Source organism: Actinobacillus pleuropneumoniae, assembly GCF_003290385.1.
GTDB lineage: Bacteria > Pseudomonadota > Gammaproteobacteria > Enterobacterales > Pasteurellaceae > Actinobacillus > Actinobacillus lignieresii.
The window spans coordinates 1,903,153-2,133,838 of sequence record NZ_CP030753.1; the positions used below are offsets into that span (position 1 = coordinate 1,903,153).

At 41.5% G+C, this 230,686-nt stretch carries 225 protein-coding genes, 9 tRNA genes, 6 rRNA genes, 1 other RNA gene and 3 pseudogenes (2 of these 244 running past the window's edge); 143 read left to right on the forward strand and 101 right to left on the reverse strand.

What is annotated here, in order from left to right; all coding sequences use genetic code 11:
• The 9 genes from glmS to DRF63_RS08990 all read right to left on the reverse strand — a co-directional run.
• Window positions 1–338 carry the 5' portion of a glutamine--fructose-6-phosphate transaminase (isomerizing) gene (gene glmS / locus DRF63_RS08950; RefSeq protein WP_005599026.1) on the reverse strand. The gene continues 1,495 nt to the left of window position 1, outside the view, so the window shows 338 of its 1,833 coding nt (coding positions 1–338); it begins with the start codon at window positions 336–338; its stop codon lies beyond the left edge, outside the window.
• A 123-nt stretch (window positions 339–461) separates the two neighbouring features.
• Window positions 462–1,220, reverse strand: coding sequence for a DeoR/GlpR family DNA-binding transcription regulator (locus DRF63_RS08955; RefSeq protein ID WP_005619607.1), 759 nt, complete (start codon window positions 1,218–1,220; stop codon window positions 462–464).
• Window positions 1,221–1,357: 137 nt separating this feature from the next.
• Entirely contained in the window at window positions 1,358–1,558 is a 201-nt protein-coding gene (locus tag DRF63_RS08960; RefSeq protein ID WP_005599028.1) for a glycine zipper 2TM domain-containing protein, read from the reverse strand.
• Window positions 1,559–1,656: 98 nt separating this feature from the next.
• Window positions 1,657–2,649, reverse strand: coding sequence for an alpha-1,6-glucosyltransferase (locus DRF63_RS08965; protein ID WP_005599030.1), 993 nt, complete (start codon window positions 2,647–2,649; stop codon window positions 1,657–1,659).
• Window positions 2,650–2,697: 48 nt separating this feature from the next.
• Window positions 2,698–4,560, reverse strand: a complete 1,863-nt coding sequence (locus tag DRF63_RS08970; protein WP_005599032.1) for a UDP-glucose:protein N-beta-glucosyltransferase — start codon at window positions 4,558–4,560, stop codon at window positions 2,698–2,700.
• A 15-nt stretch (window positions 4,561–4,575) separates the two neighbouring features.
• Window positions 4,576–5,907: a 30S ribosomal protein S12 methylthiotransferase RimO gene (gene rimO, locus DRF63_RS08975; RefSeq protein ID WP_005599034.1), complete on the reverse strand. Its 1,332-nt coding sequence runs from the start codon at window positions 5,905–5,907 to the stop codon at window positions 4,576–4,578.
• 173 nt (window positions 5,908–6,080) lie between these two features.
• Entirely contained in the window at window positions 6,081–6,779 is a 699-nt protein-coding gene (gene mtnN, locus DRF63_RS08980) for a 5'-methylthioadenosine/S-adenosylhomocysteine nucleosidase (protein WP_005599035.1), read from the reverse strand.
• A complete protein-coding gene (locus tag DRF63_RS08985) occupies window positions 6,779–7,486 on the reverse strand; it encodes a thiol:disulfide interchange protein DsbA/DsbL (protein ID WP_005599037.1) in 708 nt (235 codons plus the stop codon). Before DRF63_RS08985 ends, mtnN begins: the two co-directional genes overlap by 1 nt.
• Window positions 7,487–7,552: 66 nt before the next feature.
• The gene (locus DRF63_RS08990; RefSeq protein WP_005599039.1) at window positions 7,553–7,774 is read right to left on the reverse strand and encodes a SlyX family protein; all 222 of its coding nucleotides are present in this window, start codon (window positions 7,772–7,774) and stop codon (window positions 7,553–7,555) included.
• Window positions 7,775–7,864: 90 nt separating this feature from the next.
• Here DRF63_RS08990 and fkpA point away from each other — a divergent pair, with 90 nt between their 5' ends.
• The 5 genes from fkpA (at window position 7,865) to tusB (ending at window position 10,388) form a co-directional block, all read left to right on the forward strand.
• The gene (fkpA, locus tag DRF63_RS08995; RefSeq protein ID WP_005599041.1) at window positions 7,865–8,584 is read left to right on the forward strand and encodes an FKBP-type peptidyl-prolyl cis-trans isomerase; all 720 of its coding nucleotides are present in this window, start codon (window positions 7,865–7,867) and stop codon (window positions 8,582–8,584) included.
• Between the two features lie 111 nt (window positions 8,585–8,695).
• Entirely contained in the window at window positions 8,696–9,355 is a 660-nt protein-coding gene (locus DRF63_RS09000) for a helix-turn-helix transcriptional regulator (RefSeq protein ID WP_005599043.1), read from the forward strand.
• Window positions 9,355–9,732, forward strand: a complete 378-nt coding sequence (tusD, locus tag DRF63_RS09005; RefSeq protein ID WP_005599045.1) for a sulfurtransferase complex subunit TusD — start codon at window positions 9,355–9,357, stop codon at window positions 9,730–9,732. Before DRF63_RS09000 ends, tusD begins: the two co-directional genes overlap by 1 nt.
• Complete coding sequence (gene tusC, locus DRF63_RS09010; protein WP_005599047.1) at window positions 9,732–10,106, forward strand: sulfurtransferase complex subunit TusC; 375 nt, start codon at window positions 9,732–9,734, stop codon at window positions 10,104–10,106. Before tusD ends, tusC begins: the two co-directional genes overlap by 1 nt.
• Window positions 10,107–10,118: 12 nt before the next feature.
• On the forward strand, window positions 10,119–10,388 hold the full coding sequence (gene tusB, locus DRF63_RS09015) for a sulfurtransferase complex subunit TusB (protein ID WP_005599048.1): 270 nt from the start codon (window positions 10,119–10,121) through the stop codon (window positions 10,386–10,388).
• 243 nt (window positions 10,389–10,631) lie between these two features.
• Here the strand turns inward: tusB and rrf (DRF63_RS09020) are convergent.
• The 15 genes from rrf (DRF63_RS09020) to mnmG all read right to left on the reverse strand — a co-directional run bounded on the left by rrf (DRF63_RS09020) (window position 10,632) and on the right by mnmG (window position 26,174).
• Window positions 10,632–10,747: ribosomal RNA gene (rrf, locus tag DRF63_RS09020) — 5S ribosomal RNA — on the reverse strand.
• Between the two features lie 159 nt (window positions 10,748–10,906).
• Window positions 10,907–13,808 (reverse strand): 23S ribosomal RNA (locus DRF63_RS09025).
• Between the two features lie 218 nt (window positions 13,809–14,026).
• A tRNA-Glu gene (locus DRF63_RS09030) sits at window positions 14,027–14,102 on the reverse strand.
• Window positions 14,103–14,254: 152 nt separating this feature from the next.
• Window positions 14,255–15,796: ribosomal RNA gene (locus tag DRF63_RS09035) — 16S ribosomal RNA — on the reverse strand.
• A gap of 475 nt (window positions 15,797–16,271) precedes the next feature.
• Window positions 16,272–16,691: a F0F1 ATP synthase subunit epsilon gene (locus DRF63_RS09040; RefSeq protein WP_005599058.1), complete on the reverse strand. Its 420-nt coding sequence runs from the start codon at window positions 16,689–16,691 to the stop codon at window positions 16,272–16,274.
• Window positions 16,692–16,730: 39 nt separating this feature from the next.
• Complete coding sequence (gene atpD / locus DRF63_RS09045) at window positions 16,731–18,104, reverse strand: F0F1 ATP synthase subunit beta (RefSeq protein ID WP_005599061.1); 1,374 nt, start codon at window positions 18,102–18,104, stop codon at window positions 16,731–16,733.
• 13 nt (window positions 18,105–18,117) lie between these two features.
• A complete protein-coding gene (atpG, locus tag DRF63_RS09050) occupies window positions 18,118–18,984 on the reverse strand; it encodes a F0F1 ATP synthase subunit gamma (protein WP_005599063.1) in 867 nt (288 codons plus the stop codon).
• A 22-nt stretch (window positions 18,985–19,006) separates the two neighbouring features.
• Complete coding sequence (atpA, locus tag DRF63_RS09055; RefSeq protein WP_005599065.1) at window positions 19,007–20,548, reverse strand: F0F1 ATP synthase subunit alpha; 1,542 nt, start codon at window positions 20,546–20,548, stop codon at window positions 19,007–19,009.
• Window positions 20,549–20,560: 12 nt separating this feature from the next.
• A complete protein-coding gene (gene atpH, locus DRF63_RS09060; protein WP_005599067.1) occupies window positions 20,561–21,094 on the reverse strand; it encodes a F0F1 ATP synthase subunit delta in 534 nt (177 codons plus the stop codon).
• Window positions 21,095–21,107: 13 nt separating this feature from the next.
• Window positions 21,108–21,578 carry a F0F1 ATP synthase subunit B gene (gene atpF / locus DRF63_RS09065; RefSeq protein WP_005599069.1) on the reverse strand — a complete coding sequence of 157 codons (471 nt, stop codon included), beginning with the start codon at window positions 21,576–21,578 and terminating at the stop codon, window positions 21,108–21,110.
• A 59-nt stretch (window positions 21,579–21,637) separates the two neighbouring features.
• A complete protein-coding gene (gene atpE / locus DRF63_RS09070; RefSeq protein ID WP_005599073.1) occupies window positions 21,638–21,892 on the reverse strand; it encodes a F0F1 ATP synthase subunit C in 255 nt (84 codons plus the stop codon).
• A 118-nt stretch (window positions 21,893–22,010) separates the two neighbouring features.
• Window positions 22,011–22,799, reverse strand: a complete 789-nt coding sequence (gene atpB, locus DRF63_RS09075; protein WP_005599075.1) for a F0F1 ATP synthase subunit A — start codon at window positions 22,797–22,799, stop codon at window positions 22,011–22,013.
• Window positions 22,800–22,823: 24 nt separating this feature from the next.
• Complete coding sequence (locus DRF63_RS09080; RefSeq protein ID WP_005602406.1) at window positions 22,824–23,207, reverse strand: ATP synthase subunit I; 384 nt, start codon at window positions 23,205–23,207, stop codon at window positions 22,824–22,826.
• A gap of 357 nt (window positions 23,208–23,564) precedes the next feature.
• On the reverse strand, window positions 23,565–24,182 hold the full coding sequence (gene rsmG, locus DRF63_RS09085; protein WP_005599078.1) for a 16S rRNA (guanine(527)-N(7))-methyltransferase RsmG: 618 nt from the start codon (window positions 24,180–24,182) through the stop codon (window positions 23,565–23,567).
• A 99-nt stretch (window positions 24,183–24,281) separates the two neighbouring features.
• A complete protein-coding gene (gene mnmG / locus DRF63_RS09090) occupies window positions 24,282–26,174 on the reverse strand; it encodes a tRNA uridine-5-carboxymethylaminomethyl(34) synthesis enzyme MnmG (protein ID WP_005599080.1) in 1,893 nt (630 codons plus the stop codon).
• 449 nt (window positions 26,175–26,623) lie between these two features.
• Between mnmG and DRF63_RS09095 the strand changes: the two genes are divergently transcribed.
• Window positions 26,624–27,436, forward strand: a complete 813-nt coding sequence (locus DRF63_RS09095) for a Cof-type HAD-IIB family hydrolase (protein WP_005599082.1) — start codon at window positions 26,624–26,626, stop codon at window positions 27,434–27,436.
• Window positions 27,437–27,485: 49 nt separating this feature from the next.
• On the opposite strand, the gene DRF63_RS09100 is transcribed toward DRF63_RS09095, so the two are convergent.
• The 7 genes from DRF63_RS09100 to DRF63_RS09130 form a co-directional block, all read right to left on the reverse strand.
• A complete protein-coding gene (locus tag DRF63_RS09100) occupies window positions 27,486–28,268 on the reverse strand; it encodes an amino acid ABC transporter substrate-binding protein (RefSeq protein ID WP_005599084.1) in 783 nt (260 codons plus the stop codon).
• Between the two features lie 211 nt (window positions 28,269–28,479).
• Window positions 28,480–28,956, reverse strand: a complete 477-nt coding sequence (locus DRF63_RS09105; protein ID WP_005599087.1) for a YchJ family protein — start codon at window positions 28,954–28,956, stop codon at window positions 28,480–28,482.
• Window positions 28,957–28,958: 2 nt separating this feature from the next.
• Window positions 28,959–29,336, reverse strand: a complete 378-nt coding sequence (locus DRF63_RS09110) for a hypothetical protein (protein WP_005599089.1) — start codon at window positions 29,334–29,336, stop codon at window positions 28,959–28,961.
• 87 nt (window positions 29,337–29,423) lie between these two features.
• Window positions 29,424–30,251, reverse strand: a complete 828-nt coding sequence (manZ, locus tag DRF63_RS09115; protein ID WP_005599091.1) for a PTS mannose transporter subunit IID — start codon at window positions 30,249–30,251, stop codon at window positions 29,424–29,426.
• A 10-nt stretch (window positions 30,252–30,261) separates the two neighbouring features.
• Window positions 30,262–31,056, reverse strand: a complete 795-nt coding sequence (locus DRF63_RS09120; protein ID WP_005599094.1) for a PTS mannose/fructose/sorbose transporter subunit IIC — start codon at window positions 31,054–31,056, stop codon at window positions 30,262–30,264.
• A 14-nt stretch (window positions 31,057–31,070) separates the two neighbouring features.
• Window positions 31,071–32,039: a mannose/fructose/sorbose PTS transporter subunit IIA gene (locus tag DRF63_RS09125; RefSeq protein ID WP_005599096.1), complete on the reverse strand. Its 969-nt coding sequence runs from the start codon at window positions 32,037–32,039 to the stop codon at window positions 31,071–31,073.
• Between the two features lie 190 nt (window positions 32,040–32,229).
• Complete coding sequence (locus DRF63_RS09130; RefSeq protein WP_005599098.1) at window positions 32,230–33,579, reverse strand: GntP family permease; 1,350 nt, start codon at window positions 33,577–33,579, stop codon at window positions 32,230–32,232.
• Between the two features lie 177 nt (window positions 33,580–33,756).
• Between DRF63_RS09130 and DRF63_RS09135 the strand changes: the two genes are divergently transcribed.
• The gene (locus DRF63_RS09135) at window positions 33,757–34,272 is read left to right on the forward strand and encodes a gluconokinase (RefSeq protein WP_005599100.1); all 516 of its coding nucleotides are present in this window, start codon (window positions 33,757–33,759) and stop codon (window positions 34,270–34,272) included.
• 71 nt (window positions 34,273–34,343) lie between these two features.
• Here the strand turns inward: DRF63_RS09135 and gntR are convergent, their stop codons facing one another.
• A complete protein-coding gene (gene gntR / locus DRF63_RS09140; protein ID WP_043991911.1) occupies window positions 34,344–35,342 on the reverse strand; it encodes a gluconate operon transcriptional repressor GntR in 999 nt (332 codons plus the stop codon).
• A 137-nt stretch (window positions 35,343–35,479) separates the two neighbouring features.
• On the opposite strand from gntR, the gene DRF63_RS09145 reads away from it, so the two are divergent.
• The 13 genes and pseudogenes from DRF63_RS09145 to DRF63_RS11380 form a co-directional block, all read left to right on the forward strand.
• Window positions 35,480–36,469 (forward strand): substrate-binding domain-containing protein, encoded by a 990-nt coding sequence (locus DRF63_RS09145; RefSeq protein WP_005599104.1) that lies wholly within the window; start codon window positions 35,480–35,482, stop codon window positions 36,467–36,469.
• A 120-nt stretch (window positions 36,470–36,589) separates the two neighbouring features.
• Window positions 36,590–37,009, forward strand: a complete 420-nt coding sequence (gene rbsD / locus DRF63_RS09150; protein ID WP_005599106.1) for a D-ribose pyranase — start codon at window positions 36,590–36,592, stop codon at window positions 37,007–37,009.
• Between the two features lie 12 nt (window positions 37,010–37,021).
• Window positions 37,022–38,503, forward strand: a complete 1,482-nt coding sequence (gene rbsA / locus DRF63_RS09155; RefSeq protein WP_005599108.1) for a ribose ABC transporter ATP-binding protein RbsA — start codon at window positions 37,022–37,024, stop codon at window positions 38,501–38,503.
• Between the two features lie 52 nt (window positions 38,504–38,555).
• Window positions 38,556–39,515, forward strand: coding sequence for a ribose ABC transporter permease (rbsC, locus tag DRF63_RS09160; protein ID WP_005599110.1), 960 nt, complete (start codon window positions 38,556–38,558; stop codon window positions 39,513–39,515).
• A gap of 23 nt (window positions 39,516–39,538) precedes the next feature.
• The gene (gene rbsB / locus DRF63_RS09165) at window positions 39,539–40,411 is read left to right on the forward strand and encodes a ribose ABC transporter substrate-binding protein RbsB (protein ID WP_005599112.1); all 873 of its coding nucleotides are present in this window, start codon (window positions 39,539–39,541) and stop codon (window positions 40,409–40,411) included.
• A 72-nt stretch (window positions 40,412–40,483) separates the two neighbouring features.
• Window positions 40,484–41,395 carry a ribokinase gene (rbsK, locus tag DRF63_RS09170; protein ID WP_005599115.1) on the forward strand — a complete coding sequence of 304 codons (912 nt, stop codon included), beginning with the start codon at window positions 40,484–40,486 and terminating at the stop codon, window positions 41,393–41,395.
• 234 nt (window positions 41,396–41,629) lie between these two features.
• Entirely contained in the window at window positions 41,630–44,047 is a 2,418-nt protein-coding gene (locus DRF63_RS09175; protein ID WP_012263339.1) for a DMSO/selenate family reductase complex A subunit, read from the forward strand.
• A 9-nt stretch (window positions 44,048–44,056) separates the two neighbouring features.
• Window positions 44,057–44,674: a DMSO/selenate family reductase complex B subunit gene (locus DRF63_RS09180; protein ID WP_005599119.1), complete on the forward strand. Its 618-nt coding sequence runs from the start codon at window positions 44,057–44,059 to the stop codon at window positions 44,672–44,674.
• Window position 44,675: 1 nt separating this feature from the next.
• Window positions 44,676–45,509 carry a DmsC/YnfH family molybdoenzyme membrane anchor subunit gene (locus DRF63_RS09185; protein ID WP_005599121.1) on the forward strand — a complete coding sequence of 278 codons (834 nt, stop codon included), beginning with the start codon at window positions 44,676–44,678 and terminating at the stop codon, window positions 45,507–45,509.
• 55 nt (window positions 45,510–45,564) lie between these two features.
• Window positions 45,565–46,170, forward strand: coding sequence for a Tat proofreading chaperone DmsD (gene dmsD / locus DRF63_RS09190; RefSeq protein WP_005599123.1), 606 nt, complete (start codon window positions 45,565–45,567; stop codon window positions 46,168–46,170).
• Window positions 46,171–46,173: 3 nt separating this feature from the next.
• Complete coding sequence (gene napF / locus DRF63_RS09195) at window positions 46,174–46,683, forward strand: ferredoxin-type protein NapF (protein ID WP_005599125.1); 510 nt, start codon at window positions 46,174–46,176, stop codon at window positions 46,681–46,683.
• 278 nt (window positions 46,684–46,961) lie between these two features.
• The gene (locus tag DRF63_RS11375; protein ID WP_005599128.1) at window positions 46,962–47,351 is read left to right on the forward strand and encodes an Abi family protein; all 390 of its coding nucleotides are present in this window, start codon (window positions 46,962–46,964) and stop codon (window positions 47,349–47,351) included.
• Between the two features lie 68 nt (window positions 47,352–47,419).
• A pseudogene (locus tag DRF63_RS11380) lies at window positions 47,420–47,878 on the forward strand (Abi family protein); the annotation flags it as partial.
• 155 nt (window positions 47,879–48,033) lie between these two features.
• On the opposite strand, the gene DRF63_RS09210 reads toward DRF63_RS11380, so the two are convergent.
• Window positions 48,034–48,675, reverse strand: a complete 642-nt coding sequence (locus DRF63_RS09210) for a DUF6037 family protein (RefSeq protein WP_005599134.1) — start codon at window positions 48,673–48,675, stop codon at window positions 48,034–48,036.
• 56 nt (window positions 48,676–48,731) lie between these two features.
• Window positions 48,732–52,628, reverse strand: a complete 3,897-nt coding sequence (gene purL / locus DRF63_RS09215; protein ID WP_005599136.1) for a phosphoribosylformylglycinamidine synthase — start codon at window positions 52,626–52,628, stop codon at window positions 48,732–48,734.
• Between the two features lie 226 nt (window positions 52,629–52,854).
• Here purL and DRF63_RS09220 point away from each other — a divergent pair, with 226 nt between their 5' ends.
• The 14 genes from DRF63_RS09220 (at window position 52,855) to DRF63_RS09285 (ending at window position 68,109) form a co-directional block, all read left to right on the forward strand.
• On the forward strand, window positions 52,855–53,490 hold the full coding sequence (locus tag DRF63_RS09220) for a DeoR/GlpR family DNA-binding transcription regulator (protein WP_005599139.1): 636 nt from the start codon (window positions 52,855–52,857) through the stop codon (window positions 53,488–53,490).
• 221 nt (window positions 53,491–53,711) lie between these two features.
• Window positions 53,712–55,478, forward strand: coding sequence for an L-fucose isomerase (gene fucI, locus DRF63_RS09225; protein WP_005599141.1), 1,767 nt, complete (start codon window positions 53,712–53,714; stop codon window positions 55,476–55,478).
• Between the two features lie 76 nt (window positions 55,479–55,554).
• Window positions 55,555–56,988 (forward strand): L-fuculokinase, encoded by a 1,434-nt coding sequence (gene fucK / locus DRF63_RS09230; RefSeq protein ID WP_005599144.1) that lies wholly within the window; start codon window positions 55,555–55,557, stop codon window positions 56,986–56,988.
• Between the two features lie 134 nt (window positions 56,989–57,122).
• The gene (fucU, locus tag DRF63_RS09235) at window positions 57,123–57,557 is read left to right on the forward strand and encodes an L-fucose mutarotase (protein WP_005599146.1); all 435 of its coding nucleotides are present in this window, start codon (window positions 57,123–57,125) and stop codon (window positions 57,555–57,557) included.
• 51 nt (window positions 57,558–57,608) lie between these two features.
• Window positions 57,609–58,259: an L-fuculose-phosphate aldolase gene (locus DRF63_RS09240; RefSeq protein WP_043991912.1), complete on the forward strand. Its 651-nt coding sequence runs from the start codon at window positions 57,609–57,611 to the stop codon at window positions 58,257–58,259.
• A 54-nt stretch (window positions 58,260–58,313) separates the two neighbouring features.
• Window positions 58,314–59,603 (forward strand): L-fucose:H+ symporter permease, encoded by a 1,290-nt coding sequence (gene fucP / locus DRF63_RS09245; RefSeq protein WP_005599150.1) that lies wholly within the window; start codon window positions 58,314–58,316, stop codon window positions 59,601–59,603.
• A gap of 119 nt (window positions 59,604–59,722) precedes the next feature.
• Entirely contained in the window at window positions 59,723–60,874 is a 1,152-nt protein-coding gene (gene fucO / locus DRF63_RS09250) for a lactaldehyde reductase (RefSeq protein ID WP_005599152.1), read from the forward strand.
• A gap of 196 nt (window positions 60,875–61,070) precedes the next feature.
• Window positions 61,071–61,712 carry a YagU family protein gene (locus DRF63_RS09255; RefSeq protein WP_005599154.1) on the forward strand — a complete coding sequence of 214 codons (642 nt, stop codon included), beginning with the start codon at window positions 61,071–61,073 and terminating at the stop codon, window positions 61,710–61,712.
• Between the two features lie 209 nt (window positions 61,713–61,921).
• Window positions 61,922–62,581 (forward strand): amino acid ABC transporter permease, encoded by a 660-nt coding sequence (locus DRF63_RS09260; protein WP_005599156.1) that lies wholly within the window; start codon window positions 61,922–61,924, stop codon window positions 62,579–62,581.
• A complete protein-coding gene (locus DRF63_RS09265; protein ID WP_005599158.1) occupies window positions 62,571–63,035 on the forward strand; it encodes an ABC transporter permease subunit in 465 nt (154 codons plus the stop codon). The genes DRF63_RS09260 and DRF63_RS09265 overlap by 11 nt, the downstream gene beginning before the upstream one ends.
• A complete protein-coding gene (locus DRF63_RS09270; protein ID WP_005599160.1) occupies window positions 63,036–63,767 on the forward strand; it encodes an amino acid ABC transporter ATP-binding protein in 732 nt (243 codons plus the stop codon).
• A gap of 60 nt (window positions 63,768–63,827) precedes the next feature.
• Window positions 63,828–64,664, forward strand: coding sequence for a cysteine ABC transporter substrate-binding protein (locus DRF63_RS09275; RefSeq protein WP_043991916.1), 837 nt, complete (start codon window positions 63,828–63,830; stop codon window positions 64,662–64,664).
• Between the two features lie 132 nt (window positions 64,665–64,796).
• The gene (locus DRF63_RS09280; protein ID WP_005599164.1) at window positions 64,797–66,866 is read left to right on the forward strand and encodes a capsular polysaccharide biosynthesis protein; all 2,070 of its coding nucleotides are present in this window, start codon (window positions 64,797–64,799) and stop codon (window positions 66,864–66,866) included.
• 22 nt (window positions 66,867–66,888) lie between these two features.
• On the forward strand, window positions 66,889–68,109 hold the full coding sequence (locus tag DRF63_RS09285) for a capsule biosynthesis protein (RefSeq protein ID WP_005599166.1): 1,221 nt from the start codon (window positions 66,889–66,891) through the stop codon (window positions 68,107–68,109).
• 68 nt (window positions 68,110–68,177) lie between these two features.
• Here DRF63_RS09285 and DRF63_RS09290 read toward each other — a convergent pair whose 3' ends face one another.
• The 4 genes from DRF63_RS09290 to DRF63_RS09305 form a co-directional block, all read right to left on the reverse strand.
• A complete protein-coding gene (locus DRF63_RS09290; protein WP_005599168.1) occupies window positions 68,178–69,140 on the reverse strand; it encodes a hypothetical protein in 963 nt (320 codons plus the stop codon).
• 160 nt (window positions 69,141–69,300) lie between these two features.
• Window positions 69,301–69,981: a 3-keto-L-gulonate-6-phosphate decarboxylase UlaD gene (locus DRF63_RS09295; protein ID WP_005599170.1), complete on the reverse strand. Its 681-nt coding sequence runs from the start codon at window positions 69,979–69,981 to the stop codon at window positions 69,301–69,303.
• Between the two features lie 70 nt (window positions 69,982–70,051).
• The gene (locus DRF63_RS09300; protein WP_005599172.1) at window positions 70,052–70,519 is read right to left on the reverse strand and encodes a PTS sugar transporter subunit IIA; all 468 of its coding nucleotides are present in this window, start codon (window positions 70,517–70,519) and stop codon (window positions 70,052–70,054) included.
• Between the two features lie 77 nt (window positions 70,520–70,596).
• Entirely contained in the window at window positions 70,597–72,402 is a 1,806-nt protein-coding gene (locus DRF63_RS09305) for a PTS ascorbate-specific subunit IIBC (RefSeq protein WP_005599174.1), read from the reverse strand.
• Between the two features lie 473 nt (window positions 72,403–72,875).
• Here DRF63_RS09305 and ulaG point away from each other — a divergent pair, with 473 nt between their 5' ends.
• The 4 genes from ulaG (at window position 72,876) to araD (ending at window position 76,468) form a co-directional block, all read left to right on the forward strand.
• Complete coding sequence (gene ulaG, locus DRF63_RS09310; protein WP_005599176.1) at window positions 72,876–73,967, forward strand: L-ascorbate 6-phosphate lactonase; 1,092 nt, start codon at window positions 72,876–72,878, stop codon at window positions 73,965–73,967.
• Window positions 73,968–74,068: 101 nt separating this feature from the next.
• Window positions 74,069–74,815, forward strand: a complete 747-nt coding sequence (gene ulaR / locus DRF63_RS09315) for an HTH-type transcriptional regulator UlaR (protein WP_005619347.1) — start codon at window positions 74,069–74,071, stop codon at window positions 74,813–74,815.
• Window positions 74,816–74,900: 85 nt separating this feature from the next.
• Window positions 74,901–75,761, forward strand: coding sequence for an L-ribulose-5-phosphate 3-epimerase (locus DRF63_RS09320; protein WP_043991913.1), 861 nt, complete (start codon window positions 74,901–74,903; stop codon window positions 75,759–75,761).
• Window positions 75,755–76,468: an L-ribulose-5-phosphate 4-epimerase gene (araD, locus tag DRF63_RS09325; RefSeq protein ID WP_005599183.1), complete on the forward strand. Its 714-nt coding sequence runs from the start codon at window positions 75,755–75,757 to the stop codon at window positions 76,466–76,468. The genes DRF63_RS09320 and araD overlap by 7 nt, the downstream gene beginning before the upstream one ends.
• A 151-nt stretch (window positions 76,469–76,619) precedes the next feature.
• On the opposite strand, the gene DRF63_RS09330 is transcribed toward araD, so the two are convergent.
• The gene (locus DRF63_RS09330; RefSeq protein ID WP_005599185.1) at window positions 76,620–77,249 is read right to left on the reverse strand and encodes a BamJ family beta-barrel-assembly machinery protein; all 630 of its coding nucleotides are present in this window, start codon (window positions 77,247–77,249) and stop codon (window positions 76,620–76,622) included.
• Window positions 77,250–77,576: 327 nt separating this feature from the next.
• On the opposite strand from DRF63_RS09330, the pseudogene DRF63_RS09335 reads away from it, so the two are divergent.
• Window positions 77,577–78,316, forward strand: a pseudogene (locus DRF63_RS09335) (hypothetical protein).
• Window positions 78,317–78,439: 123 nt separating this feature from the next.
• Here DRF63_RS09335 and DRF63_RS09340 read toward each other — a convergent pair.
• Window positions 78,440–78,628, reverse strand: a complete 189-nt coding sequence (locus tag DRF63_RS09340; RefSeq protein ID WP_005599189.1) for a hypothetical protein — start codon at window positions 78,626–78,628, stop codon at window positions 78,440–78,442.
• Window positions 78,629–78,661: 33 nt separating this feature from the next.
• Here DRF63_RS09340 and DRF63_RS09345 point away from each other — a divergent pair, with 33 nt between their 5' ends.
• Both DRF63_RS09345 and DRF63_RS09350 read left to right on the forward strand, forming a co-directional pair.
• Entirely contained in the window at window positions 78,662–79,096 is a 435-nt protein-coding gene (locus tag DRF63_RS09345) for a factor H binding protein domain-containing protein (protein WP_005599190.1), read from the forward strand.
• 329 nt (window positions 79,097–79,425) lie between these two features.
• Window positions 79,426–80,646, forward strand: a complete 1,221-nt coding sequence (locus DRF63_RS09350) for a surface lipoprotein assembly modifier (RefSeq protein WP_430795176.1) — start codon at window positions 79,426–79,428, stop codon at window positions 80,644–80,646.
• 63 nt (window positions 80,647–80,709) lie between these two features.
• Here the strand turns inward: DRF63_RS09350 and rfaD are convergent, their stop codons facing one another.
• Complete coding sequence (rfaD, locus tag DRF63_RS09355; protein ID WP_005599195.1) at window positions 80,710–81,636, reverse strand: ADP-glyceromanno-heptose 6-epimerase; 927 nt, start codon at window positions 81,634–81,636, stop codon at window positions 80,710–80,712.
• A gap of 139 nt (window positions 81,637–81,775) precedes the next feature.
• Window positions 81,776–82,288 carry a peptide deformylase gene (gene def, locus DRF63_RS09360; protein WP_005599196.1) on the reverse strand — a complete coding sequence of 171 codons (513 nt, stop codon included), beginning with the start codon at window positions 82,286–82,288 and terminating at the stop codon, window positions 81,776–81,778.
• Window positions 82,289–82,473: 185 nt separating this feature from the next.
• Between def and dprA the strand changes: the two genes are divergently transcribed.
• Window positions 82,474–83,628, forward strand: coding sequence for a DNA-processing protein DprA (dprA, locus tag DRF63_RS09365; protein WP_005599199.1), 1,155 nt, complete (start codon window positions 82,474–82,476; stop codon window positions 83,626–83,628).
• Window positions 83,629–83,671: 43 nt separating this feature from the next.
• On the opposite strand, the gene DRF63_RS09370 is transcribed toward dprA, so the two are convergent.
• The 3 genes from DRF63_RS09370 to DRF63_RS09380 all read right to left on the reverse strand — a co-directional run bounded on the left by DRF63_RS09370 (window position 83,672) and on the right by DRF63_RS09380 (window position 87,536).
• Window positions 83,672–85,678 carry an OPT family oligopeptide transporter gene (locus DRF63_RS09370; RefSeq protein WP_043991915.1) on the reverse strand — a complete coding sequence of 669 codons (2,007 nt, stop codon included), beginning with the start codon at window positions 85,676–85,678 and terminating at the stop codon, window positions 83,672–83,674.
• Between the two features lie 221 nt (window positions 85,679–85,899).
• Entirely contained in the window at window positions 85,900–87,255 is a 1,356-nt protein-coding gene (locus tag DRF63_RS09375) for a PTS ascorbate transporter subunit IIC (protein ID WP_005599204.1), read from the reverse strand.
• An 8-nt stretch (window positions 87,256–87,263) separates the two neighbouring features.
• On the reverse strand, window positions 87,264–87,536 hold the full coding sequence (locus tag DRF63_RS09380) for a PTS sugar transporter subunit IIB (protein WP_005599206.1): 273 nt from the start codon (window positions 87,534–87,536) through the stop codon (window positions 87,264–87,266).
• A gap of 302 nt (window positions 87,537–87,838) precedes the next feature.
• On the opposite strand from DRF63_RS09380, the gene secE reads away from it, so the two are divergent.
• From secE to vapC, 19 genes are all read left to right on the forward strand, one after another.
• Window positions 87,839–88,252, forward strand: coding sequence for a preprotein translocase subunit SecE (gene secE / locus DRF63_RS09385; protein ID WP_005599209.1), 414 nt, complete (start codon window positions 87,839–87,841; stop codon window positions 88,250–88,252).
• 1 nt (window position 88,253) lies between these two features.
• Window positions 88,254–88,817 (forward strand): transcription termination/antitermination protein NusG, encoded by a 564-nt coding sequence (gene nusG / locus DRF63_RS09390; RefSeq protein WP_005599210.1) that lies wholly within the window; start codon window positions 88,254–88,256, stop codon window positions 88,815–88,817.
• A gap of 287 nt (window positions 88,818–89,104) precedes the next feature.
• Window positions 89,105–89,533, forward strand: coding sequence for a 50S ribosomal protein L11 (gene rplK, locus DRF63_RS09395; RefSeq protein ID WP_005599211.1), 429 nt, complete (start codon window positions 89,105–89,107; stop codon window positions 89,531–89,533).
• Window positions 89,534–89,537: 4 nt separating this feature from the next.
• Window positions 89,538–90,227, forward strand: coding sequence for a 50S ribosomal protein L1 (rplA, locus tag DRF63_RS09400; RefSeq protein WP_005599212.1), 690 nt, complete (start codon window positions 89,538–89,540; stop codon window positions 90,225–90,227).
• A 288-nt stretch (window positions 90,228–90,515) separates the two neighbouring features.
• Window positions 90,516–91,007, forward strand: coding sequence for a 50S ribosomal protein L10 (rplJ, locus tag DRF63_RS09405; RefSeq protein ID WP_005619364.1), 492 nt, complete (start codon window positions 90,516–90,518; stop codon window positions 91,005–91,007).
• A 60-nt stretch (window positions 91,008–91,067) separates the two neighbouring features.
• Window positions 91,068–91,436 (forward strand): 50S ribosomal protein L7/L12, encoded by a 369-nt coding sequence (gene rplL / locus DRF63_RS09410; RefSeq protein ID WP_005599214.1) that lies wholly within the window; start codon window positions 91,068–91,070, stop codon window positions 91,434–91,436.
• 163 nt (window positions 91,437–91,599) lie between these two features.
• Window positions 91,600–91,872, forward strand: a complete 273-nt coding sequence (locus DRF63_RS09415; protein ID WP_005599215.1) for a helix-turn-helix domain-containing protein — start codon at window positions 91,600–91,602, stop codon at window positions 91,870–91,872.
• A 4-nt stretch (window positions 91,873–91,876) separates the two neighbouring features.
• On the forward strand, window positions 91,877–93,133 hold the full coding sequence (locus tag DRF63_RS09420; protein ID WP_043991917.1) for a type II toxin-antitoxin system HipA family toxin: 1,257 nt from the start codon (window positions 91,877–91,879) through the stop codon (window positions 93,131–93,133).
• A gap of 158 nt (window positions 93,134–93,291) precedes the next feature.
• Entirely contained in the window at window positions 93,292–93,510 is a 219-nt protein-coding gene (locus tag DRF63_RS09425) for a hypothetical protein (RefSeq protein WP_005599219.1), read from the forward strand.
• Window positions 93,511–93,568: 58 nt separating this feature from the next.
• Entirely contained in the window at window positions 93,569–94,060 is a 492-nt protein-coding gene (locus DRF63_RS09430) for a hypothetical protein (protein ID WP_005599221.1), read from the forward strand.
• 74 nt (window positions 94,061–94,134) lie between these two features.
• Window positions 94,135–94,449 (forward strand): hypothetical protein, encoded by a 315-nt coding sequence (locus DRF63_RS09435; protein WP_005599223.1) that lies wholly within the window; start codon window positions 94,135–94,137, stop codon window positions 94,447–94,449.
• A 15-nt stretch (window positions 94,450–94,464) separates the two neighbouring features.
• Window positions 94,465–94,698, forward strand: a complete 234-nt coding sequence (locus tag DRF63_RS09440) for a hypothetical protein (RefSeq protein ID WP_009875187.1) — start codon at window positions 94,465–94,467, stop codon at window positions 94,696–94,698.
• A gap of 33 nt (window positions 94,699–94,731) precedes the next feature.
• Window positions 94,732–95,352, forward strand: coding sequence for an IS256 family transposase, variant Zn-binding type (locus DRF63_RS11465; protein WP_418910106.1), 621 nt, complete (start codon window positions 94,732–94,734; stop codon window positions 95,350–95,352).
• A gap of 407 nt (window positions 95,353–95,759) precedes the next feature.
• Window positions 95,760–96,428, forward strand: coding sequence for a hypothetical protein (locus DRF63_RS09450; RefSeq protein WP_233432373.1), 669 nt, complete (start codon window positions 95,760–95,762; stop codon window positions 96,426–96,428).
• A 300-nt stretch (window positions 96,429–96,728) separates the two neighbouring features.
• Window positions 96,729–100,757 carry a DNA-directed RNA polymerase subunit beta gene (gene rpoB, locus DRF63_RS09455; protein WP_005619371.1) on the forward strand — a complete coding sequence of 1,343 codons (4,029 nt, stop codon included), beginning with the start codon at window positions 96,729–96,731 and terminating at the stop codon, window positions 100,755–100,757.
• 125 nt (window positions 100,758–100,882) lie between these two features.
• The gene (rpoC, locus tag DRF63_RS09460; protein WP_005599239.1) at window positions 100,883–105,154 is read left to right on the forward strand and encodes a DNA-directed RNA polymerase subunit beta'; all 4,272 of its coding nucleotides are present in this window, start codon (window positions 100,883–100,885) and stop codon (window positions 105,152–105,154) included.
• 62 nt (window positions 105,155–105,216) lie between these two features.
• Entirely contained in the window at window positions 105,217–106,803 is a 1,587-nt protein-coding gene (locus DRF63_RS09465; RefSeq protein ID WP_005599240.1) for a DUF262 domain-containing protein, read from the forward strand.
• 440 nt (window positions 106,804–107,243) lie between these two features.
• A complete protein-coding gene (gene vapB / locus DRF63_RS09470) occupies window positions 107,244–107,474 on the forward strand; it encodes a type II toxin-antitoxin system VapB family antitoxin (protein WP_005599241.1) in 231 nt (76 codons plus the stop codon).
• Window positions 107,474–107,872 (forward strand): type II toxin-antitoxin system tRNA(fMet)-specific endonuclease VapC, encoded by a 399-nt coding sequence (vapC, locus tag DRF63_RS09475; RefSeq protein ID WP_005599242.1) that lies wholly within the window; start codon window positions 107,474–107,476, stop codon window positions 107,870–107,872. Before vapB ends, vapC begins: the two co-directional genes overlap by 1 nt.
• A 134-nt stretch (window positions 107,873–108,006) precedes the next feature.
• Here vapC and DRF63_RS09480 read toward each other — a convergent pair whose 3' ends face one another.
• From DRF63_RS09480 to gloA2, 6 genes and pseudogenes are all read right to left on the reverse strand, one after another.
• Window positions 108,007–108,423 carry a DUF417 family protein gene (locus DRF63_RS09480; RefSeq protein ID WP_005599244.1) on the reverse strand — a complete coding sequence of 139 codons (417 nt, stop codon included), beginning with the start codon at window positions 108,421–108,423 and terminating at the stop codon, window positions 108,007–108,009.
• Window positions 108,424–108,659: 236 nt separating this feature from the next.
• Entirely contained in the window at window positions 108,660–109,850 is a 1,191-nt protein-coding gene (locus DRF63_RS09485; protein ID WP_005599245.1) for a pentapeptide repeat-containing protein, read from the reverse strand.
• Window positions 109,851–109,902: 52 nt separating this feature from the next.
• Window positions 109,903–111,225 carry an HslU--HslV peptidase ATPase subunit gene (gene hslU, locus DRF63_RS09490; RefSeq protein ID WP_005620148.1) on the reverse strand — a complete coding sequence of 441 codons (1,323 nt, stop codon included), beginning with the start codon at window positions 111,223–111,225 and terminating at the stop codon, window positions 109,903–109,905.
• A 145-nt stretch (window positions 111,226–111,370) separates the two neighbouring features.
• Entirely contained in the window at window positions 111,371–111,892 is a 522-nt protein-coding gene (gene hslV / locus DRF63_RS09495; protein ID WP_005599247.1) for an ATP-dependent protease subunit HslV, read from the reverse strand.
• 77 nt (window positions 111,893–111,969) lie between these two features.
• Window positions 111,970–112,681: pseudogene (gene sfsA / locus DRF63_RS09500) on the reverse strand (DNA/RNA nuclease SfsA).
• A 305-nt stretch (window positions 112,682–112,986) separates the two neighbouring features.
• Complete coding sequence (gene gloA2 / locus DRF63_RS09505) at window positions 112,987–113,379, reverse strand: SMU1112c/YaeR family gloxylase I-like metalloprotein (protein ID WP_005599250.1); 393 nt, start codon at window positions 113,377–113,379, stop codon at window positions 112,987–112,989.
• 97 nt (window positions 113,380–113,476) lie between these two features.
• Between gloA2 and mutY the strand changes: the two genes are divergently transcribed.
• The 8 genes from mutY to ffh all read left to right on the forward strand — a co-directional run bounded on the left by mutY (window position 113,477) and on the right by ffh (window position 118,400).
• A complete protein-coding gene (mutY, locus tag DRF63_RS09510) occupies window positions 113,477–114,622 on the forward strand; it encodes an A/G-specific adenine glycosylase (RefSeq protein ID WP_005599251.1) in 1,146 nt (381 codons plus the stop codon).
• A gap of 3 nt (window positions 114,623–114,625) precedes the next feature.
• Complete coding sequence (locus DRF63_RS09515; RefSeq protein ID WP_005599252.1) at window positions 114,626–114,901, forward strand: oxidative damage protection protein; 276 nt, start codon at window positions 114,626–114,628, stop codon at window positions 114,899–114,901.
• 17 nt (window positions 114,902–114,918) lie between these two features.
• Window positions 114,919–116,016, forward strand: a complete 1,098-nt coding sequence (gene mltC / locus DRF63_RS09520) for a membrane-bound lytic murein transglycosylase MltC (RefSeq protein ID WP_005599253.1) — start codon at window positions 114,919–114,921, stop codon at window positions 116,014–116,016.
• Window positions 116,017–116,140: 124 nt separating this feature from the next.
• Window positions 116,141–116,216 (forward strand) — tRNA-Phe (locus DRF63_RS09525).
• 5 nt (window positions 116,217–116,221) lie between these two features.
• Window positions 116,222–116,297: transfer RNA gene (locus tag DRF63_RS09530), tRNA-Asn, on the forward strand.
• A 132-nt stretch (window positions 116,298–116,429) separates the two neighbouring features.
• Window positions 116,430–116,505: transfer RNA gene (locus DRF63_RS09535), tRNA-Phe, on the forward strand.
• Window positions 116,506–116,510: 5 nt separating this feature from the next.
• Window positions 116,511–116,586: transfer RNA gene (locus tag DRF63_RS09540), tRNA-Asn, on the forward strand.
• Window positions 116,587–117,008: 422 nt separating this feature from the next.
• Entirely contained in the window at window positions 117,009–118,400 is a 1,392-nt protein-coding gene (gene ffh / locus DRF63_RS09545) for a signal recognition particle protein (protein WP_005599254.1), read from the forward strand.
• Between the two features lie 153 nt (window positions 118,401–118,553).
• Here the strand turns inward: ffh and DRF63_RS09550 are convergent, their stop codons facing one another.
• Window positions 118,554–120,218: a bifunctional metallophosphatase/5'-nucleotidase gene (locus DRF63_RS09550; protein WP_005599255.1), complete on the reverse strand. Its 1,665-nt coding sequence runs from the start codon at window positions 120,216–120,218 to the stop codon at window positions 118,554–118,556.
• 191 nt (window positions 120,219–120,409) lie between these two features.
• Window positions 120,410–121,576 carry an FAD-dependent oxidoreductase gene (locus DRF63_RS09555; protein ID WP_005599256.1) on the reverse strand — a complete coding sequence of 389 codons (1,167 nt, stop codon included), beginning with the start codon at window positions 121,574–121,576 and terminating at the stop codon, window positions 120,410–120,412.
• Window positions 121,577–121,781: 205 nt separating this feature from the next.
• Here DRF63_RS09555 and DRF63_RS09560 point away from each other — a divergent pair, with 205 nt between their 5' ends.
• Both DRF63_RS09560 and DRF63_RS09565 read left to right on the forward strand, forming a co-directional pair.
• Window positions 121,782–123,308: a YifB family Mg chelatase-like AAA ATPase gene (locus DRF63_RS09560; RefSeq protein WP_005599257.1), complete on the forward strand. Its 1,527-nt coding sequence runs from the start codon at window positions 121,782–121,784 to the stop codon at window positions 123,306–123,308.
• 124 nt (window positions 123,309–123,432) lie between these two features.
• Window positions 123,433–124,530, forward strand: a complete 1,098-nt coding sequence (locus DRF63_RS09565) for a HupA family protein (protein ID WP_005599258.1) — start codon at window positions 123,433–123,435, stop codon at window positions 124,528–124,530.
• Between the two features lie 45 nt (window positions 124,531–124,575).
• On the opposite strand, the gene menH is transcribed toward DRF63_RS09565, so the two are convergent.
• Both menH and menD read right to left on the reverse strand, forming a co-directional pair.
• Window positions 124,576–125,340 (reverse strand): 2-succinyl-6-hydroxy-2,4-cyclohexadiene-1-carboxylate synthase, encoded by a 765-nt coding sequence (menH, locus tag DRF63_RS09570; protein WP_005599260.1) that lies wholly within the window; start codon window positions 125,338–125,340, stop codon window positions 124,576–124,578.
• Entirely contained in the window at window positions 125,340–127,046 is a 1,707-nt protein-coding gene (gene menD, locus DRF63_RS09575; RefSeq protein ID WP_005599261.1) for a 2-succinyl-5-enolpyruvyl-6-hydroxy-3-cyclohexene-1-carboxylic-acid synthase, read from the reverse strand. The genes menH and menD overlap by 1 nt, the downstream gene beginning before the upstream one ends.
• 252 nt (window positions 127,047–127,298) lie before the next feature.
• Here menD and DRF63_RS09580 point away from each other — a divergent pair, with 252 nt between their 5' ends.
• From DRF63_RS09580 to nagA, 6 genes are read left to right on the forward strand one after another with little or no spacing between them, the layout of a single operon-like run.
• Window positions 127,299–127,892, forward strand: a complete 594-nt coding sequence (locus tag DRF63_RS09580) for an SGNH/GDSL hydrolase family protein (RefSeq protein ID WP_005599262.1) — start codon at window positions 127,299–127,301, stop codon at window positions 127,890–127,892.
• Between the two features lie 37 nt (window positions 127,893–127,929).
• Window positions 127,930–128,619 carry an N-acetylmannosamine-6-phosphate 2-epimerase gene (locus DRF63_RS09585; RefSeq protein WP_005599263.1) on the forward strand — a complete coding sequence of 230 codons (690 nt, stop codon included), beginning with the start codon at window positions 127,930–127,932 and terminating at the stop codon, window positions 128,617–128,619.
• Between the two features lie 9 nt (window positions 128,620–128,628).
• Window positions 128,629–129,501, forward strand: a complete 873-nt coding sequence (locus DRF63_RS09590) for an N-acetylmannosamine kinase (protein WP_005599264.1) — start codon at window positions 128,629–128,631, stop codon at window positions 129,499–129,501.
• 20 nt (window positions 129,502–129,521) lie between these two features.
• Window positions 129,522–130,400, forward strand: coding sequence for an N-acetylneuraminate lyase (gene nanA / locus DRF63_RS09595; protein WP_005599265.1), 879 nt, complete (start codon window positions 129,522–129,524; stop codon window positions 130,398–130,400).
• Between the two features lie 49 nt (window positions 130,401–130,449).
• Window positions 130,450–131,253, forward strand: a complete 804-nt coding sequence (gene nagB / locus DRF63_RS09600) for a glucosamine-6-phosphate deaminase (protein ID WP_005599267.1) — start codon at window positions 130,450–130,452, stop codon at window positions 131,251–131,253.
• Between the two features lie 51 nt (window positions 131,254–131,304).
• Window positions 131,305–132,450 carry an N-acetylglucosamine-6-phosphate deacetylase gene (gene nagA / locus DRF63_RS09605; protein ID WP_005599269.1) on the forward strand — a complete coding sequence of 382 codons (1,146 nt, stop codon included), beginning with the start codon at window positions 131,305–131,307 and terminating at the stop codon, window positions 132,448–132,450.
• 148 nt (window positions 132,451–132,598) lie between these two features.
• Here the strand turns inward: nagA and fumC are convergent, their stop codons facing one another.
• Together fumC and DRF63_RS09615 are read right to left on the reverse strand one after the other, a co-directional pair.
• A complete protein-coding gene (gene fumC, locus DRF63_RS09610) occupies window positions 132,599–133,993 on the reverse strand; it encodes a class II fumarate hydratase (protein WP_005599273.1) in 1,395 nt (464 codons plus the stop codon).
• A gap of 154 nt (window positions 133,994–134,147) precedes the next feature.
• On the reverse strand, window positions 134,148–134,804 hold the full coding sequence (locus DRF63_RS09615; protein ID WP_005609196.1) for a TfoX/Sxy family DNA transformation protein: 657 nt from the start codon (window positions 134,802–134,804) through the stop codon (window positions 134,148–134,150).
• A 407-nt stretch (window positions 134,805–135,211) separates the two neighbouring features.
• Between DRF63_RS09615 and rpsJ the strand changes: the two genes are divergently transcribed.
• The 32 genes from rpsJ to rplS all read left to right on the forward strand — a co-directional run bounded on the left by rpsJ (window position 135,212) and on the right by rplS (window position 151,201).
• A complete protein-coding gene (rpsJ, locus tag DRF63_RS09620) occupies window positions 135,212–135,523 on the forward strand; it encodes a 30S ribosomal protein S10 (protein WP_001181005.1) in 312 nt (103 codons plus the stop codon).
• A gap of 25 nt (window positions 135,524–135,548) precedes the next feature.
• Window positions 135,549–136,175 (forward strand): 50S ribosomal protein L3, encoded by a 627-nt coding sequence (rplC, locus tag DRF63_RS09625; RefSeq protein WP_005599280.1) that lies wholly within the window; start codon window positions 135,549–135,551, stop codon window positions 136,173–136,175.
• Between the two features lie 15 nt (window positions 136,176–136,190).
• On the forward strand, window positions 136,191–136,793 hold the full coding sequence (rplD, locus tag DRF63_RS09630; RefSeq protein WP_005599282.1) for a 50S ribosomal protein L4: 603 nt from the start codon (window positions 136,191–136,193) through the stop codon (window positions 136,791–136,793).
• A complete protein-coding gene (rplW, locus tag DRF63_RS09635) occupies window positions 136,790–137,095 on the forward strand; it encodes a 50S ribosomal protein L23 (RefSeq protein ID WP_005599290.1) in 306 nt (101 codons plus the stop codon). Before rplD ends, rplW begins: the two co-directional genes overlap by 4 nt.
• Before the next feature lie 20 nt (window positions 137,096–137,115).
• Window positions 137,116–137,937: a 50S ribosomal protein L2 gene (gene rplB, locus DRF63_RS09640; RefSeq protein ID WP_005599291.1), complete on the forward strand. Its 822-nt coding sequence runs from the start codon at window positions 137,116–137,118 to the stop codon at window positions 137,935–137,937.
• Between the two features lie 27 nt (window positions 137,938–137,964).
• On the forward strand, window positions 137,965–138,240 hold the full coding sequence (rpsS, locus tag DRF63_RS09645; protein WP_005539416.1) for a 30S ribosomal protein S19: 276 nt from the start codon (window positions 137,965–137,967) through the stop codon (window positions 138,238–138,240).
• A 10-nt stretch (window positions 138,241–138,250) separates the two neighbouring features.
• Window positions 138,251–138,583, forward strand: a complete 333-nt coding sequence (rplV, locus tag DRF63_RS09650; RefSeq protein ID WP_005599292.1) for a 50S ribosomal protein L22 — start codon at window positions 138,251–138,253, stop codon at window positions 138,581–138,583.
• Window positions 138,584–138,601: 18 nt separating this feature from the next.
• Window positions 138,602–139,309, forward strand: a complete 708-nt coding sequence (gene rpsC / locus DRF63_RS09655; RefSeq protein ID WP_005599293.1) for a 30S ribosomal protein S3 — start codon at window positions 138,602–138,604, stop codon at window positions 139,307–139,309.
• 13 nt (window positions 139,310–139,322) lie between these two features.
• Window positions 139,323–139,733 carry a 50S ribosomal protein L16 gene (gene rplP / locus DRF63_RS09660; protein ID WP_005599294.1) on the forward strand — a complete coding sequence of 137 codons (411 nt, stop codon included), beginning with the start codon at window positions 139,323–139,325 and terminating at the stop codon, window positions 139,731–139,733.
• Entirely contained in the window at window positions 139,733–139,924 is a 192-nt protein-coding gene (rpmC, locus tag DRF63_RS09665; protein ID WP_005599295.1) for a 50S ribosomal protein L29, read from the forward strand. Before rplP ends, rpmC begins: the two co-directional genes overlap by 1 nt.
• Window positions 139,924–140,178: a 30S ribosomal protein S17 gene (gene rpsQ / locus DRF63_RS09670; RefSeq protein WP_005599296.1), complete on the forward strand. Its 255-nt coding sequence runs from the start codon at window positions 139,924–139,926 to the stop codon at window positions 140,176–140,178. Before rpmC ends, rpsQ begins: the two co-directional genes overlap by 1 nt.
• A 239-nt stretch (window positions 140,179–140,417) precedes the next feature.
• Window positions 140,418–140,789, forward strand: coding sequence for a 50S ribosomal protein L14 (rplN, locus tag DRF63_RS09675; protein WP_005619403.1), 372 nt, complete (start codon window positions 140,418–140,420; stop codon window positions 140,787–140,789).
• A gap of 10 nt (window positions 140,790–140,799) precedes the next feature.
• The gene (gene rplX / locus DRF63_RS09680; RefSeq protein WP_005599300.1) at window positions 140,800–141,111 is read left to right on the forward strand and encodes a 50S ribosomal protein L24; all 312 of its coding nucleotides are present in this window, start codon (window positions 140,800–140,802) and stop codon (window positions 141,109–141,111) included.
• A 17-nt stretch (window positions 141,112–141,128) separates the two neighbouring features.
• Window positions 141,129–141,668, forward strand: a complete 540-nt coding sequence (gene rplE, locus DRF63_RS09685; RefSeq protein WP_005619405.1) for a 50S ribosomal protein L5 — start codon at window positions 141,129–141,131, stop codon at window positions 141,666–141,668.
• A gap of 11 nt (window positions 141,669–141,679) precedes the next feature.
• Window positions 141,680–141,985, forward strand: a complete 306-nt coding sequence (rpsN, locus tag DRF63_RS09690) for a 30S ribosomal protein S14 (RefSeq protein WP_005599304.1) — start codon at window positions 141,680–141,682, stop codon at window positions 141,983–141,985.
• Between the two features lie 36 nt (window positions 141,986–142,021).
• The gene (gene rpsH, locus DRF63_RS09695; protein ID WP_005619408.1) at window positions 142,022–142,414 is read left to right on the forward strand and encodes a 30S ribosomal protein S8; all 393 of its coding nucleotides are present in this window, start codon (window positions 142,022–142,024) and stop codon (window positions 142,412–142,414) included.
• A 16-nt stretch (window positions 142,415–142,430) separates the two neighbouring features.
• Complete coding sequence (gene rplF / locus DRF63_RS09700; RefSeq protein WP_005599308.1) at window positions 142,431–142,964, forward strand: 50S ribosomal protein L6; 534 nt, start codon at window positions 142,431–142,433, stop codon at window positions 142,962–142,964.
• A 14-nt stretch (window positions 142,965–142,978) separates the two neighbouring features.
• The gene (gene rplR / locus DRF63_RS09705) at window positions 142,979–143,332 is read left to right on the forward strand and encodes a 50S ribosomal protein L18 (RefSeq protein ID WP_005599310.1); all 354 of its coding nucleotides are present in this window, start codon (window positions 142,979–142,981) and stop codon (window positions 143,330–143,332) included.
• Window positions 143,333–143,346: 14 nt separating this feature from the next.
• Window positions 143,347–143,847 (forward strand): 30S ribosomal protein S5, encoded by a 501-nt coding sequence (gene rpsE, locus DRF63_RS09710; protein WP_005599314.1) that lies wholly within the window; start codon window positions 143,347–143,349, stop codon window positions 143,845–143,847.
• A gap of 6 nt (window positions 143,848–143,853) precedes the next feature.
• Window positions 143,854–144,033 carry a 50S ribosomal protein L30 gene (gene rpmD / locus DRF63_RS09715; RefSeq protein ID WP_005599315.1) on the forward strand — a complete coding sequence of 60 codons (180 nt, stop codon included), beginning with the start codon at window positions 143,854–143,856 and terminating at the stop codon, window positions 144,031–144,033.
• Window positions 144,034–144,037: 4 nt separating this feature from the next.
• Window positions 144,038–144,472: a 50S ribosomal protein L15 gene (rplO, locus tag DRF63_RS09720; RefSeq protein WP_005599316.1), complete on the forward strand. Its 435-nt coding sequence runs from the start codon at window positions 144,038–144,040 to the stop codon at window positions 144,470–144,472.
• 3 nt (window positions 144,473–144,475) lie between these two features.
• The gene (secY, locus tag DRF63_RS09725; RefSeq protein WP_043991919.1) at window positions 144,476–145,798 is read left to right on the forward strand and encodes a preprotein translocase subunit SecY; all 1,323 of its coding nucleotides are present in this window, start codon (window positions 144,476–144,478) and stop codon (window positions 145,796–145,798) included.
• A gap of 25 nt (window positions 145,799–145,823) precedes the next feature.
• The gene (gene rpmJ / locus DRF63_RS09730; protein WP_005599318.1) at window positions 145,824–145,937 is read left to right on the forward strand and encodes a 50S ribosomal protein L36; all 114 of its coding nucleotides are present in this window, start codon (window positions 145,824–145,826) and stop codon (window positions 145,935–145,937) included.
• 136 nt (window positions 145,938–146,073) lie between these two features.
• A complete protein-coding gene (gene rpsM, locus DRF63_RS09735) occupies window positions 146,074–146,430 on the forward strand; it encodes a 30S ribosomal protein S13 (RefSeq protein WP_005599322.1) in 357 nt (118 codons plus the stop codon).
• A 16-nt stretch (window positions 146,431–146,446) separates the two neighbouring features.
• Window positions 146,447–146,836, forward strand: coding sequence for a 30S ribosomal protein S11 (rpsK, locus tag DRF63_RS09740; protein ID WP_005599323.1), 390 nt, complete (start codon window positions 146,447–146,449; stop codon window positions 146,834–146,836).
• Between the two features lie 28 nt (window positions 146,837–146,864).
• Window positions 146,865–147,491 carry a 30S ribosomal protein S4 gene (rpsD, locus tag DRF63_RS09745; RefSeq protein ID WP_005599325.1) on the forward strand — a complete coding sequence of 209 codons (627 nt, stop codon included), beginning with the start codon at window positions 146,865–146,867 and terminating at the stop codon, window positions 147,489–147,491.
• Window positions 147,492–147,556: 65 nt separating this feature from the next.
• Entirely contained in the window at window positions 147,557–148,546 is a 990-nt protein-coding gene (locus tag DRF63_RS09750) for a DNA-directed RNA polymerase subunit alpha (RefSeq protein WP_005619415.1), read from the forward strand.
• Between the two features lie 35 nt (window positions 148,547–148,581).
• Window positions 148,582–148,965 carry a 50S ribosomal protein L17 gene (gene rplQ / locus DRF63_RS09755; RefSeq protein WP_005599330.1) on the forward strand — a complete coding sequence of 128 codons (384 nt, stop codon included), beginning with the start codon at window positions 148,582–148,584 and terminating at the stop codon, window positions 148,963–148,965.
• A 236-nt stretch (window positions 148,966–149,201) separates the two neighbouring features.
• Window positions 149,202–149,450, forward strand: coding sequence for a 30S ribosomal protein S16 (rpsP, locus tag DRF63_RS09760; protein WP_005599334.1), 249 nt, complete (start codon window positions 149,202–149,204; stop codon window positions 149,448–149,450).
• 34 nt (window positions 149,451–149,484) lie between these two features.
• On the forward strand, window positions 149,485–150,012 hold the full coding sequence (rimM, locus tag DRF63_RS09765) for a ribosome maturation factor RimM (RefSeq protein ID WP_005599336.1): 528 nt from the start codon (window positions 149,485–149,487) through the stop codon (window positions 150,010–150,012).
• 57 nt (window positions 150,013–150,069) lie between these two features.
• Window positions 150,070–150,825 carry a tRNA (guanosine(37)-N1)-methyltransferase TrmD gene (gene trmD / locus DRF63_RS09770; protein WP_005599344.1) on the forward strand — a complete coding sequence of 252 codons (756 nt, stop codon included), beginning with the start codon at window positions 150,070–150,072 and terminating at the stop codon, window positions 150,823–150,825.
• Between the two features lie 25 nt (window positions 150,826–150,850).
• Window positions 150,851–151,201, forward strand: a complete 351-nt coding sequence (gene rplS, locus DRF63_RS09775) for a 50S ribosomal protein L19 (protein ID WP_005599346.1) — start codon at window positions 150,851–150,853, stop codon at window positions 151,199–151,201.
• A 169-nt stretch (window positions 151,202–151,370) separates the two neighbouring features.
• On the opposite strand, the gene DRF63_RS09780 is transcribed toward rplS, so the two are convergent.
• Complete coding sequence (locus tag DRF63_RS09780; protein WP_005599348.1) at window positions 151,371–152,564, reverse strand: ribosomal protein uL16 3-hydroxylase; 1,194 nt, start codon at window positions 152,562–152,564, stop codon at window positions 151,371–151,373.
• A gap of 215 nt (window positions 152,565–152,779) precedes the next feature.
• Between DRF63_RS09780 and DRF63_RS09785 the strand changes: the two genes are divergently transcribed.
• Genes DRF63_RS09785 through DRF63_RS09810 form a run of 6 tightly spaced genes read left to right on the forward strand, consistent with a single transcriptional unit; the run spans window position 152,780 to window position 158,181 of the window.
• On the forward strand, window positions 152,780–153,895 hold the full coding sequence (locus tag DRF63_RS09785; RefSeq protein WP_005599350.1) for an ABC transporter substrate-binding protein: 1,116 nt from the start codon (window positions 152,780–152,782) through the stop codon (window positions 153,893–153,895).
• A 2-nt stretch (window positions 153,896–153,897) separates the two neighbouring features.
• On the forward strand, window positions 153,898–154,935 hold the full coding sequence (locus DRF63_RS09790; protein ID WP_005599352.1) for a FecCD family ABC transporter permease: 1,038 nt from the start codon (window positions 153,898–153,900) through the stop codon (window positions 154,933–154,935).
• A 15-nt stretch (window positions 154,936–154,950) separates the two neighbouring features.
• The gene (locus DRF63_RS09795) at window positions 154,951–155,718 is read left to right on the forward strand and encodes an ABC transporter ATP-binding protein (RefSeq protein ID WP_005599353.1); all 768 of its coding nucleotides are present in this window, start codon (window positions 154,951–154,953) and stop codon (window positions 155,716–155,718) included.
• A gap of 9 nt (window positions 155,719–155,727) precedes the next feature.
• The gene (locus tag DRF63_RS09800; RefSeq protein WP_005599355.1) at window positions 155,728–156,159 is read left to right on the forward strand and encodes a pseudoazurin; all 432 of its coding nucleotides are present in this window, start codon (window positions 155,728–155,730) and stop codon (window positions 156,157–156,159) included.
• Between the two features lie 8 nt (window positions 156,160–156,167).
• A complete protein-coding gene (locus DRF63_RS09805; RefSeq protein ID WP_005599357.1) occupies window positions 156,168–157,274 on the forward strand; it encodes an ABC transporter substrate-binding protein in 1,107 nt (368 codons plus the stop codon).
• A gap of 55 nt (window positions 157,275–157,329) precedes the next feature.
• On the forward strand, window positions 157,330–158,181 hold the full coding sequence (locus tag DRF63_RS09810) for an ATP-grasp domain-containing protein (RefSeq protein WP_005619422.1): 852 nt from the start codon (window positions 157,330–157,332) through the stop codon (window positions 158,179–158,181).
• Between the two features lie 42 nt (window positions 158,182–158,223).
• On the opposite strand, the gene torD is transcribed toward DRF63_RS09810, so the two are convergent.
• The 3 genes from torD to DRF63_RS09825 are packed head-to-tail and all read right to left on the reverse strand — an operon-like array spanning window position 158,224 to window position 161,945.
• The gene (torD, locus tag DRF63_RS09815) at window positions 158,224–158,823 is read right to left on the reverse strand and encodes a molecular chaperone TorD (protein WP_005599362.1); all 600 of its coding nucleotides are present in this window, start codon (window positions 158,821–158,823) and stop codon (window positions 158,224–158,226) included.
• Complete coding sequence (gene torA / locus DRF63_RS09820) at window positions 158,823–161,315, reverse strand: trimethylamine-N-oxide reductase TorA (protein ID WP_005599364.1); 2,493 nt, start codon at window positions 161,313–161,315, stop codon at window positions 158,823–158,825. The genes torD and torA overlap by 1 nt, the downstream gene beginning before the upstream one ends.
• A 9-nt stretch (window positions 161,316–161,324) precedes the next feature.
• A complete protein-coding gene (locus tag DRF63_RS09825; protein WP_005599365.1) occupies window positions 161,325–161,945 on the reverse strand; it encodes a hypothetical protein in 621 nt (206 codons plus the stop codon).
• Between the two features lie 193 nt (window positions 161,946–162,138).
• Between DRF63_RS09825 and glyQ the strand changes: the two genes are divergently transcribed.
• The 6 genes from glyQ (at window position 162,139) to xerC (ending at window position 167,879) form a co-directional block, all read left to right on the forward strand.
• Window positions 162,139–163,053: a glycine--tRNA ligase subunit alpha gene (gene glyQ / locus DRF63_RS09830; RefSeq protein ID WP_005602638.1), complete on the forward strand. Its 915-nt coding sequence runs from the start codon at window positions 162,139–162,141 to the stop codon at window positions 163,051–163,053.
• A 53-nt stretch (window positions 163,054–163,106) separates the two neighbouring features.
• Window positions 163,107–163,478 (forward strand): endonuclease domain-containing protein, encoded by a 372-nt coding sequence (locus tag DRF63_RS09835; protein WP_005599367.1) that lies wholly within the window; start codon window positions 163,107–163,109, stop codon window positions 163,476–163,478.
• A gap of 472 nt (window positions 163,479–163,950) precedes the next feature.
• Window positions 163,951–164,355 (forward strand): hypothetical protein, encoded by a 405-nt coding sequence (locus DRF63_RS09840; RefSeq protein ID WP_005599368.1) that lies wholly within the window; start codon window positions 163,951–163,953, stop codon window positions 164,353–164,355.
• 37 nt (window positions 164,356–164,392) lie between these two features.
• A complete protein-coding gene (gene glyS / locus DRF63_RS09845; RefSeq protein WP_005599369.1) occupies window positions 164,393–166,462 on the forward strand; it encodes a glycine--tRNA ligase subunit beta in 2,070 nt (689 codons plus the stop codon).
• Between the two features lie 115 nt (window positions 166,463–166,577).
• On the forward strand, window positions 166,578–166,868 hold the full coding sequence (locus DRF63_RS09850; RefSeq protein WP_005599371.1) for a DUF5377 family protein: 291 nt from the start codon (window positions 166,578–166,580) through the stop codon (window positions 166,866–166,868).
• 90 nt (window positions 166,869–166,958) lie between these two features.
• A complete protein-coding gene (xerC, locus tag DRF63_RS09855) occupies window positions 166,959–167,879 on the forward strand; it encodes a tyrosine recombinase XerC (RefSeq protein ID WP_192876859.1) in 921 nt (306 codons plus the stop codon).
• A 3-nt stretch (window positions 167,880–167,882) separates the two neighbouring features.
• Here xerC and DRF63_RS09860 read toward each other — a convergent pair whose 3' ends face one another.
• From DRF63_RS09860 to DRF63_RS09880, 5 genes are all read right to left on the reverse strand, one after another.
• Complete coding sequence (locus DRF63_RS09860; protein WP_005599373.1) at window positions 167,883–168,272, reverse strand: YbaN family protein; 390 nt, start codon at window positions 168,270–168,272, stop codon at window positions 167,883–167,885.
• A gap of 63 nt (window positions 168,273–168,335) precedes the next feature.
• Window positions 168,336–169,124 carry a glycosyltransferase family 2 protein gene (locus DRF63_RS09865; RefSeq protein ID WP_005599374.1) on the reverse strand — a complete coding sequence of 263 codons (789 nt, stop codon included), beginning with the start codon at window positions 169,122–169,124 and terminating at the stop codon, window positions 168,336–168,338.
• Window positions 169,121–169,819, reverse strand: coding sequence for a UDP-2,3-diacylglucosamine diphosphatase (gene lpxH, locus DRF63_RS09870; RefSeq protein WP_012478591.1), 699 nt, complete (start codon window positions 169,817–169,819; stop codon window positions 169,121–169,123). Before lpxH ends, DRF63_RS09865 begins: the two co-directional genes overlap by 4 nt.
• Window positions 169,820–169,895: 76 nt before the next feature.
• A complete protein-coding gene (locus DRF63_RS09875) occupies window positions 169,896–170,420 on the reverse strand; it encodes a DUF1523 family protein (RefSeq protein WP_005599386.1) in 525 nt (174 codons plus the stop codon).
• Between the two features lie 34 nt (window positions 170,421–170,454).
• Complete coding sequence (locus DRF63_RS09880; RefSeq protein ID WP_005599387.1) at window positions 170,455–171,243, reverse strand: TatD family hydrolase; 789 nt, start codon at window positions 171,241–171,243, stop codon at window positions 170,455–170,457.
• Between the two features lie 747 nt (window positions 171,244–171,990).
• On the opposite strand from DRF63_RS09880, the gene DRF63_RS11470 reads away from it, so the two are divergent.
• On the forward strand, window positions 171,991–172,683 hold the full coding sequence (locus DRF63_RS11470) for an IS256 family transposase, variant Zn-binding type (RefSeq protein ID WP_418910107.1): 693 nt from the start codon (window positions 171,991–171,993) through the stop codon (window positions 172,681–172,683).
• 305 nt (window positions 172,684–172,988) lie between these two features.
• Here the strand turns inward: DRF63_RS11470 and DRF63_RS09895 are convergent, their stop codons facing one another.
• The 11 genes from DRF63_RS09895 to rpe all read right to left on the reverse strand — a co-directional run bounded on the left by DRF63_RS09895 (window position 172,989) and on the right by rpe (window position 181,752).
• Entirely contained in the window at window positions 172,989–174,929 is a 1,941-nt protein-coding gene (locus DRF63_RS09895; protein WP_005599391.1) for a MacB family efflux pump subunit, read from the reverse strand.
• A complete protein-coding gene (locus tag DRF63_RS09900) occupies window positions 174,929–176,092 on the reverse strand; it encodes an efflux RND transporter periplasmic adaptor subunit (RefSeq protein WP_005599392.1) in 1,164 nt (387 codons plus the stop codon). Before DRF63_RS09900 ends, DRF63_RS09895 begins: the two co-directional genes overlap by 1 nt.
• A gap of 132 nt (window positions 176,093–176,224) precedes the next feature.
• Window positions 176,225–177,001, reverse strand: a complete 777-nt coding sequence (locus DRF63_RS09905; RefSeq protein ID WP_005599394.1) for a MipA/OmpV family protein — start codon at window positions 176,999–177,001, stop codon at window positions 176,225–176,227.
• A 330-nt stretch (window positions 177,002–177,331) separates the two neighbouring features.
• A complete protein-coding gene (locus DRF63_RS09910) occupies window positions 177,332–178,315 on the reverse strand; it encodes a DNA polymerase III subunit delta' (RefSeq protein ID WP_043991924.1) in 984 nt (327 codons plus the stop codon).
• A 2-nt stretch (window positions 178,316–178,317) separates the two neighbouring features.
• Window positions 178,318–178,944: a dTMP kinase gene (gene tmk, locus DRF63_RS09915; RefSeq protein ID WP_005599398.1), complete on the reverse strand. Its 627-nt coding sequence runs from the start codon at window positions 178,942–178,944 to the stop codon at window positions 178,318–178,320.
• 3 nt (window positions 178,945–178,947) lie between these two features.
• Window positions 178,948–179,982 (reverse strand): endolytic transglycosylase MltG, encoded by a 1,035-nt coding sequence (gene mltG / locus DRF63_RS09920; RefSeq protein ID WP_005599400.1) that lies wholly within the window; start codon window positions 179,980–179,982, stop codon window positions 178,948–178,950.
• 119 nt (window positions 179,983–180,101) lie between these two features.
• A tRNA-Lys gene (locus DRF63_RS09925) sits at window positions 180,102–180,177 on the reverse strand.
• Between the two features lie 34 nt (window positions 180,178–180,211).
• Window positions 180,212–180,287: transfer RNA gene (locus DRF63_RS09930), tRNA-Lys, on the reverse strand.
• A 23-nt stretch (window positions 180,288–180,310) separates the two neighbouring features.
• Window positions 180,311–180,386 (reverse strand) — tRNA-Lys (locus DRF63_RS09935).
• Window positions 180,387–180,580: 194 nt separating this feature from the next.
• Window positions 180,581–180,814 carry an acyl carrier protein gene (gene acpP, locus DRF63_RS09940; protein ID WP_005599419.1) on the reverse strand — a complete coding sequence of 78 codons (234 nt, stop codon included), beginning with the start codon at window positions 180,812–180,814 and terminating at the stop codon, window positions 180,581–180,583.
• 263 nt (window positions 180,815–181,077) lie between these two features.
• Window positions 181,078–181,752, reverse strand: a complete 675-nt coding sequence (gene rpe / locus DRF63_RS09945; protein ID WP_005599420.1) for a ribulose-phosphate 3-epimerase — start codon at window positions 181,750–181,752, stop codon at window positions 181,078–181,080.
• A gap of 221 nt (window positions 181,753–181,973) precedes the next feature.
• Between rpe and DRF63_RS09950 the strand changes: the two genes are divergently transcribed.
• Window positions 181,974–182,243 (forward strand): type B 50S ribosomal protein L31, encoded by a 270-nt coding sequence (locus tag DRF63_RS09950; protein WP_005599422.1) that lies wholly within the window; start codon window positions 181,974–181,976, stop codon window positions 182,241–182,243.
• Between the two features lie 13 nt (window positions 182,244–182,256).
• The gene (gene ykgO, locus DRF63_RS09955) at window positions 182,257–182,382 is read left to right on the forward strand and encodes a type B 50S ribosomal protein L36 (protein WP_005599425.1); all 126 of its coding nucleotides are present in this window, start codon (window positions 182,257–182,259) and stop codon (window positions 182,380–182,382) included.
• Window positions 182,383–182,486: 104 nt separating this feature from the next.
• Here the strand turns inward: ykgO and mrcB are convergent, their stop codons facing one another.
• The 7 genes from mrcB to DRF63_RS09990 all read right to left on the reverse strand — a co-directional run bounded on the left by mrcB (window position 182,487) and on the right by DRF63_RS09990 (window position 191,090).
• A complete protein-coding gene (mrcB, locus tag DRF63_RS09960) occupies window positions 182,487–184,889 on the reverse strand; it encodes a penicillin-binding protein 1B (protein WP_005599431.1) in 2,403 nt (800 codons plus the stop codon).
• A gap of 78 nt (window positions 184,890–184,967) precedes the next feature.
• A complete protein-coding gene (gene menB, locus DRF63_RS09965) occupies window positions 184,968–185,825 on the reverse strand; it encodes a 1,4-dihydroxy-2-naphthoyl-CoA synthase (protein WP_005599432.1) in 858 nt (285 codons plus the stop codon).
• Between the two features lie 134 nt (window positions 185,826–185,959).
• The gene (locus tag DRF63_RS09970) at window positions 185,960–187,666 is read right to left on the reverse strand and encodes a RelA/SpoT family protein (protein WP_005599433.1); all 1,707 of its coding nucleotides are present in this window, start codon (window positions 187,664–187,666) and stop codon (window positions 185,960–185,962) included.
• Between the two features lie 95 nt (window positions 187,667–187,761).
• Window positions 187,762–188,043: a DNA-directed RNA polymerase subunit omega gene (gene rpoZ / locus DRF63_RS09975; protein WP_005599441.1), complete on the reverse strand. Its 282-nt coding sequence runs from the start codon at window positions 188,041–188,043 to the stop codon at window positions 187,762–187,764.
• A gap of 126 nt (window positions 188,044–188,169) precedes the next feature.
• Window positions 188,170–190,251: an ATP-dependent DNA helicase RecG gene (recG, locus tag DRF63_RS09980; protein WP_005599444.1), complete on the reverse strand. Its 2,082-nt coding sequence runs from the start codon at window positions 190,249–190,251 to the stop codon at window positions 188,170–188,172.
• 123 nt (window positions 190,252–190,374) lie between these two features.
• Window positions 190,375–190,803 carry a type II toxin-antitoxin system VapC family toxin gene (locus tag DRF63_RS09985; protein WP_005619039.1) on the reverse strand — a complete coding sequence of 143 codons (429 nt, stop codon included), beginning with the start codon at window positions 190,801–190,803 and terminating at the stop codon, window positions 190,375–190,377.
• Window positions 190,803–191,090: a type II toxin-antitoxin system Phd/YefM family antitoxin gene (locus DRF63_RS09990; RefSeq protein WP_005599447.1), complete on the reverse strand. Its 288-nt coding sequence runs from the start codon at window positions 191,088–191,090 to the stop codon at window positions 190,803–190,805. The genes DRF63_RS09985 and DRF63_RS09990 overlap by 1 nt, the downstream gene beginning before the upstream one ends.
• Before the next feature lie 205 nt (window positions 191,091–191,295).
• Here DRF63_RS09990 and proS point away from each other — a divergent pair, with 205 nt between their 5' ends.
• Window positions 191,296–193,011, forward strand: coding sequence for a proline--tRNA ligase (gene proS / locus DRF63_RS09995; protein ID WP_005599448.1), 1,716 nt, complete (start codon window positions 191,296–191,298; stop codon window positions 193,009–193,011).
• 65 nt (window positions 193,012–193,076) lie between these two features.
• Here the strand turns inward: proS and DRF63_RS10000 are convergent, their stop codons facing one another.
• Window positions 193,077–193,265 (reverse strand): anti-sigma factor family protein, encoded by a 189-nt coding sequence (locus tag DRF63_RS10000; RefSeq protein WP_005602684.1) that lies wholly within the window; start codon window positions 193,263–193,265, stop codon window positions 193,077–193,079.
• A 2-nt stretch (window positions 193,266–193,267) separates the two neighbouring features.
• Window positions 193,268–193,849 carry a sigma-70 family RNA polymerase sigma factor gene (locus DRF63_RS10005; protein ID WP_005599450.1) on the reverse strand — a complete coding sequence of 194 codons (582 nt, stop codon included), beginning with the start codon at window positions 193,847–193,849 and terminating at the stop codon, window positions 193,268–193,270.
• 88 nt (window positions 193,850–193,937) lie between these two features.
• On the opposite strand from DRF63_RS10005, the gene msrP reads away from it, so the two are divergent.
• The gene (msrP, locus tag DRF63_RS10010; RefSeq protein WP_005619040.1) at window positions 193,938–194,894 is read left to right on the forward strand and encodes a protein-methionine-sulfoxide reductase catalytic subunit MsrP; all 957 of its coding nucleotides are present in this window, start codon (window positions 193,938–193,940) and stop codon (window positions 194,892–194,894) included.
• Window positions 194,894–195,487, forward strand: a complete 594-nt coding sequence (locus DRF63_RS10015) for a protein-methionine-sulfoxide reductase heme-binding subunit MsrQ (protein WP_005599453.1) — start codon at window positions 194,894–194,896, stop codon at window positions 195,485–195,487. Before msrP ends, DRF63_RS10015 begins: the two co-directional genes overlap by 1 nt.
• Window positions 195,488–195,597: 110 nt before the next feature.
• Here DRF63_RS10015 and rpoH read toward each other — a convergent pair whose 3' ends face one another.
• Window positions 195,598–196,548: an RNA polymerase sigma factor RpoH gene (rpoH, locus tag DRF63_RS10020; RefSeq protein ID WP_005599455.1), complete on the reverse strand. Its 951-nt coding sequence runs from the start codon at window positions 196,546–196,548 to the stop codon at window positions 195,598–195,600.
• A 148-nt stretch (window positions 196,549–196,696) separates the two neighbouring features.
• Window positions 196,697–198,034, reverse strand: coding sequence for an MFS transporter (locus DRF63_RS10025; RefSeq protein ID WP_005599457.1), 1,338 nt, complete (start codon window positions 198,032–198,034; stop codon window positions 196,697–196,699).
• A 178-nt stretch (window positions 198,035–198,212) separates the two neighbouring features.
• Between DRF63_RS10025 and ssrA the strand changes: the two genes are divergently transcribed.
• The 3 genes from ssrA (at window position 198,213) to DRF63_RS10040 (ending at window position 199,591) form a co-directional block, all read left to right on the forward strand.
• Window positions 198,213–198,578: a transfer-messenger RNA gene (gene ssrA / locus DRF63_RS10030) on the forward strand.
• Between the two features lie 30 nt (window positions 198,579–198,608).
• Entirely contained in the window at window positions 198,609–199,121 is a 513-nt protein-coding gene (locus DRF63_RS10035; RefSeq protein ID WP_005599459.1) for a hypothetical protein, read from the forward strand.
• A 2-nt stretch (window positions 199,122–199,123) separates the two neighbouring features.
• The gene (locus DRF63_RS10040) at window positions 199,124–199,591 is read left to right on the forward strand and encodes a type II toxin-antitoxin system YafO family toxin (protein ID WP_043991925.1); all 468 of its coding nucleotides are present in this window, start codon (window positions 199,124–199,126) and stop codon (window positions 199,589–199,591) included.
• 42 nt (window positions 199,592–199,633) lie between these two features.
• On the opposite strand, the gene asnA is transcribed toward DRF63_RS10040, so the two are convergent.
• On the reverse strand, window positions 199,634–200,626 hold the full coding sequence (asnA, locus tag DRF63_RS10045; RefSeq protein WP_005599461.1) for an aspartate--ammonia ligase: 993 nt from the start codon (window positions 200,624–200,626) through the stop codon (window positions 199,634–199,636).
• Window positions 200,627–200,807: 181 nt separating this feature from the next.
• Here asnA and asnC point away from each other — a divergent pair, with 181 nt between their 5' ends.
• The 8 genes from asnC to rrf (DRF63_RS10085) all read left to right on the forward strand — a co-directional run bounded on the left by asnC (window position 200,808) and on the right by rrf (DRF63_RS10085) (window position 209,187).
• The gene (asnC, locus tag DRF63_RS10050; protein WP_005599463.1) at window positions 200,808–201,269 is read left to right on the forward strand and encodes a transcriptional regulator AsnC; all 462 of its coding nucleotides are present in this window, start codon (window positions 200,808–200,810) and stop codon (window positions 201,267–201,269) included.
• Window positions 201,270–201,457: 188 nt separating this feature from the next.
• Window positions 201,458–202,222: a uridine phosphorylase gene (udp, locus tag DRF63_RS10055; protein ID WP_005599465.1), complete on the forward strand. Its 765-nt coding sequence runs from the start codon at window positions 201,458–201,460 to the stop codon at window positions 202,220–202,222.
• A 63-nt stretch (window positions 202,223–202,285) separates the two neighbouring features.
• On the forward strand, window positions 202,286–202,780 hold the full coding sequence (locus DRF63_RS10060; protein WP_005599467.1) for a chorismate--pyruvate lyase family protein: 495 nt from the start codon (window positions 202,286–202,288) through the stop codon (window positions 202,778–202,780).
• 71 nt (window positions 202,781–202,851) lie between these two features.
• The gene (murI, locus tag DRF63_RS10065) at window positions 202,852–203,655 is read left to right on the forward strand and encodes a glutamate racemase (protein ID WP_005599468.1); all 804 of its coding nucleotides are present in this window, start codon (window positions 202,852–202,854) and stop codon (window positions 203,653–203,655) included.
• Between the two features lie 367 nt (window positions 203,656–204,022).
• Window positions 204,023–205,564 (forward strand): 16S ribosomal RNA (locus DRF63_RS10070).
• 152 nt (window positions 205,565–205,716) lie between these two features.
• Window positions 205,717–205,792, forward strand: a tRNA-Glu gene (locus DRF63_RS10075).
• 218 nt (window positions 205,793–206,010) lie between these two features.
• A 23S ribosomal RNA gene (locus DRF63_RS10080) occupies window positions 206,011–208,912 on the forward strand.
• A 159-nt stretch (window positions 208,913–209,071) separates the two neighbouring features.
• Window positions 209,072–209,187: ribosomal RNA gene (gene rrf, locus DRF63_RS10085) — 5S ribosomal RNA — on the forward strand.
• 551 nt (window positions 209,188–209,738) lie between these two features.
• Here rrf (DRF63_RS10085) and cysI read toward each other — a convergent pair.
• From cysI to cysG, 6 genes are all read right to left on the reverse strand, one after another.
• Entirely contained in the window at window positions 209,739–211,505 is a 1,767-nt protein-coding gene (gene cysI, locus DRF63_RS10090; protein ID WP_005599474.1) for an assimilatory sulfite reductase (NADPH) hemoprotein subunit, read from the reverse strand.
• 27 nt (window positions 211,506–211,532) lie between these two features.
• Window positions 211,533–213,344, reverse strand: coding sequence for an assimilatory sulfite reductase (NADPH) flavoprotein subunit (locus DRF63_RS10095; protein WP_005599476.1), 1,812 nt, complete (start codon window positions 213,342–213,344; stop codon window positions 211,533–211,535).
• Window positions 213,345–213,644: 300 nt separating this feature from the next.
• The gene (locus DRF63_RS10100; protein WP_005599477.1) at window positions 213,645–214,937 is read right to left on the reverse strand and encodes a sulfate adenylyltransferase subunit 1; all 1,293 of its coding nucleotides are present in this window, start codon (window positions 214,935–214,937) and stop codon (window positions 213,645–213,647) included.
• Window positions 214,938–215,017: 80 nt separating this feature from the next.
• Window positions 215,018–215,944 carry a sulfate adenylyltransferase subunit CysD gene (gene cysD, locus DRF63_RS10105; RefSeq protein ID WP_005599479.1) on the reverse strand — a complete coding sequence of 309 codons (927 nt, stop codon included), beginning with the start codon at window positions 215,942–215,944 and terminating at the stop codon, window positions 215,018–215,020.
• Window positions 215,945–215,958: 14 nt separating this feature from the next.
• Window positions 215,959–216,693: a phosphoadenylyl-sulfate reductase gene (locus DRF63_RS10110; RefSeq protein WP_005599481.1), complete on the reverse strand. Its 735-nt coding sequence runs from the start codon at window positions 216,691–216,693 to the stop codon at window positions 215,959–215,961.
• Window positions 216,694–216,706: 13 nt separating this feature from the next.
• On the reverse strand, window positions 216,707–218,167 hold the full coding sequence (cysG, locus tag DRF63_RS10115) for a siroheme synthase CysG (protein ID WP_005599483.1): 1,461 nt from the start codon (window positions 218,165–218,167) through the stop codon (window positions 216,707–216,709).
• A 274-nt stretch (window positions 218,168–218,441) separates the two neighbouring features.
• Here cysG and DRF63_RS10120 point away from each other — a divergent pair, with 274 nt between their 5' ends.
• Genes DRF63_RS10120 through DRF63_RS10135 form a run of 4 tightly spaced genes read left to right on the forward strand, consistent with a single transcriptional unit; the run spans window position 218,442 to window position 222,186 of the window.
• Complete coding sequence (locus DRF63_RS10120; protein WP_005599485.1) at window positions 218,442–219,446, forward strand: sulfate ABC transporter substrate-binding protein; 1,005 nt, start codon at window positions 218,442–218,444, stop codon at window positions 219,444–219,446.
• An 18-nt stretch (window positions 219,447–219,464) separates the two neighbouring features.
• Window positions 219,465–220,277, forward strand: coding sequence for a sulfate ABC transporter permease subunit CysT (gene cysT, locus DRF63_RS10125; protein WP_005599487.1), 813 nt, complete (start codon window positions 219,465–219,467; stop codon window positions 220,275–220,277).
• Between the two features lie 12 nt (window positions 220,278–220,289).
• Window positions 220,290–221,105 (forward strand): sulfate ABC transporter permease subunit CysW, encoded by an 816-nt coding sequence (gene cysW, locus DRF63_RS10130; protein WP_005599488.1) that lies wholly within the window; start codon window positions 220,290–220,292, stop codon window positions 221,103–221,105.
• A 10-nt stretch (window positions 221,106–221,115) separates the two neighbouring features.
• Entirely contained in the window at window positions 221,116–222,186 is a 1,071-nt protein-coding gene (locus DRF63_RS10135) for a sulfate/molybdate ABC transporter ATP-binding protein (RefSeq protein WP_005599489.1), read from the forward strand.
• A 99-nt stretch (window positions 222,187–222,285) separates the two neighbouring features.
• Here DRF63_RS10135 and DRF63_RS10140 read toward each other — a convergent pair whose 3' ends face one another.
• The 6 genes from DRF63_RS10140 to ilvC form a co-directional block, all read right to left on the reverse strand.
• Window positions 222,286–223,209: an IS256 family transposase, variant Zn-binding type gene (locus DRF63_RS10140; RefSeq protein WP_420000839.1), complete on the reverse strand. Its 924-nt coding sequence runs from the start codon at window positions 223,207–223,209 to the stop codon at window positions 222,286–222,288.
• 163 nt (window positions 223,210–223,372) lie between these two features.
• Window positions 223,373–224,518 carry an FMN-dependent L-lactate dehydrogenase LldD gene (gene lldD, locus DRF63_RS10145; protein ID WP_005599497.1) on the reverse strand — a complete coding sequence of 382 codons (1,146 nt, stop codon included), beginning with the start codon at window positions 224,516–224,518 and terminating at the stop codon, window positions 223,373–223,375.
• 183 nt (window positions 224,519–224,701) lie between these two features.
• On the reverse strand, window positions 224,702–225,466 hold the full coding sequence (locus DRF63_RS10150) for a biotin--[acetyl-CoA-carboxylase] ligase (protein WP_005599499.1): 765 nt from the start codon (window positions 225,464–225,466) through the stop codon (window positions 224,702–224,704).
• Window positions 225,467–225,474: 8 nt separating this feature from the next.
• Complete coding sequence (gene murB, locus DRF63_RS10155; RefSeq protein ID WP_005599502.1) at window positions 225,475–226,509, reverse strand: UDP-N-acetylmuramate dehydrogenase; 1,035 nt, start codon at window positions 226,507–226,509, stop codon at window positions 225,475–225,477.
• Between the two features lie 149 nt (window positions 226,510–226,658).
• Window positions 226,659–227,753 (reverse strand): porin OmpA, encoded by a 1,095-nt coding sequence (ompA, locus tag DRF63_RS10160; RefSeq protein ID WP_005599504.1) that lies wholly within the window; start codon window positions 227,751–227,753, stop codon window positions 226,659–226,661.
• Window positions 227,754–228,141: 388 nt separating this feature from the next.
• Window positions 228,142–229,623 (reverse strand): ketol-acid reductoisomerase, encoded by a 1,482-nt coding sequence (gene ilvC, locus DRF63_RS10165; protein ID WP_005599506.1) that lies wholly within the window; start codon window positions 229,621–229,623, stop codon window positions 228,142–228,144.
• Window positions 229,624–229,859: 236 nt separating this feature from the next.
• Here ilvC and DRF63_RS10170 point away from each other — a divergent pair, with 236 nt between their 5' ends.
• Window positions 229,860–230,686, forward strand: the 5' portion of a protein-coding gene (locus DRF63_RS10170; RefSeq protein WP_043991927.1) for a paraquat-inducible protein A. 415 nt of this gene lie beyond the right edge of the window; the window shows 827 of its 1,242 coding nt (coding positions 1–827); it begins with the start codon at window positions 229,860–229,862; the stop codon falls past the right edge of the window.

Below are 230,686 nucleotides of genomic sequence, written 5' to 3' on the forward strand. Positions count from 1 at the left end.
TGTAAAACCACTTTTAATTCTTCGTAGTTCTCAATGATACCGTTATGTACCACGGCGATTTTACCGCTGCGATGCGGGTGAGCATTAGTCTCGGAAGGCTCGCCGTGAGTCGCCCAACGCGTATGCGCAATACCTGTGCCGCCTAAAAGCGGTTTTACCGCTAAAGCGTCGTCAAGTTCTTTTACTTTACCGACACGACGTACGATTTGCATATTGTGTTCGTTATTTAACACCGCAACACCGGCAGAGTCATAACCACGATATTCCAAACGATGTAAACCGTCCACTAAGATTTTTGCTACATCACGTTGCGCTACTGCACCTACAATTCCGCACATATTTTTTGTTCCTATATTAAGATTAAATTAAAAACCGTTATAACTGATTGAGTATAAGAATGCGTGACAAGCGGTTATTTTTTCAGAAAAATTTACCCTGTTTTGCATACTCATTATGTTTTACTATTGGGCAATAATGACTTGAACGCCATGCTTTTCAATCGCCGCTTTTACTTCTTCGGTAATTTCCGAGTCTGTAATTAATTTATGGATTGCAGCCCATTCCAACTCTAAATTCGGCATTTTTCTTCCGAATTTTTGTGATTCGATCAATACAATCACTTCACGAGAAACTTTCGCCATCACTTGGCTTAAGCCGACCAACTCATTAAAAGTCGTCGTTCCCCGTTCTAAATCCAAACTATCCGCCCCGATAAACAATTGGTCAAAATCGTACGAGCATAACACTTGCTCGGCGACTTTTCCTTGAAACGAATCGGAACGGCTATCCCAAGTACCGCCGGTCATCAATACGGTAGGTTCATTGTCTAATAAAGTCAGCTCGGTCGCTAAAGACAGAGAATTGGTCATCACCACTAAACCGGTTTGGTAGAGCATTTTGACCATTGCACCCGTCGTACTGCCGCTATCGATAATAATTCGATTATGATCACGAATTTGTTTTACCGCCTCATTAGCAATCGCTAACTTTTGTTTCGAAAGTTTCTCGTTCGAATCATCTATCATTTCCAACGGAATTTTTACCGCTCCGCCATAACGACGCAATAAGAAACCGCTTTCTTCTAAAGCGGTTAAATCCTTACGAATCGTGACTTCCGAGGTTTCAAAAAAATGAGCTAACGTATCTACGCTAACTTCACCTTCCTCTTGAACCATCTTTACGATTAAATGGCGGCGTTGTTGTGTGTTTCTCTTTGACATTCTATTTCCACAAAAAGTTTCGAACCAAACTCAAAAAATTTCGCTTCAAAACTTTTTTATTATATTTAGTCTAATTTATTTATGCAATAAATTTAATAAAAAGAAAAGCCACTTAACTAAGTGGCTTCGTATCAAAATTATTTAACTTGGCTACCGATTAAGCCGCCAAGCGCCGCTCCGCCAAGCGTTGCGCCGGTAGATTTGCCAATCATATGCCCCGCAACACCGCCTACCGCTGCACCGATAGCCGTATTTCGTTGGGTTTTGTTTAATGAATGACAAGCACTTAGAGATAAAGCAAGAGATAAAATAGCGGTTAATTTGAATACTAGTTTCATTGAGAAATCCTCATAAATTAATTTTCCTAAACGATAAATTACACAAGGTAATTCATGTGCACTCAGACGTTATAAGACGATAAAAGTTCATTAATTATTTAACTCCGACTATTCTCAAGATCATAATCGAATATATTGCCATATACCCGTTTCACCCCTTGCTCAAAATGACGGATACGAAAACGTTGCTCGATTAAACGTAAACCGTTTTCAATTTTTGGATTCATTTTTTCATTTACGAAATCGTCGATCGCTTGGCAAACTTTTTGAGCAAACAATGTATATTCGCCTTCACCTATCCAATCGCCTACCGAATCATCAATAACTTCATTGTTATATATATCGGTATATCCGGAAAATCCGATTACATGACATCCCGAAGCCATTGCCTCCAATGTCATTAACCCTAAAGATTCTCGTTCCGCAAACGAGATAAAAATAGCGGCTTCAGACATCACTTTAGCCACTTCTTCTCGAATTAAGCCTTGAATATTAACAAAATTTACACTGTGTTTATGGGAATAAAGCGATAAGAAATAAAACTTGAAAATATCAAATTCCGCCGAACGTTTACGCCTCGAAAATGCAATTTGAATGACTTCTCGTTGCTTTTTCGCAGGTTTAAAATAATCGGGGATATAAGGATGAATAATATCGATTGGTTTTGTTACGCCGATTTCTTGTAACTTATACTTCGTATAGCTACTAGGTACAATAATCCGTTCCAAACGATGCTCATTAATATGTTGAGCGGAAAGAAAACCATATCCGGTATAAAACGGATTTTGATTATGCATAATCATTCTTGGAAACACAGTCATTTTACTCGCCAGATCGTAAAGGACTTGCATTACTTCCGGCACAATGAAAATATCTTGCGAAGAAAATTCAATTTCCTCATTAAGAATTACGACCGGAAGAAAACCGAAGCTATTTACAATTTCCTCGGATTGGTTTCCCGCCAATAAAATACTGGCGTTAATGCCTAACTTTCTTAATGTTCTAACATGATCCAGATTGACAAAATCGCCGCCGGTGCAAGGTCTATTAACAAAACAGAAGTAAACGTTTAAATCTATATTATTTTCCATAACATAACCTTAAGAGCCTCTAAAATATAAAAAATTTATTATTATGAGTTAATTTTCTTTTAGGAACGCATTTAATTTTTCTAAAAATACTTGTCCCATCGGTCTAGGATCCCCGGTAAACAATGTGTTCAATCCGTTATTTTCAATAATATATCGACGTAACTCTAAACGCTCCTGATGATTTTCCGCTAAGCGAACCGCCCGTTCAACATATTCATCTACCGTATTTGCTATCAGCCACTCGGGTAAGCCTAAACGTTTAAACAGCCCTTCATCAATATGCTCATGAACTTCGGCTCCTGTCTTACACACACCAACTAAGCCTAAAGTGACCATATCGATAATTCCGTTCGTATTCCCGAATGGGAACGGGTTTACCATCATATCGCAATTATGCAAAATACGGAGATATTGATGATAAGGAGAATGAGGGTGCGCAGTGGCCGAATCACCTAAATAAGATTTAATAAAGCGTTCTACATACGGGTGAGTAATACCGTTTGATTGCCCCAATGCAAAATGGAAATGCACTTTCACTTTGGCACGATCACGAATCGCTTTTAACGCTTCTAAGAAATACGGATTTAGCTTCATCGTGGTTGAAGCTATACCGATATTTACCACTTCCGAATTTTCACGTAATAAATAGTCCACTTTTTCAGGCGCTAATGCTGACGGGACGTAAGGCAGCGCATCTTTTGGTAAACGTAATAACGTTTCGCTAAAGCACTCTTCCGAGCCGACATAATCGTCTTCCACAATCACATATTCAATGAAGTCCGAATGTGTTGTTGCCGGATGCCCCAATGCTATCGCTTGTATCGGAGCAAGGCGCGTATTACTTGCGAAAATCGTCGTCATATCCATACCGATACTCGGCATATAAAATATTGCGGCACCGTTGCTCTCACAAACTGAGCGGATAAATTCTAACTTCTGCTTCATATTATCGCCGGCAACCAAGTGAAACTCATCAAAAACCTCTTGACCCGCTTGATCAACCGACGGACTACCTAAACCGATTAAATAGAAATGTTCACGCGCCGCAATCATAGATGTGGAATGCGTACGGTAAATAGAATGGGCCGAATGGAAATGTTCCAGTAATACGACCATAACCGGTTTATTATTACGATAACCGATATGAGCGACATCACGATCTTTCCAACCGTATTCACTTTCGATATGGCGACGAATAACATGATTTAACGCCCTTTTCACATCATGTTTATTTACTGACGTATCATAACTACAATGCATATATACGTCATGCGAAATGGCACTAGGAATATTATTCAGGTTTTTAAGTTGATCCAAATGTCGTGGAAACCATTGCAAAATGGTCGCTCGTTTATTAAACGCAGTTGATGTACCGATAAAACGAGGCGATTGCAAAGCAAAACATAAAGAAGCGCATAATTCAGGTGAAATATTCCACATTACATCCAGATTCAAATTTACGTTAGATTCCGGTAAATACAGGATACAGAATTTAATTAATGACGATTTTGAAGAATCTAAATGAATCTCTAAACTATTCTTACGATTCGGCTCTCTGTTATATGTTTGTAATATATGATCCGCATTCACAAACGGTGAACTGGCAAAGATTAACGCTAACCAACGTTGATAAACCAGAAATCTCTGAACGCCTAAATCGGAGATTTCTAAGACAGGATCGGAAAACAACGTAGTAATCGCCGTTGCCATACGCGTACAAAAATAAACGATTTTTTCTTGCTCTAAATCCTGAAGCTGCGCCGGATATTCAAACTCAATCTCCTGAATACCACCAAAGTTACTATCTAACTGACTCAAAATTAAAAGTAATTCGGAGCAAGCTTTTTCATAATCTTTAGCCGCAACCGCCGCTTCAAAATTAGCTACATTCGGTTTATTTTCGTTTTCCATACATTATCCTTACAATTAACAAGTTCCCCAAAGGTCATATTCGTCTGCGTTGGTAATGCTTACCGAAATCACTTGACCGACTTTCACTTCTTGCTCGGAAAGGTTATCGACATAGACTACGCCGTCAATTTCCGGGGCATCCGCCATTGAACGACCGATAATACCTTCTTCGTCAATTTCATCAATAATGACTGCAAGCGTTTTACCCACTTTTTGTTGTAAACGGGCAGCGGAAATACGTTGTTGAACTTGCATAAAGCGATGGAAGCGTTCTCCTTTCACGTCTTCCGGCACTTGATCCGCCATTTCGGTTGCAACCGCCCCTTCTACTGGGCTAAATTTGAAGCAGCCGACGCGATCTAACTGGGCTTCTTCCAAGAAATCCAATAACATTTGGAAATCTTCTTCCGTTTCTCCCGGGAAGCCGACAATAAAGGTTGAACGTAAGGTTAATTCCGGACAAATCTCACGCCATTTTTTTATACGTTCCAAGGTACGATCTATAGCGCCGGGGCGTTTCATCGCTTTCAGCACTTTCGGGCTGGCGTGCTGTAACGGAATATCCAAATACGGCAGAATTTTACCTTGCGCCATAAGCGGAATTAAGTCGTCCACGTGCGGATACGGATAGACATAATGTAGGCGAACCCAAATACCTAGCGTGCCTAACTGCTCACATAAAGTGATAAGATTATTTTTAATCGGCACACCGTTCCAGAAAACCGTTTTATTTTGATTTTCTTTTGACTGATCCAGCGCATAAGCGGAAGTATCTTGAGAAACGATGAGTAACTCTTTTACGCCCGAATCGGCAAGGCGTTTTGCTTCATCTAACACTTGCACAATCGGACGGCTATCTAAATCGCCGCGCATTGACGGAATAATACAGAAGGTACAACGATGGTCGCAACCTTCCGAAATTTTTAAATAGGCATAATGCTTAGGCGTAAGTTTTACCCCTTGTGCCGGTACAAGGCTGGTATAAATGTTACGCTCCGGACGAGGTACGTATTTATGCACGTGCTTCATTACCGCTTCATAACTGTGAGGGCCGGTAATCTCCAAAACTTTCGGATGTACTTCACGAATTTGGTTTTCTTTCGCCCCTAAACAGCCGGTTACAATCACTTTACCGTTTTCTTCCAATGCTTCGCCGATCGCTTCTAACGACTCCTGCACCGCACTATCAATAAAGCCGCAGGTATTTACAATGACTAAATCCGCATTTTCATAACTTGGAATGATGTTATAACCGTCTGTACGTAATTCAGTCAGAATACGTTCCGAATCGACTAAATTCTTCGGACAGCCAAGACTAATAAAACCAATATTAGGTGTAGTACTCATAAATTTCTCAAAAATATCATTAGGTAATCAAATAAAAAAAAGACCTACTGAGAATCAGTAGGCAAAGTGTGAATATTGTACAGAACTTGCTGTAAAATAGCGATAACAAGCGGTTATATTTTAGCGATTCTTTGCAAATTTTTAGCTAAATCGAACCGCTTGCTCCGTAAGAATTAAGCGAAGTTATTTAACATTGCGACCACGATCTCCGAAGAGTTCTTTGCCGCTAACGGTAAAAATTCATCAAAAGAAAGATGTGATTCTTTATCCGCTACATCCGAGATGGCTCTGACCACCACAAAAGGTACGTTAAACGCATGACAAACCTGTGCAATGGCTGCCGCTTCCATTTCTACTGCGGCGACATTAGGAAAATCTTGACGAATTTGAGCGATTTTTTCCGCCCCGTTCACAAAAACGTCTCCGCTACAAATTAAACCGGAAACCGCATTAAAACCCGCCGTTTGCGTTTCTTTTAATGCAACGGAAACTAACTGTTCGTTCGGCAGAAAGGCGGCGGGATTAGCCGGTAATTGCCCTTTCTCATAACCGAACGCCGTTACATCCGCATCGTGGTGGCGTACTTCCGTAGAAATCACTATATCGCCGACATTTAAATTCGCATCCAAGCCTCCGGCCGAACCGGTATTAATAATCATATCCGGTTTGGTTAATTCCAATAACAATGCGGTACCCACCGCCGCCGCAACTTTGCCGATACCTGATTGTAATAACGCTACTTGCGTATTATTAATTTTACCGTCATAAATTTTACAACCCGCAATTTCTATTACTTTAGCTTCAACCATTAAATTACGCAGAATTTCCACTTCTTGTGCCATTGCGCCGATAATACCAATTTTTAATCTCATTATTTTGTTTCCTCTTTTTGTTCTTGTTGTAGTTTATTGACTAAAAAATCTAATACGCCGTAAGTATAGTCGTCATTGTATAAAGTATTTTGTAATAGAATATACTTTCCGTTCAATACGGCAATCGGTACGTACGGCGGTTTATATTTGTTAAATAACGTTTGCGCTTGTTTCATCCGATTTTTTACCTCATCCGAATGAAATAAACGATTAAACGCTTGCGCATCAATGCCTTTTGAAGTTAGCCACTGTACAATGGCATCATTGCTTTTAACCAAACTCATTGACTCTTTACGACCGGCACTGTCAAATAAGAACAGATCGCTTAAATCCTCCCGACCAAACTGCATAAACGTCGCGTGCATTTGTCCGGTAAAAATGTCATTTCCGTCATACACCGGCGAACGTTGCAATATTACTTGATCCGAGTGCAAACGCGCATACTGCTTTAAATAATCGTCCGCATTCAAACAAATATTGCAATCATATTTAAAAAAGTATTGGATCAGTACGCGCCCGTCCTTAGGAAGTTCAATATCTATCGGTTTTTTATACGAATAATAGCCTTTACCATCCTTAAACAGCGGTTCGTTTTTTACATTTTTTGGTATTTTTTCGACCGCTTGCGGTAAAGTCGCGGCAGCATTACACGTTATGACCAATGCAAATATGAATGTCACCCATTTTATCAATTTCTCACATAACATCTTGTCGATCACCTTAAACAAAAACTATGAGTGATTAGAATACGAACTAAACTATAAGTTCATAGCCTAATAATGCGGTGGCGGTGTTTCTTCCGCTTGCGAAGCAATATTACTGACTTGTGCGCCTTTTAGTTTTTCTGCAAAATGACGCATTTGAGTTTGTAACTTATCTAGTGCAAGCTGATGATGAATTAACGCTTGGTTTAATTCTTCGAGCGTAATTTCTTGAAAAGCGACTTTGGTTTCCAATTCCGCAATGCGATTTAATAGGTCATTCTCTGTAGTCATTTGAAATAAAAAGGTTGTATAAAATAGAAATACACTTTACCCTATCCACCATTCTTTTAACAAATTATTTTATTTATATAAGGAAAATCTATGTTAAAAAATAAACTTTCTGTTCTTGCAATCGTAGCCGGTACGTTCGTTTCAGCTCAAACTGCATTTGCAGCGGATCAAAAATTCATTGACGATTCATCATATGCAGTCGGCGTATTGATGGGTAAAAATATCGAAGGCGTCGTTGAATCACAAAAAGAAATTTTTTCTTATAACCAAGATAAAATCTTGGCGGGTGTCCAAGATACCATCAAAAAAACCGGTAAATTAACCGATGAAGATCTACAAAAACAATTAAAATCGCTTGATACTTATCTTGCAAGTCAAGAAAGCAAAATTGCGGCGGAGAAAAGCAAAGCAACCGTAGAAGCCGGTAATAAATTTCGTACCGACTACGAAAAACAAAGCGGCGTGAAAAAAACCGCTTCCGGTTTACTTTATAAAATTGAAAAAGCCGGCACGGGCGAATCGCCTAAAGCGGAAGATACCGTTAAAGTTCACTATAAAGGGACATTAACCGATGGTACGGTATTCGATAGCTCATACGATCGCGGTGAGCCGATTGAATTCCAATTAAACCAATTAATTCCGGGTTGGATTGAAGCGATTCCAATGTTGAAAAAAGGCGGAAAAATGGAAATCGTCGTTCCGCCTGAACTTGGTTACGGCGAACGCCAAGCAGGTAAGATTCCGGCAAGTTCAACCTTAAAATTCGAGATTGAATTGTTAGATTTCAAAGCGGCCGAAGCGAAAAAATAACCCTTGAATCCAAGCGGTCTAATTTGTAAAATTTTTTGCAAATTAGACCACTTTCTTTTTTGAAGGCTTATTAAGCTATAACTAGAATTAACGGCGTAAGCCCTAAATAATATGAAAAAATTTCAAACTTTTAGCGAAGAAGATCATGCTATTCTCGCTTCCTACTTTCCGATTGTGGACGGAATTGCCGCTCTTATCGGTGATCACTGCGAAATCGTTTTGCACTCTTTAGAGTTTCTTGAAAACTCGGCTATTTATATCGCAAACGGTCATAATACCGACCGAAAGATCGGGTCGCCTCTGACCGATAAAGCGTTAAAATCGTTGCATCAAATGAAAACCGATAGCGTGTCAAAGCCCTATTTCACTCGTTCAAAAGGCGGTGTTTTAATGAAATCCGTGACGATTGCCATTCGAAACAGCAAGCAGCACGTTATCGGGTTTATCTGCATCAATATCAATTTGGATGTACCGGTATCGCAATTTCTCAGTACTTTTATTGCGCCGTTACAAGAAGATGAAGATACTTCGGTAAACTTTGCCAGTTCCGTTGAAGAATTGGTTATCCAAACGATTGAAAATACGATTGAAGAAACCATGGCGGATCGTAACGTCGCAAATAACAATAAAAATCGCCATATTGTCGTATCGTTATATGAGAAAGGCATTTTTGATATTAAAGATGCGATCAACCAAGTGGCGGATCGTCTTAATATTTCTCGTCACACCGTTTATCTTTATATCCGACAGATTAAACAGGATAACGAATAATGGATTATGTGCTTGCCGTCAAATCTCCCGTTTACGGGGATCAAGGGGCGTATTTAGCCTATCAGGTTGCAGAATCCTTACTCGCATCCGAACATAATATTAAACAGGTATTTTTCTTTCAGGACGGAGTGGGCAATGCAAATGCGTTGGTAAACCCCGCAAGTGATGAAATAAATTTAGTTGAAAAATGGCAAGAACTTGCAAAATTACATGATTTACCTTTGCATCTCTGCATTTCCGCCGCACAAAGACGGGGCGTGGTAGATAATCAAACAAGCAAAATTCAACAAAGTAACCTTGCTGACGGTTTTATCTTAACAGGGCTTGGCGAATTTAGCCAAGCGGTATTAAAAGCAGACAGACTCTTAACTTTTTAATGATGAAAAAATATAAACTTGCCTTTGTCTTTACACAACCGCCTTTCGGAACGGCAACCGGCCGAGAAGGCTTAGATGCATTACTTGCAGCCAGTGCGTTTTGTGCGGAAGACGAAATTGCGATTTGTTTTTTAAATGACGGCGTATTTAATCTATTGGCTCAACAACAACCGAATAACATTTTACAGAAAGATCATATTTCGACTTTTAAATTAATTGAGCTGTATGATTTAACCGAATGTTTTATTTGCGAAGAGTCAATCAACCAAAGAAAATTAAACAATACCGAATGGATTTTACCTAACGCCAATATCATTCCTCAAACCGAATTGTTCGCAATTCTTGCACAATCTGAAAAGATACTGACTTTCTAACAAGGAATCCCCATGCTTTATACTTTATCTAAAGCGCAATATGACTTAAATGAATTACAGCCAATATTAGCGCAAATTACCGAAAATGATGCGCTTGTATTATGGCAAGACGGCGTCTTACTCGCGGTTAAATATCCGCAACTTTTTACACCTATCAGCCATATATTTGTGCTAGCTAATGATCTGGAAGCAAGAGGATTAACTTTAGCAAATTATCAACTGCTTTCTTTCCCCGATTTTATACAAGTAACCGAAAAATTTTATCCTCATATTGCATTCTAAATATCATCAACGAAATATTCCCGAATAAACAAAAAGAAACGGCTAGAATTTTACTTCTAGCCGTTTTTTCCATTTTAATCAAATGTACTTTATGTTTGTTAAATGATTCTTCAGATTATTCAAAACTAAAACAAACCAGAAGAAATATTTTTCTTTAAAAGCTAAAAAGCCAAAAGCAAAAACCCCGTAGTTATCGCTAACCACAGGGTTTCTTGCTTCGTTTTCGCTTTCGCGCTAAATTCAATCTGGCGATGCCCTACTCTCACATGGGGAAACCCCACACTACCATCGGCGTTACTGCGTTTTACTTCTGAGTTCGGAATGGAGTCAGGTAGAGCCACAGCACTCTGGTCGCCAGAATATTCTGTTGATGTCTTTCGTCTTCTTTATCTGTCTTTCCCTTTGTTCTTTTCTTCTTAAATTCGAAACAAGCCGTCACTGATTTTTTCGTTTTTTGTCTTCTTTAGTTCTTGTTAGCATTTAACTTCGCTTCACGCCCAAAAACACTTGAGCGTTGTATAGTTAAGCCTCTCGGGCAATTAGTATGTGTTAGCTCAACGTATCACTACGCTTACACACCACACCTATCTACGTCGTAGTCTCCAACAACCCTTACAGTCTTATAGACTGGGAGAACTCATCTTAAGGCAAGTTTCGTGCTTAGATGCTTTCAGCACTTATCTCTTCCGCATGTAGCTACCCAGCAGTGCCTCTGGCGAGACAACTGGTACACCAGTGATGCGTCCACTCCGGTCCTCTCGTACTAGGAGCAGCCCCTCTCAATTCTCCAACGCCCACGGCAGATAGGGACCGAACTGTCTCACGACGTTCTAAACCCAGCTCGCGTACCACTTTAAATGGCGAACAGCCATACCCTTGGGACCTACTTCAGCCCCAGGATGTGATGAGCCGACATCGAGGTGCCAAACACCGCCGTCGATATGAACTCTTGGGCGGTATCAGCCTGTTATCCCCGGAGTACCTTTTATCCGTTGAGCGATGGCCCTTCCATTCAGAACCACCGGATCACTATGACCTGCTTTCGCACCTGCTCGACTTGTCCGTCTCGCAGTTAAGCTTGCTTATACCATTGCACTAACCTCACGATGTCCGACCGTGATTAGCAAACCTTCGTGCTCCTCCGTTACGCTTTGGGAGGAGACCGCCCCAGTCAAACTACCCACCAGACACTGTCCGAGACCGCGTTCCGCAATCTTCGTTAGAACATCAAACGTTAAAGGGTGGTATTTCAAGGACGCCTCCAACAACACTGGCGTGTCATCTTCAAAGGCTCCCACCTATCCTACACATCAAAATTCAATGTTCAGTGTCAAGCTATAGTAAAGGTTCACGGGGTCTTTCCGTCTAGCCGCGGGTACACCGCATCTTCACGGCGATTTCAATTTCACTGAGTCTCGGGTGGAGACAGCCTGGCCATCATTATGCCATTCGTGCAGGTCGGAACTTACCCGACAAGGAATTTCGCTACCTTAGGACCGTTATAGTTACGGCCGCCGTTTACTGGGGCTTCGATCAGGAGCTTCTCTTTCGATAACACCATCAATTAACCTTCCAGCACCGGGCAGGCATCACACCCTATACGTCCACTTTCGTGTTTGCAGAGTGCTGTGTTTTTAATAAACAGTTGCAGCCAGCTGGTATCTTCGACCGGTTCAACCTTCGTGAGTAAATCACTACAATCTACGCCGGCGCACCTTCTCCCGAAGTTACGGTGCTATTTTGCCTAGTTCCTTCACCCGAGTTCTCTCAAGCGCCTGAGTATTCTCTACCTGACCACCTGTGTCGGTTTATAGTACGGTTTAGTATAACCTGAAGCTTAGTGGCTTTTCCTGGAAGCGTGGTATCGGTTACTTCAGTTCCGTAGAACCTCGTCATCACTTCTCGGTGTTGAATGGTGTTCCGGATTTGCCTAAAACACCCACCTACCGGCTTAAACGCACATCCAACAGTGCGATAACCTAACCTTCTCCGTCCCCACATCGCAGTTATACCAAGTACGGGAATATTAACCCGTTTCCCATCGACTACGCTTTTCAGCCTCGCCTTAGGGGCCGACTCACCCTGCCCCGATTAACGTTGGACAGGAACCCTTGGTCTTCCGGCGAACGAGTTTTTCACTCGTTTTATCGTTACTTATGTCAGCATTCGCACTTCTGATACGTCCAGCAAACCTCTCGATTCACCTTCGTCCGCTTACAGAACGCTCCCCTACCCAACAATGTTTCCATTGATGCCGCAGCTTCGGTGACTAGTTTTAGCCCCGTTACATCTTCCGCGCAGGCCGACTCGACTAGTGAGCTATTACGCTTTCTTTAAATGATGGCTGCTTCTAAGCCAACATCCTAGCTGTCTAAGCCTTCCCACTTCGTTTCCCACTTAACTAGTACTTTGGGACCTTAGCTGGCGGTCTGGGTTGTTTCCCTCTCCACGACGGACGTTAGCACCCGCCGTGTGTCTCCTGAGTATCACTCTTCGGTATTCGCAGTTTGCATCGGGTTGGTAATCCGGGATGGACCCCTAGCCGAAACAGTGCTCTACCCCCGAAGGTGTCCGCTCAAGGCTCTACCTAAATAGATTTCGGGGAGAACCAGCTATCTCCCGGTTTGATTGGCCTTTCACCCCCAGCCACAAGTCATCCGCTAATTTTTCAACATTAGTCGGTTCGGTCCTCCAATTAGTGTTACCCAATCTTCAACCTGCCCATGGCTAGATCACCGGGTTTCGGGTCTATACCTTGCAACTCAATCGCCCAGTTAAGACTCGGTTTCCCTTCGGCTCCCTTATTCAGTTAACCTCGCTACAAAATATAAGTCGCTGACCCATTATACAAAAGGTACGCAGTCACAAGATTTCTCTTGCTCCCACTGCTTGTACGTACACGGTTTCAGGTTCTATTTCACTCCCCTCACTGGGGTTCTTTTCGCCTTTCCTTCACAGTACTGGTTCACTATCGGTCAATCAGGAGTATTTAGCCTTGGAGGATGGTCCCCCCATCTTCAAACAGGATTTCTCGTGTCCCGCCCTACTTGTCGTTAGCTTAGTACCATAATAATGTTTTCGGATACGGGATTATCACCCTCTACGATTGAGCTTCCCAGCTCATTCTCCTAACAAAACCATTATCACTAACAGGCTCTTCCGCTTTCGCTCGCCGCTACTTACAGAATCTCGGTTGATTTCTTTTCCTCGGGGTACTTAGATGTTTCAGTTCTCCCGGTTTGCCTTATTAAGCTATGTATTCACTTAATAATAGTAGATTCTTCATCTACTGGGTTTCCCCATTCGGATATCTTGGATTAAACGCTTCTTATCAACTCATCCAAGCTTTTCGCAGATTAGCACGTCCTTCTTCGCCTCTGATTGCCAAGGCATCCACCGTGTACGCTTAGTCACTTAACTATACAACCTCAAATGTTTTCAAATATTTTCAAATTTTATTTGAACGCATTCAACGCGATACTTTATTCAACTAAACACTTAGCTGCTTTTGTTCAGCTAAGATTTTCAAGATAATTACTTATCTTTTACTACTCAGACTTTCTTTCGAAAATCTCTCAGTTTTCAGCTTGTTTCCAATTTTTTAAAGAACAATTCAGACAACAAAAGTCATCTTTAAATGGCGTCCCCACGGGGATTCGAACCCCGGTTACCGCCGTGAAAGGGCGATGTCCTAGGCCTCTAGACGATGGGGACAACATTTAAAGATGCTCTCCGCTTTGCCATTTGAGCGCAATATTTTACGTTAAATCGTGCCGTTTTTCAATCGCTTTCCGACTCGTTTAACCTAAACGCTCATTCATTCATCAAACAATCTGTGTGAACACTTGCAGTCGCTCAATTTCTGGTAAGGAGGTGATCCAACCGCAGGTTCCCCTACGGTTACCTTGTTACGACTTCACCCCAGTCATGAATCATACCGTGGTAAACGCCCCCCTTTCGGTTAAGCTATCTACTTCTGGTACAACCCACTCCCATGGTGTGACGGGCGGTGTGTACAAGGCCCGGGAACGTATTCACCGCAACATTCTGATTTGCGATTACTAGCGATTCCGACTTCATGGAGTCGAGTTGCAGACTCCAATCCGGACTTAGACGTACTTTGTGAGATTTGCTCCATGTCGCCATCTTGCTTCCCTCTGTATACGCCATTGTAGCACGTGTGTAGCCCTACTCGTAAGGGCCATGATGACTTGACGTCATCCCCACCTTCCTCCGGTTTATCACCGGCAGTCTCCTTTGAGTTCCCGACCTAATCGCTGGCAACAAAGGATAAGGGTTGCGCTCGTTGCGGGACTTAACCCAACATTTCACAACACGAGCTGACGACAGCCATGCAGCACCTGTCTCATGGTTCCCGAAGGCACTCTCGTATCTCTATAAGATTCCATGGATGTCAAGAGTAGGTAAGGTTCTTCGCGTTGCATCGAATTAAACCACATGCTCCACCGCTTGTGCGGGCCCCCGTCAATTCATTTGAGTTTTAACCTTGCGGCCGTACTCCCCAGGCGGTCGATTTATCACGTTAGCTTCGGGCACCAGACTTAAAGCCCAATCCCCAAATCGACAGCGTTTACAGCGTGGACTACCAGGGTATCTAATCCTGTTTGCTCCCCACGCTTTCGCACATGAGCGTCAGTACATTCCCAAGGGGCTGCCTTCGCCTTCGGTATTCCTCCACATCTCTACGCATTTCACCGCTACACGTGGAATTCTACCCCTCCCTAAAGTACTCTAGTTGACCAGTATGAAATGCAATTCCCAGGTTAAGCCCGGGGCTTTCACATCTCACTTAATCAACCGCCTGCGTGCCCTTTACGCCCAGTTATTCCGATTAACGCTCGCACCCTCCGTATTACCGCGGCTGCTGGCACGGAGTTAGCCGGTGCTTCTTCTGTAGTTAACGTCAATTACCAAATCTATTAAATTTGATACCTTCCTCGCTACCGAAAGAACTTTACAACCCGAAGGCCTTCTTCATTCACGCGGCATGGCTGCATCAGGGTTCCCCCCATTGTGCAATATTCCCCACTGCTGCCTCCCGTAGGAGTCTGGACCGTGTCTCAGTTCCAGTGTGGCTGGTCATCCTCTCAGACCAGCTAGAGATCGTCGGCTTGGTCAGCCTTTACCTAACCAACTACCTAATCCCACTTGGGCTCATCTTATGGCAGGTGGCCCGAAAGTCCCACCCTTTAATCCATAGATATTACGCGGTATTAGCTACAGTTTCCCGTAGTTATCCCCCTCCATAAGCCAGATTCCCAAGCATTACTCACCCGTCCGCCACTCGTCGGCAAAGAAAGCAAGCTCCCTTCCCGTTACCGTTCGACTTGCATGTGTTAAGCCTGCCGCCAGCGTTCAATCTGAGCCATGATCAAACTCTTCAATTCAAAAAGTTTAATCGCTCAATATTCTGCTTAGCTAAGTTCACTTCGCTTTCCTAACTCAACGTTAAGAAAACTGAAAAATATGAATTTCTAGTTTAAGCACCTATTAAGACTTCAAGTTTTAAATAATATTTTTAAAATCAAGTCAATCAACAAGTGCCCACACAGATTGTCTGATATATTGTTAAAGAGCAAAAAAGAACGACGCACCGCATTTACTTCTCATTCACAACAGTGCGTCGTTGTGTGGGGTGCATTATAGAGAAATCTGAATTCCTTGCAAGTACTTTTTTGCAAAAATTTTAGAAAAATCTACCGCCTGCTACTTTTTAAAACAAAACGAACAATTTTTTAACAAAAATAGGATAAAGTTTAACAAAGTCATTCTCCGTTAGTTTCTTTACACCTGAATTTTGAAGATAAACACAAAAAATAAAAAAAGAAAAACCTCAGTGAAATTCACTGAGGTTTTTTTAGATTAACGTCTATTTGCTAATTTTGAATTTACAATTTCATAAACACGTAATTTAGCAATTTCACGAGATAGTTTTGCAGAAAGCTCCGCATTATTTGATTTGCTTAACGTATCTTCCGCTTTACGTTTTGCAGCAAGAATGCGTTGTTGATCTAACTCTTCGCCTCGAATTGCTACATCGGCAAGAACAGTTACAATAGTAGGCTGGACTTCTAAGAAGCCGCCGGATACATAGATAAACTCTTCTTTACCGTCTTCAAGCGTGTACTTCACCATACCCGGTTTAATAGAAGTTAATAAAGGCGTATGACCTGCATACACACCTAATTCCCCGTCAATACCTGAGACGCGAACACTTACTACATTACCGTTGAAGATTTCTTTTTCAGCACTTACTACGCTAAGCTCAAATTGAGATGCCATATTGTTCTCCTTTAGTTCCTAATTGAGGTCAGGGAACAATTACATCTTGCTCGCTCTTTCCACTACTTCGTCAATTGAACCCGCCATATAGAACGCTTGTTCTGGAATATGGTCGAATTCGCCTTCTAAGATACCTTTGAAGCCACGGATTGTATCTTTTAACGATACATATTTACCCGGAGAACCGGTAAATACTTCCGCAACGAAGAATGGTTGTGATAAGAAACGTTCGATCTTACGCGCACGAGCAACCACTAATTTATCGTCTTCAGATAACTCATCCATACCTAAAATAGCGATGATGTCTTTTAACTCTTTATAGCGTTGTAATGTGCCTTGTACACCACGAGCTACATTATAGTGTTCTTCACCAACGACTAATGGATCTAATTGACGAGAAGTTGAATCTAGTGGATCAACCGCAGGGTAAATACCAAGAGATGCGATATTACGACTTAATACAACCGTTGAGTCTAAGTGTGCGAAAGTTGTTGCCGGAGAAGGGTCCGTTAAGTCATCCGCTGGAACGTAAACCGCTTGAACAGAAGTAATCGAACCTGTTTTGGTTGATGTAATACGTTCTTGTAATACACCCATTTCTTCCGCAAGTGTAGGTTGGTAACCTACCGCTGACGGCATACGACCTAATAATGCCGATACTTCCGTACCTGCAAGTGTATAACGATAGATGTTATCTACGAAGAATAACACGTCACGACCTTCATCACGGAATTTTTCCGCCATTGTTAAACCGGTTAATGCAACACGCAGACGGTTACCTGGCGGCTCGTTCATCTGACCGTAAACAAGTGATACTTTATCTAATACGTTAGAATCCGTCATTTCGTGATAGAAGTCATTACCTTCACGCGTACGCTCACCAACACCGGCGAATACCGAGTAACCGGAGTGTTCGATCGCGATATTACGGATTAACTCCATCATATTAACAGTTTTACCTACACCCGCACCACCGAATAAACCGACTTTACCACCTTTTGCGAATGGACAAATTAAGTCGATAACTTTGATACCGGTTTCAAGTAATTCCGTACTGTTTGATTGTTCTTCGTAGCTTGGTGCCGCACGGTGAATATCCCAACGAGCTTCTTCGCCGATAGGGCCTTTTTCATCGATTGGCTCACCTAATACGTTCATAATACGACCCAGAGTCTTTGTACCGACCGGTACTTGAATCGGGTTACCCGTATTTTCAACTTTTAAGCCGCGTTTTAAACCGTCTGATGTACCTAATGCGATACAACGCACAAGTCCACCACCTAATTGTTGTTGAACCTCAAGGGTTAAACCCGATTCAACTTTTAAGGCATCATATACTTTTGGTACTGCATCTTGCGGGAATTCAACGTCGATTACCGCACCGATAATCTGTACAATTTTTCCTGTTGCCATTACCTGTTCTCCATTAAATTGCTGCGGCACCCGCAACAATTTCGTTTAATTCATTTGTAATGCTTGCTTGGCGAGCTTTGTTATACACTAATTGTAATTCATCGATTAATGTACCCGCATTATCTGTTGCGGCTTTCATCGCTACCATTCGAGCGGCTTGTTCAGAAGCTAGGTTATCTACAACTGCTTGGTATACCTGAGTTTCTAAATAACGAACAAGTAAACTATCCAATAAAACTTGTGGATTCGGTTCATAAATATAATCCCATGAACCTTTCGTATCTAATTCATCGTCATCTAGTTTAGGTAACGGAAGTAACTGTGCGATAACAGGTTTTTGTGACATCGTATTTTCAAAACGGTTGTAAGCGACGTAAACCGCATCCACTTCTCCGTTTCGGAACGCATTAATCATTTCATTAACTGCGCCCACGATACGTTCCATTTCCGGATTATCGCCTAATCCCGTTACTTGAGATCTCACGTTTAAGCCTAGATTTTGGTAAAAGCTTACGCCTTTCGACCCTACTAAACCAAGCTCAACACTAACGTCTTTATCTTTCCACGTTTTAAATTCATTCAAAGTCGCTTTGAATAAATTGATATTAAGGCCACCGCATAAACCGCGATCGGTCGAAACGACAAGATAGCCTACTTTTTTAATATCACGTTCAGTTAAAAACGGGTGCTTATAACCAATGCTTCCTTTCGCAATATGGCTAATCACCTTACGGATTGTTTCCGAATAAGGACGACTGGCAGCCATACGCTCTTGCGTTTTACGCATTTTAGAGGTAGCAACCATTTCCATTGCTTTGGTGATTTTTTGAGTATTTTTCACACTTGCAATTTTGGTTCTTATCTCTTTCGCACCTGCCATAATTTTTCTCCGCTAGTCGTGATTACCACGCACCGTTCTTTTTGAAATCTTCTACGATAGCTTTTAATTGATCCTTGATTGAATCGTTATAATCGCCAGATTTTGCCAAATTTTTCATAAAGTCGGTGTGATTACTATTTGCGTAAGCCAATAAAGCAGATTCGAATGAACCGATACGTTCAAGCTCTACATCATCTAAATAACCGAATTCAGCAGCAAAAAGAACTAATGCTTGTTCGCTTACCAGCATTGGAGCAAATTGTTTTTGTTTAAGTAATTCCGTCACTTTTTGACCGTGAGAAAGCTGTTTACGAGTCGCATCATCTAAATCGGAAGCAAATTGAGCAAACGCCGCTAATTCACGATACTGAGCTAATGCGGTACGGATACCGCCAGATAATTTCTTGATAGCTTTAGTTTGCGCCGCAGAACCTACACGAGATACGGAAATACCCGGGTTTACCGCAGGACGAATACCTGAGTTAAATAAACTTGACTCTAAGAAAATCTGACCGTCAGTAATAGAAATTACGTTTGTCGGAACGAAAGCCGATACGTCACCCGCTTGTGTCTCGATAATCGGTAATGCAGTTAATGAACCTGTTTGACCTTTTACCGCACCGTTAGTGAAACGCTCTACATAATCCGCACTTACACGTGCCGCACGCTCTAGTAAACGAGAGTGTAGGTAGAATACGTCACCCGGGAATGCTTCACGACCCGGCGGACGGCGTAATAATAATGAAATTTGACGATAAGCAACCGCTTGTTTAGATAAATCATCATAAACGATTAAAGCGTCTTCACCACGATCACGGAAATATTCGCCCATTGCACAACCAGAATACGGAGCAAGGTATTGTAATGCCGCGGATTCGGAAGCCGAAGCAACCACAACGATTGTATTTGCTAATGCGCCGTGTTCTTCTAATTTACGTACTACGTTCGCAATCGTAGATGCTTTTTGACCGATTGCTACATAGATACATTTAATACCCGAATCTTTCTGTGCAATAATTGCATCGATTGCTAATGCCGTTTTACCGGTTTGACGGTCACCGATGATTAACTCACGCTGACCACGACCGATTGGCACCATAGAGTCAACAGCTTTATAACCGGTTTGAACCGGTTGATCTACCGATTGACGGTCGATAACACCCGGCGCAATAACTTCTACCGGAGAGAAACCGTCGTTATCTATTTCACCTTTACCGTCAATAGGCTGACCTAACGTATTTACAACACGGCCTAATAAACCGCGACCTACCGGAACTTCTAAGATACGACCGGTACATTTAACCGACATACCTTCCGCTAAATCCGCATAAGGCCCCATTACTACCGCACCGACAGAATCACGTTCTAAGTTAAGTGCAATCGCATAACGATTTCCCGGCAATTCGATCATCTCGCCTTGCATTACATCGGCAAGACCGTGGATACGAATGATACCGTCGCTTACCGAAACGATTGTCCCTGTGCTTTGAGCCTCGCTCACCACATCAAACTGGGCAATACGTTTTTTTATCAATTCACTAATTTCAGTTGAATTTAGTTGCATTTTTTATTCCTCTTACAAGCTCAACGCTGACGCTAAGCGATTTAACTGACCGCGGCTACTACCATCAATAACAACATCATCGTATTTAATAATTACGCCTGCAATCAGGCTGTTATCGATTTGGTTGGTTAAACGAACTTTTTGACCTAAGCGTTTTTCCATCGCTTTTGCGATTTTATCTTCTTGTGCTTGACTTAATTCGTTTGCCGAAACAATTGTTACATCTTTTACCGCTTCATGTTCCGCTCGTAATGATACGAAAGTATCAAAAACCATAGGCAACACAGCCAGACGTTTATTTTCAGCCATTACACGAATAAAATTTTGCCCATATTGATCAAGTTGGTCGCCGCAGATTTTGATAAAAGTTTCAGAAATCTGACCGCTTGCAAGGGAAGAATTAATATATTCCGCCACTTGTTCGTTTTCAGCAACGAATGCCGAAAACTGTAACATTTCTTGCCATTTGTCCAACTGACCTTGTTCTAAAGCAAAATCAAAAGCTGCTTTAGCGTAGGGGCGAGCTACTGTACTTAATTCTGACATCTGCCCCACCTTGTTATAGTTCTGCAACTAGCTTATCAATAATGTCATTGTTCGCTGCTTGATCAACAGAACGACCAACAATTTTCTCCGCACCCGCAACTGCCAATGCAGCCACTTTCTGACGAAGTTCTTCTTGAACACGTTTACGCTCGCTTTCCACTTCCGCATGACCTTGTTCAATAATTCGTTGGCGTTCAATTTCAGCTTCCGCTTGAACAGACTCTAAAATTTCATTACGACGTTTCGTTGCTAAATCAATAATTTTTTGTGCTTCTTCTTTCGCTTTAAGGATTTCTTGATCCGCAGCAGCTTTAGAATCCGCTTGTTCTTGTTTCGCTTTTTCAGCCGATGCCAAAGCGTTAGCAATATTTGCTTGACGCTCCTCGATCGCTTTAATAAGCGGCGGCCATACAAATTTCATACAAAACGCAACGAAAAGTGCGAATGCAATAAGCTGACCGATTAGTGTTGCATTTAAATTCACAACGCCCTCCTAAAAGTCGGTTAAGTTATTCAATGAATAACGGAAAAGAGAGACCCGACTTATTTCAATAAATCAATGAACGGGTTCGCGAAGATGAAAAGTAAAGAAATACCTACAGCAATCATTGCGATAGCATCTAAAAGACCTGCAACGATAAACATTTTTGTTTGTAAGCTGCTTGCTAATTCAGGCTGACGAGCAGACGACTCTAAGAATTTACCACCTAAGATAGCAAAGCCGATAGCCGTACCAAGTGCAGCGAAAGCTAATAAAATTGACGCACCAATAATTGTTGCTGTGATTACTGATTCCATAATGTTCTCCATTAAGATTGAGGAATTCGCCAAAAGGCAGGGTTGTTGTTAATAAAATAATTCAAGCAATCAAATTTTTGCAAAATATTGCGCAAATTCGACCGCTCTTTAGGTTCGTTTAATGATCCGCTTTATTATAAGCGATACTCAAATAAACAATCGTTAGCATCATAAAGATAAAGGCTTGAAGCGTAATAACTAAAATATGGAAAATAGCCCAAACCAAGTGTAATGGGATACCTAACGCTTGTAACGCGAAGTTATCGGCCATATACATTACTGCAATAAGGATGAAGATTAGCTCGCCTGCATACATATTACCGAATAAACGGAATGCTAAAGAAATCGGTTTTGCAAGTAGCGTAACGGTTTCGAGAATAAAGTTTACCGGAATAAACGCCCAATGGTTAAACGGATGTAAAGTATATTCTTTGACTAAACCACCGAAACCTTTTGATTTTACGGTATAGAATAAAATTAAGAAGAATACGCAGATAGACATACCTAAGGTTGCACTAATATCCGCAGTCGGAACGGCACGAAGGTAATGGATACCAAACATATTTGCCAATTGAGGTAAGAAATCCACCGGAACTAAGTCAATAGCATTCATAATGAATACCCAGCAGAAAATAGTAAGTGCAAGCGGAGCAATGACATTACGCGGTCCGTGGAAGTTATCTTTAACTAAACCGTCCACCCAACCAATGACAATTTCCACGAAGCATTGCAATTTTCCCGGTACTCCCGACGTTGCATTTTTCGCAACTCGAGAAAATACGAAAAGGAAAATAACACCAGCAAGCAGAGAGAAAAAGAGCGTATCTAAATGAACAGCCCAAAAACCGTCACCTGAAGCTAAAAAACTCAAGTGATGGCTAATATATTCTGCGGTAGTTCCAGCCATAATGAATCCTTTTAGAATAAGAAATTAATGAGTTCGTTTACTTAAAATAAACGGAATGACATTATTTAAAAATAATGCCATTAAATATCCCACAAAAAACAGTACAAGATGAAGATAAGGCAATAACTTAAAACACATAACCACTAATAAAATAGTGATTATCCATTTTAAGCCTTCGCCTCGATAAAAATCGCCCATTTTTGACTGGTTTTTGGTCGTTTTTTTAAAAAAAATCCAATAAACAAAAATACAATGCGGAAGAAAACCGGATAAAAAGCCCCCTAAGAAGGAAACGCTTTCCACTCCTTTCCAAATCATTAATACACCGAACAGACTTACAAGAAGAAAAAATTCGATTTTTAACGCACTGAGATAGTGTAATTTCGCTTTATTTATTACAGCAGACATATAACTTCCCATCCGACAGGCAAATGCCCTCTGTAAAAAATGAAATATTTCTTTGGATTATACGATACAAAACAACAGATTAAAACCTGAAAAAGCCATAAAAAAGCGATTTATGCAAAATTTGTTATAAAAAGGTTAATTTTAAACTTTTGTATCGTAAAACATAAGGATACATCAGTTATCACAATGTGATCTTATTCACATTTTTCTCACAATTAATGCCGAAGAATATAGATATTTATCTAATACTAAATCCGAAATTAAATATTTTTCATAGATTAACAACTCGAAAAATAAGTGGAAAGTGATACTTTTTACTTACTCTTTATCTCAAAGAGATCATCTCAGTAAATCAGCTTAATTAGGTTTATTTAATAATACTAAATGACGCTCACCAACTAATTCCGGTACGGAAAGAGGAATGACTTTTTCCAGCCGAATCGGATTTTTAATCTCTTGCACTTCACTTTCCGCATAAATGCCTTTAAGCGCATAAAATTTACCTTGCGGATTCGGTAAATGGTAACACCAATCCACCATATCGTTTAAGCTGGCAAAAGCTCGGCTTAATACCCCGTCAAAGGTTTGTTCCTTATACTCTTCCACACGAGACAGTACCGGAGTTACATTAGTAATACCTAACTCACGTAATGCGTTCTTGATAAAGGTAATACGCTTACCAAGACTATCCAGCAATACAAATTGTTTATCCGGATTTGCAATCGCAAGCGGTATGCCAGGTAATCCCGGCCCGGTGCCGACATCAATAAAATTATTTCCCTGTAAATGCTCGCTTACCACTAAACTATCTAAGATATGCTTAACCAGCATTTCGTCAGGATTACGCACCGAAGTCAGGTTATAAGCTTTATTCCATTTATCTAATAAACGCACGAAACCTACCAACTGCTCTTTCTGCTGATCGGTCAAATTAATTTGCGCCTGTTCCAACAAGCGGTCTAATTTCTGTCTCATTTTGTAAAATCCTTATGGTTTACACAATAAAACACGGAATAAACCGAAAGTAATCATTGTTTTAATTTCCGTATATTCCGTGTTTCCTAATCAGCTAAATTATAATTCGCCTCGTTTCAGCATGCCTTGCTTTTTCAAATTTACGAGAAGAATTGAAATCGCGGCCGGTGTAATACCTGAAATACGACTTGCTTGGCCAATCGAAACCGGGCGATGTTGCATCAGTTTCGCTCGTACTTCGTTTGAAAGGCTCTCAACCTTGTCATAATCAAATTCAGCCGGAATTAAAGTATTTTCGTGACGTTTATGACGTTCAATCTCATTCTGCTGATGTTCGATATAACCCTGATATTTAATCGATATTTCAACTTGTTCAGCCGCTTGTTTATCGTCTAAAGCCGGAGCAAACGCAGCGACTTGGGTTAATTTGTCATAAGTCACTTCTGGACGGCGTAATAAATCCTCGCCGCTTGCTTCACGGGTAAGCGGACTATTAACCAATTCATTGACTACCGCCAAATGTTCCGATTGCGGGTGAATCCAAATTTGTTTTAGACGTTCACGCTCACGTTCGATATTTTCCATTTTCTGATTGAATCTCGCCCAACGCGCATCATCAATCAAACCTAACTCATGTGCAATCGGGGTCAAACGGATATCTGCATTATCTTCACGCAGCAATAAACGATATTCCGCACGCGAGGTAAAGACACGGTACGGCTCTTTAGTGCCGAGCGTGCAAAGATCATCAACCAATACGCCTGTATAAGCAAGATCACGAGTTGGGAACCAAGCCTCTTTGCCTTGAACCTGTAATGCCGCATTAATACCGGCTAACAAACCTTGTGCAGCAGCTTCTTCATAACCGGTCGTACCGTTAATCTGACCTGCAAAGAATAAACCTTCAATCGCCTTAGTTTCTAACGTCGGTTTTAGATCACGAGGGTCGAAATAATCATATTCAATTGCATAGCCCGGTTTGATAATACGAGTTTTTTCCAAACCCTTCATCGAATTTACGATACCCATTTGTACGTCAAACGGCAAACTGGTTGAAATCCCGTTCGGGTAAACTTCAATGGTACTTAAACCTTCAGGCTCAAGATAAATTTGGTGACTGTTACGATCGCTGAAACGCATTACTTTATCTTCGATCGACGGACAGTAACGAGGTCCGATCCCTTCGATGACACCGGTGTACATCGGACTACGATCTAAACTATTTCGGATCAAATCGTGTGTTTGTTCATTAGTATGCGTGATATAGCAAGGGATTTGGCGCGGATGAAGATCTACCGACCCCATAAACGACATTACCGGTAATTCCGCATCACCATGTTGTTTAGCCAAAACGTCAAAATTGATCGTACGAGCATCCAAACGCGGCGGTGTACCGGTTTTAAGACGATCAACACGTAAATTCAGATCACGTAAGCGATCCGCTAACATTGTCGCAGCAGGATCTCCCGCACGCCCTCCGGCATAGTTATCTAAACCGATATGAATTTTACCGGCAAGGAAAGTACCGGCGGTTAATACTACGGAACGTGCTTTAAAGGTGAGTCCCATTTTAGTTACTGCCCCAACCGCACGGTTATTTTCGACTAAAATATCCACCACTTCTTGTTGGAAAGTATCTAAATTCGGTTGATTTTCTAGTGCGGTACGCACCGCTTGGCGGTAAAGTACTCGGTCTGCTTGCGCACGAGTCGCACGTACGGCAGGCCCTTTCGAACTGTTTAAGGTACGGAATTGGATCCCCGCTTGGTCAATCGCAATGGCCATTAAACCGCCCATAGCATCGATCTCTTTTACTAAATGACCTTTACCGATACCGCCTATAGCCGGATTACAAGACATTTGCCCTAAAGTATCTATATTATGTGTTAGAAGTAGCGTTTTTAACCCCATACGGGCAGGAGCCAGTGCCGCTTCCGTCCCTGCATGACCGCCGCCAACAACGATCACATCATAAATTTCATGGTAAATCATATATCTGCCTTTATAATTTTTATATTCTGAGTAACTGAAACAAAAGAGTGCTATTCTACCTCAAAATTACAGGATCGTGAAAACGCAATTTTAAGATCGTTTATTCGATCCGAAAGAAGATCCGATGATCGCTAATTATCATATAGATCTATATATAGAGATCTTTATTATTGTTATTATTAGAGAGATCCTTTTATGAGGATAACTCTATATTTTTAAATAAAATCAAAAAGTTAGCGTAACTTAAAATCGATAAAGATCTTGTATTTTCAACAGATCTAATTTGTGGATAAATCTAATAGTTATCCACAGGTGAAGCATTTTATCAAGTTATTAATGAATAGATCTCAAGTTGTCAGGCGATAATCTACTGAATTATCCACAGATAAAATAATTAATTTTATGCTGATTTAATAAACAAAACGGCGTAATATAAAGCGTATTTAAGAATGAATAATTCGGAGATGATTATGAAAAAACCACTCTATTTGGCTGTTTTTAGTGATATTGACGGAACGTTGCTTAATACGGCACATCAAATTACGCCCTTGACGCGGCAAGCAATTCAATCCGTTATGCAAAAGGGTATTCCTTTTATACCCGTTTCCGCTCGCCCTCCTTTAGCTATCACGCCTTATACTCAACAATTGCAAAGTTACTATCCGATCATCTGTTATAGCGGTGCATTAATATTAGATCAGGATCTAAGTCAGTTATATAGTGTAGTGATAGAACAAGCGGATCTTAATCGGTTGGATCTACTGCTTGAAAAATATCAACACCTTTCTATTAACCATTATGCGGGTATTGATTGGCTTACTAATGATTTGGAAAACGAGTGGACTGTTCAAGAAAGTGAAATTACCGGTTTACAAGCGGTCGAAAAAACGAAAAATTTAACAGATGTACATAAAATTCTGGTCATGGGGGAAGCGGAGCAAATTCAATCTTTAGAAAAGTTATTGAAACAGCAGTTACCGCATCTTGCCATTCATCGTTCTAAAAATGAATATTTGGAGATAATGAATAAGCAAGCGACCAAATCGAATGCCATTCGTTTTATGGAAACAATCTTGAATGTGAATCAAGATCAGGTCATTGCTTTCGGCGATAATTTTAACGATTTGGATATGTTGCAATATGCGGGGCTTAGCGTGGCAATGGGCAATGCGCCGGAAGAGATTAAAGCGGCGGCAAAACGGGTTACCTTATCCAATAACGATGACGGGATTGCAGTCGTATTAAATGAAATATTTAACTAAATGATAAAAAATAATGCCTCGCTGATAACGAGGCATTTTATTTATTTCATTATTTCACGCTAATATCACGACCGAAGAATTGTTCGCCTAATTTTTTTAGAGTGCCGTCTTTATGTAATTCGCCAATTGCCGCACTAATTTTGTTTAATGCTTCTTGGTTGCCTTTATTGGCAATAAAACCGGCATCCGCTTTTTCAGGGGATTCCCAAACAATTTTAAGACCTGATTTCGGATTTTTCTTGAGGTAATCCAATAATGCTAGATTATCGTTGAAAGTAGCATCCGCACGTTTTTGTTGAATTAATAATAAACCTTGCGCCATACCGTCAATCGGCACAATATCCGCACCGTTTGCACGCACTAATTCACCGTAGTTTGAGCTTAAGGTTTGCGCCGTTTTTACGTCTTTAACATCCGATGCCTGTTTAATTTTTTCTTCATCGTTGCGAACTACTAATGCCGCGCCCGACCAGCTATAAGCCGCCGATTTATCAAAAGTCGCTTGGCGTTCCGGAGTGGTTAACCCCACTTGATTTGCCACTAAATCGAAACGATCCGCTTTTAAACCGGCTAACATCGCATCCCATTGCGTTTCTTTAAAATCCACTTTAACGCCGAGTTTTTCCGCCACAGCACGCGTAACTTCCACATCGTAACCGGTTAATTTACCGCTCGCATCATGGTAAGTAAAAGGTGCATAAGTCCCCTCTGTTCCAACGGTAATAGTACCTTTCGCATTGATTCTTTCGAGTAACGTTTCTTTTGCTAATGAAGCTGCTGAAGTCGCTAATGCAATCGCTGAAACCGCAATTACAGATAATTTTTTTAACATAGTAGGAATCCTCTTAATTGGAGAAAATTAATAGATAAAATATATGAAGTTGTGTCTTTGCGCATTATTAGAGAAATTCAGAACCGCTTCAAATAACTAAATAGAATAATATTTAGCGAAATATTGTAAGAAATGGGAGTTTTTTATGGGAATGGAATAAGCGGTTATTTTTTCAAAATTCTTTGCAAAATTAACCGCTTGTATTTGAGGATTAGGCTAAATAGGCGCCACAGCAATGTTTGAATTTTTTACCGGAACCGCATACGCAATTTTGTTTTTGCGAAGGGAGTGGTACGATCGGATCAACGAAATACCAACGGTTATCTATCTGTACGAACAACGATAATTCGTGATGCGCTTCGATGCCGTTTTCCGTGTTAAATAGGGCTTTAAATTCAACTAAACTGTGAATCTTAGTGATATACGGCTGATGAGCGATGACTTCTAACCCCGCCCACTTGGTAGTTTCGCCCCATGTTTTCATTGCCGCCTGATCTAAAAATTTCTGCTGGCTAGGGACAGTTGTCTCCACAATATAATCGATATTAACCAAAGTATAAGCCGCATAGCGAGAACGCATTAATTGTTCGGCGGTTTCCGGGAATGCTGTTTTTAAATGAAACGGCTGACAGCATTCCGTATAAGGCTTACCGGATTGGCACGGGCAAGCGGTTAAATTGTCTGACATTGTTACGACTCTGACTTGGTTGAATCACTCACAAATTTGAGTAAGGCGTTAATTTCATTTTTTGCCTGCTCGGAAAGCACCTTGTTATCATTTAACATTTGTGTGCCGCGCAGGCGGATAAATTCTAAATAATCTTTATTTTGTGTTTGTTCGTATTGCTGTTTCGCCGCATACATTTCGGCAAAATATTTGCGCGTTTGGCTAATTAACATCTTTTGTCCGAACATCACAATAATTGCCAATGCAAGCGCAATTACCGAACCGTAGCCGTCAGTCGGGTAATATAAAACGCCGGCAATAATAAATAAGGCGGTAACCAGTATCGAACTGTTTTTTATGTACTGCTGTTCGGGTACTTTAAGGGCTTTTTTTAAATCCATTGCAAAATTTCCTGTAAATTTGACCGCTTGTATTATAAAAAATACCCCCTCTTGGATAAAGAGGGGGCAAACGAGTTAAAGAGGGAATTAAGCTAAAATGCCTAACCAATAACCTAAAATACCGACGCCGAATAGCGCGAAGATAATGTACATCGCATTTACTTTCTTACGTAATAACCACATACATAAGAAGGTCAGTAATAATGCCGCTAAACCCGGTAATAAGTCATTAAGAACGCTTTGCACGGTGGTAACCACTTCTTCACCCATTGCATTTTTATAGCGAGAAAGCTCAAACGGTATGTTGATACTGGTCCACTTCGATACCAACGAACCCATTACAAATAAGCCGAGAATCGAAGCGCCTTGCGTGACTTTTTGCAGGCGACCGCCACCCATATCCGAAACGATTTCCGTTCCTTTTTGGTAGCCGTATTTGAAGCCGTACCAACGGGTAAGCGCACGGCAAAGGTTAATACCGATAAAGAATAATAGTGGACCTAAAATGCTACCGCTAATCGCTAAACCTGCACCTAGTGCGGCTAATACAGGACGTAATGTTCCCCAGAAAATCGGGTCGCCGACACCGGCAAGCGGTCCCATTAAGCCGACTTTCACCCCGCTAATTGCCGCATCGTCAATGTCTGCACCGTTAGCACGTTCTTGTTCCATCGCAGCGGTTACGCCCATAATCGCCGAACCGACCCACGGCTGGGTATTGAAGAACTCTAAGTGGCGTTTTAATGCCGCCGCTTGATCTTCTTTACGGCTGTAAAGACGTTTAATCGTTGGAATCATTGATACACAGAAGCCCATTGATTGCATACGTTCAAAGTTAAATGATCCTAAGAGGAAAGTTGAACGCCAATAAGTCGCACGAATATCCGCACTGGTAAGTTGTTTTTTCTCTGACATAATTTGCTCCTTATAGACCTTCTAACTCGTTATCCGCTAATTTTTTAGTGGTGCGAGGCGCTGCTACCGATTGGTTGAATTGTGGATTTAATTGGATGTAAAGCATCGCTAAACACGCACCTAAGAAACCAAGTCCCACTAAGTTGTAGTTTGAGAATGATGCAATCACAAAGCCCATAAAGAAGAACGGCATTAACGCACCGGCACGCATCATATTGATGACCATCGCATAACCTACCACCACGATAAAACCACCGGCGACTTGTAAGCCGCGAGTAATCACTTCCGGAATTGCATTTAACGCTTCGGTTACCGCATCGGTACCTGCAACAAGTGCAACGAAGAAAGTTGGAATCGCAACGCGTAACGCTTGTAAAGAAAGACCGGCAAAGTGACAGAACTCAATGCCTCGGAAGTTAGCTTGTTCGGCAAATTTATCCGCTTTATGTTGTAAGAAGATGGTTAGTGTACGCACAAAAATGGTTAATACCTGACCTGCCGCAGCCACCGGAATAGCGATAGCGATTGCCGTACCTTTATCTTGTCCGCCTTTAATTACTAAGATTGCCGCAATCACTGACGCTAATGCCGCATCCGGTGCCATTGCCGCACCGACGTTCATCCAGCCTAACGCCAACATTTCAAGCGTACCGCCAACAATAATACCGGTTTGTAAGTCGCCTAACACCCAGCCGATTAAGGTACAAGCCACAAGCGGGCGGTGAGTTTGGCGTTCATCAAGTACGGAACCCATACCGCAAATTGCGGCAACTAAGGTTACTAAAATAATTTCAATACTAGTCATAAGAAAATCCTTAATTAGAATTTGATTGCATCAAGACGTGCTTTATCAAGCGGTTCTTTTTTGTTTGCCGCCACTTGTTGTAACGACATATCTACGCCTAACTCGAGGAGTTTGTAGAATGCGGCGAGATCGGTTTGGTTAATCGCCACCGCTTGAGAAATCAGTTTATCGCCCTCACGGAAAGTCATACCGCCGACATTTACATTTTTAATGTTCACGCCGCCTTCGATTAAGCGAACGATATCGGACGGATTAGTCACCAACCAAATGATGTTTTTGCCGGCATATTTCGAGTTGTGCCATACTTTGATCGCTTTATCGACCGTAATCACATAGCCTTTTAAATGTTCAGGTACGATTTGGAGCAATAATTCTCGGCGAATATCGTCATTTGCCACTTCATCGCTGATTGCGAAAATCGCTTCGCATTTCACCGTTTTCGCCCAAGATGTCATCACTTGACCGTGAATTAAACGGCTGTCGATACGCATCAATGAAATATTCATACGCCCGTTCGGATCAATGTTGGTCAGTAGAGGAGCCGCTTCTTCAGCTTCTGCTTTAGGTTGCGGAGCTGAAACGCTAGGTTCGGGATTGTGGTAAGTTCTTACGCTTAAATTACCGACTTCTTTAGCGGTTGCCGCAAGTTCAGATGCGGTTTTGGCATCCGCCGAAGCATCCATCACTTCAAGTAACATCGGTAGGTTGGTTCCCGTCACAATATCGTCCTGAGGACGTTTTGCGACAATTCTGGCTGCCGCATTGTACGGGCTACCACCAAATAAATCGACCAAGAACAACACGCTGTCGTCCGGTTGAAGCGTTGCGATAATCGCTTCATATTTTTCGACGAGCGTATCTTGACCTTCCCCCGGCACAAAGATAACCGGATGCACACTATCCGTTTCTCCATATACCATTTGTGCGGAATTAACCAACTCAAGCGCTAATTTGCCGTGAGCGGCGATGATCAAATGCACCATTTTTCACCTCTGTGGTTTCTATATCCATAGTTTTTTGCTAAAACGCTTTAGCACTCATTATGAGAATATGCAAACGATTGCCTGTTTGCAAATGTTTTATAAATTAATGTCATGATTAATAGATCTAGATCATAAAAAAAGCCTTTAGTAAATTTTACTAAAGGCTTTATCTGCAAAATTGAATAATTATTTACAATAAAATACTACCGATTAAGGCAATGATAAATCCGACCACACCGATTGAGGTTTCTAATGCCGTCCACGTTTTTAAAGTGGTTTTAGTATCCATTTCTAAGAAACGGCTCATTAACCAGAAACCGGAATCATTCACGTGAGAAAGTACGGTCGCACCGGAAGCAATTGCGATCACGATAAAGCATAGGTCAAACTGGCTTAAATCGGTTGAAGCCGCCACACTCGGTGCAATTAATGCTGCAGCAGTAGTTAATGCAACGGTTGCCGAACCTTGTGCGACACGCATCGCCACCGCAATAATAAATGCCGCCACGATAATCGGCATACCGGTATCCGAAAGCATAGAAGATAACACATCGCCGATACCGCTGGCACGTAATACGCCGCCGAACATACCACCCGCACCGGTTACCAAAATAATCGAGCAAATCGGGCCTAACGCATTGTTACATAAACTTTCGATTTGTTCGTAACTACGCTCACCGCGTAATAACATAATCGCCAGTAATAACGTGATTAATAACGCCACCGGTGTTTTGCCGATTAAACGTAGGCTTTGCACCCAAAGTTCGGAGCCGTCAATCACTTTCGCCACACTTAACGTATTTAAACCGGTATCAAATAAAATTAAGAAGATCGGTAATACTAAAATAAATAATACTCGACCGAATGACGGAGGTGCTTGTACCGAAGTTTCGCTGATTGCCGCCGCATTTAAAAACGCTTTTGGTAACTCTACGTGAACCCGCTTACTGATAAACATACTAAAGAGGTAAGTACCGATATACCAAGTCGGAATCGCACAGATTAAACCGACAATCACCATTAACCCCATATTCACACCCAGTAAATCACCGGAAGCGACCGGCCCCGGATGCGGCGGTAAAAAGGCGTGCATTACCGCAAACGCACCGGCGACCGGAAATGCATAACGTAATACCGAACCGCCGAATTGTTTTGCTACGCTAAAGACAATCGGTAACATCACTACTAAACCGGCATCGAAGAAAATCGGGAAGCCGAAGAGTAATGCCGCCACACCTAAGGCAAACGGAGCTTTTTGTTCGCCGAATTTATTTATCAGCGTATCGGCTAACACTTTTGCCCCGCCGGTAATTTCCAATAAGCGCCCAATCATTGCACCTAAACCGACCAATAAAGCGACCGATGCAAGCGTATTACCGAAGCCGGTAAGTAAGGTCGGCAGAATTTTATCGACCGGAATACCTGCCGCCAATGCGGTTAATAAACTGACGATCAGTAATGCGACAAACGCATGTACTTTGAATTTTATAATCAACACTAATAGTGCGATGATCGCCACTACCATAATGAAAATTAACATAGAAACCTCGATAAGAAGTATAAATTGTTACTGGTAACATAAAATTAAACGTTTGCGATGTAAATAGATTGTTAGAATTAATTTTAAAAATGAGATCTATATCACAAATTTTAATGTTACCTGTAACATTAAGCGGAAAAATCTGCTATGTTGATTGATAAATAGGAGGAAGCTCAAATGAAATCTGGTCAAAGTTTTATTTTAATGGGTGTATCAAGCACCGGTAAAACCACAATAGGCAGTGAAGTGGCTCGTCGTTTAGGCATTAAATTGATCGACGGCGATGATCTGCATCCGAGAGCTAATATCCTCAAAATGAGTCAAGGACAACCGCTAAATGATCAAGACCGTTTTCCGTGGTTGGAACGAATTAATGATGCTGCTTTTAGCTTAGAGCAAAAAAATGAAGTGGGGATTATTGTTTGTTCGGCGTTGAAAAAGAAATATCGTGACCAAATTCGTCAAGGTAATAGGAATGTGAAGTTTATTCATTTACACGGTTCATTTGAGCTGATTTTAGAACGCATGAAAAAGCGTAAAGGCCATTTTATGAAAACAGAAATGTTGAAAAGCCAGTTTGATACGTTAGAAATTCCGCAAGCGGACGAACCGGATGTCATTTCGATTGATATTAGCGGCAGTTTTGAAGACGTGGTGCAATTATGCGTACAGGCGATTAAAGCCTATCTATAAAAAGAATGTTGAGTAGAACAAGCGGTTATTTTCTGCAAATTTTTTGCAAAATTTAACTGCTTTTTTTATGTTTAAATAGTTTCGCCGATATGAATTTTATAACCGAGATTAATGACTTCATCTTGAATATCATCACCATTTAGACGGCTTAATAATTGTTGAGCGGCCACTTTGCCGATTTCAAATCTAGGAGTAATCACACTCGCTAATTGAGGTGTTACGGATTGACCGACATCGTGCCCGTGAAAGCCGGCAATCGCAATTTGTTGCGGCACTTTAATACCTAACCGTTGGCATTCGAACAATGCGCCGATTGCCAAATCGTCATTGGTACAGAAAATGCCGTCGATATTCGGATATTTTTCCAGTGAAATATGCAGTTGTCTAGCTCCCAAGGTAAAAGAAGAGGATTCCTCCGTGGCAATAGTGTAAGGCGTTAGTTTATGCTTTTGCATAGCAAGTTCGTAGCCTTGCATCTTTAAACGGGTTCGTTTATCCATTCTTGCCGAAAAATAAACCACCTGGCGGCAACCACGTTTGATCATGGTTTCAACCATCGCTTGAGCAGCAAAAATATTGTCAAAACCAACTGCTTGTTGCAGTCCTTGTTCACTGGTATCCATAATTTCAATTACCGGAATTTTCGCAACACTTAGCATTTTGAGCGTGCGCTCACTGTGGTGATTTTCCGATAAAATCAATCCGTCCACATGGTAAGAAAGGAGTGATTCAATGCGTTGTTCTTCTTTTTGTTCGCTATAACCGGAGTGGGCGAGCATGGTTTGATAACCTGCAGCATCTGTTACACTTTCAATCCCTTTTAACACATCGGCAAATACCTGATTGGTTAAAGACGGCAGCAACACGCCAATCGCTTTACTTTTTGCATTGGACAGAATATCCGGCGCACGATTCGGAATATAACCGAATTGTCCAATCGCAACGGCGATTCGTTTACCGGTCTCTTCGGCAACCGAGGAGGGATTACGTAAATAGCGACTGATCGTCATTTTGGTAATGCCTAAATGTTCGGCAATATCTTGTAAAGTCGGGCGTTTATGTTTGCTCATAGGATTAAATTTTGTGAAGTATGTCGCTATTTTAACGGAAAGTATGATTTTATGTTTTATTTGCAAAATAACAAGCGGTAAGATTTTAGCAAAATTTTGCAAAACCCTATTTTGTAAACCCCTATGAAGGCAATTTTATGGCAACAATGAAAGATATAGCTCGGATTGCGGGCGTTTCAACTTCCACCGTTTCCCATGTGATCAATAACTCACGTTTTGTGAGTGACGAAATTCGTCAGCGGATTGAAAAAGTGGTGGCGGAACTCAATTACACGCCTTCGTTAGTCGCTCGCAGTCTGAAAGTGAAAGAAACCAATACAATCGGTATGTTGGTAACCACCAGTAGTAACCCGTTTTTTGCGGAAGTAGTACGTCACGTCGAACGTTATTGTGAACGCCATAACTATCATTTAATTTTGGTTAATACCGACGGAAACAGCGACAATTTAGCACAACATTTAGACCGCTTGTTGCGTAAACAAGTGGACGGTTTATTATTGATGTGTTCCGAGCCGCAAGATTTGGACGAAAGCATGATGACGAATATTCAATTACCGATGGTGGTGATTGACTGGTGGCAACAGGCGCTGAAAGCGGATAACGTGCATGAAAATTCGGAATTAGGCGGTTATCTTGCGACAAAAGCGTTAATTGATGCCGGCTATAGCGAGATTGCGGTGATTACCGGTGAACAATCAAAATCACATACCCTCAATCGCTTGCATGGCTACAAGCGGGCGATTTTAGAGGCAAATTTGCAAATTCGTCCCGAATGGATAGTTGAAGGTCATTTTGATTATCAAGCCGGTCTAGAGTGTGCAAGTAGGCTACTTACGGCGAATTCCCGTCCTCAAGCAATCTTTGCGATGAGCGACAGTATCGCTATCGGTGTATATCAAGCCGCTTGGCAAGCCGGTTTGCGTATTCCGCAAGATATTGCGGTGATCGGTTACGATAATATCGAATTATCGCAATATCTCGCCCCACCACTTTCCACCATTCATCAACCGAAAGCCCGTTTGGCAAAAAATGCGGTGGAACAGTTGATCGCCCGTATTCATCAGCCGGATAAAGCCTATCAAGAAATTGAGCTCACTCCCGAACTTATCGTTCGTCGCTCTTTTTAAAAAATTTGTGATAGACCTCTCAAATCCGACAAGAAGCGTTTGCTTTTTCTTGTAAATTTTTCTATTTTTTATTCATCGAAACGTTTCGATAAGGAATGAAATCACCTAAATGGAGGAAATATGAAAAAAACAGCGGTATTAAATGCACAACTTTCCGGTGTGATTGCCAGCCTTGGACATACGGACGGCTTAACCATTTGTGATGCCGGTTTGCCGATTCCTTCAGAACAGCAATGTGTTGATTTAGCCCTTACCAAAGGTATTCCAAGTTTTTTATCAACCTTAGAAGTGGTGCTAACCGAACTTTTTGTCGAACGTATTTTATTGGCGGAAGAAATTAAACAAGCTAATCCGACTATCGAACAACAGTTACTTGAAATGATCAATAAACTTGCTCAAACGCAAGGTCGTCAAATTGAAATCGAATATGTTGTACACAGTGAATTTAAGCAACGCAGTAATCAAGCGAAAGCGGTAGTGCGTACCGGCGAATGTTCGCCATATGCGAATGTTATTCTTTACTCAGGCGTACCGTTCTAGAGCGAGGAAAATATGAAAACCTTGTTGAAAATCAATGGGATTGATAAAGCCTTTCCGGGCGTACAAGCGTTAAAAAATGCTTGCCTGAATGTGTATGCCGGTAGAGCAATGGCGTTAATGGGCGAGAACGGTGCGGGCAAATCGACACTGATGAAAATTCTGACCGGTATTTATCAGCGTGATGCCGGCACGATTGAATACCTTGGTAAAGCGGTTAGTTTTGCCAATCCGAAAGCCTCGCAAGAAGCCGGTTTAAGTATTATTCATCAAGAACTAAATATTTTAGGTAATTTATCGATTGCGGAAAATATTTTCCTCGGACGTGAATTTACTAATGCTTGGGGCGGTATTGATTGGCGTAAGATGTATGAAGAATCCGACCGCTTGTTGGCGCGTCTCGGGGTAAAACATTCCAGTCGCCAAGCGGCAAACGAATTATCGATCGGCGAATTACAAATGGTGGAAATCGCTAAAGCTTTGAGTTTTGAATCACAAGTGATTGTAATGGACGAACCGACCGATGCGCTGACCGATACCGAAACCGAAGCGTTATTCAGCGTGATTCGAGAACTCAAAGCAGAAGGACGAGGCATTGTTTATATTTCTCACCGTTTAAAAGAGATCTTCCAAATTTGTGATGATGTGACCGTATTGCGTGACGGTCAATTTATCGGTGAAAGTACGGTGGCGGACTTAACCGAAGATCGTTTAATTGAGATGATGGTTGGGCGCAAGTTAGAAGATCAATATCCGCACATTGATAACCCGATTGGTGAAGTGTGTTTATCGGTTAAAAACTTATCGGGTAGCGGTGTGAATAACGTTTCGTTTGAATTGCATAAAGGCGAAATTTTGGGTGTGTCCGGTTTGATGGGCGCAGGGCGTACCGAGCTGATGAAGGTACTGTACGGCGCATTACCGAAAACTGCCGGCGAAGTGCGATTAGACGGCAAAACGATTGATAACCGCTCCAGCCAAGACGGCTTAAATAACGGCATTGTCTATATTTCGGAAGACCGTAAAGGTGACGGCTTAATTTTAGGTATGTCGGTCAAAGAAAATATGTCGTTGACCGCTTTGGAATATCTATCGAATTGGGGACGCATCAACCACGAAAAAGAGAATATGACCGTGGTGGATTTTATTGATCTGTTTAATATCAAAACCCCAAGCCCGGATAAGATTATCGGCGAATTATCCGGCGGTAATCAGCAAAAAGTGGCGATTGCCAAAGGCTTAATGACCCGCCCGAACGTGTTGATCTTAGATGAGCCGACTCGAGGTGTGGACGTTGGGGCGAAAAAAGAAATCTATCAACTGATTAATAAATTCAAAGCCGAAGGTTTGAGCATTATTTTAGTCTCAAGTGATATGCCGGAAGTATTAGGGATGTCCGATCGCATAATTGTGATGAGAGAAGGTACTATTCGTGGCGAGTTTTCTCGCACGGAAGCCACCCAAGAAAAATTACTAGCGGCAGCAATCGGCAAATAGTTGAGATTTTCAAGCGGTCAAATTTAGCAAGAATTTTGCAAAAGGAATCAATATGAACAAAGCATTTAATCTAAAAAAATTCCTGATAGAACAACGTTCTATTATTGCATTACTCGCATTAATTGCAGTGGTGTCATTTTTAAATCCGAATTTTTTTAGTGTCGATAACTTACTGAATATCCTACGCCAAACGTCAGTGAATGCGATTATTGCGATCGGTATGACGTTTGTGATTTTAATTGCCGGGATTGACCTTTCGGTCGGTTCGGTCTTAGCACTAACCGGAGCGGTAGCGGCAACTTTAATCGGTTTAGATCTCTCGATTTATTTAGTGGTGCCGGCGGTATTGTTATTCGGTGCGGCAATCGGCTTGTTAAACGGTGCATTAGTCGCCTTCGGTAAAGTACAGGCATTTATGGCAACGTTAATCACGATGTTGTTATTGCGTGGCGTGACGATGATTTATATGGAAGGTCGCCCGATTTCTACCGGTTTTTCCGACAATGCCGATTACTTTGCCGAGATTGGTACCGGCGAATTATTCGGTGTGCCGGTGCCGGTTTGGTTAATGTTTATCTTATTTGCTATCGGTTGGTTTATTCTGACTCAAACTCGTATCGGTCGTTATATTTATGCGCTTGGCGGTAACGAATCGGCAACCGCACTTTCTGGTATCAACGTGAATAAAATTAAACTGTTTGTGTTTGCGGTCAGTGGTGTGTTAGCGGCACTTGCAGGTTTAATTGTCACCTCTCGTTTAGGTTCGGCACAACCGACCGCCGGTAGCGGTTATGAACTCGATGCGATTGCTGCGGTTGTGGTCGGTGGAACCAGTTTAATGGGCGGTAAAGGTCGTATTATCGGCACACTAATTGGTGCGTTAATTATCGGCTTCCTCAGCAATGCGTTGAATTTATTAGATATTGACTCTTACTATCAGCTTGTCGCAAAAGCGTTAGTAATTTTAGCAGCGGTTATTTTGGATAACTTCCTTGGCCGTAAAAAAGCGTAACCTACTCTCAAAAGGAGATTTCTATGAAAAAATTAACTTCTTTAGCCCTTGCTCTAGGTTTGGTATTCGGTACAAAAGCAATGGCGCAAGACACATTGGCGTTAGCGGTTTCTACACTGGATAACCCGTTCTTCGTTACCTTAAAAGAAGGTGCGGAGAAAAAAGCCAAAGACCTCGGTTACAAATTAGTGGTGTTAGATTCCCAAAATGACCCGGCAAAAGAATTAGCGAACGTGGAAGATCTCACGGTGCGTGGTGCGAAGGTATTACTCATCAACCCGACAGATTCGGAAGCGGTTGGTAATGCGGTGGCGATTGCGAATAAGAAAAATATTCCGGTGATCACCTTAGACCGTGGTGCGAATAAAGGCGAAGTGGTGAGCCACATCGCTTCGGATAATGTTGCCGGCGGTAAAATGGCGGGCGATTTTATCGCAGAGAAAGTCGGTAAAAATGCCAAAGTTATCCAATTAGAAGGCATTGCCGGCACATCAGCTGCACGTGAACGCGGCGAAGGCTTTAAACAAGCGGTAGCGGCAAACCAATTTGAAGTATTGGCCAGCCAACCGGCGGATTTTGACCGTACTAAAGGCTTAAACGTAACTGAAAACTTACTGGCAAGCCACGGTGCGGCAAAAGCGGTATTTGCACAAAATGATGAAATGGCATTAGGCGCATTACGTGCGATTAAAGCGGCAGGTAAAGATATTATCGTAGTCGGCTTTGACGGTACGGACGATGCGGTAAAAGCGGTAAAAGGCGGAAAACTGGCGGCGACTATCGCACAACAACCGGATAAAATCGGTGAGCTAGGCGTAGAAACAGCGGATAAATTGCTTAAAGGCGAAAAAGTCGAAGCGAAAATCCCAGTGCCGTTAAAAGTGATTAGTCAGTAATTTTGGCTCCGGAACCGTTATTTTGACGGTTCCGGCATCGCTAGATTTGTTTAAGGTCGGTTTGAGGTAGTTATGAAAAAACTTTGTGTGTTGGGCAGCGTAAATGCGGATCACGTTATTCGAGTGCCTTATTTCCCGAAAGCGGGCGAAACGCTGAAAGGCGGTCATTATCACATTGCGTATGGCGGCAAAGGGGCTAATCAGGCAGTAGCGGCGGCTCGTGTGCGAAATACATCGTTAGTTGAGGTGGATTTTATCGCTTGTATCGGCGCTGATGATATTGGACGAGCGATGAAACAAGCCTTTGTGCAAGACGGAATTAATCCCGAACACATTGTTGAAGTAGCTGACCAAATGACCGGCATTGCGATGATTCAAGTGGCGGATTCAGGCGAGAATAGCATTGTAATTTCCGCCGGTGCAAATGCAAACTTAGATGAAAGCGTGGTGGCACAACATCAAGCTACGATTGAAAGAGCGGATTGCTTACTGGTTCAGCTGGAAACGCCGTTACAAGCGGTCGAAAAAGCGTTAAAAATTGCTAAGGCAAATCATACTCAAGTCATTTTAAATCCGGCACCGGCACAACCGCTCTCGGATGAAATTTTGGCGAATATCGATATGATTACCCCAAACGAAACGGAAACTGCCTTACTGACAGGCATTCAAGTGGTCGATGAACAAACCGCTCAACAAGCAGCGAATGTGTTCCATCAAAAAGGGATTCAAACCGTGTTAATTACTTTGGGGGCGAAAGGGGCGTTTTTAAGTGAAAACGGTAACGGTGAAATCATTGCCGGCTTTAAAGTCACACCGGTGGACACCACCGCCGCCGGCGATACCTTTAACGGCGCATTGGCGATTGCTTTATTAGAAGGCAAATCAATGCGAGATGCGGTCATGTTTGCCCACAAAGCCTCTTCGATTTCAGTCACTCGTATGGGTGCACAAAGTTCGATTCCAACTCGAGCGGAATTAGTTTAACTATTTTATTGAATCAATAAGCGGTTGGGTTTTTGCAGAAATTTGCAATAATTCGACCGCTTGTTTTTTTTATTATTTCACCTTGTTATAAAAATCATTATCATTAACATAAGTTATTGATCCTTATCAGCTTTTCCCCAATTTCCGTACAAATTTTCTTATCATCTTTACAGAGTAACTATAGAATCAAATTATACCCTTATTTAGTTATGTTTAATTTTGTTTGGAGTGAATATGTCAATTACAAGACGTGGATTCCTAAAAGGAACATCAGCAAGTATGACCGCATTAGCGGCATCCGGCGGTATCGCTCTCCCTTTTGTTGCTAAAGCTGAAACAAAAGATAATGTTGCCGGACAAGCACAAGATGAAAAAGTAGTTTGGAGTGCCTGTACAGTAAACTGTGGTAGCCGTTGTCCATTGAGAATGCATGTAAAAGATAATCAAATTTTATATGTGGAAACGGATAATACCGGTACGGAAACCTATAATCTTGATCATCAAGTTCGTGCTTGTTTACGTGGGCGTTCAATGCGCCGTCGTGTTTATAATCCTGATCGTTTGAAATATCCGATGAAACGTGTAGGTAAGCGTGGCGAGGGTAAATTTAAACGTATTTCTTGGGATGAAGCATTAACGGAAATTGCACAATCATTACGTAAAAATATTGAGAAATACGGTAATGAAAGTATTTATCTCAACTATGGTACGGGAACATTAGGTGGAACCGTAACAAAATCTTGGCCGCCGGGTTCAACTTTAGTTGCACGTTTGATGAATTGTATCGGTGGTTATTTAAATCATTATGGCGATTATAGTACCGCTCAAATTGCAGTAGGTTTAGATTACACCTATGGTGGTGGCTGGGCATTAGGCAATGGCTTAGCTGATATTGAAAACACAAAACTTATCGTACTATTCGGTAATAATCCAGCGGAAACTCGCATGAGTGGCGGTGGTTTAACCTATTGTTTTGAGCAGGCTAAAGAAAAATCAAATGCCAAAGTTATCATCATTGATCCACGTTATACGGATACAGGAGTGGGTAAAGAGGATGAATGGATTCCTATTCGCCCTGGTACTGATGCAGCGTTAGTATCTGCACTTGCTTATGTATTAATCACCGAAAATATGGTCGATCAGGCGTTTTTAGATAAATATTGTGTTGGCTATGATGAAAAAACATTACCTGCTGATGCACCTAAAAATGGTCATTATAAAGCCTATATTTTAGGTCAAGGCGATGATGGCATTGCTAAAACACCTGAATGGGCTTCTAAAATTACCGGTATTCCTGTTGAGCGTATTATCAAATTAGCCCGTGAAATTGGTCAAACAAAACCTGCTTATATTTCACAAGGCTGGGGACCACAACGCCGTAGTAATGGCGAGTTAATTTCTCGTGCGATTGCGATGTTACCGATTTTAACCGGCAATGTAGGGATTAGTGGCGGTAATACTGGTGCAAGAGAAAGTGCTTATGGAATACCGTTTGTAAGAATGCCAACTTTAACCAACCCGGTGCAAGCAAGTATCCCAATGTTCTTATGGACGGATGCGATTCTTCGTGGCACAGAAATGACAGCGACAACAGACGGTATTCGAGGCGTAGATAAACTTTCTGCACCGATTAAAGTTATTTGGAACTATGCAAGTAACTGCTTGATTAACCAACATGCAGAAATCAACCGCACCCATGAAATTTTACAAGATGAGTCAAAATGTGAGTTGATCATTACGATTGATAACCATATGACTTCAACTGCGAAATATAGTGATATTTTGTTACCGGATTGTATGACTTCAGAACAGATGGATTTCTGTTTAGATGCTTATGTCGCCAATATGAACTATGTTATTTTTGCTGATCAAGTGGTTAAACCTTCATTTGAGTGTCGTAATATCTACGATATGTTAAGTGATTTGGCTGAAAAATTAGGTGTAAAAGAACAATTTACGGAAGGCAGAACCCAAGAACAATGGTTACGCCATATTTATGAGCAATCTCGCCAAAAATTACCTGAGCTTCCAACGTTTGAAGAATTTAGACAACAAGGTATTTTCAAAAAAGTCGATCCAAAAGGTTTCTTTATAGCTTATAAAGATTTCAGAGAAAACCCTGAAGCGAATCCATTAAAAACACCGTCAGGTAAAATTGAAATCTATTCATCTCGTTTAGCGGAAATTGCACGTACTTGGAAATTGGAAAAAGATGAAGTGATTCATCCGTTACCAATTCATACCGATAGCTTTGAGCATTACGGTGACCCATTAATGCAAAAATATCCGTTACAACTTTCCGGTTTCCATTATAAAGCGCGTACTCACTCAACTTACGGTAATGTTGATGTGATTAAAGAAGCGAATCCACAAGAGATTTGGATTAATCCGATTGATGCACAAACGAGAGGAATTCAAAACGGGGAATTGGTTCGTATCTTTAATGATCGTGGGGAAGTGCGTATTAATGCTAAGGTTACACCTCGTATTATTCCGGGTGTTGTAGCATTGAGTGAAGGGGCTTGGTATGCACCGGATAAAAATGGTGTGGATTATTCAGGTTGTATTAATGTGCTTACTACCCAACGCCCATCTCCACTAGCGAAAGGCAATCCGCAACATTCTAACTTAGTGCAAATTGAGAAATTATAGAGGTGAGCTATGGAACAATATGGTTTTTATTTCGATTCTGAACGTTGCACAGGTTGTAAAACTTGCGAATTAGCGTGCAAGGATTATAAAGATTTAGGTACTGATGTGAATTTTCGCCGTATTTATGAATATGCCGGTGGGAATTGGGTACAAGATAATAATGGTTGTTGGAATCAAGATGTCTTTGCTTACTATATGTCGATTTCGTGTAACCATTGTGATGATCCTGCGTGTGTAAAAGTGTGTCCGACCGGTGCGATGCACAAAAATGCGGACGGTTTTGTGATTGTGAATGAAGAAACTTGTATCGGCTGTCGTTATTGTAGTATGGCGTGTCCTTATGACGCACCGCAATACAGTGCGAGCAAAGGGCATATGACCAAATGTGACGGTTGTTATTCTCGAGTGAAAGACGGGCAAAAACCGATTTGTGTCGAATCTTGCCCATTACGTGCATTAGATTTTGCACCGATAAAAGAGCTACGAGCGAAATACGGTGAACAGGCATCGATTGCACCGTTACCGTCAGCGGATTTAACTAAACCGAATTTAGTCGTTAAAGCCAATAAACACGCACGTCCAAGCGGCGATACAACGGGTTTCTTAGCTAACCCAAGAGAGGTGTAACATGAATGCAGGATTACATGAATTACCGTTGGTTTTCTTTACGGTGTTAGCCCAAACAGCGGTCGGATTTTGGCTGATTTTTACCTTTGTAATGTGCAAAGGCACTAGCCAAAAAAGCCAAAACTATTTGCATAAAGGACTGTTTGTTGCATTGCTATTGTTAGCATGTGGTTTTATTGCGTCCGTAATGCACTTAGGTTCGCCGCTCAGAGCGTTTAATTCATTAAATCGCGTCGGCAGTTCTATGATGAGTAATGAAATTGCCAGCGGCGTATTATTCTTCGCCTTAGCTGGGATTTATTGGTTATTAGCCGTATTAGGCAAAATGCCGCAAGGGTTAAGCAAAGTGTGGTTAGTAGTGACAGCATTAGTAGGCGTTGTGTTTATGTATATGATGAATAACCTTTATCATTTACCGACAGTACCGACTTGGAATAACGCAATAACCTCTTGGCAATTCTATTTAACTGTTGTCTTGGGTGGCTGTGCATTAGCGATGGCAGTATTAAGCACAAATCCGCATCAGGATTATCAAGTGAAATGTAGCCCTTGGTTATATGTGCTAGCGGTATTCTGTGTAGCGGTGGTCGTTATTTACCAAGCGTTTGGATTAGCACATATCTATAGCTCGGTACAACAAGCGGTCAATTTAGTGCCGGATTTTGCCATTATGCAAGTGTTACGCCTCTGTTTATTAGCGGTGGCAGCGGCATTGATTGTAAAAGGTAGAACATTGCCGTTACTTTCACTCGCCGTACTTATCACGTTAGCGGCTGAAATGGTTGGTCGAGTATTATTCTACGGCTTACACATGACCTCAGGAATGGCGGTATAAACTAAAATATAATGGTGGGGAAACCCACCGTTATGAGATAAATAAGGAAAATAAAATGCAAAACGAATTACAACAATGGATTTCTATCAGCGGAAGATTATTAGGTTCGTTATTCTATTACGAACCTAATGATGAAAATGTACAGTCGGCTTTGCATTTTTTCCAACAAGAAAATTGGGAAAACGAATGGGGGGAGCTAACTAATGAAGCTCAAATTAAGCATTTAATTACCCAAGGTTTTATTCAAGATTTATCCGAACAATATCAACGTCTTTTTATCGGTCCGGAGCAACTTGTCGCACCGCCGTGGAGTTCGGTTTATCTTGACCCGGAATCAGTTATTTTCGGTAATTCGTTATTGGATTTACGCGCTTTTTTACGTAAACATCAAATTGCATTAACACAGAATGAAACCGAGCCGGAAGATCACATCGGATTAATGTTATTACTTACCGCTTATCTTGCGGAAAGTAAACCTGAATTACTACCAGAATATTTGAGTAAACATCTGCTTATTTGGGCGGAACATTATTTCGATTTAGTCGCTCAACAAACGGATTTTCCGTTCTATAAAGGTTTAGCGTTACTGGCTCAACAAACCTTAAAAGATTGGCAACAACAGTTGGCAATTATTGTCCCCCAAGTTTCTTTTTATCGTTAAGCTATGTTAGGTAGAAATAAATTAACGCTACTGGAATTAACACCGAGAGTTTTTTCTCGTCGAGAGTTATTTACCGGTTTTTTTCATCATGCTCAGACTCACCAGTTCCAACGACGAACTGAAAACCGACCGCCTTTTGCCGCACCGGAACATTTATTTCAAGCGGCTTGTGACGGCTGCGGTAAATGTGTCACGGCTTGCCCAATGGGGGTTATTGATATTCGCCGACAACAAGCGGTATTAGATTTAACTTTTTCCGCTTGTACACTTTGTGGTAAATGTGCCGAAAGCTGCCCGACTCAAGCCCTACATCTTTCTTTTAAAAAAGATACAGAACTCCGTCCCCAATTCTCATCCGCTTGTTTACAAACAAAAGGACAACCTTGTGATAGTTGTATCCAAAGCTGCCCTCAACAAGCGATTTCATCTCAACTCACCATTAATAACGAACTTTGTAACGGTTGCGGCGAATGTAAACAAGCCTGTTTTATGGCGGCTGTGAGTTTGAAGTAGTTAGAGGCTTGATAGTTAAATTTCCCTTGATATTTTGTAAATAAGCAGTTTAAAACCAAAGTTGTAAAACTCTAATTTTAGGCTATAATGTGCCATAACATACCTGCTATGCTTATGACTGAGTTTTCTTAGTTACGCACAAATTTGCAGGTTTTTTTTTACACGGAAGATAGAAAAAGGGGCAATTTAATAAACCTGCAAAATCCAATCAAGAGCTTGTACAACAATGGAAAGCAAGGGGCTTAGTTATATCCGATGAGGCTCGCGCGGAACGTTATTTGGAACATATTAGCTATTATCGTTTTTCCGCTTATACCATTCCTTTTCAAAAACTTAACAATCCGAATCATCACTTCAAACCCAATACAACATTTGACGATATTCTTAATTTATACATCTTTGATCGTGAATTACGTTTGCTTGTATTGGATGCAATTGAACGTATTGAAGTCTCTGTTCGTACACAAATCAGCAATGTAATGGGAACACAAGCTCAAAATCCTTTTTGGTATATGCAAGAAAGCTATTTCAAAAAGGATTTCAATATTTATCGTTTACTCGCTCAGATTGAAAAACAACTGGCTGAAGAACAGCAACGCTTAGAACGTGATGAAAAACATATTCAGAAACGCTACAAAAATAATAATATCGATGAACAAGAAAGTTAAATAATGTTCGTAAAGAAAATTTCTTACGCCACTATCTCACTCAGTACAATACACCGAAATTATTACCCTCGTGGATGATGATTGAAATGCTAACTTGGGGTGAACTTAGCCATTTATATGCGGGGCTATCAGAAAAACATCAAAAACCGATTGCTAAAAATTTAGGCGTACAAGCGCCTATTTTAGAATCTTGGTTAAAAGTTTTAAATGATGTTCGCAATATCTGTGCTCATCACAGCCGATTATGGAATAGAGAATTTGGGCGAGTAATTAAAACCCCGATCAGCCAAAACAGACTATGGCTTTCATCGGAAATCAAATTGAATAACCAACATATCAACGCAGAAAAACGCCTTTATCCGATTTTAGTCGCAATTCAAGTGCTACTTTATACCATCAGCCCAAATTCAACATGGACAAAACGCTTGAAGGCATTGTTAGATAGTTATCCTGACATTCAGAAAGAATATATGGGTATTCCACAAAATTGGGAATTAGATAGCTTTTGGGACAAGGCGTTGAGATAAAAAATGAGCCACAGCGTGGCTCAACAGGCTCGAAGAGCCTCCTAACCACGTACGGCTCGTACGTGGTTATATGCTCAGTTTGGGCTGGAGTAAAAACAACAAGCGGTTGAGTTTGCAAGATTTTTTGCAGTTCCAACCGCTTGTTGTTTATAAAACTATCTATTTCGATTTGCAAAACGCTCTATAATTTCCATATCATTCATTTCATCATTCGGATCTTCACTAAAGAAAAAACTTAGATTAGTATCCGCTCTAAAATGAGCATATAAAATAGGACGTAATAATTCCGCCTTATTGCTATTCTCAAGACTTCTAACATTAAGTAAACCATTTTCCCTATGCCCATTTCGTCGTACATCATAACAATAAATAGCATTAGGATTATTTGGCTCAAGTCTACGAACCATTAATTGGTTTTCTAACACATTATTTCTTTGTATTATTTTTTCTTGCGGAATAACATCTGAAAATAGCTCTGCAAACTGAACAAATATATCTCTCCAATGACCTCCATTTTCTGGTTGTATATTGAAAAAGTGACAGAATTGATGCGTATTATGAAAGTGTACTTCATAAAAATCACAATATGCTTCAATACTATGATTCACATCATTCACATCAATAAACTCTAATTTAGCTTGAGCATATATATTAGGTTTATGTTCATTATCAGCATATAACCGCAGAATTACGATAGTCTGTACATTATTATATCCAAATCTAAAGGCATCAATAACCCAGCCTAACTGATTCATGCTATTTAATAACAATGGTAAATTTTGGAATCTAATTGGCATATAAAACTCCTATAAAAAAGGATAATAGTAGAAACTATTACCCTTCTAAATAATTATTACTTCAACGCAACCCTCGCATTTCTAAACAATCTCATCCACGCACCGTCTTCGCTCCAATCTTCTGGGTGCCATGAGTTGCTGACTGCGCGGTAAACACGTTCTGGGTGTGGCATCATAATGGCGACACGTCCGTCTGAGTTTGAGATTGCGGTAATGCCGTTTACCGAGCCGTTCGGGTTAGCCGGGTAAACTTCGGTCGGTTGTAAGTTGTTATCGATATATTGTGCGATGACAAGGTTCTGTTCGGTTAAGCCGGCAAGTTGTTGTGCCGATTTGAATTCCACTTGACCTTCACCGTGTGAAACGGCAATCGGCATGTGTGAACCCGCCATACCTTGGAACCAGAGGCTGTTGGTTTCGTTGATTTTCACTAAACCAACACGTGCTTCGAAGCGTTCCGATTTGTTACGTACAAAACGTGGCCAGTTTTCTGTACCCGGGATAATTTCCGCAAGGTTCGAAACCATCTGGCAACCGTTACATACACCTAATGCAAGCGTATTCGGATTCGCAAAGAATTGGCTGAACTGTTCACGCAACATTGGGTTGAATAAAATCGATTTCGCCCAACCGCCGCCGGCACCGAGTACGTCACCGTAAGAGAAGCCGCCACACGCAACTAACGCATTGAAATCTTTAAGATTTCTTCTACCCGCCATTAAGTCTGACATATGAACGTCAATCGCATTAAAGCCGGCACGGTCGAATGCTGCCGCCATTTCGTAGTGGCTATTTACGCCTTGTTCACGCAAGATAGCGATAGTCGGTTTTACACCTTTATTGATAAACGGTGCGGTAATATCTTCATTTACATCATAGGTTAAGAAGGTTGATAAACCTTTGTTGTTCGGGTCTTTTTTGGTTTCAAACTCTTGATCCGCACATTCCGGATTATCACGTAAACGTTGCATTTGGTGGGTTAATTCTGCCCAAATTCCACGTAATTCCGAACGTTTTTCGTTAAGAAGTTTGAGGCTGCCACGGCTAATCACAAAGCGATCGTCTTCGTGTACCGTACCTAAATCTTTGGTTAAGCCCAGTAAATTATGTGCATTTAATACTTCACGCACACGGGCTAAATCCGCATCTTTTACTTGAATAACCGCACCAAGTTCTTCATTGAACAATACCGCTAAATCGTCATCGCCTAACGCTGAAATATCAATTTCTACGCCGCAGTTGCCGGCAAATGCCATTTCCGCAAGCGTGGTAATTAAACCACCGTCCGAACGGTCGTGGTAAGCAAGTAATTTGTCTTCCGCCACTAAAGTCTGCATTGCATTAAAGAAGTTTTTGAGGCTTTCTACATTCACAACGTCCGCCGGTTTGTCACCGAGTTGTTTGTAAACTTGCGCTAATGCGGTTGCGCCTAAACGGTTTTTGCCTTCACCTAAGTCAATTAATAATAGGCTTGATAGGCCTTTATCGGTACGTAGCTGTGGTGTAACGGTTTTACGTACGTCTTCCACACGAGCGAATGCCGAAATCACTAATGAAAGCGGTGCAGTTACCGATTTTTGCTCACCATTTTCTTCCCATGTAGTGCGCATTGACATTGAGTCTTTCCCCACCGGAATCGTAATGCCTAACGCCGGGCAAAGTTCTTCACCGACTGCTTTTACCGCTTCATAAAGACCGGCATCTTCACCTTCGTGGCCAGCCGCAGACATCCAGTTTGCTGAAAGTTTGATGCGTTTTAATTCACCGATATTAGTTGCAGCAATATTGGTGATCGATTCTGCCACCGCAAGGCGTGCAGACGCACCGAAATCTAATAAGGCAACCGGCGCACGTTCGCCCATCGACATTGCTTCACCGTGGTAGCTGTCTAAACTTGCCGTGGTTACCGCGCAGTCCGCTACCGGAATTTGCCACGGGCCGACCATCTGATCACGTGCCACCATACCGGTTACCGTACGGTCACCAATGGTGATTAAGAAGGTTTTTTCTGCGACAACCGGTAAACGTAACACACGATGTAGCGCTTCTTTTAATTGGATGTGTTGGCTATCAAGCGGTTGATTTTCAACAGTTTTTGACGAAGCCTCACGGTGCATTTTCGGGGTTTTACCGAGTAACACGTTCATCGGTAAATCAATCGGGTTATTGCCGAAATGATCGTCTTTAAGGGTTAAATGTTTCTCTTCAGTCGCTTCACCGATCACCGCAAATGGAGCACGTTCACGCTCACATAATTCGGTAAATAACGCTAATTTTTCCGGCGCAACCGCTAATACATAACGTTCTTGCGATTCGTTACACCAAATCTCAAGCGGTGACATACCTTTTTCGTCACATAAAATTTTACGTAAATCGAATTTGCCACCACGATCACCGTCGTGAACTAATTCCGGCATTGCGTTAGATAAACCGCCCGCACCTACGTCGTGGATAAATAAAATCGGGTTATCTTCGCCTAACTGCCAGCAACGGTCGATCACTTCTTGGCAACGGCGTTCCATTTCCGGGTTTTCACGTTGTACCGAAGCAAAGTCCAAATCTTCTTTTGATTTACCGGAAGCCATAGACGAAGCCGCACCACCACCTAAGCCGATGTTCATTGCCGGACCACCAAGCACGATTAATTTCGCACCGACCGGAATTTCGCCTTTTTGCACGTGTTCGGCACGGATATTACCGATACCGCCTGCGAGCATAATCGGTTTGTGGTAACCACGTACTTCTTCACCGGCAAAGCTGTTTACTTTTTCTTCATAGGTACGGAAATAACCTAATAACGCCGGACGACCGAATTCATTGTTAAATGCCGCGCCGCCTAATGGGCCTTCAATCATAATATCGAGTGCTGAAGCGATACGATTCGGTTTTGAAAGTGGGTTTTCCCACGGCTGTTCAAAGTTTGGAATCACAAGGTTAGACACCGAGAAACCGGTTAAACCTGCTTTTGGTTTTGCACCGCGACCGGTTGCACCTTCGTCACGAATTTCACCGCCTGAACCGGTTGCTGCGCCCGGGAACGGCGAAATAGCTGTCGGGTGGTTATGGGTTTCCACTTTCATTAAGATATGTGCATCTTCTTGATGCGCACGGTATTGACCGTCTTGATCCGGGAACCAACGACCGACTTTCGAACCTTCCATTACCGCTGCATTATCTTTATAAGCTGAAAGCACGTAATCAGGCGTTTTCTCGAAGGTGTTTTTAATCATTTTGAATAATGATTTTTCTTGTTTTTGACCGTCAATCGTCCAATCCGCATTAAAGATTTTGTGGCGGCAGTGTTCCGAGTTCGCTTGTGCAAACATATAAAGTTCGATGTCGTTCGGGTTACGATTTAAAGCGGTGAAATTTTCAACTAAATAATCAATTTCATCATCCGCTAACGCTAAACCTAAGTTCACGTTGGCTTCTTCTAACGCTTTACGACCGCCGTTTAAAATATCTACGGTGGTAAACGGCTTCGGCTCCTGTTGAGCAAATAAATTTGCCGCTTGCGCTTCGTTATCTAACACCGTTTCTAACATACGGTCGTGTAATAAACCTTTTAAGGTTTCAATTTGTGCCGCCGTCGGCTCCGCGCTGAATTCAAAATAGTAAGCTAAACCACGTTCGATACGATTTACCGCTTGTAAACCGCAGTTGTGCGCAATATCAGTCGCTTTTGAAGACCATGAAGAGATGGTACCGATACGAGGGGTCACAATTAAACAAAAGCCGGTCGGTTCGTGTTCGGCAAGTGTCGGACCATAATGTAAAAGCTCTTTAATTTCAGCGGTTTGCGCTTCGCTAAGCGGTGCGTTTAAATCGACAAAATGCACATATTCCGCATAGACCGATTTTACCGGCAACGCATTTTGTTGGAATTTGGTTTGGAATTGGTTAAGACGAAATTCAGAGAGGGCAGGAGAGCCACGAAAGGTTTGTACAGTCATTGTTGATTCCGTATTTGAGAAATAAAAAAATTCTCTACCATTATAGCGGATAACGCAAACGTTTGCATTGCAAAATTTTAGGGAAATTCGACCGCTTGTTCCGACTTTTTCTCAGAGATTTAAAAATAATGTGATCGGACTCTAATATTTGGATTTCGTCGCTCGACAGTCAGTCGGCAAGCGGTTAGATTTAGCCGCATTTTTGTAAGCGGTTAGTTAAAATATTATGGAAAGTCGTCATTCGTTAATTATTAGGTATTTGGAAGAATTTCACCAAGCAAGTGTATTAGAGCTTGCAGAGCAGTTTAATGTTTCGGTTGAAACGGTGCGTCGCGATTTAAATAAGTTGTCGGCGGAAGGACTGTTACATCGTACGCACGGCGGGGCGGTAAGCAATAAACAACGGGATGTCGGTCGCTCGTTTCATGTTCGCCAGCGTATTCCGAATATTCCGTGTAAAGTGGTCAGTAGCTCGATGCGGATTATTTACAGCCTATCGCATAAACCGCATATCGAAACGATTGCGACCGGCGGCGTTTATGTTGAAAAATATAATGCGTTTTACGGTCCGCTTTCCGAGCAATTGTTATCTCGCTTGAAAATTGATATTGCGATTATTTCCTGTACCGGTGTTGCGGACGGGGCGATTTGGGAATCCAATGAGGTGAATATCGCCTTTAAGCGAAAATTATTAGCGAATAGCAAACAAGTCTTTTTATTAGTCGATCATAGTAAACTTGAACGTAAAGATCGGTTTAAAATGGCGGACTTATCCGAAGTGGATAAGTTATTTGTCAATCAACTTCCCTCTCAAACACTCCAAAATTATTGCGCTCAGAATAGTATAGAAATTGTTCTCTAATTGGTCTTTTTGCGAATAAATGCCCGATTTTTTGCCTGTTTTTGCAAAATCGGGCATTTGTTTTTTGGCTTTTTTTAGAAAAAACGGCTTTTTTCTGTGATCGTACTCACAAAACTTTAACGAGTTTGGAGTTTTCCTTCGTTAAAAAGTTTGCGTGTGCATAATAGCCCTTGTCGAAACACTCATTTCTCTTTTCTTTTAACCAATCAGGAGATTTTATTATGACAACTCTCAAATCAACTCCAGTAAAAATTGGTATCCGCCCTACAATTGACGGTCGCCGTATGGGGGTTCGTGAGTCTTTAGAAGAACAAACAATGAATATGGCAAAAGCTGTTGCCGAATTATTGCAATCGGAAATTCGCCATCCGAACGGTGATTTTGTCGAATGCGTGATTGCCGACACCACTATCGGTGGCGTAGCGGAAGCAGCGGCTTGTGCCGAAAAATTTAAACTTGAAAATGTCGGTGCAGTGATTACCGTTACTCCTTGCTGGTGTTACGGTTCTGAAACCATCGATATGGATCCGCATATGCCGAAAGCGATTTGGGGCTTTAACGGTACCGAACGCCCGGGAGCGGTGTATTTAGCGGCTGCATTAGCAGGACACAGCCAATTAGGTTTACCGGCTTTCTCAATCTACGGTACGGAAGTTCAAGAAGCGAATGATCAATCTATTCCTGCCGACGTACGTGAAAAATTATTACGTTTCGCACGTGCCGGTTTAGCGGTTGCGAATATCCGCGGTAAATCTTATTTATCTATCGGTTCCGTTTCAATGGGGATTGCCGGTTCTATCGTAAATCAACCGTTCTTCCAAGAATACCTCGGTATGCGTAACGAATACGTTGATATGACCGAAATTAAACGCCGTTTAGATCGCAAAATTTACGATGAAGAAGAATTTAAACTTGCGATGAGCTGGGTAGAACAATATTGCAAAGACGGTATTGATGTAAATGCTCCGCAAAACCAACGTAGTCCGGAAGAACGAGCTAAACTTTGGGAAGATGTGGTGAAAATGACCATTATCGGACGTGACTTAATGGTGGGCAATCCACGTTTAGCCGAACTCGGTTATGTAGAAGAATCAATGGGTCATAACGCGGTGGCAGCAGGTTTCCAAGGACAACGTCAATGGACCGACCATTTACCGAACGGCGACTTTATGGAAGCGATTCTAAATTCAACCTATGACTGGAACGGTGTACGTGCGCCGCACATTTTAGCTACTGAAAACGACTCGTTAAACGGTGTCGGTATGTTGCTGGCAAATCAATTAACCGGTCAAGCGCAAATTTTCGCAGACGTTCGTACTTATTGGAGTGAAGATTCGGTTGAACGTGTAACAGGTTGGCGTCCGGAAAGCGGTTTCTTACACCTATTAAATTCCGGTTCGGCTGCATTAGACGGTACCGGTCAGCATACGGATAAAGACGGCAATCCGGTCATTAAACCGGCTTGGGAAGTGACCGAAGAAGACGGTAAACGTTGCTTAGAAAATACCCGTTGGTGTCCGGCTGTACACGAATACTTCCGTGGCGGCGGTTTATCTTCTCAATTCTTAACCAAAGGCGGTATGCCGTTCACTATGCACCGTATCAATATTATTAAAGGCCTTGGTCCGGTACTACAAATCGCAGAAGGTTGGTCGGTTGAATTACCTCAACACGTACATGAAACCTTAAGCAAACGTACCGACCAAACATGGCCTTGTACTTGGTTCGTTCCTCGTTTAACCGGTAAAGGTGCGTTTACCGATGTATATAGCGTGATGGCGAACTGGGGGGCAAACCACTGTGTAGCGACTTACGGTCACGTTGGTGCGGACTTAATTACGTTAGCTTCAATGTTACGTATTCCGGTATGTATGCATAACGTCGAAGATAAAGATGTATTCCGTCCAAGTGCATGGAACGGTTTCGGTCAAGATAAAGAAGGCCAAGATTACCGTGCATGTGCAAACTTTGGTCCGTTATATAAATAAAACATATCCTCCCTCTCCCTCTACGGGAGAGGGGTGTTACCCACTTTAGAATGGAAGTAAAGGGAGAATAATATTTATGTCTATTGCCCTTATTTTTGACTGCGGTGCAACTAATTTGCGTACGATCGCCATTGATCAACACGGCAAAATTCTTGCCATGCACCATCTTGCCAATAATACCCAAGCCGGGGAGGAAAACCCTGATTATCATATTTGGGATATTGAAGAAATTTGGCAAAAATTGATGACTTGTGCAAAAAGCACCCTTTCACAACTTTCAGCGCAACAACGCCAATCTATCGTAGGGATTTCCGTGACGATCTTTGGCGTGGACGGCACGATTTTTGATAAAGCCGGCAACCAGCTTTATCCGATTATTTCTTGGAAATGCCCGCGTACGTTACCGATTATGGCGGAACTTGCCGATAAAATTGATGTAGAAGCACTTTATCAACGTAACGGGGTAGGGCATTACAGTTTTAACACTTTATTCAAATTATTATGGTTGAAACAACATAAACCTGAACTTTATGCGCAGGCGGACAGTTTCTTATTTATCTCTTCTATTTTGACCTATCGCCTAACCGGAGTGCAAAGTACCGACCGCACTATGGCGGGAACTTCCATGATGACCAATATTGAAAACGATGATTGGGATAAAGAGGTTCTCTCATTATTGGGCTTAACCGAAGCGCATTTCCCACCAATGAAAAGTGCCGGCGAAGTTATCGGTACTTTAAAAACAACATTAGCCGATGAGTTAGGTTTAAGCGATCAAATTCCGGTAATTTCTTGCGGTCATGATACGCAATTCGCCATTTTCGGCTCCGGTGCAGGTTATAACCAACCGGTATTAAGTTCGGGAACTTGGGAAATTTTAATGTCGCGTTGCCAACAAGCTAAACCTGAATGGAAATTTGTTGAGCAAGGTTTGACGATTGAATTTGACAGTCAATCCGGTGGTTTCAACCCCGGCGTGCAATGGGTTGCATCCGGTGTGATGGAATGGTTGGGCAAACGTTTCTTTGCCGATGTAGCCGGTCAAGATAATTATTACGGCACGATGATCTCCGAAGCTCAATCGGTACCGGCTGGTGCAAACGGTGTGAAATTAGTTGGTAATTTTGACGGTACGACGACGGAAAGCGGATCGATTACCGGTTTGTCCATGCATACAAGCCGCGGCGAAATTTACCGTGCCGGATTGGAATATATGGCGTATCGCTTGAAAGCAGGCTTAGCCGTTCTAGAACAGGTCGGTCAATTTAATGCGGAAAGTTTAATTTGTGTCGGCGGCGGCTCGAAAAACGCCCTTTGGAATCAAATACGTGCCGATGTATTAAATCGACCGCTTGATGTGGTGGATTTCCCTGAAAGTACCGTGTTGGGTGCGGCAATGTTTACTTTTGCCGGTGCGGGGGTCTTCTCCTCGCCGGAACAAGCGCAACAGGCAATGAAACCGAATGTACAACGAGTAGAACCATCAACTAACAGTCAGTTTTATCAATAATCATTAAGTTACGAATCCCTATCTATATTAGCTGCAAGCGATCGAATTTCTTGCCGGCTTTGTGAAGTGCTGCCCAAAAACGACCGCTTGGTGAAAATTTAGGCATTCGTTCTAGGAAAAAACAGGAGTTCAAGATGTTAAAAGGTATTCATCCGGCAATTTCTCCGGAATTACTCAAAGCGTTAGCGGAAATGGGGCACGGTGACGAATTAGTCCTTTCCGATGCGCACTTTCCGGCGCATTCGATTCATTCCAAAGTGATTCGTGCGGACGGTATCGGTGTTGCCACTTTATTAGAAGGAATTTCGGCGTTGTTTGAATTCGACCAGTATGTCGAAGCCCCGTTAGCAATGATGCAAGCCGTACCGGGCGACACGTTGGATCCGAGTGTCGAAGAACGTTATTTAGCCGCAATTAAAAAAGTAAACGGCAGCACCCCGAAAATCGAGCGAGTAGAACGCTTTGCTTTTTACGATCGTGCGAAAACCGCTTATGCGGTGGTGATTACCGGCGAATTGGCGAAATACGGCAACATCATCATCAAAAAAGGGGTTACGCCCGTTAAATAAAGATTTTAAACAATCAATAGAATACATCATAAAAAATTAAAGGAGTTCACTATGAATCGCAGAGAACTAGCTCGACAAATCATCGATACTTGTCTTGAAATGACACGTCTCGGTTTAAACCAAGGGACGGCAGGCAATGTCAGCGTACGCTACCAAGACGGTATGCTAATTACCCCGACCGGTACGCCGTACGAACAAATGACGGAAGACAGCATTGTTTATGTAGATAAAGACGGTAAACATGAAGAAGGAAAGCTCCCGTCAAGCGAATGGCAATTCCATTTAGCGGTATATGAAGCGCGTCCCGAATTAAATGCGGTGGTGCATAACCATGCGTTAAATTGTGCCGCCGCTTCTATCCTCGGCGAAGATATTCCGGCTATCCACTATATGATTGCCTGTACCGGTACCGATCATATTCCTTGCGTGCCTTATGCCACTTTCGGCACACACAAATTAGCGGATTATGTGCGTGAAGGGATTAAGCAAAGTAAAGCGATTTTACTCGCGCATCACGGCTTAATTACCGCAGATAAAACCTTGGATAAAGCGTTAGGTATCGCTCACGAAGTTGAAGTAATTGCAGAGTGGTATTTAAAACTACTTGCAACAGGCAGACCGCTTCCAACTTTATCCAAACAAGAAATGCAAACCGTATTGGAGAAATTCAAATCTTACGGTTCTTGGGTCGAAGAAAAATAAATGTAATCGAGAAATGTAATGACATCTTCATAAACAACTAAAAAGGAACGTCCTATGACAGCTAAAGTTCTTGAGAAAAAATTTGTGGTGCCATTTATCCTGATCACCACCTTATTCGCCCTTTGGGGGTTTGCAAATGATATTACCAACCCGATGGTGGCGGTGTTCCAAACCGTAATGGAAATTCCGGCTTCCGAGGCCGCTCTGGTGCAGTTCGCTTTCTACGGCGGTTACGGTACGATGGCGATTCCCGCCGCATTGTTTGCCAGCCGCTACAGCTATAAAGCGGGTGTATTATTAGGTTTAGCATTATATGCCATTGGTGCGTTCCTGTTTATCCCAGCGGCAAAATATGAACAGTTCTCGTTCTTCCTCTGGTCGCTTTATATTCTTACTTTCGGTTTAGCTTTCTTGGAAACTACGGCGAACCCGTTCATTCTTTCTATGGGTGATCCGGCAACCGCAACCCGTCGTTTAAATTTAGCGCAATCTTTTAACCCGCTCGGTTCGATTACCGGTATGTTTGTCGCTTCACAAATCGTTTTAACCAACCTTGAATCGGAAAAACGCGATGCGGCGGGTAACTTACTGTTCAATAGCTTATCGGCAGCGGAAAAAGCGGTAGTAAGAACTAACGACTTAGCAATGATTCGTAACCCGTATGTGGCGATTGGTATTGTGGTATTGGTGGTGTTTATCATTATTGCGCTTTACAAAATGCCGGCGACTAAAATGGATGAACACGGCAAAATTTCTGTTAAAGAATCATTCGGCCGTTTAATTAAAAATGCACGTTACCGTGAAGGTGTGATTGCACAAGTATTCTATGTCGGTGTGCAAATTATGTGCTGGACATTCATTATCCAATATGCGGAACGCCTCGGTTTAACTAAAGCGGAAGCGCAAAACTGGAATATCGTGGCAATGGCTCTCTTTATCAGTAGCCGCTTTATCAGTACCGCAATGATGAAATATCTTAAAGCGGAATTAATGTTATTCCTCTTCGCAGTCGGCGGTTTCTTCAGTATCTTAGGAGTAATGTTTATTGACGGTATGGGCGGCTTATATTGCCTAGTATTAACTTCCGGTTTTATGTCACTAATGTTCCCGACCATTTACGGTATTGCACTTGACGGACAACGTGAAGAATCGGCACTCGGTGCGGCAGGTTTAGTTATGGCTATCGTAGGTGGTGCGTTAATGCCGCCGCTTCAAGGTGCGATTATCGATATGGGTACGGTTGCAGGTATGCCGGCGGTAAACTTCTCCTTTATCTTACCGTTAATTTGCTTCGTTGCTATCGCTATCTACGGTTTCCGTTGCTGGAAAGTGTTAGTCAAATAATTATAAAAGGAGCTATCAAGCGGTCGAGTTTTCCATAAAATTTGCAAAAAAATCAGAAAATAAGACCGCTTACCTTCCTTATCGGAAAATGAATTTTTAACTTTAAGAAGGAATATTGTATGTCAAATCGTTTGATTTTGAATGAAACCAGTTACCACGGTAAAGGTGCGATTCAACACATTGTGTATGAAGTCAAAAGTCGCAGTTTTAAAAAGGCGTTAGTCGTTACCGATAAAGATTTAATTAAATATAACGTCGCTTCGAAAGTCACCGATTTATTAGATGCGGCGGGATTACCTTATGAAATCTTTGACGAAGTAAAAGCCAATCCGTCGGTCGATGTGATTAAAGCGGGTGTGGAAAAATTTAAAGCATCCAGTGCGGATTATCTAATTGCCATCGGTGGCGGTTCTCCGATTGATAGTGCAAAAGCAATCGGTATTATCATCAATAACCCTGAATTTAGCGATGTATTATCGTTAGAGGGTGTGGCACCGACACATCAAAAATGTATTCCGATTATTGCCGTGCCGACCACGGCAGGTACGGCGGCAGAGGTTACGATTAATTACGTAATTACCGATGAAGAGAAAAAACGTAAGTTTGTTTGTGTGGACGTACATGATGTACCTGCGGTGGCGGTGGTTGATCCGGATATGATGTCCTCTATGCCGAAAGGTTTAACCGCAGCAACCGGTATGGATGCTTTAACCCATGCGATTGAAGGTTATATTACTAAAGCGGCGTGGGAACTAACCGATGCGTTACATTTAAAAGCGATTGAAATTATTTCCCGTAGCTTACGTGGTGCAGTAGAAAATGATCCGCAAGGGCGTGAGGGAATGGCTCTTGGTCAATATGTTGCCGGTATGGGTTTCTCAAATGTCGGTTTGGGTGTAGTACACGGAATGGCACATCCTCTTTCTGCTTATTACGATACGCCACACGGTATCGCCAACGCGGTGTTATTACCTTATGTGATGGAATTTAATAAAAATTACACGGGTGAGAAATATCGTGAAATCGCACGCGCGATGGGCGTGAAAGGCGTGGATGAAATGACTCAAGCGGAATACCGGGATGCAGCAGTAGCAGCAGTAAAACAGCTTGCGATAGATGTCGGTATTCCGGAAAAACTTTCGCAAATCGGAGTAAAAGAAGAAGATTTGGTTGCGCTTTCTATTGATGCGTTTAACGACGTATGTACCCCGGGTAACCCGAGAGATTGTACGGCGGAAGAAATTCTGGAAGTATATAAATTAGCTTACTAATACTCTCTAAAAAGTCAGCCGGTCAGGTTAATTACTTGACCGGTTTTTTTATTTATTAAATAAAAAAATTGTCCTGTTTAAAATTAATAGATTGAAACTTATGTTAATTGAGTAGAGAATAACCGTGTGTTTTTGGAATGTTATTTCAAAAAACCATAAATTTTTTATTTTCTTTTTTTATTTATAGGAACTTATTATGGGTCTCTTCGAACAAACAAATCCTAGTCGCCGTCGTTACGGTTTAGCGGTATTCGTCGGTATCATTGCAGGGATTATTTCAGCCTTCGTAAAATGGGGTGCGGAACATCCGTTCCCACCGCGTAGTCCGGTTGATTTATTTACCGCAGCATGTCCGCAACCAGTCTTAGATGCGGTAAATTCCGGTTCATTAGCGATGGCTGGTGCGTTAGAACAATGTTCTCGTGCGGTATTAAACCCTCCGGCGGTTTTCTTACGTGATTACATCGGTATCGACCCTTATAACACTGTAGCATTCACTTTTGCGGATCATACGTTTAACTCAATCGGTGTAACACATATGATTTTCTCATTAGTGTTCGCTATCGGTTACTGCTTAGTTGCGGAAGTTTTCCCGAAAATCAAATTCTGGCAAGGTATTGGTGCAGGTATCATCGCAAATATCTGTGTACACTACATCACATTCCCTGCATTAGGTTTAACTCCACCGGTTGCGGAATGGCCTTTATACGAACACATTTCCGAATTAGTCGGTCATATCTTCTGGTTCTGGACGATTGAGGTAATCCGTCGTGATTTACGTAACCGTATTACCCAAGAACCTGATGCGGAAGTACCGTTAAATCAACCGCATCGTTAATCTAGATAAATTAACTTTAAAAGAGCCGCCTTATTAGGCGGCTTTTTTGATCGTAACAAGCGGTCGAATTTTTCGTATTTTTTACCTTTGGTTATTCATAACTAAAAATTATAAAAAATAGCTTCTTATACTTTCCTTTTCCGATTAATTAGATCAACAATCCTTCCTAGTTTTTAAGCGTTTTGTCTTAACTTCACCTACTACTTACTATGAATTGGTCTTATGTTATTAATGCGATCCCACGCTTTATTGATGCGGCAATCATTACCCTCCAGCTTTCGTTTTGGGGGATTTTACTGTCGTTGATCTTCGGCTTATTGATCGCGATTGTTACCGCTTATCAAGTTAAACCGTTTTACGGATTAGCACGTGGGTATATTGAGTTATCCCGTAATACTCCTCTGCTCATTCAACTCTTCTTTCTTTATTACGGCTTGCCGAAAATCGGCATTAAATGGGACGGTTTTACCTGCGGGATTATTGCTTTAGTTTTTCTTGGTGCAAGCTATATGGCGGAAGCGTTACGTGCCGGCTTGCTTGCCGTGCCGAAAGGGCAAACCGAAGCGGCAAAAGCGATTGGGTTAAACCGTTTTCAAGTATTTCGCTATGTCATTTTTCCGCAAGCGTGGGCGGTATCCATTCCGGCTATCGGTGCAAACGTTTTGTTTTTAATTAAAGAAACATCGGTCATCAGTGCGGTTGCCGTGGCGGAATTAATGTTTGTCACCAAAGATATTATCGGCATGGACTACAAAACCAATGAAGCCTTATTCTTATTATTTGCCAGCTATTTAGTAATTTTATTGCCGATTTCATTGTTGGCCCGCCACTTTGAAAATAAGGCTCGGAGTGCAAAATATGGGGGTTGATTGGTTATTCGAAGGGCAAAATACCGCTAGACTCGCACAAGGCTTATGGCTAACCGCCCGGATTTCATTTATTTCGGTCGGTTTATCCTTGATATTCGGCACACTATTCGGCTTACTGATGCGAGCGAATAATGTTTTTGTACGTGCCGTTTGTCGCTTTTATTTAGAAACTATTCGGATCGTGCCGATTTTGGTTTGGCTATTTGCGATCTACTTCGGACTATCTACTTGGTTTAATCTGCATATCAGCGGTTTTTGGGTATGTATTTGGGTATTTACCTTATGGGGTATTGCCGAAATGGTTAAAGTCGGACAGCAAATTATTGAGAACGCTTTATTGACGAATCCAAGTGCCTCCTTTTTTGTCTATGGCTTAATTTTTATTCTGTATTTTCTGATTTGCTATCCGTTATCTTTATTCGCAACACGCTTAGAACACAAATGGGAGAGCTAAATGGCGTTACTTTCTATCCGTAATTTACATAAAAAATATGGCGAAACGGTTGCCATTCCTAATTTGGATTTGGACTTAGCTAAAGGCGAAGTAGTAGTGATTTTAGGCCCTTCCGGCTGTGGCAAAAGCACGTTATTACGTTGTGTAAACGGCTTAGAAGAAAAACAAGGCGGCAGCATTGTGATGCAAGATGTCGGCGAATTCGGTAAAGATTTAAGCTGGGAAGCCTCTCGTCAAAAAGTCGGTATGGTGTTCCAAAGTTACGAATTATTCGCCCATTTAAATGTGATCGAGAATATTTTATTAGGGCCGCTTAAAGCACAAAAACGCTCACGCCAAGAAGTGGAGGCGCAAGCGGATAAATTACTCGCTCGTGTCGGTTTGTTAGATCGCAAAAACGCTTTTCCTCGAGAATTATCCGGCGGACAAAAGCAACGCATTGCGATTGTACGTGCCTTGTGTATGAATCCGGAAGTGATTTTACTCGATGAAATTACCGCCGCACTCGACCCGGAAATGGTGAGAGAAGTGTTGGATGTGGTACTCGAATTAGCGGAAGAAGGGATGTCGATGCTAATCGTTACCCACGAAATGAGCTTTGCCGAAAAAGTGGCGGATCGGATTGTCTTTATGGATAAGGGCGTGATTATCGAACAAGCACCGCCGCATCAGTTTTTCAAACAACCGCAAACCGATCGGGCTAAACAGTTCTTAAACGGTATGGATTATTGATTGATACAAGCGGTCAAAATGCGTGAATTTTTTACAAAATATATTTATGAGGGGATCTTTATGAAACTAAGCACAACATTAAAAACATTACTGGCAACCGCAATTACCGCTTTTGCCTTAACCGCATGCGATAATGCTAACAATGCTCAATCTTCAACGGCAAAAGACAGCGTGGCGCAAATTAAAGAAAAAGGAGTGATTCGTATCGGTGTATTCGGCGATAAACCACCGTTCGGTTATGTCGATGCTAACGGCAAAAACCAAGGTTTTGATGTGGAAATTGCCAAAGAAATTGCTAACGATTTACTCGGTAGTCCGGATAAAGTGGAGTTTGTTTTAACCGAAGCGGCAAACCGTGTCGAATATTTGAAATCGAATAAAGTTGATTTGATTTTGGCTAACTTTACCAAAACGCCGGAACGTGCGGAAGTGGTAGATTTTGCCGCACCTTATATGAACGTAGCATTAGGTGTTGTTTCGCCGAAAGGTGCATTAATTACCGACCTCAAACAGTTGGAGGGTAAAACCTTATTAGTTAATAAAGGCACAACTGCCGATGCCTATTTCACTAAAAATCACCCGGAAATTAATCTGTTGAAGTTTGATCAAAACACCGAAACCTTTGACGCATTGAAAGACGGACGCGGTGTAGCGTTAGCCCACGATAACGCGTTAGTTTGGGCGTGGGCAAAAGAAAACCCGACCTTTGACGTGGCAATCGGTAGCGTAGGACCTGCGGAACAAATCGCTCCGGCGGTACAAAAAGGTAATCAAGCTCTGTTGGATGTGATCAATAAAGAAATTGCCGAATTTAAAACCAACGGCAAATTAAAAGCGGCTTATGAGAAAACGTTAGTGCCGGTTTACGGCGATAAACCGGAGTTACTTGCGCAATAAGCATTTGAGTTATATCTAAAAAGCGCAAAGAAATCATGGTTTCTTTGCGCTTTTCTTTGGCTCTAAATTTACTTTGCGTTCACTAAAAGGTAAACTGGAATTTATATATAGAAATCAATAAGGTGATTTTGAGTGGCGCAATGTTCTATCACTAAATCGTTAATTTTCTCACGCGGAATTTTAAAGATCCCTCATTTAAATGCTTTCTTACATGATAGTGAGTTAATCTCTTATTCTCGTTTGACCAAAACGATTCGAGCGGATAATGTCATCGGTTGGGGATTACGCCCTTCTGCGGACAAAGCTCGTGCTTATGCCGAACAACATTATCTTCCTTATATTGCATTAGAAGACGGTTTTTTACGTTCGCTCGGGCTGGGTGTTATGGGCTATCCGCCTTTCTCCGTTGTGTATGATGATGTCGGTATTTATTACGACACGACACGTTCATCCCGCTTAGAGCAGCTGATTCTCAGTTCGCATTTTAGCGCAACCGATCTTCAACAGGCGGAGCAAGCCGTGCGGCTAATTGTTCGTCATCAGTTATCAAAATATAACCATAATCTTGATTATGTTTCCAATGAACCGAAAACAAGTGAAATCGTATTAGTCATAGATCAAACCTTTGGTGATATGGCGGTAAAATACGGTCGGGCGAATGAATCCGATTTCCAACAAATGCTGGATGCGGCGATTGGTGAAAATCCCGATGCTCAAATTTGGGTAAAAACGCATCCGGATGTAATTAGCGGAAAGAAAAAAGGTTATTTAACCGATTTACATCGTTACGGTAACCGAATTCGTTTATTCGCGGAAGACGTTAATCCGATCTCTCTGTTGAATCGGATTGATAAGGTCTATTGCGTTACTTCACAGATGGGATTTGAGGCGCTACTGTTAGGTAAACCGGTGATTACGTTTGGTATTCCTTGGTTTGCCGGCTGGGGAGTAACGGAAGACAGACATCCGGATATTGATGTGTTAAAGCGTTCGCAACGTCGTGAGAATCGTTCTTTTCTGCAATTGTTTGCCGCAGCTTACCTACAATATAGCCGTTATATTAATCCGTATTCGGGAAAAGTCGGTACGATTTTTGATGTTATCGATTATCTGAGCAAAGCGAAAATATTGAATCAACGTTTAGGTGGGCATCTCTATTGTATTGGAATGTCATTATGGAAACGAGCTGTGATTAAGCCGTTTTTCAATTTGCCTTTATGCCAGTTACATTTTGTCGGCTCATTAAAAACGTTGGAAAAAAGAACGCTTGAAAAAGATGCTAAATTATTAATTTGGAGCCAAGGAAAACCGGAAGTGTTAGCTTATTCTGAAAAGCATCATATTCCGCTTTTACGTATGGAAGACGGGTTTATTCGCTCCGTAGGACTCGGTTCTAATTTAGTTGCGCCGCTCTCATTAGTTATCGATGATCTAGGTATTTATTTTAATGCTCAAACGCCTTCGCGATTAGAACAAATTTTGTTAGGTCAGGAATTTAATGAGCAAGATTTGGTATTAGCTAAAAAATTACGGAATCGCTTAATTGAAGCGAATATCGGTAAATATAACGTAGGGAACAGCGGTTTCCGATTGAACGTAACGGATAAGACCGCCATTTTAGTTCCCGGACAAGTGGAAGATGACGCTTCTATTCGTTTCGGTTCTCCGGAAATTAAGAAAAATTTGGATTTATTGCGTAAGGTTAGAGAATTAAATCCTAATGCTTACATTATTTATAAACCGCATCCGGATGTGGTTAGCGGTAATCGACAAGGGCATATACCGACCGAACAAGCGGTCGAATTTGCCGATGAAATTGTCGAAAACGCCAATATCTTAGACTGCATCAACCAAGTTGATGAAGTACATACGATGACCTCATTAGCCGGTTTCGAAGCTCTATTACGTGGGAAAATCGTGCATTGTTACGGACTGCCTTTTTATTCAAATTGGGGATTAACCGAAGATTATCTTTCGCTTGAACGTCGTCACAGAAAGTTATGTTTGGAAGAACTTATTTCGGCGGTACTGGTATATTATCCTCAATATGTCGATCCGGAAAATGCGACAATGATTAATGCGGAACAAGCGATTGAAATTCTGCAACAACAAAAACAACAGCTATCACATAGCGGTATTAAACGTCCGTGGATCGCCAAACAGTTTGGTAAATTGAAACAGCTTTATCGCACATTGCAATAAGAATTTTTAAAGAGTATTACCTATGATTAGTCATTATTTGGATGATTTGATTGAAAATGCGGATCGAATCCTGTTATTACAAGGTCCGATAGGCTCTTTTTTTACCGATCTGTCGGAATGGTTACGTACTCAAAATAAAACGGTATTTAAAATCAATTTAAATGCCGGTGATGAATATTTTTACCCGAATAGCGTTTTAAATACGTTTGCTTATCGCGATAGCCTAGAAAACTTTCATCATTATCTAGTGAGTTTTTGTCAAACTCATCATATTGATCAGGTGATTTGTTTCGGCGATAACCGTAAGTACCATAAAATTGCAAAAAAAGTATGTCAATCTTTATCCGTTGGTTTCTGGGCGTTTGAAGAGGGATATTTCCGTCCTAATTACGTTACTTTTGAAAAAAGCGGGGTAAACGCCTATTCGTCGATTCCATGTGATGCAACGTATTTCTCTCAATTTGAGAACTTACCCGAGCCGGCAAAACCGCAGCATGTCGCAAAAGGCTTTTGTCCGATGGCGAAATTGGCGATTCAATATTACGTTTCCGCTTATTATCGTCGTCACCATTATCCTAAATATCGCCATCATCGTTTATTAAATGTCTTATATTATGTGAAATTATGGTCGATATCCGGAGTGAAACGTTTACACTATTATCTATATGATTGGAATTTTGCAAAACGAGTAGAAAAAGGGGAATTCGGCGATTTCTTTATTTTGCCTTTACAGGTTTATGACGATAGCCAAATTCTGGTTCACAGCGATTATTCGAGCGTAGAGGAGATTTTACGCGAAGTGTTATTATCTTTTGCGACGAAAGCACCTAAGCACCTACGTTTGATCGTAAAACATCACCCGATGGACCGCGGCTTTATTGATTACGGTAAAGTGATTGACGAATATCTGGAGCAATATCCCGATCTGAAAAAACGAATTTACTATATTCACGATGTACCGATGCCGGTTTTCTTACGTCACGGTAAAGGAATGGTCACGCTAAACAGTACCAGCGGTATTTCGGCGTTATTACACAATATGCCGGTGAAAACCTTAGGTCGTGCCAATTATGATTTTGCCGGATTAACCTATCAAGGTAGCTTAGACGACTTTTGGAGCAATTCGGAAAAACCGGATGACGGATTATTTAATGCCTACCGAAAATTCCATCTGCATAAAACGCATATTAACGGTAGCTTCTATAACAAAGTGATTTTGCGTTATCCGTATAATCAAAGCTAACCTTAAACAACAAGCGGTTATTTTTTGTAAAATCTTCACAAAAAATAACCGCTTTTCTAATCTATTCTCTAAAAGATCACTTCTAAACGCATAAAGGTATTGATGAAATGATTACGGTCTTTGTCTTTATCGTTATAGAAACTGATTTCCGGTTGAATAAACACCCAATTACGGAAAATCGGTTGGCGATAGCTGATAAATGGTCCGTAAGTGTTAAATTTTGAGTAACCTTTATCAAAACGTCCGCCCATAAATATACCGTAGCTTAAACGTTTAAGCGGGGTAAAGTTATGCTGACGATAAAAACTGTTTCCCCAGCCGGTTTCTTCATCTACATCATGTGTATATTGTAGGAATGTGTGGTTCATAATGAAGGTGTTTTCGCTATCAATATAACGATTTTCTAAATTAGTACGCAGGTAATGTTTACTGTTGGTGCCGTAACGATAAATTTGTTCTAAGCGCGTACCGAAATTATCGGTAATATCCCATGTTTTACTTAAGCGTAAACGTCCGAAAATATCGCCGCCGGAACGAATCCCGCCGTCCAAATCGCTTTCGATGCCTAAACGTTTAATTTCGTTTGACCAACGTAAACCGATAGAGGCATTATCGTTCCGTGCCTGACGGCTGTCGTAATTACGATCACGAGGCAGATTACGGTAATTTTGCCCTACATGGTTTTTATCGCGCGCTTGGTTTTCCAAATCTTCATCACCGAATACCACACTCACGTGTTTTTTCAGTACCGGTAATCTGATTTTACCTCGCACACGCGGTTTATAGGAAAAACGGTCGTGTTTATTCCATTGATTGTCTAACATTACTCGCAAACTTGCCGATGCCGGTTTGTTCGGATCGGTTTCGCCCAGCCAATCGTTAATACCGTTTGACCAGTCGTGTAATTTGGAACGGATCGAACTGCGTTGTTGATCCGCCCAAGTGTTTTCGGTTTCGGTTGTTTCATTTGCGAAAGCAGGAGCGGAAAGTACGGTGGATAATACGATGCAGGTAAGTTTGAGCTGTTTCATAGGCGTGATCTTCATTAAGAAATTTGAAGCTATCATAATCCAAATTAGCCTGTGATTCAAAAGCAATGCGTGATATTTCGGCGGTAATCATAAGAAAGCGGTCGATTTGCAAGAATTTTTTACAAATCGACCGCTTGTTATTTTTCAAAAGAGAAAGAAATTAAGCCCAGTATTTATCCACTTCGGCACGAATCGCTTCGGCGGTTTGTTTACCTTTTTCGCCGACTAAAGCACGACCTGCGATAAAGGCTTTGGCATTTTTGATTTCTTTAAATAAATGAATATCTTCCGGTACGATGCCGCCGGTGATAGAGAGTTCTAAGCCGAGTGCGGAAAGTTGTTTCATTAATTCGATATCTTCCGACGTCCAACCTTTACCTGCCAATTCCGCATCGCGAGAACGGTGATAAATCGCTTGTTTTACGCCTAATTCAACCCATTCTTTCGCATCTTTTTCTACCGTCCAGTTACCGTAGATTTCGATTTGGATTTCTTTCTTCACTTTTAGTTCCGGATGCGCCGCATTGAAATCGTCCGCGACTTTCTTACACGCCGCTTTGGTCGCCGGATGCGCCGCCGCCGAAACGGTCAACCAATCCGCTCCCGCTTCAAATGCCATTTTGGCTAAAATCGCACCGCCGTCGGTGGTTTTTAAGTCGCATACGATAATATGATTCGGATGTAACGCACGTAAGGTGGAAACCGCTTTCATTCCTTCCGCACAAGCAAGGATCGTACCGCACTCAATAATTTCTACTACACTTTCCGCTTGTTTCGCATCCGCAACCGCTTTTTCTAAACTTAATGAATCTAATGCAATTTGAAGTAATGGTTTTGACATATTTTGTTCCTTTTACGAATTGTTAAATCGTTCTTTATTCCTCTCTCGCAAGCAGAGATAGGGAGAATTTCTAACCGGCTAATGCTTGATCGATGACCGCATAAACGTCTTCTTTAGTTTGGCAACGTAAGATTTTGGCTAAATCTACGCCGGTATCACTGTCCGGATCGTCCAATACCTGAGTAATTTCCATTAAACCTTCCATATGCTTATCCGAATCGCTGCCCGCAAGGGTAACCAGTACCGAAACCGGTTCGTCTTCGCCGTCGAAGGTAATCGGTTCCGCTAAAGTAACTAAAGCGAACGATGTTTTAATTACCCCTTCTTCCGGACGAGAGTGAGGCATCGCCAAACCCGGTGCAAGAATGATATAAGGTCCCATTTTTTCGATATTTTCAATAATACTGGTGTAATAACGAGGTTCAATCGCACCTGATTTTTCTAATAAATCCGTACCTAGTTTGATCGCCTCTTTCCAGTCCGCCGCACGTTGATTTAAAAGGATTGAATTATTTTCGATAAGCGATTCTTTTAACATAGCTTTGCTTCCTTTAAGTTGGATAAGTTTAATTTAATCGGAAATAAACCCGCCTCCGTTAAGAGGCGGATGTCAGATTATTGATATTTTTTGATCAGAGCCAATAACTCTTCACCGAAGGTATTCGGATTTAACATATTTTGTACGCCTAAGACCGAGATATGTTCATTTGCCACAATCTCATTTTGTAAGTGTTTAGAACATACAATAATATCCACCGAACCGACTTTACCTTTATGATCGGTTACTGCGCAAGAGTCCATAATATTCGGTACGCCGCGTTTATCAAGATATTGTTTAATTTTCATTTTCATCATCATGGATGAACCCTGACCGGAACCGCATACCGCTAAAATACGTACCGCTTTGGTTTCGCTTTGCGTATTGTCTGTTTCCGCTTGTGCCGGAACTTCTTCTTCAATCGGTTCGCCGAAGCCGTATAATTGGTCTACGGTTTTACCTTCCGCTTTCGCTCTCGCTTCATCGGCACGTAATTGTTTACCGGCAAACGCCATATAGACAAGGGCTAAAGCGATACACACGAAGGTTGCACCGGCAGGGCTAAAGAACATACCTTGGATAATCGGTGGGAATAATAACGCCCAGTCCGCCATACCCATCCAGCCGTTAAAGCCTGCGCCGCCTTCAGTGCCGGTAATTAAGCTTACCACCCAGGCTGAACCGAGCACCTCGATGATACCCATCACGAAACAGATTTTCATCACCGCTTTCCAGCCGCCGAAGTGGTTTGCGAATACGCCGATTGTCGCGTTAGAGAAGAACATCGGGATAAAGCCCGGGATAATTAACACCGCAGCCGAAGCGTCGCCGCCGAATTGTTGATAAGCGATTAATAATCCGACCGCAACGAATTGACCGATTGCACCCCACATAAAACCGAATACCACTGCATTTGGCGAGAATGCATAAGTTGCCGCACAGTCAATCGCTAATACCGCATTCGGAATTAAACGTTCGGAAATCCCTTTGAACGACTCGGATAATTCCGCCACGAACATACGTACGCCTAATACGATAACTTGGATAGCCACCGCAAATTTTAAGCCGGTTTCAAAGATGTAAATCGTCCAGTGGGTTTTACCCGCCATTTGTTGCAAGTTATCCAAACCGAATGACATTAAGATGATACCGAAGAACACGGTCATCACGATAGCGGTTGCAGAGATACTGTCGTGGAAAATGTGTAACCATTTCGGTAAGTCGAGTTTGTCCACGCTCTCTTCTTTTTTACCTAATTTCGGTGCGACTTTTGCCGCTAACCAAGAAGCGAATTGTTGTTGGTGACCGATAGAGAAACCTGCGCCGCCGGTAATTTGTTGGGTGGCTTGGTACATCATATTAGAGAAGATGCCCCAATATAACGCCATGATAATAGCGGTATAAACGACCACTTCCCAAGGTTTTGAACCGAGTAACCAGAATACCACCGCAATTAAGCCCGCTTGTTGGAACATTATATGACCGGTAAGCATAATGGTACGAATACCGGTAAAGTGTCTGAACAGCACTAATAAGATGTTAAGGAATAACGCCAAAATTACTGCATATCCGACATACGCATAAGCGTCGCCCATAGTACTGATGGTCGCTTGCCAGCTTGTGTAAGGGTCAATCACCGCACCTTTAAGATTATGGTATTTGGATAAACCTTCGATAACCGGTTTAAAGTTTTGTACAAGCGTACCCGAACCGACTTGTACTAACATAAAGCCAACAATCGTTTTAATCGTACCTTTTAAAATGGTGGTTGAATCTTTTTTGAGGAATATATAACCGATACAAGCGACAAGACCGAGCAATAGCGGTGCTTTCGATAGTATTTGGTCATTAATTGCCATAAAGATACTCATTAATGTATCCATAGTGAGCCTCTCTGTTCTATGTTGAGTAAGAATGATGAGATTTGGAAGATCTCAGTGTTTTTAGATTGGTTAAGTTAAATACAAAATGGCATAAACATCTGTGCCTACCGTGTAAATGATAAACAGTTACAATAGAACTAAAAAGATTATTCTTGATTATTTGTGAGCAAGATCACATTTTATTTTTCATTTATATGATTTTTATGTTCATATGTTAATAAAATGTATCGTCTTTCTTTGTAACTGAGGAAATTATGCTTATATTTCATATAGATATGATTATCTGTTTGTTTTATAAAGAAAATATTTTCTTAATGGAAAAGACTAATTACCTAAAACGGAAGACTCCATTAGAAAAAATTAGAAGTAGATCACATTTTTCACAAAAATCATTTTACCAACGTTGAATGATTACTTATGATTACTCTTGATTAAAATATTCATCTCTTCCTTCCAAAAATTAGGAGTTTACTATGGCTAAAGTTAATGAAATCACACGTGAAAGTTGGATTCTTTCTACCTTCCCTGAATGGGGCACTTGGCTAAACGAAGAAATTGAGCAAGAAGTTGTGCCTGAGGGTAACTTTGCAATGTGGTGGCTGGGTTGTGTCGGTGTGTGGATTAAAACGCCTGCCGGTGCAAATATTTGTATGGATTTATGGTGTAGCCGTGGTAAATCCACTAAAAAAGTAAAAGATATGGTACGCGGTCACCAAATGGCGAATATGGCGGGCGTACGCAAATTACAACCGAACTTACGTGCCCAACCGATGGTATTGGATCCGTTTGCGATTAACGAAGTCGATTTTATTCTCGCTTCCCATTATCATAGCGACCATATTGATGTGAATGTGGCGGCGGCGATTGTAAACAACCCTAATTTAAATCATGTGAAATTCGTCGGTCCGTGGCACTGCGGCGAATTATGGAAAAAATGGGGCGTGCCGGAAGATCGTATCATCGTAGTAAAACCAGGAGACGTAGTAAAAATTAAAGACGTAGAAATTCATGCGTTAGATTCGTTTGACCGTACTTGTTTAGTAACTCTACCGGTTGAAGGGGCAGAAGAACAAGGCGGAGAATTAAAAGGTTTATGCCCGTCTGACGAAGAAATGGGACGTAAAGCGGTAAATTACGTATTTAAAACACCGGGCGGTAATATTTACCACGGTGCAGACTCTCACTACTCAATCCAATTTGCGAAACACGGTAAAGAATTCGATATTGACGTGGCATTAAATAACTACGGTGAAAACCCGGTCGGTATCGCAGATAAAATGACCTCTATCGACTTACTACGTATGGCGGAATGTTTACGTACCAACGTGATTATTCCGGTACACCATGATATTTGGACGAACTTTATGGCAAGTACGCAAGAAATTATTGATCTATGGCGTATGCGTAAAGATCGCTTACAATATAAATTCCATCCGTTTATTTGGGAAGTCGGTGGCAAATACGTTTATCCGCGCGATAAAGACTTAATTGAATATCACCACCCGCGCGGCTTTGACGATTGCTTCGAGCAAGAGCCGAATATTCAATTTAAATCAATGCTTTAATTGAAGGCGAGCCACTCTTAACGGAATTTTAAGAGTGGCTTATTTTTCAGTTCATTGTTCATGGTTTAAAATGGATGACTTATATAAGCAAGGACATGGTAATGAACGAAATTTTTAGACATAAAAAGCTATTAGCTGCGTTGGAAGCAAAGCAAATGCTCTCAACGCTAGAGATTATGCATTTACTTAACGTGTCGCCGGCGACTGCGAGACGCGATATTAATAAATTAAGCGAACAGAAAAAATTGCGCAAAGTACGTAACGGTGCGGAAGCGATCAACGTACAAAAATCTATTGAGCAAGATAAACCGATTAATAATTTCGATGAAAAACGTCGTATCGCCGAGGCGGCGAGCAGACTTTGTCGAGAAGGGGACAGCGTTATCTTGACCTGCGGTTCGACCATGCAATTATTAGGGCAGGCATTATGCGGTCAAAAATTGCAAATTATTACCAATTTCCTACCGCTTGCCAATTACCTGATTGAGCAACAACATGATGACGTTGTGATTATGGGCGGGCAGTATAATAAAAATAAAAAAGTTACGCTTTCGCTCAACCAACAGAATGAATTTATGTATGCCGCGAATATTATGTTTACTAGCGGTAAAGGATTTACGCCGGAAGGTTTATTTAAAACCGATATGATCATTGCCAATTCCGAAGCGCAAATGTCATCAAAAGCAAGTAAATATGTCGTTTTGCTGGATAGTACCAAACTCGGTAAAGAAATCGGTATGTTATTTAGAGATATAAATAATGTCGATTTGTTAATTACCGGTAAAGAAGCCGATCCTAACATTGTTCAATCGATTAGAGATAAAGGTGTAGAAATCATTCTTGCCTAGCTTAACGATATGTCGGAATATATAAACAAGCGGTTAAAAAGTTTTGTTTTTTTACTAAAAATATTACTCAAACCGGGGGATGAATATGAGAAAACATAAGTTGGGAATTTACGAAAAAGCATTACCTAAAAATATTTCTTGGCAAGACAGACTTTCGATTGCTAAAGCGTGCGGTTTTGATTTTGTAGAAATGTCCGTAGATGAAACGGATGAACGTTTAGCTCGCTTAGATTGGACTAAAGAACAACGAATCGAATTAGTCAAAGCGATCATCAATACCGGCGTGACTATTCCGTCAATGTGTTTATCCGGTCATCGCCGCTTCCCGTTCGGATCTCGTGATGAAGCCACTCGTCAAAAAGCCTATGAAATCATGGAAAAGGCAATCCAACTTGCGGTGGATTTAGGCCTTCGTACCATTCAATTAGCCGGTTATGACGTGTATTACGAAGAACAAGACGAAGGCACGATTGAACGTTTCCAACAAGGCTTAGAATGGGCGACGGAACTGGCGGCAAGTAATCAAGTGACCCTTGCGGTAGAGATTATGGATACCAAGTTTATGAGTTCGATTAAACGTTGGAAAAAATGGGACGAAATTATCAAGTCGCCATGGTTTACCGTTTATCCGGATATCGGCAACGTTTCGGCTTGGAATGATGATATTGAAGCGGAATTTGCCTTAGGTATTGATAAAATCTCAGCAATTCATTTAAAAGATACCTATAAAGTTACCGAAACTTGCAAAGGACAATTCCGTGACGTACCGTTCGGTGACGGTTGTGTGGACTTCAAAGGTTTCTTCGAGATCTTGGCAAAATTAAATTATCGCGGTGCATTCTTAATTGAAATGTGGACGGAAAAAGCGGAAGAACCGATTGCGGAAATTATTAATGCCCGCCGTTGGATTGAACAAAAAATGAAAGAGGGTGGTTTCCAATGCTAACAGAATTATCTCCAAAATTACTTGCGATGCGTGATCGCGTATTTAAAGCGAATCTTGAATTACCAAAATATAAATTAGTCACCTTTACTTGGGGTAACGTGAGTGAAATCGACCGTGAAACCGGTTATGTAGCGATCAAACCTTCCGGTGTGGAATATGCAACGATGAAGCCGGAAGACATTGTCTTTGTCGATTTACAAGGTAATCGCATATTCGGCGATAAAAAACCGTCTTCCGATACTCCGACCCACTTAGAATTTTACCGCCAATTCCCGAATATCGGCGGTGTGGTGCATACTCACTCACGTCACGCGACCGCATGGGCGCAAGCCGGTGAAGATATTCTTGCTTTAGGCACAACACAAGGCGACTACTTCTACGGTTCGGTACCTTGTACACGCCGAATGACACCGGAAGAAATCGCCGGCGAATACGAATTGGAAACCGGTAAAGTAGTGGTGGAAACCTTCCGTAAACGCGGTATTGATCCGGATATGGTGCCGGGTGTATTAGTTCACTCGCACGGGCCGTTCACTTGGGGTAAAGATGCGCATGATGCGGTACATAATTCCGTAGTGCTGGAAGAAGTAGCGTATATGAACTTCGTTAGCCACCAAATTAGTCCTAATATCGGCTCAATGCAACAAGAATTACTTGATAAACATTACCTACGCAAACACGGTGCAAACGCCTATTACGGACAATAAATCTTTTTAATGTTGTGTGTGCAAGCGGTCAAAATTGCAGAATTTTTTGCAAATTCGACCGCTTTTTTATCGAACTTATTAAGCGGCATATTGTTTCCGGCGATAAAAAAGCCTCCGAATACGGAGGCTAGATAGATGGTTTGAATCAGAATTAAAGAATATCTAATAATTCCACTTCAAAAATTAAGGTGGCAAATGGAGGAATTGATGCACCTGCGCCACGCTCGCCGTAAGCTAACTCTTGCGGAATGGTTAAACGCCATTTTGAACCGACCGTCATCAATTGTAACGCTTCCGTCCAGCCTTTGATCACGCCGCCGACCGGGAATTCCGCCGGAGTACCGCGTTTTACCGAGCTGTCGAATACCGTACCGTCAATTAAAGAACCGGTATAGTGTACACGAACGGAACTTGCCGCCGTCGGTTTTGCACCCGTACCTTCGGTTAATACTTCATATTGCAAACCGGATTCTGTCACCACAACGCCTTTTGCTTTCTTGTTTTCTTCTAAGAACGCTTTGTTATCCGCTTCAATCGCTTTAAACGCTTCCGCCTGCGCTGCTTCCGCGCGTGCGCCTAACTCTTGTAACGCTTTGGTCACATCGTTAAGATCAATCGCCGGCGGGTTTTGATTTAATACGTCGTTAATACCGCGAGCAACCGCTTCGGCATCCACTTCCATACCGCTACTTAATAATTGCTGACCGATTTGTAAACCGATTCCGTAACCGCCTTTTGCTTCCGTTGTTTCTAAAGCGACCGCATTGAAATCTAATGCCATGTTTTGTTTCCTTTTATGATAGTGTAAAGACGTTTCCATTTATGGGGATGAATTTTAAGAATACAACCCTAAACGGCTCAGAAAATAGCGTTAAGATAGAAAACGTGAATGTCTCGTCTTTTGTGTATAAAAAATAATCAAACGGAAGAGTGAGTGAGCTTATGCTACTTACCTTAATTGACTAAGTTTTTACATTAAAACAATAAGATAGCGGTATTTGAGTGGATTGTAAGTATAATTAAGTGATTGATTAACAATTGAGCTGTTTGAAAAGTTAAAATATAATCCGCAATCTCTTTTTTTGATAGATTTGAGGTTCTGAATTAGATGCTTGGGGTTATCAATAAAATTGTATCTTCTTCCCTTTCTATGGCTTTTTTAGGTGTACTTAGTTGGTCTGCCGCCTATTCTTACGGCTGGGGACAGGCTTGCTTCTACGGGTTTCCTTTATGGTATGTAGATGTCGGAGCCGGAAATGTCGCACGTAGCCTCGGTTACGTGTTTTACGTCACAGCCGTACTTTGTACCACTTACTTAATCGCGGCTTATTGTTATTAACCAAAGCCAAACCATTTCTAAGCGAGTCCTGTATCAAACTTGTTCGCGCCACCATCTTATGTGCGCTTGCCACTTTACCTATTTTGATTATCAGTACGTTACTTAACGGTAAAATTTATCAACAAGCGGTAATTTCTTATTTCTGTGCGGTACTCTTATTTATTATCGCATTACGTAACGTGATTAATCGCCATATCAGCAATATCAATATTTATTCGGCAATTCAATTTTTCCAAAGTCATAAAAGTAACGTACTGATCTTTACTTATGTGTATTTCGTGATCTTTGCCTTTATGGTCGGTTATTTACGTCCGCATTTCAAAACACGCTTCGATATGATCGAAATTAATGCCCAAATGTATTATGTGCTCGCCAAATACAACAAAACCTTTATCTTGTCGAAAGAACTAAAAATAGATAATGATGAATTTTATCTGTATGAACTAAATCCGAATCAGCTTGGTCATATCCAAATCGTCGATGCGCATCATCCGTTTGGGTTACAGTAATCTTGCGCTACGGATATAATCTGACCGGCAAATAAGCTGAAAGAGAAGAAGAAAACAATACTTATATCATTATAGAAAAGCCCTTACTTATAAAACTAAGTAGGGGCTTTATATGAGAATTCGCTAATTTTGACCGCTTGTCAGCTTTCTTAATAGTGCCAGTTCACGCTCAAGGCTTTCGATTAGCTTATCTTTTTGCGCCATTAATTCTTCTTTGTGAACTAATAGCTGTTGTAAACGTTCAATTTCTTGGCTACTCTTATTATTACCTACCGTTAAAAAGTTATTGGATTGGCAACAAAAGAATTTCAATTTCCAACTGAAGGAAAAGCGACATATACAGGTGTGGCATTTGATTCTCACAGCCAAGGAACACTTACTTATAATGTAGATTTTGCTAAGAAAACAGGACAAGGAAGTATTGAAGGGTTAGAGCATATAGGTCGTTTAACACTTGATCAAGGTGAAATTTATAAATCGGCTTCCTCTGGCGGTATGCGAGCAAGAGGCAGAATTAGTGCGGATGAATGGAAAAATGTAAGAGATACTAGTGGAGATTACCAATTAGGATTCTATGGTAAAAACGCAGAAGAAATTGCGGGGCGAGCAACATTAAGCCAATCTCCTTATGGTGCTTGGGATAGCGAAAAGAGCACTTATTTGGCACCAGTTAAATCTATTAGTGATAAAGTGCTTTCTCCAGATAGACACGATATGAATTCAGGTAAAGATTCATTTGATGTCGGCTTTGGCGGTACACGTGGTGAAATCAAAAAATAGTTTTTAACTATTTCATATAATGGTAGGGACACACGGCGTGTGTCCGTATTTGACGGTTGAATTTGCAAAATTTTTTACAAATTAGACCGCTTGCGGACGTACAAGGTGCGTCCCTACGCTAATAAAAACCTTTCCGATAAAACCTAATGAAATCAATACCTTTTATTCTTTTTGCACTACCCTCAACCCTGTTAGCAGAAACCCTTTCCACGCCTAAACCACTTTTTTTTGAGGATAAGACTGATCATCTAAAGCCGGTAGAATTTGTAAAAAATTCACCAAATTTAACCGCTAATACCTCAATGTTTACCCCAATCAAGCAAGTAAATTTGGATCAAACCATTACCACCTTGTTAGTCACTAAACAGTGGCAAGCCTTAAAAATCGCATTAGACAGTTATGTAAAACAGACGAATTTTGATCCGATTTTATATCGTTATGCGAAAGGGGCGATGTTACGAGCAGAGCAAGATTATGACGGAGCGATCGAGCTTTACCAACAAATTTTACAGACCCAACCGCAGTTAGCTTATCCACGTTTTGATTTGGGTGTGATGTTGTTTGAAAATAAGCAATATCGTGAGGCAGAACAACAATTAAACCAAGCAAAAAATGCTCTTGAACCACAATTACAACCGTTAGTTGAACGTTATTTGCAAGCAATGGCAGAGCGTCAAAATTGGCAACCGGATGCAGAATTGCAATATACACAAACCGATAATGTGAATAATGCTTCCAGCAAACGAGAAGTTGAAATCGGTGGTTTACGATTCTTAAAAAATGAAGATTCTTTACCGCAAAAAGCCCACGGTTTTCGTTACGGTTTGGGAGCAAGTAGAGAAATAAATCTAAGCGGCAATCATTTTGTAGCATTTGAAGGACGATTTAGTGGTGTACATTATTGGGATAATCAAGATTACAGCGAAAAATCGTTATACGGTTCTTTTGGTTATCGTAAACATTCTGCATTACAATCTTGGGGCATTTTGCCGTTCTTTGAACAAAACTGGCTTGCTTCTCCACGTTATAGCAAAAATTTCGGGGCAAATGCTGAGTTCCGCCGTCAGCTTAATCGCCAATGGACGTTTTCCACCAATTTCAACCACACACAAAAACGTTATGCCGATGAAAATATTGCACAGCGTTATAACGGTTATATCAATGGGGTATCCGCTTCATTAAGCTATACTGCCAATCCGAATTGGGTGATGTTTGGTGGTGTAGAACTTAGCAAAGATCGCACTAAAGATAAGGCAGAAACCTCAACTCGTAAGGGAATTAATATCGGTACGCTAGTGCGTTATGGCGATGTTGTGAGCCGAGTCAGTTTGCGTTATGTAAAGCGTCATTTCTTGGCGGATAACTTTTATTTCCCGAAAAAACGCATTGATGACGAATACAGCGTAAATGCCAGCCTGTGGCATAACCAAATTCAATGGCAAGGTTTTGTGCCAAAATTAAATTATCGTTATCGTAAAATTGACAGCAATATTGCCGCTTTTTATAGCCGTTCGAGCAGTGAATGGTTTATGACGGTAGAAAAGAATTAGTAGTTTACAAGCGGTTGTTTTTGGTAAGAAAACCGCAAAAAACAACCGCTTGTTAGGAATGAATTAACGATTTAACCACGCCATATATTCTTTCGTACCTTCGGCTACGGTTTTAAATGTACCTGTATAGCCTGCCGCACGGAGTTTGGTTAAATCCGCTTGGGTGAAGGTTTGGTAGCGAGATTTTAAATGATCTGGGAATGGGATTTTTTCGATTTCGCCTTTGCCGTGGAAGTCGATCACCGCTTGTGCCACCGCTTGGAATGATTCCGCTTTGCCGGTACCGAGGTTATAAATGCCGGAAATACCGTTTTGCCACGCCCAAATATTCACTTTCGCTACGTCTTCCACATACACGAAATCACGTAAGAAGGTTTCTGATCCCTCGAATAATTTCGGGTTTTCACCTTTTAACATTTGATTGTTTAAGTGGAACGCTACGCTTGCCATTGAGCCTTTGTGTTGTTCACGCGGGCCGTACACGTTGAAATATTTAAAACCGCATACCGGCGAATCCGCTTCCGGTAAAACTTGACGTACATATTCGTCAAATAGGAATTTTGAATAGCCGTAAGCATTGAGTGGCTGTTCGAATTTACGCTCTTCAATAAAGTTATCCGAACGACCGCCGTAAGTTGCCGCACTTGATGCGTAGAAGAACGGAATTTGGTGATCTAAACAGAAATGTAATAACTCTTTTGAATATTCGTAGTTATTGTGCATTAAGTATTTACCGTCCCATTCGGTAGTTGCTGAGCAAGCACCTTCGTGGAATACCGCATCAATCTCGCCGAAATCATCGCCGGCAATGATCGAAGCGATAAAATCTTCTTTATCACAATAATCCGCAATATCTAAATCTACTAAATTTACGAATTTTTCGCCGTTTTTTAAGTTATCTACAACAAGAATATCTTTTCTGCCGATTTCATTTAATGCTTTGACGATATTACTACCGATCATACCAAAGCCGCCTGTTACGATAATCATAGCTTTTTCCTTTTTGAAATTAAAAACGGGGATATTATCGGCGGATTGAGGCGGATTTGCAAATTTTGCAGCAAATTAGACCGCTTGCTAGTAAACAAAGAAAAAGCGAGACAATGCTCGCTTTTCTTAATGGGTAGGATTATTTCGCACGCTCAATTTGTTTTTTGAGTTTTTGCATTTTTTCTTTAATGCGTTGGCGTTTAAGTGCAGAGATGTGATCCACGAACAGCACACCGTTGAGGTGGTCGATTTCGTGTTGGATACAGATGGCGAATAAACCGTCCGCTTCGTAAATCACTTCTTCGCCTTTGCGATTTAACGCTTTGACTTTCACTTTTTCTTTACGCGGCACTAACGCACGATGACCGGGGATCGATAAACAACCTTCTTCGATACCGGTTTCGCCGCATGATTCTAAAATCTCAGGGTTAATCAGTACCACTTGATTAGTTTTATCGCCTTCAATATCAATGGTAATAACACGTTTTAATACGCCCACTTGCGGTGCGGCAAGGCCGATACCTTCGTGTTCGTACATAGTGTCAAACATATCATCGATGAACTGATTTAATTCATCGTCCACCTGTGCGACAGGCTCACACACTTTTGCTAACCCTTCATCCGGGTAAAGTACAACTTCTAAAACTGACATTTTTTTGTGATCTCAATCGAAAAATAAAAAATTATAAATTGGTTAATTAACTCGTTTTCTTATGATTAGCTATTTTGTGAAAGAGCATAGCCAAATAAGACGAACGTTTAAATAAATTACCTTTTTAATCGCAGTTTGTCTATGTTTCCTTTCAATAATCCATAATTAATTTGGGGAACTTATTAATGTCTCAGGCTGATTTACTGAAATTATTGCAGATTCCGCAACTGGGGGCGCAGCGCATTGCTCGTCTGTTATCCGAAGTGGATTTTGCCCAATTTTGCCAATATGACAAACGCCAATTACAACAAATTGGTTGGAACGAGAAACAGATTCAACGCTGGTTCAATCCGGAAATGCGTTGGATTGATAATGCTCTCACGTGGGCGGAGCGGCCGAATCAACACTTATTGAGCTTATTTGATGAGGAATATCCGTTTTTATTGCGGCAAATCAGCATCGCACCGCCGGTGTTATTTGTGCGAGGTTCGCTAAGTAGTTTGAGCTTACCGCAAATTGCGATTGTCGGTAGTCGAGACTTTTCCGCCTACGGAGAATACTGGGCGGGCTATTTTAGCGAGCAATTGGTTAAACATCATTTGGCGGTTACTAGCGGACTTGCAATCGGCATAGACGGTTTTTGCCATCAGCGAGCGGTAGCGGAACAGGGTATTACGATTGCTGTGTTGGGCAGCGGTTTAGATCAAGTCTATCCGGCAAGGCACAAAAAATTGGCGGAGCAAATTGTCGAAAGCGGCGGGGCGTTAGTGTCGGAATTTTTTCCGAATCAACCGCCGCTTGCCGAAAATTTCCCTCGTCGTAATCGCATTATCAGCGGTTTGTCACTCGGTACGTTAGTAGTGGAAGCCACATTAAATAGCGGTTCGCTGATTACCGCCCGTTATGCGTTGGAACAAGGGCGAGAAGTGTTTGCATTACCGAATTCGGTACAAAATCCGTATGCACAAGGCTGTCATAAACTGATCAAAGAAGGGGCGGTTTTAACCGAAACGATAGAGGATATTTTACAGGCAATTCAATATCAACTGCCGGATCAGCCTTGGCAACAGGCTCTGTTTGAACCGCCACAAGCGGTTGAAAACGCACAATTTTTTACAAAAGCAGATGTGCCGAATAAGGTCAATCATCTTGCAAAAAAATTGCCGGAATTAACCGCTTGTCAGCAACAAATTGTGGCGCATATTAGTCTTGAACCGATTTCGATTGACGATTTGGCTAAGGCGACTTCATTGGAGGTGGAAACACTGTTAGTCGAGTTACTGGGTTTGGAATTATTAAGTGTGATTAAGCAGGTAAGCGGCGGTTATGTCAGACAATAAAAAACGGCATCCGAAAATGCCGTTTGATTCACAATAGGGGAATTTATTTTTTCGCTTGCAGTACGCGACGTGCGAAAATAATACAGCCGATTGCAAACAGTGTTAAGCCGAGTAATTCCGCCATACCGCCCCAGTTCTCGAGATTTAGCGCTAGCGGCGCGTCAGAACCGCCCGAAGTAACGGAACCTGCAATCACAAAGGCTAACAGTACGCCGACTAAGCTTTCTCCAACGATTAAACCGGCGGCGAAAAGTGTGCCGTAGCGTTCCGCTTTTTTGCTTGTCGCTTCGACATCTTTACCGCTACGTTTAGCATAGCGTTTGATATGACGATTGACTAACCAAGACAACGTTGCACCGATAATTAACGGTACGTTTACCACCGGCGGTAAGTAAATACCGATACCGACCGCTAAAGTCGGTAAACCTAAGCGACCTGCGCTGGCTTTTTTCAATAATGTATCCACGATAATTAAGCAAATACCGAAAGCAACACCGACTAAAATATAAGTCCATTCAAGGCTATTTGAGAAAATACCGTTCGAAATAGTCATCATAATGGTAGCTTGCGGTGCCGAAAGTGCTTGTGCCGCATCCATTCCCTCACGTGGCATTGCACCGGCAAAACCGTATGCGTGGTACAGAATTTCTAATACCGGTGTGATAACTAACGCACCGACGATACAGCCGATAATTAACGCAAATTGCTGACGCCATGGTGTTGCTTTCACTAGATAACCGGTTTTTAAATCTTGTAGGTTATCGTTTGAAATCGTGGAAACACAGAATACGATTGATGCGGTGAAAATGGTTAATGCCGTAAGGAAACGTTGTCCGTCCGCTGTTTCCATTAAGCCGGCGGCGTTACCGACCATCATCAGAATCACCGAAATAATCACTATGGAGATAATACCGATACCTGAAATCGGGCTTGATGACGAACCAACTAAACCTGCCATATAACCGGATGCCGCAGCAACCAAGAAACCGACGACAACGGCAAGAATGGTACATACTACAACCAATAAGAAAGCTAATTCCATAGATAAACCGACCGGTTGTAAGAAGCTGACTAACGCCACGATAATCAATGCGATACTCGCTAACACCGTATAAATCATCGTTTTCGGCGAAAGGTCTTGTGCGGTACGCTCAAGACTTTGCATGGACGGATCTTTTAACGCACGGAACGCTTGCGACATACCTTGCACCATCGGTTTAAATAACACTAATAGCGTCCAAATCGCCGCAATCGCAATCGTCCCTACCCCGATAAAGCGAACGTTGCTTTTCCATAGACCGGTAGCGAAACTTACCATATCCGCATCGGCAGGCATCGGCGTGGTCGCGGTGAAATAAGGTACGGCGACACCCCAAGTGAAGAGAGTACCGACTAACATCGCGATACCGCCCATCATGCCGACTAAATAGCCGGCGCCGAGTAATGCGAAAGAGAAGCCCATCGGTACTTGGAAGATCGCATTGCCGCCTTTAAACCAGTAACTTGCGCCGTCCGCAACCACGCGTAACCCGTTGGTCAAGAAGCTGACCGATGCGGCTAACAGACCGCCGGAAACGATTTCTTTAATACCGCTGTCTTTGTTATCGCTTTCATCGCCGGCTTTTAAAATTTCTGCCGCCGCAACGCCTTCCGGATAAGGTAAGTCGCTTTTTACCACCATTACGTTTCGTAACGGCACGGTAAAGATAACCCCTAAAATCCCGCCGGAAATACAGATAAGTAAGGTTTGCCAGAAAGGAAATGATTGCCAGTAGCCCATCATTAATAATGCTGGAATCACAAAAATAACCGAAGAAAGCGTCCCTGCCGATGAGGCTTGGGTCTGTACCATATTGTTTTCAAGAATGTTTGAGCCTTGAAACATTTTTAATACCGCCATGGAAATAACGGCTGCCGGAATGGATGAAGCAAAGGTCATCCCGACTTTTAGACCTAAATAAACATTTGAGGCGGTAAATACCACTGTGATCAATGCCCCTAGAATCATTCCCCTTAGGGTAAGCTCCCGTAGAGCGGTAGGATTATTCATCGTTCCTCCAAAAAATAAAATAAAGCAACATCTTATAAGAAATCGGCGGGTTTACATAATTATTCGGCTTGTTTTGTGTGTATTTAATCGAATCTTTACATAAAAAGATGATATGGAACAAAAAATAAAGCCGATTTTATTCAAATCGGCTTTAAGTGAGAGTATGTCTAGTTGCATTAAAATGCAGGTTTTGCAAATTTTTATGAAAATTTAACCGCTTGTTATTCGGTTTCTACCGCCGGTTTTTTCGCTAAATAGTTGTAAGCGACTAACAGCGCAAATAATCCGACGATAATCGCAGTAATCACGTCTTTATTGAACACTTGAGCCATATAACCCAAGACGATACCTACGCCACCGAAGTCAGCATCAGAGAAAGTGGTGTTGGCAAAGCCTAACGAACCGAGAACAGGCAATAAGAATACCGGTAGGAAGGTGATTAATACGCCGTGCGCAAATGCACCGATAATCGCACCGCGACGACCGCCGGTGGCATTACCGAATACGCCTGCGGTTGCACCGCAGAAGAAGTGCGGCACCACGCCCGGTAAAATCAATACCCAATTTAATTGACCTAATACGGCTAAACTGATGACTCCGCCGGCAAAGCTGGCTAAGAAACCGATTAATACCGCATTCGGTGCATAAGGGAAAACAATCGGGCAGTCCAACGCCGGTTTTGCATCCGGTACCAGTTTTTCAGAGAAGCCGGTAAACGCCGGTACGATTTCCGCTAAAATTAAACGCACCCCTTGTAGAATGACATACACGCCGGCAGCGAAGGTAATCGCTTGAATCGTCGCGTAAACCAAATAGTGTTGTCCGCCACTGAGGGTTGAAACGTATTCGCTACCGGAGGCAATCGCTAATACGTAGTAGATCACCATCATCGTGAGCGAGATTGAAATCGAACTGTCACGCAAGAAACTGAGGTTTTTCGGTAAATCCATTTCTTCGGTAGATTTTGAGCCTTTTCCGACCGCTTGTCCGATTGCGCCGGATAATACGTAACCTAATGTACCGAAGTGACCGAAGCCGACATCATTGCTATCGGTGATTTTACGCATATAACGATGCGCAATTGCCGGGAAGAACGCCATGATTAAACCTAAAGTTAATGAACCGACAAATACCAATTGCACCCCTTCAAAACCGGCTACGGTAAGAATTACGCCGATCATACACGCCATATAAAAGGTATGGTGACCGGTTAAAAAGATGAATTTTAAACGGGTAAAGCGTGCAACGATAATATTGGCAACCATACCGAACGCCATAATCAGTGCGGTAGCGGTACCGTATTTCTCAATCGCCATTGATACGATCGCTTCGTTATTCGGAATAATACCTTGTACGTTAAACGCATGTTCGAACATACCGCCCAACGGGGTTAAAGAACTGAGCAACACGGTTGCGCCGCCGCTGAGTACCAAGAAGCCGAGAATGGTTTTAATCGTACCCTTGATAATATCGGGGAATGCTTTTTTCTGGGCGACCAATCCGGCGAATGCAATTAAACCGACTAAAACAGACGGTACTTTGAGAATATCCAGAATAAAAAAGAGAATTGAATCCATAACCCACCTCACGCACGATTAAAATAAGCGGTCAATTTTTCTTCAAATTCGCCCACGCTGATAATATTTTTCACGACAATAATTTTGTCCGGATCGATGGTGCAGCTGCCGGCGATATCTTTCGCCATGACAAACACATCCGCGTCGGTAGGCGTAACGGAGGCTAAATCGGTATGACCGACTTCCGCATCAACCCCTATTTTGGCTAATGCCTTTTTGATATTCATTTCCATCATAAAGCTACTACCGATACCGTGACCACAAACCGCCATAATTTTCATATACGCCTCCGTTTAAGCAAAATAGATAATGACTTCGGAGAATTTCGAAGTTGGATTGACTATAAAATAGAACGATTATCGACCGCAATGAGCAAAAACGAAAAATGTGAACTGGCTAACATTTCTTATGTAAAGGGGATTTTATCGGCGATGGTTCGGCTTTTATTTTTGAGGATAAATGTCACTTTTAAAGAAAAAACGGATAATTTTTCATAAAAGATCGTGGCAAGTGAAATGAAAAATGTTAGAATCCAACGCTTTTAGAAATAATTGTTCTTTTTTTACAAAATTTTAGGTTTTATATGGCTACTGAGATTAAAAAGAAAACCCCCGAACAAGTCGAAGAAAAGGGCGTGAAAAGTAAGGGCGTAAACAGCGTATTATGGTGTTTGGCTATCTTATTACTTGCTGTGGCGGCGATTGGTAATGCATATTTCGCCTCGAGTTTTTCGCTCGTGGTACGCGTATTATTGCTTGTCGTGTTAGTGGTTGGTGCGGTAGTGCTTGCGACAATGACTAACCAGGGTCAAACAGCGATTGGCTTTATTAAAGAATCTCGCACGGAGCTTAGAAAAATTATTTGGCCGACTCGCCCTGAAGCGACTCAAACAACATTAATCGTGCTCGCAATGTGTGTGGTTGTGTCATTAGTCTTATGGGGTATCGACTCTATTATCGTTACATTGGTTACGTTTTTAACAAATTTAAGGTTCTAAAATGAGCGAAGTAGAAAATACAGAAGCAACAAAAATGCGTTGGTATGTATTACAAGCGTTTTCAGGTTTTGAAAACCGTGTTGCGGTAACATTGCGTGAATATATCAAATTACACCAAATGGAAGATCAATTTGGTGAAGTATTAGTACCGACCGAAGAAGTTGTTGAAAGCGTCGGCGGTCGCCGTCGTCGTACCGAGCGTAAATTCTTCCCTGGTTACGTATTGGTACAAATGGAAATGAATGACGATACTTGGCATTTAGTGAAAAGCGTGCCTCGTGTAATGGGCTTTATCGGCGGCACAGCGGATAAACCGGCACCGATTTCTAAACGTGAAGCGGATCGTATTTTAAACCGCGTTCAAGAAACGGCGGAAAAACCGCGTCACAGAAAAGAATTCCAGCCGGGCGAAAACGTACGTGTTACCGAAGGTCCGTTCGCAGACTTTACCGGTACGGTGGAAGAAGTGGATTACGAAAAAGGTCGCTTAAAAGTATCCGTATCTATTTTCGGACGTGCGACACCGGTTGAACTGGAATTCGGTCAAGTAGAAAAACAATCGTAATGGCTTTGTGATTTTATAAAATAAGATTGAAATTAAGCGGTTTATTTTCAAAGAATATTTGCAAAAATAAGTTTAAAAATAACCGCTTTTCTTATTCCACAAAGTGTTTTTTATCGGCGATTTAATATTCGGGCACTTAAATTTCATTATTCAAATAGTTTTGCTTGAAAAATGATCGCAAGTTGTTTAGAATAACCGCCCTATACGAGTTGGCTTGCTAACTCGTTTTTTTGTGTAACAGGGGAGCCGATTTTCGGCGTTATTACCCACTTAGAGGAAACTTAAAAATGGCAAAAAAAGTCCAAGCATACGTTAAGTTGCAAGTTGCAGCTGGTATGGCTAACCCTTCACCACCGGTTGGTCCTGCATTAGGTCAGCAAGGTGTTAATATCATGGAATTCTGTAAAGCATTCAACGCTCGTACCGAGAGCTTAGAAAAAGGTTTACCGATTCCTGTTGTTATCACAGTTTACGCAGACCGTTCATTCACTTTCGTAACTAAAACTCCGCCGGCAGCAGTATTACTTAAAAAAGCTGTAGGTATCAAATCTGGTTCAGGTAAACCGAACAAAGATAAAGTGGGTACGGTAACTCAAGAGCAATTACGTCAAATCGCTGAAACTAAAGCGGCAGATATGACTGGTGCTACTATCGAAACTAAAATGAAATCAATCGCTGGTACAGCTCGCTCAATGGGCTTAATCGTAGAGGAATAATACAATGGCTAAATTGACTAAAAAAATGAAAGCAATTAAAGCTGGCGTAGATTCTACTAAAGCTTACGAAATCAACGAAGCGATCGCAGTTTTAAAACAATTCGCAACAGCTAAATTCGTTGAAAGCGTAGACGTAGCGGTGAACTTAGGTATCGACCCTCGTAAATCAGACCAAAACGTACGTGGTGCAACAGTATTACCACACGGTACAGGTCGTACGGCTCGCGTAGCAGTATTCACACAAGGCGCGAACGCAGAAGCAGCTAAAGCAGCAGGCGCTGATTTAGTAGGTATGGAAGATTTAGCAGAGCAAATCAAGAAAGGCGAAATGAACTTTGACGTTGTTATCGCTTCTCCGGATGCAATGCGTGTTGTAGGTCAATTAGGTCAAGTATTAGGTCCACGCGGCTTAATGCCAAACCCAAAAGTTGGTACTGTAACACCAAACGTTGCTGAAGCAGTTAAAAATGCTAAATCAGGTCAGATCCGTTACCGTAACGACAAAAATGGTATTATCCATACAACGATCGGTAAAGCAGACTTCGCACCTGAACAATTAAAAGATAACTTAGTTGCGTTATTAGCGGCGTTAAACAAAGCTAAACCAACAACAGCTAAAGGTATCTTCATCAAGAAAGTGAGCATCTCTACAACGATGGGTGCTGGTGTTGCTGTTGATCAAGCATCACTTTAATTTCTAATCGAAGTTAAAACTTTACAAGGTCGTGGATTATTGTATAATTTGCGACCTTAACTTGCGAGAGCAAGCTGATGGTGCTTAGCCTATCTAAGCCCCGTCCAAGACCGTAGGTGAATAAGTTTTCTTATTCTTAATAAAAACCTACGTAGATGGTGAACAGACAGAATTTTCTGCTTCTGGACACCTTAGGCTCAGAAGATTGCTACTTGCGATGCAAGCGGTGAGTTTTTTGAGGTTTTTTGTAAATTCCACTTCGGTGGAGTGTATCAGGAGCTAAAACCAATGGCATTAAATCTTCAAGACAAACAAGCGATTGTTGCTGAAGTAAACGAAGCTGCCAAAGGTGCCCTTTCAGCTGTTGTTGCGGATTCTCGCGGCGTAACAGTTGAGAAAATGACTGAGTTACGTAAATCTGCTCGTGAAGCTGGTGTAACAATGCGCGTCGTACGTAATACTTTATTACGTCGTGCGGTTGAAGGCACAGAGTTCGAGTGCTTAACAGATACGTTTACCGGTCCGACTCTTATCGCATTCTCTCACGAACACCCGGGCGCAGCAGCGCGTTTGTTCACTGAATTTGCGAAAGCGAACAAAGAGTTTGAACTTAAAGGTGCAGCCTTTGAAGGTAAAGTACAAGATGTAGAATTCTTAGCTACATTACCAACTTACGAAGAAGCAATTGCACGTTTAATGGGCACAATGAAAGAAGCTGCGGCAGGCAAACTTGTTCGCACTCTTGCGGCATTACGCGACAAATTACAAGAAGCTGCATAATTTTTAGCAGAAAACTTCTTAACTCGTTTAACAACTTATTTACTTTAGGAATTGATTGTCATGTCATTAACTAACGAACAATTAATCGAAGCGATCGCTTCAAAATCAGTATCAGAAATCGTTGAATTAATCGCAGCGATGGAAGAAAAATTCGGTGTTTCAGCAGCGGCAGCAGTAGCGGCAGCTCCAGCAGCAGGCGCAGCGGCAGCAGAAGAGAAAACTGAATTCGACGTAATTCTTGCTGAAGCAGGTGCAAACAAAGTTGCTGTAATCAAAGCAGTACGTGGTGCAACAGGTTTAGGTTTAAAAGAAGCTAAAGACTTAGTTGAATCTGCACCTGCAGCATTAAAAGAAGGCATCTCTAAACCAGAAGCTGAAGCACTTAAAAAAGAATTAGAAGAAGCTGGCGCGAAAGTAGAAATCAAATAATTTTTGATTTAACTTTTCCGGAACTTCAAGTTCAACAAAACCCCGATGGAAACATCGGGGTTTTTGCATTTTAGAGATATGTTTAAGTACTTAAATTGATAAGTAAGTAATAATTTGATATTATTTTATCAATTTTTAATTTAAAAGGTTTGTTTTTGATAAAATGTTATCACTTTATGATGATGTAGATACGCAAAAGTTACTTGCGGAACATCTTAAAAAGAAACGTAAGCAAGCAAAATTATCTCGTAAAAAACTCGCAGAGAGATCAGCAGTACCAGAAGCAACTATTCGCCATTTTGAAACAACTTACCAAATCTCGTTACGCCAATTTTTAGCATTATGGTTAGTATTAGATAAAATGGATCGGTTGGTCGAATTAACTAAAGAGTATCCTCAGTTACCCAGAACAATAGCGGAGGTATTACGTGGTTAAAATTATGCCAACGAAACAACTTACCGTTTATCGAACATTAATGGATGGTAGGAAAATCCGAGTAGGAGAACTCGCGGAAAATAAACAAGGTATATTTTTTGCTTACGATGAGAATTATTTATCCAACTATCCAAATCTTTCTCCTTTTAAATTAGAAAAAACTACAGCGTTGCAACTTGCCCCCGTTTCACCTCACGATGGTTTGCACGGTGTATTTGCAGATAGTTTACCTGACGGTTGGGGATTACTATTACAAGATCGTTTTTTCGAAGCAAATCAGTTAAATTTGTATCGAATATCACCGCTTGATCGCCTTGCTTTCGTTGGTGATACAGGTATTGGTGCTTTATCCTTTGAGCCGGTCAATCATCAATCTCAATACGAAGAAGAAACAAATTTGTTTGAACTAGGCAGAAACGCACAGCAAATTTTTGAAGGACAAACAGATGAGGTATTACAAACACTTTTACAAGCAGGAAGTTCTGGAGGAGCAAGACCAAAGGCACAGATTTTTATATCAGAGGCTAACCCTCAAATTTGTAGAACTCAATCCTTGCCCGAAGATGATGCTTGGATTGTGAAATTTACAACGAAATCTTTACCTCTCAAACATGAAGAAGGATTGCTGGAGGCTGTATACCTTTCAATGGCACAAAAGGCTGGGTTAAAACCGGTTAAATGGCAATTATTGGAACAAGGACAATTTTATTGGATTGCGGTAAAACGTTTTGATTATGTTTCCGGATCTTTGGGGAGAGTACATACGCATACATTATGCGGTTTACTTGATGCGAGTTATCGAATGCCCTCGATTGATTATTTCGGACTGATCAAAGCAACGAAAGTATTATGTCAATCTCGAGTTGCAAGCCAATTACAATTTTGTCGCGCAATGTTTAATTTGTTTAGTTTGAACCAAGATGATCACTCTAAAAACTGGTCATTCGTACAAGATGAACAAGGAGAGTGGCAACCGTCTTTAGCCTATGATATTACCTATAGTCCACTTAGGCACGGTCAGCATTCAACGGGATTTAGGCAATATGGTAAAGCTCCGCCACTAAATATTATTCAAGAGCTAGCAGAAGTGGCAGGCTTTAATCATTGGAATGAGGCGAAAATAGCTATTCAAGAAGTCGTGGAGAGTATCGCTGATTTTTCAGAAATCGCTAAAACATTTCCGATCACTCAGCAGACGGTAACAAAAATTCAACGACATTTAGATTTAGCTTGGCAAGAAAATAAGCTGCTTTGTAGTTAGGTAAACCCCGATGGAAACATTGGGGTTTTTGCATTTTTAGAAGTTAAAAAGCTATAAATGTTTGCGCATTAATTAATCAATTTTTCTAGGAGTATACTCCTAGGTGCTTTAGCTTTACAGCTAAAGCAATCCCCTTTGCCAAACTAAAATTCTTTTGTATGGAGGAAAATGAGACTTTTTATATTACGTTTGATGAGCGTTTACTAGACTATTTGAAAAATAGCGATGCTCAAACACATTTTGTCAGTTTTGTAGAAGTAGAGAATGAAGTTGATATTCCTACGGCATTGTCCATGAAAATTAAGAAATCTGATCGCCATCAAATTTCTTCAAAGCCATTTAAAATTAAATCTTATTCTGAAGAAGTAAATACATAGGAAAACAACCATGAAATTTAGAAATGTATTAATTGTTATATTATCAGCAATTGTCACTATGGGGAGTACAGAAGCTAAGAAATTATCGGAAGCGTATATTAAAGAGATGTCTAAGCAATTAACAGATGCTAGTGAACGGGGGGACTATAATCAATTTATTAAAATTGCGGAAGATGTAATTGAAGATACTGATGGAGAAATTCAAGAAATTTTACTTAAAGGCACTTTGTATAATTTATATCAAGGTAAGTGTGGTGAGAATGTGCTTAGTAATGGCTTCCCTTATTTTTACAAACCTAGTGATGAGAATAGAGCTAAATGTTTAGCTGTATTAAATAAAGAGAAAACGATTAATACATTAGAAGAGTTAGTAGAAGATTTAGAAGAATTTATAGCGGCTAATAAAGGTTCTCAGGAACAAATAGTTTGGGCATATACTCAGCTTGTATATTCTGCAGAAACGTTAGAACGAATATATTCTGGTGAAGATTCTTCTCGATCGGAACGATATAGAAAAATTAAAGAAGAATATGAAGATTTAAGAAAGTAAATTCTAGGTCTTTCAGATTTCTAGCTAAAACATCCCCTTTGTCAAAAATAAAATTCTTTTATATGGAGTAAAAAATGAATGAACTAGAAAAACTCAAATTTGATGCTCAAGAGAAGTTGCAACAAATTGAAGCATTTAAGTTTGAATTATTAGGTTTTCTAAATGATTGGGAAGCAAAAATCCGACTTTATTTGACTAAAAATCCCATAGAGCGTACAGAACAAGATTTTTGTTCTTTAATAGAGGCGATTGAAAACCGAGATGGTTTTCTTTCAATTTATCTTAATATTCTGGAGAAAAGTTTTGCTACTACTCCAGCTCCTACAAGTTATGAGGAATATCTCAAAATGGCTTTGGAGGATTATAATTTTGACTGGCGTATGAGATAGTGATGAGGTAGAAGGATGAAATTAAAATCTCACTTATGTTTTATTGCATTATTAGGAGTAAGTATTTCTCAACTTTGGGCTGCGCCAACTCAAGAGATGTTAGATAAGGCAGAGAATGAGAATGATCCCAGCTCAATGATGTTTGTTGCAATAGAATATTGTAAAGATGGCAATATTGAAAAGGCATTCTATTGGAAAGAAGGCATAGTAGACAAAAAGGTTGGTAAAAAGTGGGTTAAAGCCTTATAGTACAAGGCTTTAACCTACCTTTTTGAAATATGAATAAAAACTTGCCCTTTTTGTCAATCTTCCAAAACACAAAAGTATGGCTTTAAAAATAAGCTTCAACGTTATAAATGTTCAGCTTGCAATAAAATATTTACCTTAACATCTAAATTAAATTCGACCCAAATTTGGTTGGATTATTCTGTTGGAAAACAAACATATCAACAACTCGCTAATAAATATCAGTGTTCAGTAAGAACGATTCAACGATATTTAGAAAAGGCTCCTAAAGCCTTCTTAAAAGCCCCTCAAAATAAATATTTAAACTTAATTATTGATACTACTTTCTTTCATCGTGATTTTGGCGTGATGGTTTTTATTGATAGCCTTTCAACCAAAGTGGTTTATCACCAAATTGTGAAAACGGAAAAAGATATTTATTACAAGAAAGCCACCAATCATTTAAGAGAAAAAGGCTATATCATTCAATCAATTACCTGTGATGGCAGGCGTGGCTTATTGAAAGATTTAATGAATACGCGCACGCAAATGTGCCAATTTCATTTAGTAGCAATCGTGATGAGAGCATTAAGAAAAAAGCATCAATCGCACGCAGGAAGAGAATTAAAAACGATAATAAAGACGTTAAAAGTCAGTTCAAAAATGAATTTTATTTAAAAATACATCACTGGAAAATAAAACATAAAGCCTTTTTAGAGGAACGGTCAGATAAACCGAATGAAAAAGGAAAATATCCTTATAAACATCGTAATGTGAGAAGTGCTTATACAAGTATAAAACGTTATATGGATTATATTTTTACGTATGAAAAGTATCCTGAGTTAAATATTGAAAAGACGACAAATCGAATAGAAGGATTATTTAAAGAATTAAAAGACAAATTACGCCCACATAGCGGATTAACGAGAAAGCATAAGATATTGTTTATACAGGACTTTTTAAATAAAAAGAGTCGGTAAAAATTTCTAAACATAATCATTACCAACCCTTTTGTCCAATAGAGGCATAGTTCGACAAAATACCAACCTTTTTGTCTACTATGCCGGAAAGAACGTGAAGCTAGCATGGGAGCAGCTAGAGGTCACGTAGTTAATTTCTTAGATGTAGAAAATGGGTTTAGATATGGACTTTGTGAAAAATTTTCTAGATTTAATCCCAATTATGATAAAGCTTTGGAATTCTATTTAAAAGCCTATAATTATTGGAATAGTTCTAAAGAATGGCTAGATGATCCTTCTAGTTATATTATTCGAAATCTGGCAAAACTAGCAATTACAGATATGTACTATTTCTATAGTGAAAGTCTGTCTAGAGTGAGGCCTAGAGAATTGAATATCTTATGGAATTATGAGGATATAGCAAATCTTCCTGATGATCAGATATGGACGGAGAAAAGAGGCGTGGCGCGTGCACGTTTAGCACAAATTTATTATTTTAAGCATACTCTACAGACTGATGAATTGGCTTATAAATGGGCATTAAAAGCACTTAAAGATCGGGCTAAGGTTGACGCACAAGAAATAAAATCAGCATTAGAATATATTTCATCTCTAGGATTTGTTAAATATGAGGGGGTTCCATCAAATAATAAAGAGGAGGCAATTAGCCAAATGAAAGAATTATGCGGTCTTTTTAAAGCCCCAAATAGGTATTGTGATTCTCATCAGAAAATGGTCGAAGGAACATTCAGCACACTTCCTCAGCCGGTTGATTGGCATCCTTATAGAGATTAGTACTTACTTTACATTTTCGCTAAAAATTTATATAATCCTTTCCCTTAAACTATGCAAATTGGCTAGATGATTTTCTTCTAGCCTTTTGTGCTTGGAAGCATTAGCCTATTTTGTCATTTTAATAAGCTAAATTTGTAAAAATCCCACCCAATTTGACCGCTTGCAGTAGTGATTTTTGACTCAAGAAAGGCAGTTGGAAAATGACACCTCGTACAAATTTAATGCCACTTCCAGCCCGTTCAAATGACGGTCGGATTGTGTAACCTCAACCAAATAAGAAAATCAGAAGGCTATCTAGCAATGGCATATTCATATTCCGAGAAAAAGCGTATTCGTAAGAGCTTTGGTAAACGTCCACAAGTTCTTAACGTACCTTATCTATTAACAATTCAGCTTGATTCTTACGAGAAATTTATTCAAAGAGATTCAGATGGACAACAAGGTTTAGAAGCGGCATTCCGTTCTGTGTTCCCGATTGTAAGCAATAACGGAAGCACTGAATTACAATACGTTTCTTACGAATTAGGTGAGCCGGTATTTGACGTTCGTGAATGTCAAATTCGCGGTACAACCTATGCAGCACCATTACGCGTTAAACTTCGTTTAGTGACTTTCGACCGTGAAGCGGCGGCAGGCACTGTAAAAGATATTAAAGAACAAAACGTGTATATGGGCGAAATCCCATTAATGACCGACAACGGTACTTTCGTTATCAACGGTACTGAGCGTGTAATCGTATCTCAGTTACACCGTAGTCCGGGCGTATTCTTCGATTCTGACAAAGGTAAAACCCACTCATCAGGTAAAGTGCTTTATAACGCACGTATTATTCCTTACCGTGGTTCTTGGTTAGACTTCGAGTTTGACCCGAAAGATAATCTTTACGCACGTATCGACCGCCGCCGTAAATTACCGGCGACCATTATTTTACGTGCTTTAGGTTACACGACCGAAGAAATCTTATCGATGTTCTTCGATAAAGTGAACTTTGAAATCCAAGATAATAAATTATTAATGACATTGGTGCCGGAACGCTTACGTGGTGAAACCGCTGCGTTTGATATTGAAGCGAACGGTAAAGTGTATGTTGAACGTGGTCGTCGTATTACCGCACGTCATATTCGCACATTAGAAAAAGACGAAATCAAACAAATCGAAGTACCGGTAGAGTACATCGTCGGTAAAGTTGCAGCGAAAGATTATGTTGATCTTTCAACCGGAGAATTAGTTTGTCCGGCGAATATGGAAATCTCAATGGAGATGTTAGCGAAATTGTCGCAAGCAGGTTACAAAGAGATCGAAGTACTATTTACTAACGACTTAGATCACGGTCCGTATATTTCTGAAACCTTACGTGTTGATCCAACTTATGACCGCTTAAGTGCATTAGTAGAAATCTACCGTATGATGCGTCCGGGCGAGCCACCGACAAAAGAAGCGGCGGAAGCGTTATTCGACAATATGTTCTTCTCAGCAGACCGTTATGATTTATCAGCGGTTGGTCGTATGAAGTTCAATCGTTCGTTAAATCTTGAAGAAGGCGTAGGTTCAGGCATTTTAAGTAATGACGACATTACCGGCGTGATGAAGAAATTAATCGAAATCCGTAACGGTCGTGGCGAAGTGGACGATATTGACCACTTAGGTAACCGTCGTATTCGTTCAGTAGGCGAAATGGCTGAAAACCAATTCCGTATCGGTTTAGTGCGTGTAGAGCGTGCTGTGCGTGAGCGTTTATCATTAGGCGATTTAGACGGCATTACTCCGCAAGATTTAATCAATGCGAAACCAATTTCTGCGGCAGTGAAAGAGTTCTTCGGTTCTTCACAACTTTCGCAATTTATGGACCAAAATAACCCGCTTTCAGAGGTTACACATAAACGTCGTATTTCGGCATTAGGTCCGGGCGGTTTAACCCGTGAACGTGCAGGCTTTGAGGTTCGAGACGTACATACTACCCACTATGGTCGTTTATGTCCGATCGAAACCCCTGAAGGTCCGAACATCGGTTTGATCAACTCACTTTCGGTATATGCACGTACTAATAATTACGGTTTCTTAGAAACGCCATTCCGTAAAGTGGTAAACGGTCAAGTAACCGAAGATATCGAGTATTTATCGGCAATCGAAGAAGGTAACTACGTTATCGCTCAGGCGAACTCAAACTTAGATGAGAATTTCCGTTTTACCGATACTTACGTAACTTGTCGTGGCGAACACGGTGAGTCAGGTTTATATAAACCAGAAGATATTCACTATATGGATATCTCTACACAACAAGTAGTTTCTGTTGCGGCGGCGTTAATTCCGTTCCTTGAGCATGACGATGCGAACCGTGCGTTAATGGGTGCGAACATGCAACGTCAGGCTGTTCCGACATTACGTGCGGATAAACCGTTAGTCGGTACCGGTATGGAAAAACCAATCGCACTTGACTCAGGTGTAGCGATTGTGGCGAAACGTGGTGGTATTGTTCAACGTGTTGATGCCTCTCGTATCGTAGTGAAAGTAAACGAAGATGAAACGATTCCGGGTGAAGCGGGTATCGACATCTATAACTTAATTAAATATACCCGTTCAAATCAAAATACCTGTATCAACCAAATTCCTTGTGTGAATTTAGGCGAGCCGGTAGCACGTGGCGAGATCTTAGCGGACGGTCCTTCAACAGATTTAGGTGAATTAGCATTAGGTCAAAATATTCGTGTGGCATTCATGCCATGGAACGGTTATAACTTCGAAGACTCAATGTTAGTTTCTGAGCGTGTAGTACAAGAAGATCGTTTCACGACAATCCACATCCAAGAGCTATCTTGTGTGGCACGTGACACCAAACTTGGTGCGGAAGAAATTACAGCGGATATCCCGAACGTAGGCGAATCGGCATTAAGCAAACTTGATGAATCAGGTATCGTTTACGTGGGTGCGGAAGTTAAAGGCGGCGACATCTTAGTTGGTAAAGTAACGCCTAAAGGCGAAACCCAATTAACGCCGGAAGAAAAACTTTTACGTGCGATCTTCGGTGAGAAAGCATCTGATGTTAAAGATTCTTCATTACGTGTACCAAATGGTACTTCAGGTACGGTTATTGACGTTCAAGTATTTACTCGTGACGGCGTTGAAAAAGATAAACGTGCGTTAGAAATCGAGGAAATGCAGCTTAAAGAAGCGAAGAAAGATTTAACTGAAGAGTTAGAAATTTTAGAAGCTGGTTTATTTACTCGTGTTCGCAATTTATTAATCGAAGGCGGCGTATCTGAAGCTGAATTAGATAAAGTTGCTCGTGAGAAATGGTTAGAACAAACCTTAGATGACGAAGCGAAACAAAATCAATTAGAACAGCTTGCGGAACAGCACGAAGAGTTACGTAAAGAGTTTGAACGTAAACTTGAAATTAAACGCAACAAGATCATCCAAGGTGACGATTTAGCACCGGGTGTGTTAAAAGTGGTTAAAGTTTACTTAGCGGTTCGTCGCCAAATCCAACCGGGTGATAAAATGGCGGGTCGTCACGGTAACAAAGGTGTTATCTCGAAAATCAACCCGGTTGAAGATATGCCGTACGATGAAAACGGCCAACCGGTTGAGATCGTATTGAACCCGCTGGGCGTACCTTCACGTATGAACATCGGTCAGATCTTAGAAACGCACTTAGGTTTAGCGGCGAAAGGTATCGGCGACCAAATTAACGCAATGATCAAACAACAACAATCTGTTGCGAAATTGCGTGAATATATCCAAAAAGCATACGATTTAGGTCACGGCTCACAATCTGTGGATTTAAGCACCTTTACCGATGAAGAAGTAATGCGTTTAGCAGAAAACTTACGTAAAGGTTTACCGCTTGCAACACCGGTATTCGACGGTGCACACGAAAGCGAAATCAAAGGCTTATTAGAATTAGGCGGCTTACCGACTTCAGGCCAAATTACCTTATTTGACGGTCGTACCGGTGAGAAATTCGAGCGTCCTGTAACCGTAGGTTATATGTATATGCTCAAATTGAACCACTTAGTTGACGACAAAATGCACGCGCGTTCAACCGGTTCTTATAGTCTTGTTACTCAACAACCGCTTGGTGGTAAAGCACAATTCGGTGGTCAGCGTTTCGGTGAGATGGAGGTTTGGGCATTAGAAGCATACGGTGCCGCTTATACCTTACAAGAAATGCTAACGGTTAAATCGGATGACGTGAACGGTCGTACGAAGATGTATAAAAACATCGTGGACGGCACACATCAAATGGAACCGGGTATGCCGGAATCATTCAACGTATTGTTGAAAGAGATTCGTGCCTTAGGTATTGATATGGAGCTTGACGAAGAATAATCGTCAGCCGTAAAGCGGTCGAATTTGGTAAAAATTTTGCAAAATTTGACCGCTTGTAAAATAGATTTCCTCGTTTAGAGCCTTGTGTTCTAAGCAAAACTTTAATTCCTCACTAGGGGCAAAAAGTGAAAGACTTAGTAAAGTTTTTAAAAGCACAATCAAAATCGAATGATGATTTTGATGTAATTAAAATTGGTTTAGCATCACCGGATAAAATCCGTTCTTGGTCTTTCGGTGAAGTAAAAAAACCGGAAACAATTAACTATCGTACCTTTAAACCTGAGCGTGACGGTCTTTTCTGTGCACGTATCTTCGGACCGGTAAAAGATTACGAATGTTTATGCGGTAAATATAAACGTTTAAAACACCGCGGCGTAATCTGCGAAAAATGTGGTGTTGAAGTTACTCAAACTAAAGTACGTCGTGACCGTATGGGTCATATCGAACTTGCTTGTCCGGTGGCACACATTTGGTTCTTAAAATCACTTCCGTCCCGTATCGGTTTAATCTTAGATATGCCGTTACGCGATATTGAACGTGTACTTTACTTCGAATCTTATGTGGTTACCGAACCGGGAATGACCGATTTAGAAAAAAATCAGTTATTAACCGAAGAACAGTTCTTAGACGCAGAAGAGCGTTGGGGCGATGAGTTTGAAGCGAAAATGGGTGCGGAAGGTATTCAAGCACTTTTACGCGATATGGACTTAGAGCACCAATGTGAAATGATGCGTGAAGAGTTACAAGAAACGAACTCTGAAACAAAACGTAAGAAAATCACAAAACGCTTAAAATTATTAGAAGCATTCCAACAATCCGGTAACAAACCGGAGTGGATGGTAATGACCGTATTACCGGTACTTCCGCCGGATCTTCGTCCGTTAGTACCACTTGACGGCGGTCGTTTTGCGACTTCGGATCTGAACGATTTATATCGTCGTGTGATCAACCGTAACAACCGTTTAAAACGCTTATTAGATTTAGTAGCGCCGGATATCATTGTACGTAATGAAAAACGTATGTTACAAGAGTCTGTTGATGCATTATTAGATAACGGTCGTCGTGGTCGTGCGATTACAGGTTCTAACAAACGTCCGTTAAAATCTCTTGCAGATATGATCAAGGGTAAACAAGGTCGTTTCCGTCAGAACTTATTAGGTAAACGTGTGGACTATTCAGGTCGTTCGGTAATCACCGTAGGTCCTTACTTACACCTACACCAATGTGGTTTACCGAAAAAAATGGCATTGGAATTATTCCGTCCGTTTATTTATTCTAAATTAGAATCTCGTGGCATTGCTTCAACAATCAAAGCTGCGAAGAAAATGGTTGAACGTGAAGAACCGATCGTATGGGATATCCTTGCGGAAGTTATTCGTGAACACCCGATTTTATTAAACCGTGCGCCGACACTTCACCGTTTGGGTATCCAAGCGTTTGAACCGTTATTAATCGAAGGTAAAGCAATCCAGTTACACCCGCTTGTTTGTGCGGCGTTCAACGCGGACTTCGATGGTGACCAAATGGCGGTACACGTACCATTAACACTTGAAGCGCAATTAGAAGCTCGTGCGTTAATGATGTCTACCAATAACGTACTTTCACCGGCAAGTGGTGACCCGATTATCGTTCCTTCTCAGGACGTTGTATTAGGTCTTTACTATATGACTCGTGAGAAAGTAAATGCGAAAGGTGAAGGAATGTATTTCCTTGACCCGCGTGAAGCGGAAAAAGCATACCGTACCGGTCAAGCCGAATTACACGCTCGCGTAAAAGTTCGTATTACCGAACACGTGAAAAACGAAGCGGGTGAATTAGTTGCGGAAACTAAATTATTAGATACTACAATCGGTCGTGCCATCTTATGGATGATCGCACCGAAAGGTATGCCGTTTAAAGTATTCAACCAAACGTTAGGTAAAAAAGCGATTTCAAAATTAATCAATGAAAGCTACCGTCGTTTAGGTTTAAAAGAATCTGTAATTCTTGCCGACCAAATTATGTATACCGGTTTCGCATACGCTGCGCGTTCAGGTGCGTCGGTTGGTATCGATGATATGGTTATTCCGGCGCAAAAACACGAAATTATTCGTGCGGCGGAAGCGGAAGTGGCAGAGATCCAAGAACAGTTTAACTCAGGTCTTGTAACTGCAGGTGAACGTTATAACAAAGTAATCGATATTTGGGCGGCGGCAAACGAACGTGTTGCAAAAGCCATGATGGAAAACCTTTCAACGGAAGAAGTTATCAACCGTGAAGGTAACCCGGAAAAACAAGCATCATTCAACAGTATCTTTATGATGGCTGACTCGGGTGCGCGTGGTTCTGCAGCTCAGATTCGTCAGTTAGCCGGTATGCGTGGTCTTATGGCTCGTCCGGACGGCTCAATCATCGAAACACCGATTACCGCGAACTTCCGTGAAGGTCTGAACGTTCTTCAGTACTTTATTTCAACCCACGGTGCGCGTAAAGGTCTTGCGGATACCGCATTAAAAACAGCGAACTCAGGTTACTTAACACGTCGTTTAGTAGATGTGGCACAAGACTTAGTAATCACTGAAGATGACTGTGGTACACACGAAGGTATCGTGATGACTCCGTTAATCGAAGGTGGTGACGTTAAAGAAGCATTACGTGATCGTGTATTAGGTCGTGTGGTGGCAGAAGACGTATTAAAACCGGGTACGGAAGAAGTATTAATTCCACGTAACACCTTAATCGATGAGAAATGGTGTGATGTGATTGATGCGGAATCTGTGGACGTAATCAAAGTACGTTCAGTGGTAACTTGTAACACAGACTTCGGTGTGTGTGCGAAGTGTTACGGTCGTGACCTTGCTCGCGGTCACCTTATCAATCAAGGTGAAGCAGTGGGTGTTATCGCGGCGCAATCAATCGGTGAACCGGGTACACAGCTAACCATGCGTACGTTCCACATCGGTGGTGCGGCTTCTGCGGCAGCAAAAGAATCTAGCATCCAAGTGAAAAACGCAGGTACGATTAAATTAACTAACGCCAAATTTGTAACTAACAAAGAAGGCAAAATCGTATTAACTTCACGTAACACAGAATTAACTGTTATCGACACATTCGGTCGTACCAAAGAAAACTATAAAGTACCTTACGGTGCAGTGCTTTCTAAAAACGACGGTGCAGAAGTTGCAGTAGGTGAAGTGGTTGCTAACTGGGATCCGCATACAATGCCGGTCATCTCAGAGGTAAGCGGTCGTATCCAATTCAGCGACATCGTAGATGGCTTAACCGTTACTCGTCAAACTGACGAATTAACCGGTTTATCCTCTATCGTGGTGCAAGATGTGGGTGAACGTGCAACAGCAGGTAAAGATTTACGTCCGGCATTACGTTTAGTTGATGCACAAGGTAACGATATCTTAATTCCAAGCACAGACGTTGCAGCACAATACTTCTTACCGGGTAAAGCAATCGTAACTTTAGACGACGGTGCGGAAATCGAAGTCGGTGAAGCATTAGCACGTATTCCGCAAGAATCTGTGGGTACGAAAGATATTACCGGTGGTCTTCCACGCGTAGCAGACTTATTCGAAGCACGTAAACCGAAAGAGCCGGCAATCCTTGCTGAAATTTCAGGTATCGTGTCATTCGGTAAAGAGACTAAAGGTAAACGTCGTTTAGTGATCACACCGGCAGAAGGCGAAGCATTCGAAGAAATGATTCCGAAATGGCGTCAGCTCAACGTATTTGAAGGCGAGATGGTACAACGTGGTGATGTAATCTCTGATGGTGCGGAAACTCCACACGACATCTTACGTTTACGTGGCGTTCACGCTGTAACAGATTACATCGTAAACGAAGTACAAGAAGTTTACCGCTTACAAGGGGTAAAAATTAACGATAAGCACATCGAAGTTATCGTTCGCCAAATGTTACGTAAAGCGGTTATCACTAACGCATACGACAGCGAATTCCTCGAAGGGGAACAAGTTGAAGTTTCACGTGTGAAAATTGCTAACCGTAAACGTGCAGAAGAAGGCAAACCACTTGTTGAGTTCGAACGTGAATTACTTGGTATTACCAAAGCGTCGCTTGCAACCGAGTCATTTATCTCAGCAGCGTCGTTCCAAGAAACCACACGTGTTCTTACTGAAGCGGCGGTTGCAGGTAAACGTGACGAATTACGCGGCTTGAAAGAGAACGTAATCGTAGGTCGTTTAATCCCGGCGGGTACTGGTTTCGCATATCACCAAAACCGTGCGAAAAAACGTAACCAGCCAGAACAAGCGATCGCTTTTGAAGCTCCGGTTGCAAAAGCTAACGGATTCGCAACCGATGCTGATATCGAAGCGGAATTCGAATTCGTTTCAGACGATGCAACTCAAAGCCTAGCAGCATTATTAAACGCAGGTGATGAAGAATAGTATGTGAGAGAAGCTCTGAGTATTTTAATGCTCAGAGCTTATTTTTTATATAAGGGACATCAATGAGTGATTTTTCTATAAGAGATATTCTTAATAATATTAATAGTGGTAATTTACGAATCCCTATTTTTCAAAGAGGGTTTGTATGGGATAGTGATTCAATAGCATTTCTTATGGATAGCATTTATAAAGGATATCCATTTGGAACTATTCAATTATGGAGGACTAGAGAGGCTTTAAAAACAGAACGTAGCTTTGGTCCGTTTGAATTATTTGAAAGAGATGAAGAATATCCAGTAGATTATATATTAGATGGGCAACAAAGAATTACATCTATTTTTGGTACATTCCAATCAGAGATAGAAGCGAAAGATAATAATAATCCGTTTAAAATATATTTTAATTTATCTGCTCAGGAGAATGCACAAGATTCTCAGTTCATTTACCTTGATGATGATTCTGTTGACTCAAATATTCATTTTCCATTGAATTGTTTATTCGATTCTAAGAAATATAGAAAAGCTACTGAAAATTTTGATGAGAAAACAATAGAAAAGCTAGATAAATTACAAGAAATTTTTAAAGAGGTGAAAATTCCATATCAAACATTAAGTACAGATGATAAGTCGAAAGTAGCTATTGTATTCGAAAGAATAAATAGGAAGGGGATTCCATTAGATACTTTTCAATTATTAAGTGCTTGGACTTGGAATGAAGAGTTTAACTTACAAAACAAGTTTAAGGATCTTATTGATGAATTATCAGAACATGGTTTTGATAATGATTTAGGACATGATATGTTGTTGCGTATAGTTGCAGCAATATTAACAGAAAAACACGCTGTAGTGGAGGAATTAATAGAGTTAGATCCTAAAGAAATTGAAGACAAGTTTCAATATGTAATAAACGGTGTTAAGGGAGCTATTGATTTTTTAAAAAGAGAATTTCATATAATTAAATTAGACAATTTGCCTTATGTCCATATGATAATTCCTTTATCTGTATTCTTTGCTAATAAAGGAAATGAACATTTTAATTATAGTGATAACCAAAGGAAAAGAATATTATCTTGGTTTTGGAAAACTGCATTTTCTAGAAGATATAGTTCTTCTACAAATAAGAATTTAGGAATTGATATACAAGAAATAGTTAAGTTAAAGAATAATAAGTCTTCTGAATTAGATAAGTTATCAGTTAGTAATGTTAGTAAAGATATATTTATTGAAACTGATTTTAATATGGGTACTGTTTATACGAAGTCTTTTATACTCTTATTGGCTCAGAATGAACCTAAGAGTTTTATTTCAGGAGGGAATATTAGCCTAGCTAATGTTCTTAAAGAGTACAATAAACATGAGTTTCATCATATTTATCCTAAATCTTATTTGGATAAAATAGTAGGAAGTTATAATAGTTCTCCTAAATGTCTTGCGAATTTCTGTATTATATCTAGAGCAGATAATAAAAAAATCAGTAATGAACCTCCTAAATGTTATATAGGAAATAAAATGGGAGATGATGTAGAGAATATTCTCAGTGCTACATTTACAAATAGTAAGGATCTGAAAGATGATAATTATGATCAATTTGTAAATAATAGAGCAGAAAGGCTTTATTGTTATTTGAAAGAATTATTTGGAGAAATATAGGATAAAATAGTAGTTAAATATTATTGTTTATTTTATTTAGTTACTCTTTTTATTTAAGAAATATCTTATTCAGATAATGTTTGTCTCTTGACGAGTGATTTTTATATCTCTACAAATACTTCTAGGTAAAACCAAGCGGTTAAATTCCCCTATAATTTTGCAAAAAATTCGGGAAATTTAACCGCTTATGTTTTATAAACTTACAGATACTTGCTGAATAAATGGCATGGGTTTTTGTTGGGCTTGCCATAAATCGTAATTGGCTTGTTGATGGAACCAGCTTTCCGGGCTTGGGCTGTTTTCACCTAACTAAGCGTACAAACTGATTGGCATTTCTTTGCTGATTTCTGACTTTTCATTAAGTAAACAACACTTCTTTTGCTTTTATTTATGGTATATACTTTTAGTATATACCAATATCGGTTTTAAAGGAGATCAAAATGGAAGCATCGGTATTTATGACAAACCGTAGTCAAGCGGTACGATTGCCGGCAGAAGTACGCTTTGCAAGTGATGTAAAAAAACTTTCTGTAAGAGTAGTCGGTAATGAGCGTATTTTGGCTCCGATTAACCAAAGTTGGGATAGCTTCTTTCTGGGGTCGGCAACGGTAAGCGATGATTTCATGACAGAGCGTGAAATCAGCATTCAGCCCGAACGTGAGGGACTGTAATGCTGACTTATATGCTTGATACTAACATTGCGATTTATGTCATTAAACGCAGACCACTTGAAGTGCTGGATAAGTTTAATTTAAATTCCACCCGTCTTTGTGTAAGTAGTATCACTGCAGCGGAGCTGTATTATGGGGCAGAGAAAAGCCAGTTTCCGGAACAGAATATGGCAGTAATTGAGGATTTTCTTTCTCGTTTAACGATTCTTGATTATACGCATAAGGCGGCTACTCACTTTGGCAATATCAAAGCACATTTATCTAAGCACGGTAAGATTATCGGGGAGAACGATATTCACATTGCCGCACATGCAAGAAGTGAAGGACTCGTATTAGTAACCAATAACTTGCGTGAATTTGAACGTGTGGAAGGATTACGATTAGCTAATTGGGTATAGTTTTGTGACTTTGATAATACTTGCCCTCTAATGAGGGCTTTTAAATATTTCCAGATAACAAACAAGCGGTTAAATTCCCTTATAATTTTGCAAAAAATGCGAGGAATTTAACCGCTGATTGCTTTATGGATATGTTATGGAAACGCTCTATTTAAATCATGTTTTAACAGTACAATCGCCCCTCCGATAAGTAAGAAATCCTTAAAGATAAAGCTGTTAAATCCGATTTGCGGCAGTAGGCTAAGGGTCACTAAAGCGGTACCGATTAATCCTAATGCGCCGATAATCCCTGCTTTCGGATAAAAAATGCCGGCAAATAAACCGATATAAGTGATACCTTCAATCACGCCCAGTAAGTAACTTGTGCCGTGAAATCCAAACCAATCATAAAGAAAGCTAAGCCAAGTAGTAGAAATTAAGGGCTTCAGTGCTTCCACCTCGAAATCAAACCATTTAAAAATCCCGAATGTGGCAAAGACGATAAAAATTGATAAACGCAGGATCAGAATATCTACTTCCGATGTTTTAAATTTAGTTAGCAAGTTTTGCATAATGTCTCCTTATAAATAATTATGATACTTATAAGGGACGCAAGAATAGCTAGGCTCTTACACGGAAATTTGCAAGTGCCATTATAGAGAAATTTGGAGCCACAGCGTGGCTCACTCAGCCGTAGGCTGATCGTAACCACGTACAGCTTGCCGTGCGTGGACAACAAGCGGTCGAATTCTCGAAAGATTTTGTAAAAGCTATTGCGCTAATCATCCTGATAAGTGTCATTGAAGTATTATTTAGATAACTTATTTAGTAAGTCAGCAACTTTATTTAATAAGTCAATAGTTCTATTGCTATCAATTTCATCATTATCAGTATTTTGGATAATCTGTTTTTCAACTTTTAACAATTTATTCCGAATTAATGTAAATGTATCTTCTACATATTTAGCTGCTTTTTCAGGATCTCCAAAGCTGTTTGCAGCATGCTGAGAGGCTTCAAGTAGCCCACTGAATAATTCAATTTCATGTTTCATAGCAGAAAAATGCCGTATCTCATTTATTAATTTTTGATCATGACGAAGTAATGTTGTTGCCATAATTAAGATAACTAAGATAGGTAAGGTATAAAATAGAATTGCCCAATGCCCTAAGTAAGCACTTAATATAATAAATTTATATTGTACTGTACTTAATAAGCTCCAGTTAGCAGGATTCCAAATTAACAATGGAATAAGAATTAAAAGAATAATGTCTAAATAAAATAATCTTTTTACGGTTTCCCGTAGTAATTTTGACTCATTAGTATTTTCTGTAATCTGTGTATCTGTATTTTTTAAAGCTGTTTCCAACGAGTCTTTTGCATCTATAATTCTTTCAGATAGTGAGGTTTTTAGATTATCTATTTCTATCTGTTTGCTATTTAGTTGTTCCTCTTTTTCTTGAATAGATATCTTAAGGTTTTGGACCTCTTTTTCTAACTTGAATTTTTCTTGTGATTGACTATCTAATTTTGCTAGTTCTACATTTTTCTGTGATACTTCTTTTTTTAGTTTAGAAATATCTTCTTTTAAATGATTTTGTGAGTAATTAGTTTTAATAATATTTTTAATATTAGCTGATTCAAATTTTGCATTATCAAAGTTAGCATCAGATAAATTTATCCTATGAAAGGAAGTTTTAGTAAGATTCGCATTTGTGAAATTTGTATTTAGTATATTTATTTCTTCAAAGTTGGTATTTGTAAGGTTTGCATTTGTGAAGTTAGCATTAGTTAGATCGGAATTTTTAAAGGTACATCCAATCAAAATACTATTAATAAATTGAGCATCCCTAAGATTACGTTTTTCAATAGTCATTCCAGATAAATTTCTACCAGAAAAATTAGCTTGTTTACCCTTTTGTTTATTACTAAGAATCCATAATTCATGTTCTGCTAATTCAATATCTATATTAGAGTTACTATAAGCCCTGATTGTACTCATATGATAAAATGCCTTATTTTATAAAGGCACAAAATTTGTGCCTTTATGTAAACTAAAGAATAAAACGACTTAAATCTTCATTCTCTACTACGTCATTTAACGCAGCTTGTACGTATTTCTCATCGATTACGATTTTCTCGCCTGAGCGTTCGCTTGCGTCGAATGAAATTCCGTCCATTAGGCGTTCTAATACGGTGTGTAAGCGACGAGCACCGATGTTTTCGGTTTTTTCGTTTACACGGAATGCCGATTCGGCGATTTTGCTGATACCGTCTTTAGTGAATTCAATTTCCACACCTTCGGTTTTCATTAACTCACGATATTGTAGCGTTAATGAAGCGTTCGGTTCGGTAAGGATACGTTCGAAATCTTCTTTGGTCAGTGATTTTAATTCGACGCGAATCGGTAAACGACCTTGTAATTCCGGTAATAAATCTGACGGGCGAGCCACTTGGAATGCACCTGAACAGATAAATAAAATATGGTCGGTTTTGACCATACCGTGTTTGGTGTTTACGGTAGAACCTTCGATAATCGGCAGTAAATCACGTTGTACACCTTCACGAGAAACATCGCCGCCCGAGTGTTCGCCTTTTTTACAGATTTTGTCGATCTCATCAATAAATACGATACCGTGTTGCTCAACCGCTTCAATCGCTTGTTGTTTCAACTCTTCCGGATTCACCAGTTTTGCTGCTTCCTCGTCCACCATCACTTTTAACGCATCTTTGATTTTCATTTTGCGTTTTTTGGTTTTGTTCGGCGACATACCTTCAAATAACGATTGAAGTTGCGAAGTCATTTCTTCCATACCCGGCGGCGTCATAATTTCTACGCTCACTTGTGCCGCTACATCGATTTCGATTTCTTTGTCATCAAGCTGACCTTCGCGCAATTTTTTGCGGAACACTTGGCGGGTTGAGCTGTTATCGCTTTCTTGTACGTTACCCCATTGATCTTTTGCCGGCGGCAATAACACATCTAAAATACGATCTTCCGCCGCATCTTGCGCACGCATACGGTTTTTTTCGACCGCTTGTGATTTGACTAATTTCACAGCCACATCGGTCAGATCTTTGATAATCGAATCGACTTCTTTACCCACGTAGCCCACTTCAGTGAATTTAGTCGCTTCCACTTTGATAAAAGGTGCGTTGGCTAATTTTGCCAAGCGGCGTGCAATTTCGGTTTTACCTACACCGGTAGGGCCGATCATCAGAATGTTTTTCGGAGTAACTTCTTGGCGGAGATCTTCCGGTAATTGCATTCTTCTCCAACGGTTGCGTAGCGCAATTGCCACCGCACGTTTTGCTTCGTTCTGTCCGATAATGTGTGCATCTAATTCCGACACAATTTCACGAGGGGTCATTGACATATTTTTTGTTCCTTCTAAATAACTCCCCTCCTTAGCAAGAAGGGGCAGGGGGAGATTTGGCAGAATAGCATTACGCTCATACGAAAATTTGACCTTGTCATCAAATCTCCCCTAACCCCTCTTTTCTAAAGAGGGGGACATTTTTTTAAACTTCTTCGATTACGTGATTATGGTTGCTGTAAATATCAATATCACCGGCGATTTTTAATGCTTCCGCCACGATTTCTTTTGCAGATAAATTATTTTGCGTGCGAAGTAGTGCAAGTGCCGCTGCTTTGGCATAGTTACCGCCAGAGCCGATTGCAAGTACATCTTGTTCCGGTTCAATCACATCTCCTGATCCTGAAACCAGTAAAAATTCACTTTCGTTTGCCACAATCATCATCGCTTCTAATTTGCGTAGTGAACGTTCGGTACGCCATTCTTTTGCCAGTTCCACCGCAGATTTGATTAAGTGACCTTGGTGCAGTTCCAATTTTTTCTCGAATAAATCACGTAAGATAAACGCATCGGCAGTCGAGCCTGCAAAACCGGTTACGACTTTATCTTTATACATACGGCGCACTTTGCGTACCGTGCCTTTTTCTACACAATTACCTAGCGTTGCTTGTCCGTCACCACCGATAGCGACTTTGCTATCTTTACGAACACATACGATTGTTGTCATATTAAATCCTTGCCTTTATTTTAGGGAAAACTGCGGTGTTAAATGGGGGGAAATTTGTCTTTTTCAAGGACAAGCGGTCAGATTTCACAAGAAAATTGCAAATTCATCGCCACCGGCTTACCTTGTGCTAATTCGATTTGAGCCTTATAGGCTAATACTTTTACTCCGGTGTTTTTCGCTTGTTCAAATAATGCGGCATATTGCGGATCAATCTGTTTTGCCACGGCAAAACGTTGGATGCCGGTGTGCAAAATGGCGAAAAATGACCGCTTGTTGCCCGGATTCGGCAATCGCAGCCAGTTCTCGCAAGTGTTTTTGCCCGCGTTCCGTTTTGGCATCGGGGAACATCCCCAAACCGTTTTCAGTAAGTAAGGTAGTGGATTTCACTTCTACAAAACAGTCGGGCTGATTGTCTGCTTTGAGCAGAAAATCAATGCGGCTGTTTTCCGAGCCGTATTTTTGTTCGGGCAAGACGGTTTGGTACTCGGCGAGTTCGGCAATCCAGCGCTTTTCTAATGCTTCTTGCACCAGCTGGTTGGCTCGTTGGGTATTCACACAAATAAAATCACCCGCTTGAGTTTGAGTCAGTTCCCAAGTGTGAGCATATTTGCGTTTAGGATTATCTGATGTGGAAAACCAAACGGTATCGCCGGCAGTAGCACAGCCGGTCATTGCACCGGTGTTCGGACAATGTAGGGTAATTTGCTCGCCGTTGGGTAGCAGAATATCGGCTAAAAAACGTTTATAACGTTTGATTAATATGCCGCAAGAAAGAGAAGGAAATTGCATAATAGTATTTGATTTATAAAGAAAAAAACCGCTTTTTGCAAAGCGGTTTTTGTGTCAAACTGATTAACGGTTGGTCAGGTTGTTATTACCTGACTGGTCCTCAGGTAATAACTTAATCTCGATCAGCTTTGTTTAACAATCTGATAAAGGAGAATGAGATATGAACATCCGTTGGATATTAATTATCTGCTTAGTGTTATTACTTGTTAGCCCACCAGCTTTATAATAACTTAAGCACCAACTACACGGCAGGTATTCGCTCGCCGTGTTCTTACTATAAGTCGAGTTGCTTAAATTTTCAACCCTTAAATTTCATAAAACTCTAGCGGCAAACCGTCCGGATCTTTAAAGAAAGTGAAGTGTTTACCGGTCAAGTCATCAATTCGAATCGGTTCACATTCCACCGCATTTTTTGCTAAAAATTTGACCGCTTGTTGCACATCTTTCACACGAAATGCTAAATGGCGCAGACCGCAGGCTTCCGGACTATTTGGGCGTTGTGGCGGATTCGGAAAACTAAATAATTCAATTTGCGAACCGTCGGCAAAACGAAGATCGAGCTTATAGCTTTCACGTGCCGCACGGTAAGTTTCTTCAATAATTTCCGCACCGAGAATTTGCGTATAAAAATGTTTGGATTTGGCATAATCACCGGCAATAATCGCCACATGATGAAAGCCGAGAATGGGTGTTAGCATAAATTTCCTTGTAAAAGTTTTGCAAAAAAACTGTTAAATATGACCGCTTAGGTTATGATGCACGGCTTGATATTATTTTGATATTAAAAGGCTTCGAGTGAAAACAAAATTACAGTTTCCTTTAGCACAATCTGATCCGGCTCAGCCGTTTGCCAAAGCAGTATTAGCTTGGTTCGCACAGTATGGGCGGAAACATTTACCTTGGCAACAAAATAAAACTTTATATGGGGTTTGGTTGTCGGAAGTGATGTTACAACAAACGCAAGTCGCAACCGTTATTCCGTATTTTGAACGGTTTATCGAACGTTTTCCGACGGTAACGGATTTAGCCGATGCGCACATTGATGAAGTGTTGCATTTGTGGACGGGCTTAGGTTATTACGCACGAGCCAGAAATTTGCATAAGGCGGCACAGCAAATTCGTGATCAATTTAATGGTGAGTTCCCAACCGATTTTGATGATGTTTTGGCACTTTCCGGCGTAGGGCGCAGTACGGCAGGGGCGATTTTATCGTCCGTGTTAAATGCACCGCATCCGATTTTAGACGGCAATGTAAAACGGGTGCTTTCCCGTGCGTTTGCGGTGGAAGGCTGGAGCGGTGAAAAGAGTGTAGAAAATAAATTGTGGCAATTAACCGCAAGCGTTACGCCGAATAGCCAAGTTGCCGATTTTAATCAGGCGATGATGGATCTCGGTGCAATGGTCTGTACCCGCAGCAAACCGAAATGCTCGTTATGTCCGTTAGCGAATTTATGCGAAGCGAATCGGCTTGAAGCATGGGATAAATTTCCGGTAAAAAAACCGAAGAAAATTTTGCCCGAACGTCAGGCGTATTTTTTGATTATCAAAGCGGGTAACAAGATTTTATTGGAACAGCGTGAAGCCAAAGGGCTTTGGGGCGGGCTATACGTATTTCCGCAGTTTGAAGATTTGGATACGCTTAAGCGGTCGCTTGCTGAACAGAATTTGCAAATATCTCAGCAATTAATCGCATTTCGCCACACATTCAGCCACTTTCATTTGGATATTACCCCGATTTTGGTAGAACTGGATTTGCAAAAAAATGCACAAAATCAACCGCTTGTCGTACAAGAAAATTGCGGAAATTATCGCCTTTCGGTATCTTCAACCGCTAATTATTGGTATGATTTACAATTACCGAGCGAAATAGGTTTGGCAACGCCCGTAAAACGTATTTTGGACGAACTCAGTTTAACGCTAACTAGCACTAATAAGGAATAAAAAATGGCTCGTACTGTATTTTGTGAATATTTAAAGCAAGAAGCCGAAGGCTTAGATTTTCAATTATATCCCGGCGAATTGGGTAAGCGTATTTTTGATTCTATTAGTAAACAAGCGTGGTCGGAATGGATCAAAAAACAAACGATGCTCGTGAACGAGAAAAAATTAAGTATGATGAATGCTGAACACCGTAAATTGCTTGAAACGGAAATGGTGAATTTTTTGTTTGAAGGTAAAGAGGTTCAGATTGAAGGTTATGTTCCTGTCGAACAGAAGTAACAAGGTATTAATTTCTAATGAAAAAATATACTAAATATTTACCGCTACTGTTGATTATTCCGTTTTTAGCCGCTTGCGGCAGTAGTTCTCCTAAAAAGAGTAAAAGAACCAAAACTCGTGTGGACTACAACACTAAAGATACTAACGGTTTAGATATTTTAACGGGGCAGTTTTCGCATAATATTGACGATATTTGGGGAAGCAACGAGCTTTTAGTCGCAAGTAAAAAAGATTACGTAAAATATACGGATAAGTTTTATACACGTAGCCATATTTCTTTTGAAGACGGTCAAATCACGATTGAAACTTTAGGTGACCAAAATCATCTACGTAACAGTATTATTCACACCTTATTGATGGGATCGGACCCGAAAGGGATCGACTTATTCGCTTCCGGTGATGCGCCGATTAGCAGTAATCCGTTCCTTGCCGGTCAGGTGAACGATCAATTCGGGCGCGATATCAATAATATTGCGATCGCCAACGATTTTGCGACCTATTTAATCCAAAATAAATTGCAAACTCGTCGCTTGCAAAACGGCAGAACGGTAACTTATGTAGCGATTAAAATGGTGGCGGGGCATATCGAAGTGCGCGCGCGCCAATATCTGCCGCTGGTACGTAAAATGGCGAAACGTTACGGCATTGAGCCTAGTTTAATTTTGGGTATTATGGAAGTCGAATCGGCATTCAACCCGTATGCGGTCAGTTATGCGAACGCTATCGGCTTAATGCAGGTTGTACCGCGTACCGCCGGACGCGATATTTTTGCCCGTAAAGGTTTTGACGGACAGCCGGATCGCGCTTATTTATATAACCCGTCGCAAAATATCGATTCGGGTACGTTATATTTAGCGATTTTACGTGATGAATATTTGGAAGGAATCACTAATCCGACCGCAAAACGTTATGCGATGATTTCCGCTTATAACAGTGGCGCCGGTGCGGTGCTTAAAGTCTTCGATTACGATAAGTATGATGCGATCGATCGTATTAACGAACTTTCGCCGGATGCGGTTTATCGCATTTTAACGACCGCACATCCGTCAAGCCAAGCTCGAAATTATTTGAAGAAAGTATCAAAAGCGCGCGAGAAATATTTACATATTCGATAATTTGTTGTTTTTTAAAGCAAAAAGTACAAAAAAAGCACGTTTGGACAGGCTTTTTTAAATTTTTTAAAAAAATGTTTGACGAAGTGGGGCTAAATCAGCATAATGCACCCCGCAACAAGACGTTGCCTCGATAGCTCAGTCGGTAGAGCAGGGGATTGAAAATCCCCGTGTCGGTGGTTCGATTCCGCCTCGAGGCACCATCTATTCCTCCTTAGTTCAGTCGGTAGAACGGTGGACTGTTAATCCATATGTCGCAGGTTCGAGTCCCGCAGGAGGAGCCATATTCAGAAGCCCTGATGTTTTTCATCAGGGTTTTACTTTATCAGTAGATTGGATATTTCCGGATAAAATTATCTTGGACACTTGACGGCAAATCAAAATAATTGCATAATATCCACTCTTAACGATAAGTTGCCTCGATAGCTCAGTCGGTAGAGCAGGGGATTGAAAATCCCCGTGTCGGTGGTTCGATTCCGCCTCGAGGCACCATCTATTCCTCCTTAGTTCAGTCGGTAGAACGGTGGACTGTTAATCCATATGTCGCAGGTTCGAGTCCCGCAGGAGGAGCCATATTCGGAAGCCCTGATGAGAAATCATCGGGGTTTTGTTTTTTTTATTTTCCGAAAAACAAATTGTATATTAAATAATAAAGCCTATCGAAATTTTGTGATCTCTCTCCAATTTTTAGAAAAAATCTGAAATTTTCCTTCGCAAATTCTTACCAGTCAGAGTATCATTATAGAAAATAATAAATAAAATGATTCCTCGAATATCGTCTGTTTTGCGGCATTACTTCTTAAAAGTAGTGCCGCATTTTTTATATGCTTACCCGATTCTTTCCGTCTTAACATCCTGACATTTTAGAAAAGCAAAGCGAATCAACGTTTTTAACGGATTCTTTCCTACAAGAAATGCAAATTTTTTGTATAATAAAGCCATTTTTCCGCATATAAGCGGTCGAATTTCATAAAAATTTTGCAAAAGAGAACACTATGTTTGAAAACTTATCCGACAGACTGTCGAAAACTCTACGTAATATCACGGGAAAAGGACGTTTAACCGAAGATAATATTAAAGATACGTTACGTGAAGTACGTATGGCGTTACTTGAAGCCGACGTAGCATTACCCGTAGTACGTGAATTTATTAATAAAGTAAAAGAACGCGCATTAGGTACGGAAGTCAATAAAAGCCTAACGCCCGGTCAAGAATTTCTCAAAATCGTACAAAGCGAACTTGAAATCGCAATGGGCGAAGCGAATGAGGAATTAAATTTAGCGACCCAACCGCCGGCGGTCATTTTGATGGCGGGTTTACAAGGTGCGGGTAAAACCACCTCGGTCGGTAAATTAGCAAAATTCCTTAAAGAGCGTCACAAGAAGAAAGTATTAGTGGTTTCTGCTGACGTTTATCGTCCGGCGGCGATTAAACAGCTTCAAACCTTAGCGGAAGCGTTAAAAGTCGATTTCTTCCCGACGGAAACCACGCAAAAGCCGGTTGAAATTGCCGAGCTTGCCTTAAAATACGCAAAACTCAATTTCTTTGATGTTTTAATTGTGGATACCGCAGGTCGTTTACACGTGGACGGCGAGATGATGGAGGAAATCCAGCAAATCCATCGTGTATTAAATCCGATTGAAACGCTCTTTACCGTGGATGCGATGACCGGTCAAGATGCGGCGAATACGGCAAAAGCCTTTAACGAAGCCTTACCGCTTACCGGTGTGATCTTAACCAAAGTGGACGGCGATGCGCGCGGCGGTGCGGCATTATCTATTCGTCAAATTACCGGTAAACCGATTAAATTCCTCGGTGTGGGCGAGAAAACCGATGCGTTAGAACCGTTCCATCCGGATCGTGTCGCTTCTCGTATCCTCGGTATGGGCGACGTATTATCGTTAATCGAAGATTTACAACGCTCGGTCGATCAAGAAAAAGCCGAGAAAATGGCACAGAAATTCAAGAAAGGTGATGATTTCACCCTTGAAGATTTCCGTGAACAGCTGATCGAGATGAAGAAAATGGGCGGTATGATGTCGATGTTGGATAAACTGCCGGGCGCGAAGAATTTACCTGATCACGTAAAAAATCAGGTGGATGATAAAATGTTCGTGAAAATGGAAGCGATCATCAACTCAATGACGCTGAAAGAGCGTGCGAATCCGGATATTATTAAAGGTTCTCGCCGTCGTCGTATTGCGTTAGGTTCCGGCACACAAGTACAAGACGTAAACAAATTGCTCAAGCAATTCGATGAAATGCAACGTATGATGAAAAAAATGCGTAAAGGCGGTATGGCGAAAATGATGCGTGGTATGAAAGGTATGATGGGCGGCGGCATGGGCGCACTCGGCGGCTTAGGCAATATGTTCGGTAAACGCTAGGTCATCATTTATTTCTATCAAATCCCCGTTTAGTTAAACGGGGATTTTTTTATATCCCTTTGTTTTTAGATAAGTGGATTCTTATTGTAAGCGGTCATATTTCCTGATGATTTTTGTAAAAGTTGGAGAATTTAACCGCTTGTTTTGTATTAATTACTCTAAACCGACAATTTTCCAGCGGTTGTGAGACACGCCTTCCACTTTGCCTTTTTTCACGTTAGAGATGTAATCGATCATCATATTTTGAATGGTGCCGGCTTCGCTGCCCATTGCGACTTTAGATTCCCATAATACCGGGATTTGTTGTCCTTCCCATACACCACCTTTTTTGATGAGCTGTTCATAGCGATATGAATTCATACCGAGTTTGATTTTGCTGTCATCAGTGATTGCGGTACCGTTGGCAAGGCTAAGATCAACAATTTTCTCGCCGCTTGGTTTGCGTAAATCAATGTTGAATTTTACGCCGCCGAAAATATCAAAGGTGATATATTTCGATTTGCCGCGTTTTTCATTGATACGGTAGTCTTTATCTTGCGGCTGAATCGTATCGAAGTAATCTGCCGACCAATTCATATAGGCTTTAAGCTGTTTGCCGGTCACTTCGTACACGCTCACATCACCGCCTGCATAGCGATAGTTATAGATAATATCTTTTTTCTTAATATCGCCTTTGTCTAAACGTACGGTTTGGTGGTCGAAAGCAAAAGAGACCACATCCGCTTTGCTGTAATGTTGTTGCACGTCATTAATCAATGAAGATAAGCCGGTATCTTGCGTAAAGGCAATCGCTACACCATGATTTTTACCCTGCGGAATCATGGTTTGTGCGGTTTCGCCGATTTTCACATTATTTAAACGGCGTAATTCGTCATGATATGGTTGGTAAATTTTTTCGATTGCCGGATCTGAAGCCAATTTCTTAACCGGTACGGTTTTGGCGGTTTTTGACAATAATTTTACTTTGCCGTTATCCGCCACATCAAAGGCTAAATCCACTTCCGAAACCACGGTACCGTAGCGGTGCGGTTCGGTAATCAGGGTATTTTTAATCGTTTCCGCCGGAATGTTTTTGTGCATATGGCCGGCGATAATCACATCAATGCCTTCTACATTATTGATTACATCCGCCACACCGGTATCAGGGATATTATTTTCGTTTTCAATCCCCATATGTGCTAACACGATAATCGCATCAACCCCTTTTGCTTTTAACTTGGCAATTTGTGCTTTCGCTTCTTCGCTTGGTGAACTGAATTTCATCTCATCAAGATTGTGCGTATCTTTTTCAAAGGTTGCCGCCATTGGGGTCGTTAAGCCGATTACACCGAGTTTTACGCCGTCTTTTTCAATAATATCGGTTGCGGTAACGTAACGTTTACCGTCTTTTTTGTAGTAGAAGTTAGCGGTTAATACTTTGGCATTAATGTCTTTAATGATTTCATCTAAAGCGGTCATACCGAAGTTAAATTCGTGGTTACCTAAAACGAAATAGTCGTATTTCATTTCGTTTAATACTTTAGGCACCGGATTGTCTTTGTAGTATTTTTCTGTTTTCGCAAATACTTCCACTTGGTTGTCTTGAATCGCATCACCGATATCGACTAACACTACATTTTTATTATTTTGGCGTACCTCTTTTACATAAGTGGCGATTTGTGCGTAAGAACCGGATTTGTCCTCAATATCCGCACCGTAGTTCCAAGGTACGATACGACCGTGAACATCCGACGTACCTAAAAATTTAATATTCACTTCTTTAGCGACTGCAATGCTTGCTGCCGAAAGAACAAATAAAGTACCGAGTACTTTTTTCATAATGATCTCCTTATGAGATAAATAGGGATAGATTGCAAACTATTTTAACTTAGGTTGGTTATATATTGCACTTAATTGAAAGCGTTTTTTCGGAAAGAATGATTTGATGAATATGAATTGAGTATTTACGAAAAAACAAGCGGTCGAATTTCACAAAGAATTTGCAAAACTTGACCGCTTGTAATGAAAAACTATAAACCTATCGCATAGCGCAACGCTTTTTTCTTGAGCGGGGTAATTTTTTCCGCCAGCACTAAGCCTAAATTTCGGGCGATTTTTGCCGGCAATAGTTCAGTTTTGAATGCCTTATAAAAAACATCCATACCGGTTTGCATCAATAAATTATCGGGTTTACGTTTATGTTCATAACGTTTAAGCACCACTTCATTGGCAAAGTTTTCGCCTTTTTTAACCGCTTGTTCAATTACTTCCAATAATACTTGCACGTCTTTAAAACCGAGATTAACCCCTTGTCCGGCAAGCGGATTAATAGTGTGCGCCGCATCACCCATCAACACCACGCCGTTTTTTACATAATGTTGAGCGTGTTGGCGAGTCAGTGGAAAACCGGCGGCATTGACTACTCCCACTTTGCCTAAACGGGCAGGGAAATGTTGTTGAATTTCGGCGGTGAGTTTTTCTGAAGGCAGTTGTTTTAGCTGAGCAATGCGTTGCGGTGCGTCATACCACACGACACAACCGTTGTGATCTGATAGAGGTAAAAATGCACGAGGGCCGCTCGGGAAGAATTGTTGCCAGGTGACAGATTGTTGCGGTAATTCGGTTTTCACCGTGGCAAGCAAGCAATGTTGGCGATATTGCCAACCGGTTAGCCCGATACCCGCCCAGTTACGCACTTGTGAGTTTGCGCCGTCCGCAGCGATCAGTAGTGGGGCGGTAAATGTTTGATCATCAACGGTGACCGTCCATAATTGTTCGCGATAATTGGCAGAAATTTGCGAAAATCCGACCGCTTGTCGGCAATTCGGATACTGGTTTAAGGCTTGCCATAAACCAAGCTGAATCGCGTTATTTTCCACCATAAAACCGAGTTTATCCAAGCCAATTTCCGTTGCATAAAAGGCGGTATTAAACCCTTCGATTTCCCAAGTTTCCAAACCGTCATACGGGCAAACTCGCATTTGGCTGATCGCCTGCCAAGCACCCAGTTCTTCCAGCAGTTTGACCGAGGTAATACTGATAGCGGAAATGCGTAAATCATAAGCAGCATTCGCATCAAATGAGGGAAGCGGATTTTTTTCGATTAATGCAATATTTAACCCTTGTTTCGCCAAGCCGAGTGCTACCGCAGCTCCGACCATACCGCCACCGATAATGATAATATCCTGTGTTTTCATTTTGCCCCTCATTTGCTGAATATTGATGCCCTATTATAACGTTTTAATCACCGGAACTAACTCTATATTTAGTGCTTTCAGGATTTTTAGCTTGGATTTAATAGAGAGGGAACCTATTTTTGCGATCCTGATCGAGAAAAGTGATTTTGTTGCTGTGACATAGAACATTTATCTTTTACCCTCCTAACAATTTTTAGGAGGAAAGATGTCTTTAGCCATTGTTTATAGCCGTGCATCGATCGGTGTAGAAGCGCCGTTGGTAACGATTGAAGTGCATTTAAGTAACGGAAAACCGGGGCTAACGATTGTTGGCTTACCGGAAACCACGGTAAAAGAGGCGGGCGATCGGGTGCGTAGTGCATTGATGAATGCGAATTTTATGTATCCTCCGCAACGGATCACGATTAACCTCGCACCGGCGGATCTACCTAAAGAGGGCGGGCGTTTTGATCTGCCGATTGCGATCGGGATCTTAGCTGCCTCAGGGCAGATGGATTCGGATCGCTTAAAACAGTTTGAGTTTTTGGGGGAACTGGCTTTAACGGGATCGTTACGAGGCGTTCACGGCGTGATTCCGGCGGTAATTTCCGCCGAAAAAGCCAAGCGACAGATGATTATTGCCCGCCCGAATGTGAATGAAGCGTCGTTAGTGTCGAATGCCGAAACCTATTTTGCCGGTTCCTTATTGCAAGTGGTCAATTTTATGAACAAGCGGGACAGGCTGCCGATTGCTCAGCAGATTCCGCAAAAAACACAAGAAATTCAACCGCTTGTAAAACGTGATTTAACCGATATTATTAGGCAACAACACGCTAAACGAGCACTAATGATTGCGGCTGCTGGACAACATAATTTACTTTTCCTTGGCCCTCCCGGTACCGGTAAAACAATGCTCGCCAGCCGTTTAGCGGATCTGTTGCCGGCAATGAGTGATGATGAAGCGATTGAAACCGCTTCGGTCACCAGTTTGGTACAAAACGAATTGAATTTTCACAACTGGAAAGAGCGCCCGTTTCGAGCACCGCATCACAGTGCATCTATGGTGGCGTTGGTGGGTGGCGGCTCTATTCCTAAACCGGGCGAAATCAGTTTGGCGCACAATGGTGTGCTTTTTTTAGACGAATTGCCTGAGTTTGAACGCAAAGTGCTGGACGCATTACGTCAGCCGTTGGAAGCCGGAGAGATTATTATTTCTAGAGCGAATGCTAAGGTGCAGTTCCCCGCCAGTTTTCAATTAATTGCGGCAATGAACCCTAGCCCGACAGGGCATTATCAAGGCACGCACAATCGTACTTCTCCGCAACAAGTGATGCGTTATTTAAATCGTTTATCCGGCCCGTTTTTAGACCGTTTTGACTTATCAATTGAAGTCCCTTTATTACCGAAAGGCGCATTACAAAGTAGCGATAACCGAGGTGAAACCACCGAGCAAGTACGCAAGCGGGTACTTTCGGCAAGAGAATTACAAATGGCGAGAGCCGGTAAAATTAATGCTAAATTAACCACCAAAGAAATCGAACGTGATTGTCGCCTTGCAGAAAAAGACGCGCTATTTCTAGAAAATGCACTGACAAAATTAGGACTTTCAGTGCGTGCCTATCATCGGATTTTAAAAGTTTCCCGCACAATTGCCGATTTGGCTAACGAACCGCATATTCAACAAATCCATCTTGCCGAAGCACTAGGCTATCGGGCGATGGATCGGCTTTTACAGCGATTGCAGAATGATTGAATTGTAAACTTTAGAGCTTTATATTTTGTTTAATGGTATTATATTTACTTATATTTATGATTCTTAGTTTTTATTGTAAATTAAAGTGTTTATTTATTGTATTTTAAGTATAAGGAATTTTTTAATGAATATTGCAACAAAATTAATGGCTAGCTTAGTCGCTAGTGTAGTGCTTACCGCATGTAGTGGCGGCGGCTCATCGGGTTCATCGTCTAAACCAAATTCGGAACTTACACCTAAGGTTGATATGTCCGCACCAAAAGCGGAGCAGCCAAAAAAAGAGGAAGTTCCACAAGCGGATAATTCGAAAGCGGAAGAACCAAAAGAGATGGCTCCGCAAGTAGATAGCCCGAAAGCGGAAGAACCAAAAAATATGGCTCCACAAATGGGTAATCCAAAACTAAATGACCCACAAGTAATGGCTCCGAAAATGGATAATCCGCAAAAAGATGCCCCAAAAGGAGAAGAACTAAGTAAGGATAAAAGTAATGCGGAAATTCTTAAGGAATTAGGGGTTAAGGATATTAATTCAGGTATCATTAATAATGCTGATGTAGTTCTGAATTTAAAAATAGATGAAAAAGATCACATTACAGTCGTATTAGATAAGGATAAGATTAATCGTAATCATCTAAAAGTAACTAATACAATTTCTGCTCAAGACATTAAAACCTTAAAAGATTCTTCAGGCAAATTGTTGGGTTACTATGGATATATGCAGTTAAATCAAGTTCGACAAGATGAAAATTATAGCGATGAAAAAGTTAGTTTGAATGAATATTATTTATTATCAATGAACGATGCCGATAAAATACGTCCGACTAAATCTATATCATATAAGGGAGACATGTTTTATAGTTACAAAGATGTAGGAAATCAGAAATTAAAGGCTTCTGTAGAAGCTTCTTATGATGATGTAACAAAAAAAGTATCAATGAAAGTATTTGGTGAGAATAATGATTACTGGAAATTAGGTGAGTTTGGTAGAACTAATTTATTAGAAAATCAAGTGACTGGAGCAAAAGTTGGCGAAGATGGTACCATTATAAATGGAACTTTATATTCTAAAATAGATAATTTTCCTTTAAAACTAACTCCTGACGCAAACTTCTCTGGGGGTATTTTCGGTAAAAATGGCGAAGTATTAGCCGGAAGTGCTATTAGTGAAAAATGGCAAGGCGTAATCGGTGCTACGGCAACCACAAAAGAAGATAAAAAATAAACGCTTTGCTAACTAAACCAAAAGTTATCCTTCGGGATAGCTTTTTTACTTTTTAATCAGACCTAATAGTGCATCGGTAAAAGATATCGGATTTTCATAATGCGCATTATGTCCCGCATCAGGGATAAGTTGATGATTAAGTTTATTATCGGAGACGATTTTTCTAAATTTCCGATCATATTCGCCGATCAAAAAAGTGATAGTCTGCCGAGCTTCGGAGAGCTGCGGTAAAAAATAAGGTTGCTTTGCAAGACTAGTCGCTTCAAGCATAGCCGCAACGGCTGATCCGTTATTGTTTTGGCGTTTTTCGATTAAATTTGACCGCTTGTGTTGGTCTAAATTGGCAAAAACGGCTTGTTGATACCAATCATTTAATACTTTCACTATCGGTTCGTTACGGAAACGTTTCGCCCATTGATGGTCGTTTTGCCAACGTGCTTGGCGTTCCGTATCCGTCGTTAAGCCGATATTCGCCCCTTCAAGAATCGTATGTTTTAGCTGAGGATTATTGGCATTGAGCGCATAGTCCAACGCTAAACGCCCGCCTAACGAATAGCCGACCAAATAAAAAGGCTGATTGCCGATATAATGCAGAACGGTTTGATGAATCAATTCTCTCGTGTGGGAAAAGCCGTAGCAGGGGATATGTTCGCTTGCGCCATGCAGAGGAAGGTCAATGGTAAGCGGTCGAATTTGCGGAAAATTTTGCAAGCGGTCTAGCACCGCTTGCCAATCTTGTTGCGAACCGAGTAAACCGTGCAGAAACACCACCGGCGTACCCGTTTCACTATGCCATGTTGCGTGGAGCATTAGGCGATTTCCGCTTGCGAGATTTGTTTGATTAACGATTTGTAAAGATTGCTACCGTCTTGATCATTTACTTTGATTTCAACGATGGTCACCCCTTTACGTCCGTAAGCGAGTTTAAGTTTGGCTTTAAGATCGGCCCAAGTAAACGGACGGATATATTCGATGCCGAACATGGTCGCAATCGGAGCAAATTCGTAGTTGTGTGATAAACGGTAGAATTGTTCTTTCGCTTGCGCTTCCACCGGTAACATATCGAAAATCGCTCCGCCGCTATTGTTGATCACAAATAAAATGTACGGATGGCTGATTTTGTTAAGTAGCGACACCGAATTCAGATCATGTAATGCGGAAATGTCGCCGATAACGCCGACAGTCGGCTGACCGCTGCCTTTTGCCACCCCCGCCATGGTTGCGATTAAACCGTCAATGCCGCTTGCACCGCGGTTGGTATAAACCGGATAACCTTCCGGTAATTTACATAGGGCATCAACTAAACGTACGAATAAGCTGTTACCGATAAATAAATTACCGCTGGTTGCCAACACTTCTTCAATATGATGGGCTAATGAAGCCTCATTCAGGCTACCGCCGACTTGTTGTTCGATAAAACCGGCGCAGAATTGTGAAAGTGCGAGCGGTTCCAATAACCACGGTTTTTGGCGAAGCGGCGGATGTACGCGTAAGAAATGATGCGCTTTTGCCACAAAACGGGTTTGGTGATGTGCAAACGGGTTAAGATAGTCGCTGTATTCGTCCACTTGCCAAAATTCGCCTTTAAACGCTTCAAGGAATTTATTTACCCTTTTACTCACGATTTGACCGCCGAATTGAATCACGATATCCGCTTGTAACAGGCGTTGGTGAACCGTGTTGTTGGAAAGCCAAATATCCGCATACGGCAGATTGGCATCTACACAAGATTGTACGTCGGTAATCAAACACCAACCGAGCGTTTCCGCCCAAGCTTTAATACCGATACCTTGTTCGACCGGCAATTTACCGACCACAATCACACCGCGTTTGGTACGCCAATAATCCCAATTCTCGTGCATTGACACTTCGCTTTGAATCGTTTGACTGTTAATCCATTTGGTTTGCGGATTGATTAACCAGCTTTGAATCGGCTTTAACCACGGATGTGTGTTGATTGCGTTTTCATCCGCTTCATAAAGCGGCTCGGCAAACGGCGCATTGATATGTACCACACCGCCTTGTTGGCTTTGTGTAACGCAAGCCTGTTCAATCGTTGCAACTAACCAGCCGGCGTTATAGTGCTCCGCAGGTTTCGGCAAATTAACGCCAGCTATCGGATAATCGGCGAAAATACCTTGCTGCGGAATCGCTTGATTTGCTCCGCAACCGATTAATTCCGGCGGACGATCGGCGGAAAGTACGATCAATTTATGATGAGTCAAGCTCGCTTCGATAACCGCCGGATAAAGATTAGCGACCGCCGTTCCGGAAGTCACAATAATTGCGACCGGATCATTGGTCACTTTAGCGATACCCAAAGCAAAAAAGCCCAATCCGCGTTCATCAAAATGACTGTGGCATTGTGCTTGTTGATTTTGTTGTAATTGTAGGGCTTCGAGAGTTAAAGGTGTTGAACGTGAACCCGGCGCAATACAGAAATGTTTTACGCCGTAACGTAATAAGGCGTTCACTATCACTTTTGCCCACGTACGGTTAAAGGTGCTGACTGTCATATCTCTTCCCTGTTTCTCTATAACTGGTTTAATTTTCACTAAATGGCAAGATTGTAGCAAAATCTGGCAAAAATGGGTGGAAATTTACCGCTTGTTATTCATTTTATTTCGCTTTTTATCAAATCGTTTTTAGCAGATTTACAAAATTAATGAGAAGTACTTCACAGATTTTGAACTTTATGAATGAAAATTACTTCGTTAAAGCTATAATAAATGGTGTATTTATTCATAAGTTTTGCGGAGTTTGGAGAAATGTTATCAGATGCGGATATTTTCCAACGTTATCAAACCAAGCGTATTGAGTTTGAACGGGATACTGAAATTAGTTTAATCGGACATTCTCTGTTTGATATGTGGAGTGATTGGCAAACGAATCTCGAGTTTAAAGGACAAACGGTTGCTAATTTAGCTATTTCCGGTGTGAGTAGCCGCCAATATTTAGATGTTATAGCGAAACCGCAACATATTAAAAAGTTGGGACAATCCGTTTTCTTTTTCCTCGGCGTGAACGATATTGTTAAAGAAGCCGATTATTCTCCGGCGCAAGTGATGGAATGGTTATTGCAAATTATCGAGCAAATTAGACCGCTTGCTACGCCGCATACCCGTTATTTTTTACTTGAAGCCACGCCTGTTTGTCGTATTAATACGGTAACGAATGCTCAAATTCAGCAACTTAATACTTATTTAGCCGAACATTGTCCGCCCCATATTACATTTATTAAGACGTTTGATGCGTTTGCTGATCATAAAGGCGATTTGAATGCCGATTTAACCACGGACGGGTTACATTTTAATTTACAAGGTTATGCAGTTTTGCGTCAGTTATTAGAAAGCTATGTATAAGCTTTATTTGAAAGCATAACGAACTCAAGGAGTTTATATGTCAAAGTTATCTCATTCGGAAGTATTGAATACGATTCGAAACGGTTTAATCGCTTCGTGTCAGCCAGTTGATGACGGCCCGATGGACAAACCGGAGATCGTGGCGGCGATGGCGCAAGCCTCGCTTATCGGCGGTGCGGCAGGATTACGCATTGAAGGGGTCGATAATTTAAAAGCGACTCGTCCGACGGTGAAAGCGCCGATTATTGCGATTGTAAAACGTGATTTACCGGATAGTCCGGTACGTATTACGCCGTTTTTACAAGATATTGATGATCTGGCTGCAGCCGGTGCCGATATTATTGCGGTGGACGGTACGGATCGTGTTCGACCGGTCACGATTGAAGCGGCGTTGAAACGTATTCATGAGCTAGGTTGTTTGGCAATGGCGGACTGTTCGACTTTGGCAGAGGGTTTATATTGCCAGCAACTCGGTTTTGATATTGTCGGTAGCACAATGTCGGGTTATACCGGTGGGGAAGTACCGAATGAACCGGATTATCAGTTAGTTAAAGACTTAAAAGCGGCGGGCTGTTTTGTGATGGCGGAAGGGCGTTATAACTCACCGCAACTGGCAAAAACCGCGATTGAAATCGGTGCGGATTGTGTCACGGTCGGTTCGGCACTCACTCGCTTGGAGCATATTGTCGGCTGGTTTGCTGATGAGATAAAAACTGCGAAAGTTTAAGGGGAATGTATGCGTTGTTTAGCATTAGATATCGGCGGTACTAAGATTGCCTCGGCATTAGTCGAAAACGGAGTGATTTCCCAACGCCGACAAATCGGCACACCGCAACAAGATGCGGCGGAAGCAATGCATCAAACGTTGGCGGACATTTTGCAACAGTACCAAGGGCAGTTTGATGCGGTATCGGTAGCTTCGACCGGTATTATCAATAACGGCGTTTTAACCGCATTAAACCCGAAGAATTTAGGCGGGTTGGCTTTTTTCCCGTTGCAAGAAAGTATTGCACGTCATACCGATAAACCGATTTTCTTACTCAATGACGTACAAGCGGCGGCTTGTGCCGAATATCAACATCAAGATAAACAAGCGGTCGAAAATTTCGTCTTTATTACTGTTTCAACCGGGGTTGGCGGCGGCATTATCCAAAATGGCAAATTGCTAACCCAACCGAATGGCGTAGCAGGACATATTGGGCATACTTTAGCGGATCCGAACGGGCCAATTTGTGGCTGTGGTCGCCGAGGTTGTGTGGAAGCGATTGCTTCCGGGCGAGCTATCGAAGCGGTTTCAAGCCGATGGACGGAACCTTGTACACCGAAACAAGTGTTTGAGCAATTCCGAGCGGGCAAAGTGCAAGCGGTCGAATTAGTCGAAAAATCTGCAAAAGCCATTGCCAATTTAGTGGCGGATTTAACCATTGGTTTAGATACGCAAAAAGTGGTGATCGGCGGCAGTGTCGGCTTGGCGGAAGGTTATTTACCGCTCGTGCAAAAATATTTAGCCGAAATGCCGCATTTCTACCGTTGTGAATTGGAAGCGGCAAAATATGGCGGCAATGCCGGTTTAATCGGCGCGGCTGCATGGGCGGAACAACATTTTTAATTAAATTTAAGGAACATAATATGAAAAACTTAACCGGTATTTTTAGTGCGTTACTCGTAGCATTTAACGAAGACGGTTCGATTAATGAGCAAGGCTTACGCCAAATCATTCGTCATAATATCGACAAAATGAAAGTGGACGGTTTATATGTCGGCGGTTCGACCGGCGAAAACTTTATGCTTTCTACCGCAGAGAAAAAAGAAATTTTCCGTATTGCAAAAGACGAAGCGAAAGATCAAATTGCCCTGATCGCGCAAGTAGGTAGTGTGAATTTACAAGAAGCGGTCGAATTAGGGAAATACGCAACCGAATTAGGTTATGACTGTTTATCGGCGGTGACACCGTTCTATTACAAATTCAGCTTTGCCGAAATCAAACATTATTACGACACTATTATTGCGGAAACCGGCAACAATATGATCGTCTATTCGATTCCGTTCTTAACCGGTGTGAATATCGGTGTCGAGCAGTTCGGCGAATTGTATAAAAACCCGAAAATTTTAGGCGTGAAATTTACCGCAGGCGATTTCTATTTATTGGAACGTTTGAAAAAAGCCTATCCGAACCATTTAATTTGGGCGGGTTTTGATGAAATGATGTTACCGGCAGTGGCACTAGGTGTGGACGGTGCAATCGGTTCGACCTTCAACGTAAACGCACCGCGCGCACGTCAAATTTTTGAATTGACCAAACAAGGTAAATTGGCGGAAGCGTTAGCGGTACAACACGTGACCAATGATTTGATTGAAGGCATTTTAGCGAACGGTTTATATCTCACCATTAAAGAGTTACTTAAATTACAAGGTGTGGAAGCCGGTTATTGCCGTGAGCCGATGACAGCTAAAGCAACCGACAAACAACTTGAAGTGGCAAAAGCGCTTTATGCAAAATTTTTATAAAATTTGACCGCTTGTGATATAGCTATAACAACAATAATTAGGAAATCTTATGCGTCTTATCCCGTTACAAACCAGTGAGCAAGTAAGCCGTTGGGCAGCTCGCCATATTGTTGAACGAATCAATCGATTTCAGCCGACCGCTGATCGTCCTTTTGTGTTAGGTTTGCCGACCGGCGGTACGCCGTTACAAACCTATAAAGAATTGATTCGCTTATATCAAGCCGGCGAAGTGAGCTTTCAGCACGTGGTGACCTTTAATATGGACGAATATGTCGGCTTACCTAAGGAACATCCGCAGAGTTACCATACCTTTATGTACCGTAACTTCTTTGATCATATCGATATCCAACCGCAAAATATCAATATTTTGAACGGCAATACCGAGGATCACGATGCGGAATGTCGCCGTTATGAAGAGAAAATCAAGTCATACGGCAAAATTCACTTATTTATGGGCGGCGTCGGTGTGGACGGTCATATTGCGTTTAACGAACCGGCTTCATCTTTGGGTTCTCGTACTCGTATTAAAACCTTGACCGAAGATACCTTAATCGCCAATTCGCGCTTTTTTGATAATGATATTACTAAAGTGCCGAAATACGCTTTAACCGTCGGTGTGGCGACATTACTCGATGCGGAAGAAGTGATGTTGCTGATTACCGGCTATAATAAAGCGTTGGCGTTACAGGCTTGTGTCGAAGGCTCGGTAAACCATATGTGGACGGTTAGTGCCTTACAACTGCACAAACGAGGCATCGTAGTGTGTGACGAACCGGCAACGCAAGAACTCAAAGTCAAAACCGTGAAATATTTCACCCAATTGGAAACGCAAGCGATTCAAAGCGTGTTGTAAGTTTTAAGGTCTGTTACACTATAAATAGACCTTTTCATTTGGAGAACAAGAATGAAATATGCTTTTACTAATAGCGTGATTTATACCGCCAAAGAGGTGCTTTACGGACACGCTGTGGTTATTGAAAATGACAGAATTCAAGCGATTGTTCGTGAAGAACAATTAGCGGACGATATCCAACGTATCGATTTACAAGGGCATAATCTTACCGCCGGTTTTATTGATTTACAGCTAAACGGCTGTGGCGGCGTAATGGTAAATAGTGAACCGACCGTCCGCACTTTTGAGATTATGCAGCAAACCAATTTACGTTCCGGTACGACAAGTTATTTACCGACCTTTATTACTGCACCTGATGAGGGAATGAAACAAGTAGTCGCAGCGATGCGTGATTATTTGCAGAAATATCAAAACCAAGCGCTCGGTTTACACTTAGAAGGCCCTTATCTTAGCCTTGAGAAAAAAGGTGTACACCGTGCCGAATATGTGCGTGAAATCAGCCCTGAAATGCAGCGGTTTTTATGTAATAACGCCGATGTGATTACCAAAATTACCTTAGCGGCGGAAAATCCGACCGCAAAAGCGATTCCCGAGTTTGTGAAAAGCGGCATTATTTTATCGGTCGGACATTCGAACGCCACTTATGAAGTGGCAAAACAGGCGTTTGCCAACGGTGCAACCTTTGCCACTCATTTACACAATGCGATGTCGCCGATTAGTTCCGGACGTGCAATGGGCGTTGTCGGTGCGGTGTTAGACAGCGATGAGGTTTATACCGGTATTATTGTGGACGGTTTACACGTCGAATTCGGTAATGTCAAAATCGCCAAACGAGCTAAAGGTGACAAACTTTGTATCGTCACCGATGCCACCGCAGCGGCAGGTTCGGATATCGAACAATTTGATTTTGTCGGTACTACGGTATATGTGCGTGACGGTAAATGCTATGACGCTAACGGCACTTTAGGCGGTGCATCCATTACGATGATTGAATCGGTTAAAAATGCGGTGCAAGAAGTCGGTATTCCGTTAGATGAAACGCTAAGAATGTGTAACTACTATCCGGCGAAAGCGATTGGTGTTGATGATCGTTTGGGTTCGATTGAAGCGGGTAAAATTGCGAACCTGACCGTCTTTACCAACCGTTTTGAAGTTATCGGTTGTGCGGTAAACGGCGAATGGAACGCTTTTAGCTAAGATTCAATAAGTATTGAATGAAACAAGCGGTTAAATTTTGAGAAAGTTTTGCAAAAAAACACTGAAATTTAACCGCTTGTTCTACAACTTTGACATAGTAAAAAAGGCTATCGTTTGATAGCCTTTTCATATAAGAATAAGTGTTAGCTTATTTTAAGCTACCCACCATATCTTCCGGACGAACCCACTCGTCGAATTGTTCTGCGGTCACTAAGCCTAAGTTAATCGCTTCTTCTTTTAAAGTTGTACCGTTTTTATGTGCGGTTTTAGCAATTTTCGCCGCATTTTCATAGCCGATATGCGTATTTAATGCGGTTACCAACATTAATGATTGGTCAAGCTGCTGCTTAATGCGTTGGTAATTCGGTTCGATACCTGTCGCACAATGTTCGTCAAACGAAATACAAACATCCGCTAAAAGTTGCGCGGATTGTAAGAAGTTTGCCGCCATTACCGGTTTAAATACGTTTAATTGGAAGTGACCTTGGCTACCGGCAAATGAAATGGTGGTATCGTTACCTAATACTTGCGCCGCAACCATCGTCATCGCTTCGCATTGAGTCGGATTTACTTTACCCGGCATAATTGATGAACCCGGTTCGTTTTCAGGAATTAAAATTTCGCCGATACCGGAACGAGGACCGGACGCTAGTAAACGAATGTCATTCGCAATTTTGAATAAAGACATCGCAATTTGTTTTAACGCACCGTGTGTTTCAACGATTGCATCGTGGGTTGCTAGTGCTTCGAATTTATTTTCCGCCGTGATAAACGGTAAACCGGTAAATTTTGCAATATATTCGGCAACTTTTACATCATAACCTTTCGGTGTATTTAAGCCGGTACCTACCGCCGTACCGCCCAATGCCATTTGGCGTAAATGCGGTAAGGTGTTTTTCAGTGCGATTAAACCGAAATGTAATTGTGCCGCATAAGCGGAAAATTCTTGACCTAATGTTAATGGCGTCGCATCCATTAAGTGCGTGCGACCGATTTTTACTACGTCTTTAAACGCTTCCGATTTTGCCGCAAAGGTTTTTTGTAAACGTTCTACCGCAGGGATAGTTTGTTCAACCACTTTTTTGTAAGCGGCGATGTGCATTGCTGTCGGATAAGTGTCGTTTGACGATTGTGATTTGTTTACGTCATCATTCGGGTGAATTACCGATTTTTCACCTAATTTACCGCCGTGAATAACATGCGCACGGTTTGCAATAACTTCGTTTAAGTTCATATTGGATTGCGTACCGGAACCGGTTTGCCAGATTACAAGCGGGAATTCTTCGTTTAATTTACCGGCAAGGATTTCATCACAGGCTTGAGCGATTAAATCACGTTTTTCCGCAGGTAATACGCCTAAATCTGTGTTGGCAAATGCCGCTGCTTTTTTCAAGTAACCGAACGCTTCAATAATTTCTTTAGGCATTGACGCTTCGGGACCGATTTTAAAATTATTGCGTGAACGCTCTGTTTGTGCCGCCCAATAACGATTGGCAGGTACTTGAACTTCGCCCATGGTATCTTTTTCAATACGAAATTCCATTGTGTTCTCCTATGGATAAAAGTAGATTTCACTTAAATAAACTAACAAGTTATAGGTAGGATGGTAGCATTGAGATAATCAGAAAGGAACCGGCTTACAGTATTCCCTCCCGGTTTTTTATTGATTTTGTGACATGGATCATAAATAAAGTAAATTAGTTAGCCTGTGAGATAGCGAAGCGTTTACGTAGGCCTGCGTTATAGAGAGATAAATCGGCTTCAATTAATAGGGATTGTTTTTCTTGCTTGGATAACATATAGATATATTTATGTTCGAGCGCAGCGTAGAGTTTGAAGAGGAGTAATTCGGTTACTTCCAAGCCTAGCATTATCAGTTTTACAAACGCATTAATCACGCCTACGTTTTTTAAATCATCTACGGTATAAATCTCAATACGTGCCAATAATCTTTCTATATTGATATTCAAATTGGGAAGCAGACGAATTTTATTTTTATTTTGAGAAATCAATTTGGCCTTTGCAGTTTGATATTCTTCGATAGCAGAGAGAATCCAATGAGTATATAAATGAAGATTGTGAATAATAGAAGAAGGTATAAGATAAAAAATATGAGATTGTTGCTTACCGATACGACGATCAATTAAAAAATGTATCGGTATTGTTCTTATAATATCCGGATAAAATTGAGCGGATTTTCTTAAGTATAATCGATCGTTTTTATGATCATAGAGGGCGAACATAGTATCGTCTTTAAATATTCCTAAGTAAGAAAAATAGCTTTTGAAGTTAATTTCTCCAAGAGGACTAAAAATCTCCTTAAGATATTGGAACTTTTTTGGGGATATTGCCATTATGTTTCTCCTTTTTTATATATGATTATTTTTTAATGAGCGAAATTTATGTATATTTTGCAAAATAAATTATTTAATGTCAATAATGTAAATATAATAAAGGGTAAAAATATGTCCGATTCGTTTGAAACTATATTTTTTAGAAAAATAAAATTAAATCTTGCTTTTAAGTGTTTTTTACACTAGAATACCGCCACTTTAACGCTCATCGTATTTATGATATAGATACGAAGATTTTTAGAGTCGCTTGGTGTAATCATTTATCAAGCGGTACTACAGATATTGTAGTACATACAATGTTTCCGATTTGGAAACTATATAGGTATAACTGCGCTCCCTTATGCTATATGGCTTAAGTGGTAGTTCGGTTTTTTTATTAGCTAAATTTTAATTGGAGCCCTGGTCTAATGCAGAACCAAAGAATCCGTATCCGCTTAAAAGCATTTGATCATCGTTTAATTGATCAATCTACTGCGGAGATCGTAGAAACAGCTAAACGTACTGGTGCACAAGTTCGTGGTCCAATTCCTTTACCAACTCGTAAAGAACGTTTTACTGTATTGATTTCTCCACACGTGAACAAAGATGCACGTGACCAATATGAAATCCGTACTCACAAACGTTTAGTTGATATTGTTGAGCCAACAGAAAAAACTGTTGATGCATTAATGCGTTTAGATCTAGCTGCTGGCGTTGATGTTCAGATTAGTCTAGGTTAATTGGGAATTTTAAGAGGTTATTACAATGATTGGTTTAGTCGGTCGTAAAGTTGGTATGACCCGCGTTTTCACTGAAGACGGCGTGTCAATTCCAGTTACCGTTATCGAAATCGAAGCCAACCGTGTTACTCAAGTTAAAACCCTTGAAAACGATGGCTATTCTGCAATTCAAGTTACTACCGGTTCGAAAAAAGCGAATCGCGTAACTAAGCCGGAAGCAGGCCATTTCGTGAAAGCAGGTGTTGAAGCTGGTCGCGGTTTATGGGAATTTCGTACTGAAGGTGAAGAATTCACTTTAGGTCAAGAAATCAATGTTGACATCTTCACAGATGTTAAAAAAGTAGATGTTACCGGTACTTCTAAAGGTAAAGGTTTCCAAGGTGGTGTTAAACGTTGGAACTTCCGTACCCAAGATGCTACCCACGGTAACTCTTTATCACATCGTGTACTTGGTTCTATTGGTCAAAACCAAACTCCGGGTCGTGTGTTTAAAGGTAAAAAAATGGCAGGACACTTAGGTGCTGAGCGTGTAACCGTTCAATCACTTGAAGTTGTTCGTGTAGATGCTGAGCGTAAATTATTATTAGTTAAAGGTGCTGTTCCGGGCGCAACTAATAGTGATGTTATCGTAAAACCGGCAGTTAAAGCATAAGTCTAGGAGATAGAGATGGAATTACAAGTTGTAGGTGCAAACGCACTAACTGTTTCTGAAACTACCTTCGGACGTGAGTTTAACGAAGCGTTAATCCACCAAGTAGTTGTTGCATATGCAGCAGGTGCTCGTCAAGGTTCACGCGCTCAAAAAACTCGTGCTGAAGTGTCTGGTTCAGGTAAAAAACCTTGGCGTCAAAAAGGTACAGGTCGCGCACGTTCAGGTGATATCAAATCACCAATCTGGCGTTCAGGTGGTATCACATTCGCTGCGAAACCACAAGATCACAGTCAAAAAGTGAACAAAAAAATGTACCGTGGTGCAATCAAAAGCATCCTTTCTGAATTAGTTCGTCAAGAACGTTTAGTGGTTGTTGAGAAATTCGAAATCGAAGCGCCAAAAACTAAAGTATTAGTACAAAAATTAAAAGATTTAGCGTTAAATGACGCTTTAATCATTACTGCAAACTTAGATGAGAATCTATTCTTAGCAGCACGTAACTTATACAAAGTAGACGTTCGTGATGTTCAAGGTATCGATCCGGTAAGTTTAATCGCTTTCGATAAAGTGGTTATCACTGCTGATGCGGTAAAACAAATTGAGGAGATGTTAGCATGATTCAACAAGAACGTTTGCTAAAAGTGCTTAAAGCACCACATATCTCTGAAAAAGCGACGAATAATGCTGAAAAAGGCAACACTATCGTTTTCAAAGTAGCATTAGATGCTAACAAAGTTGAAATTGCTAACGCAGTTGAACAATTATTTGAAGTGAAAGTGGATTCTGTACGTACTGTTGTTGTTAAAGGTAAAACTAAACGTCACGGTGCTAAATCAGGTCGTCGTAGTGACTGGAAAAAAGCTTATGTTACTCTTCAAGAAGGTCAATCACTTGACTTCGTTGAAGGTGCGGCAGAGTAATTACGGAGGAGAATTTATAAATGGCTATCGTTAAATGTAAGCCGACCTCCGCTGGTCGTCGTCACGTAGTTAAAGTTGTTAACGCAGAATTACATAAGGGTAAACCTTATGCACCTTTATTAGATAGCAAATCTAAAACCGGTGGTCGTAACAATTTAGGTCGTATCACAACTCGTCACATCGGTGGCGGTCACAAACAACACTACCGTTTAGTGGATTTCAAACGTAACAAGTTAGATATCCCAGCAGTAGTTGAGCGTTTAGAATACGATCCGAACCGTTCTGCGAACATTGCATTAGTGCTTTATAAAGATGGTGAACGTCGCTACATCTTAGCACCAAAAGGTTTATCTGTTGGTGATACGATTCAAGCAGGCGTTTCAGCTCCGATTAAAGCGGGTAATGCGTTACCAATGCGTAATATCCCAGTAGGTACTACAGTTCATAACGTGGAATTAAAACCTGGTAAAGGTGGTCAAATCGCACGTTCTGCAGGTGCTTACGTACAAATTATCGCTCGTGAAGGTAACTATGTAACTTTACGTCTTCGTTCAGGCGAAATGCGTAAAGTATTAGCTGAGTGTACTGCAACCATCGGTGAAGTAGGTAACTCAGAGCATATGCTTCGCGTTCTTGGTAAAGCAGGTGCTAACCGCTGGAGAGGCGTTCGCCCGACAGTTCGTGGTACTGCGATGAACCCGGTAGACCACCCGCACGGTGGTGGTGAAGGTCGTAACTTCGGTAAACACCCTGTTACACCTTGGGGCGTTCAAACCAAAGGTAAGAAAACTCGTCACAACAAACGTACCGATAAATACATCGTACGTCGTCGTGGCAAATAATTTTATTCATTAATATAGGATAGTCCAATGCCACGTTCCCTCAAGAAAGGTCCTTTCCTTGACCTACACTTGTTGAAGAAGGTAGAGAAGGCGGTGGAAAGCGGGGATAAAAAACCAATTAAAACTTGGTCCCGTCGTTCAATGATCATTCCATCAATGATTGGTTTGACCATCGCAGTCCATAATGGTCGTCAGCACGTTCCAGTTTATGTATCGGACGAAATGATCGGTCATAAATTAGGTGAATTTGCACCGACTCGTACATACCGCGGTCATGCCGCAGATAAGAAAGCTAAAAAATAAGAGGTAAAAGATGGAAACTATTGCTAAACATCGTTACGCTCGTACCTCTGCACAAAAAGCTCGCTTAGTTGCTGACCTAATTCGCGGTAAAAAAGTTGCGCAAGCATTAGAAATTTTAACTTTCACTAACAAAAAAGCAGCCGCTTTAGTTAAGAAAGTATTAGAGTCAGCTATTGCAAACGCAGAGCACAATGATGGTGCAGATGTAGACGATCTTAAAGTTGCTAAAATCTTCGTAGATGAAGGTCCAAGCATGAAACGTGTTATGCCACGTGCGAAAGGTCGTGCAGATCGTATCTTAAAACGTACAAGCCACATTACTGTGGTTGTGTCAGATCGTTAATCGGTAGGAGAATAACAAATGGGTCAGAAAGTACATCCTAATGGTATTCGCCTTGGTATTGTTAAACCATGGAACTCTACTTGGTTCGCGAATACACAAGATTTCGCTGATAATTTAGACGGCGATTTCAAAGTACGTAAATTCTTAAATAAAGAGTTAGCGAACGCTTCAGTATCACGTATCACTATTGAACGTCCTGCAAAAAGCATTCGTGTAACTATTCACACAGCGCGTCCTGGTATCGTTATCGGTAAAAAAGGCGAAGATGTTGAAAAATTACGTAACGCAGTATCTCAAATTGCTGGCGTTCCTGCTCAAATCAATATCGCTGAAGTGAAAAAACCTGAGCTAGATGCGAAATTAGTCGCAGATAGCATCGCTTCTCAACTTGAACGTCGCGTAATGTTCCGTCGTGCAATGAAACGTGCGGTACAAAACGCAATGCGTTTAGGTGCTAAAGGTATCAAAGTTGAAGTTAGCGGTCGTTTAGGTGGTGCAGAAATCGCTCGCTCAGAGTGGTATCGTGAAGGCCGTGTGCCATTACATACACTTCGTGCAGACATCGACTATAACACTGCGGAAGCTCACACAACTTACGGTGTAATCGGCGTGAAAGTGTGGATCTTCAAAGGTGAAATCCTCGGTGGTATGGCTGCAGTGATTGAATCTGAAAAAGAACCAGCGGCACAGCCTAAAAAGGCGCCACGTGGCAAAGGTCGTAAATAAGGAGAATCACTGAATGTTACAACCAAAACGCACAAAATTCCGTAAAGTACACAAAGGCCGTAACCGTGGTATCGCGGGCGGTACAGAAGTGAGCTTCGGTACATTCGGTTTAAAAGCAGTTGGTCGCTGCCGTTTAACAGCTCGTCAAATCGAAGCGGCACGTCGTGCAATGACACGTGCGGTTAAACGTCAAGGTAAAATCTGGATCCGTGTGTTCCCAGACAAACCAATTACTGAAAAACCATTAGAAGTCCGTATGGGTAAAGGTAAAGGTAACGTTGAGTACTGGGTAGCTTTAATCCAACCGGGTAAAGTTTTATATGAAATGGATGGTGTTTCTGAAGAAATCGCACGTCACGCGTTTGCGTTAGCGGCAGCGAAATTACCAGTTAAAACCACATTTGTAACTAAGACGGTGATGTAATGAAAGCTCAAGAACTACGTAACAAAAATGTTGAAGAGCTGAATGCTGAATTAATCAACCTTTTAGGTGAACAATTCAAATTGCGTATGCAAGCAGCCACCGGTCAGCTTCAACAAACCCATCAGTTAAAACAAGTGCGTCGCAGTATTGCACAAGTGAAAACTGTATTAACCGAAAAGGCGGGTGAGTAATGACTGATAAAATTCGTACAGTACAAGGTAAAGTAGTTAGCGACAAAATGGACAAATCATTTGTAGTTGCTATCGAACGTACAGTGAAACACCCTTTATACGGTAAATTCATTCGTCGTACTACTAAATTACACGTACACGATGAAAACAACGAAGCTAAATTAGGTGATGTAGTAGAAATTAAGGAATGTCGTCCTGTTTCAAAAACTAAATCGCACACTTTAGTTCGTGTTGTAGAAAAAGCAGTAGCTTAATCTACAAATTTATTGATAAACAAGCGGTGTAATACCGCTTGTTTTTTACAAATTTTAAGCCCTAAAGCTAAACTGTTAGGGCTTTTTTATTTGTAATTTTTAAGCGAAATATAACCGCTTACTTGTAAAATTTTATTTGATTTATAATAGGTTATTGAGGTATAATTCGCCACCTGCTTACATAGGGTAAGTGGGTTTTCGTCCCGAAAGGGTGTTTTTTAATTTAACGGAGCACTAATATGATCCAAGAACAGACTATGCTGGATGTTGCTGATAACTCAGGGGCTCGTAGCGTAATGTGTATCAAGGTTCTAGGTGGATCGCACCGTCGTTACGCTGCTATTGGCGACATTATCAAAGTTACTGTGAAAGAAGCAATTCCACGCGGTAAAGTTAAAAAAGGTGATGTGTTAAAAGCAGTTGTTGTGCGCACCAAGAAGGGTGTTCGTCGCCCAGATGGCTCAGTTATTCGTTTCGATGGTAATGCTTGTGTAATTTTAAACAATAACACTGAGCAACCAATCGGTACTCGTATTTTTGGACCTGTGACTCGTGAACTTCGTTCTGAGAAGTTTATGAAGATCATTTCATTAGCTCCAGAAGTACTGTAAGGGGAATGTAATGGCTGCTAAAATCCGTCAAAATGATGAAGTAATTGTTCTTACCGGTAAAGATAAGGGCAAACGTGGTAAGGTAACTCAAGTGTTACCAAACGGTAAAGTGATTGTTGAAGGCGTTAAAATCATCACTAAACATGAAAAACCGGTTCCTGCTTTAGGTAAAGCTGGTGGCTTAGTGAAGAAAGAAGCTGCAATTGATGCGTCAAATATTGCAATTTTCAACCCGAAAACAAATAAAGCTGACCGTGTAGGTTTTAGATTCGAAGACGGTAAAAAAGTCCGTTTCTTCAAATCTAATAATGAAATTATTTAATTAACTGGAGTAATGCGATGGCGAAACTGCATGATTACTACAGAGATCAAGTAGTTAATGAATTAAAAGCTAAATTCAACTACTCATCTGTCATGCAAGTCCCACGAATCGAAAAGATTACCCTGAATATGGGTGTGGGTGAAGCATTGACCGATAAAAAACTTTTAGATAACGCAGTAGCGGATCTAACAGCAATTAGCGGTCAGAAACCTTTAATTACTAAAGCGCGCAAATCTGTTGCAGGCTTTAAAATCCGTCAGGGATATCCAATCGGATGCAAAGTAACCCTACGTGGCGAACGTATGTGGGAATTCTTTGAAAGATTGATTACTATCGCTGTTCCACGTATCCGTGACTTCCGCGGTTTAAATGCGAAGTCATTCGACGGTCGTGGTAATTACAGTATGGGTGTTCGTGAACAAATCATTTTCCCAGAAATCGACTATGATAAAGTAGATCGTGTACGTGGTTTAGATATTACTATCACCACAACTGCGAAAAGCGATGAAGAAGGCCAAGCTTTATTAGCTGCTTTCAATTTCCCATTCCGTAAATAAGGTAGGTTATCGTGGCAAAACAATCAATGATTGTACGTGATGTTAAACGTGCTAAATTAGCTGATAAATTCTACGCTAAACGTGAAGAATTAAAGAAAATCATCTCTGATGCAAATTCTTCAGACGAAGATCGTTGGGCGGCAGTGTTAAAACTACAAACACTTCCGCGCGATTCAAGTCCTAGCCGTCAGCGTAACCGTTGCCGCCAAACTGGTCGTCCACACGGTGTACTTCGTAAGTTTGGTTTAAGCCGTATTAAGGTACGTGAAGCTGCAATGCGCGGTGAAATTCCAGGCCTTAAGAAAGCAAGCTGGTAATAACCTCTTTTAATTTGGAATCATGGGAGTAAATACATGAGCATGCAAGATCCAATCGCAGATATGCTGACCCGTATTCGTAACGGTCAAGCTGCGAATAAAGTTGCAATCAGTATGCCTTCATCTAAGTTAAAAGTTGCTATTGCAAGCGTTTTAGCTGAAGAAGGTTATGTTGAGAGCTTCAAAATTGTTGAAGGTTCTAAACCTGAATTGGAAATCACTTTAAAATATTTCCAAAACAAACCGGTTGTAGAAAGTATCCAACGCGTAAGCCGTCCTGGTCTTCGTATTTACAAACGTAAAGACGAATTACCAAAAGTTATGGGTGGTTTAGGTATCGCAGTTGTTTCTACATCTAAAGGTGTAATGACCGACCGTGCAGCGCGTCAAGCGGGTCTCGGCGGTGAAATTATCTGTTACGTAGCATAATAGAGAGGTAGGAAGAATGTCTCGTGTTGCAAAAGCACCTGTTAATATTCCTGCCGGTGTTGAAGTAAAACTCAACGGTCAGCTATTAACAGTTAAAGGTAAAAACGGCGAGTTATCTCGTGAAATTCATAATGCAGTTGAAGTAAATCAAGATGCTAACGCATTAACTTTCGTACCACGTACTGGTGTTGCAAATGCAGATGCTCAAGCAGGTACTGCTCGTGCACTTGTTAATGCTATGGTTATCGGTGTTACTGAAGGCTTTACTAAGAAATTGCAATTAGTCGGTGTTGGTTATAGAGCACAAATGAAAGGCAACGTAGTTGCTTTAAGTTTAGGCTATTCACACCCAATTGAACATACGTTGCCAGCTGGCGTAACTGGTGAATGTCCGTCTCAAACAGAAATTGTTCTTAAGAGTGCAGACAAACAGTTAATCGGCCAAGTAGCAGCTGATATTCGTGCATATCGCCGTCCAGAGCCTTATAAAGGCAAAGGTGTACGTTACTCAGATGAAGTAGTTCGTACAAAAGAAGCGAAGAAAAAGTAAAGTAAGGTAACACTATGGATAAGAAAGTAGCTCGTATCCGTCGTGCAACCCGTGCACGTCATTTAATGAGAGAGCAAGGTGCAACCCGTCTGGTTGTGCATCGCACGCCTCGCCATATTTATGCGCAGGTTATTGCACCTAATGGCTCAGAAGTACTAGCAGCAGCTTCAACTGTTGAGAAAGTAATTAAAGAGCAAGTTAAATATACTGGTAATAAAGACGCAGCTGCAGTAGTTGGTAAATTAGTTGCAGAACGTGCTTTAGCTAAAGGTATTCAAGCAGTTGCATTTGATCGTTCAGGTTTCAAATACCACGGTCGTGTGCAAGTATTAGCAGACGCTGCTCGTGAAGCTGGTCTACAGTTCTAATAGAGGAATTTGAGATGTCAAACATCGAAAAACAAGCTGGTGAACTGCAGGAAAAGCTAATCGCGGTTAACCGTGTATCAAAAACCGTAAAAGGTGGTCGTATCATGAGCTTCACTGCTTTGACAGTAGTAGGCGATGGTAACGGTCGTGTTGGTTTTGGTTACGGTAAAGCACGTGAAGTTCCAGCAGCGATCCAAAAAGCGATGGAAAAAGCTCGTCGCAATATGATTAACGTAGCTTTAAACGAAGGTACATTACAACATCCTGTTAAAGGTTCACACACTGGTTCACGCGTATTCATGCAACCGGCTAGCGAAGGTACTGGTATCATCGCCGGTGGTGCGATGCGTGCTGTGTTAGAAGTGGCGGGTGTTCGTAACGTTCTTTCTAAAGCATACGGTTCAACCAACCCAATTAACGTTGTTCGCGCAACAATCGATGCGCTTGCAAATATGAAATCACCTGAAATGGTTGCTGCTAAACGTGGTAAAACCGTTGAAGAAATTTTGGGGTAATTGAATATGGCAAAAACAATTAAAGTAACTCAAACTCGTAGCTCTATTGCTCGTTTACCGAAACATAAAGCAACGTTAAAAGGTTTAGGTCTTCGTCATATTCGTCATACAGTTGAATTAATCGATACTCCGGCAGTTCGCGGTATGATTAATCAAGTGTCATATATGGTTAAAGTGGAGGAATAATAGAGTGCGTTTAAATTCTCTTTCTCCAGCTGAAGGTGCTAAGCACAGTGCTAAACGTTTAGGTCGTGGTATCGGTTCTGGTTTAGGTAAAACCGGTGGTCGCGGTCATAAAGGTCAAAAATCTCGTACAGGCGGCGGTGTTCGTCGTGGTTTCGAGGGTGGTCAAATGCCTTTATACCGTCGTTTACCAAAATTTGGTTTTACTTCATTAAAATCATTCCATGTTGCTGAAATTCGTTTAAACGACTTAGCTAAAGTAGATGGTAACGAAGTAACTTTAGAATCACTTAAAGCTGCAAACGTAATCACTAAAGATATTTTATCTGTAAAAGTAATTTTAGCGGGTAAAATTGAAAAAGCGGTTGTAGTTAAAGGTTTAGGTGTGACTAAAGGCGCTAAAGTTGCTATCGAAGCTGCTGGCGGTTCTATCGAGGAATAATAGATGGCAAAGCAACCAGGGTACCAAGGTAGTACACAAAAAGGGACTGGCGAGCTTAAATCAAGATTATTATTTGTTTTAGGTGCGTTAATCGTTTTCCGTATCGGCTCTTTTATACCTGTTCCTGGCATTGATGCTTCTGTATTATCCGAATTAGTTCGACAACAGCAAGGCACCATCATTGACATGTTCAATATGTTCTCTGGTGGTGCTTTAAGCCGAGCGTCTATATTTGCATTAGGTATTATGCCTTATATTTCGGCGTCAATTATTGTTCAATTATTAACAGCGATTCATCCTCCTTTAGCAGAGCTGAAGAAAGAAGGTGAGGCAGGACGTCGTAAGATTAGTAAATATACTCGTTATGGTACATTGTTATTAGCATTTATTCAGTCTATTGGTATTTCAATTGCCCTACCGAATATGTTACAAGGATTAGTTCCTAATCCAAGTATCTTATTCTATGTAACTTCTGTAATCAGCCTAGTTACGGGAACAATGTTCCTTATGTGGTTAGGTGAGCAAATCACTGAGCGCGGTATCGGTAACGGTATCTCTTTGATTATCTTTGCAGGTATTGTTGCAGATTTACCAGCAACGATTGGGCAGACAATTGAGCAAGCTCGTCAAGGCGAAATTTCTCCACTTGTTCTTTTATTAGTAGCTATAATTGCATTTGCAGTAACATATTTTGTTGTCTTTGTTGAACGCGGACAAAGAAGAATTGTGGTAAATTATGCAAGTCGCCAGCAAGGCAGAATGATGGCACCGGCTAGATCATCTCATTTACCATTAAAAGTTAATATGGCAGGTGTAATTCCTGCGATTTTCGCTTCAAGTATCATTTTATTCCCTGCGAGTATTACGCAGTGGTTTGGTCAAAGCGAAGGACTTGAGTGGTTATTTGACTTATCACAATTATTACAGCCAGGACAACCGTTATATCTTGTGTTATTCACAATGGCAGTAATCTTCTTTGCATTCTTCTATACGGGAATGCAATATAATCCTCGTGATACGGCGGATAATTTGAAGAAATCAGGTGCGTTTGTACCAGGTTATCGACCAGGCGAACAAACATCACGTTATATTGATAAAGTAATGACGCGTTTAACCTTAATCGGTGCGTTATATATTACTTTTGTTTGTTTGGTTCCTTATATCATTACATCTCTATGGAAAGTACCATTCCAATTAGGCGGTACTTCACTATTAATCGTAGTGGTAGTTATTATGGATTTCATCGCACAGGTTCAAAGTCATTTAATGTCATTACAATATGACTCTGTGTTGAAGAAAGCCAATTTGAAAGGCTTAGGGCAATAGTCCCTTAGATCAAAAAGGATAAGCAATGAAAGTTCGTGCTTCAGTTAAGAAATTATGCCGTAACTGTAAAGTTGTTAAACGTGAAGGTGTTGTTCGCGTAATTTGTAGCGATCCTAAACACAAACAACGTCAAGGTTAATTAGTATTCTTTCTTGCAAAGAACCCGCTGAGCAGGTATACTGCTCAGCTCATTCGTCCTGATATGCTGTTTGAGTATCCTGAAACGGGCTTTTCAAGATCAGCATATCAATAAACTTAAATAATAGGAGTGCATAGTGGCCCGTATTGCAGGCATTAACATTCCTGATCAAAAACACACTGTAATCGCATTAACTGCAATTTACGGTATCGGTAAAACTCGTGCTAAAGCTATCTGTGCAGCGACGGGTATTGCTGAAGATGTAAAGATCAGAGAATTGTCTGAAGAGCAGATTGAAAAACTGCGTGAAGAAGTTGGTAAATTTACTGTCGAAGGTGATTTACGTCGTGAAGTAACATTAAGCATCAAACGTCTTTTAGACTTAGGTTGCTATCGTGGTTTACGTCATCGTCGTAGTTTACCGGTACGTGGTCAACGTACTAAGACTAATGCGCGTACTCGTAAGGGTCCACGCAAACCGATCAAAAAATAATCGGAGTAGATAAATAATGGCTAAAACACCAGTTCGCGCACGTAAGCGCGTTAAAAAACAGATTGCAGATGGCGTAGCTCATATCCACGCATCTTTCAATAACACAATCGTGACTATTACTGACCGTCAAGGTAACGCTCTTGCATGGGCAACCGCAGGTGGTTCAGGTTTCCGTGGTTCTCGTAAATCAACTCCGTTCGCTGCGCAAGTGGCTGCTGAACGTTGTGCTGAAGCTGTTAAAGAATTCGGCTTAAAGAACTTGGAAGTTATGGTTAAAGGTCCGGGGCCAGGTCGTGAATCAACAATCCGTGCATTAAATGCAGCAGGTTTCCGTATCACGAATATTACTGATGTGACTCCGATTCCTCATAACGGTTGTCGTCCACCGAAAAAACGTCGCGTTTAATTGACGTTAGAATAATTGGAGAAAGAAAATGGCAAGATATTTGGGTCCTAAGCTCAAGCTAAGCCGTCGTGAAGGTACTGATTTATTCCTTAAATCAGGCGTTCGTGCGATTGAATCAAAATGTAGAAATCGTCTTGATGTAGCACCAGGTCAACACGGTGCACGCAAGCCACGTTTATCTGACTACGGTAGTCAGTTACGTGAAAAACAAAAAGTTCGCCGTATCTATGGTATCTTAGAACGTCAATTCCGTAATTACTATACAGAAGCAAACCGCTTAAAAGGTAATACCGGTGAGAACTTATTAGTATTATTAGAAGGTCGTTTAGACAACGTAGTTTACCGTATGGGTTTTGCTGCAACTCGTGCTGAAGCGCGTCAGCTTGTAAGCCACAAATCTATCGTAGTAAACGGTCGTGTAGTGAATATTCCTTCTTATCAAGTTTCTGTTGATGATGTGGTTGCTGTTCGTGAGAAATCTAAAAAACAAGCACGTATCAAAGCATCATTAGAATTAGCAACTCAACGTGAAAAACCGACTTGGTTAGAAGTTGATGCAACTAAGATGGAAGGTGTATTTAAACGTACTCCTGAACGCTCTGACTTATCAGCAGATATTAACGAACATCTGATCGTTGAGCTTTACTCTAAATAATAGTTAATTTTTAAAATTACATTATTAGATTAGTAAATAAAGCTTAAAAACAAAGAGAGGATAAAATGCAGGGTTCTGTGACAGAATTTTTAAAGCCGCACTTAGTGAATATCGAACAAGTTAGTTCTACTCACGCAAAAGTGACCTTAGAACCGTTAGAACGTGGTTTTGGCCATACATTAGGTAACGCACTTCGTCGCATTTTACTTTCGTCTATGCCGGGTTGTGCCGTTACAGAAGTTGAAATTGATGGTGTATTGCATGAATACAGCAGCAAAGAAGGCGTACAAGAAGATATTCTTGAAGTATTGTTAAACCTTAAAGGTCTAGCGGTAAAAGTGTCGGGTAAAGATGATATTATTTTGACACTAAATAAGTCTGGAATTGGCCCTGTAACTGCAGCCGACATTACGCATGATGGTGACGTAGAAATTGTAAATCCACACCATGTTATCTGCCATTTAACAGATAAAGACGCATCAATTAGTATGCGTATTCGTGTTCAGCGTGGTCGTGGTTATGTACCGGCATCTGCTCGCGTACATTCTCAAGATGAAGATCGTCCAATCGGTCGTTTATTAGTTGATGCTCGTTTCAGCCCGGTAGATCGCATTGCTTATAATGTGGAAGCTGCGCGTGTTGAACAGCGTACTGACTTAGATAAACTCATCATTGAGATGGAAACAAATGGCACAATCGATCCAGAAGAAGCCATTCGTCGCGCTGCTACAATTTTAGCAGAACAGTTAGATGCATTCGTTGATTTACGTGATGTTCGTCAGCCTGAAGTGAAAGAAGAAAAACCGGAGTTCGATCCGATTTTACTTCGTCCGGTAGATGATTTAGAGCTGACAGTTCGTTCTGCTAACTGTTTGAAAGCAGAGACAATTCACTATATCGGTGATTTAGTACAACGTACAGAAGTCGAGTTATTGAAAACGCCTAATCTTGGTAAGAAATCACTTACTGAGATTAAGGATGTGCTTGCTTCTCGCGGCTTATCACTGGGTATGCGCCTTGAGAATTGGCCTCCGGCAAGTATTGCCGAAGACTAATTTTAGGTATTAGATTTTCTAAGAAGGAATAGGTTATGCGCCATCGTAAGAGTGGACGTCAATTAAACCGTAACAGCAGCCATCGCCAAGCGATGTTCCGTAATATGGCAAGTGCTTTAATCGGTCATGAGATCATTAAAACAACTTTACCTAAAGCTAAAGAGTTACGTCGTGTAGTTGAACCATTAATTACTTTAGCAAAAGAAGACAGCGTTGCAAATCGCCGCTTAGCTTTTGCTCGTACTCGCAACGTAGAAACAGTTGCTAAATTATTCAATGAATTAGGTCCACGTTTTGCACAACGTGCGGGTGGTTATACTCGTATCTTAAAATGTGGTTTCCGTGCAGGCGATAACGCTCCAATGGCTTACATTGAGTTAGTTGATCGTCCGGAAGTTGCTGAAGCAGCTACGGAATAATAGCTTAAACAGCTTATCTGAAAGCCCGAGTTATCTCGGGCTTTATTTTTTTCCGATATTCTTGAGTTTTTCTTAGTGTCCGCTTTGCAATTGCAAAGATCTGTTCTTGTAATTTCGTAGAAAATCAGTATAATTTATCCGCTTTTTCTATCTTAAATTTAGATACTAAAGCAATTTTAGTACCCTCACCTCGAACGAGGGTTTTATTTTTACTATCAACATTTTAGAGGAAGGTTATGGTAACCATTCGTTTAACTCGTGGCGGAGCTAAAAAACGCCCATTTTATCAAATCGTGGTAGCAGACAGCCGTTCACCACGTGACGGTCGTTTCATCGAGCGTATCGGTTTCTTCAATCCATTAGCTGCAGGCCAAGCTGAACGTTTACGTTTAGACGTGGCTAAAGTTGATGCTTGGGTTGCTAAAGGTGCTGATCTTTCAGACCGTGTTGCATCTTTAGTAAAAGAAGCTCGTAAAGCGGCTTAATTTTTTAAAAATTTTGCAAAAGTAGGTGGGTAGTATGAGCGAACAAAAAATTGAAGTTGTCGGAAAACTAGGATCAACCTATGGGATTCGTGGCTGGTTACGCCTCTATTCATCAACTGAAGAAACCGAAAGCATTTTCGATTATCAGCCTTGGTTCTTAAAAATTAAGGGACAATGGCAACCAATCGAATTAGAAAGTTGGCGTTACCATAACAACGATTTGATTGTGAAATTAAAAGGTAGCGATGACCGTGAGAGCGCACAGTTGCTGACTAATGCCGAAATCGGTGTAGATCTATCTGTGTTTCCTGAATTGGAAGAAGGAGATTATTACTGGCACGATTTAATCGGCTGCCAAGTGATAAACCTTGAAGACTATAGCATGGGCGTTGTAACCGAATTAATGGAAACAGGTTCGAACGATGTTTTGGTTGTACGCGCTAACAGTAAGGATGCTTTTGGCAAGCAAGAACGATTAATTCCGTTCTTATATGAACAAGTAGTTAAAAGAGTAGATCTCGCCACCAAGACAATTACGGTGGATTGGGACGCTGGTTTCTAACCTCAGGTATGCGGTGCAGCTTTAACTTTAAGTAGTAAGAACATTTGAGGATAAATTATGTGGATTGGTATCATTTCACTGTTCCCCGAAATGTTTAAAGCAATTACCGATTTTGGGGTGACAGGACGTGCGGTAAAACAAGATCTTCTGCAAATTCAATGCTGGAATCCTCGCGATTTCACGTTTGATAAACATAAAACGGTTGATGATCGCCCTTACGGCGGCGGACCGGGAATGTTAATGATGGTGCAGCCTTTGCGTGATGCGATTCATGCAGCAAAGCAGGCGGCAAAAGCGGAAGACGGTGTAGAGGCAAAAGTTATTTATCTCTCACCGCAAGGGCGTAAGCTGGATCAACAAGGTGTGAAAACACTGGCTTCAAATCAGAAACTGATTTTAATTTGTGGACGATACGAAGGGGTTGATGAACGATTGATTCAAACGGAAGTTGATGAAGAATGGTCGATCGGTGATTATGTGCTTACAGGGGGCGAATTGCCTGCAATGACGTTGATTGACGCCGTTGCGAGATTTGTGCCCGGAGTGTTAGGTAAACAGGCCTCTGCAGATGAAGATTCATTTGCGACAGGTTTATTGGATTGTCCGCATTACACTCGCCCGGAAATGTTAGACGGTATTCCTGTTCCCGAAGTGCTGATGTCGGGTCATCACGAAAATATTCGTAAATGGCGATTAGAACAATCGCTTGAACGTACGTGGTTAAGACGCCCTGAGCTATTGGATAGCCTAGCTCTGACTGACGAACAACGCGTGTTGTTGGCTAAAATTAAGAAACAACACAAAATCAGTTAATTCTAGGATTTAGAAGGTTTTTAAAATGAGTAACATCATCAAACAAATCGAACAAGAACAGTTAAAACAAAACGTACCTAGCTTCCGTCCGGGTGACACATTAGAAGTTAAGGTATGGGTAGTAGAAGGTAGTAAAAGACGTTTGCAAGCGTTCGAAGGCGTGGTTATTGCAATTCGTAACCGTGGCTTGCATTCTGCATTCACTCTACGTAAAGTATCAAACGGCGTAGGCGTTGAACGTGTATTCCAAACTCACTCACCGGTAGTTGACAGCATTTCTGTTAAACGTAAAGGTGCAGTACGTAAAGCTAAACTTTACTACTTACGTGAGCGTTCAGGTAAATCTGCACGTATCAAAGAGCGTCTTGGCGAATAATTCGCACGTGCTTAATGCGAAAGATAAAAGGCTTGGGGAAACCCAAGCCTTTTCTTTTATATGGTAAGCGGTTGTTTTCGGTTAATTTTTTGCAAACTTTGCGCTAAATCAGACCGCTTGTAAAAAATAAAAGGCAGGAATATCCCCGCCTTTATGGTGAAATAACGAATTATTCCGCTTCTTCTAAAATAACCCAACCGTTGTCCAGCCAATCGCATAGCGTATCGAGTAATAATTCCAGCTCTTCTTGATCTTTGGCTTTAGACGCCAGTTTATTCCAAGAAACCGCATCACCGTTAGCGATACGAATTAATAGGTTTTGTTCCGCTTCATTTAGCTCGTCAATCCATTCACCGTTTACATAAATACGTTGAGGATTTTCGGTATAAAGCATTTTGATATTGGCATCTTGTTGGATCCAACCGCCTTCTTCTAAAATACCTTGTACTTCATCCGGGTAGTATTCATTATCCGTTTGCAATAATTCATAGCGACGAGAACTTACCGCAGTAGCAACGCTGTGAGTAAAGATTTCATCAAATTGATCAGAGTTTTGTAATAAGTCGATTAATTGATGTTTCAGCACTTTCACCATTTTTGGATCAAGTAACGCATTTGGCTGTTCATGCGGCGCAAGGCGGAATGGGATATTGAATTCCGAACCTGCAATCACTTCCGAATGATGTTCTAAGGTTTTGCAGAAATTTTCGAGTAGATCCGCCGCATTCGGGTAACGTAAACCGAAAGAGAAGGTTAAACCGTCCGTTTCCGATACGCCATAGTGCGCCATACGAGAAGGCACGTAAAGCACGTCACCCGGATTCATCACTTCGTCTAACACCAATTCGCCCATATCGTCAAAAATACGAATCGGCTGATTCGGTTTAAATTCGGTGGAAGGATCACACCACTTACCTAGCTGCCAACGGCGTTGGCCGTAACCTTGTACGAGAAAAACATCGTATTCATCATAATGTTTACCAACCGTACCGCCTTTAGGCGAACAAGAAACCATAATGTCGTCACGTTGCCATTGAGGTAAGAAGCTAAACGCTTGCCACAATGCACCGAGTTCCGGCGACCATTGTTCCAAATTTTGTACCATAACAGAGAATTGGGCCGGCAGATCTTGTAAATCGCTTTCCGCAAACGGACTGGTTTTAACCGACCATTGCTCATTTTCACATTTGATTAAGCGAGCAGTGATTTCCTCTTCCAGCGCTAACTCCATAATATCTTCCGGCTCGAATAATCCGACAATTTGCGGCAAGCCGTTACGGATTAACAGCGGTCGTTTTTGCCAATAATCACGTAAGAAAGTTTCCGAGCTAATATTTTCAGGTAAGCAGAATGGAATGTTCATAGATGCTCCTTATGTTTTTCTCTTTGATTAAAACTATTCTACCTGATAAACGCTTGAATATCTTGTGTTATATCAGCTTATTTAGCCATTAAATATTTAACTTTTGTGATAAAGCTCACAAAATTTGATAAAAAACAACTAATAATGATTTTCATTTGATTAAAATAGACTAGAATGAATACTATGATATTTAGGATGACTTTTAAGGTGGGTTTATGTTCCAAAGAATCAAATTAACAGCGGTTGCATTTGCAACGTTATTTGCATTATCCGGTTTCGCTAATGCCAAGCCGACTGAAATTACCGATGTCCTTGAACGCAAAGTAACGGTTGAATTGCCGGCTAAACGAGTGGTATTGGCTTTTAATTATCAAGATTATATGGCAGTCGGTGGCGAAAAAGCATTAGACAATGTAGTGGGCTTTTCTAAAGCGGTTTGGTCCGATTGGGCGCCTGCAAGCTGGGCGGAATTCAGCAAAGCGGTACCGAAATTAAATCAGTTGGAAGATATTGGTGAAGTGGAGGTCGGAACGTTCTCAATCGAGAAAATTTTAGCGCTGAAACCGGACTTCGTGTTAATGGCGGATTGGCAATTTAAAGCGTTAGATTCGGATTTAGAACCGCTAGAAACAGCAGGCATTCCGGTTGTCGTAGTGGATTATTTAGCGCAAACGGTTGATAAACACGTGAAATCTACCGAGATTATCGGTCAATTAACCGGACAAGAAGCCAAAGCAAAACAGTTAAACGAAGAATACAAGGCAATTGTGAAAGAGATTCAAGATCGTGTTGCAAAGGCTAACTTACCGAAACCGAAAGTGTATGTTGAATTTGGAAATAAAGGGCCGGCAGAGCATAGTTTTACCTTCGGTAAAAGTATGTGGGGCGCAATGATTGATTTAGTCGGTGCGGAAAATATTGCCAAAAATGCGGTGGAATTTTACAGCCCGATTAATCCGGAATTGGTGGTAGCGGCTAAACCGGATGTGGTGATTATTTCCGGGCGCGAAACGGAATTAAAGAAAAATCCGGAAGCAATGGTAGCAGGCTTTAATATTGATAAACAAGAAGCGCAAAAACGCTTAGCCGGTTTTGCTAAACGTCCTGGTTGGTCTGAATTACCGGCGATTAAAAATCAACGTTTATACGGCGTGTATCATGCCAATTCGCGTACGCTTTCCGACAGTGCTTCAATTCAATTTGTGGCAAAAGCGATTTATCCGGAGTTATTCAAAGATTTAGATCCGACCAAAACTTATCAGGAGTTTTATCGTAAAAACTTGCCTCTCGTGCCGCAAGGGACTTTCTACCTCTATCCAGAGAGTAAATAGTCATGAGTCATTTAACGATTGAAAAGATCGTTCAAAACCAACGCAAGCTGGAACGCAAGCGTTGGTTTATCGTTCTTACTTTCCTTGCGATTAGTTTAATCGGTTTGGTATTTGATATTGTCACCGGCCCTTCTATGTTGCCATTGGATGAAGTGGTAAAAGCGTTATTACGTTTTGAAGATGTGGAAACCACCACGAATGTCATCGTTTATGACTTACGTTTACCTATGGCATTAATGGCGTTGGTAGTTGGGGCGGCATTAGGCGTTGGCGGTGCGGAGATTCAAACCTTGTTGAATAACCCGATGGCAAGCCCTTATACCTTAGGTTTAGCCGCAGCGGCCGGTTTAGGCGCTTCAACGGTCATTGCATTTGGCGGTTTCGGTTTACCTTCTGCGTTTGCCGTGCCGTTAGGTGCTTTTGTGATGACCATGTTGGCATCCGGTATTTTGTTTATATTTGCCTCAATGCGCCGTTTTAGTTCGGCGATGTTAGTGTTAGTCGGTATTGCGTTATTGTTTTTATTTCAATCATTGTTATCGCTAATCCAATTTATTGCCGCACCGGAAATTTCGCAACAAATTCTGTTTTGGTTATTCGGCAGTTTAACTAAAGCGACTTGGGAAAACCTCTCAATTGCGACGGTAGTAACGATTGTATGCGTTAGCTTACTTGCAAAAGATTTATGGAAATTGACCGCTTTGCGTTTAGGTGAGGCACGTGCGCTTAGTCTAGGGATCAACCTGCAACGCTTGCGTTTAAAAACGCTCGTCTTCGTCGCAATTATGACCGCAACTGCAATTAGCTTTGTCGGTATTATCGGCTTTATCGGTTTGGTCGCACCGCACGTGGCGCGGATGTTATTGGGCGAAGATCAACGGTTTTTTCTGCCGGGCGCAATGTTAATCGGTGCGGCATTTTTATCGGTTGCTTCGGTATTATCAAAAGTGATTGTTCCCGGTGCATTGTTCCCAGTGGGTATCATTACTTCATTTGTCGGCGTGCCTTTCTTCTTTTGGATTGTGCTTACTAAGAGATAACAAGCGGTAGAATTTATGTTAAAACTTGCAAATGTTCATATTAAACGAGGTTCGCTTGTGATTGCCGACCAGTTGGATTTGTCTTTAGAGAAAGGGAAAGTCTATACGGTATTAGGCCCGAACGGAGCCGGTAAATCCTCACTATTAAAAACGATTTTTGGAGAAATCGGCTGTAAAGGGCATATTCATTATGCGGATCAGACACTAAATAAACATGCGATTTCGGCATGGCGTAAACGTATCGGTTATATGCCGCAAGATACGCAAGTCGATGCGTCGCTGACCGCTTTAGAAGTGATTTTGCTTGGCAGAACGGAAGCGTTAAATATGCATATCAGTGATGAATTATTAACTGAAGTCGCCACCATTATGCAGAAACTCGGCATTGCGCATCTTGCTCACCAAGATGTGATGCAATTAAGCGGTGGGCAACGACAAATGGTGATGTTTGCCCAAGTATTATTGCGCCAGCCGGAAATCTTATTGTTGGATGAACCGGTCAGTGCGTTGGATATGCACCATCAAATCAATTTATTGGAACACGTTTGCCAATATACGCAACAAAATAATCTGATTACGATCATGGTATTGCACGACTTGAGCCTTGCCGCCCAATTTTCCGATCACGTGATTTTATTGGGAGACGGTAAGTTACAAGGTTTCGGCGAGGCGAAACAAGTGCTACAAGCGGATCTTATTCGCCGGTTATATAACGTTGAAATTGAAATTTTATATGACAGTACCGGACAACCGGTAATTCGTCCGTTACGTCAATTACATTAGGAGCAGAATATGAAAAAAGTATTATTAGCGACCTTACTCGCTTTTTCAGGTAGCGCATTTGCCGCAGATCACGAAGTGAAAATGTTAGATCACGGTAAAGACGGCGGTATGGTGTTTGAACCGGGCTTTGTGAAAGCGGAGATCGGTGATACGGTGACTTTCGTGCCGACTCATAAAGGTCACTGGGTACAAAGTCGAGCGATACCGGAAGGAGCGGAAAAATTCCTTTCAAAAGAGAATGACAAATTTACTCTGACCTTAACGCATGAAGGGGTTTATGTGTATGTTTGTCCTCCGCATCGTACGATGAATATGAGCGGTATTATTCAGGTAGGTAAACCGACTAATTTAGAAAATGCGACCAAAGAAATAGAGAAAATCGAAAAGCGTACCACAGAGAATAAAGGACGCTTGTTTGAATATCTCGATCAAGTGAAATAAGGATTACGATGAAAAAGCAGTATTTTAAACGGCTTATTGCCAGTACGTTATTGTTTGCCGGCATCTCAGCGCAAGCGGAAGTAAAAGTGTTACAAGACGTATTGGATCGTCAAGTGAAAGTTGATGTACCGGCGAAACGTGTGGTACTGGGCTTCTATTATCCGGACTATATTGCCGCAACCGGTTCGGAGAATTTTAAAAATGTCGTCGGCATTTCACGTGAGTTTTGGGAAAAATTTAACCCCGGTAGCTGGGCTTTATTTAGTAAAGTGTTACCGAATTTAGCGGAAATGGCAGATATCGGTAACATCAATACCGGAACGTTCTCATTGGAAAAAACTTTAGCGTTAAAACCGGATGTATTAGTGTTAGCCGATTGGCAATATCAAACGATCGCCGCCGATATTCCTCGTATCGAACAAGCCGGTATTCCGATTGTCGTGGTGGATTTTAATGCACAAACCGTAGCGAAACATACGAAAAGTATCCAACTTTTCGGGCAACTAGCCGGTACGGAAACACGTGCAAATCAGATCGCCAGCGAATATGAACAAGGTATCAAAGAGATTCAAAAACGTGTAACGGCAAGCGGTCAAAAACCACCGAAAATTTACGTGGAATTCGGTAACAAAGGTCCGACGGAATATAGCTTCACTTTCGGTAAAAATATGTGGGGAGCGATTGCGAATACGGTTGGTGGCGACAATATTGCTGCGCCGTTTATTGAAAACTGGGGGCCGATTAATCCGGAGCAATTCTTAGCGTCTAATCCGGAGGTGGTGATTATTTCCGGTACGGAAATGGGCACCGATAAAAATGCCGAAATTATGGCGATGGGGATTAATATCAGCGAAGCGGATGCACAAAAACGCCTTGCCGGTTTTACTCAGCGTGCCGGTTGGTCGAACGTACCGGCGGTGAAAAAAGGCAATGTGTACGGCATTTATCACACCGCATCTCGTTCGATTACCGACTTAGCCAGCGCACAATTTATGGCGAAAACGCTTTATCCTGAACAGTTTAAAGATATTGATCCAGAGAAAACCTATTTGGATTTCCACCGCCAATATTTGCCGGTTGTACCGCAAGGCACATTTTTTATTAAGTTAAAATAACTATTCAATTTAATGGCAAGTGGGCTTTGGCTCACTTGCCTTTTTTGAGCCGATTATGTCACATTCGATAGCCATTACTACCTGCCAAACTTACCCCAATCTTCCTGATAATTTACAACCGCTGGTTCGCTTATTACAGGCTAACGGACTGCAAGTCAAAGTGGATTGCTGGCAAAATCAGCCGCAAGCTGATGTTATTTTACCGCTTTGTGCGTGGGACTATGCCCAACAGCCGGAACGCTTCCGCCAATGGCTGCAACAAGCGGTCGAATTCGGGCAAAAATTTGCAACCCCCGTTCGGTTAATGGATTGGAATATGCACAAAAGCTATTTACTGGATTTACAGCAAATGGGTGTAGATGTGATTCCAAGCCAACTATTATTGGCGGATCTCGCCCAAATTCAGACCGCTTGTCAGCCGTACCACCAAAACGGACACGCTGTGGTGATCAAACCGGCGATCGGACAGAGTGGTAATGCGGTCATCAAATGGCAAGCGAATCAAGCGATACCGGATTTTAGCCCCTATTTAGGACAACAAATCGTGTTACAACCCTATATTGCGGAGGTGGCGGAGAATGGCGAAACCAGTTTGATTTTCTTTGCCGGTGAATTTAGCCATGCGGTAAGACGTCAGCCCCCCAAAGGCGAATGGCGGGCAAATTCAGCCTATGGCGTAGCAATCTTACCGGTAGTTCCTCCACAAAATATTATTCGGCAAGCACGAGATGTTTTGATGAGATTGCCTGAAATACCAAGCTATGCACGGGTGGACGGCACCATTATTAGTGATCGATTTTTGCTGAATGAATTGGAATTGATCGAACCGGCATTGTATCTAAATACGGATCCGCAAGCGGCGGCACGATTTGCACAAGTACTTATGCAAAAAATAACAGAAATGTGACCGCTTAACGGACGCCAAATCAGCGCCCGTTAAGCTTTGTAGTTAAGCAATATCTTGTTGTAGAAAACCAAGCAACAAATCACTAATGATTTGATAAAACGCGGTACTACTGTGAATTTGGGCGGTTTTCTCCGCCCATTGCGGTAGCCAGCCGAGTAATTGCTGTCGGATAAATTGTTGCTGAATCTGAACCGACTGTTCCGTTTCAATCAGTTTGATCAACACTTCTAAATAAATACAGAGATGATCGCTCGGTTCATTATGTAACCGATTGATTTTAAGCTGAAATTTTGTTAGCCATTGATCAATTACCGCAAGATTTTTGCTGAGATCCCGTTCATCCAAATAGTAAGATGCGTAAGGCAGCGCACTTAATTTGCCCTCCAATAAAAAGCATTGTGCAAAATCTGCCGCCAGTTCTAAGCGAGGTGAATCGTAAGCGGTCAATTTTGCCAATTCATTTTGCAAGTCGGTAACTTGTGGCTGAAAGCCAAGCTCGGCAAGAAATGCAAAAAATGAGGCAAATTGACCCGCTTGTAATGCCTGTAGCTGCGGTTCCGATAGCTCTTTGGCGAGTAACGAATGGAACCAGCGGTAACAGAATAGTCGTTCTTCCGAACTGAGTAATTGCGAGTGTGCCATTAACGAGCTACCTCTGTCGGGCCGCTGAAAACATTCGCTGCCGGTGCATCGCCTTGCCATTTTTCCACATTCACTAAACAGGTACTGACGCAAGTCGCTTGCGATAAGCTTGAAGCGCCGATATCGAGTGTTAGCGTATTCGGGCAGCCGTAAGTATCAATCGCTCCCACGCTTTCATCAAGCGGTGAGAACCACGCTCCTTCTTGTAAACGTACGACACCGCTTGGGAAGTTATCGGATAACACCGCACCCACTAACACTTGCCCACGTTCGTTATAGACACGTACTAAATCGCCGTCTTTAATGCCTAATTTTGCTGCATCTTGCGGATTCATATAAAACGGTTCTCGTCCTTGCACGCTGTAGGTTTCACGTAACGATTTGGCTTCACACAGTTGTGAATGTAAGCGTTTATCCGGATGCACGGATTGTAGCCAGAACGGGTATTTATCCGATTTCGGCCCACCGTGCGAACGTTCCGCTTTTTCAAACCACATCGGGTGGCCTTTACAGTCGGCATAACCGAAACTCGCTATTTTACGGCTAAAGATTTCGATAAAGCCGGAAGGTGTGCCGAGTGCGTGTAATTCCGGATCTTCACGGAAATCAGCATGGCGAACCCAAGGTTTGCCTTCTGGGAATAGCACATAGCCTTTTTGCCAAAATTCAGCGAAAGGTGGCATCTCAAACTTACCACGGTTTTCATTGCGACAGTCTTTGTATAAACGTTCTAACCACGCCATTTCGTCCATACCACGGCAATATTCTTTTTCTTTACCGAATCGGCGACATAAGTCTTTGAAAATTTCAAAATCAGGGCGGGATTCATATAACGACTCAACCAATTTTTGCATCGCCAAAACGCCTCGATTGCTATAAGAACCGTAGGCATCAATATCGTTACGTTCAAACGGCGTACAAGCCGGTAAAACAATATCGGAGAAACGACAAGTTGCGGTCCAGCTATAGTTAATCGATACCACGGTTTCCAATTTTTGGAAGGCGCGTTTCATCTTATTCAAATCGGACTGGCGGCTCCATTGGTTACAACCGGAGAAAATCGCCATTTTATACGGTGCATAGGTAATTTTTCTGCCGTTATAATCAATGGTTTCGCCGGAGTGAAGTAAAGAATCGGTAGTACGGGCAACCGGAATCACCTCACTATAGCCTTGGTAATCTTTATTGGTATATTTAGCGACTTGATCCTTATCCAGAGTAGATGGGAATGCCCCCGGCATTGCCGCACCGGAACTGGATACGCCGATAGAACTGTAATGGTGTGCGTAACTGATACCGCCGCCGGCAAGCCCGATTTGTCCGAGCATAGCGGCTAAAACCGCGCCCATCCAGTAAGGCTGTTCACCGTGTTGTTGGCGTTGAATTGCCCAACCGAAAATCAATTGGGTACGTTTGCCGGCTAACATACGGGCAAATTTACGGATTTCTTCCGCTTCAATACCGCAAATCGGTGCCGCCCATTCGGCAGTTTTCTCAATTTTGTCTTCGGTTTCGCCGAGTAAGTAAGGCACAAATTGCTCAAAACCGAGCGTGTACATATCAATAAACGCTTTATCGTATAAATTTTCACGATACAAGGTGTGAGCAATCGCCAACATAAACGGCACGTCCGCTTGCGGATTGATATAAAGCTGTTTACAACCAAGGAAGTTTTGCGTTTTGCTTTTCACCGGATCAATGCTAATGACATTGATTTTTTGTTCCGCCACTTTCTGTTTAAGCTGTGCTAAATAGCCGTAAGATTCGTGCGTTTCGCAGTTCCAGCCGACTTGTAAGTTTTTGACCGGATCGCTTGCCCAGAAAATTAAATTCTCGGTTTCTTTAAGAATGACTTCCCACGATGTACCTTGTGAATACACTTCGGTTGAACCTAACACATAAGGCAAAATGGTTTGCCCCGCACCGGTGGAGTAATCGCCGACCGTGCCAACGCTCGAGCCGTGCATCGCAATCGCACGGATCATATGGTTACCGCAGCTATGGAATTGACCGGAAGAACGCCAGCCGACATTGGCGGTATGTAATGCCCAAGGGCCGTAATTTTGCTGAATACGCTCAAGTTCTTCATAGAAAAGGTCAAGTGCTTCGTCCCAACTGACACGCACAAAACGGTTATCGCCACGTTGTGTTCTATTACTGTTGTTACTGTTGTGACGGTTTTTGAGCCAATCCAAGCGTACCATCGGATAACGAATACGTGCTTCGCCGTACACCAAGTCTTTGATACCGTTAATCATTTCGGTCGGGTGCTTATCCAGTTCGAACGGCTTGATTTCGGCAATTCGACCGTTTTCAATTTTAGCTCGCACCGCTCCCCATTGTGCACCGGTAATTTTCCAACCGTTTTCGACCGCTTGTGAAGCCTCAGCATTTGCTCTTGGCACAAGGAAATTCGGCATTGCCATAGAAGCCGCCATCAGCGACATATTTTTTAAGAATTGACGGCGTGAAGTTGAAAGTGATGATGACATACAAACTCCTTATTTAGCGGCTTTCGGTTGGCTGTCTGAGGCGTGCATTTGCAAATAACGTAGCACTTGTTTACGGGTCGGATCGTCCATATCGGTAAAGCCGACCATACCGTTAAATACGGCAACCCATTCATTCGCATCGTGCATTTTGGTATCACGTTGTTTGTGGCAAACGCTACATTCGGTCTTAAAAGTTTGTTCCGCATTCGCCCAAAAATCGGTCAGACTATCAGTGAATTTAGAATTTTTTACCCACGCTTGTAATTTGACTTTCTGCCACACTAAACCGGTAAGCGGATCTTCTTTCTTCTCAAGCACTTCAAACGTAGGGTTATTTTGCATAAAGTTTTTATCCATTACCGCATCGGTAATATGTTTGGAAAATTGGTTATACCAAATACGCCCCAAACCTTTATCTTTACGCCACATTTCCAATTCGATTTGTGAAGCGTCTTGTTTGGATTGCAGCAGTTTAATCGGCACACCGGCTTCAAGTTGCCCGATAGATTGCTTGAGTGATTCGTCAGCGAAAAGAGCTAGTTCGGAGGGAGTGTAAGCGGTGGAATTTTGGGCGAAACTTGCAGAACAGAATGTCAGCAAACTTACGCCAAGCAGCCAAACAGATTTCATAGAAAACCTCGAAGGATAATGTTTAATTATTCGGCTAGTTTAGCAAATATAGGTTTAAAACTATATTGATATAAGTCATAAAATAATAACTATTCTTATTTGGCAAAGAAAATTTGCAAAAAATTTCCAAAATTCGACCGCTTACAGGCTATAATAACCAGTATTTTTGAACGAATTTTTTAGGAATCGCAAAATGACAACAAAATTTAACGTAAAAACATTCCAAGGTATGATTTTAGCCCTACAAGATTACTGGGCAAACGTAGGTTGCACTATCGTTCAACCGTTTGATATGGAAGTGGGTGCAGGGACTTCTCACCCGATGACCGCACTTCGTGCATTAGGTCCTGAGCCAATGGCATTTGCTTATGTTCAACCTTCACGCCGCCCGACTGACGGTCGTTACGGCGAAAACCCAAACCGTTTACAACACTACTATCAATTCCAAGTGGTAATCAAACCGTCTCCGGATAACATTCAAGAACTCTATTTAGGCTCACTTAAAATGTTAGGCTTCGACCCGACTCAACACGATATTCGTTTTGTGGAAGACAACTGGGAAAACCCGACTTTAGGTGCGTGGGGCTTAGGCTGGGAAGTGTGGCTAAACGGTATGGAAGTGACCCAATTCACTTACTTCCAACAAGTGGGCGGTTTGGAGTGTAAACCGGTAACAGGTGAAGTAACCTACGGTTTAGAGCGTTTAGCAATGTATATTCAAGGCGTGGACAGCGTGTACGACCTCGTATGGTCAGACGGTCCGCTCGGTAAAACCACTTACGGCGATGTGTTCCACCAAAACGAAGTAGAGCAATCAACCTACAACTTTGAATACGCAGACGTAGATTTCCTCTTCAAAGCGTTCGAGCAATATGAAAAAGAAGCAACCGAATTATTAGCATTAGAAAAACCACTACCGTTGCCAGCTTACGAACGCATTTTAAAAGCGGCACACAGCTTCAATATGCTAGACGCCCGTAAAGCGATTTCTGTAACCGAACGCCAACGCTACATCTTACGCATTCGCACCTTAACCAAAGGCGTGGCAGAAGCGTATTATGCAAGCCGTGAGGCATTGGGTTTTCCGGGTTGTAATAAGCAGGTTTAAATCTCCCCCTGCCCCCTCTTTACAAAAGAGGGGGAATAAATGTGGAGGAAATAGTGCAACCCTACTCAAAATCGCTAAAACCACTTTCACAAAAATTGCGTTCCGATCAAACTGACGCAGAGCGGAAATTGTGGCAACGGATAAACCGAGATCAGCTCTTGAGTTTTCGTTTTTATCGCCAAAAGCCGTTGCTAAATTACATTGTGGATTTTTACTGCCCGAAAGCGAAGTTGATTATTGAGCTGGACGGCAGTCAGCATTATGAGCCTGATTATCAGGAAAAAGACTGCTTGCGTGATGCAGAGTTAAATTCACTCGGTTTTACCGTAATGCGGTTTAGTAATGACGAAGTATATTTTGAAATTGAATCGGTGGTGGAGCAGATTTATTTGTTTTTGGAGAATGTTAGGGCAAATCTCCCTTAACCCCTCTTTACTAAAGAGGGGGATCAGATCTCCAAGAATTTAGAGACTTGTGTTCTTAATCGATGATTGGAAATTTGAAATATAAGCGGTGGGGATTTGTAGATTTTTTGCAAATTTGAGGTAGTACAAATCTCCCCTAGCCCCTCTTTACTAAAGAGGGGGATTGGATCTCCAAGAATGTTAAGGTTTGTGTTCTTAATCGATGATTGAAAATTTGAAATATAAGCGGTGGGGATTTGCAGATTTTTTGCAAATTTGAGATCGTACAAATCTCCCCTAGCCCCTCTTTACTAAAGAGGGGGATCGGATCTCCAAAAATTTTGAGATTTATGTTCTTCATCAACAATAGAAATTTTAAAATGCGGATTAGTCCACAAAACTTAATTTCTGCACAAACCCAGTCCCCCTCTTTAGCAAAGAGGGGTTAGGGGAGATTTGGCAGAAGTGAAAGCGAAGAGGGGCATAAAGGAAAATGCAAATTTCTAAAAATGAAATTAAAGCGACAGGTTTGATTTTAGTGGTTAAAATTAAAAATGCGTTAGCATTATCAAAAAATGATAGTCGCCATTTTAATTTTAATAATATAGATGATAGTAACCTAAAATCTAGAACTCTAGGAAATTGGGTTTTAGCTAAAGAAAAAGCAGATAGAATTAAATATATTATTGGCGTGAATACTGGTGGTGAAAACTTAGTTGTATCGGCTTATGAAGTAACGCAATATGAGCGTAAGAAAACTGAAAATGGTCGTTATCGATATCGTTTTCAATCTTCTTCTAATAGCGAAATTTTATTAAAAGAATTAGGTATTTATCAGAAGAAAATAAGTGATTTAAATTTTGGACACGGTGCAGAAAAAACATATTTTGAAATTTAATGGTGCAATAAATTGCACTCTAGCAGAGAGAAATACAATGACAACACAAAACTTCCTCGCCGAGATCGGCACTGAAGAGTTGCCACCGAAGGCACTCAAAAAATTAGCGACCGCATTTGCGGAGAATGTAGAAAACGAGTTAAACCAAGCAGGTTTATCATTCGAGAAAGTGGAATGGTTTGCAGCACCACGTCGTTTGGCTGTGAAAGCGTTAGGTTTAGCGACGGCTCAACCAAGCAAAAAGATTGAAAAACGTGGTCCTGCGGTATCGGCAGCGTTTGATGCAGATGGCAAGCCAACCAAAGCAGCGGAAGGCTGGGCGAGAGGCTGTGGCATTTCTGTGGAACAGGCGGAACGTTTGGCGACCGACAAAGGCGAATGGTTAGTTCACCGTGCGGTGATTGAAGGTCAGCCGACTAAAAATTTATTGGTGGATATTATCTCTCGTTCTTTAGCGAATTTACCGATTCCCAAAATGATGCGTTGGGGCGATAAAACCGAGCAATTCGTGCGTCCTGTGCATACGGTAACGTTATTCTTTGGTGGTGAGCTAATCGAAGGCGAAATTTTAGGTGTGAAAATCGCTAACGTGGTACGTGGACACCGCTTCTTAGGCGAGCGTGAATTTACCATTTCGCACGCAGATGAATACCTTACGGCATTACGTGAAAAAGGTTCGGTTATTGCAGACTTTAACGAGCGTAAGGCGTTGATTCTTGCAAAATCGCAAGAAAAAGCGACCGCTTTAGGTGGCGTGGCAGACATCGAAGAAGACTTATTAGATGAAGTGACTTCATTGGTTGAGTTCCCGAACGTATTAACCGCAAAATTTGAAGAGCGTTTCCTTGCTGTGCCTGCGGAAGCATTGGTTTACACAATGAAAGGCGACCAAAAATACTTCCCGATTTATGACAAAGATGGCAAATTATTACCGCACTTTATCTTTGTGTCTAACATTAATCCGGAAGATCCGACAGCGATTATCGAAGGTAATGAAAAAGTGGTTCGTCCACGTTTAACCGATGCAGAATTCTTCTTCAAAACCGACTTAAAACAGCGTTTAGAAGACCGTTTACCACGCCTTGAAACCGTGTTGTTCCACCAACAGTTAGGTACGTTACGTGATAAAACCGCTCGTATTGAAGCATTAGCGGGCGAAATCGCTGCGCAAATCGGTGCGGACAAAGCGAAAGCGGAACGTGCGGGCTTACTTTCTAAATGCGACTTGATGACCAATATGGTGTTTGAGTTTACTGACACACAAGGTGTGATGGGTATGCACTATGCTCGTCATGACGGTGAAGATGAAGAAGTGGCGGTAGCGTTAAACGAGCAATATATGCCACGTTTTGCAGGCGATGAATTACCGAAATCGTTGGTGGCTTGCTCGGTAGCGTTGGCGGATAAATTCGACACGCTTACGGGGATTTTCGGTATCGGTCAAGCACCGAAAGGCAGTGCCGACCCATTCGCATTACGTCGTGCGGCATTAGGTTCACTCCGTATTATCGTGGAGAAAAATTTATCGCTTGATCTTGAAGATCTTGTTCGTAAATCAGCGGTATTATTTGGCGATAAATTAACAAATGCAAATGTGGTTGAAGACGTGGTGGACTTTATGCTCGGTCGTTTCCGTGCGTGGTATCAAGACGAAGGTATTGCGGTGGACGTTATCCAAGCGGTATTGGCTCGCCGTCCAACTAAGCCGGCTGACTTTGACGCTCGTGTGCGTGCAGTGTCACATTTCCGCACTTTAGATTCAGCGGAAGCGTTAGCGGCAGCGAATAAACGTGTAAGCAATATTTTAGCGAAAGTGGAAGGCGAAATTTCAACCGAAATCGACCGTTCACTATTAGTTGAGGCGGAAGAAAAAGCGCTTGCAGAACAAGTAATTAGCTTACAAACGGAATTAGCTCCGACATTTGCAAACGGCGAATATCAAACCGCACTTGATCGCTTAGCGAGTTTACGTGAAACGGTGGATAACTTCTTTGAAAAAGTGATGGTAAACGCAGAAGATGCAAATCTTCGCCGTAACCGTCAGGCAATTCTAAATAATTTACGTAACTTGTTCTTACAAGTAGCGGATATTTCCGTTTTACAATAATTTGTTGAAATTAGACCGCTTTTTTAGGCGGTCTATTTTTAAGCGAAATAAGTTAGATTAATCACTAAGTCATTGATTAAATTTATAGCAAACACAACAATCATAAGGAAGCAATATGTCAGTAAAAACCGAAGTTTTATTTAGTAATCATTGGAATGTCCGTGTTAGTGATCCGGGTGAAGAGGGTAATGTAAACCATTTCTTTGAAACGGTATTTATTACTTTAGAAGCGAAAATTGGCGGTTCACAAGTGCAATACGAATTCACTCGTAAAGTGGAAGATGATATCAAAATTCAGCGTAGCTTCACCGATGTAAACGAACTTTTTGAATTTTTAGGCGATTATCTAAGTCCGGTGGCATTAGGTAATGTCGGCGTACGTATCGGTCAGCTTAATTTGGCGTAATTGAATCAAGCGGTTGTTTTTGCAAAAAATTTTGCAAATTTGACCGCTTGTTTTCCTTTCTCGTTTACTTCCTTTCAACGTGTCATCGTTATGATTAATTCACAAAATACGCTCTATCTGCAAACTAAGCCCTATTGGGATTACTTACGTATCGAAAAACAAGCCAGCCAACATACATTGAGTAATTATCAGCGTCAGCTTTTAGCGGTGAGCGATATGCTTAGTCAAGCCGGTATTAGCACATGGCAAGAGGTGAATAGTGCGACGGTGCGTTGGATTATCGCGCAAAGTAATAAGCAGGGCTTAGGGGCAAAGAGTATCGCTTTACGTTTGGTTGCGTTACGTCAATGGTTTAGTTATTTGATTCGACAAGAAAAGATGTCGGTTAATCCGGCGGTTGGCATTAAAGCACCGAAAGCAAGCAAGCGTTTACCGAAGAATATTGATGCGGAACAAGCCGAGCAACTATTAACCAGTGATAGCCATGAGCCGAGCGACTTGCGTGATCTGGCGATGATGGAATTGATGTACAGCTCCGGCTTGCGTCTATCCGAGTTGCAAGGGCTTGATTTGGGCGATATGGATTTAGCTGGACGAGAAGTGCGTTTATTGGGTAAAGGGAATAAAGAACGTATCGTGCCGATTGGTTCGAAAGCCCTTGAAGCGTTAAATCGTTGGTTGGCGGTAAGAAATCAATTTAAACCGCAGGACAATGCGGTATTTTTGAATAAGCGCGGCGGTAGATTGTCACACCGTTCAATTCAACTTGTCATGCAAAAATGGGGCGAGAAACAGGGCTTGGAAAGCCATTTGCATCCGCATAAATTGCGCCATTCGTTTGCCACTCATATGTTGGAAGCCAGCGGCGATTTACGTGCGGTACAAGAATTACTCGGACATAGCAATCTTGCCACTACCCAAATTTATACACATTTGGATTTCCAACATCTTGCCAAAATTTATGATGCGGCTCACCCGAGAGCTAAACGTAAAAAGCAAGACGACGATTAAAGGCTAAGCATTTGAACGGCTATCGCTTGTTTCCGGCGGAATAGTAGTGATTTTGCAGAAAAAGTACCAATATTGGCAAATAATCACGGCAATTAAAGTTAATTTGCCCCAAATATTCGGTAATGCAAAGAACGAAACGATACAGAACGGTGCGGAAATCAGTAAGATGGTTACTTTCTGTTTCATCGTCATCGCACGTTTCTCATCATATTCTTTTAAATATTTTTGATAAATTTTAGTGCGCATAAACCATTGCTGTAAGCGAGGCGAACTTTTACCGAAGCAAAACAACGCAAGCAATAAAAAAGGCGTGGTCGGTAGGCCCGGTAGAATAGCGCCTAAAATACCAAGCCCGATACATAAGAATCCTGTGATAATGTAGAAAAGTTTCATGCTAATTACAGTTGATAATTAATCTCAATTAGGGATATTAGACGGATTCCGCCTATTTTTCAACTAATTCCATTGAATATTCAGCGGTTTTATCCCGATTTTTTTAGTCGTGAGGCATTCTTGTAACTGTTGCACTTGTTGGCAGATCTTTTCGGTCACGGCTTCGGCTTGCAGCATTTTTTCTTGAGTAACCTCCGCCGGATGTTGATTAAATAAAATCGCATCCAGTAAACGTTCCGCATACATCCCTTCGTGGTAGTAATGTAAAACACCGGCATCGTTAAATGCGGTTGCGACCATACTGATTTTAGTCGTGGCAATGCCCAAAGCTCCGTCTTCACCACCTAATTCTCGAAACAGCTGATGTTGCGGAAAGCCGCCGCAAGCCAGAAAGAATGCACGGCGAAACACGGTATTTCCGCCGCATGTCATTCGCATATGTTGCCAAGCGTATTCAAAGTTAGCGTGAGCGGTATAACGTTCGGGGAATTCTATCGGTTTAAGTGCCAATCGGACGACGGCGGCTTCCGGTCGAAAAGTAAAAATCCCTTCGGCAATTTGTAACGCATGATCTTCGTAGGCATCATCCGCATCTAAAAAAGCGATAAAGTCGGCTTCGCTTTGTAATGCTCCCCAATTGCGTGCTTTCGCCACACCGCTGTTTTCCGGCATTCGCTCGACACGAATTTTATGTGGTACTTGTGCTTGTAGATGTTGAGCCAGTGCTAGCGTATTATCGGTTGAAGCATCGTCAATTAGCCATAACGTACCTAACGGTTGGTTTAACGCACTTTGTACCGCACGCATTAACGTCTGTTCGGCGTTATAGCAAGGAATAATCACATCTATCATATAAACTCAAATCCCTGTTCATCAAATTTTAAAACGGAAGCGTAATCCGCTTTCCAGTCACCGAGGACGATGCGGGTAAATTCCACCTCAGAATGCACCGCTTGGCGGTGGGTATGGCCATGAATCAGATAAGTTGCGCCAAAGCGTTTTACCGTTTCGGCGGTAAATGCCGGATTCACATCCATAATATCGGCCGATTTAGCTTGTTTATCTTGTTTGCTTTTGGTTCGAATTTTTTGCGCGATACGAATTCGCAGAGAGAGCGGTAAGCGTAAAAAGAGCCACTGCAGCCATTTCTGATGTACTTTACGGCGGAATTGTTGGTATTTTACATCATCAATGCAAAGCGTATCGCCATGGCAAATCAGCGTCTTATTGCCGTATAAATCGAGCAGGTAATAATCGGGCAGAATTTCAATACCGGTTTCTTGTGCGAAGCGTTTGCCTAATAAGAAGTCGCGGTTTCCGCAAATAAAATAGCATTTTACACCGCTTGTGGTGAGGGTTTTTAGGGCGTTTTTCACTTGGTCGATAAGGGCGGATTGTTCGTCGTCGCCAATCCAGAAATCAAAGAAATCACCTAGGATATACACGCTTTCCGCAAGCGGTGCCTTTTGTCGCATAAATTGCAAAAAGTGTTCGGTGATCTGAGGCTGTGCCTCGTTGAGGTGTAGGTCTGCAATAAAATAAATCATTTCGCTCGCAATAAAAAACGGTTCAATTTGCAAAATTCTAGCAAAATTCTAGCAAAATTGAACCGCTTGGAATAGCTTATTCGCTACGGAAGATGCCACGAATAAATTGAATAGACAGGAAGAAGAGCAGTGCTAATACGCCGTAGAGAATATAACTGAAAATCGGCATTGAGCTACTTTCGCCTTCCGATAACGGCTTAATCGAAACGATATTTCTAAACTCATTTAAGAAGTTGATTCGCCAGCCGTAATATTTAATTTGCACCAGTTGTTTTTCATTCGCATACGCTTGTGCTTTGGCTTGAATATCGGCAGAACCGAATTTGAAATAAGGCGGTAAGCCCCAGCCGGTATCTTCGTTACGATATACCATCACTTTTTTCGTTTCCGGATGTTCGGTAAACAAGAAATATACGTCACGCACTTCACCGTCTGCCGGATTAGCTTTACTGATGATACCGTCTTTATCCATACGGCGAACTTCCATACCGGTCACCGTTGTGGTTTCATAGCTTGGCATCGCATAATTGACCGCACCGCCCAACACAATAAAAAATGAGAGTGATACGAGAATGAGAAAATATTTTAAAATCGCTTTCATTCGAGTTCCTTTATTTAACCTTTAACTTGATAGATTAGAGTTTAATCTTGAATAAGTTTTGCACATTTTCAGTGGTAATGCGAGCTAATTCTTCTGTTGAAACGCCTTTTAGTGCGGCAAGATATTCACAAGTTTCACGCACATAGGCCGGCTGATTCGGTTTACCACGATACGGAATCGGCGCAAGATAAGGCGAATCGGTCTCAACCAATAAACTATCGAGCGGCACTTTACGTACCACATCACGCAATTCTTCCGCATTGCGGAATGTGATAATCCCCGAAATCGAGATATAGAAACCGATATCCAACGCACGTTTTGCCATATTCCAATCTTCGGTAAAGCAGTGTAATACGCCGCCGCATTTTTCAGCATTGCCGGCAATCAGCATATCCATCGTATCTTGACGAGCCGAACGGGTATGGATAATTAACGGTTTATTTACTTTATTGGCAATGTCAATTTGTTGTGAAAACAGCGATTGTTGTAATGCTTTGGTTTCCGGCGTGTAGTGATAATCTAATCCTGTTTCGCCAATCGCAACCACTTTTTCATCTTGTGCGAAGGTAAGTAATTTATCGTAATCAAATGGCTCTTCTTCTATATTCAGCGGATGAACGCCACAAGAAAGCGAGACATCATTACGATGCGCAGTTAAGGCTTTCATCGCCTCAAAACGCCCAAGCGTGGTACAAATCGAAATAAAGTGGTGTACACCACGCGCTTTAGCATTTTCGATTACCTGGTCCACGTTTTTATGGCGAGTTTCGTAATCTAAGGCATCTAAATGACAATGTGAGTCGATAATAAATAAGTCTTTCAATGTTTTTCCTACATATAATATTTGCGAGCTATTATGTAATGATTTGAATATTCAGAGATATATAGAAAAGAGATTTATCTCTAAAAGGCAAATGTAGCATAGTAGACATAAAAGTTAGCTTTATTTTTGTTAAACTACTATGTTGCTATAATTCATCTTGTGGTTCTTTTTTTAATTTACCCTCCTATCTTATTTGTTGTCTTTTCAATATTTAATTCGGGGTATTTCTCCATACATAAAAACATAACTCATATAACGTTTTATACCTGTATAGGTACTTCTAACATTATGATGTTTATAAGGAAAATAACTGCTCTCATTCGGTTTCTCTGAACGCTCATTTAAAAATACTTGATCTAATAACGAATACGAATTGGCTTTAATTTCCTTCCTATATGAGATTGACATTTTTTTCTTGATCTCATAATGCTTGCGATTAAATGAGATTGACTCATTTACGTGGGGTATTCATTAAATCTTTCAGCAAATCATGCCGGCTAGGTAATTGATTGAATAATATGACTTTTTTCCCTTAAGCAATTTATCATTTTTTGTAATAAATGATCCTTTCGGCTTTTACTATTTAATGATAAGTAGAGGCTGTCAATCAATACTATGATACTAAAATCCTGGTGAAAAAAGGAGGTGTTGATAATTAAGTTTAAATATTTATATTCAACACATAATATTAAAGGCGTTGACTATAAGGTTTTAACCCACTTTTTATAAAAATGACTAAAAAATTGTATTTTCTGCTCATCTTTTAACCTCAAAAAATATGGCAAAATTAATGGTGTTCAACGCTATAAATGTCTTGATTGCCATCGTAATTTTGTTGCATCCAAGCGACTTAATTCACAAGAAATCTGGTTTAAGTATACCTCGCTAAAACAAACCATTCGGCAGCTTACTATTGAATATCAATGTTCTGAAAGAACCATCAGAAGACATCTTCAAAAATCCATCAAAGCTGAGCAAAAACCTTTACCCGAAACCATTAACATCGTGATGGATACCACACATTTTAAACAGCGTTTTGCCGTATTGGTTTTAGTGGATTCACTCTCTTCCAAACCGGTCTACTTTCGTTTTATTCCCGCTGAGAAAAATCAGTATTATTTCGAAGCTATATCAGAATTAATGGAAAAAGGCATTAAGATTCAATCGATTACCTGCGATGGTAGGAGAGGATTACTCAATGCATATCCTGATATTCCAACTCAGATGTGTCATTTTCATCAAGTTGGGAGAGGGATATTTTATTTAACGAAATCCCCCAAATTTCCGGCTGGGAAAGCGTTATTGGAGTATACTATTCACTTAAATCTTATACAAAAAAGACGCTTAATCAAGCATTACTGCAATGGCGGAATGAGTATAAAACTTACTTTAACGAACGCTCGGAGCATAATGCAAAACGGTTTAAACACAAACGATTAAGAAGTGCCTATTGGAGTCTAAAACGTAGCATAAATTATTTATTTACCTATCAAGATTATCCTGAACTGCATATTGCACATACGACGAATTTAGTCGAGTCATTTTTTAAGCTGATGAAAGCAAAATTAGCTCCTCACCAAGGATTGACTGATGAACATAAGATGGTGTTTATAAAGGATTTTATTTGCCAGCGAAGTTAAAAATAAAGCCATAACAGGCTCAAAAATGTCCATTATGGCTATATCATAGGGAAATTAGACTCAATTTTGTCCACTATCCCCAATCTTTTGGTTTATTATGCCTTTTTATTCTCTTGATAATGCTTCTATTGGTTTTAAACGAGCTGCATTTCGGGCAGGAAAATAGCCAAAGATAATGCCGATTAAGGATGAACATAAAAATGCAATAAAGAAAGAGGAAAAGGTGAATTGCATTTTGATACTATCTGTTAATAAAGAAAAAACTAAGCCAAACAACAATGATAACAATATACCAATAATGCCGCCGATCAGACTAACTGTCGCCGATTCAATTAGAAACTGATGTAGTATATCTTTTTCTTTGGCGCCTACTGCGATGCGGATACCGATTTCTTTGGTTCGTTCAATCACTGAAACTAACATAATATTCATAACTCCTATACCTCCAACTACCAGCGAAATAAAAGCGATAGATGAAATCATTAAAGTTAGGGCTTGTGTAGTGCGATTTAAGGATTGCAAGAACTTGCTACTACTGAAAGTAAAAAAATCCTTTCTGCCATGCTTTGCTGCCAATAAATCCACAATAGCCTTATCGGCTGCTGCTGGTACAAAATTTTCTCGTAACTGCACTGTAATTTGTTGAAAATAGGGTTGGTTACGTAAACGAGCAGCCATAGTGTTGTACGGTAACCAAATAGTGGTTCGCTGCCCTTCAGTTGTTTGGGAGGCGGACTCAACAACACCGATAATCGAAATAGGTACATCACCGATAAAAACTATATTGCTTTCTGCAATTTTTGTGCCGAAGATTACATCTCGTGATTTTTTATCAATTATGCCAACAGCTTGATAAGTATCTACATCTTGTTGGTTAAAAAATCTGCCACTTAGTAATTTGTAGTTTTTTAACATAAAGAAATCTTGGCTAACACCATTTATCGTTGCATTGGCAGTTTTATTTAAGAAACGGATTGGCAATTCTAACGATAAGTTCGGAGTCGCACCTTTCACATAGGGTTGTTGGCGTAATAAATTTACGTCATTGCTATTTAACGTTTGAATTTTATATGCTTCGGTATCTCCCCAATTTTTACCAGGAAAAATATCTATTGTGTTGCTACCTAAAGAGCTAAATTCATTCAAGACTTTATGTTTGGTTCCTTCTCCTAATGCTACTACACATACGACAGCAGCAATGCCAATAATTATACCTAACATAGTCAAAAACGTCCTAATTTTATGAGCACGCATCATACTGAATGCCATCACAAAAGATTCTTTATAGCCTCGTAGCGACATCAAGCAGTTTAGACTTTGCCTTTCCTGCTTTGTTGAGGGGGAGAGGCTATTCTTGCAGTATGAACTATTATCTGCAATAATTTCGCCATCTTTGATTTTGATAATTCTGTTAGCATTTTGCGCAATATTCATATCATGAGTAATTAGGATAATTGTGTGTCCTTGCGCATTTAATTCTTTCAACACATTCAATACTTCTTGGCTGCTTTGGCTATCTAATGCTCCCGTAGGTTCATCAGCTAAGATTATCTCTCCTCCATTCATCAATGCTCGAGCAATACTAACTCGTTGCTGCTGCCCGCCAGAAAGTTGAGAAGGTTTATTTTCCAGTTGTTTTTCCAACCCTAATCGACATAGCAGCTCCTTCGCTCGTTCAGTTCTTCTATATTTATCTGTTGCCGAATAAATAGCAGGAACTTCTACATTTCCGATTGCGCTTAGATGTGGCAACAAATGATAACGCTGAAAAACAAAACCGAAATGACTACAACGTAACTCTGCTAACTCATCATTGCTCAAAGAGGCGATATTTCGCCCTCGAAACCAATATTCACCACAATCTGCTATATCCAATGCACCTAAGATATTCATTAAAGTGGATTTGCCAGAGCCAGAAGCTCCGACAATAGCAATCATTTCGCCCGCATATACTTTTAAATTAACTGATTTCAATACTGTTGTTTCGGTATTGCCATTGCGATAACGACGCTCAATATTTTTTAATTCAATTAATGGTTGTTTCATTATAATCCTATGCTATAAATTTCGGCATCGTTAGATGCAGGAGTTGTACTAACGGGAAGTAGGACTTTATCGCCTTCTACTAACCCTTCGATAATTTCTACTTTCGCTCCGTCTTTCAGTCCTGTTCTCACTACAACTTGCTCTTTTTGGCCATGTTTACGCAAGACCGTGACATAATATTGCTCCGGCACAATCATTTCCCCTAGGGCTGATAAAGGAATATTCAACACATTTTCACGTTTATCTAACATAATCGTTACAGCGGCAGTCATAGAAATACGCAGTCTATGATCAGGATTAGGCACTTTGAAAGTAGCATAATAATAAATTGCATTGTTTGTATTTTCTGTAGTGTCTGTAATATGAACGGGAGCCAGTTTTACCATATCAAGTTGCCCGTGAAATTGGGAATCACTCTCTCCCAATAGCGTAAAGGAAGTTGGAGCACCAGCTTGTATATGAATTACATCTGCTTCCGAAATTTTGGTGTTGACTTTCATAGTATCAATATTAGCTAATTTCATCAGCACTGGTACTTGTTGGGTGGTGACTAAAGTTTGACCATTTTGCGCAAATACTGAAATTACTGTTGCATCAAGTGGAGAACGAATTTCTGTATATCCTAGTTCGGTTTCAGCTTTTTCCACTCTGATTTTAGCGATATCTAGATTATTTTGCGCAATTTGAAGTTCTGCTTTGGCCGTATTTAATCTACTTTTTGCTTCTTCTGTTTCCTTTTGGCTTGTCGCATTGGTTCGTATCAAACGTTGATGACGTTCCCAATCTGATTGCAGTTGCTTAAGATTAATTTTTTTTGTATCCAAATTAGCAGAAGCATTTGCTAGCTCAGCTTTTGCTAGTTTTAATTCCGTTTCAGCCAGACGTGGATCAATTACAGCTAATAGCTCACCTTTTTTAACCTTCTGTCCTTCTTGTACTAAAATATGCTTAATCTGCCCAGATACTTGTGCACCAATATCTACTTGTTCAGTCGCTTGCAATGTGCCGCTAGCAATAACTGTTTTTTGAATATTTCCTCGTTCGACGTGAAAAATAATCTCTTGATAATTTTCGTTTTCGCCCCCAAAATATAAATATGATATGCCTAAAAGGAAAGTAAATAGGGTATATTTAATATATTTCTTAATTTTCAAAATAACCACCTTATTATCTTTTATAAAATGACAAAATAACCAATGTAGCTTTTGAACAAGTAACTAAATAATATAGAAACAGGGAGAAACAATTAACTTTATAAAGATAAAGAATGAGTATTCTCCCTAGAATATTCTATTTTAGAACTTATAATAAAGGCTAAGAGATGAAGTAAATTGAGAGTCTCGTTTTATGATAGGAGATTGCTTAATTTCTTTAGAATATTTATTCCAACCGACAGATAAACCCATGCCAAGATTGTTCGTGAAAGCATAATCAGTATTAATACCTATGTGTGTTGCATAAGCTGCTTTAGGTTTATATACGGATGTAATTTTATTACCTAATTCGGATTGTTTAATACCAAAGTAATAATCTGTATATTTAGATGAATAATAACTTGAGCCAATATATGGTGAAACTTTCCAATTTTTCGTCATATTAAACGATTTAAGTAAGCTGACATTACTACTCGCACCACGTTTTCCGCTTTTTCCTTCCAAGGATATAAAAGTATCATTTAAGCCGAATAAACCTCCCAAATTATAATTTAATCCCCAACCAAAGGCAAATTGAGTTTTGCGAGTTTGAATACTTTGATATCCAGGTAACAAGTCTTTTCCTTTAATTGAAAAACCATCAAATGGGTTAACAAACAGTGATACGCTGAAATTGTCAGTGAAAGATTGTTCATATCCTATTTCGCTAATTCCTGCAGTCCCTCTCATATAAAAATTACCTAAAGAAAGATCAAGTGCTAAAAAGGGATTTGTTGCTACTTTATGTTTAGAATAGTAAATACTACTCTCACGGGCTCCTCCCAATCCAATTTCGGCTCCATTAACATTACTTGCAAAAGTAATAAAAGGAAAGCTAATTAAATAATATTTAAATAATTTGAATTTGCTATGTTTCATAGTTGTCTCCTTTTAGTGAGGTTAAAAAGTAAAACCAATTCTTGCTTGCCAGTTTGTGGCTTTATCCTCTATTAATACAATACTAAATTATATTTAATGTACTTTCTATATTTCCTGGCTTAGGATTCGAGCTTTATTAAAGCCTAAGCTCATATAATAATTCTTCATGTGGCTGATATGCAATATTAAAATGCTCTCTTTGTTATCTGACAGGTATTCTGCTTATTATCTGACAGTTAAATGATGTTTATTGGAGAGTGAAGTTTCGTGTATTCTCTACAGTATGGCTACGTAAAAATTACAAGGTTGTGGGTAGACATGCTATTTTATTTATTCAAACGTCTCTAGCGCTAGCTTTGTCAGGTAGTTAAGTAACATCAATTCCAAATTCATCGCATTTACTTGCTGTAAGTCTTGGCGGGTTTGTTGCAGAATTTGGTGACCTTTTAGCAGCGCTTGGGCGGAGAGTTGTTGGCTAAACGGCAGAATACCGGCTTGTAAGTCCGGATTTGTCCAACCGATTGCAATATCCATTTTGGCTTTTAACGCATCGGCAAAAAAGCTATCCAACCATTCTAATTGCTGCAATACCAGTTCCTTTTCTTTATCAAATGCGGTGAAGAGGAGCAATACATCTCGGCTTTTAAAGAAACGCCAAAAAGTTTGTAAAAAGGTTTTGCGGGCTTGCAAGCGGTCGTTTTCTAAAAAAGTTTTGCAAATCAGCGGGCGTTGATGACATAAACGCATCGCAATTTCACAAGAGGAAAAATCAACACCGCTACAGTTTGCTTGCAACCAATCTAACGCAATATCCGTTTCCGGCGGATGAATTAACCACGTTTGGCAGCGACTTTGAATGGTCGGGAGCATTGCACCTTGTAGTGGTGCTTCAAGCAGAAAATAAACGCTGTTATGTGGTTCTTCAAGCGTTTTTAAGAGTGCATTGCTGCTTGCTTCGGTTAAACGTTCCGCACCACGAATATATACCACCGCATTGCCACCTTGTTGCGAGAAGTTTTGCAATTTGGCATTGGCTTCACGCACTTGATCAATACCGATATCTTTACCGTCAATCGGCTCTAAAATATGGAAATCAGGGTGGTTTCCGGCAGCAGTCAATAAACAACTTTTACACTGTTGGCAAGCTTGTTCCCTGTGCGGATTTTGGCAAAGTAGCCAATGCGCAAAATGACGAATAAGCGTTTCCGTCCCTAAACCCGAATCGGTTTTAAATAACAGGGCGTGATGACCACGCCCATGCAAAAAGGATTCTGTAAGTTGTTGATAAGTGTGTTGAAGCCAAGGATATAGCATATTTATTTTGCAATTTTTAAGAAGTTTTCGACCGCTTGTTGAATGTCAGCGGCAACTTGTTCGATAGATTGTTCCGCATTAATAATTACCGCTTTCTCGTTATTTTGTGTCAGTTCCAAATAACGTTGGCGTGTGCGATAAAAGAAATCGAGGCTTTGCTGTTCGATACGATCCAGTTCACCGCGACCACGTGCGCGAGCTAAGCCGACCGCAGGATCGATATCAAGATAAATGGTCAAATCCGGTTCAAAGTTACCTAGCACGGTTTCTTTTAAAGTTTCGAGTAAGTGGCGATCAATTTGACGTCCACCGCCTTGATAAGCCTGCGAAGACATATCGTGACGATCGCCCAGCACCCATTTGCCTTCTGCCAATGCCGGTTTAATCACGTTTTCGACTAATTGAATACGTGCCGCATATAACATCAGTAATTCGGCTTTGTCACTAACCGCTTCTTCGGTTTCGTGTTTGATTAAATGGCGTAACTTTTCCGCTAACGGTGTACCGCCGGGTTCACGGGTTTGTACCACGTTTTTGCCCGCTTTTTCCAACTGAGCTAAAATCACTTGGTGTGCAGTGGTTTTGCCTGCACCTTCTAAACCTTCAAGAACAATAAATTTTCCACGCATTTCTTATTTCTTCTCAAGTTTTTTGTTTCGTTCGATTTTGATCCAGTCACGAACCGCTTGGTTGTGTTGGTCTAGATTTTTACTAAATTTGTGTCCGCCGCTGCCGTCTGCCACAAAATAGAGATATGGCGTATTATCCGGTTGTGAAACCGCTTTTAATGCCGCTTCGCTCGGCATTGCAATCGGTGTCGGCGGTAAGCCGCCAATCACATAAGTATTATAAGGTGTGGCTTCTTCCAAATCTTTTTTACGAATATTGCCGTTGTAACGATCGCCCATACCGTAAATCACGGTCGGGTCGGTTTGTAATTTCATTTTTAATCTGAGGCGATTAATAAACACGGAGGCGACTTGCGGGCGTTCGCTCGCAACAGCGGTTTCTTTCTCGACGATGGATGCTAAAATCAACATTTCATACGGATTGGCAAGCGGTAGATTTTCCGCCCGATTTTGCCAAGCGTTATCCAATGCTTTTTGTTGCTTTTGATAAGCGCGTTTCAGTAATTCCAAATCGCTTGAGTTCGGAACATAATTATAGGTATCCGGCGCAATCCAGCCTTCAAGCTTCTCATGATTAATACCAAGCAATTGAGCGATTTCCGCTTCGGATTTTCCGGTTAGCGTGTGTTGCATATAACTTGCTTTCGCCAGTTGTTCGCGCCAAACCTTAAAGGTTTTACCCTCGATAAATTGTACGTTAAGTTGGATTTCTTTGCCGGAACTTAAATGTTTCAGTAAGTCTTCAACCGTATTCAGTCCGTTAAGTGAGTAAGTCCCCGCTTTAAATTTACTCAGTTCCGGTTTAAAACGAATAAGATAGGGGAGTAGGCTAACATCATCATGATTAACAATACCTTGTTCTTCCAATAATTGTGCCAGCTTTTGGCTTGATGTGCCTTTCTCTAAGATAAAGAATTGATCTGCTTTTGCGGTAAGCGGATGCTCGGCAAGACCGGAGAGTTTTTGATAACCGTAAATTGCACCGCCGGCAGCAATTAGACCGCATAAGCCTAAAGCAATAAGAAGTTTTTTAATCATTAAATAAAATTCGCTGTAAATAATCTGTTGAATAATTGCTATAAAAACGTGATGAATTTTACACTATAAACAGAGAACAAGCGGTGCTTTTTTCAAGAAAATTTGTAAGGGAATATAAATGGTGGGTCGTGAAGGATTCGAACCTTCGACCAACGGATTAAAAGTCCGCTGCTCTACCGACTGAGCTAACGACCCATTTCAGATTTGACTGATTTGGAAAGTTCTAAAGTGGTGGGTCGTGAAGGATTCGAACCTTCGACCAACGGATTAAAAGTCCGCTGCTCTACCGACTGAGCTAACGACCCTTTAGAAGGCGTTGCAAGTTAAATGGTGGGTCGTGAAGGATTCGAACCTTCGACCAACGGATTAAAAGTCCGCTGCTCTACCGACTGAGCTAACGACCCTTAACGTTGCGTAACAGGCGCATATAATACGGATTTAAACAAAATGGTCAAGTGCTTTTTGGCAAATTTATCTTGTTTGAATGGTTTGTAAACGATTTTGCGTATTTTTGAACAGTGCGCTTTATACTACAGAAGAAAGTATGGCGATTCGGGATAAAAAATAAGGCGGTTAATAAACCGCCTCATCTTTGAAATTATGCGTTAGCTTTTGTCACGTAGTCAATCGCTGATTGAACTGTTGTGATTTTTTCAGCTTCTTCATCCGGGATTTCGATATCGAATTCTTCTTCTAAAGCCATCACTAATTCAACTGTGTCTAAAGAGTCCGCACCTAAATCTTCAATGAATGAAGCTTCCGGTTTAACGTCTTCAGCTTTAACACCTAATTGATCAACGATAATTTTTTTTACGCGTTCTTCAATGCTCATTTTGTTTTTCCTATGTGAAATTCGCCTAAATGCGAGAGTTAAATAGTGTAGAGAAAAAAATACTAAATTCAACGCTTTTTAAGAAAGGTCAAACCAGCCGTTTTCCCACACAAGTATAAATAGTTCGCTTGTGCAAGCGAAAAGCGATGGATATTCTAACATTATGTATAGGGTTTATCCATAGCTGATTGTTATTCGCTCGGGAATTTATCGGCTAAAAGCGGTTAATTTTCACTAATTTTTTGCGAAAATAACCGATTTTATTATACCTGCGCTAATTCCCGACGCATTTGATCAATCACCGCTTTATAGTTCGGTTGATCGAAAATTGCAGAGCCGGCGACAAAGGTATCCGCACCTGCGGCGGCAATCTCGGCAATGTTGTCGATTTTTACGCCGCCGTCGATTTCTAGACGAATCGGATAACCGCTTTTATCAATACGACGACGTGCTTCTTGCAGTTTTTCTAAAGTCGCCGGAATAAATTTTTGCCCGCCGAAGCCGGGATTTACCCCCATCAGCAAAATCATATCCACTTTATCCATGACGTAATCCAGATAACTGAGCGGTGTTGCCGGGTTGAAAACCAAACCGGATTTACAGCCGTGATCGCGGATCATTTGCAAAGTACGATCAATATGATCGGTCGCTTCCGGATGGAAGGTAATATAGTTTGCGCCGGCTTTGGCAAAATCCGGAATTAAACGTTCGACCGGTTTTACCATTAAATGTACGTCGATTTCCGCAGTAATACCGTAATCACGCAGTGCTTTGCAGATAGCGGGTCCAAAAGTCAGATTCGGCACGAAATGATTATCCATCACATCAAAATGAATAATATCGCCGCCTGCTTTTAATACTTCTGCAACGTCTTCTCCCAAGCGAGCCAAGTCCGCAGACAGAATGGACGGGGCGATTAGAAACGGTTGTCGAGCCATAATGCTTCCTCATAAATAGAACTGGAATTTTATTGATATAGACTACCATAAAATAAGAGAAGAAAAGGCGATCCAGATCGCAAAATTTCATTTTGAAATGTACAAAAAATCATCAACGACATAAAAACCATAAAAAAATTATAGAAATAAAAAAGATTATCGGGTAGGATATAACCACTTTTTATTTATGGAAATAAATGAAACCTCTGGAGGATTTTAAAATGAAAAAAGGGATTCACCCTGAAAATTATCGTGAAGTATTATTTTATGACGGTTCGGTACAAATGGGCTGGATTATTCGTTCTTGTGCGGCGACGACAAAAACGATGGTGTGGGAAGACGGTAAAGAATATCCGTTTTACCCGTTAGATACATCGTCAGCGTCACACCCGGTTTATACGGGTAAACGTCGTGAAGTGAATACGGAAGGTCGCGCAAGTAAATTTAACGAACGCTTTAAAGGTATGGCAGGTTTAGCCGCTAAGAAATAAGGATAGATAATCGATGAAAATTTTAAACTCATTAAAAACGGCGAAAACACGCCATCCGGATTGCCAAATCGTACGTCGTAAAGGCAAACTTTATGTGATTTGTAAAAGCAATCCTCGCTTTAAAGCACGCCAACGTTAATTTGATTTGAGATTCACTTAAATAAAAACGCATATTCAACCATCATTGAATATGCGTTTTTTGATCCGCGTTTCGTAAAAATTTCACGTTTTTCGACCGCTTGCTTATTCGGTCGGTGCGACTTCTTCCGCCGGTAAGGCTTGTTGATCCGCAGCCACATCGGCTTTGGTATTTTCCGTTTTGGTTTTATCTAATGAAATCGCTTCCAATACGGTCGGTTTGGCGGCTTCGACCACATTACCGGCATTAGTACAGTAGTGCTGTCCCCGATCTCGCCACATTGGAATTTGACGGTTCGGATCGCAATTAATCGTACCGTAGCCATTGATGCCCACCCATTGCATACTTTTCGCTTTTGGCAATTTAAACGCGGTCGGTAAAGCACGTTCCAAATATTGTTTATACACGAACAATGCACCGCTGGAACCGGTTAAATTGGTATCGGTATTATTATCTTTCCCTAACCATACGGTGGTGACGTTTTCACCGTCCACTCCGACGAACCAAGTATCGCGCGCATTATTGGTCGTCCCAGTTTTTCCGGCTAAACGTAAATGAGCGAATTCGTTTTGTAAGCTGCGAGCCGTACCTCGTTCCACCACTTGTTGCATCGCATATAGCGTTTGAATCGTTGCCTCTTGCGGTAATACTTGGCGACTGGCTTCTTCGATATTGCGCTGGTAAAGCGGGCTACCGTCATGCGACATAATGGCTTCAATCGTCGTAAGCGGTGTTTTTAAACCGTTATTTGCCAATACTTGATAAGACTTGGTCACATCATACGGCGAAATAGAGTACGAACCGAGCAACATCGAAGGGTAAGCCGGAATATCCGCTTTGTCCCAACCCATTTCTTTTTGCTTCGCAATCACTTTCTTTAAGCCGACTTTCATACCGATATTCACGGTCGGAATATTTAACGAGCGCACTAACGCATCCATTAACATGACCGAACCGCTAAAGCGTTTATCATAGTTTTTCGGTGTCCAAGGCGGAGAGCCTTTGGTATAAATGGTGATCGGTTGGTTTTGGATCGGCGTATTTAAACGGAAATTCTTCGGATCCGAAAGCGCGATCGCATAAATCGAAGGTTTGACCAATGAACCGATTTGGCGTTTAGTCTGAATCGCACGGTTAAAACCGGCAAATTGGGTTAAACGGTCGCCGACAATCGCACGCACTTTACCAGTTTTATATTCCGCCACTACGATTGCGGATTGTAAATCTCTGATTTTACTATTCGACTCTTCCAGTTTTTCCAATCCGTTAATTACCGCCTGTTCCGCCGAACGCTGCTGCTTTCTGTCTAATGTCGTGAAAATCTTCGCACCGGAAAGCTGCGCATATTTGCTTTCGCCGAGTTCCGCTTTTAGATCAAGATTTAACGCTTGCATAAATGCCGGTTGTTGGCGGTAAATCGTGCCTTTTTCTTTTACGCCGAGCGGTTGTTTTACCAATAATTCATACTCCGGCTGGGTAATCGCTTGGTTTTCTAGTAATAATTTTAACACCACATTACGACGTTCAAGTGCGGCTTCCGGATGTCGCCACGGATTATAGAGCGAAGGTCCTTTCACCATACCGACCAATAACGCCATTTGTGACGGGGTGATTTCTTGAATCGGACGACCGAAATAGAATTGGCTTGCCAAGGCAAATCCGTGCACTTGATAGCTACCGTTTTGACCTAAATAAATCTCGTTTAAGTAAGTTTCAAGAATGCGGTTTTTATCGTAGCGAAAATCCAAAATGAGCGACATTAACGCTTCATTCACTTTACGCACGATGGTTTTTTCGCTGGTTAAAAACAGGTTTTTAACTAATTGTTGAGTAAGCGTACTCGCACCCTGTACCGTTCTGCCCGCCTGATAGTTTGCCATTAAGGCTCGCGCAATGCCTAGCGGGCTGATACCGTCGTGCTGATAGAAACGCTTATCTTCGGTTAGAATTAACGCTTGAATAAGGAAATACGGGTATTGCTGCAAACGTAACGCTTGGCGTTCTTCGTCATTATCCGAATGCAGCATTGCAATTAATTTCGGGTCGAGTCGAAACTCGTTAATTAATCGACGCTGAACTAAATCTTCGATATGCGTCAGTTTGTCGTTGTCAAAACGTAAACGCAAAATACGTTGTGCTTCCGGTGTTTCAGGAAACGGGAAAGCACGACGTAATAAAACAAGCGTATTGTTTTCAATTTTGAAATCGCCCGGCGTCGCAATTTGAGAAACCTGGCGATAACCGTTATCCAATAACACTTGTTTGATCGCTTCAAGCGATAATTTATCTTCAACGCTGACACTTTCAATCCGGCTATAAACTTCTGCAGGTAATTGCCAAACTTGCCCGTCCATTTTCGCTCGAATACGTCCGTCGAGATAAATCCCGTAGAATGCGGCAAAGCAAGCGCCGACAAGCCCTAATTTAAGGCAGGTCGGAATAAAAAACGGCTTTTTCTTTGACGGAGTTTCGTCTTGTTCCGGTGTTTGAGTTTGGTTGTTTGACATAAAATTATTTGCAAAAAAGTCAGCGAATCGGACCGCTTGTCAGCACCTCCCCGTTATAGGGGGAGGTAATAGAAGGCATTACGGATTACGTTTAAATTTACTGAAGTCAGGTTCACGTTTTTCATTGAATGCGTTACGACCTTCCTGACCTTCTTCCGTCATATAGAATAACATGGTTGCGTTGCCCGCTAATTCTTGCAGACCCGCTTGACCGTCACAGTCCGCATTTAACGCCGCTTTTAAGCAACGTAATGCGATCGGGCTGTTTTGTAACATTTCACGGCACCAACGCACGGTTTCTTTTTCAAGATCCGCATAAGGCACAACGGTATTCACTAAGCCCATATTTAATGCTTCTTGCGCATCGTACATACGGCATAAGAACCAAATTTCACGCGCTTTTTTCTGGCCGACGATACGCGCCATATAGCTTGCGCCCCAGCCGCCGTCAAATGAACCCACTTTCGGGCCGGTTTGACCGAATTTTGCGTTATCCGCCGCAATCGTTAAGTCACACATCATATGTAACACGTGACCACCGCCAACCGCATAGCCTGCCACCATTGCCACAACCGGTTTCGGACAAGTACGAATATCACGTTGGAACTGCAACACGTTTAAATGATGAACGCCGCTGTCGTCTTTATAACCGCCGTAGTCACCGCGAATTTTTTGGTCGCCGCCGGCACAGAATGCGTATTCGCCTTCACCGGTTAATACGATAACCCCGATTTTTTCGTCAAAGCGCGCATCGGCGAAAGCATGGATCATTTCTTTAACCGTTTGAGGACGGAAGGCGTTACGTACTTCAGGACGATTGATGGTAATTTTCGCAATACCGTCGGTTGATTTATGGTAACGAATGTCAGTGTAACCTTCGCTATGATCTACCCACGTAATCGGAGCATAAAGAAATTCTTCACTTGGATATAACATTGGAGTTCCTTTTTAATGTGTATAAAGTATAAAAAATTCGGGCAATTATAGCCGAATTGATAGGGATTCACGAGAAAATAAGCGGTCAAATTTTGTAAAAAATTTACAAAAATTCACCGCTTATGTTTAGGTTATTAGGCTTTCGTGACTCGAACGACACCGTTTACTTTGGTTAGCTTCTGAATCACCACGTAGAGGTGTGCATTATCCGTGACGGAAATACGCATTTTAACCTGATAATTGCCGGTACCGTTCGGGCGACTTTCCACCGTACCGATATTGCTGTTCATTGAGGCTATCGCATTGGTTAAACTTGCCAATACGCCCGGTTGGTCTTTAATTTCCAGTTCGATATCGACATCTAAATGATCCGGTTTTTCCGGCTCTTGTGATGTTTCATCGGCAATTTCAAGGTGTTTAAGTGCCGCACGAATTTTGGATTTGGCTCTGGAACTGACGGCGAAATTTAACCAAGACGGGCTTGGACGTTTACCTTGCTTGGTAATGATTTCAACGGTTTGACCGGATTGTAACGGTTGTGAAATCGGATACGGATTGCGATCGACAATCGCACCGACGCAACGATCACCGATATCGGAATGTACCGCATAGGCAAAATCGATAGCGGTCGCATTTGCCGGTAATTCGACAATACGTCCTTTCGGGGTAAATACGTAAATATCATCCGAGAAGAAATCGGATTTCACGTTTTCGATAAATTCATTCGAGTTGCCGGCACTTTGTTGCAGTTCGACGATGCTACGCAACCATTGTTGCGCTTTTTGCTGTACGCTGGTTGCGGTTGCTTGATCTTCGGTATAACGCCAATGTGCCGCCACGCCGAGTTCCGCCATTAAATCCATATCTTCGGTACGAATCTGTACTTCGATCGGCACGCCTTTATGCCCAATCATTGACGTGTGTAAAGATTGATAGCCGTTGGTTTTCGGTACGGCAATATAATCACGGATTTTATACGGACGCGGTTTATAGAGCGCGTGCATTTGCCCTAACGCACGGTAACAATGATCAACATTTCCCACCACCACTCTAAACGCATAAATGTCTAAAATGGAATGGAAATGCTGATCACGCTGACGCATTTTTTCATAGAGTGAGTAGAGGTGTTTTTCTCGACCGTAAACTCGACCTTGAATACCGGCTTCATCTAAACGTGATTGAATTTCGTGGGAAATAGTTGAAATAAGGTCTTGGCGAGTACCGCGCGCCATATCAATCGCCATACGTAACACACGATAACGATGAGGGTGCATCGCTTGGAAGCAAAGATCTTCCAATTCGTTTTTAAGATGTTCAATACCTAAGCGATGTGCTAACGGACTGTAAATCTCAAGGGTTTCTTTGGCAATACGGCGACGCTTATCCGGACGTAACGCACTCAACGTACGCATATTATGGGTACGGTCGGCCAACTTGATTAACACCACGCGAATATCTTTGGTCATCGCTAAAATCATTTTGCGGAAATTCTCGACTTGCGCTTCTTGGCGAGTACGGAATTTTAATTTATCCAGCTTGGAAACGCCTTGCACGATTTCCGCTACGCTCGAACCGAATTCGGCGGCAAGCTGCTCTTCCGTGTAAGGCGTATCTTCAATCACATCGTGCAACAATGCAGCCATGACCGCCTCATGGTCGAGTTTCATTTCCGCAATAATGGATGCCACTGCTACCGGATGCGTTATGTAAGGCTCCCCGCTTGAGCGAGTTTGCCCCTCGTGCGCATCACGCGCAATCACAAAGGCACGTTTTACCAGCTCGATTTTATCAGCAGGTAAATAGCCTTGAATAATGCTATCTAACGGTTGAAAAAGATACACGGTACACCTCAACATAATTAAAAATGGATAATTGACAATAGATAGTACTACTATTTATTTTCAATTATCCATCTAAATTTTGAATAAAATTGATCTTAAGCGTTAGCTTGTACGTCTGCTAGGAAAGAGATCGCTTCTTGTTCGGCAACTTCTTGTTGGATAGCGTCGTTATTTTCCAATTGATCCATGATCTGACCGTTGATTAAACCTTTTTCGATTTCACGTAATGCGATAACCGTCGGTTTATCGTTTTCTTCAGGCACAAGCGGTTCACGAGCGTGAAGTTGTAATTGTCTTGCGCGGCGTGCTGCGGTTAAAATTAAGTCGAAACGGTTGCCGATTTTATCTGCTGCTTCTTGTACGGTTACACGAGCCATTTTGTTACTCCAGAGTTTTTGCGAATTTCGTTTATAAAAAGACAAGAGATTATACAGAAATTCGTATCTGCTTACAATGCAAGCGGTTTAATTTGCAAAAAATTCAGCAAATCAGACCGCTTGCGATTAGGCGTTGCTGTATTCGGTACGCTCGCCCAGCCAGCGGCGAATCAGTGCTTCGGCAAGCGGTGGATTTTGCTGAATAATTTGCTTGGCATAGTTTTGTACTAATGGAATCATTTTGCGATCTCGCATTAAATTCGCCACTTTAAATTCCGCCATACCGGTTTGTTTGGTACCGAGAATTTCACCCGTGCCGCGAATTTCTAAATCTTTTTCGGCAATATAGAAACCGTCTTGGCTGTCACGTAACACTTGTAAGCGTTTACTCGAGATTTTGCCGAGCGGCGGTTTATACAGCAACACGCAATGGGAAGCGGTTGCACCACGTCCGACACGTCCACGTAATTGATGGAGTTGAGCAAGCCCTAAACGTTCGGAGTTTTCGATAATCATTAGGCTTGCATTCGGCACATCAACCCCCACTTCAATCACTGTGGTGGCAACCAATAAATCGATATTCGCCGCTTTAAATTCCGCCATAATTTCTTGCTTTTCTTGCGGCTTCATTCGTCCGTGTACCAAGCCGATGCGTAAATCCGGTAAGGCTCGTTGTAAATCTTCGGCAATCGCCGCCGCAGCTTGTGCTTCCAAGACTTCCGATTCATCAATTAGGGTACAAACCCAATAGGCTTGGCGTTTTTCGTTTTTGCAGGCGGCATACACACGACGCACAATTTCATCTCGTCTGTCTTCCGAAATCGCCACGGTAGTAATCGGCGTTCGCCCCGGTGGTAGCTCGTCAATAATAGAGGTATCCAGATCGGCATAGACCGTCATTGCTAAGGTACGAGGAATTGGCGTAGCAGTCATAATTAGCTGGTGCGGATAAATACCGTCTTTCGCCCCTTTTTCACGTAGGGTTAAGCGTTGGTGTACACCAAAACGGTGTTGTTCATCAATAATCACTAATGCGAGGTTATGAAACTCGACGCTTTCTTGGAAGAGGGCGTGCGTGCCGATAATCATCTGCACTTCGCCGTTTTTAATCGCTTCCAGTTGTGCGGTGCGAGCTTTGCCTTTGACTTTACCGGCAAGCCAGCCGACTTCAATACCGAACGGGCGTAGCCAGTTTGCAAAGTTATTGGCGTGCTGCTCGGCAAGGATTTCGGTCGGTGCCATTAATGCCACTTGTTTGCCGTTATCAATCGCAAGCAGGGCGGCAAGCGCAGCAACTAAAGTTTTGCCCGATCCGACATCGCCTTGTACTAATCGCATCATTGGTGAGGATTTGGCTAAATCTTGCTCGATATCCGCTGTCACCCGGCTTTGGGCGTTGGTCGGTTTAAACGGCAAGCTCGCCAAAAAGCGACTTTTGAGATCGGTTTGATAACATAGCGGTGTAGCAGTAAGCTGATTGACTCCGACTCGTACTTGCTGCATTGCTAAGTTGTGCGCCAGTAATTCTTCAAAAATCAGCCGTTTTTGTGCCGGATGCTCACCTTTTTCCAACTGTTCGGCAGAAATATCCGGCGGCGGGCGGTGTAATAATTGCAACGCTTCTTTTAAGCTGTATTTATGCGGATTGTATTCGTCCGGCAACAGTTCACCGACTTTGATTTTATCTAATAACGCTAATGCTTGCTCGGTGAGCTTACGTAACGAATTTTGCTTTAAACCTTCTGTTGTGGAGTAAATCGGCGTTAACGTTTCGGCAAGTTCAAGCGGTTGATTATTGCGAATAATTTGATATTCGGGGTGATGAATTTCCGCCATAAAACGTCCGCGTTTGATTTCGCCAAAAGCTTTTACACGTGTGCCGGCAGTCAGGCTGTTTTTCATCCCCGCATTAAAATTAAAGAATTTCAGCGTAATTTTACTGGTGCCGTCAGAAAGCACGGTGGATAAAATCGGACGGCGACCGAATTGTACTTCGGTAACTTGCACGATACCTTCGATGGTAGAAAAACTTTCCGGACGCACATCGATAATCGGCGTAATTCGGGTGCGATCTTCATAGCGATAAGGCAAATGAAATAATAGATCTTGTACGTTATTAATGCCGATTCGGCTAAGTTTTTCCGCAATCGCCGCACCCACCCCGGAAAGGGCGGTAAGTGGCACACCGTCTAGTAATTGTTCGCTCATAGTAAAATTTTGATTAAATCCGACCGCTTGTTTTCGATTGGGCTAATATAACAAATACTGTTTTTATGTACAAATCAAGCGGTCGGATTTCTTTAAAAAATTACCAAGGTATGGGTGGGAGGATTAATTCGGTTCGAAAGGATTAAATAAACGTATATCGCAACGGTTGAAGTCTTTCAAATTACGAGTAACAAGCACTAAATTATGATATTTAGCGGTTGCGGCAATATAAGCATCGTTTAAATCCATTTTATTTGGAATGTGGTATTCAGAAGCCAGTAACGCAATTTCATTATTTATAGAAAAGGATTTAGCTTGATAAACGCTTAATACATTATGGGTAAACCAATGATTTAACCGCTCGGCTTGAATAGGATCTTTACGAGCTTTGAGTAAAATCCCCGTTTTTATTTCGGAAAGCGTGATACAGCTAATATTCGTCTGACTCGGTTTAATCGTTGCTAACCATTGTCGTACATTGGTATCCATTCTATTGCTTCCTAGCTTATAAAGCTCGGAAATGATGTTGGTATCAAAAAGATATTGAAACATTATTCATCTCCAAAATCTATTTGTTCGGATTTATTACTTTTGCGAATTTTTGTTAATGTCTGTTCAAAATCTTGCCAAAACTCATCGCTAACCGATTCATCCGTAGATGAGGCAAATAGTTCTTCAAAGCTAGGCTCAACCGTTGTGTGCTGTTTGTAATCAACATAATTGGAGACAACGCTGACAATTTTTCCCCATTTAGTGATAAAAACCGGTTCTTTTTCTGCCATTTTCAGCACTTTACTGGCGTGTTGATTAAATTCTCGAGAGGTAATAGTAATTGGCATAACGTACTCCAGTGTAGTGAAAAATTGAATGTATTTTAGTAAATGTAGGGAGAATTACAAGTAAGTTGATTGAATATGATTTTCTATATTAAGCGGTCGGATTTAAGAAATTTTTTGCAAATTGCAAAATTCTGTGAAAATTCGACCGCTTTTGTTTTAAAATAGATCCCATTTTTCGATATTTAAAATAAAAATAGGAATAACAATGCGTACAAGTCAGTATTTATTTTCGACCCTTAAAGAAACGCCGAATGATGCACAGGTGGTGAGCCATCAATTAATGTTGCGTGCCGGTATGATTCGTCCGATGGCTTCAGGTTTATATAACTGGTTGCCAACCGGGATCAAAGTGTTGAAAAAAGTAGAAAATATCATTCGTGAAGAGATGAACAAAGGTGGTGCTATCGAGGTGTTAATGCCTGTGGTGCAACCGGCGGAATTATGGCAAGAATCAGGACGTTGGAACGATTACGGTGCGGAATTATTGCGTTTTGTTGATCGTGGCAGCCGTGATTTCGTGTTAGGCCCGACTCACGAAGAAGTAATCACCGACTTAGTTCGCCGTGAAGTGTCGTCTTACAAACAACTTCCGTTAAATTTATACCAAATCCAAACTAAATTCCGTGATGAAGTGCGTCCACGTTTCGGTGTGATGCGTTCACGTGAGTTTGTGATGAAGGATGCGTATTCTTTCCATGTGGACAAAGCGTCATTACAAGAAACTTATGATGTGATGTACCAAGTGTACAGCAATATTTTCACTCGTCTTGGTTTAGATTTCCGTGCGGTACAGGCGGATACCGGTTCAATTGGTGGTTCGGCTTCACACGAATTCCAAGTGTTAGCGTCAAGCGGTGAAGATGATGTAGTGTTCTCAACCGAATCGGATTTCGCAGCGAATATCGAATTAGCGGAAGCCGTTGCGGTGGGCGAACGTCAAGCACCGACGGCAGAAATGCAGTTAGTCGATACGCCGAATGCAAAAACAATTAACGAATTAGTCGAGCAATTCAATTTACCGATTGAAAAAACGGTAAAAACGTTAATCGTAAAAGGCGCAACCGAAGAACAACCGCTTGTAGCGTTAGTGTTGCGTGGCGACCACGAGTTAAACGAAATCAAAGCACAAAAACATCCGTTAGTTGCTGATCCGTTTGAATTTGCAGATGAAGCGGAAATTAAAGCGAAAATCGGTGCGGGTGTGGGTTCACTTGGCGTAATTAATCTGAATATTCCGGCGATTATCGACCGTTCAGTAGCAGTTATGTCAGATTTCGGTTGTGGTGCGAATATTGACGGTAAACATTATTTCAATGTGAACTGGGAACGTGATGCGGCAATGCCGGAAGTGGCGGACTTACGTAACGTAGTGGAAGGCGACCCAAGCCCGGACGGTAAAGGCGTGCTACAAATTAAACGTGGTATTGAAGTGGGTCATATTTTCCAACTTGGTACAAAATATTCAGAAGCGATGAAAGCGACCGTGCAAGGCGAGGACGGTAAACCGCTCGTGATGACAATGGGGTGCTATGGTATCGGTGTAACACGTGTGGTTGCCGCAGCAATCGAACAGCATCACGATGAGCGTGGTATTATTTGGCCATCAGATGAAATCGCCCCATTCACCGTTGCAATCGTGCCGATGAATATGCACAAATCGGAAAGCGTACAACAATTCTCGGAAGAATTGTATCGCACCTTAAAAGCACAAGGCGTTGATGTAATTTTCGATGATCGTAAAGAACGTCCGGGTGTGATGTTTGCCGATATGGAATTAATCGGTGTACCGCATATGGTGGTTATCGGTGAGAAAAATCTCGCAAACGGTGAAATTGAATACAAAAACCGTCGTACCGGTGAGAAACAAATGATTGCTAAAGATCAGCTTTTAGCTTTCTTAAAAGAAAATGTGAAAGCATAATTCGCAAAAAATAGATGAAAAAAGACCGCTTGCCTTAAAACAAGCGGTCGTTTTTCATAGGAATGTTACTTCAAATTAGTTTTATCTTGTTGGCAGTATTCGTGCAGCATTTGGCGCAATTTATCATTATTTTGTTTAAAATGACGGCATTTAGGGCAAAGCCATAAATGCACTTGAAGCCGGACACTTTCTTTAACTTTCAGTTTTTGTTCGCAGCTAAGTGAAATTAATTCTGAGGCATGCTCACAATTCATTATTATTTTTCTCCTTCAAACCAATTTTTGGCTAAACAAGCCTGTAGCCGTAGCCTAGCTCTATGCAAAATAACGTGTAAATTAGCGGTGCTAATATCACATTCCAAGCAAATTTGTTCGCTTCCCATATCTAAATGTTCGCGCATCATAAAAACACGTGCCTGTTGTGCGGGTAGTTTATTTAAACAAATGTCGAAGATCGCCCAAAATTCTTTCTTATAAGTAATTTGCCCGACATCTTCCCATTCTTTAGGTTCATAAGTATCGGACGACCAATATCCAGTGTGATCGAAAAATTGATTGGGACTTTCTTCTTCAATTAAGTCCGAAACATTAACCGTTCGTTTTCGATATTTAATTAAATCGATAATTTTGTTTTTTAAAATAGCAAAAATCCAAGTTTTTAATGCCGCTTGTCCTCGGAAAGAGTGGGCATTTTTATAGGCACTGGCAAGCGATTCTTGAACGACGTCTTCGGCTAAATCGGGATCTTTTAATTGTAGCGTAGCGAATTTAACCATTTGTAAACGAATTTCTTCGATTCGTTGCGGTGTAATGGAGCTTAATTGTTCAATCTTTGACATTATTTTTCCTTTATATTAAAAAAATTTATTTTTATGTAATTATTTTTATATTTCTAAGTCAAAGGATTATACATTAAAGGAGATGATTATGAACAGATTTACTCGTTATGACGTTACCCCTGAAGCTATTTTCAATCAACGTCGTCAAATTATTAAGGCTATGGGACTCGGTGCGGCGGCTCTGAGTTTACCGAATATCGGCTTTGCCGCAGAGAAATCCGACCAGTTAAAAGCACTTAATTTTAAAGACGCTCCGAAGGGTGATTTCTTACTCACTCCGGAAAATAAAGTCACCGGTTATAACAATTTCTATGAATTCGGCGTAGATAAAGCGTCCCCCGCTAAATTTGCAAAAGATTTTAAAACGGATCCGTGGTCGTTGGAAATTGCCGGTGAGGTAGAGAATCCTTTTGTGCTTAATCACGCACAATTATTCAATACCTTTCCGTTAGAGGAGCGTATTTATCGCTTCCGTTGTGTCGAAGCATGGTCGATGGTAATTCCATGGGTCGGTTTTGAGTTGGCTCGTTTGGTCGAAATGGCGAAGCCTACTTCTAAAGCGAAGTTTGTTATATTCCATACGTTACATGATCCGGAGCAAATGCCGGGGCAGAAAAATAAATTCTTCGGCGGCGGTATCGATTATCCGTATGTAGAGGCATTAACCATCGAAGAAGCAATGAATCCGCTTACCTTACTGTCGGTCGGTCTATACGGAAAAATGCTACCGCCGCAAAACGGTGCGCCGATTCGTTTGGTAGTACCGTGGAAATACGGCTTCAAAAGTATTAAGTCCATTGTGAAAATTACTTTCTCGGAAACTCGCCCTCGTACCACTTGGGAAAAATTGGCTCCGCATGAATACGGTTTTTACGCTAATGTGAATCCTAACGTGGATCATCCTCGTTGGTCACAGGCATCCGAACGTGTTATCGGTAGCGGCGGATTACTTGCGGTAAAACGTCAAGATACATTGATGTTTAACGGCTATGAGAAGGAAGTCGCTCACCTTTATAAAGGTCTGGACTTAAAGGTAAACTTCTAATGTTATCTATATTAAGAACAATTATTCATTTGGCTTGTGTTGTGCCGTTGGTTTGGGTCGGCTTCGTTTTATCCAGCGACGACCCGGAAATACTCGGAGCCGATCCGAGTAAAGATTTAATTCACTTTTTGGGTTACACCGCCATTATTATTTTCTGTGTAATGTTTTTATTGGGTATTTTGCTCCAAATATTGAATAAAAACCAATATCAGATTTTACGCCGTCCGCTCGGACTATGGGCATTTTTGTGGGCATTACTGCATGTATGCGGTTATTTAGTGTTAGAACTTGGTTTGGATTTTTCTTTATTTTTAAGTGAAGTCGTCCAACGACCTTATCTTATCCTAGGTGCGATTGCATTTGTTATTCTATTGGCAATGTCCGTAACGTCTATTCCGTTTATTAAACAGGCATTAGGTAAAAAATGGTTTAGCGTGCACCAATTCGCTTACGTTGCGATTGTGGCGGCCGCCGTTCATTATTATTGGTCTGTAAAAGGTTTGACTCTAGGACCTATTACCATCGGGATAATGGTTGCGGTTATTGTCGGTTGGAAATATGCAGGAAATCGGTTGTTAGCTTATCTGAAGTGATAGGATTAATTGCCCGATAAAAGAATTTATTTAGTCAGCATAAAAAATAAGCGGTCATTTTTACTAAAAATTCGGTAAAAATGACCGCTTATTATTTTTTCAAAATCAAGCTATTCAAAGGTTATCGCATCTTTGATTTTCTTCAATGCCGCATTTTCCAATTGGCGAACGCGCTCGGCGGAAATACCGTATTTTTCCGCCAGATCTTGTAAAGTCGCTTTTTCTTCATCCAACCAACGAGTTTTAATAATATCTTGGCTACGTTCGTCCAGTGTTGCTAAGGCATAAGCTAATTGAGCGGTAGCTTGTCCGTTGTATTGCTCGTCTTCCAAGTCATCGGCAAAGTTAGAGCTGTTATCTTCCAAATACATTGACGGCGTATAAACTTCGTCATCGTCTTCGCCGACCGGCAAATCAAAACCGAGATCTTGCCCGGTCATACGGGATTCCATTTCTCGCACTTCTTCGAGCGAAACACCCAAATCTTCGGCGACTTTTTGGATTTCTTCCTCGTTGAACCAAGCCAAGCGGTTTTTATTTTTGCGCAGATTGAAAAAGAGTTTACGCTGCGCTTTGGTCGTAGCGACTTTCACGATACGCCAGTTTTTTAATACGTATTCGTGAATTTCCGCTTTCACCCAGTGTACCGCAAAAGATACCAAGCGCACGCCGACATTCGGGTCAAACCGTTTTACCGCTTTCATTAAGCCGATATTACCTTCTTGAATTAAGTCGGCAAGCGGTAAACCGTATCCCAAATAACCTCTGGCGATATGAATCACAAAACGCATATGCGATAGAATTAGCTGTTTTGCCGCCTCAACATCTTCATCATAGTAATAGCGTTCCGCCAATTCCTTTTCTTGTTCGGCGGTGAGAATCGGATATTGATTCGCCATACGAATATAGCTGTCGAGATTACCTTGCGGCACCGGCATTCCGCCCTGTACCAAAGCAGGGTGCATTGCCTCAGTCGGCTGATTATCGCTTTCCGTCACTTCTATTTCGTCCGGCTCGATAATTTCCGCATCTTCAATCTCATGTTCATCGAATTTTTTCATGCTATCTCTCCGGCTAATTATTTAATTTACATTATAACAGCGTTAGAACTTTCTCGTCTGTTTTTCTTACGAGCAGATTAGATTCAAATAAAAAAACCGAGTTCAAATATAGTCACTCGGCTTTTTTTAGATTTATAAAAATAGGAATTTAGGCTTTTATCGTTTTCTCTTCGTGTTTAGCCAATATTAAGTAACCGACGGCAGAAAATGCGGAAAGCGCGGCAATGACTACATAAGACCAGAACCAACCGAAGTTATCCGCCATAATCGGCATAATCCAGTTTGCGCCCATATTACCGATTAAGTAAGCGGTGACACCGACAAAGCCGATTGCGGTACCGGCAACATTTAGCGGGACGAAGTTAATGGTTAAAATATTTACGATTAATTGCGGACCATAAATTAAAGCTCCTAAAATACCGCAAATTACCAGTAATAACGGATAGTTAGGCGCACCGCTTGCGGTAACATATTCATAAGCGAATACGATACCCGCCATAATGAATAATCCGATTGCACCCATTTTTGCCATTTTATTCGGATATTTAACCGCTAACCATGCGAATACTAATGAACCCGGAATCGCGACCCATTCAAGAATCGAGATTGCCATATGGGATTCCGCATCGCCCATTTTCGCCACTTCATGTAAATAAATCGGCATCCAGTCCTCAATGCCGAAGCGAACGAAGTATAGTGCGACGTTTACTGCCGCAACCAATAGTAGTGCGGGGTTGAGGAATACATATTTACCGATAAGTTGCCAATAACCTAAATTATGTTTTTCTTCTTCGGAAGCGACATTAGATTCGCCTGCATCGCCATACATCGTACGGAGTGAATCCAATCCTTCTTTTTCCGGCGCATCGCCACCGAATTTCCAACAAAATACCGCAAATAATAAAACTAAAACGGCAGGTACTAAGAATGCCATCAATACATTACCGGTTGAAGGCACGATAAAACCCATCGTCGTCATCATTGCAATCATCATCGGTAATAACGCAGACCCCATATTTTGTGAAATATTCCAACCTGCGATAGCCGCCCCGCGGGTTTTGTTCGGGTAATAATTTGCAATCATATTTTGTGATGCCGGAGCCAGTGCTCCTTGCACCACACCGCAAAGTACCAGTAAAACGGCAAGAGTGAGGATCGAAGTATGGTAGAAACCGATCGTAATACAAATCACGGCGCTTGCCCCTAAACAGATCGCAAACAATTTACGTAAATCGACACGATCGCCCAATGCGCCCATATAAAATTTTGCCAAGCCGTAAGAAATGGTTAAACAGGAAAGTAACATCGCAATATCCGCTTTTTCCCAACCGTTGGTCACCATAATGGATTTAGACATCAATTTGAAATTGTTACGGACTAAATAAGCGCAGACATAGCCGAGAAACGCTACGATAAAGATCATTTTTTGGCGTTTTAGAAAAGTCGCAAATTTTTCCGGCTCTTTTTGTTGATAGGCGAAAGTCATCGTGGACTCCTTTAATAAGAAAGTGGAAGATTTGTTCGAATTACAATCAATCGAAGTTTATTTGTCAAAATAAAAAAATGAAATCTTTGAACTACTCCACAAATTAATTGAGCAAGCGGTTAAATTTACAAATTTTTTTGCAAAACCAACCGCTTTCCATTAGAATTATAAGACTTTTGGGGCTGATTCTGGATTCGACGGGATTAGCGAAGTCCAAGGTGCACGTCGAGGTGCGGTAGGCCTCGTAAACAAACCGCAAAAAAATAGTCGCAAACGACGAACAATACGCTTTAGCAGCTTAATAACCTGCTCATAGCCTTATCGCCTCAGCTTCCGCTCGTAAGACGAGGGCAACGATAAGTCACCCAAAACGAGATCGTGTGGACGCCGCCGTTTGAGGATCGAAACACTAAATTGAATCAAACTAGCTTATTTCTTGCGTGTCTGTCCGCTGGAGGTAAGTGAAATTAAAGACCAGACTAAACGTGTAGTGCTGAAGATGGAGTAATTTCGGACGGGGGTTCAAATCCCCCCAGCTCCACCAAATTTGTATACTTTTAATAGGTTATTTAAAATGAAATTCCACCAAAAACTAAATAGAACTGCCAAAACTGCAGTGGCTATTGCACTTAGTAGTTTTGGTGTATTAGGTATGTCTTCATTAGATAATGTCACTCAATCTATTGAAAATATAAGAATATTATCCTCTCAAAAAAATAATATTAATTTTGTTTTCTTAAACGTTAAAGAATTATCGAAAGAGATAGAAAATATTAGCCAAGCGATTAATGCTAATTTAGATAAAGTTAATATAAAAGAATTTAATCATTTAGTATTAATTAATCAACTTATCAATTTTTCATTTTATATGTTGAAAAATGAATATAAAACGCAAATCCTCTCTAACTCTGAATATAAATTAAGTTTTAGATATTTTTCTAACGCCAAAAATAACTTTGAGAATTCTTTACAACGTATCAAAGGAAATATTAATGGTGTTGATGTTGTAACCATAAAAGATATTTCTTTATCTGATACTCAAGTAAATGAATTAATGCAGGCTCTCGCTATAAATAGAGAGAGTTAAGAATGTCAGCAATTGTATCTATTCATCCAAACATACTACATCTTCCTTATCTAGATAAAATAGCCATCGGTTTAGCTTTGTATCATGATACGGGAAAATATCCCGATTTTTTAAGACATGCTGGTGGATTCGAAGAAAATCCTCGAGCCAAAGATAGCCAACTACATAAAATACATATCGCTTTATATGCTAAAGATTGGAATCTAAGCACATGGCGAAATCGAAATGGATATAATAGATGCTGTGATAATTTTATTATTTATGTTCGGCATTTTTTTGAAGATAATTATTTCTGTATTTTAGATATTCTTACTCCCGATGCTCATAAAACAGTAAATACTAGGCTAGCAACATATATTGATATGGCTGAAGGTTTTCACTCTCTATCTCAACATGAATTAGATCAATTAACTGCTTATAATGCAAATAACATTGGAATTACTAAAACTATCAAATTAACCCCTCCATAAGAAAAGAGCCGAATACACTGGCAATCAGCTCTTAATTTTTAGTTACAGAATATGTTTATATTTTTCTAACATTTCTTTCGGCCATACGCTTGATTGTACTTCACCGATATGGGTTTTACGAAGTAAGAACATCACTAAACGGGATTGACCGATACCGCCGCCGATTGATAGCGGTAAGCGACCCGCTAATAAATCTTTGTGCCAATCCATTTCTAAACGATCTTGGTCGCCGGTTAATTCAACTTGTAAACGAAGCGCTTTTTCATCAACACGGATACCCATTGATGAAAGCTCAAATGCTGTACCAAGTTGTTCATTCCATACTAAAATATCACCGTTTAAACCTTTGTAACCGTTTTCAGATTCGGTTGTCCAGTCATCGTAGTCCGGTGCGCGACCATCATGTGGTTTGCCGTCGGACAATTTACCGCCGATACCGATTAAGAATACCGCACCGTGTTCTTTACAGATCGCGTTTTCACGTTCTTTGCCGGTCATATTCGGATAACGTTGTACTAATTCTTCACTGTGTACGAAGGTAATTTGTTTCGGTAGGATTGACGGAATATCAAAACGTGCTTCCACGGCTAATTCGGTTAAACGAATCGCTTTATAAATTTCATTTACGGTTTCTTTTAAGAAATCAAAGTTACGACGGCCTTCAGGAATCACTTTTTCCCAGTCCCATTGGTCCACATACACAGAGTGAGTCGGGTCAAGAGAATCTTCGTCCGGACGTAATGCTTTCATATGTACGAATAAGCCTTCGCCTTCTTTAAAACCGAAACGAGCTAAAGTGTGACGTTTCCATTTTGCGAGTGAGTGCACCACTTCAAATGTTGCACCCGGAATACATTTTACATTGACTTGAACCGCTTTTTCGATACCGGAAAGATTATCTTGCATACCGTTACCCACTTGGCTGAGGATAGGACCTTGCACCTCAATAATGCCTAATTTATCAATTAAATATTGGGTAAAGGTGCTTTTCACAAAGCTGATTTCTTGTTGCTGTAAAATGAATGTCTTTTTCATTATCTTATTCCTTATAAATAGAGTAATTTGTTCTCATGATTCGTTGAGATGAATGTAATTTAATATAATTCGTAAAAAATGCAATATTCATCAAATAAAAATCTTTTTCTATTGGATTTTATCTAATTTTTTGTGTTAAATTTTATGTAATCATTAATAAATCGAAAATGGAGTATGAATTTTGCACACAAAATATCAAATTGACCGGTTAGATCAGCTTATTTTACGTGCATTGGTAGAAGATGCTCGTACGCCTTATGCGGAAATGGCGAAGAATTTCGGTGTAAGTGCGGGAACCATTCATGTTCGAGTGGAAAAAATGCGTCAATCGGGAATTATCGAAGGGACTAAAATCCGTATTAATGAGCGTAAACTCGGCTATGACGTTTGTTGCTTTATCGGCATTATTTTGAAATCGGCGAAAGATTACGAAAAAGTGATTGCCAAATTGAATGAGTTTGAAGAAGTGGTCGAGGCTTACTATACCACGGGAAATTATTCGATTTTTATTAAGGTAATGACACATACGATTGAGGAATTACATCGTGTATTGGCGACAAAAATTCAGCTGATTGATGAAATTCAATCTACCGAAACCTTAATTTCGATGCAAAACCCGATTTTAAGAGGGATCAAGCCTTAGCCTAGCGTCGATATTGTAAAAAATAACGGAAATTTGACCGTTTGTGAGCAAAAAACGCAAACGTTTTCATTTGATCCGCTTCACAAATTTGCAAATTTTTTATTAAAAACAATCGCTTATCTTGAGCTTTCGTGATTGAATAGCGTTAAGTTTTATATTTTATTAGTGTCCAAATAAAGGAGATACGTATGTCCGAAGTATTCCATTTAGGTTTAACTAAAGCCATGTTAAAAGGGGCAAAAGTAGCAATTGTTCCCGGTGATCCGGCTCGTAGTGAGCGTATTGCCCAAAAAATGCAGAATCCTGAATTTCTCGTTTCAACCCGTGAATTTACCTCTTGGTTAGGTTATGTCGGCGGAGAGCCGATTGTTGTGTGTTCAACTGGTATCGGCGGTCCGTCAGTATCAATTTGTGTGGAAGAATTGGCTCAACTCGGTGTACGTACGTTCTTACGTATCGGTACGACCGGTGCGATCCAACCGCATATTAATGTGGGTGAGGTACTGGTTACGACCGGTGCGGTTCGCTTAGACGGCGCAAGTCGTCACTTTGCACCGTTAGAATATCCGGCGGTAGCAAACTTCGAATGTACCAATGAGCTTTATGCCGCAGCTAAAAATCAGGGGGTAACGCCTTATGTCGGTATTACCGCCTCATCCGATACTTTCTATCCGGGGCAAGAACGTTACGATACGTATAGCGGTAAAGTCTATCGCCATTTCCAAGGTTCGCTAAAACAATGGCAAGAGCTTAACGTAATGAACTTTGAAATGGAGTCTGCGACATTGTTTACTATGTGTTCCGCACTTGGTTTACGTGCCGGTATGGTTTCAGGCGTAATTGTAAATCGTACGCAACAAGAGATTCCGAATGAAGCGACAATTCACGCAACCGAACAAACAGCAATTGCGGTGGCGGTTGAAGCGGCGGGAAAACTGGCTAAATCGGCTTAATGGATTAAAGTTCACAACAAGCGGTCGGATTGTTAAAATACTTTGCAATCTCACCGCTTTTTTATGTTTATGTTACGACAATATCGCCGAATCTTAGCGCAAAATCATTGGTGTTCGGAACAAGAACCGCTTAGTAAAGCTCAACAAGAATGGCTTCTACATCAAGGATCGCTAACGCAAAAATTATTACAAGTTACGCAGTATTTCAATGTTGAAATTACCCAACAAAAATGGATTGCAAAAGTTTCTGAAAAAATGACCGCTTGTCGTTCGGATTTTTGGTTGCGAGAAGTCTTACTTAAAGAAAAAGATCAACCGTGGATTTTTGCTCAAACCGTCGCACCGCGAGAAACGGTGGAACATGTCGCGCAAGATCTCCCGAAGCTAGGTGATCAACCCATCGGCTTATGGCTTTTCCCTCAGACACCGAAACGGATTTCGCTTGAATGGCAATGTGATGCGCATAGCGGAATGTATATGCGCAGAGCCTGTTATTTATTAAAAGGCTATCCGTTAGAAATCTCCGAATTGTTCTTGGCGGATTTTCCTTATTTATAAAAAATAGAGAGCTTGAATCGCCTAAAATAAGAGAGTAGCATTCCGACTAATCTTTTATTTATTTCTATAATATGAAACCGACAATCCTTTTATATGATTCGGGAATGGGCGGGCTAACCATTTATGATGCGATACGCCAAACTTTACCGAATGCCCATTATCTCTATTGTTTCGATAATGCTTACTTTCCTTACTCCGAGCGTTCTGAAAACGTCCTAATCGAACAAGCGATCAAAATTGTGCAAAAAATTGCAGAAAAATACCCGCTTGATATGGTCGTTGTCGCCTGTAATACGGCAAGTACCGTTGTATTACCGGCGTTAAGAGAAAAATTTGCCTTCCCGATTGTCGGAACCGTACCGGCAATCAAACCGGCTGCGGCAATTTCGCAAACGAAAACCATCGGATTACTGGCAACAAAAGGGACGGTGGAACGACCTTATGTGGCGGAACTTATCGAAAAGTATGCGAAAGATTGTATTGTTGAAAAGATTGGGACTACTACACTAGTCGAATTGGTAGAAGAAAAGATCCGAACCGGAAATGTTGATCAAGATCGATTGAGTAAAGTAGTCGCCGAGTGGCAAACGCATCCTACATTAGATACGGTGATTTTAGGTTGTACTCATTTCCCGCTTGTGAAACAAGAATTACAGCAATTATTGCCGAAAGTGAAGTTCTTTATTGATCCGGGTAACGGTATCGCTAACAGGGTGGCTACGCTACTCAGTGAGTTCTCATTAGAGAACTCGGCGCAAAATAAGGAAAATATCGCCTTTTGCACGAAAATGGATGAAGAGTTCTCTAAAAGAGAAATAATTATGCAACAATGGGGCTTCAAGCGGTTAGAATTATTAAATTTATCGCAAAAATAAAATTCTTTATAATCAAATAGTTAGTGTTTTCGATTGCGTAAAAGTGGCGAAAAACACAACATTCGATAAAAAAATATGAAAAAAGAACTTGCAAGGAATTTAGATTTCTCTATAATGCATCCCACACAACAGACGCACTGTTGTGAACGAGAAGTAAATGCAGTGCGTCGTTCTTTTTTGTTCTTTAACAACTTATCAGACAATCTGTGTGGGCACTTGTTGATTGACTTGATTTAAAAAATATTTTTAATTTTGAAGTCTTAATAAGTGCTTAAACTAGAAATTCATATTTTTCAGTTTTCTTAACGTTGAGTTAGGAAAGCGAAGTGAACTTAGCTAAGCAGAATATTGAGCGATTAAACTTTTTGAATTGAAGAGTTTGATCATGGCTCAGATTGAACGCTGGCGGCAGGCTTAACACATGCAAGTCGAACGGTAACGGGAAGGGAGCTTGCTTTCTTTGCCGACGAGTGGCGGACGGGTGAGTAATGCTTGGGAATCTGGCTTATGGAGGGGGATAACTACGGGAAACTGTAGCTAATACCGCGTAATATCTATGGATTAAAGGGTGGGACTTTCGGGCCACCTGCCATAAGATGAGCCCAAGTGGGATTAGGTAGTTGGTTAGGTAAAGGCTGACCAAGCCGACGATCTCTAGCTGGTCTGAGAGGATGACCAGCCACACTGGAACTGAGACACGGTCCAGACTCCTACGGGAGGCAGCAGTGGGGAATATTGCACAATGGGGGGAACCCTGATGCAGCCATGCCGCGTGAATGAAGAAGGCCTTCGGGTTGTAAAGTTCTTTCGGTAGCGAGGAAGGTATCAAATTTAATAGATTTGGTAATTGACGTTAACTACAGAAGAAGCACCGGCTAACTCCGTGCCAGCAGCCGCGGTAATACGGAGGGTGCGAGCGTTAATCGGAATAACTGGGCGTAAAGGGCACGCAGGCGGTTGATTAAGTGAGATGTGAAAGCCCCGGGCTTAACCTGGGAATTGCATTTCATACTGGTCAACTAGAGTACTTTAGGGAGGGGTAGAATTCCACGTGTAGCGGTGAAATGCGTAGAGATGTGGAGGAATACCGAAGGCGAAGGCAGCCCCTTGGGAATGTACTGACGCTCATGTGCGAAAGCGTGGGGAGCAAACAGGATTAGATACCCTGGTAGTCCACGCTGTAAACGCTGTCGATTTGGGGATTGGGCTTTAAGTCTGGTGCCCGAAGCTAACGTGATAAATCGACCGCCTGGGGAGTACGGCCGCAAGGTTAAAACTCAAATGAATTGACGGGGGCCCGCACAAGCGGTGGAGCATGTGGTTTAATTCGATGCAACGCGAAGAACCTTACCTACTCTTGACATCCATGGAATCTTATAGAGATACGAGAGTGCCTTCGGGAACCATGAGACAGGTGCTGCATGGCTGTCGTCAGCTCGTGTTGTGAAATGTTGGGTTAAGTCCCGCAACGAGCGCAACCCTTATCCTTTGTTGCCAGCGATTAGGTCGGGAACTCAAAGGAGACTGCCGGTGATAAACCGGAGGAAGGTGGGGATGACGTCAAGTCATCATGGCCCTTACGAGTAGGGCTACACACGTGCTACAATGGCGTATACAGAGGGAAGCAAGATGGCGACATGGAGCAAATCTCACAAAGTACGTCTAAGTCCGGATTGGAGTCTGCAACTCGACTCCATGAAGTCGGAATCGCTAGTAATCGCAAATCAGAATGTTGCGGTGAATACGTTCCCGGGCCTTGTACACACCGCCCGTCACACCATGGGAGTGGGTTGTACCAGAAGTAGATAGCTTAACCGAAAGGGGGGCGTTTACCACGGTATGATTCATGACTGGGGTGAAGTCGTAACAAGGTAACCGTAGGGGAACCTGCGGTTGGATCACCTCCTTACCAGAAATTGAGCGACTGCAAGTGTTCACACAGATTGTTTGATGAATGAATGAGCGTTTAGGTTAAACGAGTCGGAAAGCGATTGAAAAACGGCACGATTTAACGTAAAATATTGCGCTCAAATGGCAAAGCGGAGAGCATCTTTAAATGTTGTCCCCATCGTCTAGAGGCCTAGGACATCGCCCTTTCACGGCGGTAACCGGGGTTCGAATCCCCGTGGGGACGCCATTTAAAGATGACTTTTGTTGTCTGAATTGTTCTTTAAAAAATTGGAAACAAGCTGAAAACTGAGAGATTTTCGAAAGAAAGTCTGAGTAGTAAAAGATAAGTAATTATCTTGAAAATCTTAGCTGAACAAAAGCAGCTAAGTGTTTAGTTGAATAAAGTATCGCGTTGAATGCGTTCAAATAAAATTTGAAAATATTTGAAAACATTTGAGGTTGTATAGTTAAGTGACTAAGCGTACACGGTGGATGCCTTGGCAATCAGAGGCGAAGAAGGACGTGCTAATCTGCGAAAAGCTTGGATGAGTTGATAAGAAGCGTTTAATCCAAGATATCCGAATGGGGAAACCCAGTAGATGAAGAATCTACTATTATTAAGTGAATACATAGCTTAATAAGGCAAACCGGGAGAACTGAAACATCTAAGTACCCCGAGGAAAAGAAATCAACCGAGATTCTGTAAGTAGCGGCGAGCGAAAGCGGAAGAGCCTGTTAGTGATAATGGTTTTGTTAGGAGAATGAGCTGGGAAGCTCAATCGTAGAGGGTGATAATCCCGTATCCGAAAACATTATTATGGTACTAAGCTAACGACAAGTAGGGCGGGACACGAGAAATCCTGTTTGAAGATGGGGGGACCATCCTCCAAGGCTAAATACTCCTGATTGACCGATAGTGAACCAGTACTGTGAAGGAAAGGCGAAAAGAACCCCAGTGAGGGGAGTGAAATAGAACCTGAAACCGTGTACGTACAAGCAGTGGGAGCAAGAGAAATCTTGTGACTGCGTACCTTTTGTATAATGGGTCAGCGACTTATATTTTGTAGCGAGGTTAACTGAATAAGGGAGCCGAAGGGAAACCGAGTCTTAACTGGGCGATTGAGTTGCAAGGTATAGACCCGAAACCCGGTGATCTAGCCATGGGCAGGTTGAAGATTGGGTAACACTAATTGGAGGACCGAACCGACTAATGTTGAAAAATTAGCGGATGACTTGTGGCTGGGGGTGAAAGGCCAATCAAACCGGGAGATAGCTGGTTCTCCCCGAAATCTATTTAGGTAGAGCCTTGAGCGGACACCTTCGGGGGTAGAGCACTGTTTCGGCTAGGGGTCCATCCCGGATTACCAACCCGATGCAAACTGCGAATACCGAAGAGTGATACTCAGGAGACACACGGCGGGTGCTAACGTCCGTCGTGGAGAGGGAAACAACCCAGACCGCCAGCTAAGGTCCCAAAGTACTAGTTAAGTGGGAAACGAAGTGGGAAGGCTTAGACAGCTAGGATGTTGGCTTAGAAGCAGCCATCATTTAAAGAAAGCGTAATAGCTCACTAGTCGAGTCGGCCTGCGCGGAAGATGTAACGGGGCTAAAACTAGTCACCGAAGCTGCGGCATCAATGGAAACATTGTTGGGTAGGGGAGCGTTCTGTAAGCGGACGAAGGTGAATCGAGAGGTTTGCTGGACGTATCAGAAGTGCGAATGCTGACATAAGTAACGATAAAACGAGTGAAAAACTCGTTCGCCGGAAGACCAAGGGTTCCTGTCCAACGTTAATCGGGGCAGGGTGAGTCGGCCCCTAAGGCGAGGCTGAAAAGCGTAGTCGATGGGAAACGGGTTAATATTCCCGTACTTGGTATAACTGCGATGTGGGGACGGAGAAGGTTAGGTTATCGCACTGTTGGATGTGCGTTTAAGCCGGTAGGTGGGTGTTTTAGGCAAATCCGGAACACCATTCAACACCGAGAAGTGATGACGAGGTTCTACGGAACTGAAGTAACCGATACCACGCTTCCAGGAAAAGCCACTAAGCTTCAGGTTATACTAAACCGTACTATAAACCGACACAGGTGGTCAGGTAGAGAATACTCAGGCGCTTGAGAGAACTCGGGTGAAGGAACTAGGCAAAATAGCACCGTAACTTCGGGAGAAGGTGCGCCGGCGTAGATTGTAGTGATTTACTCACGAAGGTTGAACCGGTCGAAGATACCAGCTGGCTGCAACTGTTTATTAAAAACACAGCACTCTGCAAACACGAAAGTGGACGTATAGGGTGTGATGCCTGCCCGGTGCTGGAAGGTTAATTGATGGTGTTATCGAAAGAGAAGCTCCTGATCGAAGCCCCAGTAAACGGCGGCCGTAACTATAACGGTCCTAAGGTAGCGAAATTCCTTGTCGGGTAAGTTCCGACCTGCACGAATGGCATAATGATGGCCAGGCTGTCTCCACCCGAGACTCAGTGAAATTGAAATCGCCGTGAAGATGCGGTGTACCCGCGGCTAGACGGAAAGACCCCGTGAACCTTTACTATAGCTTGACACTGAACATTGAATTTTGATGTGTAGGATAGGTGGGAGCCTTTGAAGATGACACGCCAGTGTTGTTGGAGGCGTCCTTGAAATACCACCCTTTAACGTTTGATGTTCTAACGAAGATTGCGGAACGCGGTCTCGGACAGTGTCTGGTGGGTAGTTTGACTGGGGCGGTCTCCTCCCAAAGCGTAACGGAGGAGCACGAAGGTTTGCTAATCACGGTCGGACATCGTGAGGTTAGTGCAATGGTATAAGCAAGCTTAACTGCGAGACGGACAAGTCGAGCAGGTGCGAAAGCAGGTCATAGTGATCCGGTGGTTCTGAATGGAAGGGCCATCGCTCAACGGATAAAAGGTACTCCGGGGATAACAGGCTGATACCGCCCAAGAGTTCATATCGACGGCGGTGTTTGGCACCTCGATGTCGGCTCATCACATCCTGGGGCTGAAGTAGGTCCCAAGGGTATGGCTGTTCGCCATTTAAAGTGGTACGCGAGCTGGGTTTAGAACGTCGTGAGACAGTTCGGTCCCTATCTGCCGTGGGCGTTGGAGAATTGAGAGGGGCTGCTCCTAGTACGAGAGGACCGGAGTGGACGCATCACTGGTGTACCAGTTGTCTCGCCAGAGGCACTGCTGGGTAGCTACATGCGGAAGAGATAAGTGCTGAAAGCATCTAAGCACGAAACTTGCCTTAAGATGAGTTCTCCCAGTCTATAAGACTGTAAGGGTTGTTGGAGACTACGACGTAGATAGGTGTGGTGTGTAAGCGTAGTGATACGTTGAGCTAACACATACTAATTGCCCGAGAGGCTTAACTATACAACGCTCAAGTGTTTTTGGGCGTGAAGCGAAGTTAAATGCTAACAAGAACTAAAGAAGACAAAAAACGAAAAAATCAGTGACGGCTTGTTTCGAATTTAAGAAGAAAAGAACAAAGGGAAAGACAGATAAAGAAGACGAAAGACATCAACAGAATATTCTGGCGACCAGAGTGCTGTGGCTCTACCTGACTCCATTCCGAACTCAGAAGTAAAACGCAGTAACGCCGATGGTAGTGTGGGGTTTCCCCATGTGAGAGTAGGGCATCGCCAGATTGAATTTAGCGCGAAAGCGAAAACGAAGCAAGAAACCCTGTGGTTAGCGATAACTACGGGGTTTTTGCTTTTGAGTGCTTACTATCTATTTGCCAATAGGGCTTTTACTTTTACTATCTTCGAGTTTCCTTCTGGTGTTTTTTCTTTTCCTCTTCCTCTTCCTCTTCCTAAATGTCCTTATATATTTTCTACTGAAAGCAGATGATATGAAGTTTGCAAAAAATTGAATAAATTTGACCGTTTGTTCGGAAAAGACGATTTATTATGTCCTACGAACTGATACATATTGTATTGTCGGACGATTGCAAATCTGCGGAACAAGTGACTACCTTTGCTAAGTCAGTTTGTTTCTATGATAAAAATGCATAAGAATTGTGATTCTAGACTTGGGGTTGCCGGCTGTGGAAATCAATTGGATATTGAACAATACTATTGGTTCTTCCATCGTTTAAAATGAGCTGAATTAATTCGATATCGTACGGCATAAAAAAAGCGGTCAATCTGCCCTACTTTACAGATTAACCGCAAGGTGGTGTGTTATACCACGAGGTTTAGATTATAGTTGTTGGAATAATTTTCGTTGCATCCCAGAAATCAATATGAGCATTGACAACCGGGGCAATGATATTAGAGCGAATCACAAAATCGCCGAAAGCTTCGTTGGTTTGACGTTCCGTTGCCCAGCGTGCAACTAATTGGTCAATTTCATTGACGATTTCCTGTAAGGTAATATTTTCTTTATATAAGCGAGGAATACGCAAACCGGCACGATCGCCGCCGATATGTAGGTTATAGCGTCCAATCGCTTTACCGACTAAGCCGATTTCCGCTAACATTGCCCGTCCGCAACCATTTGGACAGCCCGTGATACGGGTAATAATGCTTTCGTCTGCAACATTGTGCTTACTCAAGACTTTATCGAGTTCGCTAATAAAATCCGGTAATACGCGTTCCGCTTCCGCCATTGCTAGTGGACAAGTCGGTAAGGAAACACAAGACATTGCGTTTTCACGCAATTTTGAAATTTCTTGGATTAATCCGTATTGGCGAGCAATCGCCTCAATTTGTGCTTTATCTTGTTCCGCTACATTAGCCACAATCAGATTTTGATTAGCTGTGATACGAAAATCACCTTTATGTACTTTAGCGAGTTCCAGCACGCCTGTCATTAAAGGTTTTTCAGGTTTATCGGTAATACGACCGCTTTCAATGAATAAGGTTAAGTGCCAGTTATTATCGATACCTTTAACCCAGCCGATACGATCGCCTCGTTCAGTGAATTCATACGGACGTGTCGGTTCGAATTTAATATTCATACAACGTTCCACTTCCGCTCTAAAGCCGTCAAGTGTCATATTTTGTATGGTATAGCGCACACGTGCATTTTTGCGGTCGGAACGGTTACCGAAATCTCGTTGGGTTTTTACCACACCTTCTGCTGCGGCAAGCGTATGTTCCAATGGTACAAAGCCGAGTGAATAGGCTACATTCGGGTAGGTTTTGGTATTACCGTGTTCAAAGGATAACCCACCACCAACTAATACGTTAAAGCCGCATAATTGCCCGTTATCATCTTGAATCGCAATAAAGTTTAAATCGTTGGCATACACATCTACATCGTTAAGCGGCGGAATAGCAACCGCGGTTTTAAATTTACGAGGCAGGAAGGTTTTACCGAGAATCGGTTCATCTTCGATTTTAAGTAAATCGTCCGAGCTTTCGATCTTTTTACCATCAACCCAAACATCTAAATAGCCACGAGAACGAGGTAATAAATGTTCAGAGATTTTTTTGGCAAACTCGTAGGCTTGTTGGTGTAATTCGCTTTCAATCGGGTTTGAAGTACAAAGTACGTTACGATTCATATCGGCAGCGGTTGCAATTGAATCCAAACCGATGCTATGTAACAAACGGTGCATCGGCTGTAATTTACCTTTTGGTACGCCATGATATTGGAACGTTTGACGATTGGTTAAGCGAATCGACTGATAACGGGTATGTTCACGGGCAAATTTATCAATCTCAATCCATTGATAAGGTTTGATAATACCACCGGGCAAACGGCAACGAAGTAACATAAATTTTAACGGCTCGAGTTTTTCTTCTAAACGCTCGGCACGAATATCACGGTCGTCTTGTTCATACATACCGTGAAAGCGAATCAGTTGGAAATTATCACCTTTGAAACCGCCGGTTAAGCCGTCTTTTAAATCCTCTAAAATCGTACCACGTAAGAAATTACTGTCGGTTTTTAAACGCTCATTGTCAGATAACGGTTTTTCTTGCCACTCTAAGCCTTTGATTTTTTTATCACTCATTTTCTCACTCCTAAATTCTACTCATTTTTAATAAACATCACGTTGATAACGTTTTTCTTCACGTAAGTTATCTAAGTATTCTTCCGCTTCATCCGCATTCAGACTGCCTTGTTGGGCAATCACATCTAATAACGCTTGATTAACGTCTTTCGCCATACGACTTGCATCGCCGCACACATAGAGATAAGCACCTTGTTGTAGCCATTGCCATAGTGTTTCTGCTTCTTCACGGATTTTGTCTTGTACATAAATTTTTTGCTCCTGATCTCGTGACCATGCAAAGCTGTATTTATGTAGGAAGCCGTCTTTAGCAAATTGTTGCCATTCGGTTTGATATAGGAAATCGGAGGCGAAATGTTGATTACCAAAAATCAGCCAGTTTTTGCCTTCCGCTTCATCAGCAGCACGTTGTTGTACAAAAGATCTAAACGGTGCAATGCCGGTACCGGAGCCAATCATAATGATCGGTTTAGAGGAATCTTGCGGTAATTTGAAGTTGTCATTGTGTTCAACAAAGATCCGTACTTGCCCGTCCTCTTCAACACGATCGGCTAAATAGCTGGATGCAGCGCCGGCACGTGCTTTGCCGTTATAGTCGTAACGGACAACGCCGACACTGAGATGTACTTCTTCACCGACTTCCGACTGTGCGGAGGCGATCGAATATAAACGAGGGGTTAGTGGGCGCAGTAAGGCAAGCAACTGATCTGCCGATAGATCTGCCGGATAGCTATTGATAACATCAACAAGCGGTGTATTTTGCACAAAATTTTGCAATTGCTCGCTGTCTGCTACAATCGCATTGAGTTCTGCATGATTAGCGAGCGCTGCATAATTCTTGACGAAGGCCGCTGTGTTTTGCGTTAATTCAAATTGCGTTTGTAAAGCAGTAGATAACGGTAGCGTTTGATCTTGCAGAGTCACTTGTTCTTCTGCGGATAAGCCGAGGGCGGTTAGGATTTCATTGGCTAACGCCGGGTCATTTTCAAAGTAAACACCCAGAACATCGCCGGATTGGTAACTTAACCCGGAACCGCTTAAATCAAATTCTAAATGACGTACATCTTTTTCCGCATCTTTTGCGGTGATACGTTGGTTGGTAATAAGCGTTGCCGGAAACGGATTCGCTTTATTGTATTTGGATTGATTGGTTACTACGGGAGTTTGGGACGCATTTGGCGTTAAATTAGCTGCTACACCTTCGTTATTTTTGGCTTTAATGATCTCGACAATCTCATTGATCCACTGATCAGCAGTTGCTTGGAAGTCTAAATCGGCATCTACACGATCGAATAAGCGTGTTGCACCTAAGTCATAAAAACGCTGATCAAAGTCTTTGCCGGCTTGGCAGAAGTTCGGATAAGAAGAATCGCCTAAACCTAATACGGCAAATTGTAAGCGGTCTAATTTCGGCGCTTTTTTACCATTGAGTAGCTTTAACAACACTACGCCTTCTTCCGGTGCTTCGCCTTCGCCCTGCGTTGAGGTAACTAATAAGACGAGCTGCTCATCGGCAATATTTTTTGCCTTATAGTCTTTTAATGAAGTGCGAGTCACATTTATCCCTTCAGCGGTTAAGCTTTCGGCAAGTTTATCGGCAACGGATTTCGCATTACCGGTTTGTGAAGCGGAAAGTACCGTTACTTTAAGCGGTTCTGATGCCACCAAAGCGGTCAAATTTGACGAATCTTTTGCAAAATTTTCACCAATACTATTTGTGCTTTGTGCTTTTGCCCACGCATAGCCGGACAGCCATGCCAGTTGCAAATGATCTAAATTTGCCAAAACTTGTACGGTTTCAGCGGATAAAGGTAATTCGCCTGTAGTCTTAAGGCTCATATAAAATCCCCCACATTTAAAAATACTTCAATAGCGTATTTATAGAGCGATTTTATTATTCTTAAAAATACTAACAGGGCATAGTTTAGAGCAGAATGGAATATAGAATTTAAAATATCGGATTAGATCAAAGTGTATGGGCGAATGAGTGGCTAGGAAACGGAAAGAACGATATTTTTATACGTTTTTGGAATATCAGGAATGATTTTGCTATTTGTTTATAAACATAAAGTGCATAAAAAAGCGGTCTAAATTTGCAAAAAATTAACAAATTTTGACCGCTTGTTCTTAAGGTGAATCTTATTCGGTAGCAAGAATCATACCTGCCGCTACCGTGTGATAGGTCGCCTCGTCAATTAAAATAAAAGAACCTGTCGCAAGATTTTGTGCATAAGTGGTCGCGGTAATCGGCTTTTGTAAGCTAAGTTGTAACTCACCAATATCATTTAATTTTAAGCTGTCCGCTTCCGCCGAATTACTCAAGGTTTTTACATCAAGCACGTGATCAACTGCGGTCACTTTGGCAAATACGGTTTGTGTGGTGTGCTTCAGTAAATATTTACGTGCCAGATTTAACGCACGTTGGTCAAACCAACATACCGTAGCAGTTAAGCGTTTGGTGGCGGTAATCAGAGAATGTTGTGCCACAAATGTATCGCCGCGCGAAATATCAATATCATCTGCTAAACGAATCGTGACCTGCTCACCGGCAACCGCTTTTTGTACGATACCGTTAGGGCTAATAATTTCCGATACGGTCGAGGTGTAGCCGTTCGGTTCAATGCGAATCGTATCGCCTACGCTAACCGACCCGGCTTCGATTCTGCCTTGATAACCTCGGAAATCGTCCGCTTTGTCTTGATCTAAACGACTGACTAGCTGTACCGGGAAATGAAAATCTTCTGCTCGTTCCGATAAATTCTCATTGCTTGGTAAGTTTTCTAAAATAGTGAGTAACGGCTCTCCCGCATACCAAGGCGTGCGTTCGCTTTTATGCACGATATTATCGCCTTGCAAAGCGGAAACCGGCACAAATTGCACCTGTTGAATACCAAGCTGATCGGCTAACTTGCAGTAAGCGGTCGTAATTGCTTCAAATTTTGCAACATCAAAATCCAGCAAATCCATTTTGTTTACCGCCACTAAAATATAGGGCGTATTTAAATGTTTTAAGATTGCCGAATGACGTTTGGTTTGCGGTAACAGTTCTACTTCCGTCTGTGAAAAATCTAATTGTGAAGCATCAATTAATACTACGGCGGCATTGGCGGTGGAAGCACCGGTCACCATATTACGGGTATATTGTTCATGTCCCGGTGTGTCGGCAATAATAAATTTGCGTTTTGCGGTGGAGAAATAGCGGTACGCCACGTCAATGGTGATGCCTTGCTCACGTTCCGCTTCTAAACCGTCCGTTAGAATCGAAAAATCAATCACCTCACCGGTATTTTTAGATTTATTCAAACTTAATAACTGATCGCTCAATAACGCTTTGCTGTCATAAAGTAAACGCCCGATTAACGTACTTTTACCGTCATCTACGCTACCGGCGGTGATGAAACGAAGTGGTGAATATTGGTTTAAATTGCTCATATTATTGTCCTTTTATTCCTAGCTCGGCAAAGCCGTACTAGGTTACATATGGTGTTGCCCCACTGGGGCAAATTGAGTATTTAGAAGTAACCTTGTTTTTTACGTTGTTCCATTGCCGCTTCGCTGGCTCGGTCGTCCATTCGGGTAGCGGAGCGTTCTGAAATTTCGGCTACTGCGGTTTCTTTGATAATATCCGCCGGAGTTGCAGCGGTGCTGGCAACCGGACAAGTGCAACTAATATCGCCCACGGTACGGAAACGTACTGAAACAATTTTGCTTTCTTCATGCGCTTGTTTTGGCGTTAGTGGAGTAACCGGCACGAGTAAGCCGTTACGTTCCACTACCTCACGTGGGTGAGCATAATAAATCGGTGGTAACTCCAATTTTTCACGTTCGATATATTGCCAAATATCGAGTTCCGTCCAGTTTGAAATCGGGAATACACGCATATTTTCGCCTTTATGTAATTTGGCGTTATAGAGCGACCATAATTCCGGACGTTGTGCTTTTGGATCCCACTGACCGAATTCATCACGGAACGAGAAAATTCGTTCTTTGGCACGAGCTTTTTCTTCATCTCGTCTTGCGCCGCCCATTAAGGCATCAAAGCCGTTGGCTTCAATCGTTTCTAATAAAGTGACCGCTTGTGCCGCATTACGAGAATCGGTTTCCTTGCGTAGCACCACCGTACCTTTAGCGATTGAATCTTCAACGTGGCCAACGACCAATTTCGCATTTAATTTTTTCACTTGTTCGTCACGGAACTGAATCACTTCAGGATAATTATGTCCCGTATCGATATGCACTAATGGGAAGGGTAAAACGAGTTCTCTACCTTCCAACTGAAAGGCTTTACGAGCTAAAGCAAGTAATACGACTGAGTCTTTACCACCGGAAAACAGTAATGCCGGATTGCTACATTCCGCCACCACTTCACGAATGATGTAAATTGATTCCGCCTCAAGCCAATCTAAATGTCCGTTTTCAATATTATTTTGTGTTGTCATATTTTCAGATCCTTTTATTTATGTAATCCACACTCTTTGCTGTCTTTGTTTTCCCACCACCAACGACCGGCTCGGATATCTTCTCCGGCTTTTACCGGACGGGTGCAAGGCTCGCAACCGATACTTGGGAAACCTTGTTTATACAGCTCGTTGTAAGGAATTTGATGTTTTAAGATATACGCCCAAACCTCTAATTCGGACCAATCAAAAATCGGATTATATTTATCAATACCCCTGCCACTATCTTGTTCATGCACAGCAAGTTCGGTGCGAGTGACCGACTGTTCTCGGCGTTGCCCGGTTAGCCACGCATCCGCATCTTGTAAGGCTCGATTAAGCGGTTCGATTTTGCGGATAAAACAACAATCACGACGTAATTCCACGCTTTCATAAAAAGCGAATTTACCTTTTTGCTGATCATATTCCGCCGCTTTTTGTGTATCGGGATAATAAAGTTGGAAATTTAAATTCGGGTAATTCGCTTTCACCTTATCAACCAACGCTAAAGTTTCCGGATTTAAACGCCCGGTTTCTAAGGTAAACACGGTAATGTTTGCTTGGTTTTTGGCGATCACATCGGTAATCAGCATATCTTCCACCGCCAAGCTACTGGCGAATTTTGCATTACGGTGCTGCTGGCTAATCTGTTGAATACGTTGGTATAAAGCGGTCTCTTTTTGACTAAGATTTGCAAAATCCGCTTCGCTCGGAGTCGGGATTTGCCATAAATTCGGTCTTAAAAAACGCATTGTCTTGCTCCCGTTATGCCGCCTGCTTCCAGTGCGTTTCTTTATTTTGTAATGTTGGTTTTTGCCAAAGTGTTTCTTGAGTCGAAACAAATTGCACCGCTTCTTTGCCGAACCAAGCCAAATCTTTTTGTAATTTCACCACTTCGCCAATCACAATCAATGCCGGTGTCGGGGCTTTTTCAGCAAGTTCCGCTAATTCACTCAGCACACCGGTTTGCACCTGTTGATTTGGCAATGTGCCGTTACTAATGATTGCTACCGGTGTATCGGACGGTTTGCCGTGTTTTTGTAACTCGGCGGACAGCTCAGCGGCTTTAATCGTCCCCATATAAACCACCAGCGTTTGATTGCCTTGGGCAAGCGTTTCCCATTTAAGTCGGTTTCCGTCCGTCTTCAAATGACCGGTAATAAACATTGCCGTTTGTGCATGATCACGATGTGTGAGCGGAATTCCTGCATAAGCGGTTGCTCCTAGTGCGGCAGTAATACCCGGTACAACGCTAAACGGAATATTTTCTGCTTTAAGCACTTCTAATTCTTCGCCGCCACGCCCGAATACAAACGGATCGCCGCCTTTCAAACGCACTACTCGTTTACCTTGTTTGGCATATTTCACCAGTAGCTGATTGGTATCTTCCTGTTTGACGCTGTGTTTACCGGCACGTTTACCGACAAATACTTTATCCGCATCACGGCGAACCAATTCTAAAATTGCCTCGGAAACCAATGCGTCATATAACACCACATCCGCCTGTTGAATCGTTTGTAAGCCTTTTAAGGTAAGTAATCCGGCATCGCCCGGTCCAGCTCCAACTAACGAAACTTCGCCTAAAACCGGATTATTGTGGTGTAATTCGGCTTCTACTAACGCTTCCGCTTGTTCGATTTGATGATTTTCAGTCAGACGCTGAAAACTTTGATGGGTAAATAATTTTTCCCAGAAACGGCGACGTTGGGTTAATTGTGGGAATTGGGTTTTGACTGCACTACGCCAACGGGTCGCAATCTCTGCCATTGCGCCCAAATTATGTGGAATCAAGGCTTCTAATTTTTCGCGTAATAAACGAATTAAGACCGGTGCGGCTCCACCGCTGGAAATCGCAATTTGTACCGGAGAACGGTCGATAATCGAAGGGAAAATATAACTACAGCGAGGTTGGTCATCTACTACGTTCACTAAGCGTTGTTGGCTTTCCGCCGTATCAAATACCTGTTGATTTAAGGCATTGTCATCAGTGGCGGCGATCACTAAATAGCTAGAGGTAACTTGACTCGCTTCAAATGCTTTGGCAAGCCATTCGACTTTACCCTCATTCACTAATATTTGTAGCGAGGAATGAAGTTTTTCCGCTACCACTTTAACCAATGCATCGGCTTTTAATAACGCATAGATTTTACGTACGGCAACGTGTCCGCCTCCAACGACTAATACCGGTCGATTTTTTAAATCTACAAAAATAGGTAAGTAATTCATTTTTTCTCCCTTCGCTTAATACAAGCTGTCATTCGTTGTATTAAGTTATAAGAGAAATTTTTTATTCTGAAAAATAATAACAAAATATAGATTATAGTATTTTGGAATAAATATGATGTTTAAAGGCTTTATCCGCAATGGTTTGATATAAAACAAGCAATTTGTGATGTTCTACCCTATTTTTATTCCATAAAGCTATATCAATAAAGTTTCAGTTCTTTGCTAAAGCCGATTATGCAGTTAGATTTTTTAGCCGATATGAGGATTTAGCACGATGATTGTAAAAAAAATCTTTTTTTTGACCGCTTGTTTAATACTTTCCGTTCAAGCTCAGGCTATTGAGTTGTTAAATGTTTCTTACGACCCGACCCGAGAGTTATATAAGGAATATAACCGCTTGTTTGCGGAATATTGGCAGCAACAAAGCGGCGAGCAAATTACGGTGAAAACTTCACACGGCGGCTCAGGCAAACAAGCTCGTGCGGTGATTGACGGCTTGCAAGCGGATGTCGTTACCTTAGCGTTAGCCGGTGATATTGATGCGTTAAATAAACATCAAGATCTGATCGATCCGAATTGGCGGCAACGTTTGAGCGAATGCAGTTTGCCGTATCGCTCGACCATTGTGTTTTTAGTGCGTAAAGGGAATCCGAAACGGATCTATGACTGGCAAGATTTAGTGCGAGATCCGAGCATTGAAGTGATTACACCGAACCCAAAAACCTCCGGCGGTGCAAGATGGAATTTTCTGGCGGCTTGGGCGTATGCTCAAGATCGTTTCGGTAGGGAACAGCAAGCATTGGAATTTGTGACTCGCCTTTATCAACAAGTGCCGGTATTAGATACCGGTGCAAGAGGTGCAACGATGAGCTTTATCCAACGGGGATTGGGCGATGTTTTACTTGCTTGGGAAAACGAGGCTTATTTAGCACTACAAGAAGAAGGTGGCGATCAATTTGAAATCATCACACCTAAAGTCTCGATTGTTGCCGAACCGCCGGTTGCTGTGGTGGATAAAGTGGTGGATAAAAAAGGCACTCGTAAACACGCGGAGGCTTATCTGAACTATTTGTATAGTGAGGCAGCACAACGCCTGATTGCTAAGCATTATTACCGTCCTGCAAGCGGTCAAATTTTAGCGGAATTTCGCCAACAATTTCCCGAGCTAAGATTACTTAAAATGCACGACATCTTTGGCGGTGGCTGGGAATTGATTCAACCGAAATTTTTTGATGACGGTGCGATTTTCGATCAAATCTTAGAAAAAATTTACCAATAAATAGGCTAAGGAAATGTTATGCAACAAACTCGAATTATTCCCGGTTTTAACCTTTCGTTAGGTTATACCCTCACATTTTTAAGCCTTGTAGTACTGATTCCGTTAGCCGGTCTATTTATCTTTTCCGCCCAAATTTCTGCCGAACAATTTATTAAATTGATTACCAGCCGGCAGTTATTATTAGCGTTGGGGTTATCTTTTAAAAGCGCATTCAGTGCCGCATTAGTGAATAGTTTTATCGGTTTATTACTTGCTTGGGTGTTAGCTCGCTATCAGTTTAGGGGAAAACGTTTGATGGATACCTTTATTGATATGCCGTTTGCCTTGCCAACTGCGGTAGCTGGCATTGCACTGACGGCGATTTACGCTCGCAACGGTATTATCGGGCAATTTTTTGAAACCAAAATCGCCTACAGCTCATTAGGTATTACTTTAGCATTATTGTTTGTCACGTTGCCCTTTGTCGTTCGCACCTTACAACCGGTGCTGGAAGATTTACCGAAAGATGTGGAAGAAGCGGCGGAAATTTTAGGCGCTAACCCGTTTCAGACCTTTCGCTATGTGATTTTTCCGGCAATTTTACCGGCTTGGATTACCGGTTTTACCCTCGCTTTTGCTCGAGGCATCGGCGAATACGGTTCAGTTGTGTTTATTTCCGGTAATTTACCGTTTAGAACCGAAATTCTACCGCTAGTGATTATGTCTAAGCTCGATCAATACGATTATGTCGGCGCGGCAACTATTGGTGCATTAATGCTGATCATCTCATTCGTACTGATTTTTGTGATCAACCTTATTCAGCGTTACTTCGCTAAGCGGACAGCAAAATAGAAGGGAAGGAATATGCAAAGTTTACTCAAAAAACGACCGCTTGTTGAAAGGCTATTAATCGGCTTAGCGATTCTGCTATTTGTGATTTTGCTACTTTTACCGTTATTGGTGGTAATTTCACAAGGGTTGGCAAAAGGCTTGAATTTTTTCCTTGCCTCAATCGGCGAGGAAGATACGCTTGCTGCGCTAAAACTTACCTTGTTAGCCGCCGCTATTGCCGTACCGCTGAATATCATTTTCGGCATTGCCGCAGCTTGGGCTGTGACTAAATATCAATTTAAAGGCAGACAGCTTTTGCTTACCTTAATTGATTTACCTTTTTCGATTTCACCGGTGGTAGCAGGACTGATTTACGTGTTGTTATTCGGCGCACAGAGTTGGCTTTATCCGCACTTACAAGCGGTCGATTTTCAAATCGTTTATGCTATTCCGGGCATTATTTTAACCACCCTATTTGTTTCCGTGCCTTTTGTCGCACGAGAACTGATTCCGATTATGGAAGTACAAGGCACAATGGAAGAAGAAGCGGCGGCGGTATTGGGCGCAAACGGCTGGCAAACTTTCTACCACGTCACTTTACCGAATATCAAATGGGCGTTATTACACGGCGTGGTACTCTGTACCGCTCGTGCGTTAGGCGAATTCGGGGCGGTTTCGGTAGTATCGGGACATATACGGGGATTAACTAACACCTTACCGCTGCAAATCGAAATTTTATACAACGAATACAACATTGTAGCGGCGTTTTCGGTTGCGATTTTATTACTCGGTTTATCTTTAATTTTATTATTTATTCGTCAGTGGACAGAGGCGAAATTAGCACGATAGTGGGGCAATTATGGCAATTAGCGTTAAACAAATTAATAAGCGCTTTGGACAATTCCAAGCACTAAACAATATTGATTTTAGTATTCAAAATGGTGAACTGACCGCCTTACTCGGGCCGTCCGGTTGCGGAAAAACCACGTTGTTACGTATTATTGCCGGACTGGAAACTGCAACAAGCGGTCAAATTTTATTTGATGATTGCGATGTGACTCAGTTATCGGCGAAAGAACGGGATATCGGCTTTGTATTTCAACATTATGCCCTGTTTCGCCATATGACGATTGCCGACAATATTGCTTTCGGCTTACGAATGAAGCCAAAACAAGAACGTTTATCCGAAGCGGAAATTCAAACGAAAGTTAAAAATCTCTTGGCATTAATTCAGCTGGAACATATTGGTGGACGCTATCCTGATCAGCTTTCCGGCGGTCAACGCCAGCGAGTTGCCTTGGCGAGAGCGATCGCAACCGAACCGAAAGTATTGTTGTTAGACGAGCCGTTCGGCGCTTTAGATGCGAAAGTGCGTAAAGATTTGCGCCGTTGGTTGCGTGATTTTCATCATGAAATTAACCTCACCAGTATTTTTGTGACTCACGATCAAGATGAAGCGCTTGAGGTGGCGGATAAAATCATTCTGATGAATAAAGGACAAATCGAGCAAATCGGCACGCCGGAACAGGTTTATAAACAGCCGAGAAGTGCATTTGTGGCAAATTTTCTGGGCGATGTAAATATTTTACACGGTTATATTTTAGACGGCGTGTTACATATTGATACGTTTAAAAAACCAATCGAACAATGTTATGCTACTGATGATGTAGTGGTTTATGTACGTCCACATGAAATGGCAATAACTAAAAATAAAATTGAAAATACGTTAAAAGGCGTGATCTCCCGAGTACACACCGCCGGCCCTACGGTATTTTTAGAGGTGTTACATAAAAATCACGAGCCGATAGAAATATCCGTCAGCTATGCTCAATTCGGACAAGAACAATTTTGCATAGGCGATGAAGTTTATTTTCAACCGTTATTATTAAATTTCTTTGTACAAAATGAATTGATTGAATTTATGATCTAGGTTGTATGAAGGTTGGCATAGTAGACAAAAAGGTTGGTATTTTGTCGAACTATGCCTCTATTGGACAAAAGGGTTGGTAATGATTATGTTTAGAAATTTTTACCGACTCTTTTTATTTAAAAAGTCCTGTATAAACAATATCTTATGCTTTCTCGTTAATCCGCTATGTGGGCGTAATTTGTCTTTTAATTCTTTAAATAATCCTTCTATTCGATTTGTCGTCTTTTCAATATTTAACTCAGGATACTTTTCATACGTAAAAATATAATCCATATAACGTTTTATACTTGTATAAGCACTTCTCACATTACGATGTTTATAAGGATATTTTCCTTTTTCATTCGGTTTATCTGACCGTTCCTCTAAAAAGGCTTTATGTTTTATTTTCCAGTGATGTATTTTTAAATAAAATTCATTTTTTGAACTGGCTTTTAACGTCTTTATTATCGTTTTTAATTCTCTTCCTGCGTGCGATTGATGCTTTTTTCTTAATGCTCTCATCACGATTGCTACTAAATGAAATTGGCACATTTGCGTGGGCGTATTCATTAAATCTTTCAATAAGCCACGCCTGCCATCACAGGTAATTGATTGAATAATATAGCCTTTTTCTCTTAAATGATTGATGGCTTTCTTGTAATAAATATCTTTTTCCGTTTTCACAATTTGGTGATAAACCACTTTGGTTGAAAGGCTATCAATAAAAACCATCACGCCAAAATCACGATGAAAGAAAGTAGTATCAATAATTAAGTTTAAATATTTATTTTGAGGGGCTTTTAAGAAGGCTTTAGGAGCCTTTTCTAAATATCGTTGAATCGTTCTTACTGAACACTGATATTTATTAGCGAGTTGTTGATATGTTTGTTTTCCAACAGAATAATCCAACCAAATTTGGGTCGAATTTAATTTAGATGTTAAGGTAAATATTTTATTGCAAGCTGAACATTTATAACGTTGAAGCTTATTTTTAAAGCCATACTTTTGTGTTTTGGAAGATTGACAAAAAGGGCAAGTTTTTATTCATATTTCAAAAAGGTAGGTTAAAGCCTTGTACTATAAGGCTTTAACCCACTTTTTACCAACCTTTTTGTCTACTATGCCTGAAGGTTAGATATAGAGATAAGCGGTTAATTTTGCCTAAAAGTTTGCAAATTTAACCGCTTTCTTATATTGAGAAATGATATTACAGCTTGCTTAAATCAACCAGTGCATCACGGGTGATGTCGCTGATTTTTTGGTTGCTGGTAAGGGTCATTGCAACGTGCATTTCTTTCTTGAAAATATCTAACATATTTTCCACGCCGGCTTTGCCCGCTGCGCCGAGAGCGTACACAAACGCACGTCCGAGCATAGTAGCGTCCGCGCCTAATGCGAGCATACGTACAATATCTAAGCCGTTACGAATGCCCGAGTCGGCAAGAATTTTAATATCGCCTTTTACCGCATCGGCAATCGAAGGTAAAGCTCTTGCGCTGGATAATGCACCGTCTAGTTGGCGACCGCCGTGATTTGAAACCACAATACCGTCTGCGCCGAAACGTACCGCATCTTTCGCATCTTCAGGATCTAAAATGCCCTTGATTACCATCGGACCGTCCCAGAAATCACGAATCCATTCCAAATCTTTCCACGAAATTGACGGGTCGAAGTTTTCGCCTAACCACACCACGTAATCATCTAAACCCACCGCTTTACCGGTATAAGCCGAAACGTTACCAAGCGTATGCGGTTTACCTTTAATACCGACATCCCACGCCCAGAACGGGTGAGTTACCGCTTGTAATGCACGGCGAATTTCTTTGTAATCACCGCTCATACCCGAATGGCGATCACGATAACGTGCGCCCGGTGTCGGCATATCCACGGTAAACACTAAGGTTGAACAACCTGCCGCTTTGGCACGTTCTAACACGTGTTTCATAAAACCGCGGTCTTTTAGCACATAAAGCTGGAACCACATCGGGCGTTTAATTGCAGCGGTCACTTCTTCAATCGGGCAAATTGATACCGTGGAAAGCGTGAACGGAATGCCTTTATTTTCCGCCGCCTGCGCCGCCTGCACTTCGCCACGGCGAGCATACATACCGCAAGCGCCCACCGGTGCTAATACCGCCGGCATCGCCAGTTTTTCCCCGAATAATTCGATTTCGGTATCAAGCTGTGACATATCTTTTAATACGCGCTGACGTAATGCCAGATCGGCAAGATCAGTTACGTTACGTTCTAACGTGCGTTCAGAGAATGATCCGCCGTCCGCATAATGAAACATAAACGGGGGAACGCGGCGACGCGCCGCTTCACGATAGTCATTGGCTGATGAAATAATCATAGATACTTCCTTATACTGTTTTAATTAAAATAGAAATAATTAGCATTTAGATTTTAAATCAAAATTGTTAATAAGGATATAATTAGATGTAAATTTTTTGTGAAAGTGTGGCGCAGATCACAGAAATGAAAAAGCTCTCTTTATTTTTTGCAAATAAGAGAGCTGGATAAGACCTATAAAACGTTATTCCGCTCTTAAAGACATCTCGCCGATTCCGAACGGTGTTATCACGCCGTTTTGCTCGAGCAGTAATTCGCCCTGTTGGCTTATACCACGCGAGATACCGTGAATTTCGTTACCTTCCGTCACCAGTTTTACCGGCTGATCACGAAAAATATCAAACGTTTGCCAACGCTCTGCATAATGTTCAAAGCCGACAAGCGGGTAAATTTTGAGATTTTTTTGCAATTCATACGCGAGACGACAAACCAACGCATTGCGATCAAATTGATAGTCGGATAAATCGGACCACGCTTGGGTCACGATCTTTTCATCCACTTTGGTCATGCCCAAATTTAAACCGATGCCGATCACTAAATGGATTCCGCTGCGATCCGCTTTGGTTTCAATCAAAATCCCACCCATTTTTTTGCCGCAATAATAAATATCGTTCGGCCATTTGATTTGGATATTTTCCACCTGTTGCGCTTGCAAACTTTCGGCAATAATCAACGAAATTACCAAGCTCAGCGAAGAAATATGCGCAGCGTCTTCAGTCGGGTAATGCCATAAAATCGAAAAATAGACATTTTCACTTTGCGGAGAATACCAAGTGCGCCCACGCCTGCCCCTGCCGGCGGTTTGTTGCTCCGCTAAACATACCGAACCTTGTGGCAAGGTTTGATAGTGTTTAAGCAAATATTCGTTAGTCGAATCAATTTCATCAAACACCAACGTTTGCCCGCACAATAACGCCGTTTGGATCTGAGATTGGTTTAATTTGCTCATAACTTTGGTTATCTCGTGACTTCTTCGCTATTCACTTCGCCGTTTTTGCCCATAAAACGCACTTCCGGATGCAGCTCAACTCCGAATTTTTCACGTACACGGCGGCGTACTTCTTTCGCTAATGCCACTACATCTGAACCAGCTGCCGCTTGCTTATTAATCAGTACCAACGCTTGTTTTTCATGTACCGCCGCACCGCCTAATTGAAAGCCTTTCAATTCGCATTGGTCAATCAACCAACCCGCGGCCAATTTTACTGCGCCGTCTGCTTGCGGATAGTTTGGAATATTCGGGTAAGCGGTCTGAATTTGCACGAATTTTGCAGCATCAATCACTGGGTTCTTGAAGAAACTACCGGCATTACCAAACTCGTCCGGATTCGGTAATTTTGCCGAACGTACCGCACACACTTCGTCAAACACTTGTTGAGGCGTCACGCTTTGCGGATCAAATTGAGTTAATGAGCCGTAATTTAATACCGGCTGCCATACTTTTGCCAATTTGATGCCGACCGAGAGAATCGCAAATTCATCTTTGTACTGGTGTTTAAACACACTTTCACGATAACCGAATTGGCACTCTTGTTTGGTTAAACGGAAAATGTCGCCGGTGCGTAAATTCAGCACTTCGACAAAATCACACACACGTTCAAATTCCACCCCGTAAGCACCGATATTTTGAATCGGCGCAGAACCGGCAACCCCTGGAATGAGCGCGAGATTCTCAAGACCTGCAATATTGTTTGCCAAGGTCCATTTCACCAGTTCATGCCAATTTTCACCGCCTTGCACATGCAAATAATGGAATTGTTCATCTTCGTGATGTTCGATACCTTTTAATTTATTGATGAATACGCAACCGTCAAAATCATCTAAGAAAATCACATTTGAGCCTTGTCCTAAAATCAGTACCGGCTGATGATTGTTTACGGCGGTTTGCCATTCGTTAAGTAATTGTTCGACACTGCTGAATTCAACGATTTTGCTTGCATTTGCCGCTAAATGAAAGGTATGGAAAGGGGTTAAGCTGTATTTCATTTTCATCTATAAGTGAATAAAAGTTATGAAGAGTTTATCATAAACACAAATATAAACACAGGAAGAGTAGCACTAATTAAAATGGAACAAAAAAATAACCCTCTTGCTTAAATAAGCAAGAGGGTTACTAATTTAACTTTAGAAAATTAACTAAATTACATAGTTACTTCTTTAGTACCTTGAACTTGAACTTCAACACGACGATCCGGTGCTAAGCAAGCGATTAATGCTTTACGACCTTTAACTTTGTCACATGTTGCGCCGGTTACAGGGTTTGCTTCACCGTAACCTACTGCAGTTACGTTAGCTGCCGGAGCACCTTTAGAAACGATGTAGTTAGCTACTGTTTCCGCACGACGTTGTGAAAGTTTTAAGTTTGAAGCTTCTTTACCGATACGGTCCGTGTAACCGTTTACTTGGATCGCAGCATTTGATAAACCTGCGTTATTGATTTCGGTTTGCATTGCATCTAATGCTGTTGCCGCAGCCGGTTTTAAGTTTGATTTACCGAATGCGAATAATACGTCAGAGCTGAATGCGAAGTTTTTAGTTTCAACTGCCGGAGCTGCAACCGGTGCCGCACCTTGACCGAAACGGTAGCTTAAACCTGCAGATACGGAACTGATATCCGAACGGTAGTCAGTTGCACCCATACGATTTAAAGTAGAGTAGCTTGCTTTACCTGCGTTGTTTAACCATTGGTATTCAACACGTGCCGCTAATTCAGGAAGAATTGCGTACTCAACACCCGCACCTAAAATTAAAGAACTTTGGAAACGACGAGTTTTCACTTTCTCTTGTGCTGCATTGAATGTTTTATATGTATTGTTTACTAATGCGATACCTACTTTACCGTAAACGTCTAAGTCAGGTAATACTTCGTAGCTAGGTTTTAATGCGATTGTCGCACCGTGTGCAGCGTGACGGAAAGTTTTCTTGTCCGCTTTACCGTTTGGTTTTTCAGAACCGCGCACACGACCGAAATAGTCATAACCTAATTCAGCCGCTAAACCTAATTTGTCTTGGTTTAAAATTTGGTAACCGCCGAATACGCCGTAAGTTACTGAATTACGGTTGATACCGTATTTTGTACCGCGATCTGTGTTTTTAGCTGAATCTAATTGTTCGATACCATCATGGAATGACGCCCAACCTGCTTTCGCACCTGCGTAGAAAGTATTTTGTTGTGGCGCTGCTTGAGCTACCGCTGCAGCCGATAATACTGTTAAAGCAACTAATGATTTTTTCATTTTGATGATCCTCTAAATTTATCGTCATCTATTAAAGACAAATCCCTAACCTAAAAGGGATAATGAATAAAGCCGTAAATTATTTTATGTGTATCTCAAAATAATTAAGCTTTTATTACAGTTGTATTCTACCAAATAAAAATTGAAAAATACAACTAAACCTATAATTTAGATCATTTTTTATGCGTAATTCACTCAAAAAATAGATTTTTTTATCCGTTTTTTAATGATCTACAATTAATTTTTTACTTACCGATAGAGATATATTTGCTTAAAACAACTTATAATTTATAAGCTATTATGCATATCACTTACCATTGATAGCGGTAAGCGGCTTGAATAACAAAAAGCCCACTTCTTGCGAAGTAGGCTTTTGATTAATTTTTAATTAACCTTGTGATGAAATACGCTTCATATCCGTCATATAACCACGTAACTCTTGACCGATTAATTCAACCGGATGGTTACGGATTGCATCGTTGATATCACGTAAGTAAACGTTGTCGATTTCAGCAGCCGGTGTCGGTTCGCCTAAGTCGCCTTTTTGTAACATCGGGATTAATTTTTCTGCAAGAATCGGCGTTGCAACATGAGAGAATAAGTAGTTACCGTATTCCGCCGTATCTGAAATTACCACGTTCATTTCATATAAACGTTTACGAGCGATGGTATTTGCGATTAACGGTAATTCGTGTAATGACTCATAGTATGCCGATTCTTCGTAGATACCGCTTGCAACCATTGCATCGAATGCCATTTCTACACCCGCTTTCACCATTGCAACCATAACTACGCCGTTATCAAAGTATTCTTGTTCGGAAATTTTGATGCCGTCTGCTTTCGGTGAATTTTCGAATGCGGTTTTACCGGTTTCTTCACGCCATTTGAATAAGTTCACGTCACCGTTTGCCCAGTCAGCCATCATGGTTGATGAGAATTCACCGCTGATGATGTCGTCCATATGTTTTAAGTAAAGGTCGTTTAATTGAATTTTGATTTCTTCACTTAATTCAAAAGCACGGATTTTCGCAGCGTTTGATAAACGGTCCATCATTAAGGTGATACCGCCTTGTTTTAACGCTTCGGTAATCGTTTCCCAACCGTATTGGATTAATTTGCTTGCGTATGCCGGATCTTTTCCGTCTGCCACTAATTTGTCGTAACATACGATTGAACCTGCTTGTAACATACCGCAAAGGATTGTTTGCTCGCCCATTAAGTCGGATTTAACTTCCGCTACGAATGAAGATTCCAATACGCCTGCACGGTCACCACCGGTTGCTGATGCCCACGCTTTTGCGATTGCCATACCTTCACCTTTCGGGTCATTTTCAGGGTGAACTGCGATAAGTGTCGGTACACCGAAACCACGTTTATATTCTTCACGTACTTCCGTACCCGGACATTTTGGCGCTGTCATCACAACAGTAATATCTTTACGAATTTGCTCACCTTCTTCAACAATGTTGAAACCGTGCGAGTAACCGAATGCAGAACCTTGTTTCATTAACGGAACAACATCTGCAACCACTTTTGAGTGTTGTTTATCCGGCGTTAAGTTGATAACTAAGTCAGCGGTTGGAATTAATTCTTGGTATGTGCCGACTTTGAAACCGTTTTCGGTTGCACGAGTAAATGACGCACGTTTTTCAGCAATGGCTTCCGCACGTAACGCATAGCTAATGTCTAAACCGGAATCACGCATATTTAAACCTTGGTTTAAACCTTGCGCACCACAACCTACGATAACGATTTTCTTGCCTTTTAAGAAATTGCAGCCGTCTGCAAACTCGTTACGATCCATAAAACGGCAACGACCGAGTTGGTCTAATTTTTGACGTAAGTTTAATGTGTTGAAATAGTTAGCCATTTTGTGCTTCCTTATTTATATGTATGATGTTGAGTGTGTTGTTTTATGATGTTGTGTTTACACATTGTTATGTTGTTATGCAATCGATTATACGCCGTTTTCATGTTGCGTAAATTGATATTATCGGGATTTAATATTGCATTATTTGCAATATGGGGTGCTAATTTTTGACAAAAAATGACCGCTTGTAAGATGAATGTTAGAATATCGCCGTAATAAAAGTATAGGATAAATAGATGAGAATAAATCAGATTACTTTGCAACGTTGTCCGGAATGCGAAACGGTGGTGAAAATACCGGCGAATATTCCGTTTCAAACGGCGGTTTGCCCGAATTGCCACGATGTTTTACGTCCGGCAAACAGTTGGAGCTTAGGTCGCTGTTCGATTATTGCGATTGCCATTTTAATTTTGTTGCCGTTTGCGCTGACTTTTCCGTTAATGAGTATCGATTTACTCGGTGTACCGATTCATGCCACAGTATGGGGCGGCGTGTGGAAAATGGCGACCGAAGGTTATTCTTATACCGCTTTTATGGTGTTGCTTTGTTCGGTCGTGTTTCCGATTGCTTTTGCATTATTGGTACTTTCCATTCGGTTACAACGTTTATTGGCGCAACGACCGCGTTATACGTTGATTTTTCTAACTAAGATCCAAGAATGGGTGATGTTGGACGTCTATTTGGTCGCGTTGGCGGTGGCGGCGTTTAAAATACGGGATTATGCCGATCTCAGCTTTAGCGTACATTTAAGCGCATTTGTGATTGTGACGATTTTAACCACCTTACTGTTTATTAAAATTAATCCGAAAAGAATGTGGGAAGATTTTTATCCGGAGTACCATACTTTATTAGGCGGTCACCAAGGTAACGTCAGTTTGTGTCCGACCTGCGAATATACATTCGACGAACAAATCGTCGATTTAAAAGGTCGCCGACGTTGCCCTCGCTGCGAAAGCAATTTGGCAATTCCCGATAATGTAAAATTGCAACGTGTGTGGGCGTGTTTATTAGCCGGTGTGGTGATGATGGTTCCGGCGAATCTTTTACCGATTTCCTCCACAGG

Coding starts and splice junctions, on each gene's coding strand:
- DRF63_RS08955 (WP_005619607.1), bottom strand. CDS start 1,220: ATGTCAAAGAGAAACACACAACAACGCCGCCATTTAATCGTAAAGATG.
- DRF63_RS08960 (WP_005599028.1), bottom strand. CDS start 1,558: ATGAAACTAGTATTCAAATTAACCGCTATTTTATCTCTTGCTTTATCT.
- DRF63_RS08965 (WP_005599030.1), bottom strand. CDS start 2,649: ATGGAAAATAATATAGATTTAAACGTTTACTTCTGTTTTGTTAATAGA.
- DRF63_RS08970 (WP_005599032.1), bottom strand. CDS start 4,560: ATGGAAAACGAAAATAAACCGAATGTAGCTAATTTTGAAGCGGCGGTT.
- rimO (WP_005599034.1), bottom strand. CDS start 5,907: ATGAGTACTACACCTAATATTGGTTTTATTAGTCTTGGCTGTCCGAAG.
- mtnN (WP_005599035.1), bottom strand. CDS start 6,779: ATGAGATTAAAAATTGGTATTATCGGCGCAATGGCACAAGAAGTGGAA.
- DRF63_RS08985 (WP_005599037.1), bottom strand. CDS start 7,486: ATGTTATGTGAGAAATTGATAAAATGGGTGACATTCATATTTGCATTG.
- DRF63_RS08990 (WP_005599039.1), bottom strand. CDS start 7,774: ATGACTACAGAGAATGACCTATTAAATCGCATTGCGGAATTGGAAACC.
- fkpA (WP_005599041.1), top strand. CDS start 7,865: ATGTTAAAAAATAAACTTTCTGTTCTTGCAATCGTAGCCGGTACGTTC.
- DRF63_RS09000 (WP_005599043.1), top strand. CDS start 8,696: ATGAAAAAATTTCAAACTTTTAGCGAAGAAGATCATGCTATTCTCGCT.
- tusD (WP_005599045.1), top strand. CDS start 9,355: ATGGATTATGTGCTTGCCGTCAAATCTCCCGTTTACGGGGATCAAGGG.
- tusC (WP_005599047.1), top strand. CDS start 9,732: ATGATGAAAAAATATAAACTTGCCTTTGTCTTTACACAACCGCCTTTC.
- tusB (WP_005599048.1), top strand. CDS start 10,119: ATGCTTTATACTTTATCTAAAGCGCAATATGACTTAAATGAATTACAG.
- DRF63_RS09040 (WP_005599058.1), bottom strand. CDS start 16,691: ATGGCATCTCAATTTGAGCTTAGCGTAGTAAGTGCTGAAAAAGAAATC.
- atpD (WP_005599061.1), bottom strand. CDS start 18,104: ATGGCAACAGGAAAAATTGTACAGATTATCGGTGCGGTAATCGACGTT.
- atpG (WP_005599063.1), bottom strand. CDS start 18,984: ATGGCAGGTGCGAAAGAGATAAGAACCAAAATTGCAAGTGTGAAAAAT.
- atpA (WP_005599065.1), bottom strand. CDS start 20,548: ATGCAACTAAATTCAACTGAAATTAGTGAATTGATAAAAAAACGTATT.
- atpH (WP_005599067.1), bottom strand. CDS start 21,094: ATGTCAGAATTAAGTACAGTAGCTCGCCCCTACGCTAAAGCAGCTTTT.
- atpE (WP_005599073.1), bottom strand. CDS start 21,892: ATGGAATCAGTAATCACAGCAACAATTATTGGTGCGTCAATTTTATTA.
- atpB (WP_005599075.1), bottom strand. CDS start 22,799: ATGGCTGGAACTACCGCAGAATATATTAGCCATCACTTGAGTTTTTTA.
- DRF63_RS09080 (WP_005602406.1), bottom strand. CDS start 23,207: ATGTCTGCTGTAATAAATAAAGCGAAATTACACTATCTCAGTGCGTTA.
- rsmG (WP_005599078.1), bottom strand. CDS start 24,182: ATGAGACAGAAATTAGACCGCTTGTTGGAACAGGCGCAAATTAATTTG.
- mnmG (WP_005599080.1), bottom strand. CDS start 26,174: ATGATTTACCATGAAATTTATGATGTGATCGTTGTTGGCGGCGGTCAT.
- DRF63_RS09095 (WP_005599082.1), top strand. CDS start 26,624: ATGAATAATTCGGAGATGATTATGAAAAAACCACTCTATTTGGCTGTT.
- DRF63_RS09100 (WP_005599084.1), bottom strand. CDS start 28,268: ATGTTAAAAAAATTATCTGTAATTGCGGTTTCAGCGATTGCATTAGCG.
- DRF63_RS09105 (WP_005599087.1), bottom strand. CDS start 28,956: ATGTCAGACAATTTAACCGCTTGCCCGTGCCAATCCGGTAAGCCTTAT.
- DRF63_RS09110 (WP_005599089.1), bottom strand. CDS start 29,336: ATGGATTTAAAAAAAGCCCTTAAAGTACCCGAACAGCAGTACATAAAA.
- manZ (WP_005599091.1), bottom strand. CDS start 30,251: ATGTCAGAGAAAAAACAACTTACCAGTGCGGATATTCGTGCGACTTAT.
- DRF63_RS09120 (WP_005599094.1), bottom strand. CDS start 31,056: ATGACTAGTATTGAAATTATTTTAGTAACCTTAGTTGCCGCAATTTGC.
- DRF63_RS09125 (WP_005599096.1), bottom strand. CDS start 32,039: ATGGTGCATTTGATCATCGCCGCTCACGGCAAATTAGCGCTTGAGTTG.
- DRF63_RS09130 (WP_005599098.1), bottom strand. CDS start 33,579: ATGTTAATTTTCATTATGGTAGTGGCGATCATCGCACTATTAGTGTTG.
- DRF63_RS09135 (WP_005599100.1), top strand. CDS start 33,757: ATGAAATCTGGTCAAAGTTTTATTTTAATGGGTGTATCAAGCACCGGT.
- gntR (WP_043991911.1), bottom strand. CDS start 35,342: ATGAGCAAACATAAACGCCCGACTTTACAAGATATTGCCGAACATTTA.
- DRF63_RS09145 (WP_005599104.1), top strand. CDS start 35,480: ATGGCAACAATGAAAGATATAGCTCGGATTGCGGGCGTTTCAACTTCC.
- rbsD (WP_005599106.1), top strand. CDS start 36,590: ATGAAAAAAACAGCGGTATTAAATGCACAACTTTCCGGTGTGATTGCC.
- rbsA (WP_005599108.1), top strand. CDS start 37,022: ATGAAAACCTTGTTGAAAATCAATGGGATTGATAAAGCCTTTCCGGGC.
- rbsC (WP_005599110.1), top strand. CDS start 38,556: ATGAACAAAGCATTTAATCTAAAAAAATTCCTGATAGAACAACGTTCT.
- rbsB (WP_005599112.1), top strand. CDS start 39,539: ATGAAAAAATTAACTTCTTTAGCCCTTGCTCTAGGTTTGGTATTCGGT.
- rbsK (WP_005599115.1), top strand. CDS start 40,484: ATGAAAAAACTTTGTGTGTTGGGCAGCGTAAATGCGGATCACGTTATT.
- DRF63_RS09175 (WP_012263339.1), top strand. CDS start 41,630: ATGTCAATTACAAGACGTGGATTCCTAAAAGGAACATCAGCAAGTATG.
- DRF63_RS09180 (WP_005599119.1), top strand. CDS start 44,057: ATGGAACAATATGGTTTTTATTTCGATTCTGAACGTTGCACAGGTTGT.
- DRF63_RS09185 (WP_005599121.1), top strand. CDS start 44,676: ATGAATGCAGGATTACATGAATTACCGTTGGTTTTCTTTACGGTGTTA.
- dmsD (WP_005599123.1), top strand. CDS start 45,565: ATGCAAAACGAATTACAACAATGGATTTCTATCAGCGGAAGATTATTA.
- napF (WP_005599125.1), top strand. CDS start 46,174: ATGTTAGGTAGAAATAAATTAACGCTACTGGAATTAACACCGAGAGTT.
- DRF63_RS09210 (WP_005599134.1), bottom strand. CDS start 48,675: ATGCCAATTAGATTCCAAAATTTACCATTGTTATTAAATAGCATGAAT.
- purL (WP_005599136.1), bottom strand. CDS start 52,628: ATGACTGTACAAACCTTTCGTGGCTCTCCTGCCCTCTCTGAATTTCGT.
- DRF63_RS09220 (WP_005599139.1), top strand. CDS start 52,855: ATGGAAAGTCGTCATTCGTTAATTATTAGGTATTTGGAAGAATTTCAC.
- fucI (WP_005599141.1), top strand. CDS start 53,712: ATGACAACTCTCAAATCAACTCCAGTAAAAATTGGTATCCGCCCTACA.
- fucK (WP_005599144.1), top strand. CDS start 55,555: ATGTCTATTGCCCTTATTTTTGACTGCGGTGCAACTAATTTGCGTACG.
- fucU (WP_005599146.1), top strand. CDS start 57,123: ATGTTAAAAGGTATTCATCCGGCAATTTCTCCGGAATTACTCAAAGCG.
- DRF63_RS09240 (WP_043991912.1), top strand. CDS start 57,609: ATGAATCGCAGAGAACTAGCTCGACAAATCATCGATACTTGTCTTGAA.
- fucP (WP_005599150.1), top strand. CDS start 58,314: ATGACAGCTAAAGTTCTTGAGAAAAAATTTGTGGTGCCATTTATCCTG.
- fucO (WP_005599152.1), top strand. CDS start 59,723: ATGTCAAATCGTTTGATTTTGAATGAAACCAGTTACCACGGTAAAGGT.
- DRF63_RS09255 (WP_005599154.1), top strand. CDS start 61,071: ATGGGTCTCTTCGAACAAACAAATCCTAGTCGCCGTCGTTACGGTTTA.
- DRF63_RS09260 (WP_005599156.1), top strand. CDS start 61,922: ATGAATTGGTCTTATGTTATTAATGCGATCCCACGCTTTATTGATGCG.
- DRF63_RS09265 (WP_005599158.1), top strand. CDS start 62,571: ATGGGGGTTGATTGGTTATTCGAAGGGCAAAATACCGCTAGACTCGCA.
- DRF63_RS09270 (WP_005599160.1), top strand. CDS start 63,036: ATGGCGTTACTTTCTATCCGTAATTTACATAAAAAATATGGCGAAACG.
- DRF63_RS09275 (WP_043991916.1), top strand. CDS start 63,828: ATGAAACTAAGCACAACATTAAAAACATTACTGGCAACCGCAATTACC.
- DRF63_RS09285 (WP_005599166.1), top strand. CDS start 66,889: ATGATTAGTCATTATTTGGATGATTTGATTGAAAATGCGGATCGAATC.
- DRF63_RS09290 (WP_005599168.1), bottom strand. CDS start 69,140: ATGAAACAGCTCAAACTTACCTGCATCGTATTATCCACCGTACTTTCC.
- DRF63_RS09295 (WP_005599170.1), bottom strand. CDS start 69,981: ATGTCAAAACCATTACTTCAAATTGCATTAGATTCATTAAGTTTAGAA.
- DRF63_RS09300 (WP_005599172.1), bottom strand. CDS start 70,519: ATGTTAAAAGAATCGCTTATCGAAAATAATTCAATCCTTTTAAATCAA.
- DRF63_RS09305 (WP_005599174.1), bottom strand. CDS start 72,402: ATGGATACATTAATGAGTATCTTTATGGCAATTAATGACCAAATACTA.
- ulaG (WP_005599176.1), top strand. CDS start 72,876: ATGGCTAAAGTTAATGAAATCACACGTGAAAGTTGGATTCTTTCTACC.
- ulaR (WP_005619347.1), top strand. CDS start 74,069: ATGAACGAAATTTTTAGACATAAAAAGCTATTAGCTGCGTTGGAAGCA.
- DRF63_RS09320 (WP_043991913.1), top strand. CDS start 74,901: ATGAGAAAACATAAGTTGGGAATTTACGAAAAAGCATTACCTAAAAAT.
- araD (WP_005599183.1), top strand. CDS start 75,755: ATGCTAACAGAATTATCTCCAAAATTACTTGCGATGCGTGATCGCGTA.
- DRF63_RS09330 (WP_005599185.1), bottom strand. CDS start 77,249: ATGGCATTAGATTTCAATGCGGTCGCTTTAGAAACAACGGAAGCAAAA.
- rfaD (WP_005599195.1), bottom strand. CDS start 81,636: ATGATTATCGTAACAGGCGGCTTTGGTATGATCGGTAGTAATATCGTC.
- def (WP_005599196.1), bottom strand. CDS start 82,288: ATGTCAGTTTTAGAAGTTGTACTTTACCCGGATGAAGGGTTAGCAAAA.
- dprA (WP_005599199.1), top strand. CDS start 82,474: ATGTCTCAGGCTGATTTACTGAAATTATTGCAGATTCCGCAACTGGGG.
- DRF63_RS09370 (WP_043991915.1), bottom strand. CDS start 85,678: ATGAATAATCCTACCGCTCTACGGGAGCTTACCCTAAGGGGAATGATT.
- DRF63_RS09375 (WP_005599204.1), bottom strand. CDS start 87,255: ATGGATTCAATTCTCTTTTTTATTCTGGATATTCTCAAAGTACCGTCT.
- DRF63_RS09380 (WP_005599206.1), bottom strand. CDS start 87,536: ATGAAAATTATGGCGGTTTGTGGTCACGGTATCGGTAGTAGCTTTATG.
- secE (WP_005599209.1), top strand. CDS start 87,839: ATGGCTACTGAGATTAAAAAGAAAACCCCCGAACAAGTCGAAGAAAAG.
- nusG (WP_005599210.1), top strand. CDS start 88,254: ATGAGCGAAGTAGAAAATACAGAAGCAACAAAAATGCGTTGGTATGTA.
- rplK (WP_005599211.1), top strand. CDS start 89,105: ATGGCAAAAAAAGTCCAAGCATACGTTAAGTTGCAAGTTGCAGCTGGT.
- rplA (WP_005599212.1), top strand. CDS start 89,538: ATGGCTAAATTGACTAAAAAAATGAAAGCAATTAAAGCTGGCGTAGAT.
- rplJ (WP_005619364.1), top strand. CDS start 90,516: ATGGCATTAAATCTTCAAGACAAACAAGCGATTGTTGCTGAAGTAAAC.
- rplL (WP_005599214.1), top strand. CDS start 91,068: ATGTCATTAACTAACGAACAATTAATCGAAGCGATCGCTTCAAAATCA.
- DRF63_RS09415 (WP_005599215.1), top strand. CDS start 91,600: ATGTTATCACTTTATGATGATGTAGATACGCAAAAGTTACTTGCGGAA.
- DRF63_RS09420 (WP_043991917.1), top strand. CDS start 91,877: ATGCCAACGAAACAACTTACCGTTTATCGAACATTAATGGATGGTAGG.
- DRF63_RS09425 (WP_005599219.1), top strand. CDS start 93,292: ATGGAGGAAAATGAGACTTTTTATATTACGTTTGATGAGCGTTTACTA.
- DRF63_RS09430 (WP_005599221.1), top strand. CDS start 93,569: ATGGGGAGTACAGAAGCTAAGAAATTATCGGAAGCGTATATTAAAGAG.
- DRF63_RS09435 (WP_005599223.1), top strand. CDS start 94,135: ATGAATGAACTAGAAAAACTCAAATTTGATGCTCAAGAGAAGTTGCAA.
- DRF63_RS09440 (WP_009875187.1), top strand. CDS start 94,465: ATGAAATTAAAATCTCACTTATGTTTTATTGCATTATTAGGAGTAAGT.
- DRF63_RS09450 (WP_233432373.1), top strand. CDS start 95,760: ATGGGAGCAGCTAGAGGTCACGTAGTTAATTTCTTAGATGTAGAAAAT.
- rpoB (WP_005619371.1), top strand. CDS start 96,729: ATGGCATATTCATATTCCGAGAAAAAGCGTATTCGTAAGAGCTTTGGT.
- DRF63_RS09465 (WP_005599240.1), top strand. CDS start 105,217: ATGAGTGATTTTTCTATAAGAGATATTCTTAATAATATTAATAGTGGT.
- vapB (WP_005599241.1), top strand. CDS start 107,244: ATGGAAGCATCGGTATTTATGACAAACCGTAGTCAAGCGGTACGATTG.
- vapC (WP_005599242.1), top strand. CDS start 107,474: ATGCTGACTTATATGCTTGATACTAACATTGCGATTTATGTCATTAAA.
- DRF63_RS09480 (WP_005599244.1), bottom strand. CDS start 108,423: ATGCAAAACTTGCTAACTAAATTTAAAACATCGGAAGTAGATATTCTG.
- DRF63_RS09485 (WP_005599245.1), bottom strand. CDS start 109,850: ATGAGTACAATCAGGGCTTATAGTAACTCTAATATAGATATTGAATTA.
- hslU (WP_005620148.1), bottom strand. CDS start 111,225: ATGTCAATGACCCCTCGTGAAATTGTGTCGGAATTAGATGCACACATT.
- hslV (WP_005599247.1), bottom strand. CDS start 111,892: ATGACAACAATCGTATGTGTTCGTAAAGATAGCAAAGTCGCTATCGGT.
- gloA2 (WP_005599250.1), bottom strand. CDS start 113,379: ATGCTAACACCCATTCTCGGCTTTCATCATGTGGCGATTATTGCCGGT.
- DRF63_RS09515 (WP_005599252.1), top strand. CDS start 114,626: ATGGCTCGTACTGTATTTTGTGAATATTTAAAGCAAGAAGCCGAAGGC.
- mltC (WP_005599253.1), top strand. CDS start 114,919: ATGAAAAAATATACTAAATATTTACCGCTACTGTTGATTATTCCGTTT.
- ffh (WP_005599254.1), top strand. CDS start 117,009: ATGTTTGAAAACTTATCCGACAGACTGTCGAAAACTCTACGTAATATC.
- DRF63_RS09550 (WP_005599255.1), bottom strand. CDS start 120,218: ATGAAAAAAGTACTCGGTACTTTATTTGTTCTTTCGGCAGCAAGCATT.
- DRF63_RS09555 (WP_005599256.1), bottom strand. CDS start 121,576: ATGAAAACACAGGATATTATCATTATCGGTGGCGGTATGGTCGGAGCT.
- DRF63_RS09560 (WP_005599257.1), top strand. CDS start 121,782: ATGTCTTTAGCCATTGTTTATAGCCGTGCATCGATCGGTGTAGAAGCG.
- DRF63_RS09565 (WP_005599258.1), top strand. CDS start 123,433: ATGAATATTGCAACAAAATTAATGGCTAGCTTAGTCGCTAGTGTAGTG.
- menH (WP_005599260.1), bottom strand. CDS start 125,340: ATGCTCCACGCAACATGGCATAGTGAAACGGGTACGCCGGTGGTGTTT.
- menD (WP_005599261.1), bottom strand. CDS start 127,046: ATGACAGTCAGCACCTTTAACCGTACGTGGGCAAAAGTGATAGTGAAC.
- DRF63_RS09580 (WP_005599262.1), top strand. CDS start 127,299: ATGTTATCAGATGCGGATATTTTCCAACGTTATCAAACCAAGCGTATT.
- DRF63_RS09585 (WP_005599263.1), top strand. CDS start 127,930: ATGTCAAAGTTATCTCATTCGGAAGTATTGAATACGATTCGAAACGGT.
- DRF63_RS09590 (WP_005599264.1), top strand. CDS start 128,629: ATGCGTTGTTTAGCATTAGATATCGGCGGTACTAAGATTGCCTCGGCA.
- nanA (WP_005599265.1), top strand. CDS start 129,522: ATGAAAAACTTAACCGGTATTTTTAGTGCGTTACTCGTAGCATTTAAC.
- nagB (WP_005599267.1), top strand. CDS start 130,450: ATGCGTCTTATCCCGTTACAAACCAGTGAGCAAGTAAGCCGTTGGGCA.
- nagA (WP_005599269.1), top strand. CDS start 131,305: ATGAAATATGCTTTTACTAATAGCGTGATTTATACCGCCAAAGAGGTG.
- fumC (WP_005599273.1), bottom strand. CDS start 133,993: ATGGAATTTCGTATTGAAAAAGATACCATGGGCGAAGTTCAAGTACCT.
- DRF63_RS09615 (WP_005609196.1), bottom strand. CDS start 134,804: ATGGCAATATCCCCAAAAAAGTTCCAATATCTTAAGGAGATTTTTAGT.
- rpsJ (WP_001181005.1), top strand. CDS start 135,212: ATGCAGAACCAAAGAATCCGTATCCGCTTAAAAGCATTTGATCATCGT.
- rplC (WP_005599280.1), top strand. CDS start 135,549: ATGATTGGTTTAGTCGGTCGTAAAGTTGGTATGACCCGCGTTTTCACT.
- rplD (WP_005599282.1), top strand. CDS start 136,191: ATGGAATTACAAGTTGTAGGTGCAAACGCACTAACTGTTTCTGAAACT.
- rplW (WP_005599290.1), top strand. CDS start 136,790: ATGATTCAACAAGAACGTTTGCTAAAAGTGCTTAAAGCACCACATATC.
- rplB (WP_005599291.1), top strand. CDS start 137,116: ATGGCTATCGTTAAATGTAAGCCGACCTCCGCTGGTCGTCGTCACGTA.
- rpsS (WP_005539416.1), top strand. CDS start 137,965: ATGCCACGTTCCCTCAAGAAAGGTCCTTTCCTTGACCTACACTTGTTG.
- rplV (WP_005599292.1), top strand. CDS start 138,251: ATGGAAACTATTGCTAAACATCGTTACGCTCGTACCTCTGCACAAAAA.
- rpsC (WP_005599293.1), top strand. CDS start 138,602: ATGGGTCAGAAAGTACATCCTAATGGTATTCGCCTTGGTATTGTTAAA.
- rplP (WP_005599294.1), top strand. CDS start 139,323: ATGTTACAACCAAAACGCACAAAATTCCGTAAAGTACACAAAGGCCGT.
- rpmC (WP_005599295.1), top strand. CDS start 139,733: ATGAAAGCTCAAGAACTACGTAACAAAAATGTTGAAGAGCTGAATGCT.
- rpsQ (WP_005599296.1), top strand. CDS start 139,924: ATGACTGATAAAATTCGTACAGTACAAGGTAAAGTAGTTAGCGACAAA.
- rplN (WP_005619403.1), top strand. CDS start 140,418: ATGATCCAAGAACAGACTATGCTGGATGTTGCTGATAACTCAGGGGCT.
- rplX (WP_005599300.1), top strand. CDS start 140,800: ATGGCTGCTAAAATCCGTCAAAATGATGAAGTAATTGTTCTTACCGGT.
- rplE (WP_005619405.1), top strand. CDS start 141,129: ATGGCGAAACTGCATGATTACTACAGAGATCAAGTAGTTAATGAATTA.
- rpsH (WP_005619408.1), top strand. CDS start 142,022: ATGAGCATGCAAGATCCAATCGCAGATATGCTGACCCGTATTCGTAAC.
- rplF (WP_005599308.1), top strand. CDS start 142,431: ATGTCTCGTGTTGCAAAAGCACCTGTTAATATTCCTGCCGGTGTTGAA.
- rplR (WP_005599310.1), top strand. CDS start 142,979: ATGGATAAGAAAGTAGCTCGTATCCGTCGTGCAACCCGTGCACGTCAT.
- rpsE (WP_005599314.1), top strand. CDS start 143,347: ATGTCAAACATCGAAAAACAAGCTGGTGAACTGCAGGAAAAGCTAATC.
- rpmD (WP_005599315.1), top strand. CDS start 143,854: ATGGCAAAAACAATTAAAGTAACTCAAACTCGTAGCTCTATTGCTCGT.
- secY (WP_043991919.1), top strand. CDS start 144,476: ATGGCAAAGCAACCAGGGTACCAAGGTAGTACACAAAAAGGGACTGGC.
- rpmJ (WP_005599318.1), top strand. CDS start 145,824: ATGAAAGTTCGTGCTTCAGTTAAGAAATTATGCCGTAACTGTAAAGTT.
- rpsK (WP_005599323.1), top strand. CDS start 146,447: ATGGCTAAAACACCAGTTCGCGCACGTAAGCGCGTTAAAAAACAGATT.
- rpsD (WP_005599325.1), top strand. CDS start 146,865: ATGGCAAGATATTTGGGTCCTAAGCTCAAGCTAAGCCGTCGTGAAGGT.
- DRF63_RS09750 (WP_005619415.1), top strand. CDS start 147,557: ATGCAGGGTTCTGTGACAGAATTTTTAAAGCCGCACTTAGTGAATATC.
- rplQ (WP_005599330.1), top strand. CDS start 148,582: ATGCGCCATCGTAAGAGTGGACGTCAATTAAACCGTAACAGCAGCCAT.
- rpsP (WP_005599334.1), top strand. CDS start 149,202: ATGGTAACCATTCGTTTAACTCGTGGCGGAGCTAAAAAACGCCCATTT.
- rimM (WP_005599336.1), top strand. CDS start 149,485: ATGAGCGAACAAAAAATTGAAGTTGTCGGAAAACTAGGATCAACCTAT.
- trmD (WP_005599344.1), top strand. CDS start 150,070: ATGTGGATTGGTATCATTTCACTGTTCCCCGAAATGTTTAAAGCAATT.
- rplS (WP_005599346.1), top strand. CDS start 150,851: ATGAGTAACATCATCAAACAAATCGAACAAGAACAGTTAAAACAAAAC.
- DRF63_RS09780 (WP_005599348.1), bottom strand. CDS start 152,564: ATGAACATTCCATTCTGCTTACCTGAAAATATTAGCTCGGAAACTTTC.
- DRF63_RS09785 (WP_005599350.1), top strand. CDS start 152,780: ATGTTCCAAAGAATCAAATTAACAGCGGTTGCATTTGCAACGTTATTT.
- DRF63_RS09790 (WP_005599352.1), top strand. CDS start 153,898: ATGAGTCATTTAACGATTGAAAAGATCGTTCAAAACCAACGCAAGCTG.
- DRF63_RS09795 (WP_005599353.1), top strand. CDS start 154,951: ATGTTAAAACTTGCAAATGTTCATATTAAACGAGGTTCGCTTGTGATT.
- DRF63_RS09800 (WP_005599355.1), top strand. CDS start 155,728: ATGAAAAAAGTATTATTAGCGACCTTACTCGCTTTTTCAGGTAGCGCA.
- DRF63_RS09805 (WP_005599357.1), top strand. CDS start 156,168: ATGAAAAAGCAGTATTTTAAACGGCTTATTGCCAGTACGTTATTGTTT.
- DRF63_RS09810 (WP_005619422.1), top strand. CDS start 157,330: ATGTCACATTCGATAGCCATTACTACCTGCCAAACTTACCCCAATCTT.
- torD (WP_005599362.1), bottom strand. CDS start 158,823: ATGGCACACTCGCAATTACTCAGTTCGGAAGAACGACTATTCTGTTAC.
- torA (WP_005599364.1), bottom strand. CDS start 161,315: ATGTCATCATCACTTTCAACTTCACGCCGTCAATTCTTAAAAAATATG.
- DRF63_RS09825 (WP_005599365.1), bottom strand. CDS start 161,945: ATGAAATCTGTTTGGCTGCTTGGCGTAAGTTTGCTGACATTCTGTTCT.
- glyQ (WP_005602638.1), top strand. CDS start 162,139: ATGACAACAAAATTTAACGTAAAAACATTCCAAGGTATGATTTTAGCC.
- DRF63_RS09840 (WP_005599368.1), top strand. CDS start 163,951: ATGCAAATTTCTAAAAATGAAATTAAAGCGACAGGTTTGATTTTAGTG.
- glyS (WP_005599369.1), top strand. CDS start 164,393: ATGACAACACAAAACTTCCTCGCCGAGATCGGCACTGAAGAGTTGCCA.
- DRF63_RS09850 (WP_005599371.1), top strand. CDS start 166,578: ATGTCAGTAAAAACCGAAGTTTTATTTAGTAATCATTGGAATGTCCGT.
- xerC (WP_192876859.1), top strand. CDS start 166,959: ATGATTAATTCACAAAATACGCTCTATCTGCAAACTAAGCCCTATTGG.
- DRF63_RS09860 (WP_005599373.1), bottom strand. CDS start 168,272: ATGAAACTTTTCTACATTATCACAGGATTCTTATGTATCGGGCTTGGT.
- DRF63_RS09865 (WP_005599374.1), bottom strand. CDS start 169,124: ATGATAGATGTGATTATTCCTTGCTATAACGCCGAACAGACGTTAATG.
- lpxH (WP_012478591.1), bottom strand. CDS start 169,819: ATGATTTATTTTATTGCAGACCTACACCTCAACGAGGCACAGCCTCAG.
- DRF63_RS09875 (WP_005599386.1), bottom strand. CDS start 170,420: ATGAAAGCGATTTTAAAATATTTTCTCATTCTCGTATCACTCTCATTT.
- DRF63_RS09895 (WP_005599391.1), bottom strand. CDS start 174,929: ATGAAACAACCATTAATTGAATTAAAAAATATTGAGCGTCGTTATCGC.
- DRF63_RS09905 (WP_005599394.1), bottom strand. CDS start 177,001: ATGAAACATAGCAAATTCAAATTATTTAAATATTATTTAATTAGCTTT.
- DRF63_RS09910 (WP_043991924.1), bottom strand. CDS start 178,315: ATGCTATATCCTTGGCTTCAACACACTTATCAACAACTTACAGAATCC.
- tmk (WP_005599398.1), bottom strand. CDS start 178,944: ATGCGTGGAAAATTTATTGTTCTTGAAGGTTTAGAAGGTGCAGGCAAA.
- mltG (WP_005599400.1), bottom strand. CDS start 179,982: ATGATTAAAAAACTTCTTATTGCTTTAGGCTTATGCGGTCTAATTGCT.
- acpP (WP_005599419.1), bottom strand. CDS start 180,814: ATGAGCATTGAAGAACGCGTAAAAAAAATTATCGTTGATCAATTAGGT.
- rpe (WP_005599420.1), bottom strand. CDS start 181,752: ATGGCTCGACAACCGTTTCTAATCGCCCCGTCCATTCTGTCTGCGGAC.
- DRF63_RS09950 (WP_005599422.1), top strand. CDS start 181,974: ATGAAAAAAGGGATTCACCCTGAAAATTATCGTGAAGTATTATTTTAT.
- ykgO (WP_005599425.1), top strand. CDS start 182,257: ATGAAAATTTTAAACTCATTAAAAACGGCGAAAACACGCCATCCGGAT.
- mrcB (WP_005599431.1), bottom strand. CDS start 184,889: ATGTCAAACAACCAAACTCAAACACCGGAACAAGACGAAACTCCGTCA.
- menB (WP_005599432.1), bottom strand. CDS start 185,825: ATGTTATATCCAAGTGAAGAATTTCTTTATGCTCCGATTACGTGGGTA.
- rpoZ (WP_005599441.1), bottom strand. CDS start 188,043: ATGGCTCGTGTAACCGTACAAGAAGCAGCAGATAAAATCGGCAACCGT.
- recG (WP_005599444.1), bottom strand. CDS start 190,251: ATGAGCGAACAATTACTAGACGGTGTGCCACTTACCGCCCTTTCCGGG.
- DRF63_RS09985 (WP_005619039.1), bottom strand. CDS start 190,803: ATGTTTCAATATCTTTTTGATACCAACATCATTTCCGAGCTTTATAAG.
- DRF63_RS09990 (WP_005599447.1), bottom strand. CDS start 191,090: ATGCCAATTACTATTACCTCTCGAGAATTTAATCAACACGCCAGTAAA.
- proS (WP_005599448.1), top strand. CDS start 191,296: ATGCGTACAAGTCAGTATTTATTTTCGACCCTTAAAGAAACGCCGAAT.
- DRF63_RS10000 (WP_005602684.1), bottom strand. CDS start 193,265: ATGAATTGTGAGCATGCCTCAGAATTAATTTCACTTAGCTGCGAACAA.
- DRF63_RS10005 (WP_005599450.1), bottom strand. CDS start 193,849: ATGTCAAAGATTGAACAATTAAGCTCCATTACACCGCAACGAATCGAA.
- msrP (WP_005619040.1), top strand. CDS start 193,938: ATGAACAGATTTACTCGTTATGACGTTACCCCTGAAGCTATTTTCAAT.
- DRF63_RS10015 (WP_005599453.1), top strand. CDS start 194,894: ATGTTATCTATATTAAGAACAATTATTCATTTGGCTTGTGTTGTGCCG.
- rpoH (WP_005599455.1), bottom strand. CDS start 196,548: ATGAAAAAATTCGATGAACATGAGATTGAAGATGCGGAAATTATCGAG.
- DRF63_RS10025 (WP_005599457.1), bottom strand. CDS start 198,034: ATGACTTTCGCCTATCAACAAAAAGAGCCGGAAAAATTTGCGACTTTT.
- DRF63_RS10035 (WP_005599459.1), top strand. CDS start 198,609: ATGAAATTCCACCAAAAACTAAATAGAACTGCCAAAACTGCAGTGGCT.
- DRF63_RS10040 (WP_043991925.1), top strand. CDS start 199,124: ATGTCAGCAATTGTATCTATTCATCCAAACATACTACATCTTCCTTAT.
- asnA (WP_005599461.1), bottom strand. CDS start 200,626: ATGAAAAAGACATTCATTTTACAGCAACAAGAAATCAGCTTTGTGAAA.
- udp (WP_005599465.1), top strand. CDS start 201,458: ATGTCCGAAGTATTCCATTTAGGTTTAACTAAAGCCATGTTAAAAGGG.
- DRF63_RS10060 (WP_005599467.1), top strand. CDS start 202,286: ATGTTTATGTTACGACAATATCGCCGAATCTTAGCGCAAAATCATTGG.
- murI (WP_005599468.1), top strand. CDS start 202,852: ATGAAACCGACAATCCTTTTATATGATTCGGGAATGGGCGGGCTAACC.
- cysI (WP_005599474.1), bottom strand. CDS start 211,505: ATGAGTGATAAAAAAATCAAAGGCTTAGAGTGGCAAGAAAAACCGTTA.
- DRF63_RS10095 (WP_005599476.1), bottom strand. CDS start 213,344: ATGAGCCTTAAGACTACAGGCGAATTACCTTTATCCGCTGAAACCGTA.
- DRF63_RS10100 (WP_005599477.1), bottom strand. CDS start 214,937: ATGAGCAATTTAAACCAATATTCACCACTTCGTTTCATCACCGCCGGT.
- cysD (WP_005599479.1), bottom strand. CDS start 215,944: ATGACAACACAAAATAATATTGAAAACGGACATTTAGATTGGCTTGAG.
- DRF63_RS10110 (WP_005599481.1), bottom strand. CDS start 216,693: ATGCGTTTTTTAAGACCGAATTTATGGCAAATCCCGACTCCGAGCGAA.
- cysG (WP_005599483.1), bottom strand. CDS start 218,167: ATGAATTACTTACCTATTTTTGTAGATTTAAAAAATCGACCGGTATTA.
- DRF63_RS10120 (WP_005599485.1), top strand. CDS start 218,442: ATGATTGTAAAAAAAATCTTTTTTTTGACCGCTTGTTTAATACTTTCC.
- cysT (WP_005599487.1), top strand. CDS start 219,465: ATGCAACAAACTCGAATTATTCCCGGTTTTAACCTTTCGTTAGGTTAT.
- cysW (WP_005599488.1), top strand. CDS start 220,290: ATGCAAAGTTTACTCAAAAAACGACCGCTTGTTGAAAGGCTATTAATC.
- DRF63_RS10135 (WP_005599489.1), top strand. CDS start 221,116: ATGGCAATTAGCGTTAAACAAATTAATAAGCGCTTTGGACAATTCCAA.
- lldD (WP_005599497.1), bottom strand. CDS start 224,518: ATGATTATTTCATCAGCCAATGACTATCGTGAAGCGGCGCGTCGCCGC.
- DRF63_RS10150 (WP_005599499.1), bottom strand. CDS start 225,466: ATGAGCAAATTAAACCAATCTCAGATCCAAACGGCGTTATTGTGCGGG.
- murB (WP_005599502.1), bottom strand. CDS start 226,509: ATGAAAATGAAATACAGCTTAACCCCTTTCCATACCTTTCATTTAGCG.
- ompA (WP_005599504.1), bottom strand. CDS start 227,753: ATGAAAAAATCATTAGTTGCTTTAACAGTATTATCGGCTGCAGCGGTA.
- ilvC (WP_005599506.1), bottom strand. CDS start 229,623: ATGGCTAACTATTTCAACACATTAAACTTACGTCAAAAATTAGACCAA.